This window comes from Corynebacterium sp. TUM25020 (genome assembly GCF_056388495.1).
Map to the genome: position 1 here is coordinate 115,344 of NZ_JBWJFG010000002.1, position 215,911 is coordinate 331,254.

191 protein-coding genes, 7 tRNA genes, 1 pseudogene and 1 riboswitch are annotated in these 215,911 nt (G+C 59.7%); of the genes and pseudogenes, 133 read left to right on the forward strand and 66 right to left on the reverse strand.

All coding sequences use genetic code 11. The features are described from left to right. The first annotated feature begins 352 nt into the window (after window positions 1-352). The 3 genes from AC05K6_RS03455 (at window position 353) to AC05K6_RS03465 (ending at window position 3,909) form a co-directional block, all read left to right on the forward strand. On the forward strand, window positions 353-1,303 hold the full coding sequence (locus AC05K6_RS03455; protein WP_293790681.1) for an ABC transporter permease: 951 nt from the start codon (window positions 353-355) through the stop codon (window positions 1,301-1,303). Between the two features lie 166 nt (window positions 1,304-1,469). Continuing rightward, complete coding sequence (locus AC05K6_RS03460) at window positions 1,470-3,269, forward strand: ATP-binding cassette domain-containing protein (RefSeq protein ID WP_476727887.1); 1,800 nt, start codon at window positions 1,470-1,472, stop codon at window positions 3,267-3,269. Continuing rightward, on the forward strand, window positions 3,262-3,909 hold the full coding sequence (locus tag AC05K6_RS03465; protein ID WP_293790618.1) for an ABC transporter ATP-binding protein: 648 nt from the start codon (window positions 3,262-3,264) through the stop codon (window positions 3,907-3,909). The genes AC05K6_RS03460 and AC05K6_RS03465 overlap by 8 nt, the downstream gene beginning before the upstream one ends. 39 nt (window positions 3,910-3,948) lie before the next feature. Here the strand turns inward: AC05K6_RS03465 and AC05K6_RS03470 are convergent, their stop codons facing one another. After that, window positions 3,949-5,364: an esterase-like activity of phytase family protein gene (locus tag AC05K6_RS03470; protein WP_293790620.1), complete on the reverse strand. Its 1,416-nt coding sequence runs from the start codon at window positions 5,362-5,364 to the stop codon at window positions 3,949-3,951. A 276-nt stretch (window positions 5,365-5,640) separates the two neighbouring features. Here AC05K6_RS03470 and dnaK point away from each other — a divergent pair, with 276 nt between their 5' ends. The 3 genes from dnaK to AC05K6_RS03485 all read left to right on the forward strand — a co-directional run bounded on the left by dnaK (window position 5,641) and on the right by AC05K6_RS03485 (window position 9,570). Next, window positions 5,641-7,482 carry a molecular chaperone DnaK gene (dnaK, locus tag AC05K6_RS03475; protein ID WP_476727778.1) on the forward strand — a complete coding sequence of 614 codons (1,842 nt, stop codon included), beginning with the start codon at window positions 5,641-5,643 and terminating at the stop codon, window positions 7,480-7,482. Beyond that, window positions 7,482-8,045, forward strand: coding sequence for a nucleotide exchange factor GrpE (grpE, locus tag AC05K6_RS03480; RefSeq protein WP_473963848.1), 564 nt, complete (start codon window positions 7,482-7,484; stop codon window positions 8,043-8,045). The genes dnaK and grpE overlap by 1 nt, the downstream gene beginning before the upstream one ends. A 223-nt stretch (window positions 8,046-8,268) precedes the next feature. Further along, entirely contained in the window at window positions 8,269-9,570 is a 1,302-nt protein-coding gene (locus AC05K6_RS03485; protein ID WP_476727779.1) for an HNH endonuclease signature motif containing protein, read from the forward strand. On the opposite strand, the gene AC05K6_RS03490 is transcribed toward AC05K6_RS03485, so the two are convergent. Next, window positions 9,567-10,757 carry a DUF3899 domain-containing protein gene (locus tag AC05K6_RS03490; protein WP_476727780.1) on the reverse strand — a complete coding sequence of 397 codons (1,191 nt, stop codon included), beginning with the start codon at window positions 10,755-10,757 and terminating at the stop codon, window positions 9,567-9,569. The genes AC05K6_RS03485 and AC05K6_RS03490 overlap by 4 nt on opposite strands. Window positions 10,758-10,937: 180 nt before the next feature. On the opposite strand from AC05K6_RS03490, the gene dnaJ reads away from it, so the two are divergent. Both dnaJ and AC05K6_RS03500 read left to right on the forward strand, forming a co-directional pair. After that, window positions 10,938-12,128, forward strand: coding sequence for a molecular chaperone DnaJ (gene dnaJ / locus AC05K6_RS03495; protein WP_476727781.1), 1,191 nt, complete (start codon window positions 10,938-10,940; stop codon window positions 12,126-12,128). Then, on the forward strand, window positions 12,128-12,544 hold the full coding sequence (locus tag AC05K6_RS03500; RefSeq protein ID WP_448306891.1) for a heat shock protein transcriptional repressor HspR: 417 nt from the start codon (window positions 12,128-12,130) through the stop codon (window positions 12,542-12,544). Before dnaJ ends, AC05K6_RS03500 begins: the two co-directional genes overlap by 1 nt. A 1-nt stretch (window position 12,545) precedes the next feature. On the opposite strand, the gene AC05K6_RS03505 is transcribed toward AC05K6_RS03500, so the two are convergent. Next, a complete protein-coding gene (locus tag AC05K6_RS03505) occupies window positions 12,546-14,009 on the reverse strand; it encodes a basic amino acid/polyamine antiporter (protein WP_476727888.1) in 1,464 nt (487 codons plus the stop codon). A 244-nt stretch (window positions 14,010-14,253) separates the two neighbouring features. On the opposite strand from AC05K6_RS03505, the gene AC05K6_RS03510 reads away from it, so the two are divergent. Continuing rightward, a complete protein-coding gene (locus AC05K6_RS03510; RefSeq protein ID WP_476727782.1) occupies window positions 14,254-14,748 on the forward strand; it encodes a methylated-DNA--[protein]-cysteine S-methyltransferase in 495 nt (164 codons plus the stop codon). Between the two features lie 9 nt (window positions 14,749-14,757). Here AC05K6_RS03510 and AC05K6_RS03515 read toward each other — a convergent pair whose 3' ends face one another. Together AC05K6_RS03515 and AC05K6_RS03520 are read right to left on the reverse strand one after the other, a co-directional pair. After that, window positions 14,758-16,077: an alpha/beta hydrolase gene (locus AC05K6_RS03515; protein ID WP_476727783.1), complete on the reverse strand. Its 1,320-nt coding sequence runs from the start codon at window positions 16,075-16,077 to the stop codon at window positions 14,758-14,760. Beyond that, the gene (locus AC05K6_RS03520; protein ID WP_476727784.1) at window positions 16,074-16,358 is read right to left on the reverse strand and encodes a hypothetical protein; all 285 of its coding nucleotides are present in this window, start codon (window positions 16,356-16,358) and stop codon (window positions 16,074-16,076) included. Before AC05K6_RS03520 ends, AC05K6_RS03515 begins: the two co-directional genes overlap by 4 nt. A 226-nt stretch (window positions 16,359-16,584) precedes the next feature. Between AC05K6_RS03520 and AC05K6_RS03525 the strand changes: the two genes are divergently transcribed. Further along, window positions 16,585-17,514, forward strand: coding sequence for a carbon-nitrogen hydrolase family protein (locus AC05K6_RS03525; RefSeq protein ID WP_293790642.1), 930 nt, complete (start codon window positions 16,585-16,587; stop codon window positions 17,512-17,514). Window positions 17,515-17,518: 4 nt separating this feature from the next. Here the strand turns inward: AC05K6_RS03525 and AC05K6_RS03530 are convergent, their stop codons facing one another. The 3 genes from AC05K6_RS03530 to AC05K6_RS03540 form a co-directional block, all read right to left on the reverse strand. Continuing rightward, entirely contained in the window at window positions 17,519-18,697 is a 1,179-nt protein-coding gene (locus AC05K6_RS03530; RefSeq protein WP_476727785.1) for an FAD-binding oxidoreductase, read from the reverse strand. Window positions 18,698-18,802: 105 nt separating this feature from the next. After that, window positions 18,803-19,906: a CaiB/BaiF CoA transferase family protein gene (locus tag AC05K6_RS03535; RefSeq protein ID WP_476727786.1), complete on the reverse strand. Its 1,104-nt coding sequence runs from the start codon at window positions 19,904-19,906 to the stop codon at window positions 18,803-18,805. A gap of 62 nt (window positions 19,907-19,968) precedes the next feature. Continuing rightward, the gene (locus AC05K6_RS03540) at window positions 19,969-21,135 is read right to left on the reverse strand and encodes an acyl-CoA dehydrogenase family protein (protein ID WP_476727787.1); all 1,167 of its coding nucleotides are present in this window, start codon (window positions 21,133-21,135) and stop codon (window positions 19,969-19,971) included. 153 nt (window positions 21,136-21,288) lie between these two features. Here AC05K6_RS03540 and AC05K6_RS03545 point away from each other — a divergent pair, with 153 nt between their 5' ends. Continuing rightward, the gene (locus tag AC05K6_RS03545) at window positions 21,289-22,062 is read left to right on the forward strand and encodes an IclR family transcriptional regulator (RefSeq protein WP_296212433.1); all 774 of its coding nucleotides are present in this window, start codon (window positions 21,289-21,291) and stop codon (window positions 22,060-22,062) included. On the opposite strand, the gene AC05K6_RS03550 is transcribed toward AC05K6_RS03545, so the two are convergent. The 3 genes from AC05K6_RS03550 to AC05K6_RS03560 are packed head-to-tail and all read right to left on the reverse strand — an operon-like array spanning window position 22,059 to window position 25,099. Then, window positions 22,059-23,345 (reverse strand): TRAP transporter large permease, encoded by a 1,287-nt coding sequence (locus tag AC05K6_RS03550; protein ID WP_476727788.1) that lies wholly within the window; start codon window positions 23,343-23,345, stop codon window positions 22,059-22,061. The genes AC05K6_RS03545 and AC05K6_RS03550 overlap by 4 nt on opposite strands. 3 nt (window positions 23,346-23,348) lie before the next feature. Continuing rightward, complete coding sequence (locus AC05K6_RS03555; RefSeq protein WP_476727789.1) at window positions 23,349-23,966, reverse strand: TRAP transporter small permease; 618 nt, start codon at window positions 23,964-23,966, stop codon at window positions 23,349-23,351. Continuing rightward, window positions 23,963-25,099 (reverse strand): TRAP transporter substrate-binding protein, encoded by a 1,137-nt coding sequence (locus tag AC05K6_RS03560; protein WP_476727790.1) that lies wholly within the window; start codon window positions 25,097-25,099, stop codon window positions 23,963-23,965. The genes AC05K6_RS03555 and AC05K6_RS03560 overlap by 4 nt, the downstream gene beginning before the upstream one ends. A 259-nt stretch (window positions 25,100-25,358) precedes the next feature. Here AC05K6_RS03560 and clpB point away from each other — a divergent pair, with 259 nt between their 5' ends. After that, the gene (clpB, locus tag AC05K6_RS03565) at window positions 25,359-27,947 is read left to right on the forward strand and encodes an ATP-dependent chaperone ClpB (RefSeq protein ID WP_476727889.1); all 2,589 of its coding nucleotides are present in this window, start codon (window positions 25,359-25,361) and stop codon (window positions 27,945-27,947) included. A gap of 168 nt (window positions 27,948-28,115) precedes the next feature. Further along, on the forward strand, window positions 28,116-29,636 hold the full coding sequence (exaC, locus tag AC05K6_RS03570) for an acetaldehyde dehydrogenase ExaC (protein ID WP_476727791.1): 1,521 nt from the start codon (window positions 28,116-28,118) through the stop codon (window positions 29,634-29,636). 15 nt (window positions 29,637-29,651) lie between these two features. Here exaC and AC05K6_RS03575 read toward each other — a convergent pair whose 3' ends face one another. After that, the gene (locus AC05K6_RS03575; protein WP_476727792.1) at window positions 29,652-30,014 is read right to left on the reverse strand and encodes a DUF4333 domain-containing protein; all 363 of its coding nucleotides are present in this window, start codon (window positions 30,012-30,014) and stop codon (window positions 29,652-29,654) included. A gap of 222 nt (window positions 30,015-30,236) precedes the next feature. On the opposite strand from AC05K6_RS03575, the pseudogene AC05K6_RS03580 reads away from it, so the two are divergent. The 4 genes and pseudogenes from AC05K6_RS03580 to AC05K6_RS03595 form a co-directional block, all read left to right on the forward strand. Further along, a pseudogene (locus AC05K6_RS03580) lies at window positions 30,237-31,409 on the forward strand (sodium/glutamate symporter); the annotation flags it as partial. 93 nt (window positions 31,410-31,502) lie between these two features. Next, window positions 31,503-32,390 carry a sulfurtransferase gene (locus AC05K6_RS03585; RefSeq protein ID WP_293790655.1) on the forward strand — a complete coding sequence of 296 codons (888 nt, stop codon included), beginning with the start codon at window positions 31,503-31,505 and terminating at the stop codon, window positions 32,388-32,390. An 11-nt stretch (window positions 32,391-32,401) separates the two neighbouring features. After that, entirely contained in the window at window positions 32,402-32,989 is a 588-nt protein-coding gene (locus AC05K6_RS03590; RefSeq protein ID WP_476727793.1) for a PTS sugar transporter subunit IIA, read from the forward strand. Window positions 32,990-33,004: 15 nt separating this feature from the next. Continuing rightward, the gene (locus tag AC05K6_RS03595) at window positions 33,005-33,463 is read left to right on the forward strand and encodes a hypothetical protein (protein WP_476727794.1); all 459 of its coding nucleotides are present in this window, start codon (window positions 33,005-33,007) and stop codon (window positions 33,461-33,463) included. 14 nt (window positions 33,464-33,477) lie between these two features. Here the strand turns inward: AC05K6_RS03595 and AC05K6_RS03600 are convergent, their stop codons facing one another. After that, window positions 33,478-34,362: an SDR family oxidoreductase gene (locus tag AC05K6_RS03600; RefSeq protein WP_476727795.1), complete on the reverse strand. Its 885-nt coding sequence runs from the start codon at window positions 34,360-34,362 to the stop codon at window positions 33,478-33,480. A 227-nt stretch (window positions 34,363-34,589) separates the two neighbouring features. Further along, window positions 34,590-34,699, forward strand: a riboswitch (glycine riboswitch). A gap of 50 nt (window positions 34,700-34,749) precedes the next feature. Here AC05K6_RS03600 and gcvP point away from each other — a divergent pair. The 12 genes from gcvP to AC05K6_RS03660 all read left to right on the forward strand — a co-directional run bounded on the left by gcvP (window position 34,750) and on the right by AC05K6_RS03660 (window position 50,801). Next, window positions 34,750-37,689, forward strand: a complete 2,940-nt coding sequence (gcvP, locus tag AC05K6_RS03605; protein ID WP_476727796.1) for an aminomethyl-transferring glycine dehydrogenase — start codon at window positions 34,750-34,752, stop codon at window positions 37,687-37,689. A gap of 53 nt (window positions 37,690-37,742) precedes the next feature. Continuing rightward, window positions 37,743-38,912: a glycine cleavage system aminomethyltransferase GcvT gene (gcvT, locus tag AC05K6_RS03610; RefSeq protein ID WP_476727797.1), complete on the forward strand. Its 1,170-nt coding sequence runs from the start codon at window positions 37,743-37,745 to the stop codon at window positions 38,910-38,912. Window positions 38,913-39,000: 88 nt separating this feature from the next. Next, entirely contained in the window at window positions 39,001-39,384 is a 384-nt protein-coding gene (gene gcvH / locus AC05K6_RS03615; RefSeq protein WP_293790661.1) for a glycine cleavage system protein GcvH, read from the forward strand. 52 nt (window positions 39,385-39,436) lie between these two features. Then, a complete protein-coding gene (locus AC05K6_RS03620; RefSeq protein WP_476727798.1) occupies window positions 39,437-41,140 on the forward strand; it encodes a hypothetical protein in 1,704 nt (567 codons plus the stop codon). 28 nt (window positions 41,141-41,168) lie between these two features. Continuing rightward, window positions 41,169-41,711: an orotate phosphoribosyltransferase gene (gene pyrE / locus AC05K6_RS03625; protein WP_476727799.1), complete on the forward strand. Its 543-nt coding sequence runs from the start codon at window positions 41,169-41,171 to the stop codon at window positions 41,709-41,711. Window positions 41,712-41,719: 8 nt separating this feature from the next. Beyond that, window positions 41,720-42,403: a TrmH family RNA methyltransferase gene (locus AC05K6_RS03630; protein WP_476727800.1), complete on the forward strand. Its 684-nt coding sequence runs from the start codon at window positions 41,720-41,722 to the stop codon at window positions 42,401-42,403. A 321-nt stretch (window positions 42,404-42,724) separates the two neighbouring features. After that, window positions 42,725-43,990 carry a glycoside hydrolase family 76 protein gene (locus AC05K6_RS03635; RefSeq protein WP_476727801.1) on the forward strand — a complete coding sequence of 422 codons (1,266 nt, stop codon included), beginning with the start codon at window positions 42,725-42,727 and terminating at the stop codon, window positions 43,988-43,990. 143 nt (window positions 43,991-44,133) lie between these two features. Beyond that, entirely contained in the window at window positions 44,134-45,168 is a 1,035-nt protein-coding gene (gene fbaA / locus AC05K6_RS03640; RefSeq protein ID WP_293790665.1) for a class II fructose-bisphosphate aldolase, read from the forward strand. Window positions 45,169-45,182: 14 nt separating this feature from the next. Next, window positions 45,183-45,656: a DUF3151 domain-containing protein gene (locus tag AC05K6_RS03645; protein WP_476727802.1), complete on the forward strand. Its 474-nt coding sequence runs from the start codon at window positions 45,183-45,185 to the stop codon at window positions 45,654-45,656. A gap of 20 nt (window positions 45,657-45,676) precedes the next feature. After that, window positions 45,677-46,621, forward strand: coding sequence for an endonuclease/exonuclease/phosphatase family protein (locus AC05K6_RS03650; RefSeq protein WP_476727803.1), 945 nt, complete (start codon window positions 45,677-45,679; stop codon window positions 46,619-46,621). A 10-nt stretch (window positions 46,622-46,631) separates the two neighbouring features. After that, a complete protein-coding gene (locus tag AC05K6_RS03655; protein ID WP_476727804.1) occupies window positions 46,632-47,870 on the forward strand; it encodes an FUSC family protein in 1,239 nt (412 codons plus the stop codon). A gap of 114 nt (window positions 47,871-47,984) precedes the next feature. Further along, complete coding sequence (locus AC05K6_RS03660) at window positions 47,985-50,801, forward strand: Rib/alpha-like domain-containing protein (RefSeq protein WP_448306930.1); 2,817 nt, start codon at window positions 47,985-47,987, stop codon at window positions 50,799-50,801. A gap of 12 nt (window positions 50,802-50,813) precedes the next feature. On the opposite strand, the gene AC05K6_RS03665 is transcribed toward AC05K6_RS03660, so the two are convergent. Continuing rightward, window positions 50,814-51,668: a hypothetical protein gene (locus tag AC05K6_RS03665; RefSeq protein WP_476727805.1), complete on the reverse strand. Its 855-nt coding sequence runs from the start codon at window positions 51,666-51,668 to the stop codon at window positions 50,814-50,816. A 141-nt stretch (window positions 51,669-51,809) separates the two neighbouring features. Here AC05K6_RS03665 and AC05K6_RS03670 point away from each other — a divergent pair, with 141 nt between their 5' ends. Continuing rightward, the gene (locus AC05K6_RS03670; protein WP_448306934.1) at window positions 51,810-53,099 is read left to right on the forward strand and encodes an adenylosuccinate synthase; all 1,290 of its coding nucleotides are present in this window, start codon (window positions 51,810-51,812) and stop codon (window positions 53,097-53,099) included. Window positions 53,100-53,150: 51 nt separating this feature from the next. On the opposite strand, the gene AC05K6_RS03675 is transcribed toward AC05K6_RS03670, so the two are convergent. Then, window positions 53,151-53,582 carry a pyridoxamine 5'-phosphate oxidase family protein gene (locus AC05K6_RS03675; protein WP_448306936.1) on the reverse strand — a complete coding sequence of 144 codons (432 nt, stop codon included), beginning with the start codon at window positions 53,580-53,582 and terminating at the stop codon, window positions 53,151-53,153. A gap of 176 nt (window positions 53,583-53,758) precedes the next feature. Here AC05K6_RS03675 and nrdI point away from each other — a divergent pair, with 176 nt between their 5' ends. Together nrdI and nrdF are read left to right on the forward strand one after the other, a co-directional pair. Beyond that, window positions 53,759-54,250 carry a class Ib ribonucleoside-diphosphate reductase assembly flavoprotein NrdI gene (nrdI, locus tag AC05K6_RS03680; RefSeq protein WP_448306938.1) on the forward strand — a complete coding sequence of 164 codons (492 nt, stop codon included), beginning with the start codon at window positions 53,759-53,761 and terminating at the stop codon, window positions 54,248-54,250. Beyond that, window positions 54,247-55,263, forward strand: coding sequence for a class 1b ribonucleoside-diphosphate reductase subunit beta (nrdF, locus tag AC05K6_RS03685; protein WP_293790674.1), 1,017 nt, complete (start codon window positions 54,247-54,249; stop codon window positions 55,261-55,263). The genes nrdI and nrdF overlap by 4 nt, the downstream gene beginning before the upstream one ends. 99 nt (window positions 55,264-55,362) lie before the next feature. On the opposite strand, the gene AC05K6_RS03690 is transcribed toward nrdF, so the two are convergent. Then, a complete protein-coding gene (locus AC05K6_RS03690; RefSeq protein WP_293790675.1) occupies window positions 55,363-56,037 on the reverse strand; it encodes a TetR/AcrR family transcriptional regulator in 675 nt (224 codons plus the stop codon). Between the two features lie 65 nt (window positions 56,038-56,102). Between AC05K6_RS03690 and AC05K6_RS03695 the strand changes: the two genes are divergently transcribed. Further along, window positions 56,103-57,227, forward strand: a complete 1,125-nt coding sequence (locus AC05K6_RS03695; protein ID WP_476727806.1) for a nucleoside hydrolase — start codon at window positions 56,103-56,105, stop codon at window positions 57,225-57,227. Window positions 57,228-57,417: 190 nt separating this feature from the next. Here the strand turns inward: AC05K6_RS03695 and metE are convergent, their stop codons facing one another. Next, window positions 57,418-59,736 carry a 5-methyltetrahydropteroyltriglutamate--homocysteine S-methyltransferase gene (gene metE / locus AC05K6_RS03700; protein WP_476727807.1) on the reverse strand — a complete coding sequence of 773 codons (2,319 nt, stop codon included), beginning with the start codon at window positions 59,734-59,736 and terminating at the stop codon, window positions 57,418-57,420. 410 nt (window positions 59,737-60,146) lie between these two features. Here metE and AC05K6_RS03705 point away from each other — a divergent pair, with 410 nt between their 5' ends. The 3 genes from AC05K6_RS03705 to AC05K6_RS03715 are packed head-to-tail and all read left to right on the forward strand — an operon-like array spanning window position 60,147 to window position 62,802. Further along, window positions 60,147-60,914: an ECF transporter S component gene (locus tag AC05K6_RS03705; RefSeq protein ID WP_448306944.1), complete on the forward strand. Its 768-nt coding sequence runs from the start codon at window positions 60,147-60,149 to the stop codon at window positions 60,912-60,914. Then, the gene (locus AC05K6_RS03710) at window positions 60,911-61,591 is read left to right on the forward strand and encodes an energy-coupling factor transporter transmembrane component T (RefSeq protein WP_476727808.1); all 681 of its coding nucleotides are present in this window, start codon (window positions 60,911-60,913) and stop codon (window positions 61,589-61,591) included. The genes AC05K6_RS03705 and AC05K6_RS03710 overlap by 4 nt, the downstream gene beginning before the upstream one ends. A 47-nt stretch (window positions 61,592-61,638) precedes the next feature. After that, window positions 61,639-62,802: an ATP-binding cassette domain-containing protein gene (locus AC05K6_RS03715; RefSeq protein WP_476727809.1), complete on the forward strand. Its 1,164-nt coding sequence runs from the start codon at window positions 61,639-61,641 to the stop codon at window positions 62,800-62,802. A 16-nt stretch (window positions 62,803-62,818) separates the two neighbouring features. Here AC05K6_RS03715 and AC05K6_RS03720 read toward each other — a convergent pair whose 3' ends face one another. Next, complete coding sequence (locus AC05K6_RS03720; RefSeq protein WP_448306948.1) at window positions 62,819-63,253, reverse strand: Rieske (2Fe-2S) protein; 435 nt, start codon at window positions 63,251-63,253, stop codon at window positions 62,819-62,821. Between the two features lie 119 nt (window positions 63,254-63,372). Between AC05K6_RS03720 and purT the strand changes: the two genes are divergently transcribed. Then, window positions 63,373-64,608 carry a formate-dependent phosphoribosylglycinamide formyltransferase gene (gene purT / locus AC05K6_RS03725; protein WP_293792230.1) on the forward strand — a complete coding sequence of 412 codons (1,236 nt, stop codon included), beginning with the start codon at window positions 63,373-63,375 and terminating at the stop codon, window positions 64,606-64,608. Between the two features lie 16 nt (window positions 64,609-64,624). After that, complete coding sequence (gene trhO / locus AC05K6_RS03730; RefSeq protein ID WP_476727810.1) at window positions 64,625-65,554, forward strand: oxygen-dependent tRNA uridine(34) hydroxylase TrhO; 930 nt, start codon at window positions 64,625-64,627, stop codon at window positions 65,552-65,554. Here trhO and AC05K6_RS03735 read toward each other — a convergent pair. Next, window positions 65,551-66,111 (reverse strand): GNAT family N-acetyltransferase, encoded by a 561-nt coding sequence (locus AC05K6_RS03735; protein ID WP_476727811.1) that lies wholly within the window; start codon window positions 66,109-66,111, stop codon window positions 65,551-65,553. The two genes, trhO and AC05K6_RS03735, sit on opposite strands and share 4 nt — an antisense overlap. Window positions 66,112-66,161: 50 nt before the next feature. Next, complete coding sequence (locus AC05K6_RS03740) at window positions 66,162-67,583, reverse strand: FAD-dependent oxidoreductase (RefSeq protein ID WP_448306956.1); 1,422 nt, start codon at window positions 67,581-67,583, stop codon at window positions 66,162-66,164. Window positions 67,584-67,912: 329 nt separating this feature from the next. Here AC05K6_RS03740 and AC05K6_RS03745 point away from each other — a divergent pair, with 329 nt between their 5' ends. The 9 genes from AC05K6_RS03745 (at window position 67,913) to AC05K6_RS03785 (ending at window position 77,656) form a co-directional block, all read left to right on the forward strand. Next, window positions 67,913-69,619: a nitrite/sulfite reductase gene (locus tag AC05K6_RS03745; protein ID WP_476727812.1), complete on the forward strand. Its 1,707-nt coding sequence runs from the start codon at window positions 67,913-67,915 to the stop codon at window positions 69,617-69,619. A 3-nt stretch (window positions 69,620-69,622) separates the two neighbouring features. Further along, window positions 69,623-69,832 (forward strand): hypothetical protein, encoded by a 210-nt coding sequence (locus AC05K6_RS03750; RefSeq protein WP_476727813.1) that lies wholly within the window; start codon window positions 69,623-69,625, stop codon window positions 69,830-69,832. A 233-nt stretch (window positions 69,833-70,065) separates the two neighbouring features. Continuing rightward, window positions 70,066-70,866: a phosphoadenylyl-sulfate reductase gene (locus tag AC05K6_RS03755; protein WP_476727814.1), complete on the forward strand. Its 801-nt coding sequence runs from the start codon at window positions 70,066-70,068 to the stop codon at window positions 70,864-70,866. After that, entirely contained in the window at window positions 70,863-71,777 is a 915-nt protein-coding gene (gene cysD / locus AC05K6_RS03760) for a sulfate adenylyltransferase subunit CysD (protein WP_293792245.1), read from the forward strand. Before AC05K6_RS03755 ends, cysD begins: the two co-directional genes overlap by 4 nt. Next, window positions 71,777-73,036 carry a sulfate adenylyltransferase subunit 1 gene (locus AC05K6_RS03765; RefSeq protein ID WP_293792247.1) on the forward strand — a complete coding sequence of 420 codons (1,260 nt, stop codon included), beginning with the start codon at window positions 71,777-71,779 and terminating at the stop codon, window positions 73,034-73,036. Before cysD ends, AC05K6_RS03765 begins: the two co-directional genes overlap by 1 nt. Window position 73,037: 1 nt before the next feature. Next, on the forward strand, window positions 73,038-73,796 hold the full coding sequence (locus tag AC05K6_RS03770; RefSeq protein ID WP_476727815.1) for a sirohydrochlorin chelatase: 759 nt from the start codon (window positions 73,038-73,040) through the stop codon (window positions 73,794-73,796). A 9-nt stretch (window positions 73,797-73,805) separates the two neighbouring features. Continuing rightward, window positions 73,806-74,828: a sulfite exporter TauE/SafE family protein gene (locus AC05K6_RS03775; protein ID WP_473963540.1), complete on the forward strand. Its 1,023-nt coding sequence runs from the start codon at window positions 73,806-73,808 to the stop codon at window positions 74,826-74,828. Window positions 74,829-74,924: 96 nt separating this feature from the next. After that, window positions 74,925-76,376 carry a phosphate acetyltransferase gene (gene pta / locus AC05K6_RS03780; RefSeq protein ID WP_476727816.1) on the forward strand — a complete coding sequence of 484 codons (1,452 nt, stop codon included), beginning with the start codon at window positions 74,925-74,927 and terminating at the stop codon, window positions 76,374-76,376. 68 nt (window positions 76,377-76,444) lie between these two features. Then, window positions 76,445-77,656 carry an acetate kinase gene (locus AC05K6_RS03785; RefSeq protein WP_293792252.1) on the forward strand — a complete coding sequence of 404 codons (1,212 nt, stop codon included), beginning with the start codon at window positions 76,445-76,447 and terminating at the stop codon, window positions 77,654-77,656. 4 nt (window positions 77,657-77,660) lie between these two features. Here AC05K6_RS03785 and AC05K6_RS03790 read toward each other — a convergent pair whose 3' ends face one another. The 3 genes from AC05K6_RS03790 to AC05K6_RS03800 are packed head-to-tail and all read right to left on the reverse strand — an operon-like array spanning window position 77,661 to window position 82,616. After that, window positions 77,661-80,135, reverse strand: coding sequence for a tetratricopeptide repeat protein (locus tag AC05K6_RS03790; protein WP_476727817.1), 2,475 nt, complete (start codon window positions 80,133-80,135; stop codon window positions 77,661-77,663). Then, window positions 80,116-81,216: a transporter substrate-binding domain-containing protein gene (locus AC05K6_RS03795; RefSeq protein ID WP_476727818.1), complete on the reverse strand. Its 1,101-nt coding sequence runs from the start codon at window positions 81,214-81,216 to the stop codon at window positions 80,116-80,118. The genes AC05K6_RS03790 and AC05K6_RS03795 overlap by 20 nt, the downstream gene beginning before the upstream one ends. Next, complete coding sequence (locus AC05K6_RS03800) at window positions 81,216-82,616, reverse strand: hypothetical protein (protein WP_476727819.1); 1,401 nt, start codon at window positions 82,614-82,616, stop codon at window positions 81,216-81,218. Before AC05K6_RS03800 ends, AC05K6_RS03795 begins: the two co-directional genes overlap by 1 nt. Before the next feature lie 76 nt (window positions 82,617-82,692). Between AC05K6_RS03800 and AC05K6_RS03805 the strand changes: the two genes are divergently transcribed. Continuing rightward, window positions 82,693-83,763 (forward strand): ABC transporter ATP-binding protein, encoded by a 1,071-nt coding sequence (locus AC05K6_RS03805; protein ID WP_476727820.1) that lies wholly within the window; start codon window positions 82,693-82,695, stop codon window positions 83,761-83,763. Further along, entirely contained in the window at window positions 83,760-84,572 is an 813-nt protein-coding gene (locus AC05K6_RS03810; RefSeq protein ID WP_293792258.1) for an ABC transporter permease, read from the forward strand. The genes AC05K6_RS03805 and AC05K6_RS03810 overlap by 4 nt, the downstream gene beginning before the upstream one ends. Here AC05K6_RS03810 and AC05K6_RS03815 read toward each other — a convergent pair. From AC05K6_RS03815 to AC05K6_RS03835, 5 genes are all read right to left on the reverse strand, one after another. Next, entirely contained in the window at window positions 84,569-85,111 is a 543-nt protein-coding gene (locus AC05K6_RS03815) for a MarR family winged helix-turn-helix transcriptional regulator (RefSeq protein ID WP_476727821.1), read from the reverse strand. The two genes, AC05K6_RS03810 and AC05K6_RS03815, sit on opposite strands and share 4 nt — an antisense overlap. Window positions 85,112-85,215: 104 nt before the next feature. Beyond that, window positions 85,216-86,727, reverse strand: a complete 1,512-nt coding sequence (gene cls / locus AC05K6_RS03820) for a cardiolipin synthase (RefSeq protein ID WP_476727822.1) — start codon at window positions 86,725-86,727, stop codon at window positions 85,216-85,218. A gap of 3 nt (window positions 86,728-86,730) precedes the next feature. Further along, window positions 86,731-87,531, reverse strand: a complete 801-nt coding sequence (locus tag AC05K6_RS03825; protein ID WP_476727823.1) for an exodeoxyribonuclease III — start codon at window positions 87,529-87,531, stop codon at window positions 86,731-86,733. Window positions 87,532-87,542: 11 nt separating this feature from the next. Beyond that, entirely contained in the window at window positions 87,543-88,577 is a 1,035-nt protein-coding gene (locus tag AC05K6_RS03830; protein ID WP_476727824.1) for an N-acetylglutamate synthase, CG3035 family, read from the reverse strand. Next, a complete protein-coding gene (locus AC05K6_RS03835; RefSeq protein ID WP_476727825.1) occupies window positions 88,570-89,151 on the reverse strand; it encodes a peptide deformylase in 582 nt (193 codons plus the stop codon). The genes AC05K6_RS03830 and AC05K6_RS03835 overlap by 8 nt, the downstream gene beginning before the upstream one ends. Window positions 89,152-89,176: 25 nt before the next feature. Between AC05K6_RS03835 and AC05K6_RS03840 the strand changes: the two genes are divergently transcribed. The 3 genes from AC05K6_RS03840 to AC05K6_RS03850 all read left to right on the forward strand — a co-directional run bounded on the left by AC05K6_RS03840 (window position 89,177) and on the right by AC05K6_RS03850 (window position 91,415). Continuing rightward, window positions 89,177-89,386 (forward strand): DUF3263 domain-containing protein, encoded by a 210-nt coding sequence (locus tag AC05K6_RS03840; RefSeq protein WP_448306987.1) that lies wholly within the window; start codon window positions 89,177-89,179, stop codon window positions 89,384-89,386. Between the two features lie 87 nt (window positions 89,387-89,473). After that, window positions 89,474-90,187: a LytR C-terminal domain-containing protein gene (locus AC05K6_RS03845; protein WP_476727826.1), complete on the forward strand. Its 714-nt coding sequence runs from the start codon at window positions 89,474-89,476 to the stop codon at window positions 90,185-90,187. Between the two features lie 49 nt (window positions 90,188-90,236). After that, window positions 90,237-91,415, forward strand: coding sequence for a glutamate--cysteine ligase (locus tag AC05K6_RS03850; RefSeq protein WP_476727827.1), 1,179 nt, complete (start codon window positions 90,237-90,239; stop codon window positions 91,413-91,415). A gap of 11 nt (window positions 91,416-91,426) precedes the next feature. Here the strand turns inward: AC05K6_RS03850 and AC05K6_RS03855 are convergent, their stop codons facing one another. After that, on the reverse strand, window positions 91,427-92,047 hold the full coding sequence (locus AC05K6_RS03855; RefSeq protein ID WP_476727828.1) for a hypothetical protein: 621 nt from the start codon (window positions 92,045-92,047) through the stop codon (window positions 91,427-91,429). A 130-nt stretch (window positions 92,048-92,177) separates the two neighbouring features. Next, a complete protein-coding gene (locus AC05K6_RS03860) occupies window positions 92,178-93,581 on the reverse strand; it encodes a dipeptidase (RefSeq protein WP_448306991.1) in 1,404 nt (467 codons plus the stop codon). A gap of 230 nt (window positions 93,582-93,811) precedes the next feature. On the opposite strand from AC05K6_RS03860, the gene groL reads away from it, so the two are divergent. From groL to ppk2, 3 genes are all read left to right on the forward strand, one after another. Further along, complete coding sequence (gene groL, locus AC05K6_RS03865) at window positions 93,812-95,455, forward strand: chaperonin GroEL (RefSeq protein WP_476727829.1); 1,644 nt, start codon at window positions 93,812-93,814, stop codon at window positions 95,453-95,455. A 297-nt stretch (window positions 95,456-95,752) separates the two neighbouring features. Beyond that, the gene (locus tag AC05K6_RS03870; protein ID WP_168163075.1) at window positions 95,753-95,878 is read left to right on the forward strand and encodes a PorACj family cell wall channel-forming small protein; all 126 of its coding nucleotides are present in this window, start codon (window positions 95,753-95,755) and stop codon (window positions 95,876-95,878) included. Window positions 95,879-96,050: 172 nt separating this feature from the next. Next, the gene (gene ppk2 / locus AC05K6_RS03875) at window positions 96,051-96,941 is read left to right on the forward strand and encodes a polyphosphate kinase 2 (protein ID WP_005296894.1); all 891 of its coding nucleotides are present in this window, start codon (window positions 96,051-96,053) and stop codon (window positions 96,939-96,941) included. Here the strand turns inward: ppk2 and AC05K6_RS03880 are convergent. From AC05K6_RS03880 to AC05K6_RS03890, 3 genes are read right to left on the reverse strand one after another with little or no spacing between them, the layout of a single operon-like run. Continuing rightward, a complete protein-coding gene (locus AC05K6_RS03880) occupies window positions 96,938-100,843 on the reverse strand; it encodes a Pls/PosA family non-ribosomal peptide synthetase (protein ID WP_476727830.1) in 3,906 nt (1,301 codons plus the stop codon). The genes ppk2 and AC05K6_RS03880 overlap by 4 nt on opposite strands. A 7-nt stretch (window positions 100,844-100,850) precedes the next feature. Continuing rightward, window positions 100,851-101,297, reverse strand: a complete 447-nt coding sequence (locus AC05K6_RS03885; protein ID WP_448306994.1) for a MarR family winged helix-turn-helix transcriptional regulator — start codon at window positions 101,295-101,297, stop codon at window positions 100,851-100,853. Window positions 101,298-101,329: 32 nt separating this feature from the next. Then, the gene (locus AC05K6_RS03890) at window positions 101,330-101,641 is read right to left on the reverse strand and encodes a rhodanese-like domain-containing protein (RefSeq protein WP_293791046.1); all 312 of its coding nucleotides are present in this window, start codon (window positions 101,639-101,641) and stop codon (window positions 101,330-101,332) included. 102 nt (window positions 101,642-101,743) lie between these two features. Between AC05K6_RS03890 and AC05K6_RS03895 the strand changes: the two genes are divergently transcribed. Further along, window positions 101,744-104,155 carry an HAD-IC family P-type ATPase gene (locus AC05K6_RS03895; RefSeq protein ID WP_476727831.1) on the forward strand — a complete coding sequence of 804 codons (2,412 nt, stop codon included), beginning with the start codon at window positions 101,744-101,746 and terminating at the stop codon, window positions 104,153-104,155. Between the two features lie 125 nt (window positions 104,156-104,280). Here AC05K6_RS03895 and AC05K6_RS03900 read toward each other — a convergent pair whose 3' ends face one another. Beyond that, entirely contained in the window at window positions 104,281-104,763 is a 483-nt protein-coding gene (locus tag AC05K6_RS03900; RefSeq protein ID WP_293791047.1) for an inorganic diphosphatase, read from the reverse strand. Window positions 104,764-104,809: 46 nt separating this feature from the next. On the opposite strand from AC05K6_RS03900, the gene dacB reads away from it, so the two are divergent. From dacB to panD, 18 genes are all read left to right on the forward strand, one after another. Continuing rightward, window positions 104,810-106,144 (forward strand): D-alanyl-D-alanine carboxypeptidase/D-alanyl-D-alanine endopeptidase, encoded by a 1,335-nt coding sequence (gene dacB, locus AC05K6_RS03905; RefSeq protein ID WP_448307000.1) that lies wholly within the window; start codon window positions 104,810-104,812, stop codon window positions 106,142-106,144. Window positions 106,145-106,153: 9 nt separating this feature from the next. Then, window positions 106,154-107,212 carry a tRNA lysidine(34) synthetase TilS gene (gene tilS / locus AC05K6_RS03910; RefSeq protein ID WP_476727832.1) on the forward strand — a complete coding sequence of 353 codons (1,059 nt, stop codon included), beginning with the start codon at window positions 106,154-106,156 and terminating at the stop codon, window positions 107,210-107,212. Window positions 107,213-107,336: 124 nt separating this feature from the next. Next, window positions 107,337-107,918, forward strand: a complete 582-nt coding sequence (gene hpt / locus AC05K6_RS03915) for a hypoxanthine phosphoribosyltransferase (RefSeq protein ID WP_293791050.1) — start codon at window positions 107,337-107,339, stop codon at window positions 107,916-107,918. Between the two features lie 45 nt (window positions 107,919-107,963). After that, a complete protein-coding gene (gene ftsH, locus AC05K6_RS03920; RefSeq protein ID WP_476727833.1) occupies window positions 107,964-110,396 on the forward strand; it encodes an ATP-dependent zinc metalloprotease FtsH in 2,433 nt (810 codons plus the stop codon). Continuing rightward, complete coding sequence (folE, locus tag AC05K6_RS03925; protein WP_293791052.1) at window positions 110,396-110,992, forward strand: GTP cyclohydrolase I FolE; 597 nt, start codon at window positions 110,396-110,398, stop codon at window positions 110,990-110,992. The genes ftsH and folE overlap by 1 nt, the downstream gene beginning before the upstream one ends. A gap of 38 nt (window positions 110,993-111,030) precedes the next feature. Continuing rightward, window positions 111,031-111,882 (forward strand): dihydropteroate synthase, encoded by an 852-nt coding sequence (gene folP / locus AC05K6_RS03930; protein WP_448307163.1) that lies wholly within the window; start codon window positions 111,031-111,033, stop codon window positions 111,880-111,882. Continuing rightward, window positions 111,875-112,255: a dihydroneopterin aldolase gene (gene folB / locus AC05K6_RS03935; protein ID WP_293791053.1), complete on the forward strand. Its 381-nt coding sequence runs from the start codon at window positions 111,875-111,877 to the stop codon at window positions 112,253-112,255. The genes folP and folB overlap by 8 nt, the downstream gene beginning before the upstream one ends. Further along, window positions 112,252-112,794: a 2-amino-4-hydroxy-6-hydroxymethyldihydropteridine diphosphokinase gene (folK, locus tag AC05K6_RS03940; protein ID WP_293791054.1), complete on the forward strand. Its 543-nt coding sequence runs from the start codon at window positions 112,252-112,254 to the stop codon at window positions 112,792-112,794. The genes folB and folK overlap by 4 nt, the downstream gene beginning before the upstream one ends. A gap of 79 nt (window positions 112,795-112,873) precedes the next feature. Beyond that, complete coding sequence (locus AC05K6_RS03945; RefSeq protein ID WP_293791055.1) at window positions 112,874-113,365, forward strand: DUF3180 domain-containing protein; 492 nt, start codon at window positions 112,874-112,876, stop codon at window positions 113,363-113,365. A gap of 10 nt (window positions 113,366-113,375) precedes the next feature. Further along, a complete protein-coding gene (locus AC05K6_RS03950; protein WP_476727834.1) occupies window positions 113,376-114,389 on the forward strand; it encodes a DUF6779 domain-containing protein in 1,014 nt (337 codons plus the stop codon). Continuing rightward, on the forward strand, window positions 114,390-115,268 hold the full coding sequence (locus tag AC05K6_RS03955; RefSeq protein ID WP_476727835.1) for a Rossmann-like and DUF2520 domain-containing protein: 879 nt from the start codon (window positions 114,390-114,392) through the stop codon (window positions 115,266-115,268). Window positions 115,269-115,273: 5 nt separating this feature from the next. Beyond that, a complete protein-coding gene (panC, locus tag AC05K6_RS03960) occupies window positions 115,274-116,179 on the forward strand; it encodes a pantoate--beta-alanine ligase (RefSeq protein ID WP_293791058.1) in 906 nt (301 codons plus the stop codon). Between the two features lie 4 nt (window positions 116,180-116,183). Further along, window positions 116,184-117,155 carry an aldose 1-epimerase family protein gene (locus tag AC05K6_RS03965; protein ID WP_476727836.1) on the forward strand — a complete coding sequence of 324 codons (972 nt, stop codon included), beginning with the start codon at window positions 116,184-116,186 and terminating at the stop codon, window positions 117,153-117,155. Between the two features lie 163 nt (window positions 117,156-117,318). After that, window positions 117,319-118,974, forward strand: coding sequence for a sodium:solute symporter family protein (locus tag AC05K6_RS03970; protein WP_293791060.1), 1,656 nt, complete (start codon window positions 117,319-117,321; stop codon window positions 118,972-118,974). A gap of 39 nt (window positions 118,975-119,013) precedes the next feature. Next, window positions 119,014-119,298 carry a hypothetical protein gene (locus AC05K6_RS03975; protein WP_293791061.1) on the forward strand — a complete coding sequence of 95 codons (285 nt, stop codon included), beginning with the start codon at window positions 119,014-119,016 and terminating at the stop codon, window positions 119,296-119,298. 69 nt (window positions 119,299-119,367) lie between these two features. Continuing rightward, window positions 119,368-120,519, forward strand: a complete 1,152-nt coding sequence (gene galT / locus AC05K6_RS03980) for a galactose-1-phosphate uridylyltransferase (protein WP_293791062.1) — start codon at window positions 119,368-119,370, stop codon at window positions 120,517-120,519. After that, window positions 120,509-121,744, forward strand: a complete 1,236-nt coding sequence (gene galK / locus AC05K6_RS03985) for a galactokinase (RefSeq protein ID WP_476727837.1) — start codon at window positions 120,509-120,511, stop codon at window positions 121,742-121,744. The genes galT and galK overlap by 11 nt, the downstream gene beginning before the upstream one ends. A 49-nt stretch (window positions 121,745-121,793) precedes the next feature. After that, window positions 121,794-122,210 (forward strand): aspartate 1-decarboxylase, encoded by a 417-nt coding sequence (gene panD / locus AC05K6_RS03990; RefSeq protein ID WP_293791064.1) that lies wholly within the window; start codon window positions 121,794-121,796, stop codon window positions 122,208-122,210. On the opposite strand, the gene AC05K6_RS03995 is transcribed toward panD, so the two are convergent. After that, the gene (locus AC05K6_RS03995) at window positions 122,207-123,430 is read right to left on the reverse strand and encodes a hypothetical protein (RefSeq protein ID WP_476727838.1); all 1,224 of its coding nucleotides are present in this window, start codon (window positions 123,428-123,430) and stop codon (window positions 122,207-122,209) included. The two genes, panD and AC05K6_RS03995, sit on opposite strands and share 4 nt — an antisense overlap. A 145-nt stretch (window positions 123,431-123,575) precedes the next feature. On the opposite strand from AC05K6_RS03995, the gene lysS reads away from it, so the two are divergent. The 3 genes from lysS (at window position 123,576) to AC05K6_RS04010 (ending at window position 128,131) form a co-directional block, all read left to right on the forward strand. Then, the gene (gene lysS, locus AC05K6_RS04000) at window positions 123,576-125,183 is read left to right on the forward strand and encodes a lysine--tRNA ligase (protein WP_476727839.1); all 1,608 of its coding nucleotides are present in this window, start codon (window positions 123,576-123,578) and stop codon (window positions 125,181-125,183) included. Window positions 125,184-125,443: 260 nt separating this feature from the next. Then, entirely contained in the window at window positions 125,444-126,862 is a 1,419-nt protein-coding gene (locus AC05K6_RS04005; protein WP_293791068.1) for an acyl-CoA dehydrogenase family protein, read from the forward strand. Between the two features lie 60 nt (window positions 126,863-126,922). Then, on the forward strand, window positions 126,923-128,131 hold the full coding sequence (locus AC05K6_RS04010) for an acyl-CoA dehydrogenase family protein (RefSeq protein WP_476727840.1): 1,209 nt from the start codon (window positions 126,923-126,925) through the stop codon (window positions 128,129-128,131). A 27-nt stretch (window positions 128,132-128,158) separates the two neighbouring features. On the opposite strand, the gene thiD is transcribed toward AC05K6_RS04010, so the two are convergent. Beyond that, entirely contained in the window at window positions 128,159-128,977 is an 819-nt protein-coding gene (gene thiD, locus AC05K6_RS04015) for a bifunctional hydroxymethylpyrimidine kinase/phosphomethylpyrimidine kinase (protein WP_476727841.1), read from the reverse strand. A gap of 90 nt (window positions 128,978-129,067) precedes the next feature. Next, the gene (locus tag AC05K6_RS04020; protein ID WP_293791071.1) at window positions 129,068-130,828 is read right to left on the reverse strand and encodes an AMP-binding protein; all 1,761 of its coding nucleotides are present in this window, start codon (window positions 130,826-130,828) and stop codon (window positions 129,068-129,070) included. A gap of 437 nt (window positions 130,829-131,265) precedes the next feature. On the opposite strand from AC05K6_RS04020, the gene AC05K6_RS04025 reads away from it, so the two are divergent. Next, complete coding sequence (locus AC05K6_RS04025; RefSeq protein WP_476727842.1) at window positions 131,266-133,920, forward strand: ATP-dependent Clp protease ATP-binding subunit; 2,655 nt, start codon at window positions 131,266-131,268, stop codon at window positions 133,918-133,920. Window positions 133,921-133,953: 33 nt separating this feature from the next. Here the strand turns inward: AC05K6_RS04025 and AC05K6_RS04030 are convergent, their stop codons facing one another. The 3 genes from AC05K6_RS04030 to AC05K6_RS04040 form a co-directional block, all read right to left on the reverse strand. Beyond that, on the reverse strand, window positions 133,954-135,330 hold the full coding sequence (locus AC05K6_RS04030) for a lipase family protein (RefSeq protein WP_476727843.1): 1,377 nt from the start codon (window positions 135,328-135,330) through the stop codon (window positions 133,954-133,956). A 67-nt stretch (window positions 135,331-135,397) separates the two neighbouring features. Next, window positions 135,398-136,849 (reverse strand): branched-chain amino acid transport system II carrier protein, encoded by a 1,452-nt coding sequence (gene brnQ / locus AC05K6_RS04035; protein ID WP_293791074.1) that lies wholly within the window; start codon window positions 136,847-136,849, stop codon window positions 135,398-135,400. 93 nt (window positions 136,850-136,942) lie between these two features. Then, a complete protein-coding gene (locus AC05K6_RS04040) occupies window positions 136,943-137,944 on the reverse strand; it encodes an HhH-GPD family protein (protein ID WP_476727844.1) in 1,002 nt (333 codons plus the stop codon). Between the two features lie 36 nt (window positions 137,945-137,980). Here AC05K6_RS04040 and AC05K6_RS04045 point away from each other — a divergent pair, with 36 nt between their 5' ends. Beyond that, window positions 137,981-138,625 carry a carbonic anhydrase gene (locus AC05K6_RS04045; RefSeq protein ID WP_476727845.1) on the forward strand — a complete coding sequence of 215 codons (645 nt, stop codon included), beginning with the start codon at window positions 137,981-137,983 and terminating at the stop codon, window positions 138,623-138,625. 76 nt (window positions 138,626-138,701) lie between these two features. Further along, a complete protein-coding gene (locus AC05K6_RS04050; protein WP_293791077.1) occupies window positions 138,702-139,406 on the forward strand; it encodes a hypothetical protein in 705 nt (234 codons plus the stop codon). A gap of 4 nt (window positions 139,407-139,410) precedes the next feature. Here the strand turns inward: AC05K6_RS04050 and radA are convergent, their stop codons facing one another. Continuing rightward, window positions 139,411-140,853 carry a DNA repair protein RadA gene (radA, locus tag AC05K6_RS04055; RefSeq protein ID WP_476727846.1) on the reverse strand — a complete coding sequence of 481 codons (1,443 nt, stop codon included), beginning with the start codon at window positions 140,851-140,853 and terminating at the stop codon, window positions 139,411-139,413. A 92-nt stretch (window positions 140,854-140,945) separates the two neighbouring features. After that, window positions 140,946-141,533, reverse strand: coding sequence for a hypothetical protein (locus AC05K6_RS04060; protein WP_476727847.1), 588 nt, complete (start codon window positions 141,531-141,533; stop codon window positions 140,946-140,948). A gap of 253 nt (window positions 141,534-141,786) precedes the next feature. Here AC05K6_RS04060 and AC05K6_RS04065 point away from each other — a divergent pair, with 253 nt between their 5' ends. From AC05K6_RS04065 to AC05K6_RS04090, 6 genes are all read left to right on the forward strand, one after another. Next, a complete protein-coding gene (locus AC05K6_RS04065) occupies window positions 141,787-142,377 on the forward strand; it encodes a CarD family transcriptional regulator (RefSeq protein ID WP_293791081.1) in 591 nt (196 codons plus the stop codon). A gap of 14 nt (window positions 142,378-142,391) precedes the next feature. After that, a complete protein-coding gene (locus AC05K6_RS04070) occupies window positions 142,392-143,219 on the forward strand; it encodes an IspD/TarI family cytidylyltransferase (RefSeq protein ID WP_476727848.1) in 828 nt (275 codons plus the stop codon). 53 nt (window positions 143,220-143,272) lie between these two features. Beyond that, a complete protein-coding gene (ispF, locus tag AC05K6_RS04075; RefSeq protein ID WP_034965389.1) occupies window positions 143,273-143,764 on the forward strand; it encodes a 2-C-methyl-D-erythritol 2,4-cyclodiphosphate synthase in 492 nt (163 codons plus the stop codon). Window positions 143,765-143,842: 78 nt separating this feature from the next. Further along, complete coding sequence (locus AC05K6_RS04080; RefSeq protein WP_476727849.1) at window positions 143,843-144,574, forward strand: ATP-binding cassette domain-containing protein; 732 nt, start codon at window positions 143,843-143,845, stop codon at window positions 144,572-144,574. Continuing rightward, window positions 144,561-145,748 carry an ABC transporter permease gene (locus tag AC05K6_RS04085; RefSeq protein WP_293791084.1) on the forward strand — a complete coding sequence of 396 codons (1,188 nt, stop codon included), beginning with the start codon at window positions 144,561-144,563 and terminating at the stop codon, window positions 145,746-145,748. The genes AC05K6_RS04080 and AC05K6_RS04085 overlap by 14 nt, the downstream gene beginning before the upstream one ends. Next, window positions 145,748-146,341, forward strand: coding sequence for a hypothetical protein (locus tag AC05K6_RS04090; RefSeq protein WP_293791085.1), 594 nt, complete (start codon window positions 145,748-145,750; stop codon window positions 146,339-146,341). Before AC05K6_RS04085 ends, AC05K6_RS04090 begins: the two co-directional genes overlap by 1 nt. Here AC05K6_RS04090 and AC05K6_RS04095 read toward each other — a convergent pair. Continuing rightward, window positions 146,331-147,149: a fumarylacetoacetate hydrolase family protein gene (locus tag AC05K6_RS04095; RefSeq protein WP_051873846.1), complete on the reverse strand. Its 819-nt coding sequence runs from the start codon at window positions 147,147-147,149 to the stop codon at window positions 146,331-146,333. The two genes, AC05K6_RS04090 and AC05K6_RS04095, sit on opposite strands and share 11 nt — an antisense overlap. Before the next feature lie 62 nt (window positions 147,150-147,211). Between AC05K6_RS04095 and cysS the strand changes: the two genes are divergently transcribed. Beyond that, on the forward strand, window positions 147,212-148,648 hold the full coding sequence (gene cysS, locus AC05K6_RS04100; protein ID WP_192816044.1) for a cysteine--tRNA ligase: 1,437 nt from the start codon (window positions 147,212-147,214) through the stop codon (window positions 148,646-148,648). Here the strand turns inward: cysS and AC05K6_RS04105 are convergent. Continuing rightward, window positions 148,605-149,192, reverse strand: a complete 588-nt coding sequence (locus tag AC05K6_RS04105; RefSeq protein WP_034969824.1) for a hypothetical protein — start codon at window positions 149,190-149,192, stop codon at window positions 148,605-148,607. The two genes, cysS and AC05K6_RS04105, sit on opposite strands and share 44 nt — an antisense overlap. A 210-nt stretch (window positions 149,193-149,402) precedes the next feature. Between AC05K6_RS04105 and AC05K6_RS04110 the strand changes: the two genes are divergently transcribed. From AC05K6_RS04110 to rlmB, 8 genes are all read left to right on the forward strand, one after another. Beyond that, window positions 149,403-151,337 (forward strand): HtaA domain-containing protein, encoded by a 1,935-nt coding sequence (locus AC05K6_RS04110; protein WP_080716680.1) that lies wholly within the window; start codon window positions 149,403-149,405, stop codon window positions 151,335-151,337. A gap of 48 nt (window positions 151,338-151,385) precedes the next feature. After that, the gene (locus tag AC05K6_RS04115; RefSeq protein WP_035007512.1) at window positions 151,386-152,477 is read left to right on the forward strand and encodes a heme/hemin ABC transporter substrate-binding protein; all 1,092 of its coding nucleotides are present in this window, start codon (window positions 151,386-151,388) and stop codon (window positions 152,475-152,477) included. After that, entirely contained in the window at window positions 152,461-153,510 is a 1,050-nt protein-coding gene (locus AC05K6_RS04120; protein WP_034974928.1) for a FecCD family ABC transporter permease, read from the forward strand. The genes AC05K6_RS04115 and AC05K6_RS04120 overlap by 17 nt, the downstream gene beginning before the upstream one ends. Beyond that, window positions 153,507-154,418, forward strand: coding sequence for a heme ABC transporter ATP-binding protein (locus AC05K6_RS04125; protein ID WP_434820791.1), 912 nt, complete (start codon window positions 153,507-153,509; stop codon window positions 154,416-154,418). Before AC05K6_RS04120 ends, AC05K6_RS04125 begins: the two co-directional genes overlap by 4 nt. 5 nt (window positions 154,419-154,423) lie before the next feature. After that, the gene (locus AC05K6_RS04130; RefSeq protein WP_476727850.1) at window positions 154,424-155,557 is read left to right on the forward strand and encodes an HtaA domain-containing protein; all 1,134 of its coding nucleotides are present in this window, start codon (window positions 154,424-154,426) and stop codon (window positions 155,555-155,557) included. Between the two features lie 80 nt (window positions 155,558-155,637). Then, window positions 155,638-156,312, forward strand: coding sequence for a biliverdin-producing heme oxygenase (locus tag AC05K6_RS04135; protein ID WP_476727851.1), 675 nt, complete (start codon window positions 155,638-155,640; stop codon window positions 156,310-156,312). Further along, window positions 156,309-157,181 carry an HtaA domain-containing protein gene (locus tag AC05K6_RS04140; RefSeq protein WP_049050120.1) on the forward strand — a complete coding sequence of 291 codons (873 nt, stop codon included), beginning with the start codon at window positions 156,309-156,311 and terminating at the stop codon, window positions 157,179-157,181. Before AC05K6_RS04135 ends, AC05K6_RS04140 begins: the two co-directional genes overlap by 4 nt. Window positions 157,182-157,384: 203 nt before the next feature. Continuing rightward, on the forward strand, window positions 157,385-158,341 hold the full coding sequence (gene rlmB / locus AC05K6_RS04145; RefSeq protein ID WP_035004662.1) for a 23S rRNA (guanosine(2251)-2'-O)-methyltransferase RlmB: 957 nt from the start codon (window positions 157,385-157,387) through the stop codon (window positions 158,339-158,341). A 45-nt stretch (window positions 158,342-158,386) separates the two neighbouring features. On the opposite strand, the gene AC05K6_RS04150 is transcribed toward rlmB, so the two are convergent. The 4 genes from AC05K6_RS04150 to AC05K6_RS04165 form a co-directional block, all read right to left on the reverse strand. Further along, window positions 158,387-160,042 carry a carboxylesterase/lipase family protein gene (locus tag AC05K6_RS04150; protein ID WP_476727852.1) on the reverse strand — a complete coding sequence of 552 codons (1,656 nt, stop codon included), beginning with the start codon at window positions 160,040-160,042 and terminating at the stop codon, window positions 158,387-158,389. 94 nt (window positions 160,043-160,136) lie between these two features. Continuing rightward, the gene (locus AC05K6_RS04155; protein ID WP_448307071.1) at window positions 160,137-161,075 is read right to left on the reverse strand and encodes a metal ABC transporter permease; all 939 of its coding nucleotides are present in this window, start codon (window positions 161,073-161,075) and stop codon (window positions 160,137-160,139) included. Further along, window positions 161,072-161,773, reverse strand: coding sequence for a metal ABC transporter ATP-binding protein (locus AC05K6_RS04160; RefSeq protein ID WP_476727853.1), 702 nt, complete (start codon window positions 161,771-161,773; stop codon window positions 161,072-161,074). Before AC05K6_RS04160 ends, AC05K6_RS04155 begins: the two co-directional genes overlap by 4 nt. Then, window positions 161,773-162,780 carry a metal ABC transporter solute-binding protein, Zn/Mn family gene (locus AC05K6_RS04165; protein WP_476727854.1) on the reverse strand — a complete coding sequence of 336 codons (1,008 nt, stop codon included), beginning with the start codon at window positions 162,778-162,780 and terminating at the stop codon, window positions 161,773-161,775. The genes AC05K6_RS04160 and AC05K6_RS04165 overlap by 1 nt, the downstream gene beginning before the upstream one ends. A gap of 139 nt (window positions 162,781-162,919) precedes the next feature. Here AC05K6_RS04165 and AC05K6_RS04170 point away from each other — a divergent pair, with 139 nt between their 5' ends. Next, complete coding sequence (locus AC05K6_RS04170) at window positions 162,920-164,029, forward strand: LacI family DNA-binding transcriptional regulator (protein ID WP_476727855.1); 1,110 nt, start codon at window positions 162,920-162,922, stop codon at window positions 164,027-164,029. On the opposite strand, the gene otsB is transcribed toward AC05K6_RS04170, so the two are convergent. The 5 genes from otsB to thrE form a co-directional block, all read right to left on the reverse strand. Further along, window positions 163,994-164,839: a trehalose-phosphatase gene (gene otsB / locus AC05K6_RS04175; RefSeq protein WP_476727856.1), complete on the reverse strand. Its 846-nt coding sequence runs from the start codon at window positions 164,837-164,839 to the stop codon at window positions 163,994-163,996. The two genes, AC05K6_RS04170 and otsB, sit on opposite strands and share 36 nt — an antisense overlap. A gap of 4 nt (window positions 164,840-164,843) precedes the next feature. After that, window positions 164,844-165,332 (reverse strand): META domain-containing protein, encoded by a 489-nt coding sequence (locus AC05K6_RS04180; protein WP_476727857.1) that lies wholly within the window; start codon window positions 165,330-165,332, stop codon window positions 164,844-164,846. Further along, on the reverse strand, window positions 165,332-166,798 hold the full coding sequence (locus AC05K6_RS04185) for an alpha,alpha-trehalose-phosphate synthase (UDP-forming) (RefSeq protein WP_476727858.1): 1,467 nt from the start codon (window positions 166,796-166,798) through the stop codon (window positions 165,332-165,334). Before AC05K6_RS04185 ends, AC05K6_RS04180 begins: the two co-directional genes overlap by 1 nt. 43 nt (window positions 166,799-166,841) lie before the next feature. Next, window positions 166,842-167,216, reverse strand: a complete 375-nt coding sequence (locus AC05K6_RS04190) for a hypothetical protein (protein WP_293791099.1) — start codon at window positions 167,214-167,216, stop codon at window positions 166,842-166,844. Window positions 167,217-167,285: 69 nt separating this feature from the next. Continuing rightward, window positions 167,286-168,881 (reverse strand): threonine/serine exporter ThrE, encoded by a 1,596-nt coding sequence (gene thrE / locus AC05K6_RS04195; protein WP_476727859.1) that lies wholly within the window; start codon window positions 168,879-168,881, stop codon window positions 167,286-167,288. 180 nt (window positions 168,882-169,061) lie between these two features. On the opposite strand from thrE, the gene AC05K6_RS04200 reads away from it, so the two are divergent. From AC05K6_RS04200 to AC05K6_RS04210, 3 genes are all read left to right on the forward strand, one after another. After that, window positions 169,062-169,134 (forward strand) — tRNA-Thr (locus tag AC05K6_RS04200). Between the two features lie 46 nt (window positions 169,135-169,180). Beyond that, a tRNA-Gly gene (locus tag AC05K6_RS04205) sits at window positions 169,181-169,254 on the forward strand. 22 nt (window positions 169,255-169,276) lie between these two features. Further along, window positions 169,277-170,005 (forward strand): hypothetical protein, encoded by a 729-nt coding sequence (locus tag AC05K6_RS04210; protein ID WP_476727860.1) that lies wholly within the window; start codon window positions 169,277-169,279, stop codon window positions 170,003-170,005. Between the two features lie 45 nt (window positions 170,006-170,050). On the opposite strand, the gene AC05K6_RS04215 is transcribed toward AC05K6_RS04210, so the two are convergent. Together AC05K6_RS04215 and AC05K6_RS04220 are read right to left on the reverse strand one after the other, a co-directional pair. Continuing rightward, window positions 170,051-170,560 carry a GNAT family N-acetyltransferase gene (locus AC05K6_RS04215; protein ID WP_293791102.1) on the reverse strand — a complete coding sequence of 170 codons (510 nt, stop codon included), beginning with the start codon at window positions 170,558-170,560 and terminating at the stop codon, window positions 170,051-170,053. A 99-nt stretch (window positions 170,561-170,659) separates the two neighbouring features. Further along, window positions 170,660-171,343, reverse strand: a complete 684-nt coding sequence (locus tag AC05K6_RS04220; RefSeq protein ID WP_293791103.1) for a L,D-transpeptidase — start codon at window positions 171,341-171,343, stop codon at window positions 170,660-170,662. Between the two features lie 159 nt (window positions 171,344-171,502). On the opposite strand from AC05K6_RS04220, the gene AC05K6_RS04225 reads away from it, so the two are divergent. Both AC05K6_RS04225 and AC05K6_RS04230 read left to right on the forward strand, forming a co-directional pair. Then, window positions 171,503-172,210: a response regulator transcription factor gene (locus tag AC05K6_RS04225; RefSeq protein ID WP_448307094.1), complete on the forward strand. Its 708-nt coding sequence runs from the start codon at window positions 171,503-171,505 to the stop codon at window positions 172,208-172,210. Window positions 172,211-172,232: 22 nt separating this feature from the next. Next, window positions 172,233-173,861, forward strand: a complete 1,629-nt coding sequence (locus AC05K6_RS04230) for a sensor histidine kinase (RefSeq protein ID WP_476727861.1) — start codon at window positions 172,233-172,235, stop codon at window positions 173,859-173,861. A gap of 21 nt (window positions 173,862-173,882) precedes the next feature. On the opposite strand, the gene AC05K6_RS04235 is transcribed toward AC05K6_RS04230, so the two are convergent. Together AC05K6_RS04235 and AC05K6_RS04240 are read right to left on the reverse strand one after the other, a co-directional pair. Further along, entirely contained in the window at window positions 173,883-175,130 is a 1,248-nt protein-coding gene (locus tag AC05K6_RS04235; RefSeq protein WP_476727862.1) for an esterase/lipase family protein, read from the reverse strand. A gap of 72 nt (window positions 175,131-175,202) precedes the next feature. Next, window positions 175,203-175,640 carry an HIT family protein gene (locus tag AC05K6_RS04240; protein ID WP_293791107.1) on the reverse strand — a complete coding sequence of 146 codons (438 nt, stop codon included), beginning with the start codon at window positions 175,638-175,640 and terminating at the stop codon, window positions 175,203-175,205. Window positions 175,641-175,705: 65 nt separating this feature from the next. Between AC05K6_RS04240 and purD the strand changes: the two genes are divergently transcribed. The 10 genes from purD (at window position 175,706) to purL (ending at window position 188,158) form a co-directional block, all read left to right on the forward strand. Beyond that, complete coding sequence (purD, locus tag AC05K6_RS04245; RefSeq protein WP_476727863.1) at window positions 175,706-176,962, forward strand: phosphoribosylamine--glycine ligase; 1,257 nt, start codon at window positions 175,706-175,708, stop codon at window positions 176,960-176,962. A gap of 112 nt (window positions 176,963-177,074) precedes the next feature. Then, complete coding sequence (locus AC05K6_RS04250) at window positions 177,075-178,430, forward strand: TrkH family potassium uptake protein (protein ID WP_476727864.1); 1,356 nt, start codon at window positions 177,075-177,077, stop codon at window positions 178,428-178,430. Beyond that, window positions 178,423-179,082 (forward strand): potassium channel family protein, encoded by a 660-nt coding sequence (locus AC05K6_RS04255; RefSeq protein WP_476727865.1) that lies wholly within the window; start codon window positions 178,423-178,425, stop codon window positions 179,080-179,082. Before AC05K6_RS04250 ends, AC05K6_RS04255 begins: the two co-directional genes overlap by 8 nt. Before the next feature lie 82 nt (window positions 179,083-179,164). After that, window positions 179,165-180,595 carry an adenylosuccinate lyase gene (gene purB, locus AC05K6_RS04260; RefSeq protein WP_476727866.1) on the forward strand — a complete coding sequence of 477 codons (1,431 nt, stop codon included), beginning with the start codon at window positions 179,165-179,167 and terminating at the stop codon, window positions 180,593-180,595. 98 nt (window positions 180,596-180,693) lie between these two features. Continuing rightward, complete coding sequence (locus AC05K6_RS04265) at window positions 180,694-181,587, forward strand: phosphoribosylaminoimidazolesuccinocarboxamide synthase (RefSeq protein ID WP_034973878.1); 894 nt, start codon at window positions 180,694-180,696, stop codon at window positions 181,585-181,587. A gap of 57 nt (window positions 181,588-181,644) precedes the next feature. Beyond that, complete coding sequence (locus tag AC05K6_RS04270) at window positions 181,645-183,885, forward strand: S9 family peptidase (protein WP_476727867.1); 2,241 nt, start codon at window positions 181,645-181,647, stop codon at window positions 183,883-183,885. Window positions 183,886-183,960: 75 nt separating this feature from the next. Next, the gene (locus tag AC05K6_RS04275; protein WP_476727868.1) at window positions 183,961-184,695 is read left to right on the forward strand and encodes a DUF2334 domain-containing protein; all 735 of its coding nucleotides are present in this window, start codon (window positions 183,961-183,963) and stop codon (window positions 184,693-184,695) included. A gap of 78 nt (window positions 184,696-184,773) precedes the next feature. Continuing rightward, window positions 184,774-185,028, forward strand: coding sequence for a phosphoribosylformylglycinamidine synthase subunit PurS (gene purS / locus AC05K6_RS04280; protein WP_476727869.1), 255 nt, complete (start codon window positions 184,774-184,776; stop codon window positions 185,026-185,028). A gap of 1 nt (window position 185,029) precedes the next feature. After that, window positions 185,030-185,701, forward strand: coding sequence for a phosphoribosylformylglycinamidine synthase subunit PurQ (purQ, locus tag AC05K6_RS04285; RefSeq protein WP_293791119.1), 672 nt, complete (start codon window positions 185,030-185,032; stop codon window positions 185,699-185,701). Between the two features lie 30 nt (window positions 185,702-185,731). Beyond that, window positions 185,732-188,158 carry a phosphoribosylformylglycinamidine synthase subunit PurL gene (gene purL, locus AC05K6_RS04290; protein WP_293791120.1) on the forward strand — a complete coding sequence of 809 codons (2,427 nt, stop codon included), beginning with the start codon at window positions 185,732-185,734 and terminating at the stop codon, window positions 188,156-188,158. A gap of 81 nt (window positions 188,159-188,239) precedes the next feature. Here purL and AC05K6_RS04295 read toward each other — a convergent pair whose 3' ends face one another. After that, window positions 188,240-189,340 (reverse strand): acyl-CoA thioesterase, encoded by a 1,101-nt coding sequence (locus tag AC05K6_RS04295; protein WP_476727870.1) that lies wholly within the window; start codon window positions 189,338-189,340, stop codon window positions 188,240-188,242. A 111-nt stretch (window positions 189,341-189,451) separates the two neighbouring features. On the opposite strand from AC05K6_RS04295, the gene AC05K6_RS04300 reads away from it, so the two are divergent. The 3 genes from AC05K6_RS04300 (at window position 189,452) to purM (ending at window position 192,559) form a co-directional block, all read left to right on the forward strand. Continuing rightward, window positions 189,452-189,832: a sterol carrier family protein gene (locus AC05K6_RS04300; protein WP_476727871.1), complete on the forward strand. Its 381-nt coding sequence runs from the start codon at window positions 189,452-189,454 to the stop codon at window positions 189,830-189,832. Between the two features lie 111 nt (window positions 189,833-189,943). Further along, window positions 189,944-191,428, forward strand: a complete 1,485-nt coding sequence (purF, locus tag AC05K6_RS04305) for an amidophosphoribosyltransferase (protein ID WP_448307165.1) — start codon at window positions 189,944-189,946, stop codon at window positions 191,426-191,428. 36 nt (window positions 191,429-191,464) lie between these two features. Continuing rightward, window positions 191,465-192,559, forward strand: a complete 1,095-nt coding sequence (gene purM / locus AC05K6_RS04310; RefSeq protein WP_476727872.1) for a phosphoribosylformylglycinamidine cyclo-ligase — start codon at window positions 191,465-191,467, stop codon at window positions 192,557-192,559. A 96-nt stretch (window positions 192,560-192,655) separates the two neighbouring features. Here purM and AC05K6_RS04315 read toward each other — a convergent pair whose 3' ends face one another. Together AC05K6_RS04315 and ygfZ are read right to left on the reverse strand one after the other, a co-directional pair. Beyond that, the gene (locus AC05K6_RS04315) at window positions 192,656-192,901 is read right to left on the reverse strand and encodes a DUF3073 domain-containing protein (protein WP_293791124.1); all 246 of its coding nucleotides are present in this window, start codon (window positions 192,899-192,901) and stop codon (window positions 192,656-192,658) included. A 223-nt stretch (window positions 192,902-193,124) separates the two neighbouring features. Further along, window positions 193,125-194,396 carry a CAF17-like 4Fe-4S cluster assembly/insertion protein YgfZ gene (ygfZ, locus tag AC05K6_RS04320; protein WP_448307166.1) on the reverse strand — a complete coding sequence of 424 codons (1,272 nt, stop codon included), beginning with the start codon at window positions 194,394-194,396 and terminating at the stop codon, window positions 193,125-193,127. Window positions 194,397-194,474: 78 nt separating this feature from the next. Here ygfZ and AC05K6_RS04325 point away from each other — a divergent pair, with 78 nt between their 5' ends. Beyond that, window positions 194,475-195,413, forward strand: a complete 939-nt coding sequence (locus AC05K6_RS04325; RefSeq protein ID WP_293791126.1) for an aminodeoxychorismate lyase — start codon at window positions 194,475-194,477, stop codon at window positions 195,411-195,413. A 34-nt stretch (window positions 195,414-195,447) separates the two neighbouring features. Here AC05K6_RS04325 and AC05K6_RS04330 read toward each other — a convergent pair whose 3' ends face one another. Next, window positions 195,448-196,089, reverse strand: a complete 642-nt coding sequence (locus AC05K6_RS04330) for a heme-binding beta-barrel domain-containing protein (RefSeq protein WP_293791127.1) — start codon at window positions 196,087-196,089, stop codon at window positions 195,448-195,450. Between the two features lie 10 nt (window positions 196,090-196,099). Next, window positions 196,100-196,918, reverse strand: coding sequence for an LmeA family phospholipid-binding protein (locus AC05K6_RS04335; RefSeq protein ID WP_476727873.1), 819 nt, complete (start codon window positions 196,916-196,918; stop codon window positions 196,100-196,102). Window positions 196,919-197,124: 206 nt separating this feature from the next. Between AC05K6_RS04335 and mshD the strand changes: the two genes are divergently transcribed. The 6 genes from mshD (at window position 197,125) to AC05K6_RS04365 (ending at window position 203,472) form a co-directional block, all read left to right on the forward strand. Continuing rightward, window positions 197,125-198,189, forward strand: a complete 1,065-nt coding sequence (gene mshD / locus AC05K6_RS04340; protein ID WP_473963478.1) for a mycothiol synthase — start codon at window positions 197,125-197,127, stop codon at window positions 198,187-198,189. Between the two features lie 319 nt (window positions 198,190-198,508). After that, complete coding sequence (gene pstS / locus AC05K6_RS04345; protein WP_476727874.1) at window positions 198,509-199,648, forward strand: phosphate ABC transporter substrate-binding protein PstS; 1,140 nt, start codon at window positions 198,509-198,511, stop codon at window positions 199,646-199,648. Between the two features lie 174 nt (window positions 199,649-199,822). Then, window positions 199,823-200,884 carry a phosphate ABC transporter permease subunit PstC gene (gene pstC / locus AC05K6_RS04350; protein ID WP_293791130.1) on the forward strand — a complete coding sequence of 354 codons (1,062 nt, stop codon included), beginning with the start codon at window positions 199,823-199,825 and terminating at the stop codon, window positions 200,882-200,884. 12 nt (window positions 200,885-200,896) lie between these two features. Beyond that, on the forward strand, window positions 200,897-201,817 hold the full coding sequence (pstA, locus tag AC05K6_RS04355) for a phosphate ABC transporter permease PstA (RefSeq protein WP_293791131.1): 921 nt from the start codon (window positions 200,897-200,899) through the stop codon (window positions 201,815-201,817). 119 nt (window positions 201,818-201,936) lie between these two features. Beyond that, window positions 201,937-202,713, forward strand: a complete 777-nt coding sequence (gene pstB / locus AC05K6_RS04360) for a phosphate ABC transporter ATP-binding protein PstB (RefSeq protein ID WP_293791132.1) — start codon at window positions 201,937-201,939, stop codon at window positions 202,711-202,713. 195 nt (window positions 202,714-202,908) lie between these two features. After that, the gene (locus tag AC05K6_RS04365; protein ID WP_293791133.1) at window positions 202,909-203,472 is read left to right on the forward strand and encodes a gluconokinase; all 564 of its coding nucleotides are present in this window, start codon (window positions 202,909-202,911) and stop codon (window positions 203,470-203,472) included. 9 nt (window positions 203,473-203,481) lie between these two features. Here AC05K6_RS04365 and phoU read toward each other — a convergent pair whose 3' ends face one another. Continuing rightward, window positions 203,482-204,222, reverse strand: a complete 741-nt coding sequence (gene phoU, locus AC05K6_RS04370; protein WP_476727875.1) for a phosphate signaling complex protein PhoU — start codon at window positions 204,220-204,222, stop codon at window positions 203,482-203,484. 80 nt (window positions 204,223-204,302) lie between these two features. Further along, the gene (gene dusB / locus AC05K6_RS04375; RefSeq protein WP_476727890.1) at window positions 204,303-205,427 is read right to left on the reverse strand and encodes a tRNA dihydrouridine synthase DusB; all 1,125 of its coding nucleotides are present in this window, start codon (window positions 205,425-205,427) and stop codon (window positions 204,303-204,305) included. A 342-nt stretch (window positions 205,428-205,769) separates the two neighbouring features. Between dusB and AC05K6_RS04380 the strand changes: the two genes are divergently transcribed. From AC05K6_RS04380 to AC05K6_RS04415, 8 genes are all read left to right on the forward strand, one after another. Then, a complete protein-coding gene (locus AC05K6_RS04380) occupies window positions 205,770-207,275 on the forward strand; it encodes an acetyl-CoA hydrolase/transferase family protein (protein ID WP_473963475.1) in 1,506 nt (501 codons plus the stop codon). Window positions 207,276-207,372: 97 nt separating this feature from the next. After that, a tRNA-Lys gene (locus AC05K6_RS04385) sits at window positions 207,373-207,445 on the forward strand. Between the two features lie 132 nt (window positions 207,446-207,577). Then, a complete protein-coding gene (locus tag AC05K6_RS04390; RefSeq protein WP_476727876.1) occupies window positions 207,578-208,666 on the forward strand; it encodes an alkene reductase in 1,089 nt (362 codons plus the stop codon). 132 nt (window positions 208,667-208,798) lie between these two features. Then, a tRNA-Glu gene (locus AC05K6_RS04395) sits at window positions 208,799-208,871 on the forward strand. Between the two features lies 1 nt (window position 208,872). After that, window positions 208,873-208,946: transfer RNA gene (locus AC05K6_RS04400), tRNA-Asp, on the forward strand. 252 nt (window positions 208,947-209,198) lie between these two features. Then, window positions 209,199-209,272, forward strand: a tRNA-Asp gene (locus AC05K6_RS04405). 35 nt (window positions 209,273-209,307) lie between these two features. Continuing rightward, window positions 209,308-209,380: transfer RNA gene (locus AC05K6_RS04410), tRNA-Phe, on the forward strand. A gap of 139 nt (window positions 209,381-209,519) precedes the next feature. Then, complete coding sequence (locus AC05K6_RS04415; protein WP_476727891.1) at window positions 209,520-209,864, forward strand: GNAT family N-acetyltransferase; 345 nt, start codon at window positions 209,520-209,522, stop codon at window positions 209,862-209,864. A gap of 57 nt (window positions 209,865-209,921) precedes the next feature. Here AC05K6_RS04415 and epsC read toward each other — a convergent pair whose 3' ends face one another. Together epsC and cysK are read right to left on the reverse strand one after the other, a co-directional pair. After that, window positions 209,922-210,506: a serine O-acetyltransferase EpsC gene (gene epsC / locus AC05K6_RS04420; RefSeq protein ID WP_476727877.1), complete on the reverse strand. Its 585-nt coding sequence runs from the start codon at window positions 210,504-210,506 to the stop codon at window positions 209,922-209,924. A 161-nt stretch (window positions 210,507-210,667) separates the two neighbouring features. Next, entirely contained in the window at window positions 210,668-211,603 is a 936-nt protein-coding gene (cysK, locus tag AC05K6_RS04425; protein ID WP_476727878.1) for a cysteine synthase A, read from the reverse strand. Window positions 211,604-211,763: 160 nt separating this feature from the next. Here cysK and AC05K6_RS04430 point away from each other — a divergent pair, with 160 nt between their 5' ends. From AC05K6_RS04430 to murA, 4 genes are all read left to right on the forward strand, one after another. Next, complete coding sequence (locus AC05K6_RS04430) at window positions 211,764-212,591, forward strand: enoyl-CoA hydratase-related protein (RefSeq protein WP_476727879.1); 828 nt, start codon at window positions 211,764-211,766, stop codon at window positions 212,589-212,591. A gap of 58 nt (window positions 212,592-212,649) precedes the next feature. Next, window positions 212,650-213,165, forward strand: a complete 516-nt coding sequence (locus AC05K6_RS04435) for a DUF2505 family protein (protein WP_476727880.1) — start codon at window positions 212,650-212,652, stop codon at window positions 213,163-213,165. Between the two features lie 158 nt (window positions 213,166-213,323). Continuing rightward, window positions 213,324-214,184, forward strand: coding sequence for an acetate metabolism transcriptional regulator RamA (ramA, locus tag AC05K6_RS04440; RefSeq protein ID WP_293791142.1), 861 nt, complete (start codon window positions 213,324-213,326; stop codon window positions 214,182-214,184). 57 nt (window positions 214,185-214,241) lie between these two features. Continuing rightward, window positions 214,242-215,498 (forward strand): UDP-N-acetylglucosamine 1-carboxyvinyltransferase, encoded by a 1,257-nt coding sequence (murA, locus tag AC05K6_RS04445; RefSeq protein WP_476727881.1) that lies wholly within the window; start codon window positions 214,242-214,244, stop codon window positions 215,496-215,498. Window positions 215,499-215,911: the final 413 nt, after the last annotated feature.

Here is a 215,911-nt window from a genome sequence, read left to right on the forward strand (position 1 = left end):
CGAACCCCATATTCACGGCGTGACGTGGGGGCCTTGGTGGCGCCTAGCCGCTTGAAAGAAATAACACATGAGAGCGGTTTCTACCACTTCTTCTGCTGCTAACTCCGCTCATGGCGGAGCCGCTGTGAATACTGCGGACGTTCACACCGCTGAAGGTCACTCTGGTGCTGGTCATCCTGCTCCTGGTCACGTTGGTGCTGTTCGGATTGCAGATAAGGCAAGCTCGGCTGGAGCCCCCCATTCAAACGGAGTTGACGGTTCAGACGGGGTTCTCACTTCAGCAAAAACTCGGCAGTCCTGGCGCAGGTTTGTATTGCCGGGGCGCCGGGATAACCTCGGCGGGATCGGCCGGATGGTTGGTACGCGCTTGTTGCTCATTGCCGTGACAACCGTGGTGGTCAGCTTCATTATGTTCGGCCTCGCTGCCTTGTCGCCGTTTGATCCCCTTGCGCACCACCTCGGCGCGAACTACGGCAACTACACTGCCGAAGAACGTGCGCGCATTGCCTCTTCCTTGGGCCTCGACGCCCCGTGGTACCAGCAATGGGTCTCCTGGTGGGGGCACGTTTTTACAGGTGATCTGGGGTGGTCCCGGGTGTACAGCAAACCGGTTGTTGAAGTTATTGGCGAGCGCCTGCCGTGGACGATGCTGCTATCCGGAGCGGGCCTGCTGCTGATGCTGGCGATTGCAGCGCTTCTCGGCTTGAGTGCTGCTCGCCGACCCGGCGGAGTGGTGGATCGGGCGATAACCGCGTTGGGTGTATTTGTGGCAGCCACTCCTTCCTATATTTATGCCCTAGGAAGCGTGCTGTTTTTTGGCGTGTTCTGGCACCTCATCCCCGTGGGAGGGGCCGCGCCCGTCGGTAAGTCCCCGTCACTGGGAACGGTGGGGCCATACCTCATCGCACCGGCAGTCGTTCTAGCGATCTCGCAGCTGTCGTGGCCTTTGTTGACGATGCAACGCGCTACTGCCGAAGCCGTTGAGTCGCCAGCGGTTGCCAACGTGCGCTTGCGTGGTCTCTCCGAACACACGATCCTCGTTCGGCATGTGCTGCCTATGTCGCTCATGCCGCTGATCACTTTGATCGGAGCGCGCCTCGGCGAGATGGTCGTCGGAGCAGTGATCGTGGAAACGGTTTTCTCCTGGCCGGGGTTGGCGCAAGCCACGGTGGAATCGGCTGTGGCCGTGGACTTTCACCTGCTGGCATTCACCACGGTCGCGACCACGGTAGTGGTGATGTTGGGATCCCTATTGAGCGATCTGTCCTACGTATTGATCGACCCGAGGGTAAGCGATGTCTAACAAGAATTCTCTTTCCTCCGATGAGCACAGCTCTAGTTCGATCGATGAGCACAGCCCTAGTTCAAATAACTCAGCCGTGAAAGCACATAGTGCTCATCTAGATATTGGCAGCGCCGAAGCACAGGGGTTTAGCGCGCACTCGCAGACACAGAGTGCCCGTAGGTGGATGCGTGGGCACCTCATTGGATTAAGCGTTTTTGCACTTCTGGTGCTGTATGCAGCTATAGTTCCCGCCGTCTTCGAGGCGGGAACTCCAAGTTTCGCCAATTCCCTGCGTTCACCGACTGCCGCGCATATTTTCGGTACTGATCACTTTGGGTTCGACCTATTCGTACGAACCGCGGAAAGTTTGCGGGTTTCCCTTTTCATCGGGCTTACGGCTGCGGTTGCCGCTACGGCATTGGGCGTGCTCGTCGGGTTATTGGCGGGGCTCGGTGGCGTGGTCGATCGCATTGTTATGCGCATCAACGATGCCGTGAGTGCCATTCCGCACCTCATTTTGACAGTGGTTATTGTCGCACTATTCCAGGGATCCGTTGCTGCCATCGTGGGGTCCATCGCTTTGACTCACTGGTCACCGGTTGCGCGTATCGTGCGATCTGCGGTGTTGACGGTCCGCGCGTCCGAAATGGTGCAGTGCTCGTACGGTGCAGGGGCTTCGTTTGGCTGGGTGCTGCGTAAGCATTTGGCACCAGCGGCTTCTGGTCAAGCACTGGTAGCGATGGCGATGCTCACTCCCCATGCTGTGTGGCACGAATCCACCGTGTCCTTCCTTGGCCTGGGCATCCAGGCTGACGAGCCATCACTGGGAACGCTCATGGATTTGGCGCGCGAAGACATCACCCGTGGGGCGTGGTGGGCTTTGGCTTTCCCAGCGATGATCTTGCTGCTCACCACGATGTCTGGGGTATCGCTGACCCGAGGAGCGACAGCGCGGGCAGAGCGTGGCGTCGGAAAGCAAAAGAAGAAGTCAGCACTGCAGAAAGAAGCCGGGGCAGGCCGCAGAGGGCGTAGGTCGGAGCCTGCGGAGCCAACTGAGGCGACGAGCGAGTTGGGGGAGCTACGTGCTCGCGGGCTTGGCGTAGAGGTGGGGGCAAAAAACATTGTGTGTGGGGTGAACCTGACCGTGCGCCGTGGGGAAGTGGCCGGACTGATCGGAACCTCCGGTTCTGGTAAATCGACCGTGGGGCGCGCGTTGATTGGGATGGTCCCAACAGGGGCTCGAGTAGAAGGGAAGGTCTCGCTTTATCCGGCTGGGGCGCCTGATGGGAATTGTGCAGCGCACGGGGCGACCAAAGGGCACCTTGAACCCAGCGGGGTCACCCAAGATACGGAAGCTGGTGGATCCGCTCACGTTGCGGAAGCCGATAAAACCACTGCTGATGAAGCAGACTGGAACAGTACTGATTTAGCTAGTGTGCGGGGCTCAATGGTGGGTTTTGTTCCCCAAGCCGCGGCGTTGTCCTTTACGCCCGTGAGGAGAATTGGAACCCAGCTCCAGGAGATTATCGATCGGCATGGCAGTGGCTTGGATGTGGAGGAGTTGTTAGAACGCGTTCACCTTGGCTCTGAGGTCAGCGAGTATTTCCCACACCAGCTATCGGGCGGCATGGCGCAGCGAGCGGCGCTGGCTGCGGCGTTGGCGGGAAATCCGCAATTCCTTATCGCAGACGAGCCCACCGCAGCATTGGACCCACAATTAACGAAGGAGACGCTGGAGCTACTGCGGTCCGCGGCCAAGGATTTGGGGCTCGGAGTATTGCTGATAAGTCACGATCTAGAGGACCTTCGAGAATGGGAAGTGTGCGACCACATTTTTGTGCTGCATGAGGGCGAAGTAGTGGAAAGTAGACAGGCCAGCGAGTTTTGGGATGCACCGCAAACCGACTTTAGTCACGCGTTGGTTGCGGCTTTGCCCAGCGGAGGCATTGAATACCAAACCGAGGTAGGGGAGAGAAATGCTTAAAGCTACCGAGGTGACCTATTCCTATGCAGGGAAACCCGTCTTGGAGAAAATTGAACTGATCATTGAACGCGGTGAGCTCGTGGGGCTGATCGGACCTTCAGGATCTGGCAAAACGACGTTGGCCAAGTTGCTTTCCGGGCGTTTCCTCCCAGATTCGGGAAAGGTCACGATTGACGGAGAACCTGTGGTGACGGGGCGAGATCGCCGGCGATCACGAATAGCGTTGGTGAGCCAATCCCCGCGGGATGCGTGCAATCCGCGGTGGACTCTCCGAGAGATCATCGCCGAACCCTTATTGATCGCCGGGGAGCACAATAGGGAAGTGATTCGCGAGTGCGTGGAGGATCATACGAAGCGAGCAATGCTGGATAGGGAATTGCTTGATCGTCGACCAGCACAGGTAAGCGATGGGCAACTGCAGCGAGCATGCTTGGCCCGCGCAACTGTGATGGATCCGGCCTTCCTCATCTGCGATGAACCGACTTCAATGTTCGACCCAATTGCGACGGCGAAAATTGTGGAGATGTTGCGCGAGACCGTGCGGGCGAACCGCGGAGTGCTATTGATTTCCCACGACCATCGGTTATTGACAGCGTGCGCTGACCGGACAGTGGCTATAGAAACCATCCCGCAGGCTTAGAACTCTGCGTTCCGCGCCTGTGCTGGTGAGGAGCGGTAATTAGCGCCGGGGGATGTCCAAAGAATGGAGCAACGTACGCTGCGAATCACTGAAGTTATTGTCCGAGATTAAGTACACGCGGTTTAACTCCGCCGGGGAAGTGGAGCTGCCGGCGTGGTTTCCGATGGCGGAGGAGCCCGCAGGAAGGGAGCCGGTGGTGACGGAACCGTGAGCCGGCACATCGGCAGAGTGGGCAGGCGGGGCCGCGAAGGTTAAGCCTTCAACATTTTCGGGGGATGCAGAGATGTTAGGGCTTGCCTCAGTGTTAGCCTTATCGCCACTCGAGCTTAGGTTGTCACCGAGCTTGTGAATGTCACTGGTTTTTTGCCCAGCGAAATCGAAGACCTTCTCGCGGTTAACGGGCACCTCGCTACCGTCCAAGCGCTCCCGGCCAAGCACATTGGTGGCCCCTTCCAGACTCAAACGGTAGATTTCGGCGCGGTTACCTTGTTTGGGGATGTAACCGCGCTGCAGCGCGTAGAGGCTGCCATCCGGGGAAGTAGCCAAGGAAGCGTACCCGCGATCGGCCTTGGGGGCGTACGTGGGGTCCACCTCGACCACATACTCAGCCTTGGGCTTGCCGGTTGTAGTGCTGTAAGCGGTCAACCGAGTTTTGGACCCCGCCTCGGGAGTATTGATTGGCCCATCCTGCACCAATGAGTTCTCGTTGAGAGTGTAAAAAGTTTCCTCATCAGGAGAAATTGTCATGCCCTCCGGGCCTTTGTTGGGGCTTATACCTTTAGTTTGTTCAACATCTTTTGCTGCATTGTGGTCGGGGACGTGATAGTGCGGGGGATGGATGCGCCGGATTTCCCGCCCGTTGCTATCGGATTCGATGACAAGGGGTGAGCGGTTCTTCGATCCCTTTGATTCGCCCTCGGTGGTCCATAGCAAATGGCCGTTAGGTAGCTGCTGGATCTCCTCCGCATCGTATTCCTTGGGGTTGTATGCACTGCCATCTGGCTTGGTGAAATTAACTTGTCCGGTGACCTTTGCCCGCCCGTTGCTGTCGATGTTCAAGCGGTAGGCGCGCGTGGGGCCATGATCGCCTTTGTCATCCGAGATGGCGAGGTAGGAGCCATCGGTGAGGGCAGTAAGCCCGGATAGCCCACCCACGTTGGGATCCTTGCTCGCTTGGCCGAGGTCGAATGCGCCGTTGTAGTGAGTTTGTTCCTGGCCACCAGTTTTCAGAGCGCCGGAAGGTGGGAAAGCCGATCCTGCGGGGAATTGCGGTGCGGAGAGTGAGGCGTCGGAACCAAAAGGGGTAGCGGAAGAAAAAGGGGCGGTGGCTGTGGTTGCGCCAAGGGCTGTGGGAGCGGCAATGACCGACCCAGCGAGAATCGAGGTAGCGACAAGTGGGGCGGCTGCCAGCGGGGTGGAAATGAGGGCGCGGTTTATGCGTATGCGGTTTTTCATACCCACTATCAAAACAGGTGGGGCGGGTTTGCGCATTTCAGGGGAGGTTCAGGGGTGAATCTAAAAGTATTTTTGAAAAAGTTGAGTCGATCGGGAACAAGTTTGAGGTGCGATGAGTTGAGTAGGGTGTGAGCAAGTTGAGTGGAGCAAACTCAAGTCGGCTTGACTAGACGCGAAAAACGCGGATACTAGTGTGCAGAGGCGGGCGAAGTTGAGTCCGCTCGACTAAGGCTCGATAGATTTTATTCGCCCCCAGAAGTAATAGGAGGAACTGATATGGGACGCGCAGTAGGAATTGACTTGGGCACCACCAACTCTGTGGTGTCTGTTCTGGAAGGCGGCGAGGCTAAGGTCATCGCCAACTCCGAGGGGTCCCGTACCACCCCGTCCATCGTGGCTTTTGCCAAGAACGGTGAGGTACTGGTTGGTCAGTCCGCTAAGAACCAGGCGGTTGCCAACGTGGATCGCACCATCCGCTCCGTTAAGCGCCACATGGGTACGGACTGGAAGATCTCCATCGACGACAAGGAGTACACCGCTCCGGAGATCTCCGCTCGTACCCTGCAGAAGCTGAAGCGCGACGCGGAAAGCTACCTGGGTGAGGACGTAACCGACGCGGTCATCACCGTCCCCGCTTACTTCAACGACGCGCAGCGTCAGGCAACCAAGGATGCGGGCCAGATTGCCGGCCTGAACGTCCTGCGTATCGTCAATGAGCCGACCGCAGCTGCTCTGGCCTACGGCCTGGAGAAGGGCGACAAGGAGCAGACCATCCTGGTCTTCGACCTCGGTGGCGGTACCTTCGACGTTTCCCTGCTGGAAATCGGCGACGGCGTGGTAGAGGTTCGTGCTACCGCTGGTGACAACGAGCTGGGTGGCGACGACTGGGATCAGCGCATTGTCGATTGGCTGGCCGAGAAGTTCAAGGCCTCCCACGGTGTGGATCTGACCAAGGACAAGATGGCTCTGCAGCGTCTGCGCGAGGCAGCGGAGAAGGCCAAGATTGAGCTGTCCAGCTCCCAGCAGGCTTCCATCAACCTGCCGTACATCACGGTGGACGAGGATCGGAACCCGCTGTTCCTGGACGAAACCCTGACCCGCACCGAGTTCCAGAAGATCACTCAGGATCTGCTGGATCGCACCAAGGCTCCGTTCCAGGCGGTTCTGAAGGATGCGGAGATTACCGTGGACGAGATCGACCACGTCGTGCTGGTCGGTGGCTCCACCCGCATGGTTGCAGTATCCGAGCTGGTCACCGAGCTGACCAATGGTAAGGAGCCTAACAAGGGTGTTAACCCGGACGAGGTTGTGGCCGTGGGCGCTGCCCTGCAGGCCGGCGTGCTGCGCGGCGAAGTGAAGGACGTGCTGCTGCTCGACGTCACCCCGCTTTCCCTGGGTATTGAGACCAAGGGTGGCGTGATGACCAAGCTGATCGAGCGCAACACCACCATCCCGACGAAGCGTTCCGAGACCTTCACTACTGCTGAGGATAGCCAGCCCAGCGTGCAGATCCAGGTCTTCCAGGGCGAGCGCGAGATGGCTGCGCACAACAAGCTGCTCGGCTCCTTCGAGTTGGCCGGCATCGCCCCTGCACCGCGCGGCGTTCCGCAGATCGAGGTCACCTTCGATATCGACGCCAACGGCATCGTCTCCGTGTCCGCAAAGGACAAGGCGACCGGCAAGGAAAACACGATCAAGATCCAGGAAGGCTCCGGCCTGTCCCAGGAGGAGATCGACCGTATGGTCAAGGATGCTGAGACTCACGCAGAGGAGGACAAGAAGCGCCGCGAGGAGCAGGAAGTCCGCAACTCTGCAGAGTCTATGGCTTACCAGACCCGTAAGTTCGTCGAGGAGAACAAGGACAAGGTCAGCGAAGACGCCCAGAACAAGGTCGAGGAAGCAGCCAAGGCTGTGGACGAGGCTCTGAAGGGTGATGACATCGAGGCCATCAAGGACGCTGTGGAGAAGCTGAACGCTGAGTCTCAGGAGATGGGCAAGGCTATCTACGAGGCAGAAGCAGCATCCGGTGCTGAAGGTGCCGCTGCAACCGATGACCCGAACGTTGTCGACGCCGAAGTTGTCGATGAGGACACTTCCGCAGAGGATGATAAGAAGTAATGTCTGAAGATCTGAATCAGAACCCGGACGCCCCGGAAAATACCGAACCAGAAGTAACCGAGGCACAAGGGGTCGACGAGGGTCTGGCAGAAGCTGATCTGGCTGAAGATGAGGGCGTCGACAACAACGCCGCAGACGAGGCCGAGAACAACATCGAGGCCGAGCTGGCCGAGCGCACCGAAGATCTGCAGCGCGTGACGGCGGAGTACACCAACTACCGCCGTCGCGTAGAGCGCGACCGCGTGAGCGTGATTACCGGCGCGAAGGCTGACGTAGCCTCCGAGCTGCTGCCGATCCTGGATGACCTGGAGATGGCAGAACAGCATGGCGATCTGACCGGTCCGCTGAAGTCCATGTCGGATAAGCTGCACTCCGTGATGGCCTCCATGAAGGTGGAGAAGTTCGGCGAGGAAGGCGACGAATTCGACCCTAACTGCCACGAGGCAGTGCAGGACACTAGTAGTGGTGACGAGAAGGTGCTGGCCACCGTTCTACGTCGTGGCTACCGTCTAGAAGATCGGGTGCTGCGCAATGCGATGGTTATTATCGGCGACCCGCAGTAGTCCTGTTGGCGGTCTACCGCTGAGTTAACCCCTTAAGAGGGCTCCATGGTTTTACCGTGGGGCCCTTTCTTATGGCTAGAACACACATGTTTAGAACGAGTGTTCGATTTTGTAGTGTTTTTTCGGAAGGAGTGTCGGGGGCGTTTTCTATGCTTATTGCGCACGGAAAACCACGGGACGAAAACCATGCAACACAGGGGACTTTGATCATCAAAGGGGAAAGATGTTCGACCAACCCACACCACCAGAAGAATCGCCACCAGACCAGCGTCCGCCCAACCAATCCGCCGATCAGGCGCAGAAGCCTTTTTGGAAGGTAACCGACCCTACCGACCCGATAAGCGCAGCAGTCTGCGACATCAATCGCAACAATGCGCGCCTTGCTGTGGCATGCACGCCTCGCGACCATGAATGCGTCGGCGATGTCACCACCCGCTTGTGTGTCCGCCTGGGGCTCCCGGAGTTTCGGGTCATCCAGCTTATTGACGTCGGCGCGACCTTCCGCCGCTTCCCATCGCTGTTGAAGCTCGCCGAAACGGGGGCTTACTCCATGGAAATCTGGCGGATTGTCGCGCAGAGCCTTGTCGCTATTAGTGACGCCCACGCCTCCGCCATAGAAGCCGATGTATACACTGCACTTTCACCTACTCGACCTAACCAGGCAATGCTTGGGCATGGCACGATCCGTCAGCGGCTGAAGAAGATCGTGATGCAGCGCGAGCCTTTGGCTTGTCCGATCGATCCTGCAGATCAGGCCATGCTCTCGGACGATGCGAATGAGGAGGGTGCCGAAGATGCGCTGGGAAGTGCAGCAAGGCTGAGCATTGATGACCGGCCAAACGACCATACCGAGTTTTATCTGACTCTCCCTAAGTTGGAGGCGCTAGAGCTGATTCAAGCGGTTGATGGCGTGCGGAAGAAAGAGAACTGCTCGCGGGCGCGGGCGCTGCTAAGCCTGGTGCGGGGGAGTGCTACTGCAGAAGTGAACCTCAACCTATATCGCCGGGTGGATATTCCGGATTCCCAGATCTGGGCCGCTGGCACCTGGCTTAGTCCGCTGGCTACGAAGGAATGGATGGCTCGCGTGACCCATCTGCAGGCTCCGGGGAAGGCCACCACGGCTGGTTATACTCCGACGCCGCTGATTCGCGCGAGCGTGGAAGGGCGGGACGGGACTTGCCGGTTCCCCGGTTGCGACGTGCCTGCCCACAAATGCCAGCTGGATCACGTCAAACGCTTCGTGCATAACAACCCGGAAGGCGGGCCGACTGATACGTCAAACCTCCACTGTCTCTGTGCAAAGCATCACAATGCGAAGACGACCGGAGCATGGGATGTGGAGATCTCCTCCGATGGAGTGGAAACCTGGAGCAGCCACGGCGACGGCCACACCGTGATCACCACTCCGAACGGCCCGCTGGGAAGATTCACATTCCGGCACCGAGCCATAAAGCGAACGCGGAGGGTGGTGGAGTTCAACCAGCGGAAACAACAGCGCAACCAAGAGGAAGAGCCACCGTTCTAGGCGAGGCCGCCTCCATCCCCTAGGTCACCGAGATGAAGCTTCTCGGTGAGGTATGCGGTCGGCTTGACCTCAAGCTCCGCAGTGTGGTCGCTATTCCACTTCACATTGGTGAACGTAGTCACCTCGCCCATGTGAGAGATCATCAGGCGTGGACTCAACGCGCCTGCCTGCTGGGAGAACTGGTTGGCGGCCAGGGTTGCCATCATCTTGATGGATCCCATGAGATCGCTGCCCTCATCCATCTCGCGGAGCAGCGTTACATGGCGATGCGGAGCTGCCAGCAACAACCCAGACTCGCGATCGATTTGGGGTAGGTAACGCTCGACGATGTCATCCAACAGAATCGGAATAGACCCCACGTAGTACGAGGATCCAACGAACAACCACACGCGTTCTCCGGGCTTGCTCTTGTCCGCCTGGATGGACTGCACCTCAAGATCGGAATCAATCAGATCCTGCCATAGGTTGCGGTAGCCGATCCGGAAGAGGTCCTCTACGGGCCCTCGATCCTCCAGCGAATCCGGGGTCAGGCCCAACACTGCGTTAGGTGAGTCTACGACTAGGTGGATACAAAGGGCGTCCGAAAAAGGACGAATGGGGGATTCTGGGTTGAACTCGAACGCATCCGCCTGCGCGCTCTCCGGCAGAAGTTCGATCGCCGTGAGGCGCACACGCAGGTAGGAGTAGAACTCCGCGTCGGGGATTGAGCCCATATCCGTCGTGATCTGGATAGACGAGACAAGCGTGGAAACGAAGTTATTGACCATCTCGGGCATGTCCCTGGCAAAGTCCTCGGCGCTCGCGACCTGCTTCGTGATGTTCTCAAGGCCCATTAGTGAACCCTCGCCATCGTCCGGTGCCGGAAGTCTGCCGCCATAGGGGCCAGGGGTGCGGCCGACATATTTCAGGGGCTTCTCAATGTCCTCAGGCTTGCTGAAATACACCACCTCAGGAGTGGGGTTCGCGCCATAGCCGAGATCGTTAAGCGCGCGCACGATGTGGCGAATCATCGCGGTGGACTGGTGCAAGTCCAGGCCGCTCAACGGCACTGGTGGATCCTCCGGGCCGGGAGCAGGTGTGCCGGGAGCAGAAAAGCTATCAACCGAGCTGCCAGAGCTGCCGAGATCGGATGGTGAATTGTGGGAGCCGAAAAGTCGGCTAAACCAACTGCGCTTTTTGGGTGCCATGGCCCCACCCTAGTCAGTTCTGCTCGAGTGGGCTTTCGTCTGGCCCCGAAGTGGCGCTGCAAGGGAATAAAAGCGTAGGGGCGTCGTTATAGAAGATTAGATATCAAAAGTTCAGCGCGGTAGACTCAAGGTTAATGAGTGATACCCCGCGTGAACAGCGCAAGAAGGAAGGAGCGACACATGGCGCACAGTGAATGGGCCGAGAAGGATTACTACCAAGACCTCGGCGTGTCCTCCACCGCATCGGCAGAGGAGATCAAGAAGGCATACCGCAAGATCGCTCGCGAAAACCACCCGGATGCCAACCCGGGCGATACGGTGGCGGAGGAGCGGTTCAAGAAGGCTTCCGAAGCCTACAGTGTGGTGGGCGATAAGGAAAAGCGCGCGGAGTATGACGAGCTGAAGCGCATGCTTGCTAGCGGTGCATATTCGACCGGCGCAGGATTCGGCGGCGCAGGATTCAGCGGTGCAGGCGGCTTTAACGTCTCTGATCTTTTTGGCAATGACGCCCACAGTGGTGGATTCGGCGACATCTTCGGCGGAATCTTCGGTGAGGATCCGACCGCCGGCGCCTCCCGCAGCCGCTTCGGAGGGCGGGGTAGCCGCCGTACCCAGCGCAGCCGCGGGGCAGATGTGGAGACGGAGCTGACGCTCGAGTTCCGCGAGGCTACAAGAGGCGTGACCGTTCCGATTCGCCTCACTAAACCCGAGCCCTGCGAAAACTGCCATGGCTCTGGTGCCAAGGCGGGCACCGCGCCGCGCACATGCGGTGCATGCGGCGGTGACGGCATGGTCAGTGAGAGCAAGGGTGCCTTCGGTTTTTCCCGCCCGTGCGCGGAGTGCTCGGGTACGGGGTCGGTAATTAAGGACAAATGCGCAGACTGTTCTGGTACGGGCCGCACTACTCAGGCGCGCACGATTACGGTGCGCGTGCCGGCGGGTGTGGTCGACGGGCAGAAGGTGCGTCTGGCTGGACAGGGGTCGGCAGGGCAGCGTGGCAAGCCGGCTGGCGATCTATTCGTGACTGTGCACGTAAAGCCGGACAAGGTGTTCAGCCGTGACGGCGATGACCTGAAGCTAACCGTGCCGGTGAGCTACCCCGAGCTGGTGCTCGGCGGGGCAGTGACGGTGCCTACCTTGGCTTCCAAGGTGCGGGTACGCATTCCTGCGGGCACGCAGGACGGCACCACGCTGCGTGTGCGCGGCCACGGCGTGAATAAGCGCAACGGTGCCAGCGGCGACTTGCTGGTGACCGTCAAGGTGGCGGTACCAAAGAACCTGGACGAGGGAGCGATGAGTGCGCTGCGAAAGTACTCGGAAGAGGAAAAGCGCTCTGGATTCGACCCCCGCGAAGGATGGGAGGGTAACTAATGAGTACTGGAAAGACCGGTGGCGAAAGGGAGGTCTTCGTGATCTCTGTCGCCGCGCGCATCACCGGAATGCATGCCCAAACGCTACGCACGTATGACCGGATGGGTTTAGTGACGCCCCAACGCACCAGCGGCGGTGGCCGTCGCTACTCGCGTGAGGATATTGAGCAGCTGCAGGAAATCCAGCGTCTTTCCCACGAGGAGGGCGTAAACCTGGCGGGCATTAAAACGATCATTGCCCAGCAGAACCGGCTGGATGAGCTGGAGAAGGAAAACGCTGCCCTGCGTCGCCGGTTGGCGGATATGCAGGCGCGCATGGAGCGTGGCGAAGGTGCGGGCGGGCGGCCACGTGGTGAGATCGTGCATGTCCCGCGTTCGACGTCGGTAGTTCTGTGGGACAGGCAGAAGCGACGCTAGTTTAGAGGCTGACCTGGCCGGTGAGGATCAGGTACAGTGCGCCGATCGACGAAATAACGACGATGGTGCTGATGATCCACTCGAAAGTATTGAAGATGCGCCCGCCGGCCTTGATGCGGGTGGATACGTAAACCACCAGCCCCGGCACAATGAGCAGCGTGCCAAGTAGGACGAACTGCAGCTCGGCGGCGTAGAGCAGCCACAAGGAGTAGCCGAAAGCCACCGCGCTGATGAGCAGGTGAATACGGTTGGTGCCCTTGCTTACCTCCGGTCCGGAAATATCGAACTTCGAGCCCGCGTCCGGGTGCTTGAAGCCGTGGCCGCGCGTGGCCAGGAACAGCAGGTACAGGCTGGAGAACACATAAGGCACTAGATAGAGCGACGTAGCCAGCTGCACCATTGTGGTGTACGTGGATTCATTGAGGTAGAACACGATAATGAACACCTGGATCACCACGGCGGACAGGAACTGTGAGACGTAGGGGGCGCCCATATCGTTGGTGCGTCCAACTGTCTTTGGTAGTAGTCCATCTTGCGCCATGAGCGTGATTGGCTCGGCACATAGCATCTGCCAGGAGACATAGGCACCCAGCACAGAGATGCACAGGCCGATGGAGATCAACCCAGCGCCCCACGGGCCAACGACGTGCTCCAGCACCGTTCCCATGGAGTTATCGCCCATAGCAGCCAGCTCCTCGCGGGAGACCACACCGAAGGAAAGGAAGCTCACGGCGTTGAGTAGGAAGAACACTGCGACGAATCCGAGGAAGGTCGCCAGCGACACGTCCTTGCGGTGACGTGCACGCTTTGAGTAAGTCGAGGCGCCCTCCACGCCGATGAAAGCCCAGACAGTGAACAGCATCATGCCCTTTACCTGGTCGCCCAGGGAGAAAGCCTGATCCTGATTCTCGCCGAAGGTTGCGGCACGGCCCCAGAAGTCTGAGGTGAAGACGTCCATGTTGAAGCCGGCGAAGGCAACCAGCACCAGGAAGGCCAGAATCGGCAGGATCTTCGCCACAGTGGTGATGACGTTCATGATCGCTGCCTGGCGCACGCCCCGGGAAAGGACGATAAAGATTCCCCAGGTTAGCGCCGAAACACAGATCGACTGCACCAGCGGATGGTCGCTGCTGAAGATGGGGAAGAAGAAGCTGAGCGAGCTAAAGAACAATGTGGCATAACCCACCTGGGCAATGATGGTGCCCAGCCAATATCCCCAGGCAGAGGCGAAGCCCACGAAGTCCCCCAACCCGGCGCGCACGTAGGAATACACGCCGGAATCCAGGTGCGGCTTGCGCAGAGCGAGAGCCTGGAAGACATAGGCGATGCACAGCATGCCCACGCCCGTAATGCCCCAGCCGATGAGAGCGGCACCGGGCGAGGCCACCGACGCGATATTTTGCGGCAGGGCGAATATGCCCGCGCCGACGGTGGAGCCAACGATAAGGCTGACCAGCGTGCCCATGCGAACGGTGCGCGGGTCGTCCTTAATCAGTACCTCCGCAGTAGAGGCCTGGGGGTGGTGCGCCCCGGTCGATTCACCGGCGGACGCGCCCAGGCGCTCTCCCTGCGATGCGTTCGAAGTAGATGGGGTATCCCCATTATTAGAGATATTCACGGTTAGTACCGTACAACGTAGATGGCGCTTTGACCCAACCGGCGCGTGGATACTCGCGTGAGGGGGCATAATGGTTGGGCATAATAACAGTATGGATTCACAAATCGGTCAGAATGTCGTTCGACTGGATGACGTCGCGCTCCGGGTGCTGGCCACCGACCGAGGCGTGTTGGCCGTTGAGTTCGAAGGTGTTCAGCAGGAAAGCGGCGCCGGCAACCCCGGTAATGCCGCCAGCTGTTACGCTGCAGAAGCTGCAGAACAATTGCGCGCATACTTCTCCGGCGAACTCTGCACATTCACCGTTCCTGTGGATCTCAGTCGTATTACCACCCCGTTCCAGCGCCGAGTGCTGCAAGCAATGGCGCGGATTCCCTACGGCCAGACTTGGAGTTATGCCAGGCTTGCAGCTGAGGCAGGCAGCCCGCGTGCCATCCGTGCCGCTGCCTCGGCGTGCGCAAACAATCCACTCCCGATCCTCTATCCCTGTCACCGCGTAGTGCGCAGCGATGGGCGCATCGGAGAGTATCTGGGCGGAGCTGAGCTGAAGCAGGCGCTAATCGATATGGAACGCCGGCACTGTGCATAGTGGTTTTCGCTAGTGTGCATTCACCTCCGGAGACCACATGTAGGAGCTATGCGCATCTGTCTCCCCGCGGCGTAGCAGGTAGAGATCCAAAATTCGCCCCCAACCGTAACCGGACCAATCACCTGCATCGGCCTCGTGCGGTGGGGCATGGAAATCGGGTGCGGCTGGATCCCGCCCATGCACCCCGAGCTCAGGAGTAGTCGTCAGCCGAATCATATCGCCGGGGACGTGCTCGTTGTACACCTCCGCGTGCCCATCTTTCGCATGCAGTTGCAAGTCCTCCGCCTGTTCGGAGTGGACGCCCGGGCTGCCCCATAGCCTGACTTCGTCCGCGGTGAGGCCTGCACCGCTGCGAGCTGCAGCTTCACCGACCACCACGGATCCGTAGCTATAGCCCACTACCTGCAATCTTGCATTCGGGTTCCTTTCGCGTAGCTGACGTTGATGCTCCTGCAGTGCCGTAGCGCCGGCCTTTGCTGGTTCCCGCGATACCGCACTTGTGAGATCTTCGGGCGCTGCATAACCATGCCAAGCCACCACCGCCACGTTCTTGCCCTGTGCTGCGGCGTCCGCCGCCGTTGCCCGCGCCCACGCCTCTGTGCGCTGGAGTGCCTCCGGATTATTGGAACCCACGCCACTGACCAGCGTAATTACCTCATCCGCATGCTTGGGATCACCCACCGTCACCACGGGGCCATGAGGAGAATCCACGCGCTCTACTGGCAGGTCTTTGGAAACTAGCGGTAGTGACGCCCCTTCGGTTTCGCCTTCTGCAAAATCACTTCGGGGTAGGGCAACGGAGTTACTGATCGAATGAATGATTCCGCCCGAGGCACGATCCAACAGACCCGCCAACTTCAGCGCCCCGCGCAGAACATTCGTTAGCGCTAGAGCCATGCTTTGTGCAGCCTCGCCGATTCCGGGAATCAATCCAAGGTGTTTGGCTGACACCTCACCATCCTGCTGGACGGACATGAGTGCCATCCGGGCAAGCCCTACCGTCGTCCTCACTGCCAACCTGGTGGGGGTAAGAATATCGGCGTGAATATTCGCCACTTTCCCAATTGTGCTGCTGCTAAAACCAGCGGTGTCCAGTTGGTTCGCCGCTGAATCAGTGGCGTGTTTAGCTGCATCGGCTGCTTGCCCCGACCAGTCGGCTTCCCATTGGGCTGTCTTTCGCGCTTCTCCTGCATGGCGAGAGGTCTTCTCGCCGCTGCTTTTAAACAGTCCGGCGGCGGTGCGCAGAGCCTCTACATTGGCATGTTCCACATCGTGGACCGTGACTGTTTTTCCGAAGCTGCTGGAACCGGAACCTCCATACTCGTTCATCGGTTCGCTCCTGAGAGTGCATCGGAACCATCATTGTCGGCGAAGTCCACGTCGTTGGTGAAGGCGCTAATGCTCTGGCTCATTGTGCTCAATTGCCGGCCGAAACCGGTGAAAGCTGCGTGGAGCTTATCCGCCGCCGTGGCAATTCCACTGGTTGTTGATTCGCCAGGCACTCCAGGAGCTTCTGCGTTCGCCACCGAATAGCCAGCCGAAGCGCACTGCACGCCGTTCTCAGTGATTTTCTCGCATCGTTTCTGTACCGCTGCCGAATCGATTTCCATTGTGTCCAGATAATTTAGAAACCCCATTGCCGAATATTGCATGCAAACCCCCTGTGCTCTACGCATCTTTAGAACGTGCTTTTGAAAAGGGAGTGTAGGGAGACCAAGGGGCGTCAATAAAGAGAAAACTTGGGAGCTTGTGGATAACTCAGTTTTATCCACAGGCCTTCGGTAAGCGGAAGGCAAAAGAGCGCACGATGTCGGCAGAATCGCTAGGGTGGTCTGTATGCGTATCGCTGTCATCCAGATGAAGGCCGAACCGGATGTGGAAGCTAACCTGGCTCGCGTCCTGAAGTACATTGCGTCCGGTGCGGCAAATGGTGCTGACCTGGTCGTTTTCCCGGAAGCGGCTATGTTCCCCTTCGATAGCGGACGGCTGGATACAGTCGCCCAACCGCTGGATGGGCCCTTCGCCCAGGCGGTGATCGATACGGCCAAGAAGCACGGGACGACCGCCGTTGTCGGCATGTTCACCCCGGCGGATACCGTTTATCGCACTCCGAGTGGGAAGCTGGTAACTGAGCAGCCCAGCGACTCCCCGGAGGCCAATCAGTTCCGCCGCGTGCACAATACCCTGCTGGTCGCGGGACCGGATTATGTGACGCACTATGACAAGATTCACACCTACGATGCCTTCGGCTACCGAGAGTCGGACACCGTCAAGCCCGGGGAGCGTCGCGTGGTTATTGACGTCGGCGGCGTGGGTGTGGGGCTGGCTACCTGCTATGACATCCGCTTCCCAGGGCACTTTGTGGCCATGGCAGCCGCGGGCGCCAAGGTGATGATTGTGCCCTCTAGCTGGGCGGACGGTCCTGGGAAGCTGGAGCAGTGGCGCGAGCTTACGGCAGCCCGTGCGCTGGATTCGACTAGCTACCTGATCGCCGCGGGAATGGCGCGTCCTGGTTCACCGGAGCGTTACGGCACTGCGGACGGTCCTACCGGCATCGGCCACTCTGTGGCCATCGGCCCGAACGGCGCCCGGCTAGCGGAGACTGGCTATGCCGCACAGGTGCTGACCATCGATATTGACCCGAATTACGTGGACAAGGTTCGCAAGTCTCTCCCGGTCCTCGATGGCCACCGCATCGATCGCGAACTCGGCGTAGGGGTCGATCTGATCGGTGAGGTTGAAGAGCAAAGAGAAATAGTGCAGTAATGCACTAGCTGTGCGGTACGTCGAAGCGCAGCTGCTCTCGGTTCGCGCCCGCACGCAGGAAAGCCTCCACAGTGTGCTGCTTCATGTCTGGGTTTCCCGTGATCAGCACTTCGGCATCTCGCCATGCGCCCTGTTCGGCAGCCACCTCGCCTACTAGGCCACGTGCAGTGAAAGCATCGAACTCTTCCGCCGCCGGCTCGTCGTTCTGCACCACCAGGTACACGTCTAGCCAGTCGAAAGCCTCCTCAATGGCCACCAGGCTCTTCCACTCATAGAGCTCGTCCGGGTTCTGTGCCCCGAAGAAGAGCTGCACCTTGGGAGGCCGCTCCTCGGATTGAACCAGATCCAATAGAATCGCCCGCACCGGAGCCAAACCCGTGGAGCCCGCCACCATCACCACCGGCTTTTCCCCCGAAATCTGCAGATCCCCATAAGGGTTAGCCAGCACCCACTGCTCGCCGACTTGGGTGCCCTCCACGATTGCACGGGAAAACGGTCCGACCGCGCGTACGTGAAACTCCACCAATCCGTCCTCATTAAAAGGGATAGCGGGGGACAGCGCACGCCACAGCTCGGGGGTGTGCGGAGTGCGCACCTCCACATGTTGACCCGACCAATACGGCAACGGCGGATCGACCTGTGTGCGGACCACCGCGACGGCGTCACAGGGATGAAGAACCTCGAGTACCTTCGCGGCAGAGGTGGCGGGCAGCTCGGCTTCCTCATCCTCGATTGCGCCATACGCAAGCAGGCTACACCCCAGGTTGATCGTGTCACTGAGCTTTTTGGTGACGCCGATATGCTCGCCGATGGCCTCCACTAACGCGGACTCTAGCGCGGCATAATGCTCCGACCCCATGCCGAACTTGCGGAAATCCTTGCCCATCGCCACCAGGAATTCCCCCTGGGCAGAGGCGAACTCGCCGCCATGGGTGATGCCGCGGAGAACGAAGCGGATGGTGCGATCCAGATATACCTCATCCAGATCCAAAGTCTGGGAGAAATCCGGGGAGGGATTGGTGTACTCAGTGCCAGCGACGTGCGGAAAGTGCACAGGTCGGGGTCTCAGATCCATGGAATTCAGCTTCGCACGGGTGAGCTGAGTCAGATCGTGGCGGTGTTCCTCAATGAGCGCGAGCAACTCAGCGAAGGTGTATTCGTCTTGTGAAGAGTGGCGTGCCACGGACTCGAAGTCTCCTTGCTCTCCAGGGGCGGGTTGAGGCAACCGGGTGAGGGGCCGGCTGGTTGCCCTCATTGTCTCACCTGAACCTGTGAATGGGAACTTCCCCTATTGGAACGCCTGATTGCCCAGCTGTTGAGGTGCTGTGTGGTACTCGACGGGGGTCTCTGAGAAGTTGATCGGGTTACGCACGCTACGCATGCCCTCGACCTCCACGATCGGGTCCAGCCCGAGGGATTCGGCGAACTCAAAGGCCTGTTTGATGTTATTTACCGGGCCTGCGGGGACTCCAGCGGCGCGCAGCTTCTCAAACCATTCCTGCGCACTGCCTTGAGCCAATGCCTGCTCGATGATTGCGGCCAATTCGGCGCGGTGAGCGACTCGGTCGCTGTTGGTGGCGAAGCGGGCGTCATCAATATATTCCTCAATCCCCAGCACCCGGCAGGTTCGGTGGTATAGCGAGTCATTGCCGGCGGCGATGGCGAGGTCGCCCTCCTGGGTCTTAAACACCTGGTAGGGGGCGATGGAGGGATGGGTATTGCCCATGGCCTTACCAATGACGCCCGCACCGACGAACGCGCTGGCCTGGTTGGCTAGGGAGGAAAGCAGAGTGTGCAGCAGGTTGATCTCGATGTGCTGGCCCTTGCCGGAGGAGGTGCGGGAATGTAGCGCCGCGAGGATGCCCATGCCCATGTGCAGTCCGGTAAGTACATCGACGAGTGCTACGCCGACCTTCACGGGGTGGTCCTTTTCGCCATTGATAGACATGAGGCCGCCGACGGCCTGCACCATCAGGTCGTAGCCGCCGATGTCTGCGCCCTTGCCGGAGCCGAAGCCGGAGAGGGAGGCGTAGATCAGGCCTTCGTTGTGCTGGCGGAGTGTTTCATAATCCAATCCCATGCGCTGCATCGTGCCGGGGCGGAAGTTCTCCACCAGAATGTCGGCTTCTTCGGCGATGCGGCGGGCCTGCTGGCGGCCCTCATCGGTGGAGAGATCGATCTCCACCGACTTCTTATTGCGATTCACACCCGCGAAATAGGTGGACATGCCCTGGGTGTTGACGGGTGGTGCCCACGAGCGAGTGTCGTCGCCGATGCCGGGGCGCTCGATCTTGATGACCTGTGCGCCCATGTCCGCCAGCATCATGGTTGCGTAGGGGCCGGCGAGGACGCGGGAGAAATCGGCCACGACGATACCTTCAAGGGGGCCCATTTGTGCCTTTCTGGTTGGGGAGGGGGATTGGGTGGATTGGGTAGGGAGTGGGCTGCGGGGGTTTAGCGGAATGCGCCCTTGCCGGTGAGAGCCTGGCCGATGATCAGCTGGTGCATCTCTGCGGTGCCCTCGTAGGTCAGCACGGATTCCAGGTTGTTGGCGTGGCGCAGCGGCGAATACTCCAGGGTGATGCCGGAAGCGCCCAGTAGGGTGCGGCACTCGCGGGCGATCTCCAAGGCCACGCGGGTGGAGTTCAGCTTGCCGACGGAAACCTGGTGCGGGGCGAGTTCGCCCTTATCCTTTAGTCGGCCGAGCTGCAGGGCTAACAGGACGGACTTGTTGAGTTCGACGGACATGTTGGCCAGCTTCGCCTGGGTGAGCTGGTAACTGGAGAGGGACTTGCCGAATACCTCGCGGGTCTCGGTGTACTCAATGGCAGTTTCCAGGCTGTCGCGGGCGGCACCCAGGGCGCCCCAAATGATGCCGTAGCGAGCCTCGTTGAGGCAGGTCAGCGGGCCGCGGAGAGTGTCGATCTTCGGTAGGCGCTGGGAATCCGGTACGCGGCAGTTGTCCAGCACGATCTCGCCGGTGATGGAGGCGCGCAGCGAGAGCTTCTTGTGGATTTCCGGGGCGGTGAAGCCCTCCATTCCCTTTTCCAGGATGAAACCTGCGAAGCCGTCCTCGGTGCGAGCCCACACAACGGCCACGTCGGCGACGGGGGAGTTGGTGATCCACATCTTGGTGCCGTTGAGGACCCACTCGTCGCCGTCGCGGGTTGCGCGCATCTTCATGGACGCCGGGTCGGATCCGGCGTCGGGCTCCGTCAAGCCGAAGCAGCCCAGGTACTCACCGGCGGCCATCTTCGGCAGGTACTTTTCCTTCTGTTCCTCGGAACCCCAGTGGTGGATGGCGAACATAGCCAGGGAGCCCTGGACGGAGACGAAGGAACGCAGGCCGGAATCGACAGCCTCGACTTCCATGCAGGCCAGGCCGTAGGCGACGGCGGAGGCGCCGGGGCACTCGTAGCCTTCCAGGTGCATGCCCAGCGCGCCGAGCTGTCCGAACTGCGGGCCGAGTTCCTTGGCGGGCAGGGTGCCGTTGTCGAACCACTCCTGCACGTTGGGCTTGAGAGATTTGTTGGCGAAGTCCGCCATGGCTTCTTGCAGCATGCGTTCTTCATCGGAGAGCAGGCTGTTGAAGGAGGTGAGGTCGAGCGGGGAGGAAGTCATGCCAGTCAGTTCCTTACGTATATAGGTAGTTATATACTGATTTGCGTACCAATGAGTGTAGGGGAAGTTGTTTCGTTCCGAAAGGCTTTTGTGAAAATTTCCTCTACTATCGTCCTGAGCAGCCCTGCCGCCCCAAGCCGAAAGGAACCCCCAATGCCCGACGCGCCCCACCCCGAGTCCGCGCCGCGGTTCCCCTTTCCCGTCGACCAGCAGCCCGGTAGATCCCATCACCGCACCGTCGACCGGATCGCGGACATCCTGGAGTTCGTGGCCCGCAACCCGCAGCCGCGCGGGCTCACGGACATTTCCAAGGCCATCGGCGCCCCGGTAAGTTCCACTCAATCCCTGGTGAATGGCCTGGTCGCGGCCGGATACCTAGAGGAACGGGATAAAGCCTTCCGCCTGGGGTTGGCTCCGTACCTGCTGAGCACCCTCGCCGGTAGCCGCCCCGTGGATCAGGTCACCCACGAGATGCTGGAAGACGTGGTGGAAGAGACGGGCTATATCGCCGTGTTGGCGTCATTGGTAGGCGACAATGTCTACTACCTCGACTACGCGCTGTCGGATCCTGAGTTTGAGTATCTGGCGCAGAATCGTTTGCAGCGCCCGCCGCTCGAGACATCGGCGGGGTGGGCGATCCTCTCCGGGCTGGGGCACGAGCAAGTGTGGGGGATTCTGGCTGCTTCCGAGAGTTCGCAGGAGACCATCAATAAGTTCCAGCGCTGGTACCCAGACATGCGCGCGACCGGCGAATGCGTGGCCCCCGGCGTGGCCTTGAACGGCGCGGATGGTGTGGCCGTGCGGGTCGAGAGTCAGGGAGTGGCGGTGGCCTCGGTGTCCGTCATTGCCTCGACCGAGCAGATCGCGCGCGATGCGGAGCGGATTATTGAGGTCTTAAGGCGCCACAGTGCCCGCTGGAACCGTTAAGCGGCTAACTCCGGCACCCACAGCACCAGCTGGGGCCACAGCAGGAAAGCCAGGGCGATAACCAGCATGATCACGACATAGGGGAATGCTCCCTTGAACACGATCATCGGGTTTATGCGCACGGCCTTCGAGACCACGAACACGTTCAGACCCATGGGCGGGGTGACCATGCCGGTCTCGGCCAGCAGCACGATGAAGATACCAAACCAGACTGGATCGTAGCCCAGTGATTCGACAATGGGCAGAGTAACCGGCACGGTTAGGGCGATGATGGCGATTTGATCCATGAAGAAGCCCAGGATCAGGTACACTGCGCCGATCAGAGCCATGATCACCAGCGGGTGCAGGGAGGACTCGCCGATGGCGCTGACCAGCTTCGGGGTGACGCGCGTTTCGGTGAGGAAGTGGCCCAGCACGTGCGCGGACATGATGATGGCAAAGATCATGCCGGTGGTCTTCACAGTTTCCAGCACAGTTTCGCCGAACTTCTTGGTATCCCAGCGGCCCTTCGCGATCACTAGGATCAGCGCGGCCAGCACGCCCAGGGCGGCGGCCTCTGTGGGCGTGGCGATGCCGGTGAAGATGGAGCCGACCACCGCCAGGAAGATCAGCAGCAGTGGGGAAGACTTCAGCAACTGCATGCCCTTTTCCTTGAAAGGAACCGGCTCGCCCTGCGGGGCACGGGAGCGGTCCTTCAGGAAGCCGATGTACATCACCAGTACCAGGTCCATGGCCACTACCAGGCCGGGGAAGAAGCCCGCGACCAGCACGTCGCCCACGGGAGCCTCCGCGGTGATTGCGTAGAAGACCAAAATGATCGAGGGTGGGATCATGGCTGCCAGCGTGCCGACCACTGCCACCAAGCCCGTACCTGTGCCCTTGTGGTAGCCCTCATCGATCATGCGGGTAGAGGACGTCTGCGCCAGCGTGGCGGCCGCGGCGGTGGAGGAGCCGGAGACGGCTGCGAATGCGGTGCCTGCGCCGACGGAGGCGATGGCGGTACCACCGGGGATACGGCCAACGAGCGCCTTGGCGGCGTCAAAAACAGAACTAAGGAGCCCAGACATCAACATCAACTGCGCCATCAGGATAAACAGTGGCACGGCGGATAGAGAGTTTGACCGCACGGCGGCGAACGGCGAGGTTTCCATCGTGGCGATGGCCAGTTCGATACCACCGAGAGCAATGAGGCCTACCGTGGCCGCACCGAAAATGGCGAAGCTAACGGGTACACGAAGAACAATCAGCGCGACCAACAGCACAATGATTGAGAGCGCAAGCATGGTCTATACCTCTTCCTCGCCGGGTTCGTAGTCGGTGTAGGGGCGATCCCATGGGGTGATGAGCTCCCGGAGAAAATCCAGCGCCGCCACAAAGGCGCACAGTGCGGCTGCAATTGGCACGATCACGCGGTAAGTCCAGTCGGGAGTGGCGAGATCGGCCATGCCTGGAAGGGTGGCGTGGTGCAGGGTAAACACCATGTAGGTCTGGTTCCACCCACCGATGAAGACGAACACCATGGAAATAACCACAGCCAGATGAATAAGCAGCAGGATGGTCTTTTGCACTCGGAGCGGGAGTTTGTTGAAGAGCGACTCTACGGCGATATGGGTGCCGGTTCGATAGGTGGTGACCAGCCCAAAGAAGGCAGTAATGGGGAGTAGATAGCGCTCCGTGACGGAGATATTCCAGCCGAGGGGAGAACTGAAGAACTCGCGCGCAATGACTTCAGCGAGGGTGACGAGCGCCAGCCCCAAAATCGCCGCGCCCGCGATCCAGGCACACACCGCGGAGATGGTGTTTTGTACCTTGTCGAAGCCCGGGTGATCCTGGGTTTGGTAGCCGTATTTGCTGCGTTCGGCGGTGCCGTGATGGCCGGGGTGGACCAAGTTGCTACTGGTCATGACTGCTCCTTCCCTTCATCTGTTGCCTCTTTCGTCTCTGCGCGATGTGCATGGCGCTTGAGGGCGGCTTTGAAGTCATCCACGACCCGTTGAGCTGGGTGACCCTTGGATTCGGCAACCTCGATCCACTTGTCCAAAACTGGTTGCGAAATGTTCTGCCATTCCTTGGCGTTTTGGCCTTCGGTGACGTCGTAGAACTGCACGCCGGCATCTTTCATCTTCTGCACCGACTTTTCACGGGCGGAATTGAGTTCCTTGCAGACAGACTGTTGTGATTTATCGGCCGCATCGGTCAGCACTTTCTTCTGCTGATCGTTCAGGCGGTTCCAGGTATCTAGGTTGATGCCATAGAAGAAGGTGAAGTTGCCCTGTTGGGCTCCGTACGTGCTGGCGTGTATGACGTCTTCCAACCCGTAGGGGGTAATCGAGATCGGGCTGGCGAGTGTGCCTTCTACTGTGCCGCGCGACATTGCTTCATACATGTCGCCAATGGGCATGCTTACACCTGCTGCGTCGATCTCATCAATCACGCGGTCTAGTGCGCCGCCCGTGGAGCGCAGTACCGCGCCGTGGAAGTTGGCGGGGTGAGATGGGTCTTTGCCGCCGGTCATCGCTTCGTAGCCGGGGATCGAACCTGTCCACAGCGGCATGAACTTCATGGGTTCGAGTTCTTCTTTATAAAGGACGCCCCCCGGCTTCACTAGATCGCGAAGTGCATAGGCGGTCACGCATGCATCGGAGCTAAAACCCGGAAGGTCGCCCACGCTGCTGAGAGGAAAGCTGGAGCTGACATAGGAAGGGGAGATGACTGCCAGGTCGACCACGCCACTGCGGAGCACGGAGGGGATGTCTGCTTGTTTGCCCATTTGCCCTGAGGAGAAGTACTCGATGTCTACTGACTGGTCTTTTTCGACCTGATCGAGAAAAGGTTGAGTGCCACCTTTGCCGACAGGGTGAGTGATTGAGTAGCTGTCCGCCATCTTCAACTTGGCGGTGCTGCCTGGACCATAAGGTTCAGCGGAGGAGTCCGAACAGGCGGTAAGCGCGCCGGGAAGCGCCAGTGCCAAAGCTGTAGCAGCTATGGCGGAGGCTACTTGGCGGGCGGGTGCTTTCTTCTTGTGGAGTCTGAGCATGATCCCTTCACCCCTTTTACGGATATATGTAGAGGTTTTCCGATTTGGATAACCTTCATCTAACCCAATGGAGCGCGAGGAAACGATAGCTTTCGTATAGAAAACTAGACCGGGGGTGAATTTGTGGGGTAAATCACACTCATATACGTAAATTGAGCGGAATAGACTCAAGCTTGTGGTGGTTGAGTGAGGTGTACTCAAGTAAAGTCGGGAGCGTGTAAGCGCGACCTGAATGAAGCCGCAGGAGGTAGATGTAGAAATGTCGAGCTTCAACCCCACCACCATGACCCAGTCTGCAATGCAGGCTGCACTTCAGGATGCCTCCGCCAAGGGCAACCCAGACATCCGACCAGCGCACCTGCTTGTTGCGCTGCTGGAGCAGGATAATTCCATTGCCCTGCCCGTATTGCAGGCTGCAGGTGTACAGCCGCAGACCATCGCAGCCAAGGCTAAGAACCTGGTAGCTGGATACCCGCAGGCATCCGGTAGCGAGATGGCAAACCCGCAGTTCAACCGTGATGCCCTGAACGCACTGACCGCCGCTCAGGAACTGGCGGAGCAGCTGGGAGACACCTATGTCTCCACCGAGGTGCTGCTGGCCGGTATCGCCAAGGGTGATTCCGACGCCGCAAAAGCGATGCACGAGGCGGGCGCGACCTTCGAGGCCATCCGTGGCGCCTTTGAATCTGTGCGCGGTAACCGAAAGGTCACCACTGAAGAGCCGGAGGGGCAGTTCCAAGCATTGGAAAAGTACTCCACCGACCTCACAGCACGCGCCCGCGAGGGCAAGATCGACCCGGTCATCGGACGTGACCAGGAGATCCGGCGAGTTGTCCAGGTACTTTCCCGTCGCACGAAAAATAACCCGGTGCTCATTGGTGAGCCCGGCGTCGGTAAGACCGCAATCGTAGAGGGGCTGGCCCGCCGCATCGTAGCTGGTGACGTCCCGGAGTCCCTGCGCGGCAAGAAGCTGATCAGTCTGGACCTGGGCTCTATGGTTGCCGGTGCAAAATACCGTGGCGAGTTTGAGGAGCGCCTGAAGGCTGTCCTGGATGAGATCAAGGAGGCCGAGGGTGAGGTCATCACGTTCATTGACGAGCTGCACACCATCGTCGGTGCTGGCGCCGGCGGTGATTCCGCCATGGACGCGGGCAATATGATCAAGCCCCTGTTGGCCCGAGGTGAGCTGCGACTCGTCGGCGCGACCACCCTGGACGAGTACCGCAAGTACATCGAAAAGGATGCCGCGCTGGAGCGTCGTTTCCAGCAGGTATACGTTGGTGAGCCGAGCGCGGAGGACACCATCGGTATCCTGCGTGGCCTGAAGGAGCGCTACGAGGTGCACCACGGCGTACGCATCCAGGACTCCGCGCTGGTGGCGGCGGCAACCCTGTCGGATCGCTACATCACCAGCCGCTTCCTTCCGGATAAGGCTATCGACCTGGTCGACGAAGCCGCATCCCGCCTGCGCATGGAAATCGACTCACGCCCAGAGGAGATCGACAACGTAGAGCGTGTGGTTCGCCGCCTGGAAATTGAAGAGATGGCACTAGCCAAGGAAACGGACGCTGCTTCCAAGGATCGCCTGGAGCGCCTGCGCAGCGAGCTGGCCGATGAAAAGGAAAAGCTCGCTGGGCTGACCGCCCGTTGGGAAAACGAAAAGGGCAGTATCGATAACCTCCGCGAGCTGAAGGAGGAGCTGGATAACCTGCGTCGCGAATCCGAGATCGCCGAGCGGGAAGGCGACTTCGCCAAGGTTGCTGAGCTGCGTTACGGACACATTCCGGACGTGGAGAAGAAGCTGGCCGAAGCGGAGAAGGTTGTGGCTGAGCAGCAGGAAGGCATGATGCTGACCGAGGAAGTCACCCCCGACACCATCGCCGATGTCGTCTCCGCTTGGACTGGCGTGCCCGCCGGCAAGATGCTGCAGGGTGAGACCGAGAAACTGCTGAACATGGAGCGTGTCCTGGGCAGCCGTGTGGTCGGCCAGAACAGCGCCGTCGATGCGGTCTCCGATGCAGTGCGCCGTGCACGCGCCGGGGTGGCTGACCCGAATCGTCCGACGGGCTCCTTCCTCTTCCTGGGGCCGACAGGCGTGGGTAAGACGGAGCTGGCGAAGGCTCTGGCTGACTTCCTCTTCGATGACGAGACCGCCATGGTGCGCATCGATATGTCGGAGTATGGCGAGAAGCACTCCGTCGCTCGCCTTGTCGGTGCTCCTCCGGGATACGTCGGCTACGACGCAGGTGGCCAGCTAACTGAAGCGGTGCGGCGTCGCCCGTACACGGTGGTGCTGTTCGATGAGGTAGAGAAGGCTCACCCGGATGTTTTCGATGTGCTGCTGCAGGTGCTGGACGAAGGTCGCCTGACCGACGGTCAGGGGCGGACTGTGGACTTCCGCAACACCATCCTGATCCTGACCTCTAACCTTGGTGCTGGCGGTACCGACGACGAGGTCATGGAGGCGGTGAAGCGCGCCTTCAAGCCGGAGTTCATCAACCGACTAGATGACGTGCTGATCTTCGAGCCACTGTCTTCCGAGCAGCTGAAGTCCATCGTGTCTATCCAGGTGCGCGCTCTGGCGGATCGCCTTGCGGCCCGTCGTTTGACCTTGGATGTTACTGATGACGCCCAGTCGTGGCTGGCCGAGCACGGCTACGATCCCGCCTATGGCGCACGGCCGCTACGCCGACTGATTCAAAAGTCGATCGGTGACCAGTTGGCTAAGAAGCTACTGGCTGGGGACGTGCGCGACGGCGATACGGTGCGCGTGGACGTTGATCGCGGTGGCGACGAGGCTGCAGGTCTGGTCATCACCTCCCTCGGAGCCGATGATGGTGAGGTCTAAAGGCTGGTGACGGTCGGGGGCCGTCGGCGACATACATATAAAAACAGCATGGTCGTGAAAAGTGGCGAGCGTCACTATATTGGCTGACAAAAGTTTCCCACTCCGAGTATTTGGGGTGGAGCTTTTGCAGTTTCAATATTCCATCTCGTTACCGCAAGGAGCACGCTCATGACCGTCTATACTGATCCCGGCACCGAAGGAAGCCTCGTCAAATTCAAAGAGCGCTACGACAACTTCATCGGTGGCCAGTGGGTACCACCCGTCGATGGCGAATACATGGACAACGTCACGCCCATCAACGGTGAGGTGTTCTGCCAGGTTCCACGCTCGAAAACGGCTGACATCGAGAAGGCCATCGACGCCGCAGAAAAAGCTCAGCCCAGTTGGGGCGCGACCTCTGTGCAGGATCGCGCCGCCGTGCTGCTGAAGATTGCTGATCGCCTTGAAGAGAACCTGGAGATGATGGCCGTCGCCGAGACCTGGGACAACGGTAAGGCGGTACGCGAAACTCTCGCAGCTGATCTTCCGTTGGCTGTCGACCACTTCCGCTACTACGCTGGTGCCCTCCGTGCCCAGGAAGATCGCACATCTCAGATCAGCGAAGACCTCATCGCCTACCACTTCAACGAGCCACTGGGTGTGGTGGGGCAGATCATCCCGTGGAACTTCCCACTGTTGATGGCGGCGTGGAAGCTCGCCCCAGCTCTGGCTGCCGGCAATGCCATCGTGCTGAAGCCCGCCGAGCAGACCCCCGCCAGCATCCTGCTGTTCGCGGAGCTTATCCAGGACATTATCCCGGAGGGTGTGCTGAACATCGTCAACGGGCTGGGTACTGAAGCAGGCGCCGCGCTGACCGCTTCCGACCGCATCGACAAGATCGCGTTCACCGGCTCCACGGAAGTCGGCAAAATCATCAACAAGGCCGTGGCGGAAAAGCTCATCCCGGTCACCCTGGAACTCGGCGGGAAGTCCCCGTCAGTGTTCTTTAGCGACATCATGGATCACGACGACAAGTTCCGCGCTAAGTGCGTGGAAGGCCTGGCCATGTTCGCACTCAACCAGGGCGAGATTTGCACCTGCCCGTCCCGCGCGCTGGTGCAGGAGGATATTGCCGAAGAGTTCCTGGAACTAGCCATTGAGCGAGTGAAGTCCATCAATGTCGGAAATCCCCTGGACACGGATGTGATGATGGGCGCGCAGGCTTCCCAGGAGCAAATGGATAAGATCACCGGATACCTGCAGGCCGGCCCCGAAGAAGGCGCGCAGGTGCTATGCGGTGGCGGCATTAATGAGATCTCGGGTCGCAGCGGTGGCTTTTATATCGAACCCACCATCTTCAAGGGCACTAATGACATGCGCCTTTTCCAAGAAGAGATCTTTGGACCCGTGCTGGCAGTCGCTACGTTCAAGGACTTTGACGAGGCTATGCATATCGCCAACGACACAGAATACGGTCTGGGCGCAGGTGTGTGGTCGCGTAATGGAACCACTGCTTACAAGGCTGGTCGCGCGATTCAATCGGGCCGAGTGTGGGTGAATAACTACCACAATTACCCAGCTCACGCGGCTTTCGGTGGCTATAAGAAGTCCGGCCTGGGGCGCGAGACTCACCTGATGATGCTCGCGCACTACCAGCAGACCAAGAACCTGCTGTGGTCTTACTCGGACGAGTCTTCTGGGCTGTTCTAGCGCTTCTGACTAGATTTAGTCCGGCTGATCGGCGACCTGAATGTCGTAATTGACCTTTTTGCCCTCGACGGAGGTAGCGGTGACGTCTACCGAGTAGGTGGCGCCGGAGTAAGTGAACTTGCATTCCAACTTGGCGCCTTCTTCGGCCTTAAGCCCATCGGGGCATTCGGTGCTCTCGGGGGCCTTTCCGGCTTTGTCCTTTACGAGCTTAGAGATCTCTTTCTCAACGTCCTCCTTGGCTACCTTGTCTTCCCCTCCAAAGCCGTAGTTGAAGGAGCAGGCGCTAAGGCCGGTGATAGCCAACGTGCCAGCAAGGAGAGCAGCGCTGATGCGTTTGGCCAAGTTGGTGAAGCGGGCGGGAGCGTGAGCGATGGTCATGGGGAGGGATCTCCTTCTCTTCTCGACAGTTAGTGGCTCGTGGTGTGAAATGCCATGCAACGGCGAATTGTTCCTCTGACCACAAAGAAATGCACAGCCTTAACTTACCGAACACTCAGCCTGTTCTCTGGCGTACGAGCGAGGTGGATGTGCGGGCGTCGATAAGAAGGTGCGATAGACTTCCAGCAACGTTGAAGAGAAGAGAAACAGTGAAGAGGAGCCCTCGGCGATTATTCCACACTATTAATTGCCGTGGTGTTCGCCTCGATGCCGTACAGTATGTCCTTCGCGTCGAACGATGCGTCGAAAGCGAAGAACATGTGGGGCTTTTCCACCTCTATGTTCCTCGGTCAGTGGGGCCTATTCATCCTGCTAGGCATCTTCATTTTCGGTCCGCTCTTCGACACCCCGGAGTGGTTCGGCATGATGCTGCCCGTCGGCTTCGTAGGTGGATTCGGAACTGCTGCGGCCGTCGGTGGCGCGTTTGGGGATCATGGTGCGGACGCCGCCATGTCCTTGGGCTTTACCTCCGCCACCATCGGCACACTGGCCGCCATCATTGGTGGAATCATCTTCGCGAACTGGGGCATCCGAACAGGTCGCACATCCACGTTGCCGGAGAAACTGCCATGGGAACTGCGTTCGGGTCACATTGAAGACGAGGAAAAACAGCCCTCGATCGGCCGAGCCACCACAAACCCATCCTCGATCGAGCCGCTCGCCCTGCATGCGGGCTTCATTGCAGTGACCGTCATGTTTGCCTACATCGGTCAGCAGATCATCGGGCACTTCTTCCCGGATGTTTCCGTACCGCTGTTTGCCCTGGCCTTCGTGGTCGGTATCGGAGGCAAGGTCTTCCTCCATGTGATTCGACGCCCGAAGTACCTGGACCAGCAAACCGTGAAGTCCATTTCCGGAGCGTCGACGGACTTTATGATCGCCTTCGGCATTGCCTCAATTAAGCCGGACGCGGTGGCTAACTACCTAGTGCCCCTGCTGATTCTGTTCGCGCTGGGCATTGCCTACTGCTGCCTGTTCTTCTTCGTTTTCGCTCCACTGTTCTTCGGCGATCAGTGGCTAGAACGCGGCATCTTTGGTTGGGGTTGGGCAACCGCGGCAGTGGCTACAGGTATTGCACTGCTAAAGATCGTGGATCCGGATCTGAAGTCCGGCACCATGAACGAATATGGCATTGCCTACGTGGGCTTCGCTCCCTTCGAAATCGGCATGAATATTGTGGCGCCCATAGCCGTGATAGCCGGACTCGCTTGGGGTATTGGGGGGATTGCGACGGTGGCAGCGATTGCGATCATCGGTTTTGCGGCGGTGCGAGGTTGGTTCCCGGAAAGAACAGGAAGGCGTCCCGGCAAAACTGCCGCGGTGGCACAAGAGTAAGGCGCATAAACAATAGGGCACCGGAGTAACGGAGCGCCACTGTAGCCACACGTATGCAGCATCGGCGTACGCGGGGTTCTAGACTTGGCAACTATGAGCAACCCTATTGCCCAACAGCTGCCCGCTAGCCCCTTCGTCACCGGCGAGGAAATGCTAGAAGCATTCAAACGGGGTGAGCGTATGACCGTGATCGACTCGCACTGGGCGCGCACCGAAAACAGCGCCTGGGAGGCCTATGTAGGCCAGCACATTCCCGGCGCCATGTTCTGTAACCCCCTGGTGCACCTGGCCTCCATCCCTGCCCGCCATGTCGGACGTAACCCTTTGCCCGCCCCCGAGGAGCTGCAGAAGAGCTTTAACGATTGGGGTATTACGGATGGTCGCCCTGTATACATTTATGACGCCGGCGCCAACCTCTATGCAGCTCGCGCCTGGTTCGTTTTCCGTTGGGCAGGTGTGCAGAACGTCCGCATCCTCGACGGCGGCACAGGCGCGTGGGAGGCGGCGGGCGGAGACGTCGCAGGCGGAATCGGTGCATTGCGCGGCCGCGGTACCACTGAGGTTCGTGCGGGTAGCATGCCCACCCTTGAACTCGACGAGGTGAATGAGTGGCGCGAGAATCACATCCTGGTGGATGCGCGCGAGAATTCTCGCTTCACTGGCAAGAAGGAACGCTTCGACCACCAGGCCGGTCGCATTCCGGGAGCCATCAACATTCCGGTTAAGGAACTATTCCAGAACCGTAGCGAGCGCGACAGCAGCGCCAGCGGCAAGGTGCGATCCCCGGAGGAGATCCGGCAGATCCTTGCCAACCATGGTGTGACCAGTGGTGAGGACGTGTGTGTTTACTCCGGATCCGGGCTGCACTCCTCGCTGTTTATTGCCGCAATGGAGTACGCGGGACTGCCAGGGGCCAAAAACTTCGTAGGAGGTTGGTCTCAATGGTCCGCTTCCTCCTCGCGACCCATCGCACGCGGTTAGACTCTGGAGGTATGGATCCCCGTTTCGCACAGGATCCCCGTAGGCCCGGCCTGCAACAGGAGCTGCTAGTTCAGTATCCCGTTGTGACCCCGCTGGCGGGGACCGCCGTTAGCCTCAATTCCGTTCCCGACCCCGTGCTGGCCACTGGCACCATCGGCGCAGGTATAGCCGTAATCCCCGACGCAGGCGTGGAGGTTGTACAAGCGCTCGCACCCATTGGCGGGATGATGAAGCGCGTGGCGCCGAACATGTATGTCATTCAAGCCCAGTCATTGCCAGCCACCCTCCGCCCGGATTCTGGTACCCATGCCGTAGACGGCCGCCATGCGGAAATGCTGGCCGACCAGCCATGCATCTTTATGCAGCTCGGCGTGGATACCGGTCGCCTTGGTGGGCAAGGCTTCGACGTACATGTCCAGGAAGGCGACATAGTACGACAGGGAACACCCCTATGCACTTACACTCCCCGGGAGCTGGGCCGGATGGGATTCGACCCGGTAGTGATGGTGTTGGGGCTGCAGATGGGGGCGTCGGAAATAAAGATAGACGTGATGTCGGGCGAGCCCGTGATGGGCGGCGACAACCTGTTTTGGGTGTAGGGGTGTCTGCGGGCGATGGTACGTAAATTTCTGAGCATGGTCGCGACGCTGGGGATGCTCCTGGCGCTGTCCGGTGCGGTGGATATCTTCACCCCGCAACAGGTTCAGAAGATCGCCGGTGTTTTCTTTGTCGTGCTGATTGGGGTGCAGGTATGGCCGCTTCTGGCCACCATGCGCAATAGCTACGGGCACCGACGGCACCCTGTGAATCGCTTATACGTTGTGCTGGCGACCGTCGGGCTGATCGGAACGTTGCTGCTGATGTTCGTCTTCTATCTCCACTCGACCATCTGGTTGATCACGTTGGCCGGGGCGCTGATGATCACGGGAATTGTGGGAGCGGGCATTTTGGCGTTGTTCGCCGCACCCTGGGATGACTGGTCTACTCGTCGCGGTCGCGATTTCGACGATGAGTTCTTTGGCTGGGAGGAGGAGCCGGTCGAGGACGTCTGGGACACCAGCTTTAGAACCTAGCACAGCTAAGAGTCTTAGAGTCCGTGCTTGCGATTGATGAGCCAATGCATAGCCGCTGTCGGCAGCACGCGGGAAAGGGGGAGCACCACCGGCGCCATCGACCCCGTCGCATACAGCGGCTGAGGGCGAGCCGTGGTGATGGGCTTGAGGATCTCCATGGCCACGCGCTCCGCCGAAATGCCATTGGCTTCGTTGTTATCCAGGTTCTTTAGCATGGTGGAGAACTCGGCGCCGTAGGGACCATTAAGATCCACGTACTTGGTGCGCCGCGTGGAAAGCCCCGTGTTGATCGACCCAGGCTCGACCACGGAAATGCCCACACCAAATGGCCTGACTTCGCGCCGGGCGGCGAAAGCAAAGCCTTTGATGGCGGCTTTCGACGCGACATAGCTGCTGCGGTAGGCCAATGGAAATGAGCCCAGCATCGAGCCGACCATCACGATGCGCCCTGCTCCGTTACGTCGCATTTCCGGCAGGATTTTCTGGGTGACGCCCACTTGTCCCAGCACGTTGATCTCAAATAAACGGTGCAGGGCATCATAGGGGAGCTCTTCCAAGGGGCCGGATTGGCTTTCGCCAGCGTTGTTGACGAGCACAGTGGGGGAGCCGTAGCTCAGGGCAGAAGAGGTGAACTCGTCGATGCTGGCAGGGTCAGCCAGGTCGAGGGGGAGGTAATCGACCCCATCGACAGGGTCAGTGATGGTGTCGGGGTTTCGACTGGTACCGATGATGTGGGTTGGGGCGTAAGTGGTCGTGGAGGTTGTAGCAGCTCTGGATTTAAGCTCTGCGAGGGCGGCGACGGTGGCGCGTCCAATGCCCGAGGAAGCGCCAGTGACGATTGCGACTCCGCCGTTAACGGCGGGAAGAGCGTGGGGGAGGAAGCTAGGAAGTTTTGCCATGCGTAACATTTTGGCGGTTCAAGCGGGGGCACGGAGCCAGAATGAGATTTTCCCCATTGCTGGGATTCTTTAGTGATCCGACCCACGCCCGCTATGATGTGGGGGAAAACTGCATATGTTTTTGCCGCTTTTAGCTGTGGTGGGAGAGGCTCGGCGCTTGAACCGCGTCGGCCGCCGACGGAGCAATTCCTCCCCGGGACACTCTCAGGCCCCAAGAACCGTCGCAGTGAGGCAACTCTGGAAAGACCTGCGCGCAGTCGTGTGCACGCGGGCGCCGAAGGAGAAAAGCCGGGTTGCCCGGGTGAAGCTCTCAGGTACAAGCGACAGAGTGGGGAGGGCTCCTTTTTACGACCGTGCACTTACGACCGGAAAGTCCCTGAAAAAGCAATGTCTACTGCTACTCGCCGTAACTCTGCCCCCTTCGTTCAGCGTCATATCGGCCCGAACCAGGCTGATACCAAGGAGATCCTGGACTACCTGGGCTATGAATCCACCGCCGCTCTGGCCGATGATGCCCTGCCGAAGTCCATCCGCCAGGCCGGCCCGATCGGTCTGCCGGAGCCCTTGGACGAGACTGATACCCTCGCCGCCCTGCGTGCATTCGCCGATAAGAACGTGCAGAAGCAGCAGCTGATCGGAAATGGCTACTACGACACAATCACCCCGGCCGTTATCCGCCGCAACGTGGTGGAGAACCCGGGCTGGTACACCGCCTACACCCCGTATCAGCCGGAGATTTCCCAGGGTCGCCTGGAAGCTCTGCTGAACTTCCAAACGATGGTGCAGGATCTGACCGGCCTGCCGGTCGCCGGTGCTTCCCTGCTAGATGAGGCCACCGCCGTGGCTGAGGCCGTGCAGTTGATGGCACGCGGCAACGCAAAGGCCTTTAAGAAGGGCGGCGTGGTGCTGCTGGATTCTGCCCTGCACCAGCAGTCCATCACCGTCACCCTGGCTCGTGCCGAGGCTGCGGGCATTCCGGTGGAGGTGGCAGATCTGGCTGATGATGTCGCTTTCGAGGACTACGAGAACCTGGTAGGCGTCGTACTTTCCAACCCCGGCTCCACGGGGAGCGTGCGCGACTTGTCCGGTGTGATTGGTGCAGCAAAGTCCGCCGGTGCCCTGGTAACGGTCGCCTGCGACCTACTGGCTCAGGTACTGCTTTCCTCTCCCGGCTCCCAGGGTGCAGATATCGCCGTCGGTTCGGCTCAGCGTTTCGGCGTGCCGCTGTTCTTCGGTGGCCCCCACGCAGGCTTCATCTCCTGCACCGAGAACCTGCAGCGCAAGCTGCCGGGCCGCATTGTGGGTGTATCCGTGGACGCTGAGGGCACCCCGGCTTATCGTCTAGCTCTGCAGACCCGCGAGCAGCACATTCGCCGTGATAAGGCCACCAGTAACATCTGTACCGCCCAGGCTCTGCTGGCTGTCGTCGCCGGTTTCTACGCGGTCTGGCACGGCCCGGCTGGCTTGCGCGCAATCGCGGAGGGCATCCACGCTCGTGCGACCGCCCTGGCACTTGGCCTGTCCGAGGCTGGCCTGACCTTGGCGCACGATACCTTCTTCGACACTGTCACCGTTGATGTGTCTGGTTCCTCTCTGGGTGACGCCCCCACGGCTCTGCGCGCCGCAGCAGAGGCAGGCTACAACCTGCGCCAGGTCAATGATTCCTTTGTCGGCATCTCGGTGGGCGAGTCCACCACGGATGAGGACATTGCCAAGCTGATCGAGGTGCTGGGTTCCCGCACCGGCGACGTCACCTCCGCGGGCTTCGACGTTACCGCCGGGCCACTGGGGCAGGCCGGCGTGCTGCGCGCGGCTGACGAGGAGATCCTGACCCACCCGATTTTCACCTCCATTGACTCCGAGACTCAGATGATGCGCTACATGCGCAAGCTCGCCGATCGCGACCTGGCGCTGGATCGCACCATGATCCCGCTGGGCTCTTGCACCATGAAGCTGAACGCAGCGGTCTCGATGGAGCCCATCACCTGGCCGGGCTTTGCGGGCATTCACCCGCAGGTTCCGACGGAGCAGGCACAGGGCTGGATTGAGCTGATCGAGGATCTGGAAGAGCGCTTGGCGAAGATCACTGGTTATGCCAAGGTTTCCGTTCAGCCAAACGCCGGCTCCCAGGGTGAGTTCGCAGGTCTGCTGGCTATCCACCGCTACCACCAGTCCCGTGGCGACGACCAGCGTGACATTGTGTTGATCCCGGCTTCCGCACACGGCACGAACGCCGCCTCCGCAGCCCTGGCGGGTCTGAAGGTGGTTGCTGTGAAGAACGCCGAGGACGGCTCTATCGACGTCCCGGATCTGGAGGCCAAGCTGGAGAAGTATGGCGAGCAGACCGCCGCCATCATGCTGACCTACCCCTCCACCCACGGTGTGTTCGAGGAGCAGGTGCGCGACGTGTGCCAGAAGGTCCACGAAGCTGGCGGCCAGGTGTACGTCGATGGTGCCAACTTGAACGCCCTAGTGGGTCTGGCCCAGCCGGGCGAGTTCGGCGGCGACGTATCCCACCTGAACCTGCACAAGACCTTCACCATCCCGCACGGCGGCGGTGGCCCGGGCGTTGGCCCGGTCTGTGTAGCGGAGCACCTGATTCCGTTCCTGCCCGCCGACCCGAACGCCGACGTCCTGGACGGGGATGCCGCCCTGCAAACTGGTCAGCCGGTTTCGGGTGCCCTGTACGGTTCCGCAGGCGTGCTGCCGATCACCTGGTCCTACATTGCTCTGATGGGTGACGAGGGACTGACCGAGGCTTCCCGCATGGCGCTGGTCAACGCTAACTACGTTTCCCGAAAGCTGGAGGAGTACTACCCGACGCTGTACAAGGGCGATACCGGCCTGGTCGCCCACGAATGCATCCTGGACTTGCGCGAGCTGACGAAGGCCTCCGGCATTACCGCGGAGGATGTCTCCAAGCGTCTGATGGACTTCGGATTCCACGCACCGACCTTGGCCTTCCCCGTGGCCGGCACCCTGATGGTGGAGCCCACCGAGTCGGAAGATAAGGAGGAGCTGGACCGCTTCATCGAGGCCATGGTCACCATTTACGACGAGATCCAGGAGATCATCGACGGAAAGGTGACCGCCGAGCAGTCCGTTCTGCGCCATGCGCCGTTTACCGCTTATTCTGTTGTGCGGGACGACTTCGAGGAAGCTGTATCCGGTGGACACTTCAGCCGCGCTAAGGCCGCATACCCAGTGGCCAGCCTGCGGCACACCAAGTACTTCACGCCCGTGCGTCGTATCGACAATGCTTATGGCGACCGCAATCTCGTGTGCACCTGCCCGCCCTTGGAAGACTTCGCAATCAACGAAGACTAAGGATCGTTGGGGCCTAGGGGCGTCATAAAAAACGAGAAGAAGGAGAATAAGATATGACCGAACTAAAGAAGACCGCGCTGTACCAAGTACACAAGAAGCTGGACGCTCGCTTCACCGTTTTCGGCGGCTGGGATATGCCGCTGAAGTACAGCAGCGAACTTGATGAGCACCACGCAGTGCGTAAGTCCGTGGGCGTATTCGATCTTTCCCACATGGGCGAGGTACGCGTGACTGGACCGCAGGCGGCGGAGTACCTGGATCACGCGCTAATCTCCAAGCTGTCCGCGGTGAAGATCGGCAAGGCGAAGTACTCGATGATCTGTACCGAATCCGGTGGCATTATCGACGATCTGATTAGCTACCGCCTGGGAGATAATGAGTTTCTGATCGTGCCGAATGCAGGCAATGTAGATAACGTAGTTTCCGCACTTCAGAGCCGTACCGAAGGTTTCAATGTAGAGGTTGAAAACGAGTCGGAGAAGACCTCCATGGTCGCCGTACAGGGGCCGAAGGCCGCGCAGGCGATGCTGGAAATCGTAGACAACGTGGTGGAAGCTCCTGAAGCATCCGGTGCGGGCGAGACCGTGGCAGAGGCCATCGAGGGGCTGGGCTACTACGCGGCATTCCAGGGGATTGCCGCAGGCCAGCCGGTACTGGTTGCGCGCACTGGTTACACCGGCGAGGACGGCTTTGAGCTGATCGTGGACAACGATGGCGCGGAGGCTGTGTGGACGAAGGCTATGGACGTGGCCGGGCAGCTGGGCGGCCTGCCATGCGGCCTGGCGTGCCGCGACACTCTGCGCTTGGAGGCGGGCATGCCTCTGTACGGCCACGAGCTGTCGCTGAAGCTGACGCCGGTTGATGCAGGGCTGGGTATTCTTGCTGCGACGAAGTCCAAGGATTCTTTCGTTGGTCGCGACGCCATCGTTTCCGCTAAGGACAAGGGCACCCAGCAGACCCTGATCGGTTTGGTGGGCGAAGGCCGCCGCGCTGCCCGCGAGGGATACGAGGTGTACGCAGCGGAAGGCGAGACCACGATTGGTTCCGTGACCTCCGGCGCGCTGTCGCCGACGCTGGGACACCCGGTGGCTATGGCGTATGTCTCGAAGGCTGCTGTGAATTCCGGTGCGGCTGCCGAGGGTGCAACTGTTGAGGTAGATATTCGTGGTAAGCGCTTCGAATACAAGGTTGTGGCGCTGCCGTTCTACTCCCGGGAAAAGTAACGAAAAAGGGTTGTCTGTCCGCTGGTGTATGGTTTGGGCAGATAACCACAAATAACCGCAAAAGTTTGAAAAAGAGAGGCTAAAAACAATGACTGCACTGCCAACTGATTTCCTGTACTCCGAGGAGCACGAGTGGGTTAACACCTCCGCCGTTGTGGAGGGCGAGACCGTGCGCGTGGGCATCACCCACATCGCCGCTGAGGCACTGGGCGACATCGTTTTCGTTGAACTGCCTGAAGTCGGTACTGAGGTTGAGGCTGGCGAGGCTTTCGGCGAGGTCGAGTCCACCAAGTCCGTATCTGATATTTACGCTCCCGTTTCCGGCGAGGTTGTAGCTATCAACGAGGAGCTGGAGGATAACGCTGGCCTGATCAACGAGGATCCCTACGGCGAGGGCTGGCTGTACGAGGTAAAGGTCACCGAGTCCGGTGATCTGATGGACGCTGAAGCTTACCAGGCGGCTAACGAGTAAGTCAGCTCTTAGTACTCAGTACTCCAACTCCTCAGCTTTCCTCACAGTCTCTATGGGCGGTTCCATCTTCGCGTTACTCCTCGGCTTGGCCTTGTTGGGCCTCGCCGTGTGGTTATTGCTGCGCGCAAAAAAGGCCGAGGGCGCAGGCTCTGGCGTAGAGCAGGCCGCAGAAGGCGCAGTACACACCGAAGACCCAGAGGGCTTGGAAAACGAGGAATACGAGGATTACGAGGACTACGAGGAGTACTCGGACTTTGAGGATTACGGGTACGACGGGGATTACCCGGAAGACGAGGACTGGGAGGACGACCCGGATTACGGGGACGCTGTAGACAGCACCGACAACCCAGACGGTGAAGAGTGGTCTGAGGCGTGGGATGGCCCCCAGTTTGACGACTGGTCTGGGGAAGAGGACACGCCTGAAAAGGAACCTGTTCTCGCGCGTTCGTCCGCGCCCGCGCCAGCGATGGCGGCTTTCGGTTTTCCCCGCAGGAGGCGTCGTCAATGGGCAGCCGACAACGGCTTCGAATACACAAAGGAAGACAGTGAGGTCGCGCGGGACTGGCCCGTCACCATCACCGGCGACCACCAGCGCGGGGTGCCAACCTTGCGAGAGGTTGTGAGCGGGTTCATCGACGGGCACCAGGTGCATATCGGTGACCTCGGTTCTTCCACGTTGATGGCTATGCGGCGAGTGGAAGAATCACCAGTTCAGGTGCTTTATTCAGCAGGGGGAGCGCAACCTGCGGGTATGCGGCGAACCGACTTGCTGGATCAGCCGCCATTCGCGGCTTATACCACCGACGTCCGCGCGCTCGACCGCATGCTGGATGCCCGCGTGGAGGATGCTCTGGCCGCACTTTCGCAGGTAGCGACGGATGTGGCATGGGGGCAGAATTGGACGGTAGTGCGGGTCTCCCGGAAACTCGATTTCCACGTGTGGCAGGCGATCTTCCCACAGCTGCGCTCGCTGGTGGATGCGGCGATGGTGCTACCTCCAGCGCATACCAGTGCCCCGTTGGAAATGTTCGTGGCCGATCAGCTGCGACCACTGCCCGGCGGGCCGCTGCAAGTGCACACCACCGATCCGGTGAACCAGGAAGCGATTGAGGAGCAGGCGGCAGAGACCTCCTCTCGTCGCGCGCACCTGCGGGCCGTTCCCGATGGCAATACAAGCAGCGGGGGCGAGAGCACTGCTGAAGGCGAGGAAGCCGACACGACCGCCGCCCACGTTACTGAAGAGCAGGCCGAAGAGGTTGCCGCGCACTCCGAGGTGCCGAACCCAGAACGCCCCGACATCACTCGCCCCGCTGAGCCGGTGGCCTTCCCCTCCCGAACGCACGCGCGCTGGGAAGGCGGGGATACAGAAAGTTTCGAAAGCTTCGCCGTAGGCGATTATGACGACGCAGATGCGGACGACGACCCACACGCAGGGCGTCGGCGCCGCCGCGATGGAGGCATCCCGCGACTGGGCGAAGATCCGGAGCACATGAGCTCCCACTTTTCTCAATACGCGCGGGTCATCCGCGATGATGCGGAAGAAGCCACAATTTTTGATGAGCTCGAGGACTTCGATGAGTTCGCGGAAGTCGAGGAGACTAAGTCCACTGCAGTGCGCCTGTCTCCTGTGACGCAACGGCGACGGAGCAGGGGGCGTCATCGGGCGCCAGAAGCACGTCACGCCCGCCCCGAACCTATCGAACCGATCGAGTACGAAACCGTCGACGGCGAGATCGTCGAAGACGACCAGCAGTGACCAGCAGTAACCAAAAGGAGAAACCGCAATGATTGATGAAGCTAAGAAGCAGCGCCTTGCTGAACTAGTTAGAGAGCTGGCGGTCGTGCATGGGCGCGTAACGCTGTCCTCCGGCAAGGAGGCCGACTACTACGTTGACCTGCGTCGCGCTACCTTGCACCACGAGGCGTCTCCGCTGATTGGAGAGCTGCTGCGTGAACTGACTGCAGACTGGGATTACGCGCACGTCGGCGGACTAACTCTTGGCGCGGACCCGGTGGCGACGGCGATCATGCACGCAGATGGGGAATCCATCGACGCTTTTGTCGTGCGCAAGGAGGCTAAGAAGCACGGCATGCAGCGCCGTATCGAAGGGCCGGACATTGAAGGCAAGCGAGTGCTCATCGTCGAGGACACGACGACTACCGGCAATTCGCCGCTGACAGCCGTTGCCGCAGCTCGCGAGGCTGGCGCGACTGTTGTTGGTGTGGCAACAGTTGTGGATCGTGCGACGGGCGCCAAAGATGTTATTGAGGCCGAGGGGGTTGAGTACCGCTCGCTGCTGGGCCTGTCTGACCTGGGGCTTGCTTAGTTTTTTCTATGACGCCCACTTCACCCGAAGCACACGATAAGCCCGGACCGACGGAATGGCTGGAACATCCCCGTGGCGTACGCCGCTGGGAAGATGAGTATCCCGACCAGCCCCGTCCGACGGATCCGCGCTTCGACCCCGAACTGCTGGATACCGGGGACACACGCAACGTGGTTGACGCATACCGCTATTGGCGGCAGTCCGCGATCATTGAGGACATTGATACGCGGCGGCACGCGCTGCATATCGCCATCGAGAACTTCGAAAACGACTCGAATATTGGCACGGTTGTGCGCACTGCCAATGCGTTTGCGGTGGATACCGTGCATATCGTCGGGCGGCGGCGCTGGAACAGGCGGGGAGCGATGGTCACTGACCGCTACCAGCACTTACAGCATCATGCGACGGTTGCGGATGTGTTGGAGTTCGCTGCCCGGGAGGGGCTAACTGTGGTGGCGGTGGATAACACCCCGGGGTGCGTTCCGCTGGAAACTGCGGAGCTGCCGGAGCGCTGCCTGCTGCTGTTTGGCCAGGAAGGGCCGGGCGTTTCCCAGGAGGCGCAGGACGCTGCCCGCATAACGGTGTCGATTGCACAGTTCGGCTCGACGCGGTCCATTAATGCCGGTGTGGCGGCGGGGATTGCGATGCATACATGGATCCGCCAGCATGCGGACCTGGATAAGGCCTGGTAGCTGGGGCCATTTGGCCGTCTTGGGGGGATGTCGTTGAATCGGGAATCTGCTAGCTGGGCAGGCTGGTTGGCGCAAAGCGTTAGCGCCGTGACCTGCATATTTGTGTAGTTGAAAGAGATTGTCTTTAACACATTCCCGTTCTAGCGACATTTTCCTCTGTGAAGAGGCTGTAATGAAGGCTGGGAAGCACGGATTGTGGACATGCAGCAGCGGACAGCAGCATGCAGCAGCGGAGAGCCTGTAGATAGACTGGTCTGCAGTGGAAGCCGGGGCACTACGGCGGAACAGCAGAAGTGCGACAACCTAGTGAGGTGTGCAGAAGTGTTCAAACTTCCAGACAAGCGAGAGAAAAGCGACGTCAAGGCTGCCGCTGGTGACAAGGAAACTGCAGCCGCAGCCGATCCCAAGCAGCAACTCTTGGAACTCTGGGATCACCGCGCAGACCTGGCCTACCAGGCGATTAACGAGCGCCACGCCAGCCGGCTCTGGGGTATCCCGCGGACCACGCTGGGCGTCATCGCCTGGCCACCGACCACCCGCGACCGCATGTTCGTCCGCTGGCACTACTGGTGGCAAGCCCATTACATCGACAACGTCATCGATGCTGCTCTCCGCCGCCCCACCAGCTCGCGGATCCGCGCCATCCAGCGCCACATCCGCGCCATGCGGCTCCGCAACATCAGCCGCCTGACCGCCAACCACTATTACGATGACAAGGCGTGGCTTGCGCTGGCCCTGCAGCGGGTGGCAGATACCCCCAAAATCCAGGAAAAACTCGGCATCCCGCGCGACCTAGAGCCCCTGATGGAGAACATCTTCGAGGGGGTGGACAGCCTCACCGGCGTGCTGCCGTGGCGCACAAATGAGACCTTCTACAACGTCCCCACCAACGGCCCCGCCGCCATTCTGGCCGCCCGCAATGGAGACATCGACACCGCGGAACGGCTCGTCGACTGGACCTTCGACAGCCTCATCAACGAAGACGGCCTGGTCATGGACGGTATCCACATGCGGATGGCCGGCCCAGAACCCGTCACAGCGGTGCACCCTTATTGTCAGGGTGTCACTCTGGGCGCGCTCGTGGAGCTCGCCCGTGCGCGCAGACGCGCCGCCGGGGTTGGAGATGAAGAAGTCTCAGAAGTGGGCGTCAAAGAAATCACCCGCATCCATGGCCTCCTCCGCGCAATCGAAACGCACCTAACCGACCGCGACGGTGCCATTAACGTGCGCACGGCGGGCGGGGACGGCGGCCTATTTAATGGCATTCTTGCGCGTTATCTTTCTCTTGTTGTTGAGTGCGTTCCGACGCCAGGTCGGCACGGCGCTGAATCTGTGGCCATAGCCCGGCGGATTGTGTTGGCCACAGCCGAAAAGGTGTGGCGTTACCGGCTAGAGGTCGATGGCCTGCCGGTGTTCTCCGCAGATTGGGGAACGGATGCGACCATGCCACAGTCCGGCGGCTTGGTCGGGGCGACAATTGCCGGGGCGGTATCGAGCTCTGACATTGCAGAAAGGGACCTCTCGGTGCAGCTTTCCGGCTGGATGCTCATGGAAGCGGTAGTACGCACGATCCAGGCGGGCCAGTAGGCAAGCCCGAAGGCTATCCAAGCGAATCTTCCGGGGGAGTAGGGGGAGTATTCACCGGAGGCGACTGCACGGTGTGGAATTTGTCGGCATAATTGTTGGCGGAGACCAACCTGCCTTAGTCAAGGATTTGAAGGAGCATCGAAATGCCTATTGCAACCCCCGACGTCTACCGCGACATGCTGGACAATGCGAAGGAAAATGGCTTCGCATACCCTGCTATCAACTGCACCTCTTCTGAGACCATCAACGCAGCTCTGAAGGGTTTTGCAGATGCTGAGTCCGACGGCATTATCCAGTTCTCCACCGGCGGTGCCCAGTTCGGTTCGGGCCTGGCCGTGAAGAACATGGTTGCTGGTGCGGAGGCTCTGGCGGCTTTCGCACACCAGGCTGCGAAGCACTACGGCGTGAACGTTGCTCTGCACACTGACCACTGCCAGAAGGAAGTTCTGGACGAGTACGTGCGCCCGCTGATGGAGATCTCCCGCAAGCGCGTGGAGGCAGGCGAGAACCCGCTGTTCCAGTCCCACATGTGGGACGGTTCCGCTATTCCGATCGACGAGAACCTGGAGATCGCCAAGGGGCTACTGGCGGATGCGCAGAAGGCTAAGATCATCCTCGAAGTTGAGATCGGCGTCGTGGGTGGCGAAGAGGACGGCGTGGAGGCCAAGGCTGGTGCCAACCTGTACACCACCGAAGAGGACTTCCTGAAGACTGTCGATGCTCTGGGTACCGGCGAGAACGGCCGTTACCTGCTGGCCGCTACCTTCGGCAACGTCCACGGCGTGTACAAGCCGGGCAATGTGAAGCTGCGCCCGGAGGTTCTGGACATGGGCCAGAAGGCTGCCGTGAAGAAGCTGGGTCTGTCCGAGGGCGACAAGCCGTTCGACTTCGTCTTCCACGGTGGCTCCGGCTCCGAGAAGGAGAAGATCGAAGAGGCGCTGCGCTACGGCGTTATCAAGATGAACGTTGATACGGACACCCAGTACGCGTTCACCAACCCGGTTGCACGCCACATGTACACCAACTTCGACGGTGTGCTGAAGATCGACGGCGAGGTCGGAAACAAGAAGGTGTACGATCCGCGCTCCTACCTGAAGAAGGCTGAGGAAGCGATGTCCGTCCGCGTTGTTGAGGCCTGCAACGACCTGCACTCCGCCGGCACCTCCGTCGCAAAGTAGGCGTCGCTGGAGCCATGGCAGAACAGATTCGTCACAGTCGAGATCTCTTCGGCGCAGAGCACCCGGAGGTGCGTCTGCCGGAGGAACTAGCCAGCGCGGTTGCGGGGGAATCATCCGCACAGTCCCGCGAGTCCTTGGAGGCGGCCGTCTCCGCCAACTTGAAGGATTCCGGTGCCTGGGCCGCCTTGGCCGAGGTTCTACTGGCCGAAGGACAGCCCGTGCAGGCCTACGCCTGTGCCCGCACCGGTTATCACCGCGGCCTCGATGCGCTGCGCGGTAACGGGTGGCGTGGCACCGGACCGGTGCCTTGGGATCACGTACCTAACCGGGGAGTGCTTCGCGCAATCGGCGCATTGGTGCAGACCGCCCGCGCCCTCGGTGAGGACGATGAGGTCGTGCGTTGCCTGAACTTGCTGCACGACTGTGATCCTGCCGTAGCACCAGCCCTGGGGCTGGATAGCTCCGCTGCCTCTTCTGCTGAGCGCTAGTGATCTCCCGTAATAGGAAATTGAACAAACGCCGTTCATTTTCCCAGCCGACGCCCCACCCGGTGGCGCACCGCAACCTGTGCATAGTCGCAGTCGTGGTGGCGATCGTCTGGATGTCTAGCATCCTATGGCCCGCGCAAACCACCGCATCGTGGCCCTTTGTCGCGGAAATCCAAGCCAGCGCTTGGGTCGCCGGGGTGCTGGCCGCCGCTGGCCTGGGCATTCTGAATTCAGCTCGCCGCGCGGCGCTGTGCGCGGTGCTCGCTGTGCTGGCGGTCTTGATCGTCCCTCGGGTACCTGCCCCCAATTTTTCGGACGCCCACAACTCCACCCGAGTATTTTCCCTCAACACATACTGGGGGAAAGCTGACGATAAGCGAATCGCCCGTGCGATTGAGGAACTCAAACCGGACGTCGTCTTCCTCTTGGAAACGAATGAAGAGGAAGTGGAAAGCGTAGCGGAGGAAACCGGCTATCTGCCTTTGACCAAGCCGCGGCCTGGCAACGATCGGGCGGATAATGTCGTGGGCTTGGTGTCGGCGTCATATAAAGAAAAAACAGGGGCGCACGGCAACATGGTGCGGGGGCTGACCCGCTTCCAAACTCCGCGTGTGAATGCGCCGCTGCACGGCAACAGCGAGTTCGTGGGCGTGCATGCGGTGGCGCCCGCGAAGGACGACCGCAAGGCGTGGGAGCAGGATCTGGCGAGCCTCAGCGATTGGGCGAATTCGCGGCGCCATCTGGTGCTAGCCGGTGACTTCAACGCTACGCGCAGCCATCCGCGCTACCGCGATTTTGAGCTCAGTGACTGTACTGGGCACCTGGCGCACACGCCGACGTGGCCGGCGGTATTCCCGGTGATTCGGCTGGACCACATCATGACTACCGGTGAGTGCTTGGGTGGCGGGACGAAGCGTATTCTCGGCACGGACCATCTGGCAGTGTGGGCGGATGTGACCACCTAGACTGGCGGGCATGGCAGAACCACAACGGCGGCCACGAACCGCAAAGGAAATGTGGGGCGAGCCGGCCAACCGCCTGCGCCCCGGCGTGCGTGCCGCTGCGCGGAACCTGCGTCGCATTGCTCCTGTGCAGGGCATGATCCGCGTGCGTGAGGGTCTGGTCTTTGCGATCCAGTGTGCAATCGGTGCTGGGCTGGCGCTGCTTATTGCGGTGCAGGTTTGTGGCCACCAACAGGCTTTCTTTGCACCGATCGCTGCGGTGTTGAGTTTGGGGGTTAGCGCAGGTAAGCGCTTGCGCCGTGGTTTTGAGCTGGTGCTGGGCGCCGCGGTGGGTGTGGGTATCGGTGATGTGCTGATTAGCAATATCGGCAGTGGCTACTGGCAGGTCTCAGTGGTGGTGCTGGTGGCAATTTTGGTGGCGACGTTCGTGGATAAGTCCGTCTCCGTGGCTTTTCAGGCTTCCAGTTCTGCGGTTTTGGTGGCGACGATTCTGCCTCCAGGCACCTCGGGGTCTTTCGACCGCATGGTGGATGCGCTGGTTGGTGGTGTGATCGGCATTTTGGTTCTGGCCTTGGTGCCGAATTCGCCGCTGCGCCCGGCCCGGCGGGAGGTCTCCACTCTGGTGTCTAAGGCCTCGCTGGTGTTGGATGATGTGGCTCAGGGGATGGAGGAACATAAGGCGGAGAAGATTACCAAGGCGCTGGAGGTTGCCCGCGGTACGCAGACCAACGTTAATGCACTGCTAACGAACGTGGGCGGGGGATCGGAAGTGGTGGCGGTATCACCGATCTATTGGACGGCCAGACGGCATGCGAAGACGATGAACCGCATCCTGGTGCCCGTGGATAATGTCATGCGCAACACGCGCGTGCTGGCGCGCCGGGCGGAGATCATGATGCTGGACGAGATCGAGCCACCGGAGGAGATGATTGAGCTGATGCGTAGCATTTCCAACGAATTGGGGCATTTGGGTGCGTTGTTCGCCGAGGGCGGCACCCGTGGTACGCGCGATGAGGCGGTGGAGATCCCGGAGATCGTGCGCGCCCTGCAAAAGCTTGGTGCGGAGGCGGATCTGCATATTGCGGAGGGGACTGGGTTGTCGGGCATGGTGGTGTTGGCGCAGTGCCGCTCGATTATTGTGGACGCCCTGCAGGTCTGTGGCTATTCACGTGAGTCGGCTATGGCGTTTCTGCGGCCGACGGTGGACAGGCCGTGGCAGCCGCCGGAGGTGTGGGACGAGTTGGGGGAGTAGGGCTGGGGCTACGGGTGGAACCTTAAGAGTGGCGATAGTAGATTCTTAGAGAAGTTGGGGAATTGTTACCCACCACGACTTAATGTCGTCTCGCTCTACTTTGAGGAATCTCTTATGATACACCTTCGCTCCCGCCGCGCAATGATCGCTGTCGCGGCATCGGCCAGCATGATCCTGACGGTCTCCGCCGTCCCAAACTCCCCGGTATCCCCGTCCGTGGCGCAGGCTGCGACGGCGAACAAGACGCAGGATACGAAGCTGCCAATTAAGTGCACTGTGTTCGCGGCAGGTGGACCTAAGCAGAAAATCCCGATTATCGGGAATGGATTCCAAGAAGATAGGGAATTTACGGGTCAATTTCATGTGACTATGCCCGAACGAGCTGCAGTCGATGAAGTTTTTGAAGCCGGTGTGAACATTGATCCACTGGCGGCATCGCACCCATTGTTGAAGAAGCTGGGAGGTTCCCCTTCCTTTGCTGAAGGAAATGCAAATAATAAGATTCGGTTCGCCGTGAAAGGCGATGTTGAGCTGGTTGACTCGAGCCTTCCGGCTACTCTAGACAAAGGCGTTCTTACCGTCGAAGAGATGATGCAGCCGAGCAGGTCTGGGGATACGGTAACAATTGCTTTCGCACCGCTGAAACTGAAGTTCAAAGCTAAATCGTCTGGGGCGGTTGAAGTTCAAACTCCTGAGGCCTACAGGACGCCGGATGGTTCTGGCCGTGTCCGTAGCAACAACATGTTTCATGGAGAGGGGATTGCAGGAACGGTCTTGTTTTCGACCCCTGGCTTGCGCATTACTTGTTTGACTGATCGATATACTCGGCTCGGTGTTACTGCCGTGAAACCTTTGGCTGACTTCAACGAACCCAAATACGCGGACATTGAGGTCAAGCAGCAGGATACGGCTACTGCGAAGAACACCGCGCAGGCTCCAGAGGGAACCACTTACAAGGCGGGTCAGGGGGCTCCGGAATGGGCGACTGTCGGCCAGGACGGCACCGTCACCGTTAAGCCTGGCCTGGATGTGGAACCCGGCGACTACGAGGTTCCGGTTGTTGTCACCTACCCGGACTCTTCCGCGGACAATACCGTAGTGAACGTGACAGTGAAGGTGAAGCCCCTGGCGGAACGGCACGATCCGCAGTACGCAGAAGTGACTGTTAAGCAGCTGGATACCGAGACTGTCGAGGCTCCAAAGGATGTCGCCGAGGGCGCAACGTTTGCAGCTGGAGAAAATGCACCGGAATGGGCCACCGTTGCTGAAGATGGCACCGTCACTGTAAAGCCCAGCCGGGAAGTGAAGCCGGGCGACTACACCGTTCCGGTCGTTGTCAGCTACCCGGACCAGTCCAAGGGTGATGTCGTGGTTAACGTCCACGTGAAGGTCACGCACACCAACGAGTTGCACGATCCGCAGTTCGGCGAGACCACTGTCGAGCAAGAAGGCACCGCCACCATCCCTGCCCCGGAGGGACTGCCGGAGGGTGCGAAGGTTACCCGTGGTGAGGGTGCGCCGGAGTGGGTCACCGTCAACGAGGATGGTTCTATCGAGGCAAAGCCCACCTTGGAGACCGAAGCCAAGGATTACACCGTTCCGGTTGTCGTCACTTACGACGACGGGTCCACCGACGAAGCAACGGCCAAGGTGACCGTCACCAAGAAGCCGGACAACCAGATTTACTCCCCGGAGTTTGGCAGCATCACCGTGCAGGCCAACCGTTCCGCAAAGACTCCTGCTATCGAGGGCTTGCCGGAGGGCACCAAGTTCGCCCTGGCTGAGGGTGCTCCGGAGTGGGCGTCCATCGACGACAAGGGCGCTGTCCAACTGAACCCGGGCGGCGAGGTTGATGCGAAGGACTACACGGTTCCGGTTACCGTCACCTACCCCGATGGCACTATCGACAATGCCGAGCTGAAGGTCACGGTCACGGAGCGCGCGATCAACGAGCTACATGATCCGACCTACAAGCCGATCGAGGTAAAGCAGGAAGAGACCGCCACTGTTGCTGCTCCTGAGGGCAGCACTGCGGACGCTGAGTATTCCCTGGGTGCAGGCGCACCGAACTGGGTCACTCTGAACAAAGATGGCAGCCTCGAGGCACGTCCGGGTCTTGAGGTTAAGCCGGGCGAGTACAAGATCCCGGTGACGGTCATCTACGGAGATGACTCTGCTGACCGCACTACTGCTGTGGTTACCGTGACCGTAAAGCCCGCTAACGAGATCCACGATCCGACCTACTCTGACGTGACGGTGAAGCAGGGCGACGAAGTGACCGCTCCGGCTCCGACTGATGTGGCTGAGGGCGCGACCTTCGAGGCTGGCGAGGGCGTACCGTCCTGGATCACCGTCAACCCGGACGGCACCGTAACCGCCAAGCCGGGCACGGATGTAGAGGCCAAGGAGTACACCGTTCCGGTGAAGGTCTCCAACAAGGATGGTTCCGGCGACGACACGACCGTGAACGTCACCGTCACCGTGAAGCCTGCCAACGAGATCCACGATCCTTCCTTCGAGGATGTCTCCGTGAAGCCGGGCGAGACCGTCACCTCCAAGGTTCCGGGTGATACCGGCGAAGGTGCTAAGTTCACCGCTGGTGAGCGTGCACCTGAGTGGGCCACCGTCAACGAGGACGGCACTGTCGCCCTGAAACCGGGCAAGGACGTCGAGCCGGGTGAATACAACATTCCGGTCGTAGTCACTTACCCGGACGGATCGACCTCCACCGTGGAGCTGAAGGTGAACGTAGAAAAGCAGGAGCATCCGGGCGGAAGCTCCGGATCCAGCAACGGTTCCAGCAGCTCCAGCGGAGTCACTGGCTCCAGCCCGCTGGGTAAGTTCTTCGCAGCCCTGTTCGGAACGATTGCCATCGGCGCTGGTCTGTTCGGCCTGTACAACTGGGCTCGCGCCCACGGCTACGTCCGCTAATTGCGGGCGAGCTTAGTTGCGCACGAACTGCCCATCCCGCAGGTGGCGGTAAAACGTCACCGACTTCAGCGGGCGGGGATGGCGCACCCCATCGCGGGTGACTACCAGATCCACCCCTCCGGCCTGTAAGGCCCGACCCCGCAGCACCGTCGGCGAGACGGTGCTGCGGGGTTTTTTCGTGCGCCCGAACCAGCCCTTCCGCGGCAACGGCGGACGCTGCACCGCAGCCAACCCTGGAGCATCCGGAGTGGGCACCATCCGCACACCGTTATTGAAGTCACTTGTTCCGGCCTTGTTCTGCTCAAACAAGACCGCGGAATCAACAATCACCTCGCCGATCATCTCCGCAGTCCCGGAATCACCTTCCGGGCCAGTCACCTCGGCCACTCCCAACGTCACCACGCCATGGTCGTCCCGGATCACCGGAGTCGGCACAGCCGGGGAAGCGAGCGCGAAGGTGAGATGTTGGGCAGGGGAGAAGGTGGGGTCCAACCCCCAAGAAAGAGCGACCGCAGAAGAACCGGTAGGGATAAACCCAACCTCGACCCACAGGGCATCGATCCGCATCAACTTAGAAACCACAGCGGCGATAGCGGCATCGCTGCCCTGCACGATCACCCGGACCCGCTCGCTGACCTGGTGCGGGTCAGGCTGCGGGGTGCCCAAATGGGGTGCGTCTGGGCGTTGCATCAGCTCATCCAGCGACGGGGTGGAGCCCACCACGAACCGCTCCAGATCATCCAGAAAGCGCAACTCCTTGCGCGTGGGAATAGCGGATACATTGAGGCATTCCACGACCTCGCCCGGCAGCACGGGATCGCGCAAGTGATCGCTGGCGGGAACATCGCAACGCAAGAAGAACAACATAGAAACCCACCATAGCGAGTGCCACAACCACCGGCGAAGTACTAGAATGGTGAAACGTCTAGGTGCCCCGTCCGACCGCCGGAGCGGGGCTACAACCGTGAGTACATCTGTACCAACCCAAGAGGACGTGTTTAAGTTTCCATGGCTGCGATCATTGTCGTAGGCGCCCAGTGGGGCGACGAAGGTAAGGGCAAAGCTACCGACATTCTGGGCGGGAAGGTCGATTACGTAGTCAAGCCCAACGGTGGCAACAACGCCGGCCACACCGTCGTCGTCGGCGGCGAAAAGTACGAACTCAAGCTGCTGCCCGCAGGTGTGCTTTCCGAAAACGCCACGCCCATCATCGGCAACGGCTGCGTGGTGAACCTGGAAGCATTGTTCGAGGAAATCGACGGCCTGGAGGCCCGCGGCGCGAACGCTTCCCGCCTGCGCGTGTCCGCCAATGCACAGCTGGTCGCGCCGTACCACATTGCCATCGACCGCGTGGCCGAGCGCTTCCTGGGCAAGCGCGCCATCGGCACCACCGGCCGCGGCATCGGCCCGACCTACGCCGACAAGGTCTCCCGCGTGGGTATCCGCGCCCAGGACCTGCTAGACGAATCCATCCTGCGCCAGAAGATCGAATCCGCGCTGGACCAGAAGAACCAGATCCTGGTGAAGATCTACAATCGCCGCGCCGTGGACGTGGACGAGGTTGTGGACTACTTCCTCTCCTACGCCGATCGCCTCAAGCCGATGCTGATCGATGCGACGACGGAGCTGAACAAGGCTCTTGACGCCGGTAAGTCCGTGCTGATGGAAGGCGGCCAGGCCACGATGCTAGACGTGGACCATGGCACGTATCCCTTTGTGACCTCCTCGAACCCCACGACCGGTGGCGCCTGCGTGGGCAGTGGCATTGGACCGACGCGCATCACGGCATCCCTGGGCATCATCAAGGCCTACACCACCCGCGTGGGCGCCGGACCGTTCCCGACCGAGCTTTTCGATAAGTGGGGTGAGTTCCTGCAGACCACTGGCGGTGAGGTGGGAGTGAACACCGGTCGTAAGCGCCGCTGTGGCTGGTACGACTCCGTGATCGCCCGCTACGCCTCCCGCGTCAATGGCTTTACCGACTACTTCCTGACGAAGCTGGACGTGTTGACCGGCATCGGCGAAATCCCGATCTGTGTGGCCTATGACGTGGACGGTGTTCGCCACGACGAGATGCCGATGACGCAGACCGAGTTCCACCATGCCACTCCGATCTACGAAACCATGCCTGCATGGGACGAGGACATTACGGAGTGCAAGACCTTCGAGGAACTACCGCAGAAGGCGCAGGATTACGTCAAGCGCCTGGAGGAGCTTTCCGGCTGCCGCATTTCCTACATCGGTGTGGGGCCGGGGCGCGACCAAACTATCGTCATCAACGACGTAGCGGAAGGCTAGGGCTGGCGCGATAACTACCGGCTAGCGGTAGTGGCGTAAAGGGCGCTGCGGTCAGTCTACGAATAGGGATTCATCGTCGCTAGCGAGCAACCGTCCGGCATTTTTGCCGAGCATGAGCGTGTAGATCTGCTCAATATGAATTAGCACCGCCATTTTCGGCGGATTGTGGCCCATTTCATCAGCGAACTTCACTGCTGCTTCCCATACGGGTCCCTCGTGGAATAGCTCTGCAGAGCCGACAAATCTAAACCCGTCTAGTTGGCCCCAATCTACTACCGCTACCGCGGCTTTCGACCCCGCACGAAGATTCTCGAGGTGCTGGCGCCCAGTGTTTTCGTTGTAGATCAGCGTCTCATCATCCCAGACGCGCAGGCTGCGCTTCGGGCCGATATTCGGCAAGAGCATTTCGCCGTCGGTCACCGTTGCCAGATACGGCAATTGCGCACTGAGCATGTCTTTCATCTCTTGGGTGAGCTTCGCCATGGAAGTTTTCCTTTCTTAGTAGTCGAGCGTTGTACGCTGCATACTCTACACAAGAGTTCAATCGAGTGTTACTCTAAAGTTCAATAGATTGAACTTTATGTCTGAACCTTATGTCTCGTCCTCAAGGTTGCGTTTTCCAAGAGCGGCAGATCAAACAACTAGAAAGGAAAACCGCTATGTCAACAACCGCGGCTACACAGCCGCGCATCGTCTACTTCTCCTCTGCCTCCGAAAACACTCGACGCTTCGTAGCCAAACTCGGTATCCCCGCCCAGCGCATTCCTTTGCGAAGAAAAGATCCCGAGCTGATCGTCAACGAACCGTATGTGTTAATCACCCCGACGTATGGCGGAGGTGATCAGCGGAAAGCCGTTCCCAAGCAAGTCATCAAATTCCTCAACAATCCGCACAATCGCGCGCTAATTCGGGGAGTAATTACCAGCGGAAATACGAACTTTGGCACTGCATACTGCTGTGCCGGATCAACGATTGCCGCCAAGTGCCACGTACCGGAGCTTTACCGTTTCGAGCTGCTTGGCACGGCTCGCGACGTTGCCCGGGTACAAATTGGGCTCCGCAATTTCTGGAACCACATGCGCGGGGAGAACGGGCGTCAAGAACAAGACCCAAGTGAAAACCGATACAAAAACGCAGGAAGTGAAAATTGAGTTACCGTAAACGCTCCCAGACCCCACCGCAATGGCTGCAGAACCCCAGCGTCCCTCTGCGGCCGGTGAATTGGAACCAGCTGGAAGATCCGAAGGACCTAGAGATCTGGCAGCGCCTGACCAGCAACTTCTGGTTGCCTGAAAAGGTGCCGCTATCCAATGACCTGTCCAAATGGAATGGCCTGACGGATGCCGAACGCGAGTTGACCACAAAGGTATTCACGGGACTGACGCTGCTAGATACAGTCCAAGCCACCGTCGGTGAGATCAGTCAGATCCCAGATTCCCGCACGGAGCACGAACAGGCCGTCTACGCGAACATTGCATTCATGCAAGCCGTGCACGCTCGCAGCTATAGCAGCGTTTTCAGCACTATGTGCAGCAGCGAGGAGATCGACCGTGCATACGCCTGGGCAGTGGACAATCCTGTACTCCAACGGCGGGCGACCGCAGTGATGCAGTACTACAACGGGCAGGATCCGCTAAAGCGCAAGGTCGCGGCCACGCTACTTTCTTCTCTATTGCTATACGCAGGGTTTTACCTGCCGTTGTGGTTTAGCTGTCGCGGCATTCTGATGAATACGGCGGATATGATCCGTCTGATCCTGCGCGACAAGGCGGTGCACGGCTACTACTCGGGTTATAAGTTTCAGCGCGGGTTGGAGGCTCACCCAGAACGCGCGCAGGAGCTCGAGGACTTCACGTTCTCCCTAGTGGAGGAGCTGCTTGCCTTAGAGAAAGAATACTCGGGGGATTTGTATGGCACAGCCTTGCCCAACCAAGCCTCGCTGATCGAAGGCGTGATGGCGTTCGTGCACTACAACGCAGACAAGGCACTGATGAACCTAGGCTACCCGCCACAGTATGAGGAAGAATCGGCAAAGACTGAGCCGGAGATTATCGCCGCGTTAGCGCCCGATTCTAACGAGACTCACGATTTCTTTAGCGGCTCGGGATCTTCCTACGTTATCGGTCGGGCGGAGTCCACAGTGGAAGACGACTGGGACTTCTAGAGGGCTATACGTTTGCAGGCGACCTATCTGGCTGCTTGAAGGTGCTCGATCGGGAGCCAACTGCTGTGCGCGGCATCTCGATCGATCAGGGCAGAGAGTTTAGCCCTCGGCGGAATTAGCCTGATTCAGACCGACCATGCGGAGAGTCATCAGATTGAGCGTTTTGGTGGTCCGCTCGATGATTTCCTCGCGGTTGTCATCCGTGACCTCGTAGAAGCCCTCCACGAAAGTGGCGTGGCAGAAGCGGGTGAACATGGCGGCAATGGCAGCAGCGGTGTACTCCACATCGTCCAGCGGCGGGATCATGTTCTTAGCGAGCAAGGCCTCCAAGAACCGGCGGTTACGGCCAACCATCTGCTTGGCAATCTGCATCTGTCGAACCGCGAGCTCTTTGCTGAACTGCGAAGACTGCGCCACCAGGTTCATGGCACCCGCGTTGTGTGCGTAAAAGCGCACGAACTCCTTGTTGGAGCCCTCGATCGTAGCGCGGGCGTCATCAGTGCTCAGCAAGCTATCGTCCAGGGTGGGAGTCATGTCCTTCTCGACGCTGGCCAGCACGTTCATCAGCAGATCTTGGCGATCTTCGAAGTAGGTATACAGGGTACCGACCGAACAGCCGGCCACCTCTGCGATCTTCGTGAGCTTAGTGTGGTGATATCCGTCGCTGGTGAACACCTTGCGGGCGGCGTCCAGGATAGCGGCGCGGCGAGCCGCGGCCTTCGGGGAGCGGGCATCATCAGAGTGAGTAGTTTCGGTTACATTGTCGTGCACCATGGCATTCATTATATAAGACTGAACACCTATCAACTAAACAAATAAACAGCTTTTGGGAAATAAAAATGATTAAAAAATCAATGGCGGCGGAGGTGGAGAAACCACGTGTTGTTGCCGATGTGGATACCGGGATTGACGACAGTCTTGCACTGATTTACCTGGCTTATCTTCACTCCGCTGATGAGATTGATTTAGTGGTGACGACCAGCGCAGGGAATACGACGGTCGGGCAGGCGGCGGTGAATTCTAAAGAGGTTTTACGTCTGGCGGGAGCGCCGGAAGTTTCTGTAGTGGCCGGTGCTGGGAAGCCTTTGGTATTGCCATTGACTACGACTCCGGAAACGCACGGAAAAAGAGGATTAGGTTATTATTCGCCCGAATTGGAGGCTGGGTGTGGGGATGCGCACGAGGATGTGAGAGGGGATGTGCGAGCGGCCGTGGACGGAGATGTGCGAGCGGCCGTGGAGTCGTGGCGCGGGGCGACCCACATTCTGGTAGCTGGTCCGGCGACAAACCTGGCTTGGGCTTTGGCACACGAGCCCGAGGTGGTGGGGCCGGCTCAAGTTACTCTGATGACGGGGGCATTTAACTACCCAGGCAACACCACCCCTACTGCCGAATGGAATGCGTGGGTTGATCCGCATGCTTTGAAGGCCGTATTCGGTGGGGAGGCATCCGGCGAGTCTGTTGCACAGAGTGCACAGAGTGTGCAGTGCCCGTTGCCGGTCATCTGCCCACTCAATGTCACGGAACAGGTTCTACTGTATCCTCCGCGTTTAAGCAGGTGGCAGGACGCCGTGCGCCCTTCACGCCCACAACTTGCCGCCCTGCTCGGCGACGCTCTCCGCTTCTATTTCGAATTTCACCAATCTGTCGGCGTGGGCTATTGCGCGCAGATCCATGACCTCGCCGCGGCGATGGTGATGTTGGGGCGTGTTCCTTGTTCTCTTTATGACGCCACCGTGGATGTTGAAGCGGATTCTCCCCTCATGCGTGGCACTACCGTGGCTGACCGAGTTGTTGACGGTGGTGGCGGATCTGTCGCAGCTGTCCGTGGAGATGTGGATCCCGCAGGAGCGTGTGGTGCTTATTGGAACCGCCCAGCTAATGCGCGGATTCTGGAAGCTTTGGATCCGGCGGACGTCTTTGCGGAATTTGAGCGGGTTGTGTGCGGGTTCGGCGCTGATTAGCGCCGCCCCAAAAGTGCAAAATGTCGCTAGATCGGGAATGTGTTGACGAGATTCTCAAAACCTTCAAAATCGAAAACCCCTGACCTGCGGTTTTAGATTGATTGAAATGCTTGTCAGTAACACATTCCCGATCTAGCGACATTGGAGGCTAAAAAGCCTCCGAGAAAGCCCCTAGTAAGCCCCCGAGTAACTAGACTCGCTCGCGGGCCTTCTTGGCGGCAGCCACCAGAACCTCCAGGGAGGCGGTGGTTTCTTCCCAACCGCGGGTCTTCAGGCCACAGTCCGGGTTAACCCACAGCAGGGCGGGATCCACGGAGCCCAGGGCAGCGATCAGCAGGTCATCAACCTCCTGCTGCTTCGGCACACGCGGGGAGTGGATATCCCACACGCCTGGGCCAACACCCAGCTCGTAGCCCTCATCCTTCAGAGCGGCCAGAACCTGCATGCCATTGCGTGCGGCCTCGATGGAGGTCACGTCGGCGTCCAGGTTAGAGACCGTGTCGATCAGCTCGTTGAACTCGGAGTAGCACATGTGCGTGTGGATCTGCACTTTGTTCTCCGCGCCAGAGGTAGCCAGGCGGAAGGAGCCCACAGCCCACTCCAGGTACTCCGGCTGCTGTTCCTTGCGCAATGGCAGCAGCTCGCGAATAGCGGGCTCGTCCACCTGCACCACGCGGGCGCCAGCGGCAATCAGGTCAGCAATCTCATCGCGCAGCGCCAGTGCAACCTGGTCGGCGGTCACGCCCAGCGGCTGGTCATCGCGTACGAAGGACCAGGCCAGCATGGTCACCGGACCGGTCAGCATGCCCTTGACTGGCTTGTCGGTCAGGTCAGCTGCCACCTTGTACCAGTCGACAGTCATGGCGTGCGGGCGGGAGACGTCGCCGAAGATGATCGGCGGTCGCACGCAACGGGAGCCGTAGGACTGAACCCATGCGTGCTCGGTGGACAGGTAACCCTCCAGCTGCTCGGAGAAGTACTGCACCATGTCATTGCGCTCTGGCTCGCCGTGCACTAGCACGTCCAAGCCCAGTTCCTCCTGGCGCTTGATTACGTCCGCGACCTCGTCCTTCATGGCCTGGGTGTAGGCCGCATCATCGATCTCGCCCTTGCGGTGCTTGGCGCGCGCCTGGCGAATCTCGGTGGTCTGCGGGAAGGAACCGATCGTGGTGGTCGGCAGCGGCGGCAGGTTCAGCTCAGCCTTCTGAGCCTCGCGACGAGCCTTAATGGAATCGCGGCGACGGTCGGCGTCGGTCACAGCATCCTGGCGCTCACGCACGGCGGCATTGTGCGTCAGGGTGGAGTTCTTGCGGTCTTCGATGGCTTCGCGGGTCTCGGCAAATAGCTGCTCGTCGGCCTCGGTCTGCTCGCCGCGCAGGGTGCGGGACAGGGCGGCGACCTCGCGGATCTTCTCGGATCCGAAGGCTAGCCACTTCTTCACCTCTGCATTCAGGTTCTCCTCGCGCTGCAGCGAGTACGGCACGTGCAGCAGGGAACAGCTCGTGGAGACAGCCACCGGGCCGCGCTCTTGCAGACCCTGCAGAGTCTTTAGCGCTGCGTCCAGGTCGGTGCGCCACACGTTGTGTCCATCCACCACGCCAGCGGCCAGCAGTTCCTTGCCGGTCCATGCAGGCAGCTCGGCAGCAGCAGCGCCACCTGTCACCAGGTCCACGCCGAAGGCTGCCACACCGGAGCCGCTCAGTAGCTCGATGGCTGCGTTGCCGTCACCGAAGTAGGTCTGGATAAGCAGGTTGACGCCCTCTTCTCCAGCCCCAGCCACCTCGGCTAGCTTCTCGTAGCCAGCGCGGGTGCGCTTCAGCAGGTCTTCGTTGGCAGCCGCATCCGCGTAGGCGAAGTCGGTAACCAGGATCGGCTCGTCGAACTGTACCCACTTCACGCCGCGGTCTGCGATGCGCTTGAGCAGGCGGGAGTAGGCGTCAAAAATTTCCTCGAGGTGAGCGAAGGCATCGGAACCGTCGATGGTGCGCGACAGAGCCAGGTACGTCAGCGGGCCCACCAGGACGGGGCGGACGGCCTCGCCGGCGCGGGTGACCTGGTCGCGGATGTCCTCTAGGAATGCGGAATCGTCCAGCTCCACGCGGGAATCCTTGGCCAGCTCCGGCACGATGTAGTGGTAGTTCGTGTCGAACCACTTCGTCATTGCGGAGGCCGGCAGGTCCTTGGTTCCGCGGGCGGCGGCGAAGTAGCGGTCGATGAAGCGCGGCAGGCCATCGTTATCGTGATCCGCGATGTCAGCGACGCGCTCGGGTAGCAGCCCCAGCAAAGCGGTGGTGTCGAGTACCGCGTCGTAGAAGGAGCGGCCAGAGAAGGCTGCGGAATCCAAGCCGGCGGCGAGCAGCTCGTCGGTGTAGTCGTTAACCAGGCGTGTTGCAGTGTTGGCCAGGTTGCGTCCGGTGGAGTTATCGCGCCAATAGCCCTCCAGAGCCTTCTTGAGCTCGCGGTCAGGTCCGATGCGCGGAACCCCGGCGACGGTTGCGTTGAAAGTCATGATTTTTTCCTGTCTTTCTTTGTTTAATTGATCTGCGTCAAGGCTCGTTTGGGAGCCTTTGCCGTTCTGCGGTTCCCGCGCGCTATGCCTTTCCCGGGGCTCCAGAAGGCACGCTTCGCGGCGGGGCGGAACTGCCTCCGCCATGCGCGGGTCGCTTGCTAAACCATTTAAGAATAGACAGCTTGGTCTGTCAACTAAGTCACTTAATTTGGCTGCTTGCGGCCCCGGTTTCACACCCGTTTTCCCTGCCCCTGATGCCGCCAAAATGGCTGCGATTTGTGCAATCCGCGCCGATTCTGTAAGCATTAAATAAACATTAAAACCACTGGCCACGCGGTCGAAACGTCGAGGTGACATAGACGTTGCGCTTAGTCGCGCGCTGGCCCCTGCGAAAAACGAGGACCCACCCCATGCGCCCCCTGTCACAAAAAGCCACCTATGGACTGCTCGGTCTATCCGCAATCATCATCGTCGCCACCTGGCTGACCCTCGTCATCTGGCAGCCCTCCGACTCGACATATGAGTCCCTTGCCGACTCCAAAAGTTCCACTATCGCCCTCGTCGGTTTCGTTGTCCCCGCCATCCTGGCGCTCATCGCCGTAATCCCGCGCCTGCCCGTGCGCACCCTTGCGCTCCTGCCGGTCGCATTGGCAATCAATGTCGTGCTCGGCCACATCATCGGCAACATGGGTCTGCCTTTGCCGCTGTACCTGGATTCCATCGGCACGGTGCTAGTCGGTGCCTTGGCTGGCCCTTGGGCGGGGTTGGTCACCGGCGTGCTCTCCGCACTGGTGTGGGGAACCTTCAACCCGACCGTCGTTGGCTTCGCAGCGGCCTACGCCTTCGTCGGCGTATGCGCGGGACTGCTCGGCAAGTGGTGGGTAGGTGCATATTGGAAGATCGCCCTATCCGCCTTGCTCATCGGTTTCCTAACAGCCCTGCTTTCCGCCCCGATCGCCTCCTTCATCTTCGGTGGCACCGCCGGTACGGGCACGGGTCTGCTTGTGACTGCCTACCGTTCCCTGGGCTTCGATCCGATGACCGCCGTATTCTTGCAGTCGTGGACTTCCGATCCAATCGATAAGTTCATTGTGTTTAGCGTGATCTACCTGGTCATTCGCGCATTGCCACAGCGCACGCGCCGAACCTTTGCACCGACGTCCGACAAGGCTGCATGAATCCACTGACATACCTCACCCTCGCTATAAGCGGGGTGATTTTCGTCCTCGTCGCCGATAGCCTCACCGTGTCCGCTATCGCGTGGGTCTTGTGCGCCGTTATGGCCCTTTTCTTCTCGACGCCCCGTCGTCCCTTTCTCGCAGCCAACCTCTTAGGCCTACCGGCTTTCCTGGGCTTCGGATTGATGTACGCACCCTTCGGACAGGAAACCGGATGGTGGATCCTCACCCGTGATGGTGTGCAGATCGCCCTGTCCCTGGGCAGTCGCTTTCTTGCCGCTACCACGATCGGCCTGACTATCGGAAGCTTCGTTAACCTAGACCGACTCATGCGCACTGTGCAGCCGCGCCTGCCTGCCAAATTGGTCTATGTCATCGGCGCCACAGCCCGACTACTGCCGCTGGTCAGAGCTCGCTGGCAGACCATCCAGCAGGTTCGCGCCTCCCGCGGAGTGGATGTGTCCACCCTGGGTGCGAAGTGCCGCATGATCCTCCCACTGATCGTCGGCATGGTCGACGATGCCGCCACCCGCGCCCGCCCGCTACAGCGCACCGGAATTGGTGAACCCGGGCCGCGTACCGTGCTTCGCCCCGTCGCAGATACGGCTTTGGATTGGACCGTCCGCCTGCTGGCCATCGCAGCCCTAGTGGTGGGATGCTGGTGGGTAGTGCACTAAAGAAGCACGAGCACTAGCAAACGACCAGAAAGACCTTTGCGCGAACCATGCCTTTGACTACGTACATCTGGGGGGATAGTGGCGTCGGACTATCCGAACATGCCTGGTCGTACGCAGAAAAGACGGGTGCGGCGTGGGTCGGCAACGAGGCCAGCGCGCACATTTCCCTGCTGCGCAATACGGTCGCTGAAGAGCTCGCTTTTCCCATGGAGCAGCGCGGTGTAGAGCAGGCGGAGATGCAAGCTCGGGTAGATGCAGCCCTGCGGCTGTGGGGCTTGGAAGCGCAGGCAGAGCAGAACCCCGCCACCCTGTCGACAGGTCAAACCCGGCGCGTGGCGATTGCCGCGGCACTGCTCGCACGCCCCGATGCGTTGGTGCTCGATTGTCCTTTGGATGGGCTGGATGCCTCCGCCGTCGAGACCCTACGTCGCACCCTTGTGGACTTCACAGGGCCCGTGACCGTTTATGATCGCGCAGGTTCACCCTTAAGCGATGACGCCCCTACGCACCAACGCCTGAACGCCGATGGCACCCTGACACGCGCCACCGCTCCGCAGCCTGCAGCCGGTGTGGTGGCTATGCAGACTGCTGCGCAGGAAGACACAGGGACGGCCTTGCTGGCGCGGGATGTGGTTTTCCGCCGAGGTGGCGTTGGCCCCATAAACCTGGATGTTCCCGCAGGACGTGTGGTGCACCTGGCTGGGCGGAACGGATGTGGAAAAACGACCCTGTTCCTCGGTGCCCTGGGACTATTGAAGTACCGCGGAACCCTACGTGCCGAGGGGCTTAAGGGCTGGGCGCCCACGCAGATGGATCAGGCCGTGACATGCCGCACCGTGGTTGACGAATTGGCCGTGGGTGCGGGGGAAGAGCTTGCTGCCGCAGTCATTGACTTCGCGGGGCTGGGGCCGTGGGCAGGCACGCACCCGCTCGATGTGCCGGCAGCGAAAAGGCGGATCGTGCTTGTCGCAGCGGCGATGGTGCGCGGAGCTGATCTGGTGATGCTGGACGAACCCACCGTGGGGCTGGACGCGCCGGGCTATCGCGAACTAGCGGAGCTGATGCACCGCTATACAGCGGGGGAATATGCGCAACTCATTGGGGTAGATACGCCGGTGGCACCGACGGTGCTGTGGACATGCCATGACGCACGCTTCGCAGAGCACGTCAGCGATGTGCGCATAGATATGCGCACAGATATGGTCGGCTAGTTAAAAACACGTCCAGCTAGTTGGTGATCTCGATGGAATCGCCGTTGCGCTCGACCTTCTTAGCCGGGCTCATCGGATCGCGCGAAGGACCCTCCACGACATCTCCGGTGGCGACATCGAACTTGGACATGTGCTTGGGGCACACTGCCACAGTGATGTCCCCGGACTTCTCAATGGAGTCGATGGTGCCGCCAGCATGCGGGCAGGTAGTGGAGAACGCCTTGTACTCGTTCTCGCCGGGGCGGGAGAGTACCCAACCATCCAGAATCGTGGAGCCTCCGACCTCCAGATCCGCGGCATCGGCCTTCGCTACGACCTCTTCACTGGCGCAAGCCGCCAGCAGTGCGCCGGAGGCTGTAGCGGCGGTGGCAACGGCCACGCCGCGCAGGAAAGAACGGCGGGAACAGGGCAGGGGGTTGTGAGCTTGAGAGTCACGCTGCGTTTCGCTCATAGCTTTGATCCTTCCATCAGGTTGAGCGTCCGACAAGCCTGCGCGACGAGGCGGGGTAGGGCAGGCCGGACGGGGCGGGTGGCAGCGTAAATATACGGGCATAAGTAAGGTGAGTGAATATGTACACACCCGAGGCAATTGGTACCCCACTGACTCCCTCCTCTCTGAAAGTCCTGCTGCTTGGCGCCAGCGAGCTGGGGAGGGAACTCGCCGTCGCCCTGCAGCGCTTGGGCGTAGAGGTACACGCTGCGGACCGATACGCCGGTGCTCCCGCGCACCACGTGGCCAACAAGGCACACGTTATGGACATCTACGACGGGGAATCGATCAGGCAGCTAGTACGCGAAGTTGCCCCGCAGTTCATCGTCCCGGACGTGGAGTTCATCCCCGCAGACGTACTGCAGGAAATCGAAGCCGAGGGTGTGGCCTCCGTCGTACCGACCGCCCTCGCCAACAGGCTGACCATGAACCGTGAGGGCATCCGCACCTTCGCCCACGACAAACTGGGTCTGCCGAATAGCGCCTTCCGTTTTGCCTCCACCGCCGATGAACTAGCTCGCGCCGCCGAGGAGATCGGCTACCCATGTGTGGTCAAGCCCGTCATGGGGCATTCCGGCGCAGGTCAGAGCTATGTTGGCGGAGTCGATGAGCTCGAAGCCGCCTGGAACGAGGCCATCAAAAATTCCCGCACAAACGTGCAGCGCGTCATGGTGGAGCAGTACATTCCTTTCGACTACGAGGTCACCATCCTCGCCGTGCGCTCCATCGATCCCGCCACAGGCCGGGAGGCCACCTGGTTCTGCGAACCCATCGGCCACCGCCAGGATCGCGGCGACTATGTGGAATCCTGGCAGCCCGCGTACATGTCCGAAGATGCCTTGGACACCGCACGCAGTATCGCCGCCCGTATCGCCACCGCCTTGGGCGGGCGTGGCGTGTTCGGCGTAGAGCTATTCGTCAAGGGCAATGACGTCTACTTCTCCGAAGTAAGCCCTCGCCCGCACGATACGGGCATGGTTACGCTTGGCACCCAGCGGTTCTCAGAGTTCGACCTGCACGCACGCGCCATACTTGGGCTGCCGATTGATACCACGCTGATTTCCCCGGGGGCTTCCGCGGTAATCCGCTGTGCCGAAAGGTACGACGGCGATATCGAATATGTGGGCGTCGAGAAGGCAATGGCAGTGGAGGAAACTAACGTTTACCTCTTCGGCAAACCCCGGGCGCTGACGCGGCGGCGAATGGGAGTGGCAGTGACCACTGCAGAAAGCATTGACGAGGCGCGCCAGCGGGCGGAGGAAGCCGCGGGGTACGTCACGGTGCGGCCGACGGTTTTCGCAGAACAGGGGCAGTAGTCCTAAACTTCGGGGTATGGGACATAGCGCAACCGACCTCAACGAAACCCGCATTCTGCTGTACTACTGCTTCACCCCGATCGACGACCCGACCGCGGTGATGCTGTGGCAACGTGCGCTGTGCGAGCAGTTGGAACTGAAGGGGCGCATCCTCATCAGCAAGCACGGCATCAATGGCACCGTCGGCGGATCGCTGGCTAGCTGCAAGCAGTATGTGCGGCGCACCCGCGAATTCCCGGGTTTCAAGAAGATGGAGTTCAAGTGGTCCGCTGGTTCAGCCGACGACTTCCCGCGCCTGTCCGTGAAGGTGCGCGATGAGATTGTGGCCTTCGGCGCCCCGGATGAGTTGAAGGTGGATGAAAACGGCGTGATCGGTGGTGGCGTGCACCTGAAGCCGGAGGAAGTCAACGACCTGGTGGAAAAGCGTGGCGACGAGGTGGTTTTCTTCGACGGGCGCAATGCCATGGAGGCGGAGATCGGCAAGTTTAAGAATGCGGTGGTGCCCGATGTACGTACTACCCACGACTTCATCGGCGAGATTGAATCTGGCAAATACGACCATCTGAAGGACAAGCCTGTCGTCACGTACTGCACCGGCGGCATCCGCTGCGAAATCCTCAGCTCGCTGATGAAGAACCGCGGGTTCGAGGAGGTTTATCAGATCGACGGTGGCATCGTCCGCTATGGGGAAAAGTACGGTGACCAGGGTCTATGGGAGGGTTCCCTGTATGTCTTCGACGGGCGTATGCACATGGAATTTAGTGATGACGCCGCTACGCTGGGCCGCTGCCGAGCGTGTGGTCACGCGACCAACGATTTCCATAACTGTGTGAATGAGCAGTGCCGCGAGCAGATTCTGCTGTGTGATAGCTGTGCTGCGGACCCGGAGAGTGCCACCTGCGGGCGTAAGGAATGTGCCGAGGTAGCGGCGGAGATGGCGGGCTAGAGCTCCAACTCCATCGTGACATGCGGGATGCCTTCCTCCTCAAAAGGCTCCCCAACAGGCTTGAAGCCGAATTTTGCGTAGAAGTCCTGCACCTGCTCCTGGGCGTTGAGGGAGACGCGGGCAGCCTGGGTAGTCGGGTCTAATGCGGCGGCACGGCCCTTGCAGACCTCCAGCGCCTGCTCCATGATTTGCGTAGCGATGCCGCGTCCGCGGACATCCTTGGCTACGCACATGCGACCAATGTGCTGGTCATCTGGCTTGCCATACACGCGGGCGGTGCCCACCAGGCGCAGGGGAGATCCTGGATCCGGCTGGCCGAAGGGGTACTCCGGGCCACTGCCGGGGTGGATATAGGCCAGCACATGGTGGGTATTCGGGTGCGGATCGATATCGTCGATCTCCGCGAAAGGTGTCTGCTGTTCATGGACGAACACGTCCACGCGCAACTTGTACAGCGGATGCAGCTGCTGGGCGGGCATTGCTAGTAGGGCGCGCCCGGTGAAATGAACATCCGGGAACTCGGCGGCGCCGGCAGTAGGGGAGGGAGTGTTAGCCACGGTGTTGCGTTTTCCTAGGTATTGCGTATTCCTACTTTCAGTATCCCTGCTTAGACGTTCTTGCCCTTGGCGTGGTGCAGCATCTCAGCCCACTCGCGCACCTTCTTGCGCTCGCGGCCTTCGGCCTCGCCGAGCTCGCGCTCGTGCTTATCCAGGCTGTACCAGCCATCCCAGGTGGTGTGGTCAATGCCCTTTTCTTCCAGGAAGGCCTCTACGGCCTCAAGTTCTGGCTTCTCGGGGTTAAAGCCGATGCCGTTGGCGGCATCCTCCAGCAGGTTGGCCACAGCCTCGTTCGCATCGCCCTTGGTGTTGCCGATCAGGCCAACCGGGCCGCGGCGGACCCAGCCGGTGGTGTAGACGCCGGGCAGGCGCTCGCGCTTTTCTGCCTCCGGGTCAGCGGAACCGGGCACGCCCGCGATGCCGTCGGCGGTCGGTCCTTCGGTCAGTACACGGCCACCGACGTTGGGCAGCACGTTCTGACGCTCATCCCAGGGCAGGCCAGGCTGCTCATCGGACTTGTAACCCACGGCGCGGTAGACCGCGCCCACCGGCCACTCGGTGAGCTTGCCGGTGCCAGAAACAGAGCCATCGCCATTGAGCTCGGTGCGCTCGGTGACAAAGGCAGTCACGCGGCCTTCGGCGTCGGACTTAACCTCGACAGGAGACTCGAAGAAGTGGATGAAGAGCTTGTGAGGAGCGCCCTTCGGATCGGCGATGGCGTATTGCTCCAGGCGGGTACAGACCATGTCCTGGATCTTGGATGCGCGGCGTGCCTCTTCGGAGCCCTCGTCGTACTGGATGTCCTCTGGATCAATAACGATCTCGATGGTGTCGGAATCGTTCAGTTCTTTCAGCTCCAGCGGGGTGAACTTCGCTTGTGCCGGACCGCGACGGCCAAAGACATGCACCTCCTTGGCCTGGTTGTCCTTTAGGGAGTCGTAGACGTTGTCCGGAATCTCGGTGACCTTTAGCTCGTCGCCGGTCTTAGCCAGCACGCGGGCGACGTCGAGGGCGACGTTACCGACGCCGACCACGGCGACAGAGTCAGCGGACAGATCCCACTTTTCCTCGAAGTACGGGTTAGCGTCGTAGAAACCGACGAATTCTCCCGCACCGATGGTGTGCTCGCCGCCGGGGATGTTTAGCGGGCGGTCATCGGTGGCGCCGGTGGCGTAGATGACGGCATCGTAGAACTGCTTTAGTTCGTCGATGGTGACGTCCTGGCCGACATTGATGTTGCCGAACAGGCGGATCTCGGGCTTATCCATCACCTTGTGCAGGGATTTGATGATGCCCTTGATGCGCGGGTGGTCGGGAGCAACTCCGTAGCGGATGAGGCCGAAGGGTGCCGGCATGCGCTCGTAAATGTCGACGCTAACGTCAGCCTCAGACTTCGTTAGTGCGTCGGAGGCGTAGATACCTGCCGGGCCGGAGCCGATGACTGCAATGCGAAGGGGGCGATTCTCGGGCATGTCTGGTGCAAATCCTTCTTATTCGGGTCGTACTTCGGTCGTGGGTAAACCGCGGTGCTGAACTCGCATATTGAGCTCGCGCGGAGCGATTGTTGTATCGCGCCGGGTGAACCGCATGAAGCGTTCGAACTGCTTATGAAATAACACAGTCCAATGTAGCGAAATTCCATACGGGGTCACTACATCGGGGTCACCGCGGGTAACTCCACGAACTATAGACAACTCTGTCTACAAAAATCAAGAAATCGCTTGAATTTGTGCGAGATGCCATCTAACCTGAACCGGACAATGTAGACAGACTGATCAGTCTAGACAGAGGTTGAGAGACGATGACGACCGAATCGACCACCGGAGCGGACGCCGCACAGAAGCCGGCACGTCCGCGCCGCAAGAAGCAGCGCAAGCCCCAAGGGCAGTGGGCTGTCGATGGCCGAGAGCCGCTCAATGACGACGAGCGAATCAAGCAGGAGGATCCTGGATTTAGCGTGATGCAGCGCATCCGTGACATCTATTCCAAGGAAGGGTTTGACTCCATCCCGGCGGAAGATCTCGCCCCACGCTTCAAGTGGGTTGGTATGTATACGCAGCGCAAGCAGGGGCTCGATGGTGAAAAGACCTCGACCCTCACCAATGCTGAGCTGCAGGATAACTACTTCATGATGCGTATCCGCCTCGATGGCGGTGTGGTGAGCTCGGCCGGCCTGCGCACCATCGGTGAGATTTCCGAAAAGTATGCGCGTAACACTGCCGACTTCACTGACCGGCAGAACGTGCAGCTGCACTGGATTCGTATCGAGGACGTTCCGACGATCTGGGATGAGTTGGCAAAGGTTGGCCTGGATTCCTTCTTCGGCTGCGGCGACGTGCCACGCGTCATCCTTGGCTCTCCAGTCGCCGGTATTGCCAAGGATGAGATCATCGATGGCCGTCCGGCCATCGAGAAGATCAAAAAGGAGCTACTGCCCGACCCTGAATTTGGCAACCTGCCCCGCAAGTTTAAATCCGCAATCTCCGGGCACTCCCGCCAGGACGTCACCCACGAAATCCAAGACCTGGCCTTTATTGGCTCCGAGCATCCGGAACATGGCCCCGGCTTTGATGTCTGGGTCGGCGGTGGCCTGTCCACTAACCCGATGCTCGCGCAGCGTCTAGGTGTGTGGGTGCCGCTCGACGAAGTGCCTGAGGTATGGGCTGGTGTGGTGCGAATCTTCCGCGACTATGGCTACCGCCGCATGCGTAACCGCGCCCGCCTGAAGTTCCTGGTCGCCGACTGGGGTGTGGAAAAGTTCCGTGAAGTGCTGGAAAACGAGTATCTCAAGCGCCCGCTGCTGGACGGCCCGGCGCCGGGGGAGTACCCCGGTTACCGCGATCATGTCGGCCGGTACGAGCAAAAGGACGGCAAGTTCTATCTGGGCGTAAAACCCACGGTTGGCCACACCGATGGTAAGCAACTGCAGCAGCTTGCCGACCTGGCGGAAAAGTACGGCACCACCAACATCCGCACCACTCCCGATAAGGAGCTATTGTTCCTGGATCTGGAGCGCGAAGCTGCCACGGCTTTGGCTGCAGACCTGGAAGAACTCGGCCTGTCTGCCAAGCCCTCGGCTTTCCGTCGCGACATCATCTCCTGTACTGGCCTGGAGTTCTGCAAGCTGGCTCACGTTGTCACCAAGCAGCGCGCCATCGCACTGGTTGATGAGTTGGAAGATCGCCTCGGCGACCTCGATGTGCCGCTGAAGATCAGCCTTAATGGCTGCCCGAACTCCTGCGCCCGTACCCAAGTGGCGGATATCGGCCTGTCTGGCAAGATCCTCACCACTGACGAAGGCGAGCGCGTGGAGGGCTTCCAGGTTCACCTCGGCGGCACTATCGGTATGGAGTCGCACTTCGGCAAGAAGGTTCGCGGCAACCAGGTCTACTCCAAGGATCTGGGCGACTATGTGGTGCGCGTCGTGGAGAACTTCAAGTCCCACCGCACTGACGGTGAGGAGTTCCGCGACTGGGTTATCCGCGCCGACGACGAGTTGTTGGTGTAGCCCATGAGTGTTCCTGATTTCGACTCCCTCCCGAGTGTGAATGAGCAGGTCGGCGGCCGTGCGGGCCACCCGAATGCCCGCCGCGCCACCGTGAACAACTGCCCCTACTGCATGTCCCAGAACCTGTTCCCCGACGCGGAAACCGACAACGCCTGGCAGTGCCGCGAGTGTATGCGCGTTTTCTCCGTCAAGTTCCACGGACAGCTGTTGTAACTGACTTTTTATTGACGCCCCTTGCCTCCACCCCTGAAAGGCCTTTCGTGCCCTTTGTGCAGGTCGCGGCGGTGGGGCGTCATAAAGAATCTTGAACTTGGTTGAGAAGATGGACAGATTGGTCTATTGTGGTGAAAGTTAAAACAGACTGATCGGTCTGTCTAGGGAAAAGCTTCCCCGAGTTCTTGCAAGACACACTTCACAAACCCAACAACCCCCGAGAAGAGGAGCTCATGAGCCTGGTAGATGCGACCGGCCTGCTCAGCGGGAATTCGGATGACTTCCGAGACCCCGCCGAGAGTCCGAAGGGCGCGCCGACCAAGACCACGCCACTGAGTGACAAGGAGCGAGCCGCCAACGAGCAGCTCGTCGCCGAATGGAACGACAAGCTAGAGGGCGCCAACGCCGAAGAAATCATGGACTGGGTGGCCGAACACGTGCCCGGGAAGATCGCCGTGACCATGTCCATGCAGGACACCGTCCTGGCTGAGCTGGCAGAAGGCCGCCTGGCGGAAGACCGCGCGGAACTGGTCTTCCTGGACACCGGCTACCACTTTGCCGAGACACTCGAAACCCGCGACAAGGTACAGCAGCGCTACAACCTGCCACTGGAAAACATCACCCCGGTACTCAGCCGCGAGGAGCAGGACAAGGTCTACGGTCCGCGCCTGTACTCCCGCGACAACACCGCTTGCTGCCGCATGCGCAAGGTCGAGCCCCTGGCGCGAATGCTCAACCCCTTCAACGCCTGGATCACCGGCGTGCGCCGCGTGGACAACGCCCTGCGCGCCAACACCCCGGTGCTGGACGTGGACCGCACCGGCCGACTGAAGATCAATCCCATCGTCGCCTGGAGTGACGAGGACGTGGAGGCCTATATCACCGACCACGATCTGATCATCAACCCTCTGACCAAGCAGGGTTACCCGTCGATCGGCTGCGAGACCTGCACCTTGCCGGTCGCCGAAGGACAGGACCCCCGATCCGGTCGCTGGGCCGGCACCAACAAGACAGAATGCGGACTTCACACATGAGCACTGATAACAACACCGCCCTTTCGCCCCACCTGGCGAGCTTGGAGGCGGAAGCAATCGAGATCCTGCGCGAGGTAGCAGGCCAGTTCGACCGTCCTGCGCTGCTGTTTTCCGGCGGCAAGGATTCCGTCGTGGTTTTGGAACTAGCCAAGCGCGCATTTCACCCCGCCCCCGTGCCCTTTGAACTGGTGCACGTGGATACCGGCCACAACTTCCCGGAGGTCATCGAGTTCCGCGACAAGATCGCTGCAGATCCAAAGGTGACACTGCACGTTGCCGCCGTACAGGACTGGATTGACAGCGGTGCGATCCAGGAGCGCCCCGATGGCACCCGCAACCCACTGCAGACCGTGCCACTGGTGGAGACGATCCAGAACCGTGGCTATGACGCTGTGCTGGGTGGTGCCCGCCGCGATGAAGAGAAAGCCCGCGCCAAGGAGCGTGTGTTCTCTGTGCGCGATAGCTTCGGCGGCTGGAACCCGCGCCGCCAGCGTCCGGAGCTGTGGGGCCTGTACAACGGCCGCCACCAAGTGGGCGAAAACATCCGCGTGTTCCCAATCTCCAACTGGACTGAAGCTGACGTGTGGGACTACATCCGCGATCGCAATGTTGAGGTTCCGGCCATCTACTACTCCCACCAGCGCGAAGTCTTCAACCGTAATGGCATGTGGCTGACCCCGGGCGAATGGGGCGGGCCGAAGGACGGCGAGGAGCTAGTGGAAAAGACCGTGCGCTACCGCACCGTCGGCGACATGAGCTGCACCGGCGCAGTTCTTTCCACCGCCACGACCATCGAGGACGTGATCGAAGAGATCCGCCAGTCCACCACCACCGAGCGCGGCGCCACCCGTGCCGACGACAAGCTCAGTGAGTCCTCCATGGAGGATCGCAAGAAGGAAGGTTACTTCTGATGTCCACCAACCTGCCGACCCTCCGCCTGTGCACCGCCGGCTCCGTCGACGACGGAAAATCGACCTTCGTGGGCCGCCTGCTGCACGATACGAAGTCCATCCTGGCCGACCAGTACGAGTCCGTCGAGCGCGTTTCCAACGCCAAGGGGCTGGAAAACCCCGACCTTTCGTTGCTGGTCGATGGCCTGCGTGCCGAACGCGAACAGGGCATCACCATCGATGTGGCCTACCGTTACTTCGCCACCGATAAGCGCAGCTTCATCCTGGCCGATACTCCCGGCCACGTGCAGTACACGCGCAACACCGTCACGGGCCTATCCACCTCGGAGCTGGTCATCGTTCTGGTTGACGCCCGCAATGGCGTGATCGAGCAGACCCGTCGCCACCTGACCGTGGCGGCGATGATGAAGATCTCCCACGTGATCGTCGCTGTGAACAAGATCGATGCGGTGGACTATGACGAGAATGTCTTCAACGAGGTCAAGTCCGATGTCGACGCTTTGGTCTCCGAGCTGGGCCTGGCACACGTCGATGTAATCCCGACATCCGCTCTGCTGGGCGACAACGTCGTCGAGCGCAGCCAGAACACCCCGTGGTACACCGGTCCATCGGTGCTAGAGATCCTGGAGACCACCGAGCCAGCGAAGAACACCGTGGACGTGGAGCGTGGCTTGCGATTCCCAATCCAGATCGTCATCCGCGATCACGCTACCGACTACCGCGGCTATGCGGGACGCGTCACCGCTGGCACGGTGTCCGTCGGCGATACGGTTCTGGCTGATGGTCGCGAGGCAGTCATCGAGGGAATCGACGGCCCCGCAGGGGAGCAGCAGTCCGCCACCCGTGGCGAATCCGTATCCCTCCGTCTGGACCGCGACATCGACCTGTCCCGTGGGGACATCATCGCGGCGCCGGATCTGCCGGAGCCGCAACAGTCCTTCACCGCCACGGTGTTCCACCTTGCCGAAACCCCGGTACGTCTGCGCAGCAACGTGCTGGTGCGCTACGGCACTGCACTGGTACGCGGACGAGTGGATGAGGTTATTCGCCGCGTGGACATCTCCGGCCGTAACCGCAGCGATGAGGAAATCGCCCACGGCAGTGCCGACGAGCTGGCGCTGAACGACATCGCGGAGGTGCGCGTGACGGTGGCCGAGCCGCTACCGGTCGAACCTTATCGTCGCGGTGGCCGAGTCGGTTCATTGCTGCTGGTGAACCCCGGCACCGGCGATACTCTCACCGCAGGTTTGGTGAACTAACATGACCGGCCCGGTACCCATCATTTGCTTAGCGCATGGATCCCGCCACCCACAGGCGGATCAGGCGGTATTCGACATCGCCGAGCGCATTTCCGCTAGCACTGGGGTGCCGGCCTTCGCCGCTTTCTTGGACTTCCACCCAGCCACCCTCGCTACCGTTGCCCATCGCATTGTGGCAGCGGGGTACACCGAGGCTGTGGTGGTTCCGCTGCTCTTCACTAGGGCTTTCCACGCTCGCCATGATGTCCCCGCTGCTATTGCCGAAGCTGCAGAATCTATCGACGCCACCTCTTCCACAGGGCTTACGCTCCACCTAGCCGATGGCTTGGGAACCGGTGCTGACATGGAAGCGCTGGTGGCTGACTTTACGGCTCAGTATCTTGCTGACACTGTCGGAGGCACTTCGAACATCGACAAACTCGCTCTGTACTCCGTGGGATCCAGCCAACCCGGCGCCAACGAGGGAATCGCCGAGTTTGCCAGCCGCGTCGGCTCCCGGCTGAAGATGCGTCACACCCGCGCTTTCGTCGCCACTGGAAACCACCCCGGTAGTGATACGGACGCTCTGTTGAACTTCGCAGACGATCACACCGTCACCGTCCCCTTGTTCGTTAGTCCCGGCCTGCTCTGGGATAGAGCCAAAAACCGAATGCCGCACGGCCGGAAGTGTACGCGCCATCTAGGTGACGCGATCGCCCCGGTCGTGGTTGACCGCGCCTTTAGCGCACTGCAAAGACATTCTTCCCCCACAACTTTCTAGGACTAACCCATGAAGATTTTGATTTTCGCTCTGGTCGGCGTGATAGCGCAATTAGTCGACGGTGCGCTGGGTATGGCATTCGGCGTCACGGCAACGACACTTCTGATTTTCTCCGGCCTGGGACCTGCCCACGCCTCCGCCGCCGTGCACCTGGCCGAGGTCGGCACCACGCTCTTCTCCGGCCTTTCCCACTGGAGGCTAAAGAACGTCCACTGGCCAACCGTGCTAGCTCTTGGGGTGCCTGGAGCCATCGGCGCCTTCATGGGTGCTTATGTGCTCAGTAACCTTTCCACTAAAGCCGCAGAACCCGTCGTCTCCACCCTATTGGTGCTGCTGGGTGCGTATGTTCTCGTGCGCAGTGTTGCCGTGCCGTGGAAGAAGGGGGAGGACACTCAACCGGTATCCACCACCCGCCGCTCCCGCTTTGGTTTAGCGGGGCTGGGCTTGGCCGGGGGGTTCCTCGACGCCTCCGGCGGTGGAGGCTGGGGACCCGTCACTACTTCTACCCTGATGAGCGTGGGCAAGGCAGAACCGCGACGCATCATCGGCACCGTCAATACCGCCGAATTCCTGGTCGCCCTCTCCGCCACTGCTGGATTCTTCGCGGGCATGGGGTCTGAATTGGCGGAAAACTGGCAGCCGGTCGTCGGCCTCCTCGTCGGCGGCGCCATTGCGGCTCCCATCGCCGCCTGGATCGTGACCATTATGAAGCCAGAAGTACTCGGTGGTGTCGTTGGCGCTCTGCTGATGCTGCTGAACTCCACGCGCCTGGTGAATTACTTCGGTTTCCTTGGGGTGGTTGGCGTGATCCTCATCGGCTTGGCCGTAATCATTGCCCTCGTTGTTGTGCGCAAGCGCTCCCTGCTGGAACGCTCGTTGACCGGGGACGACCCAGAACCGGATAACTCTCAGCAGCGCAACGCATATAGCGAAACTGACACCCCGGAGCGACAGACGAGTGGGCGTCGAGACACAGTAGAGCGAGACGAAGCTACACAGCGACAGCGCGAAAAGACGCGCGCCAGGGGGTAGGGAAGGGCAAACCTTCCACGCAAGTATCGCCAGTGTGGTGCTGTCCAAGGCACAATGGAAGTTAAATAGAACTCCATTAAGGAAGGTTTGTGAGCTGTGTCTAACGGAACTGCTGGCACCAATGCCGTCATCTCGCCGATAGCTAGCGCCGCTGCGCGACGCTCCGACATTGTGGACGCCCTGGGGGAGGCAGGCGCCATCGACATCTTCGACAACATTCGCCCCTCCGCCCCGGACTTCGCCGCCGCCCTCGACGCGGCCTATGGTGCGGACACTAGCGGTGCGGTGTTGTTGGGCACCGGCGAGATCAACTTCGATTCGCGGCTGGCTGCGGCTGCCGGCGCCTCCCACTACCTGCTAGCGGGAAGCACCGCGGATGCCACGGCCCTACAGCTTGCCTCGGGACAGCTTGTGCGCTCAGGTCGCACGCCTGCCGGTATTTCTTTTGTGGACGCCACCGCCGCAGCTGGGTCGGCAGGCTCCAATGCCGTTGAAGCCGAGGGCAAAGCGATTCGCCACGTTGCGCTGGAGGACATTGCCACCATCGAAGGGCAGAAGGAGCCGGTGATCGGCCCAGAGCTCTTCGAGCGGAACCTGCTGATCAAGGCTCGCGAGAAGAATGCACACATCGTGCTGCCAGAGGGCGAAGACGACCGCATCCTCACCGCAGCAGACCAGCTGCTGCGCGCCAAGGTGTGCAAGCTGACGATCCTCGGTAACCCGGATGATATCGCCAGCCGTGCGAAGGAGCTGGGGTTGGATCTGTCCGGTGCCACGCTGACCGACCCCACCGCTGGTGATCAGCTGGAGGAATTCGCCGCCGAATTCGCCGAGCTGCGCAAGCACAAGGGAGTGACGTTGGATCAGGCGCGCGAGACAATGCGCGACATTAGCTACTACGCAACGATGATGGTGCACAAGGGAATTGCCGATGGCATGGTCTCCGGTGCCGCACACACCACTGCACACACCATCAAGCCCTCCTTCCAGATCATCAAGACCGCGCCGGGTTCCTCGGTGGTTAGCTCCATCTTCCTTATGGTCATGGACGGCGTGCTGTGGGCTTTCGGCGACTGCGCCGTGAACCCGGACCCCACCCCCGACCAGTTGGCGGAGATCGCAGCAGTATCCGCGCAGACCGCCGCCCAGTTCGGCATCGAGCCGAAGGTGGCGATGCTGAGCTACTCCACAGGCACCTCCGGCGCAGGCGCGGATGTTGAAGCCGTCGCCGCTGCTGTAAAGAAGGCTCAGGAGAACAACCCGGAACTGCAATTGGATGGCCCGCTGCAGTTCGACGCTGCGGTAGTGGAATCCGTCGGCCAGAAAAAGCTACCCGGCTCCGCTGTCGCCGGCCAGGCTACCGTGTTTATCTTCCCGGATCTGAACTGCGGAAACATCACCTACAAGGCCGTACAGCGCACCGCCGACGCACTGGCCGTGGGGCCGATCCTGCAGGGCCTGAACAAGCCGGTGAACGACCTGTCGCGTGGCGCGACCGTGCCGGACATCGTAAACACCGTGGCCATTACCGCCATCCAGGCCAAATAGAGCGTCAGGCCACGCGAACGCGCCGCAGGCAGCGAACGCATCAGAAGAAGAGAGAAGATTAAGAACCAATGACCAAGTACGTACTCGTTCTCAACTCGGGATCTAGTTCCATCAAATTCCAAGTGCTCGACCCAGAAGCCGATGCGACGGCGGATCCTTTTGTCTCCGGCATCGTCGAGAAGATCGGAGAGAAGAAGGGACACATCCAGATTCAGACGGAGACGTCGAAGATGGAAGATAACCGTCCCATCCTGAGCCACTCTGTTGGCCTAGAACGCGCTTTCGGCATGATGACGCTTCTGGGCGTCGGTCCCCAAGACCTCGACCTGGTCGCAGCCGGACACCGTGTAGTTCACGGTGGGGCAACATTCACCGAGCCCGTGCTGATCGACGACGACGTGATCGAGCAACTGCGGGAACTGATCCCACTCGCGCCGCTACACAATCCGGCCAATATCGACGGCATCGAAAACGCCCGAGCGCTGCTGGAACACGTCCCACACGTTGCCGTGTTCGATACCGCGTTCTTCTCCACGCTGCCCGAACACGCTGCGAACTACGCGATCAAGAAGGACGTCGCCGAGGAATACGACATTCGCCGCTATGGCTTCCATGGCACAAGCCACGAGTACGTCTCCGCCAAGGTGCCGGCGCTGCTGGATAAGCCCGCCGAGGAAATCAAGCAGATTACTTTGCACTTGGGTAACGGTGCTTCCGCCGCCGCGATTCGTGGCGGTGAGGCTATCGATACGACGATGGGATTGACGCCCCTAGCCGGCGTGGTTATGGGCACCCGTTCCGGTGACATTGACCCCGGCATTATTTTCCACCTGGCGCGCTCCGGTGGGATGACGGTGGATCAGATCGATAAGCTGCTGAACCGCGAGTCCGGTCTGAAGGGCATGGCCGGGGTGAACGACTTCCGCGAGCTGAAGGATCTGATCGAGGACGGCGATGAGAATGCGCAGCTGGCCTACGACGTGTACATCCACGCGCTGCGCCGATTCATTGGTTCCTACATGTTGATCCTGGGCGGTGTGGATGCGATTGTGTTCACCGCTGGAGTGGGCGAAAACGCGACGCAGGTGCGCCGCGACGCTATGGCAGACCTGCAGAACTTCGGTATTGAGATTGACGAGGCCCGCAATGAAAACTCCGAGGGGATCGTGGGTGCCCGTGAGATCTCGACTGATGATTCTGCGGTGAAGGTTTTCGTAGTGCCGACGAACGAGGAACTGGCTATTGCCCGCCAGGCCACGGCACTGGCCGAGCAGCAGTAACTGTTTAGAGCCAGGTTCGTGGGCGGATCCGGTTGGCCATGTCCACCAGGTGATACCGGTGGCGGGGGAATGGAGCCTGGCGAGCTAGCAGGCGCAGGCTTGATTCCAAACCGGTGCGCAGGCCACGCTCGGTAAAGCGCACGTCAAACAGAGGCGCGGCTGCAGCATGCCTCTTTTCCTTAGTGCTGTGCGTCCCCGTGGGGTCGCTGCTGCCTTGCAACCATGTCAGCCCCGCGCTGAGCACCGCGATCCGAACCTGAGCCAGGCGCGGCTCGTTAGTCGGTAGCGTCTCCAAACGCCGTGCCGCACGGCGGATACGGGACTCGGTGAGACTATTGGCGTCAGAAATAAGCAGCAAAATAGACGTCAATCGCGCCAAACGATTGTGCCGCGAAGCCTGGGGCAGGCGGTCGAGCGCACCCACGGCTGAATCGACCATTCCCTCCGCATGTAGCTGCCGAGCCAGGCCAAACGCACTTGACACTGTGGAGGGGTTCGTTGCCCATACCAGGCCGTATAGACGCATTGCATGGAAGCGGAGCGAGACCGGATCGAGCGTGACATGTTCCCAACCGGGCACGCCTGTGTAGTCCTTTACTGGTAGCCGTTGGGCATAAGCCAGGGCAGAGGCTGCGCGCGCAACATGCTCGCTCAGCAGCTTCGTCGAGTTCACGCCCTGCTGCTGCAGCAGGAGTTCATCGGTGGCGGCCAGCGCCAGCTTCGGCGCAGGCTCACCAGGCAGGATGTACAGCACCCTGTTGAAGAACTTCTGTGCCGCGGCGAACTGTCCGGTCAAAAGAGCAGCGATTCCCGAGTGCCATTGGAAGCGCCAATCATTTTCCAACCGTGGTTTCAGTTCCGCCAGGAGGTCTTGAGCCTCGCGCGTCTTGCCGACGTCCAACTGCGCGCGCACCATGGCCAGGGGAATCTCCACGGAATGCTTCAGCTCTGGTTGGGTGTATGCAGCGTGAAGGGTATCCAAAAGGTCGCCGGCCTCGGTAAAGCTAGTGGCAGATAGGAGCCTATAACCGGGATCGCTGGAATCGGCCAGCGGGGTTGGTAGGGCGCTAATCACCTCCGGCACGGAGATTTCCGCAGACCGCACCACACCATCAACCAGCTGGTCGGTGCGGAACAGGATGTGCTTGGTGCCGAACGTGCTGCGCTGCGCGGTAAAGCGAGTATTGAGGTGTGGGTAGTGGCGCCCGTCGCGGATGGCCAGAATCTCGCGCAGCACGCCGATCAGCTGGTTCGCCATAGCCGTCGCGGAGCTAAAACGCACGTCCGGGTCTTCGTCCGTAGCCCGCAGTAGCAGGCGATATAGCGAAAGGTACTCGCGGAACAGTGGTTCCTCATCCGGGGTCGGCAGCTTCGGTGCGTACACTCCATCGACTACCGGCAGCTTTACAATCAGCGCGGCGAGAGTGCGACCAACCGAGTAAATATCGCTGGCGATGGTAGGGCCGGTCTTTGCAATCTCGGGAGCCTGAAAGCCCCTCGTTCCGAAAATATGGCCGAAAGCACCGATGCCTGTCACTGCTCCCAGATCAATGAGCTTCACCTGATCTTCGGTGATCAGAATGTTGTCCGGCTTCAGGTCGTTGTACACCACTCCGCGGGAGTGCAGATAGTCAAGCGCTGGCAGGATTTCCAGAATGTAGCCGATGGCCACGTCTAGATCCAGCACGCCTGCCGCCAACTTGCGCCGCTGCCCGCGCAGCGACGGCCCGCCGACGTACTCCATCACGATGAAACCGCCGGGGGAGCGTGGGTCGTCGATGAAGTTGAAAATCTTCACGATTCCGGGGTGTGTAATGTCCGCTAGGAATGCCCGTTCGGATTCGGCGACAGCCCGTTCCTGCTCGTTCTTTGTGGCCATCATGCCTTTGAGAACCACATAGCGGTCGGCGACGTTGTGGTCGATAGCGATGTACACCCACCCCAAGCCACCATGTGCGATGGGGCCTAGGATTTCGTACTGGCCAGCGATGATGTCACCCGGCTTCAGGGTAGGGGCCTCCACGCCCTTCTCGATCGCAGAACTGGGGTCGATGACTGCGTCTTCAGGGTCGGTAGGCAGGATGAACGGCAGCTGCACCATGCCGTCAGCCACCGACGCTCCGTGGCGGTACGTTCCGCGCCGTTTGCGGAACGTCGACAGCGCCTCGATACGGGAACGTTCACCCGAATCCATCGCACTGGCCGGCGTGCCGGCCGGTACCGTGTGCTGGATCGTTGCGTCCGTGTCTTCGTCATCGGCGAAAGGATCGAAGGCGACGGCTTCTGTGTGCTCTTCGCCGTCCTCCTCGTCATCAGCGAAGGGGTCAAAGATGACGGCTTCGGTGCGCTCCTCAGCGTCGGTAGCCTCGGTAACCTCAGTAGGCTCGCTATCCTCGTCATCAGCGAAGGGGTCATACAGCACCGCTTCGGTGCGGTCCTCAGGTTCGCTTGGATGCTCGTTATCCTGCTGCATCGCCATTCGCCTTTCGCCGGATCTTGTTAAGTTCCTTCGACTCTTCTTCGCTGCGGTATTTGATCGGTAGGGATGACGCCGGCCCTAAGTAGTCCGCCAGCCACTTGTCATAAAGGTTCCTCCACGTCCCATCCCGGCGGATTCTTTCCATGGTGGAGTTCACCTGCATCATCAGTCCCGTCGTATTCCTCGGGAAGCCCGGGGGCGAGACGGCTACCGCATAGTGGTTGGACACGGGGTTGTCAGCCACCAGAGTGGTGTAGGGATCCTGAGCCTGCAGGCCGGTGAGGATGGCGTCATCGGTGTAGATAGCGTCCGTTTGGAAGCGTTGCATGGCCATCAAACAATCAGTCCATGCGCGGGTGAGTAGGAGTCGGCCTACATCGTATTGCTTGATGCGCACCGCGGAGGTCGAATCGCGCGTGACACACACCGTCTTGTCATGCAGATCGGCAAAACTCTCGATCTTGGAATCGCTCAAGACCAAAAGGCGCGAATGAACCTGCAGGTAGGGGATAGAAAACTCGAGTTTCGACTGGCGTGAGCGGGTCGGCGACATCGTACGTACAACAATGTCCACGTCGCCGCTCTTTAGTGCCTCAGCGCGCTCGCGGCTTTCCACGTAGCGGAACTCGATTTTGTTGGGATCGCCGAAGATATCGCGGGCGATCTCCCGTGCCAAGTCGACCTCGAATCCAGCCACGTCCCCGGAAACGGGATCGCGGAAGCCCAGGCGGTTGAGCGATTGGGCCACGCCGACGATAAGGCGACCCCGGCGCATGATCTCCGGAATACGCTCCTTCGGCTCACGGTTATCCGGCTTGATCGAGCCAAACGGTTCCTCCGTGCCTGTGTTGTCGATGCTCGCATTCGCATCCGCTGCGGCGTCACCATCGCTCGGCACCTCGCTCGGCTTCGCATACGTTGCCCCGTAGGGAAGATCCTCGCTGGCGTCGTGCCGAACGGTAGGCCATTCAGGCAAACGCGGGCTCTCTTCTGTGCACGCGGAGGTGACGGCGAGTGCGGTGACGGCGAGCGCTGCAGCCACCGGCCGAAACGTTGTTTTTCGCGAGGTGTGCTGTCTCATTAGAGGAACTCCTGCAGTCGGGGCCTGGTTCCGCCGATGACGCACAGTGCGGACACGACCGTTAGAGCCAGCACCAGGTTGGTCACGTGACCAGCGGCAGTGCGACCTTCGACTAGCGTATCGCGCAGCTCCGTGCGGGTGCTGCTGATGAGCTCCTGCATTTCCTTGTCGACGATGGTGTAGTCAGAGGTGTCCTCGCCCGAGTTGTGAACTTTCTTTTCGCCGTCCGGCACATTCGTGTCCAGCGCTGCAGCAAGAGCCTCGGTGTACCGTCCATTTTGCAGTTCGGAGACCATCTTTGCGTGCGAGGCATCCCAGGAGCGAAGAGCTTCGCGGGCGGTATCGATGTGTTCGGGGTGGCTAACTTGGCTGCGGAGCGACTCCAATTTTCCGTCGATATCCGACATTGCTTCCGAGAACTCCTGTTGGGGATCCTCGCCGTAGTCGCGCTGAATCAATCCCAGCGCTTCCTGGGTACGCGACTGCTGCACGGAAATGCGCACAGCAGTGAGCTGCTCGAGTGGTCGCACGGTGCCCTCCACGTTTTGGTTACCGGTGTGCCACGTCAGGGCGGCGCTTATTGACGCCCATACGAGGGCGAACAGCATAAGCCCCGTAGCCGCAACGTATCCGATGTTGAGGCGCCTATTGGTCAATGCTGCGAGCCAGAACTGGGCAATCATCAGCATGACGAGTGCCGCCACGATGCCGGAGAGGGGGAACCAGAGGGGAGCGGAGAGCTTCCCCTGCTGGGTGGAGACTTCCTCGGAAGTGCGGGAATAAAGCTCCTGGGCGGCGGGCAGCATCGTTTCCTGCATCAGGGTGGAGGCCTGGGAGAGATACGAGGCGCCAACGGGGTTTCGCAGTCGATCGTGTGTCTGCGCATTGGACATCAGCCTGGTGTAGTCCGGCAGCGAGTTCTGGATCTGCAGCACCAATTCCATTTCCCGCGACTCAATATCGTCGATGCCACTGGTAGCGCGAATGATGGAGGACGAGGCGTTCGACATTGCGGAATCATAGGCCTGCGTAGCTGTGTCGCTAGTGGACTTTCGAAGGAAGCTGGTGGTGGCCACCGAATCGGCTACGGACAGCGAATTAAAGAGCTCCTGTGCTGCGTCCGACAATGGCTCGGTTCGGCTGACCAGAGTGTTTAGCTGCGATTGACGGCTTTGCGAGCTGTAGACCATGGCTCCGCCCGCCGCGAGAATAGCCATCACCAAAATGGTGGAGACGATAGTGAGGAGCCCGGGGGATGTGGAGGCGAATCTTAAGAACCGTCGCGGCGCTTCCAACGCCGGGTTCACGAACCCCTTAAACGACCTGCCACGACCGGTGGGGTGCTCATCGCTGTCCATCCACCGGTCTGCCTCGAACGCAGTCACTGGGGGCATAGCCATAAAGTATATACGGACTAAGTAATTCCGCGTCCATAAAGTCTGCTTAAAGGTGACTTAGTATGGCACACTAGAACCCATGATTACGGTCAGTTCTCTTACCAAAGCCTATAAGGGCACCACGGTAGTCGATGATTTGAACTTTGAGGTCTCTCCCGGAATCGTTACTGGTTTCTTGGGGCCTAATGGTGCTGGCAAGTCCACCACGATGCGCATGATCGTTGGCTTGGATAAGCCGACGAAGGGGACTGCCCGTATTGATGGCAAGGCGTACTCCGAGTTCGCCCGCCCTTTAGAGAAGGTAGGCACGCTGCTGGATGCCAAGTGGGTTCACCCCAACCGCAGCGCCGCTGCGCACCTGCAATGGGTCGCTGCAGCCAATGGCTTTTCCAAGAAGCGTGTGGATGAGGTGCTGGGCGTCGTGGGGCTCAGCGATGTGGCAGGGCGTAAGGCCGGCAAGTTCTCGCTGGGTATGGGCCAGCGCCTAGGTCTGGCCTGTGCGTTGCTGGGCGACCCGGAGGTTTTGATCCTGGACGAGCCCGTTAACGGCTTGGATCCGGAGGGTATCCGCTGGGTGCGTGACTTCGTCCGCGCGCTGGCACGTGAGGGTCGCACAGTCCTCATCAGTTCGCACTTGCTTAGTGAGATGGCACAGACTGCCGACCACCTCATCGTGATCGGCAAGGGACGTCTGGTTGCTAACCAACGCACTCACGAGTTTATTAAGTCCACCTCTGAGGTCTCCACTGTTGTGCGCACCGACCACGTCGAGGAGATGAAGGCAGCGCTGACGGAAGAGAACATGCGTTTCGAATTGGGCACGGATCTTGACGGCCGTCCGACCATCACCATCCCGCAGCAGGAGAGCGACTGGGTGGGTGCTTTGGCGTATAGCTATGGACTGCGTCTGCGGGAACTGTCCGAGAAGCGTCCGAGCCTGGAGGATGCATACTTGCGCATGACTCAGGAGCATGTGGAGTACCACGCAAATGTCGAGTCAGCGAAGGGCGGAGCCCCGAAGGCGCAAGACGGTGCCGACGGCAAAAAAGTCAAAGATGTCAGGGATGCCAAGAAATCTGAGCCGTCGGAAGGGCGTCAAAAAGAGACCGGTAACGCTGTACGCCTGAGGAAGGAAGGGGACAAGAAATGATGAGGGTCATTAATTCGGAGTGGATCAAGCTCCGCAGTACAAAGGCGCTGTGGTGGACCACCGGGCTGATCCTGTTCTTCTCCCTGGGCTTCGCGCTGCTCAACGGTATGATGACCGGATCGTTGTTGACCAGTGAAGATGCCAAGAAGGATCCGGAGCTGTACCTTAGCGTCGCTGGGTCGATTGATTCCAGCATGGGGCTGAGCGGCTTCCTCTCCTTCGGCATGATGATCGTCATGATCCAGGCGGTCATGCTGGTGACCACCGAATACGGTGCGAACACAAGCAAGACCACCCTGCTGGCTACGCCGACTCGTTGGCAGGTGCCGTTCGCGAAGTTTGTGGTCTATGGCGTGGTGGCATCCGTGGTGGCCTTCATCTCCAATGTCCTGGGTACTATCATCGCCCACTGGTCGCTGGGCTGGAAGCTCGAAGATCAGGAATTACTGAGCAAAGCCGGCCTAGGTGCAGACGGCCTGTGGGAGCGCGTCGGTCGTATTGAAATCTTCGTGCTGCTGACCATTGCAGCGGCCATCGGTGTGGGCTACCTTGTTCGCAATACCGCTGGTGGCATTGCCATTATGCTGCTGTGGAACCTGGTAATTGAGGGCACTCTGGTGCAGCTCGTACCCAAGGTGCGCGATTGGCTGCCGCCGTACATGCCCTTTACCAACGCCGATGCGTTTACCGGCATGCGTGATCTTGAAGATGCGCCTTGGGGGCAGACGGGTTCGATTCTGTACTTCGCTGCGTGGTGCGTGGTGCTGTTCTTGGTCGGGCTTGTAATGCTGAAGAAGCGCGACGCTTAGTCCGGTTTGCGCTGGAGGTCATCCACCAGCGACTCGGCTGCCAAAGAAAGGTTTCGTAGGGCGGGCACGCCACGGCGTAGCTTGGCGATATCGCGGGCATCCATCCGGTCGGTGGCCTTGGTGATAATAAGCGCCCACTCGTCAGTAATGGAGTTCATCATATCCACGCCATCGTCCGTGAGATAGAGATCCTGGGCGCGTTTGTCCTCTGGGTTAGCCTGCCGGCGGATAAGCCCCGCATTGATGAGGCGGCGCACCGTTGCCGAGACATTGGAAGCGCGGAGGAAACGCAGACGTGCCACGTCCGATACTCCGCATCCGGGGTGTTGAGAGATAAACTGCAGCACCTCGATCTCCGACTGGGAGATCTCCAGCGACTGGTTGGGACGCTCCATCAAACGTCGCGTAGCGGAAAGAAAGTCGTACACTGCGGTGGCGATCTCTGCGACGTCGATCTCCGGCAGAATTTCGGGTGCCTTACGTCCGCGTACCGGAGGGTGGGAAGGCGTCTGTGGCGGCTTCTGGGGTGACGGGGTCATCAGGCGATACTCTCTTTTAGCGTTCGGACGTTCTTAGTAGCTTGTGAATCACCCTATATGACGGCAAAAGTGCTATTGCGTTAATTGGCAATAATGAAAGTTACCTATTGCAAAGCACTGGTGAGACGGGCAACGTTATCCACGTACTGCTTGTGGAGCGGGCGCGTACTCCATTGCTCCTCGGTCAACAGCGCCGAGCGTTCTTTGTATTCGTTGGTGAGCTCTCGCAGTGCATTGAGTAACTCGCCCTTGCCGACCATCAAAGAGATCTCGTAGTTCAGGCCAAAGCTGCGCATGTCCATGTTGGAGCTGCCCATCACAGCCACCTCGCCATCGGCAATGGCGAACTTGGAGTGCAGCACTTTCGGGTAGGGGTATAGGTACATGTGCACACCGGCCTTTAAAAGCTCGGAGTAGTACGAAGCCTGGGCATGCCCCACCAGCGGTTGGTCCGACTTCTCGGAAACATATAGCTCCACCCGCACCCCGCGGTAGCAAGCCGTGGTCACGGCTTCCATGAGGGACTCATCAGGGATGAAATACGGGCTGATCAGCCGCAGCGTGTGCTTTGCATGATGGGCGATGGAGGTGAAAAGGCGCAGGTTTGGCTCTGTGGTAAAACCTGGACCGGAGGGCACGACCTGCATGATGTCAGCGCCGGTGTCCTCATTGTTCGTGTCCAATCGCTGTTTGGCATCCGTGGGGTTGATGAGGTTCAGTTCTTCATTGGTTTCGGTGTACCAGTCCACCGCGAACACAGAGTTGATGGTGCTGACGATCGGGCCGGTGAGCTCTGCCATGACGTCTACCCATTCACGGCCGATCTTGTGGTTCTTTGAGCTTTGATAGGGTGCCTCGATCATGTTCTGTGAACCCATGAATGCGACCCGGCCATCCACGACCACCAGCTTGCGGTGGTTGCGCAGATCGGGACGGCGGAAGCGCCACTTCAGTGGTTGCAGCGGCAGCATAACTTGCCAGTCCACACCCATAGCGCGCAGCTTCTTGCCCAGCTTCTTGTTGCCCTTGTACTTGTGGGCGCCGATGTGATCCCACAGCACGCGCACCGTCACCCCACGTTGCGCGGCTCGGCCCAGCGCCTCGAAGAAAGGTGCAGTCGTATTATCCCAGGCCATGATGTAAATTTCGACGTTGACGTAGTCTTTGGCCGAGTCGACAGCGCGGGTCATTGCAGCAATCGATTCCCGGTACTCCGAGTGCAGCGCAACCATCGTTCCGTCGACGGCAGGCAGAGCTGTCAACTCGCGATTGAGGCGCACCAGCGAGCGCAGTTCGTCACTGAGTTCGCTGTCCTCGGGTACGTCGGGTTCGTTGGAGCTCATCGTGCGGATCAGCTCGTTCGCCTGGTTCTGGATGCGGTGACGCCGTCGATTGATCGCTGGTGATCCCATCAGCAGGAATAGGAAAATGCCAAGGAAGGGGATCAGGAATATGGCGAGAAGCCAGGCCATGGCAGACGTTGGGCGTCGTTCTTTAGGAACCCAGCCGAGGGCAAAGACCTTGAGCGCGTAGTCCAGAACAACCAACGTGACCTGCCACCATTCCAAGTCGTCGGTGAACTGGCTAAACAGGCCGAGGAGATCAGGGATGGGCATAGTTTATTCCTCACCGTCTGAGTCGTAGTCCACGATCACGGGTGCGTGGTCGGAGGCACCTTTGCCCTTGCGCTCATCGCGATCGACCCGTGCGCCTGTAGGGGTGATACCGCGGGAGTACTGCAGGTCGATGCGCATCCCCTCGCCCTTTTGGAAACGCATGGCCTGGTAATCCCAGTACGTGTATTCGTCGGCTACGAGGTCCGTCGCAGCCTGCATTCCCGCATCCTCTAAAGCGCGCAGGCGGGCGCGCTCATTGGGGGTTACGTGCGTCCTTCCGTTGAAGTAGCTGCGATCCCATACGTCCTCGTCGCGCGGGGCGATGTTGTAGTCGCCGACCAGGCATAATTTGTGGCTGCTCTTTCTTTTTGACGCCCCCACGCCCGCGCCACTGGCGTATTTCGCGAGGGTATCGAGCCACCGCAACTTGTAGGAGTAGTGCGGATCCGCGATCTCTCGGCCATTCGGAACGTAAAGGCTCCAGATCTCCACGCCACCGCAGATAGCGCCAATGGCGCGCGCTTCCAGGGACTGTGTGGCGTCCAGATCCTTGTCGAAGCCGGGTTGGCCGAAGTCGGTCTGGACATCTTCCAGCCCCAACCGCGACAAGATGGCCACACCGTTGAAACTGTGGAGGCCGAAGTGAGCTTGCTTGTAGCCCGTGTCGGAAAAGTCCGGGAACTGTTTGTCGGTGCACTTGGTTTCCTGCAGACATAGCACGTCAACGTCGCTGCGCTGCAGAAATGCACGCACCCTTTCCTCGCGGGTGCGGACAGAATTGATGTTCCACGTGGCGATACGCATGGTTAAGCATTCTAGCGTGTACGCAAACTACGACTGCGGTGGTGTTCGCTGAATCCGAGCTTGTGGTACAGGGCCTTTCCGGCGGTATTGGAGTCTATGACATCCAAATAGGCACGGGTGGCACCGTTGGCGGCGCCCCAATCCAGAAGATGTTGGCACAGTAGGGTTCCCAGACCGCGACGGCGGTAGGTGGGTGCAACTGCGACGGCGGAATAGCCTAGCCACCCATTGGTGATGGTGGCGCGGGCGATGGCTGCGAGACTGCCGTCGACGGTGAGACGCGCGAAACCCAGCTGTCCGTCGATACGGTGGCTCAGCAGGTCCAGTGCTTTCCGCGGGAGGGGTTGCCCGCGGAACTTGTACATGGAGAACCACTCAGTATCGGGTTCTGCATCCACAGTCAGTTCCACGTGTGCGTCGGTTAGAGAGGGGATCTGGAGGTGGCCGTTTGGTTCTGAGGTGTGAGGTTGCCCCAGTTCTTTGCTCATAACGAGGATCTCTGGTCCCCGCTGACCTGGGAGATGCTCGGCGGCGCGTCCGATTCGATCGGGGATCATTAGTTGGCAGGGAAGTCCGTGGGAGCTATAGAACTCCTCCAGCTGGGTCAAAGGAACTTCTTGCAGGCCGGCATTGGGGCCGATCGGCACCGCAGAGTTGCTGCGTTCGGTGATGCCATCGCCTGCGCGCGCCAGCCACCCGCCAATCAGTTGGTTATCGATGCCGGGGAACGCAGCCGCTTTTGCTGTTTCCAGAGTGCGGATATCGCTGTTGCGCACAGGCTTGGCGCTGAGAGTCTTGAGCACCACTACGTCCTCATCGGCGATGATTAGATCGTCGACCTGCAAGGGGCTTACGCTGCGCAGCACACCGATCGCATCGGTAACGGTGTTGGTGTTCTGGCCGGTGTTGTGTACCAGGTGGCGCACCACTACGCGTGTGCCAGGCCGGATACTTACCGGGTCGGTGCGACGGGAGATCGGGAACTCGAAGCCCTCCACGCGCCGCGCGCCGGCGTGGGCGGCGGAGAAGGTCGTGTCTTTATTCATGCCCGAAAGGATCCTCGTCCACGCCGGGAGTCCAGGTGTTGCCCGCGTGATCCCAGCCCTCGGCCTTGATGGCCTTCTTCGACTTGCGCTTCCAACGGCCAATCAGAGTATCGGTGTATAGGAAACCGTCGAGGTGCCCGACTTCATGCTGAAGGCAGCGGGCGAAGAAACCGGTGCCTTCCACGATAACTTCTTCACCGTTTTCATCGAGGCCAGTTACTCGTGCCCAGTCGGCGCGCCCGGTGGGGAAGGAATAACCAGGGACGGACAGGCAGCCTTCCTCATCCTCCTCGTCGTCTGGCATGGTCTCTGGGATCTCGCTGGTTTCTAGCACTGGGTTGATTACGCAGCCGCGGCGCATTGTGCCCAGTTCTGTGTCGGGGCAGTCGTAGACAAAGAATCTTTTGTTGACGCCAACCTGGTTGGCAGCGAGCCCTACGCCATTGGCGGCGGAGAGGGTCTCGAACATATCTTCGATCAAGGTGGCGAGGTCGCCGATCTCGGCAGGATCTACCTCGGTGGTGGGGTTATGTAGGACGGGGTCGCCACAGATGACGATAGGCATGATGGTCATAACAGACAGTCTAGAATCTAGTTCCATGTTGTCAGACCGAGAGATCGCCATTTTGGAGTTTGAGCGCCGCTGGTGGCTGGATAACAGTGCGAAAAATGAGCATATCCGCGGTGAGTTCGGGGTGGATCCGGTGCGCTATTTCCAGCAGCTCAATCGCTTGATAGAGCGGCCGGAGGCATTGGATTTTGATCCGGTGTTAGTGCGGATGCTGTTGCGCCGCCGCGACGAAGGGTAGCGCGCTGGCTAGAGCGCTCGAGTGAAGCGCGGAGAAAATGCGCGTGTCAGGCTTGTTACTAATGTTACAGAAGTTAAAATCTGAGGCGTGACTGAATCGAATCGACCACGCCATGCACTCGACGACTCCGCGGATGATGAGAACCTCGGCCTGCCGCTGCGCGGCCTGGCCATGATCCTGCTCGCCGTAGCCGTTCTGCTGATCGGCTGGGGCGTATTCTCCATGACTAGCAAGGACTCCGAAGAATCCCCTCAAGCTAGCCAGAGTCAGCAGAGCCAGCCGAGCCAGCAGGGTCAGCCGGATCAGAAGGGGCAGCAGGGCCAGCAGGTTCCGGCAAAACAGGACGCTTCTGCGACATCGCCTTCGGAATCTGACAAGCCGAAGCCAGAAGACGAACAGGGAAGCCGCGAAAACGCTTCCGCTGCAGACCGAGGCGAAGGTGAAGCGGCAGGGGCGGAAGGTAGCGTCAATAAAGAAAACACCTACGTTGCCGTCCTTAATAACAGCCCCATCGCAGGGCTCGCCGGCGACGTAGCTAACAAGATGCGCGACCAGCAGTGGAACAAGACCGGCGTGGGTAACCTACCGGACGAGTCGGGTACGTTCCCGAAGTCTGTGGTGCTCTACCCGAAGGGCAATGACGCCGAACGTCAGCTGGCTGAACAGCTTGCTTCGGATCTTGGCATCGAGGCACGTGAGCGCGATGAGGCGACGGATCGCAGCCTTGAGGGGGTAAAGATGCTGGAGGGGGAGCGTCCCGCAGGTGTGGTTGTTGTGACAACAAATGACATGCCCCGCTAAAGTAAGTATATTCTTTTAACTTCTGCCTAGATCCGTTTAAGGGGCCAAGATGGACTTCCCGGGTTCCGCACCTACTGTCGGCATTGAGTGGGAAGTCGCCCTGGTCGACCCCGAAACTCGCGACCTGGTACCGCGTGCCGCAGAACTGCTGGAGCGGATGGATGAAATCCATCCAGGCCATAAGGTTATCCGGGAATTTCTGGCGAACACCGTAGAGATGGTGTCGAGCGTGCATTCCACGATTCCTGAGGCTGTTGAGGATCTGCACTGCCAGGTGAAACAGCTATTAGAGTGTGCGGATGACATAGGCGTAAACCTGTTCTCGGCAGGTACCCACCCATTTGCGCATTGGGGAGATCAAAAGCTCAGCGAAAAGGGGAGCTACCAGGAAATCATCGAGCGCACTCAGTACTGGGGTCGGCAAATGCTGATCTGGGGAGTCCACATACACGTAGGCGTGGGGTCCAAAGAAAAGGTCTGGCCTATCATCAACGCGCTGATGACGCACTATCCGCACATTTTGGCGATGTCGGCTAGTTCACCCGCGTGGGAAGGGCTGGATACTGGCTACTCCTCCAACCGCACACTGCTGTACCGGCAGCTACCGACTGCAGGGATGCCCTATCAATTCGAGTCGTGGGAGCAGTGGGAGGAATTTAACCGGGATCAAGACCGTTCCGGAGTGATTAATCACACCGGTTCGATGCATTTCGATGTGCGCCCCACCAAGTACGGCACGGTCGAGACGCGCTTTGCCGACGCGACGATGGAGCTGTGGGAGCTTGCTGCCATCGCGGCCTACACCCATTGCTTAGTGGTGTACTTCGAGCGCAGGCTGGATGAGGGTCATGAGCTGCCAAAGCTGCAGCCTTGGCACGTTGCGGAAAACAAGTGGCGGGCCGCGCGCTATGGTCTGGATGCGCTGATTATTACCGACCGAGATACCAATGAGGCACTGGTCACCGATGAGTTGGACGCATGGGTGGACAGACTCACGCCATTGTCCGAGGAGCTGGGCTGTGCGGCAGAGCTGCAGGGTGTACGTAGGCTTATCGCCCGCGGTGGCGACTATGCCCTGCAGCGGGCAGCAGCTCGCGCACACGGTGCAGCGCCCGAACCCGGCACCCGCACCCGTGGCGACGACGGGGTAGAAGGCGGCTTTACGCAGCCAGAGGCCTGGATCGCGGCAGTAGATCTGACGGTGGACTCGCTGCGTAAGTCTGTATAGCTCGTGAGCTATTAAAAGTGCAGGCGGGAAGCCGCGTTGCACAGAGCGTTCGCGATAGAAGTATCGCGATCCGCGCCGAAGCCGACGGCCCATACACGCTTGGACTTGTGCACCGCGTAGATGAAGGTCACCGTGGCCTCGAAGATGTCGTACTGGTGGAACTCGGCGATCTCTACCCGGAATCCGTGGTCGGCCAGAGTCTCGCTCATGGCAGAGGAAGCTCCCATGGCGGTGATCTGTACGCGAGTTGACTGACCATCAGCGCGCAGGCCGCTGACTTGCATGTCAAAGTCGTGCCGCCCCAGCGAGCGACGTGCGGACTTCAGGTAATCCACGCGGATCGTAGCGGGAGCGTAGGTGCGGATAAACTTCTTCCACTCCATGCCGCGTGCTTCCTGACGCATGCCTACCGGCAGACGCTGGCCGAAACGAGCGCGGAAAGGATCCTCCGCGAAAGTACGGGTGCGCTTGCGACGCTTTTCGATACGGGTGTGAACCGGCTCGCTGTACGTTTTCGCGGTGGAGCGACGGCCGCTGGGGAGCGGGGTGTATACAGGCGCATCTAGATCCAGGTCCTGGTCCGGGCTCGCAAAACGGATCAAGGTCGTGGTGTTCGTAGAGGAAACGTTCATGATGACTCGAATTTCTGGAACAAGATCTAGTGGCTTAAAAGGGGTGCCGTGGGGGCGCCTCTATAAAATATTGCTACTTAAATAATGTAATCCGTCTCACTATAAGAATCAAATTGTTGTTTAGTTCTCATTAGATGAGATTTTCGGCGGTGCGTAGCAGGAATAGCAGTTCTGCCGTCGCGATGGCTTCGATCTCCGCCGGATCCACCGATTCGTCCGCCGAGTGGATGCGGCACGTCGGTTCTTCGATGCCGAACAATGCAAGCTCTGCCTCTGGGTGGGCAGCCAGCAATTTATTTGTTAGCGGGATGGATCCGCCGGACGCGACCTCCATAGTCTTCTTGCTGTACACCTCGCTCAGTGCCTCCCCGAGCAGCTGCAGTGCCGGGCCGGAAGTATCCGCCTGGAAGGCTTCCGCCAAAGAGCCACGCTCGATCTCCATCTCCGCATTGACCTTCTGGCTTTCCAGGTGCTTGACCAGCAGATCCTGGCACTCCTGCGGGTTGCGTCCCGGGGGGACGCGCAGGCTAACTACAGCCGCAGCCGTTGCAGGAACGGAATTCACCGAGTTCGCCACGGATAGCGCATCCAAACCTGTGATCGTGATGGAGGGGTTCATTACCGTCAGATCGTTCGGCTGCCACTCGCCGGTGCCGTAGAGCTCCACGCCCTCGGTCACCGTGGCATTGTCGCGGAATGCCTGTTCGGTTGGTCCGACGCCACCCCAACGCTCCTTTGGTTCCAACCCCGGGACGGCCACCAGGCCGTCGCTGTCGTGCAGGGTGGATAGTAGTTGCACTAGCTCTACGAGGGCATCGGGAGCCGCGCCGCCGAATTGGCCGGAGTGCATGGGTTGCTCCAGGGTGCGGAGTCGCACTGTCACCGGTGCGGAACCGCGCAACGCGGTGCACAGGCTTGGCTCGCCCAAAACGTCATTGCCGGAATCGGCAATCAGGAAAGTGTCGGCAGCGAAAAGCTCCGGCTTCTCGGCTAAAAGGTCCTCCAAGCCATAGCCTCCGCGCTCTTCCGAGCCTTCGACAACGATCCGGATGCCGAGTTTCTTAGCGGCGGGGAAGTGGGCGTCCGAAAGAATGGAAAGGGCGCGCAGTACTGCAACGTGCATGGCAACGTGGCCTTTGCAGTCAGCGGTTCCGCGGCCATACCAGCGACCATCGCGCTCGGTAAGAGTCCACGGGTCATCGGTCCACTCGGTTACATCACCCGCAGGCTGAACGTCGAAGTGCGAATAGAGAAGGATGGTGGGGTAGCCCTCGGCAGGTTCACGCAAGCCAATGACGGAGGTGGAGCCATCGGTGGTGACATGGCCGCTGACGGGAATGCCTACGCTGGTGAAAGCATCAACGACCCACTGGGCGGCCGCGGCGTTATCTTCCTCCAGTCCTGGGGTGGAGTGGACAGACTTGAAAGATACGAGTTTGGTGAGGTCTTCCTTGAGCTGCGGCATCTGCTCCGCGATGGCGGTGCGTGCGAGGTCTAACTGAGAGGCATTGGAATCAATGTTGGTATCGCTCATAAATAACTACTGTAGCGACCGTCTCGGACAGCTGACTCTCCTGGACAGTATCTTGCAGACAGCAAGGGAGAGTGCTAAAAACGGGGTTAGCACTTGAACTAAGGGAGTGCCAGAAAATAACCGTCAGATGAAGTGAGGGTGGACGTCGCGACATTCGTCCCCCGTGCCGTCGCGGGCGCTTGATCTGAACCGTATGTGTCGCCAACTCTAACGGAGGATCGAAAAGCCTCATGGCTAAAATGATTGCATTCGACGAAGAAGCACGCCGCGGGCTGGAAAAGGGTCTGAACACCCTGGCAGACGCGGTTAAGGTAACCCTCGGCCCGAAGGGACGCAACGTCGTCCTGGAGCGCAAGTGGGGCGCCCCGACGATCACCAACGACGGTGTGACGATCGCTCGCGAAATCGAGCTGGAAGACCCCTACGAAAAGATCGGCGCAGAGCTGGTCAAGGAAGTTGCCAAGAAGACCGATGACGTCGCTGGCGACGGCACCACCACCGCTACCGTTCTGGCTCAGGCTCTGGTCCGTGAAGGACTGCGCAACGTGGCAGCCGGTTCCAACCCAATGGGTATTAAGCGCGGTATCCAGGCTGGCGTGGAGAAGGTAACGGCTGAGCTGCTGGGGCACGCCAAGGAGATCGAGACTCAGGAGCAGATCGCCGCTACCGCCGGCATCTCTGCTGCTGATGAGAAGATCGGCCAGCTGATCGCCGAGGCTATGTACAAGGTCGGCGATGGCCAGCTGAACAAGGACGGTGTGATCACCGTTGAGGAGTCCAACGCTTTCGGTGTGAACCTTGAGGTTACCGAGGGTATGCGCTTCGACAAGGGCTACATCTCCGGTTACTTCGCCACCGACGTAGAGCGTGGCGAGGCTGTTCTGGAGGATCCGTACATCCTGCTGGTTAGCTCCAAGATCTCCAACGTAAAGGATCTGCTGCCGCTGCTGGAGAAAGTTATGCAGTCCGGTAAGCCGCTGCTGATCGTTGCTGAGGATATCGAGGGTGAGGCTCTGTCCACCCTGGTTGTGAACAAGATTCGTGGCACCTTCAAGTCCGTCGCCGTGAAGGCACCGGGCTTCGGCGACCGCCGCAAGGCACAGCTGCAGGACATTGCGATCCTGACCGGTGGCCAGGTTATCGCGGAGGAGGTTGGCCTGTCCCTGGAGACCGCCGACCTGCCAATGCTGGGCGCCGCCCGCAAGGTTGTGGTGACCAAGGACGACACGACCATCGTCGATGGTGCAGGTTCCCCTGAACAGCTGGCTGGCCGTATCAAGCAGATCCGCCAGGAGATCGAGAACGCAGACTCCGACTACGACGCAGAGAAGCTGCAGGAGCGACTGGCTAAGCTGTCCGGCGGTGTTGCAGTGCTGCAGGTCGGCGCTGCTACCGAGGTGGAACTGAAGGAGCGTAAGCACCGTATCGAGGATGCCGTGCGTAACGCTAAGGCAGCCGCAGAGGAGGGCATTGTCGCCGGCGGCGGCGCAGCTCTGCTGCAGACCGCCAGCGTGCTGGACGACAACCTGGGTCTGGAAGGCGACGAGGCAACCGGTGTACAGATTGTGCGCGCCGCCCTGGCTTCCCCGCTGAAGCAGATCGCCCACAACGCTGGCCTGGAGCCCGGTGTGGTTGTCGATAAGGTTGCCAACCTGCCTGTCGGTCAGGGTCTGAACGCTGCCACCGGCGAGTATGTGGACCTCCTGGAGGCCGGCATTTCCGACCCGGTGAAGGTGACCCGTTCTGCGCTGCAGAACGCCGCTTCCATCGCCGCGCTGTTCCTGACGACTGAGGCTGTTGTCGCGGATAAGCCGGAGCCTGAAGCACCGGCTATGCCGGGTGCCGATGAGATGGGTGGCATGGGCGGCTTCTAAAGGCTTTAGCCCGAGTTTCTCGGGGCTTGGAAGAGTCCCGGAAAACTGTTAAAAATAGCTAGTTTCCCTAAAATTTACCTAGGTATACTAACCGTAAAATAACCCCTGAGCAGGGACTTTACCAAACTGTTACCCCCTGCTGGGGGAATGGTGTGGGGAAGAGTCCTCTCAGGGGTTGTGTTGTTTCGCAGATACGCTACTGTATTCCCCAGACGGCCTACAGGGGGCGTCACTACCACTAGAAAGTTCTGGGCACAGAAAAACTGGCGCCCCTCAATCTCTTAAGAGGAGAACATCATGATCGATCAGATTACCACCATCTTCGGCCAGCTGGGCGACTTCCTGGGCGGCTTCGGCAACATCTTCAAGGGCCTGAAGGACGTTATCAAGACCATCGTTGCTTGGACCGGTGCTTCCAAGTAAGTTCCGCTTCTAGCGATTGTTAAAACCCCGGCTTCGGCCGGGGTTTTTTCATGCCTAATTGAGCCGTGCTGTATCGCAACATTATTCAGCGCTGTATGGCAACACCGAACGCACTAGACTAGATAGTGTTAATTAGAGTCTAAAAGCTTCAGGCGAAGGAGAACCTAGGCACATGGCCGAAGAAGAATTCCATATGGTTGATCTGGCCGCTACCGAGGGCTACTTGGTGGACGATTCGGATGAAGACGATCCGGTACTGATCACCCCCGACGGCCACCGCGTCGATACTTGGCGCGACCAGTACCCCTACGACGAGCGTATGAGCCGTGAGGAGTACGAAACCACCAAGCGCGCCCTGCAGATCGAGCTGCTGAAGTTCCAGAACTGGACCAAGGATACGGGCCAAAAGCACATCATCATTTTCGAGGGACGCGACGCTGCCGGCAAGGGTGGCACCATCAAGCGCTTCAACGAGCACCTCAACCCCCGTGGTGCCCGCACTGTGGCTTTGGAGAAGCCTTCTGAGCGCGAGTCCACCTCCTGGTACTTCCAGCGCTACGTCCAGCACTTCCCGTGCGGCGGCGAGATCGTCTTCTTCGACCGCTCCTGGTACAACCGCTCTGGCGTGGAGCGCGTGATGGGCTTCTGCACCAACGATCAGCACGCAGAGTTCCTGCGCGAGGTTCCGATGCTGGAGAACATGATCATGGGCTCGGGCATCTCCCTGACGAAGCTGTGGTTCTCCGTCACCCAGAAGGAACAGCGCACCCGCTTCGCCATTCGCCAGGTGGATCCGGTTCGTCAGTGGAAGCTTTCCCCTATGGACCTGGCTTCCCTGGACAAGTGGGATGACTACACCCGTGCCAAGGAAGAGCAGTTCCGCTACACGGACACCAACGAGTCCCCGTGGATCACCATTAAGTCCAACGACAAGAAGCGCGCTCGCATCAACGCTATGCGCTACGTCCTGTCGAAGTTCGAATACGCCGACAAGGACCACGAGGTCGTCGGCGAACCGGATCCGAAGATCGTCAAGCGCGGCCGCGACCAGATCGGCGACTAGTCGACGATTTCGATCGGGTTGCCCTGCCACCTAGTGGCTGCAGGCACGTGGTCGCCGCGCATAACTAGTGACGCCGGGCCGACCGTCGCTGCCTGCTCGATCGCTGCGGCAGGCAGAGCCACGCTGTGTGGCCCCATCGTTGCACCGTCACCGAGCGTGACGGTATCCAAACTCATCACTCGGTCCTGGAAAAGGTGCGTCTGCACCACACAACCCGGGCCTACGCTGGCACTCCGGCCGATCTTCACCAGATCCGCCTCTGGCAGCCAATAGGTATCCAGCCAAGCACCCCGGCCGATCTTTGCGCCGAGGGCGCGTAGGAACATATTCAGGCTGCCGGTGCCCATTGTGTGGGCCAGGAACCATGGGCCGGCCACGGTCTCCACAAACTGATCCTGCAGCTCGTTGAGCCAGACGAAAGCCGACCAAAGTTGGTGGTCGCCAGCCTTGATGCGCTGCACACACAGCCACTTCATCAATACCGTCACCGCCGCGGCTACAAAGCCCGCGCCGACGAGAACTACGCCAGAGACAGCGAACGTCTGCCAGATGCCCTGGTGCACCAGCACCCACTGAAGTGCCAGCACCACACCCGCGGCAATCATGGCGGAGGTCATCGGCGCCAGCAGGCGCAGAGTCTCCACAATGCCACGAGCCACCTTCAGGCCGAAGCCCGGGTTATAGGTGCGGGACTCGCCGCCAGCTTCCACGGTCACGCGACGTAGACGCTCCGGTGGGGAACCCAGCCAGTTGCTGCCGGACTTCGTCTTCTCCGGGGTAGAGGAGAGCACAGCCACCAAAGAGTTCTTCTTCAGCGTACGTTCCGGGCCGGCAATACCGGAGTTGCCCAGGAAGGAGCGCTTACCGACCTTGGTGTTGCCGGTAAGCATCCAGCCACCACCGCCGAGCTCATAACCACCGACCATCGTGTCATCCGCCAGGAATGCGCCTTCACGCACCTCGGCGAAGCGCGGCACCATCACGGCGGTGGAGATCTCAGCGTCCTTGCCCACCTTGGCGCCCAGGCTGCGGAACCACAGCGGGGTCAGCTGGGCGGCGTACATCGGGAACAGCTGAGTACGGGCACTATCCATCAGACGCTCAATGGCCCATACCCGCCAGCCACTGAGGCTGCGGACGGCCACCACGCCCGGCTTAAGGCCTATAGATAGCACGCGAACGAATAGCCAAGTCAGTGCGGTGTAGGTGGCAAATGCCACCAGGCCACCGGCTGCTGCAAGGGGAAGTGCCAGCAAGGGGGCGTCGGAAGGAACAAGCCATAGTACGAACGCAGCGGCGGCGAAGAGTGCCACGAGAGGCAGTAAGGACATGACGATTGCGCTTAGCGCGTAGAGCCAGAACCACATGGTGCGGCGCGGGGCAGCCTGCTCTGGGAAGCGGTTGCGGGCCTTGCCGACTTTCACCGCGGGCGAACCAGCCCACTGCGACCCTGCCTTGACCTTCTTGGCTCCCGTCACAGCCGAGCCGGGCTCGATGTGAGCACGTGCGCCGATGCGCGCGCCCGGGAACAGGGTAGAGCGGGCGCCGATAGAGGCATCCTTGCCGATCTCAATCCTGCCGACGTGCAGTACGTCGCCCTCCAGCCAGTAGCCAGAAAGATCCACTTCCTGCTCGATAGAGCAGTGCTTACCCAGAGTGAGCAGGCCGGTGACTGGTGGAAGGGTGTGCATCTGCGCACCCTTGCCGACCTTTGCACCCAGCCAACGAGCGTACGTGGTAATCCAGGCCGCACCCGAGACATCGCGAGCGCCGGAGGAATCCGCCACGCGTTCGGCAGCCCAGATACGCAGGTGAACCGAGCCGCCACGTTTGTAATCGCCCTCGCTGATGCCGGCGGTTATCAGGCGAATGAGCAGCGCGGACAGCGGTAGGCGGCCCAATGGAGTAGCGAAGACGATAACTGCAGCAATGACCACGGCCAAGGGAACGTCGACGACCCACGGGAGGTCGCCCGCCCAGGAGGAGCCGTGGAAGAGGATTGCATTAAACACCAGGATCCAAGTGACCCATTGCGCGCCCGCTAGGGTTAGCGCCGGAATCTGGATTAGCGCCTGCGCCAGGCGGGTGCCGATGCCCACCGGTTTGGCGGGTTTCACGTCCTTGGCCTGTGCGCCGGAGCTGGTTCCCTTGGTACCGGCCTTCTCGCGCTTAGAGTCGATGTGCTCGGCCAGGGCGGCCAGACGAGAGTGATCATAAAGATCGCGCACGCTGACAGTCGGGACTTCCTTACGGACGCGACTAATCAACGTTGCGGCACCCAAGGAGGTGCCACCGAGATTAAAGAAATCCGCATCCGGGCTGTTCACTGCAGTGCCCAGGGCATCGGCGAACAGTTCGGCTAGCCATTGCTGGGTCGGGTTGTCGAACTCAGCGGTGCCAGTGGAGGGCAGTGGCCACGGCAGAGCCTTCTTGTCCACCTTGCCGGAGGTCGTTACCGGCAGCTCGTCCAGCGCGCAGAGGCGCGGAACCATGGCTGCGGGCAGTGCATCGCGCAGTTGCTGCAGAGCCTGTTGCTGGTCGAAACTCTCTACGCTTTCCTCTGTAGAGACGTATCCCACCAGTACCTTGTCTCCGCCACCGGTGGTCTGTACGACGACTGTGGAACTGCGCACGCCGGGCAGGGCGGATAGCGCCGCGTCTACCTCGCCGAGTTCGATTCGACGCCCACCGATCTTCACCTGGTCGTCGATGCGACCGACGAAGTACAGGCCATCTTCCTCGAGGCGTACGTGGTCACCGGAACGATAAGCACGCTCCCAGCCGAGCTCCGGCATGGGCGCGAACTTCTCTGCATCCTTTTCTGGATCCAAGTAACGAGCCAAGCCAACGCCACCAATGATGAGTTCGCCGGTTTCGCCCCAGCCGACCGGCTGGTTGTTGGCATCCACGACGGCTAGATCCCAGCCGCGGAGGGGAGTGCCGATTGATACCGGGCGCACCCCATCCATGGTGGTGCCGCAGGCAACGACGGTGGCCTCGGTCGGGCCATATGTGTTCCACAGTTCGCGGGAGTCGGTGGCCAGGCGGGCGGCCAGTTCTGGCGGGCAGGCTTCACCGCCGAAGATCAACAGGCGTACTGCGTCCAGAGCTTCGTCAGGCCAGAGTCCAGCCAGGGTAGGCACGGTGGACACAGCGGTCACGTTGCGGGAAACCAGCCAGGGCCCCAGGTCCACGCCGGAACGCACGAGGGCACGCGGGGCAGGCACTAGGCAGGCGCCGTGGCGCCAGGCCAGCCACATTTCCTCACACGAAGCGTCGAAGGCGACGGATAGGCCAGCCAGGACACGGTCGCCAGGAGCCAATGGCTCATCCTGTAGGAACATTTCGGCCTCAGCATCCACGAAAGCTGCGGCGTTGCGGTGCGTTACCGCGACACCCTTTGGCTTACCCGTGGAGCCGGAGGTGAAGATGATCCATGCATCGGTCTCTAGGTCAGGGCCGAAGGTCTTAGCGGAATTATCGGAACCGGTGCTCGAACCGGTGTGCAAGGTCTCGTCAACTACCCGCAGCCCGTCGGCGCCGTAGATTGCGGCCACATTGGCTTCGCCAAAGACAAGGGAGGCTCGTTCCTCGGGGTCGTCGGCGTCCACAGGTACATAAGCAGCACCGACTGCGAGGGTCGACAGAATAGCTATGTAGAGCGCGCGATCACCGCTGGGCATGCGAATACCGATGCGGTCGCCGCGACCAAGGCCGCGCTCGTGCAGCCATTTAGCGGTCGTTTCGATCTCGTCGAGGAGCTCGGAATAGGTAATGACCCCCTTGCCGTCGTCGATGGCGGGGGCTTCAGGGCATGCCGAAGCCGTCGCACGAACAATGTCGATGAGCGTGCGAGGCTCCGGTGCCTCGTTAGAACGGAGGTACCGGGAAGGGATGTGCACTGTGGGTCTAGGCCTCCTCGCTCGCGATGATGGCCTTGGCTAGCTTGCTCAAGTGCTTCAGCTGCTTGGAGGTCGAGTCATCAAGTGCCCTATCCTCTGCGGCGTGAACCAGTGGGGCCAGGCCACTGTAGGCCTTATTGCCCTTCTTGGTTACTGAGATGATCTGGCGGCGACGATCCTTCGGATCTTTGACCCTCTTCGCGAGGCTGCGCTTTTCCAGGGAATCGACGAGGCGAACCATATCGGAACGATCCACTCCAAGGATTTCACCCAGCGTTGCCTGGCTAGCTGCATCGCCATCGACGAGGCAGGCAAGAACCCAGAATTCACGCAGGTTGAAGCCCTCTGCAGCGAGCGCCGTCTCCACAAAATCGCGAGTGCGACGGCGGAGGCGCTCAAGCTGGAATGAGGGCGAAGACAACAAGTCAGCGGGTAGTGGCATAGATTCGGACATGCCACAAATATAACGCTGACAATGGGTGTTGTCTAATTGTGGGGTTGCCCCACGATGGGGAGGCCGGCGTCGCGCCAACCAGCCGTGCCATTGGCCACGTTGATAGCTTCGATGCCGTTTTGCTCAAGCCACTGGCAGGCACGGGCGGAACGGCCACCAGATAGGCAAATGAGGTAAATATCCTCGTTCAGATCCAGCTCGCCGTATCGGGCCTGCAGCTCGGAAAGAGGAAGGTTAATCGCGCCCTCTGCATGCCACTGGTTGTATTCATCCACCTCGCGGATGTCGACCAGCTGCGCGCCGGAGGGAACGTCGGTGGGCTGTACAGTCTCGAATTCACTCATGTCGCCCCATTGTAGGCAAGGGTTGGGTGGGGAGTTAAGTGGAGTTAAATGGAAGGAGCACTGAGAGCAGTTTTCTAGTGGCCATCAACGAAGGAGGTTGAAGTGGAGAGCACGAGCGGGCGGGTTTATACCGACCCCACGCGGGGGCTCACTACTGAAGAGATAGCAGCACGCACGCAGCGCGGCGAGATTAATGCGCCGGGCAGCGGAACCGGCAGGAGTGTGGCACAGATCCTGCGCGCCAATATCTTCACGCGCGTCAATGCCATCCTCGGTGTGCTGTGTGCAATCGTGCTGTCCACTGGCTCAGTGATCAATGCTGCCTTCGGCCTACTTATCATCGCCAACTCCGCGGTGGGCGTGATCCAGGAACTGCGGGCCAAGAAGACTCTCGACAAGCTGCGCATTGTCGGCGAATCAGAAGCAACTGTCATCCGCGATGGTGCAGAAAGGTCCATTCCACAGCACGAGGTGGTGTTGGGGGACATCATCAAACTTCGCCCCGGTGACGAGGTCGTCGTGGACGGTACCGTGGTTTCCGGTTCTATGCGCGTCGACGAATCCCAACTCACTGGGGAAGCCGATGCTGTGTCCAAGGCGGAAGGAGCGGAAATCCTTTCGGGCTCCATTGTCAATGAGGGCTCCGCATTGTTTCGCACCGACAAAGTCGGAGACGAGGCCTATGCCGCACGCTTGGCGTCGCAAGCAAGCGAGTTTTCGCTTACCGATTCCGTGCTTATGAACGGGATCAATAGCATCCTCAAGGTCATTACCTGGCTGTTGATCCCCACCGGCATTCTTACAATCTGGACACAGCTTGTGCGTTCTGGCACGAGCCTGCGCGAATCCATCCTCTCAATGGCTGCCGCGATCGTTCCGATGGTGCCGGAGGGACTGGTTCTCATGACTTCCATAGCTTTTGCCGCGGGCGTAATCCGCCTCGGCAAGTTCAAAGCCCTGGTCAACGAACTCGTAGCCATTGAGGGCCTCGCCCGCGTCAATACTGTATGCACGGATAAGACCGGAACGCTCACCACGAATCAGATGGAGCTGGACTCCATCGTCACCGCCGAAGGAAACGACGCGGACGAATCCTGGAGCCGCAACCTCGCCGCCATGCTGAGCGCCCAGGACGAGCTCAACGACACCGCCCGATCCATCGTGTCTGGGCTGCGCGAATGGGGCGTAGAATCCGAACAGTGGCAAGGCCAAGAGATTCCCTTTAACTCGCGGTACAAGTTCTCGGGGTTCGCTGTGTCTAATGCCACTGCGTGGATCATGGGCGCGCCCGATGTACTTCTGCACGAAGGAAGCCCCGCCGCCAAAACAGCCAAGAAACTAGGGGATCAGGGGCTTCGCCTTCTCGTTTTCGGCCAGGTCAAAGGCGGCGGTCACGATTGGATGAACACCGACAGCCTCACCATGGATGCTGCTCCGCAACTCGACGAACCTGTGCTGATTGTGCTGCGCCAACAACTGCGCTCCGATGCCCGCGAGACGCTTGAGTTCTTCGATAAACAAAACGTGGACATCAAAGTCATCTCCGGCGACAACCCGGACTCGGTGGCAGCCGTGGCACGCAAGGCTACGGACCGGGAGCTTGTGGCGGTCGACGCCCGTACTCTCAGCGACCTGGATGAGGCAGCCTTTGACGAAGAGATTGCCCGTGCAAACGTCTTCGGGCGTGTGAGCCCCGAGCAAAAACAGCAAATGGTGGAATCTCTGCACCGACAGAATCGCACGGTCGCGATGACCGGCGATGGAGTCAATGACGTGTTGGCGCTGAAGAAAGCCGATATTGGCGTAGCCATGGGGTCGGGTGCACCGGCGACACGCAGCGTGGCGCAGCTGGTGCTGCTGACGAATAAGTTTTCCGCGCTGCCGCGCGTGGTGGCCGAAGGGCGCCGGGTGATCGGAAATATCGAGCGCGTAGCCCACCTTTTCCTGACGAAAACTGTGTATTCGGTGGTGCTCGCACTAGTGGTAGCGGTGCTGGGTATCGCGTTCCCATTCCAGCCGATTCACGTGACGATCACTGGATGGTTCACTATCGGTATTCCAGCGTTTGTGCTGTCTCTGGCTCCCAACACGGAGCGCCCACGCGAAGGGTTCGTTCAACGCGTGCTGTCCTTGGCCATCCCCTCCGGAGTGCTTATCGGCAGCATCTGTGTGGCGATGTGGATCATCATCTACCCCGGCGCCGATGTGCCGGAGATCCAACGGCAGCAGGCCGGGACTGCCGTACTTCTGGCGCTGATCACTATGGGGCTTTGGGTGCTGGGCATCGTGGCAAGACCACTGGTCTGGTGGAAGGTACTCCTGCTGGTCTGCTGTGTGGGCGGATACCTGGTGATTTTCCTCGTTCCACCATTCCGCGAGCTATTGATGCTGCACCCGGAGAATCTGCAACTTATGAGTTTGGGTCTGGCCGTAGGGGCGGGCGGTGCTGTGCTTATTGAGATTGCCCACCAGGCAGCCACCCGCTGGCAAAAGAAAACGGAGGGGGATCGTTAATCCCCCTCCGAAGGCCTAGCTCGTCAGGCTGGCTAGGCTGATTCTCTCGCCCGGCCAGACTTAACGGCGTCGAAGGATAGACGCTATTAGGCAGCACAACTAGGCAGCGCATACATTCAGCGCGATTAATCCTGGTGGCGATCGATGGCTTCCTGCAGGATGCGCTCGGCCTCAGCCTTGTTGCCCCAACCGGAACCATTGACTTCCTTGCCCGGCTCCAGGTCCTTGTAGTGAACGAAGAAGTGCTCGATCTCGTTCTTGGTGAACTGATCGATGTCTTCGATGTCTTGGAACTGCTCGAAGCGGACGTCGTCCAGTACGCACAGCAGCTTGTCGTCACCGCCGGCCTCGTCGGTCATCTTGAATACGCCGACCGGGCGAGCCTTCACGATCACGCCAGGGAATACCGGCTCCGGCAGGATCACCAGTGCGTCCAGCGGATCGCCGTCCTCGCCCAGCGTGTGGTCAATGAACCCGTAGTCAGCCGGGTAGGCCATGGGGGTGAACAGGTAGCGATCCAGGTAGACCTTGCCGGACTCGTGGTCGACCTCGTACTTGTTGCGGGAACCCTTCGGGATTTCAATGGTTACTTCGATGTTTTTGCTCATGCGCACCATTCTAACCGAGCGGTGTTTTTCGGCTAGGGTGAAGCGAGTGAGTAAGCAGAAGTCCCTGAAAGTCTGGCTGTGGAGCATCGTCGCCTTCGTAGTCGTCGTCGCTCTAGTGGTGGGGGCTGCTGTGGTGTGGTCAATGAGCAACCGCTATGAGGTGCACGAGCCCCAGCAGATTGCCGAACCCACTGCAGTCATGAACACTCCCACCGGATCGGTGCCCGACGTGCAGACTGCCGTGCGGCGCGCTGCCGCGGATCCCGCCTTGGGCGTTCTTTCTGCCTCCGTCACGGATGTGGAGACTGGCGAGGTGCTGTGGGCCGAGGATGAAAACCAAAAGCTCACCCCGGCGTCGTCGACCAAGATTTTTACGGCCGCAGCTGCGCTGCTGGCGCTGGACCATGACAGTACGTGGCGCACTGAACTACTGCAGGATCCCCAGGATCCGAGCACACTCATTCTGCGCAGCGACGGAGACGTGACCTTGTCGCGCAATGGCGAGGGGTTCTTCACTGATGCGGCCTCTATTGCCGAGTTGGCCAAGGAAGCAAAGAAACAACTCGGTAGCCAATCTGTGACTTCCATCGTGGTCGATAACTCACCGCGTTCTGGCGACCTCTTCAATGAAACCTGGGATCACGACGACATCGATGGAGGCAATGTCGCCAACCTCGATGCCGTGATGCTTGATGCGGGCCGACTCGATCCCAATAAGTCCGATTCCGCTCGTTCCCACACCCCCGGCGAAGATGTGGGGCGCGCTGTAGCTGATGCGCTTGGCGTGGATGCGAAGGTTGCTGTCGAAGACGAAATGACGCCGAATTCCAGTGGCGCCAAATCCATTGCAACTGTCACCTCTGCACCGCTAAAGGTGCGCTTGCGCGACATGCTGGTACACAGCGATAACTTGCTGGCAGAGGCCATTGGCCGCGAGGTTGCCAAGGCAAAGGGGGCGCCAACGACCTTTGAGGGCGCTACCGGTGCGACGCTGGACGTGCTGCGTGAACACGGTATTGATACGGCCGATGCAGTGCTCTTTGATAATTCCGGAATGAGCGAAAAGAACCGCCTGACCGCCCATGAGTTAGACGGCGTGCTGGCCAACAAGGACGTGCGTCCGATTCTGGACCTGCTGCCGGTCTCCAGTGTGGAAGGCACCCTGGAGGCACGCTATGGCGAAGGCTCCGGAGCGGAGAATTCCGCCGGCTGGGTGCGAGCTAAGACCGGCACTCTTTCTGGAGTGAATGCTCTGGCAGGAACAGTGATGACGGCCTCTGGCAGGCCACTGACCTTTGCTTTCCTGTCGAATGAGTCGGATCCAAACACCGCTCGTCCGGCTCTGGATCGGTTGGCGAACGCGGTGCGTACAGCTCGGTAGTTTTCTCTCATGAGCGTTCAATCGGAGATCCGGGCCTGGCTGCAGGAGTTGGATCACCCAGGTGCACCCACGATCCGAGCGCAGCAGGTGCGCGCCGGGGTAGCCGTAGGGCTGTCGGGCGGAGCCGATTCCCTGGCACTCGTACACGGCTTACTGCGCTGTGACATCCCGGTGCATGCGGTGGTGGTGGATCATCAACTGCAGGAACGCTCCGCGGAGATTGCATGTAAGGCCACGGAGACCGCATGCACGCTGGGAGCTACCGCGGAGATCCGCACCGTTGATGTCGATGGAGCGGGGGAGGGGCCGGCGCGCGAAGCACGCTACCGTGCGTTAGGTGCCGCAGCGGCCGGGAGGCCACTACTGGTTGCTCACACTGCCGACGACGATGCCGAGGGAGTACTCATCGGGTTGGTTCGCGGATCCGGAGCAGAGGCCATTGCGGGGATGCGCGCCGTACACACTGACCATGCGGCAGTGGCTGCGGGCGCAGCATGGCTGGGCCGCCCCCTGCTGCGCTGTACACGGAAACAAACGGAGGCCGAATGCCGCAGCGCGGGCGTGCAGTGGTGGGAGGACCCACACAACTACAGCAATGCGTATCTACGCAGCCGTATTCGCACCCAGGTGCTGCCCTTTTTGCACGATGCTCTCGGGAAACACTTCGGAGCCAATGTGGCGCGAACCGCACGGATGCTGCGGGAAGACGTCGAATTGCTCAACGCTTTGGCGGAAAGGGAGTTAGCGGTCGCTGAAAAGGGGGCGTCATTAAACTGCGCCGAATTACAACGGCACCCAGCGGCGCTGCGGCGCAGGATCGTGAGGCGGTGGCTGACCGATAGAACGGGACCTCTGACAAGTAGCCATCTCAAGGCAATAGATGCGCTGGTTATGGCGTGGAAAGGGCAGGGAGGTACCGCGGTGCCATGGCCTGTGGAGGGGCCTTTGGAAGAAAGTCCAGGTGGGGTGCCGGGCTCACCTACAATGAATGAGAAACGGCGTACCCACCGACTGGTGGTACGGCGCTGCGAAGGGTATCTGCAGTTGGCGACTGTCCCCCGGTCGTAGCTGCGCGCTAGAATGCCAGGCAGGCATTAAAGGCGGAGAAGTCGACGACGGAATACCGCCGAGAAAACACCCCAGTAGCTACCCGAGAACTAACACAGCCAATCACGACGAGACGAGGTCTGCGATGCATAGCGAAAAGAACTTCAATGTCCCGGAAAATCCGTACGGCGACGACCTAGAAAGTGTCCTCATTGACGAGGAAACGCTGCAAGCTCGCGTTGCAGAACTGGCTAAGGCCACCGCTGATCGTTTCCGTGATGAAGAAGATGACCTCATCCTCATTTGTGTGCTGAAGGGCGCGGTGTTCTTTATTACCGACTTCGCACGGGCGCTGGATATCCCAACTCAGCTGGAGTTCATGGCAGTGAGCTCTTATGGCAATTCCACGAGCTCTTCAGGCGTGGTGCGTATCCTCAAGGATCTGGATCGTGACATCGAGGGTCGCAACGTGGTGATTGTCGAGGACATTATCGACTCCGGACTGACCCTGTCCTGGCTGATGAAAAACCTGCGTAACCGCCATCCGAAGTCGCTGTCCGTCGTTACTTTGCTGCGTAAGCCCGAGGCTCAGAAGGTACAGATTGAGCTGGCCGATGTTGGATTCGAGATTCCCAACGAGTTCGTCGTGGGCTATGGCCTGGACTTCGCCGAACGCTACCGCGATCTGCCCTACGTGGGTACTCTGCACCCTCGCGTTTACGAATAAAGCACTGTTCGCACGGCTTTTTAACTCAACAACTCACTAGGAAATATGGACAAGAAGAAGGTACTGAGGATCGCGGGAATCGTCGCCGTGGTTCTTATCGCGATCTATGCATTCGGTGTTCTAACTGATGACGCCCGTGGTTATGACGAGGTTGAAACCTCCGTAGCCATGAAGCAGCTGGACGAGAAGAACGTCAAGGAAGCTCAGATCAACGATCGTGAGCAGCAGGTACAGCTGAAGCTGAAGAAGTCGATCGAAGTCGACGGCAAGAAGGACATCGAGCAAATCATCGCGAAGTACCCCGGGCGCACGGCTCCGGAGATCTTCGATGCGGTGCAGAAGTCCGAGGCGGAGAAGTACAACACCAAGGTCACTGAAGATAGTTTCCTGGGCAGCCTTTTGGTGATGCTGCTGCCGATGCTGCTGATTTTCGGCCTGCTGATGTTCATGCTGTCGCGCATGCAGGGTGGCGGCGGCATGGGTGCTTTTGGCTTCGGTAAGTCCACCGCCAAGCAGCTCAACAAAGATAACCCGGATACAACCTTCGACGATGTTGCCGGTGCAGACGAAGCGGTTGAGGAGCTGGATGAGATCCGCGACTTCCTGACTGACCCGACCCGCTACGAGGCTTTGGGCGCCAAAATTCCGCGGGGTGTTCTGCTGTATGGCCCGCCCGGTACGGGTAAGACGCTCCTGGCTCGTGCCGTGGCCGGCGAAGCCGGTGTGCCATTCTTCACCATCTCCGGTTCCGACTTCGTGGAGATGTTCGTCGGCGTGGGTGCTTCTCGCGTTCGCGACCTGTTCAAGCAGGCAAAGGAAAACTCTCCATGCATCATCTTCGTCGATGAGATCGATGCGGTCGGTCGCCAGCGTGGTGCCGGCATGGGCGGCGGTCACGACGAACGTGAGCAGACTCTGAACCAGTTGCTGGTGGAAATGGACGGCTTCGGCGACCGCGATGGTGTGATCCTGATGGCTGCTACCAACCGTCCTGACATTCTGGATCCCGCTCTGCTGCGCCCAGGTCGCTTTGACCGCCAGATTCCGGTGACCAACCCCGACCTGGCTGGCCGTGAGCAGATTCTCAACGTACATGCGAAGGACAAGCCGCTAGCCAAGGACGTGGATCTGAAGTCTTTGGCGAAGCGTACTGCAGGCATGTCGGGTGCGGATCTGGAGAACGTGCTGAATGAGGCAGCCCTGCTGACCGCCCGCGTAGAAGGCAATGTGATTACCGCCGATGCGCTGGAGGAAGCCACTGACCGTGTGGTGGGTGGACCGCGTCGCAGCTCCAAGATCATTTCGGAGCATGAAAAGAAGGTCACTGCCTACCACGAGGGCGGCCATACGCTGGCGGCCTGGGCAATGAAGGACATTGACCGTGTGTACAAGGTGACGATCCTAGCTCGCGGCCGCACTGGCGGTCACGCCATGACGGCGCCGGAAGACGACAAAGGCATGTACAACCGTTCCGAGTTGTTTGCCCGTCTGGTCTTTGCCATGGGTGGCCGGGCTGCTGAGGAGCTGGTGTTCGGTAATCCGACGACGGGCGCCTCTGCAGATATCGAGATGGCTACGAACATTGCCCGTGCAATGGTTGTGGAATACGGCATGAGCCCTGTCGTAGGTGCCGTGAAGTATGGCCAGGACGAGGGGGACCCCTTCGTCGGCCGGGGTGGCCAGGGCGGTAACCAGCCTTCCCAGAACGTTGCGAACCAGATTGACGATCAGGTGCGCATGCTGATGAACAAGGCGCAGCAGATTGCCTACGAGGTATTGCGGGACAACCGCGATTATCTGGATACTTTGGCTTCCAAACTGCTGGAGAAGGAGACCCTGCGTCGCCCGGATCTGGAGGCCATCTTCGAGGGTATTGAGACCCGTGAAGTTTCTGACATCTTCCCGATGCAGGATCTGGACCGCCCGTGCGATCACCGGGAGCCGGTGAAGACCCCTGTGGAGCTTGCGCGCGAGCGTGGCGAGGAGCCACCGGAGCGGACGAACTTCTTCTCCGCGGCTCGCCGTGCACGCATGGAGAAGCGTAAGGCACAGAACGAGAAGCGACAGGCAGAGCGTCTGCAGCAGGGGCAGCAGCAGTTCCCACAGATCCAGCGGTCGCAGAACAGCCCGCAAGCTCAGCGGCCCCAGTACGGCCAGAATGGTCAATTCGTCCCTCCGGTACCGGAAGAACGTGGCTTCCAGCTGCCTGCCCATGAGCAGCCGGATCATCAACAGCAGAAGGCACACGAGGTACCGGAGCCACAGGTAGCAGAGGAGGCACAGGCACCTCAGCCGCAGCCGGAACCGCATGTACAGCCGGAACCGCAGGCACAGCCGGAACCGCATGTACAGCCGGAGCCGCAGGAGCCGCAGCCAGAGGCTGAGCCCCAGGGACAGCACCGTCGGCAGGAAATGCCGAAGCAAACGTTCCCATGGGAAAAGAACCGGAATGATGACCGGGAACAGGAAGACAACTAGTGAATAACCCTCAACAGCCACTCGCTCCCGGCACCTTCGACCAGGAGCGAGCAGAGGCTGCCATCCGTGAGTTGCTGCTCGCCATTGGCGAGGACCCCGACCGCGAAGGGCTCCAAGAGACCCCAGCCCGGGTAGCGCGCGCCTACCGCGAAACCTGCTCGGGGCTGTACGAGGACCCCACCGAGGTGCTCAACAAGACCTTCAGCGAAGACCACCGGGAGCTGGTGCTCGTCCGCGACATCACCTTCTACTCGATGTGTGAGCACCACCTGGTTCCCTTCTTCGGCAAGGCGCACATCGGATACATTCCCGGCGAATCCGGCAAGGTTACCGGCCTGTCCAAGCTGGCACGTCTCATTGATGGCCTGGCGAAGCGCCCGCAGGTGCAGGAGCGCCTGACCTCCCAGGTGGCTGATGCGCTGGTGGAGAAGCTGGATCCTTCCGCCGTAATCGTCGTCTTGGAAGCCGAGCATCTGTGCATGGCCATGCGTGGTATCCGCAAGCCCGGCGCTAATACGGTAACCTCCGCTGTTCGCGGTGGGTTCCAGAAGAACGCTGCCTCCCGCGCAGAGGCGATGGCGTTGATCCGACCGTGACGGATCCAACTCCTGCCAGCCCCCAGCGCACCCTCGTGATGGGCATTCTCAACGTCACTGAGGATTCCTTTTCCGATGGCGGAGCCTACCCCAACACCGAGGCCGCCTTGGCTCACGCGGAAGCCATGGTCGCCGATGGAGCGGACATCATCGACGTCGGCGGGGAATCCACCCGCCCAGGTGCAACTCGCGTCGACCCAGCCGTGGAGGCTGCCCGCGTCACCCCAGTCATCGAGGAGCTATCCCGTCGGGGAATCGCCACCAGCATCGACACGATGCGGGCTTCGACGGCGCGGGTCGCGTGGAAAGCGGGCGTCACCTATCTCAACGACGTCTCCGGCGGTCTGGCAGACCCCGACATGCTCCCGCTGGCTGCGGAATCCGGACTGCCGATCATCCTCATGCATTGGAACAAGGGAAAAGCCGCTGAGTTCGCCGGTGCCGAGGGCTACCACGATCACGGTGAGGATATCGTCGGCCACGTCATCCACTGGCTGGAAAAGCGAATTGAAGCTGCGGAGGCGGCGGGCGTCACAAAGGAACAGATTTACCTGGATCCCGGCATCGGCTTTGCGAAAACTCCACGGGAGAACTGGCAACTGCTCGGTGCGATGGACCGACTAGTGCAGTTGGGCTATCCGGTGCTGGTGGGAGCTTCGCGAAAGCGCTTTCTCACAGCATTGCGCCCGGCCAGCGATGGCAAACCTGGCACCCCGGAATCCGCGGACGATGCCACTGCGGCGACCTCTGCACTCGCGGCGGCAGTTGGCGTCTGGGCCGTCCGGGTGCATAAAGTAGCTCCGACACGGGCCGCCGTGGATGTTGCACACGCAATGGCCACCGGATGCGGTCCTGACATCGACGAGCAATGGAGGGCACGACGTGGCTGACCGCATCGAGCTCATGGGCGTGGAAGCATTCGGCCACCACGGAGTGTTTTCACACGAGAAGGACACCGGTCAAAAATTCATCGTTGACATGGTGGTGTGGACGGACTTCCGCGCCGCCGCGGACACGGACGCGCTGGAAAACACAATCGACTATGTGCAGCTGGCCGATATTGCGGTCAATGCGGTCGAAGGACGGGGCACGCCGCGTGGGCAGAGCCACGACCTGATCGAAACCCTGGCCTCGGAGATCGCCGATGAAATTGCCGAGCTCAGCGGGGTTTATGCCGTGGAGGTCACGGTGCACAAGCCCGAGGCTCCCATCGCCCATCCATTCGCTGACGTGCGTGTAGTCGCTCGGAGATCCAAGCGATGATCACTGTTTTCCTGGGAATCGGCTCCAACCTGCCGGGAGACGTCGGCAGTCCCACTGCGCAGATCGAACGCGCTTATGACCTACTGGAAATGCACCCGGCCATCGACATCGTGGAAAAGTCGCGAATCTTCGCCACTCCGCCGTGGGGCGGGGTAGAGCAGCAGGAATTCCGCAACTCCGTGGTGGCCGTCAGGACATCGCTGGATCCTTTGGCGCTGTTGCATCACTGCCAATTCGCGGAGGCCGTCGCGGGGCGGGAGCGCGAGGTTCGGTGGGGGCCGCGAACTGTCGATGTGGATATACTTTTTGGTTTTGACGCCCAGTTCCAACCCATCCAATCCCAGGGGAAGTGGGGGTTTGAACTTGTCATCCCACACCCCTATGCCCATGAGCGGGCATTCGTGTTGGTGCCCCTTAATGATCTGCAGCTGGCTCAGGAACCTTGGTGTAGCTTGGCCGGGCGAAGCATTCTGGAGTGGCTGGAAGAGGTCGATCCAGCGGAGCGGAAGGCCATTGTCCCGGCTGCGCCGCGGAGCTAACTGTAACCGCGGGCTCGCTTGGCTAGTCTGAAGAGTATCAGTCTGGAGAGAGTCAAAGAGGGATAAAGAGGCAGATACGATGAGCCCGCTAAAGCGCACGAAGATCTCTACGGTCGCCTTAGTGGCTATAGTCTGTGCTCTTATTGCTTGGGTCAGTACGTTGAGCTTCTATGGCAGTTTCCCGCCGATTAAGGCGACGAGCTCCGTACTGTTGTGGATTTTCGCAATCGTATGCGCGATAGGCGGGTGGGTGATCCGCAAGCGCATCGGCAACAGTGGTATCGGCATGGATCGTACTCAGATGCAGCCGACGACTGTGACTCAGTGGTTAGCGTTAGGGAAAGCAACGGCGTGGGCTGGTGCTGTGTTTTTGGGTCTGTTTGCGGGGGTGGGAATGTACGTTATTCCGCAAGCGGGACGTCTAATGGCCGCGGAGGCCGATCTGCCTGGGGTGATAGCTGGGGCGGTGGGGGCTTTGGCTGCTGTTGTGGCCGGTATGTGGCTGGAACGCAGCTGTGAAGCGCCACCGCCGGATGCGCCATTAACGCCCAACGGGCTCGACGTTGGGTAGTGTGTTGACCATGAGCTTCCCGCAGTCTCCTAAGCCACAGCAGTCTCACCAGCCGCAGCAGTCCTTTAACGGGCGCCAGTCCCTGGATGCTCCGGGGTACGAAGATGACTCCACTTATCGGGGAAACCAGCTCCAGGGGTCGCAGGTTGCGTCGAACGAACCTTCGAGCTTCTCTCGATTCCTTATGTTCGGCCTAGTGGTACTGGCTCTGCTGGCAAGCGTGCTGATGCTGTTCATGGATTCCGATGGCTGGCTGAAGGTAGCTCTGATCGCCGCTCTGTGGGCCGCGTTCTTTGGCGTGGTGCTTGTGCTGCGCTATGCGGGCGCCCTGAAGCTCGCTCGTGAGCAGGCGGAAAACCAAGAGAGCTACTACCAGTCACAGCTGCAGAGCGAACGCGCGCAGCTGAAGAAGCGCGAGGCGGAAACCCAAGCTAAGTATGCGGCGGAGGCCAAGAAGTCTCAGGATGAGCGCGATAAGCACCTGGAGGAGTTACGTGCGGAGCTGGCTCGTATGCGTCAGCAGCTTGCGGAGCTGACCGGTGAGGACTTCGGTGAAGGAGAACAGCGCGCCGTCCGCGCCAAGGCTGAGCGCGTACGCGAGCTGAGCCAGGGCAGCGGTAACAATGCGGGTCACGACGCAAAGCCCCAGCAAGCACAGCAGACAAGTCAACCGCATAAGGCACAGCACCGCAGCAAGCCGAAATTCAACACTGGCACTTTTGCTGCTGTGAACTGGACTGGCCAGGACTCCGAGGAGACCTCCCAGCTGCCGTTGGTTGTGGATACGACCGCCATGAACGAGCCGAAGCCTGCACAGAAGCGTCGCGCTCAGATGCCTAGTGCTGACGCTGTGCGTTCCGGTCGCGATCACACTGCAAACCCTAACCAGGCTAAGCAGCAGCCACAGGCAGCTGAAGAGTCCCGGCCGGATGAGCAGGCCGAAGGCGCTCACGGTCGTCGACGCGCCGACGAGGCCAAGAATGCTGTGACTGTCGCCGACTTGATGAAGCGTTTCAAGAACTAAGTGGCGGAAACAGATATTCAACAGCCGCGTCTGTCGGTCGGTATAATCTCAGCCGGCAAAGTCGGCGTGGCTCTAGCTGAAGCTTTTACACGCGCCGGCCATCATGTGCATGGTGTGTACGCGCATTCGGCACGCTCGGAAGAATTGGCGTCACAAAGAATCCCGAACATTCCCCGCATCAGCCTCGGCAGCACTGCACACGCCGCGCTCGTAGTTCTGGCGGTGCCGGATCCGAAGCTTCCCGAGGTGATTGAAGAGGTGGCGCAACACACGCGCGACGGGCAGATCGTCGCGCACGTATCCGGCGCCTTTGGCTGCGAGATTCTGCAACCGATTACCGATACCGGCGCACTGCCGCTAGCACTGCATCCGGCAATGACATTCACCGGAACCCCAGCTGATAGTGAGCGCTTGGACGGATGCGCATGGGGCGTAACCAGCGACTCCGAGGTGGGTGACGTGGTTGCCCAGACACTCGTAGCCAGCCTCGGCGGGGTGCCAGTCGCGATTCCCGAGAACCATCGCGCGGCTTATCACGCGGCAATGGCACATGCAGCCAACCACCTGGTGACACTGTTGACGGATGCGCAAGAAATCCTGGATCGGGCGGTCGACGCACCAGGCGAAAGCCCCGATAGTGCGCTGCTGCTGCGTCGCATTGCCCACGCGGCGGTGGACAATGCCCTGGAGAAGCGCATGGATGGGCTGACTGGGCCAGTTGCCCGCGACGATGCGGCTGCGGTGATGCGCCACTTGGCGGCGCTGCGGAGCCTGGAAACCCAGAACACTAGCGCCGAAAACGCATACACAACCATGGCCCGCCGCACCGCGCTAAAGGCGGGGGCTATTGAGGTCGAAAGACTGCTGGATCTAGAGTAAGAACCATGACGTTCACACCTGGCCAGGCAGAGGTTTTCACGGAGATTGAGGGAATCGGGCAGCTGACCCGTGCAATGCGCAAGGCAGGTCGCCCAGTCGTACTGGTACCCACTATGGGTGCGCTGCACGAGGGGCACCTTTCGCTGGTGCAGGCCGCACAGCAGATTCCCGGTGCGCTGGTCGTCGTCAGTATTTTCGTCAACCCATTGCAATTCGCCGAGGGGGAGGACCTGGATGCCTACCCGCGCACTTTGGATGCTGATGTGGAGAAGCTTAAGGCCGCGGGCGTGGATGCAGTCTTCGCCCCCAGCCCGCGTGAGATGTACCCCAATGGCCCGCGCACTACCATCCATCCAGGTGAGGCCGGTCGCATCCTGGAGGGTGCACACCGCCCAACCCACTTCGCGGGCGTGCTGACGGTAGTGAACAAGCTCTTTACAATCACCCATTGCGATCACGCATTCTTCGGGGAGAAGGATTATCAGCAGCTGCTGCTGATCCAGCAAATGGTCACGGACCTAAACATGGAGGTACAGGTTCATGGAGTGCCGATCGTTCGCGAGGCTGACGGACTGGCGAAGTCCTCCCGCAATGTCTACCTCTCCGCGGAAGAACGTGAGCTGGCACTGACTCTTTCAGCGGCTCTGACCGCCGGAGCTTTTGTGGCCGAGCAGGGCGCCGAGGCGGTTCTGCAGACTGCCGGCTCTATTTTGGACGCCACCCCAGACGTGGAGGTGGACTATCTTGAGCTGCGCGGTACGGACCTTTCCGACTGCCCGGCAGACGGCGAAGCTCGTCTGCTGGTAGCGGCGCGCGTCGGTACGACGCGCTTGATCGACAACGTCGGAGTTCCGCTGGGTACGGGTTTCAAGGGGCTTGACGAGGCTGGCACTGAGGGTGCAGCAGAGTAGAGCCATGGATCAGGATCAACGCCACTCGCACCCTTTCGTAGAGATTTCTGCAGGGGAGTACCGAGCCAGCATTTCCACGTTCAGCGGTGGCCTACGTAGTCTGGAATATGCGGGAAAGCCCTTGGTGGTTTCCTACCCCGAGGGGACTTATCCACCGCTTTCTTCAGGCATTGTGCTGGCGCCCTGGCCGAACCGCACCGCCGATGGTGTGTTCGCCCTCGACGGTGTGCTGCACCGGCTGGACATTACTGAGCCAGGACGAGCCACCGCCATCCATGGATTCGTGGGACAGATGGCCTGGCACATTGCCGACCAGGGTGAGGATTTTGTAACGCTGGAGCTTTCTACCGGCCTGCGGGCTGGCTGGCCGTGGCCCTTGCTTTTGCGGATGGCATGGGCCGTACGCGCTGCAGGTAGTGGAGAAGGCGAGGGGCTATTCGCCACCTTTGAGGTGCGCAATGAAGGCGACGCTTCCTGCCCCTTTGGTCTGGGGTGGCACCCCTACCTAAGCGCGCTAGGTACTCCGCTGGACGATTGCGTTGTGCACCTGCCGGTCGGTACGAACCTGCCACTGGATTCTGTGCGAAACCTGCCCGCCGGGCCGGAGATTCCTGCTCGCCGGGTGTTGCCGGACGTGGAAGCGGGCCAGCGTATGGCAGGGGTTTGGCTGGATCACTGTTTCGGTGATGTCGATAGGGCACAGGGGGTGACCGCCGAGGCACAGTTACTGAACCCCGAGGGCGAGGGTGTGCGTCTGTGGGTAGGAGAGGGCTTTAACTGGTTCCAGGTGTTTACCGCGGATCCGGCTCGTCGCGAAGGATACCCCGGTGTAGGACGGGCATTAGCTGTCGAACCGATGACGTGCCCACCGGACGCATTGCGTTCCGGTCGTGACCTTATTCGCCTGCAACCAGGCGAAAAGCGCAGCTTTGAATGTGGGATTTCCTGTGTTTCGCGTGGGGGCGTCGAGACCTAAAACAAAGGTACTTCCATAAATAGAAAAGAATTTCCTTTATAGCACTACGCGGCGTTAAGATTTCTATTGAATCAAACATCCAATAGTTCTCGTCGCTGGTAGTTGTGAACTAAAACGATTGGTGCCTGGGACGGGAACCCGACGTTCCTGGAGGTTCGCAGCTATGACAGCTGAAGGACTACGTTTGGACGCGAGCTGGGTAGACTACGCGCTGGTCGCGCTATACTTCGCTTTCGTCCTCGGCATCGGATGGGCAGCTAAGTCCAAGGTGTCCAGCTCAATCGACTTCTTCCTCTCCGGCCGATCCCTACCCGCCTGGGTGACGGGTCTGGCCTTTATCTCTGCCAACCTGGGCGCCGTTGAAATCGTGGGTCACTCGGCCAACGGCGTGCAGTACGGATTCGAGACCATGCACTATTTCTGGATCGGTGCGATCCCGGCCATGGTCTTCCTCGGCATCGTGATGATGCCCTTCTACTACGGCTCTAAGGTGCGCTCCGTTCCGGAGTTCATGCAGCGCCGTTTTGGCAACGGCGCGCACCTGGTCAACGGCATCTCCTTTGCCGTAGCTCAGCTGCTGATTGCCGGCGTGAACCTACTGCTGCTGGCCAAGGTGGTTAACTCACTGCTCGGCTGGCCACTGTGGGTCACCCTGGTTGTTGCCGCGGTCATCGTTTTGTCGTACATCACCCTGGGTGGTCTGTCCGCAGCGATCTACAACGAGGTGCTGCAGTTCTTCGTGATTATCGCCGCCCTGCTGCCGCTGACAATGATCGGCCTGCACCAGGTTGGTGGTTGGGATGGCCTGCAGGCCAAGGTTGCAGACTCCTCGCACTTCCACACCTGGCCGGGCACCGAAATCTCAGGCTTTGAGAACCCGGTCGTCTCCGCTATCGGTTTGGTCTTTGGCCTGGGCTTCGTGCTGTCCTTCGGTTACTGGACCACCAACTTCGTGGAGGTCCAGCGCTCCATGGCAGCCGATTCGCTGTCCTCTGCACGGAAGACCCCGATCATCGGTGCGTTCCCGAAGATGTTCATTCCGTTCCTGGTGGTTATCCCGGGCATGGTTGCAGGCGCTACTGTCACCCCGATTATGGATGGTTCCGCCGAACCGAACGATGCCATCCTGTACCTGATGCGCGACCTGCTGCCGAACGGCCTGCTGGGCGTGGCCATCGCAGGTCTGTTGGCCGCATTCATGGCTGGTATGGCGGCTAATATTTCCGCCTTCAACACCGTTTTTTCCTATGACATCTGGCAGTCCTACATCGTGAAGGACCGCGACGACGACTACTACCTGAAGGTCGGCCGTATGGCCACCGTCGGCGCTACCGTCATCGCCGTGTTCACCGCCCTGCTGGCATCCAACTTCGGCAACGTCATGGACTACCTGCAGACGCTGTTCGGCTTCTTCAACGCCCCGCTGTTCGCCACCTTCATCCTGGGTATGTTCTGGAAGCGCATGACGCCCACCGCAGGTTGGGTCGGCCTGGTTTCCGGTACGGGTATCGCGATTGTCTACTGGGCTATAGCCACCTTCGGCAGCACCGACGCTAGCTTCTTCAACCTCCCGGGACAGGGCACGGCCTTTGTCGCCGCATCCTTGGCATTCGTCACGGACATCATCGCTTCCATCCTGGTTTCCATGGTCACCAAGCCGAAGCCGGATGAGGAACTGGTGGGCTTCGTCAAGTCCGTCACCCCGAAGGAAAACCTCACGGATGCTGCCGAAGCCAGCCTGCCGTGGTACCGCCGCACCGTACCGCTGGGCATCCTATGCCTGGCCATGGTGCTCGTCCTCAACATCGTGTTCGCTTAACAAGGGCGCAAGTTTTTCAGAAAGGAGTGAATGGACACAATGGCTAAGAACACTGCTAAGAAGGGCTCCCACATGGCGGGTGCCTTCGATATCCGCAATGTCATCGGTTCCCTCATGGGCCTGTACGGACTTGTGCTCTTGCTGAGCTACTTCCTGCTTGACCCGGGTATGGATGTATCCACCGGCGAGCCGAAGAACGAAACATATAACCTGGTGTGCGGGTTGGCCATGATCGCCGTGGCAGCGATCTTCGTACTGTGGACCAAGTTGGATCCAATCAAGATTGATGAATCCGCCGAACCACAGGAACCGCAAACTAAATAACGCATTGCCCGCCCCACTGAAGAGGCGGGCTTTTTCTTCGTGCGCTTCTATGCGCATTAACTAAAGGGAGTGATCCATGCCGTGCAGCATGATTTCAAGGTAACTCGAACGACACTTGCGGATGGCCGCGAGCTGCTGTACTTCGACGATGAACCGGCATACGTGGCAGGGGAGAAACAACGGGAGCTGCACGATTCCCGTGATCTGCCACAGGCCACCACGGAATCCGAGATGCGGCAGGATCCTTTGACCGGCCAGTGGTATGTCTACGCCGCCCACCGTATGAACCGCACATTCATGCCCCCGGCGAACGAGAATCCGCTGGCCCCCACCAAACCTGGCGAACTGCCCACTGAGGTGCCCGCCGATGATTACGACGTCGTGGTTTTTGAAAATCGCTTCCCCTCCCTGTCCATGCACATGGAGGTGCCGGACGACTTCGCCACACAGGTCGACGGCCAGGAGCTTTTCCCCCGTAAGCCCGCCATTGGCCGCTGCGAGGTCGTCTGCTTTACCCCGGATGTGAACTCCTCGTTTAAGGACCTGTCCTACGAGCGTGCCCGTACCGTCGTCGAAGCCTGGGCCCACCGCACCGCTGAGCTCTCCGCTATCGAGGGCATCCGCTATGTGTTCCCCTTTGAAAACCGCGGCAAGGAAATCGGCGTGACGCTGCAACACCCGCACGGCCAGATCTACTCCTATCCCTTCGTTCCGCCGCGCGCCGCCGAGGTAGCCACGCGCGCTCGCGCTTTCCGGGAAGACACCGGCCAGGATCTTTTTGACGCCGTCTTGTCCGCTGAAAAGGAATCCGGCACCCGTGTACTTCTCGCTGGAGAGCACTTCACCGCTTATGTTCCGGCGGCAGCAAAGTGGCCGGTCGAGGTCATCCTCATGGCCAACCGGGCAGTCCCGGATTTCGCGGCACTCACAGACGAGGAAAAGGATGAACTCACCCGCTTCTACCTAGACCTGCTGGGCCGTATGGATCGCTTCTTCGAGGGCATTGAACGTACTCCCTATATCGCTGCCTGGAACCAGGCGCCGGTGGGGGAGGATCGCGAAAACGGTCGCCTGTACTTGCAGCTGTATTCGATGATGCGCTCTGCTGGGCGCATGAAGTTCCTGGCGGGAAGCGAGTCCGGCCAGGAAGCCTGGATTTCCGACACCACACCAGAAAGAATCGCCGAGCGCTTCCGGGAGGTAGCCGACAATGCCAACTAACGTAACCCCCCGCTGGCTGCAGACCCGCACCGAGGAGCAGGGCACCGCCGACGTACAATCCCTATTCCAACAGGTCTACGGCTATCAATCTGCGGGTGTGTGGTCCGCGCCGGGCCGCGTCAACCTGATCGGTGAGCACGTGGACTATGCCGACGGCATCAGCCTGCCCTTCGCGCTCTCGCAGCGCACCTACGTGGCCGCCGCCAAGAACAATGACGGTGTGTACCGCGTAGCTTCTCGCTACGGTGGCCCAACCGAAATCGTCCACGTCGAAATTCCTGTTTCCGAGGTTGGCCCCAACAATCCAGCCAACTGGGCCGGCTACGCAGTCGGAGCCATCTGGGCGGCCATCGAGGCCGGGCTGATGCCTGCTGGTGGATTGAACCTCGCCATTGAGTCCGATGTGCCAGTCGGCGCAGGACTTTCCAGCTCCGCAGCGTTGGAATGCTCGGCGGCTCTTGCGGCCTTCGACCTAAACGGCAGCGCACCCCTTGATGATGCGGTGCGCAGCGGACTCATGAGGGCGTCAATAAGAGCAGAAAATGAGGTAGTCGGCGCCTCCACGGGCGGCCTCGACCAGCGCATTTCCCTATTCGGGCAGGCTGGCCACGCGCTCGCCATCGACTTCGCCGAAGACAGCGCCACGTTAGTTCCTTTCGACATCGCGGCGCGCGGGCTTGCCATCCTCATCATGAATACGAATGCCCCGCACTGCCTGAACGATGGGCAATACGCCGCGCGCCGTGCCGTGATCGATGGGGTGACCGCCGACCTGGGCGTGAGCAGCCTACGCTATGCGAAGGACGCAGAGGCGGACTCCGCCCGGTGGGCACAAGCGAATGGCCAAGACCCACAGCAGGTGGCGGCACGCGTACGCCATGTGGTTAGCGAGATTGCCCGCACCGCGGAAGCGATCCAACAGATCAGTGGTGGAGACGTGGAGGCCTTCGGCCGATCGATGCAGGGCAGTCACGCCTCCCTGCGCGATGACTACGAGGTCACTGTGCCGGAGCTAGATACCGCGGTGGATATGGCAATGGAACAGGGAGCATTGGGCGCCCGCATGACCGGTGGTGGATTCGGCGGCTCCGCCATTGCACTGCTGCGCGAGGATCGGGTGGAAGCAACGGCGCAGGCTGTGGCGGAGGCATTCGCGAAAAAGGGCTTTAATGAACCTGAGTTCGTGGTGGCACTGCCGAGCGACGGCGCGCACCGGAACGCCTAAATCCCAGCTAAATAGATTAATTGCTGTGCCGCGAGTAAGGTGTTCACCCGTGTTGCGAACAATGCTGAAATCAAAGATCCACCGTGCGACAGTTACGCAGGCCGACTTGCACTACGTCGGCTCGTGCACCATCGACGCTGATCTGATGGAAGCTGCCGACATCCTTGAAGGCGAGCAGATCGACATCGTCGACATCGATAACGGCAACCGCCTGACGACCTACGCCATCACCGGCGACCGAGGCAGCGGAGTGATCGGTATCAACGGTGCCGCCGCGCGCCTAATCAGTCCCGGTGATCTCGTCATAATTATCGGGTACGCCCAGTACAGCGAGGAAGACCTGAAGGACTACGCCTCCCGCGTGGTTTTCGTGGACGAGAACAACAAGCAGGTGGAGCTCGGCGGAGACCCGGCCCACGTGCCGGACGGCTCGGGGCTCAAGAACCCGCGCCACCCGGAGGCTTAACTAACTTCGTACTTCCCGTCGTCGTTGTGCTTCACATGGACGCGCCACAGAGGCATTCCATCTTCCTCCAGGTCTTTTTGGGTAGTCGTGAGCGTGTCCGCTCCAATAATGATGAAGTCGGTGTCATCAAAAGGAACGCCAGCTTCCGAGCAGAAATGCTGACTGCCCTTGCCGTCGGACATAGGGGTTACGGTCTTGCCGGCAATCTTCATCACCCAGTACTCGCCATCCGGCGTCTGCATACCTATCTCGGATGGAGGGAACAACGGTGATTCGTCTTCGTATGCATACTCCACCTCGGCGCAGAATTTGCCATAGTCCCGAGGATTGTCAATTAAGACCTCGGGGTTTTTCAGTTTCATTTCCGTCCTGCCGAGGCCTACCTTCTCAGTGACTGCCTCATCCTTAGACTTGGCTTTTTCTCGATTCTCGAGAAAACCATCGTCAACGATGTTGAGTTCCACGCGGTCGCCAACTTCCTGAGGCCCTTCAGCGCCGCCAATGTTTGCTTCCTTGCCTTCAAGCTCCTGGTAGCGGTTGCCCAGATTCGTTAGTGAACGTAATAGAGGCTTGATGGTGTCGCACCCGTGTGTGGACATGATTTCCGCGTTCTCTAACGGAGTTCCCTCTGGACCAGAAAGGCTGCAAAGTTCATCCTTGGTCGCAACTTTCCAGCCTTTTATGCCATCGTCGGAGAGCTCAGAAAATTCGGCATCGTCGCCCATCAGATCCGCTAGGTCTGGGCGCTCTTTGGTGGCAGATAGTGCGGTATAGCTGGACGTATTCTTTACTTCCTCCGGGAGGTCAGCATTGTTCTTTGGCTTGGCAAAGCCTGCGCAGGTTTCGGAATTAACAAAAATATCCGCCGAGTCCAGGGGAAGAACCTTTGAACTATCGAGATAGGCCTGGTTGTAGAAATCCTGACCTAGATCGCAGTCACTGAAGTTGCCGTCTTTGAAGATTTCCCGCAATCGGTTGTCGTCGATCTCCTTGGAAACCTCCGAGTAGTTTCCGGCCGCGGGCTGACCCTTGTCATTGCCGGAGTCGCTGCCGTTGCCGGAGCCGTCCTTCTTGCCGCCGAAAGAAATTTCTTCGCTGGCTCCATCGGGACGTTGGAAGACAGAGCAACCGGCGGTGAAGGTTAGAACACCCGCGGCCAGGCAGGCTGCTGTAACGCGGGCGTACTTGCGGGTGGGGGAAGTCGGGTGTGAGGAAAACATGGGGCACGCTTCCTTTGAATCTTGTGCAACGTTACCTAGGAATAAAAGGGCAAACCTGCCTTATGTTCCTCCAAGCTAACACTCCCGAACCTCTCACATGCCTCAATCCGTAACCCCACCGCGCCATGCGCTAGGCTTTGTAAACGTGACTGACGCAGCAAAATCCCCCGCACAAGACCTGCCCGAACAGCTTCGCATCCGCCGCGAGAAGCGCCAACGGATCATCGAGTCCGGCAAGGATGCCTACCCGGTCGAGGTGCCACGTACCCACTCCCTAGCCGAGGTGCGTGCACAGTGGGCCGTGAAGAAGACTGATGGTGAAGCTGAAGAGCAGCCGGTTGAAGCAGAGGGCGTCACTTACCTCGCCGCTGGCGAAGAAACCCAGGACGTCGTGAGCGTCACTGGACGCCTAATCTTTATGCGCAACACCGGCAAGCTCTGCTTTGCCACGCTGCAGGATGGCGACGGAACCCAGCTGCAGGCCATGCTGTCTTTGGCAGAGGTGGGCGAGGATGCGCTGGCTGGGTGGAAGGCCGACGTGGACCTCGGTGACTTCATCGGCGTAACCGGTCGCGTGATCGCGTCTCGCCGCGGCGAGCTGTCCGTCATGGCTAGCGAGTGGGTTATGGCCGCGAAGTCCCTGCGTCCGCTGCCCGTTGCCTTCGCTGAAATGAACGAAGAGACGCGCGTGCGCCAGCGCTACAACGACCTGATCGTGCGCGAGGAAGCCCGCAAGAACGCGATGACCCGCGTGAAGGTCATCCGCGCCCTGCGTGACTACATGGAGGTCGAGGGCTTCGTAGAGATCGAGACCCCGATGCTGCAGACCCTGCACGGTGGCGCGGCGGCCCGTCCGTTCGTGACACACTCCAACGCGCTCGACATTGACCTTTACCTGCGTATCGCGCCGGAGCTCTTCCTTAAGCGCGCCGTGGTGGGTGGCATCGACCGGGTATTTGAGATCAACCGCAACTTCCGCAACGAGGGTGTGGATAAGTCGCACTCCCCGGAGTTTGCGATGCTGGAGACCTACGCCGCATGGGGTGACTATGACGATTGCGCCCGCACGACTCGTGAGTCCATTCAGTACATCGTGGACCAGCTGACCAAGGGCACCGACCTGGAGGGTACCGGCAAGGTGCGCCTGGCCGACGGCACCGAGTTCGACTTCGGCGGGGAGTGGAAGGAAATCGAGATGTACCCCTCGCTGAACGAGGCACTTGCGCGCAAGTACCCCGGCCAGCCGGAGGTGACGATCGACTCCACCGTTGAGGAACTGAAGGAGATCGCCAAGGTTATTGGCCTGGACGTTCCCGCCAAGGGTGGCTGGGGCCACGGCAAGCTGGTGGAGGAAATCTGGGAGGTCCTGTGCGAGGACCAGCTGGAAGGCCCCATCTTCGTGCGTAACTTCCCGGTCGAGACCTCCCCGCTGACCCGCCAGCACCGCAGCAAGCCAGGTGTGACGGAGAAGTGGGACCTGTACGTCCGCGGCTTCGAGCTGGCCACCGGCTACTCCGAGCTGGTGGATCCGGTTATTCAGCGCGAGCGTTTCGAGGATCAGGCACGCCTGGCCGCCAATGGTGACGACGAGGCAATGCGTCTGGACGAGGACTTCCTGGCAGCCATGGAGCAGGGCATGCCGCCGACAGCCGGCACTGGCATGGGTATCGACCGACTGCTGATGGCCTTGACCGGCCTGGGCATTCGCGAAACCGTACTCTTCCCGATCGTGAAGCCAGAGCGCGACAACTAGTCGAGCGGCATACCTAGTAACTAATACAGACGCTAGGGATCCCCTCGGGTGGTACCCGTGGCGACCACCCGACCAGCGTTGCCGTTCAGCGCAAAAGGTGCACAATCGTGCACCTTTTTTCGTATTCGGGTGTAATTCAGGACGCCAATTGCCCCAAAGTGTGACGCGCGCCATTAGAGTGGTTTACGCTACATACATAATTATCCGCACATGCAGATATTTGATTTGCGCTGACAACCAGTGAAAGGTGGCCGCACGAAATGAGCGACCGAAGCAAGCGTGCCGATTCAACTCCTGGCCTGAACAACATCAAGCGAGATGCAATCGGCACGGTTATGGGAGTCCTGACGAAGTTCACAGGCTCCGACCTGGCAGAGAAGTACGGCCTCGGCAAGAAGGTCGACCGCGTTGCCTATCAGTCCACTAAGACCGGTATGCGCACCCTCGGTGCCGTGAACCGCCAGTTCAAGAAGATCAAGGGCTCCGGCAAGCCGGTTCGTCTGGCAAACCAGACCACCGACGAGAACAACCAGCCAGTCCCGACTGAGGCGCCGGCACCGGGTAAGGCACTGTTTGACCTGACCCCCACCGAGGATCAGGAGATGATCGTCGCCGCAGTACGCGAGTTCGCAGAAGAGCGCCTGCGTCCGACCGGCCACGACCAGAATGAGGCATCCGAGCCGGCTGAGGGGCTGCTCGAAGCAGCCGCCGAGCTGGGCGTTGCCCTGATCAACCTGCCGGAGGAGTATGAAGGCATCGCCTCTGCTTCTGGCGCTACCACCAACGCCCTGATCGCCGAGGCTCTGGCATTCGGCGACATGGGCCAGGCTGTTGCCATCCTGGCGCCGGCTGGCGTGGCGAATGTCATCACCAACTACGGTGACGACTCCCAGCAGAAGACCTACCTGCCGGAGTTCGCTGGCGAATCCGTCCCGGCCTCCGCTGTGGTCGTCTCTGAGTCCCGCCCGCTGTTCGATCCTTTCACTCTCCAGACCACTGCTGTCCGCGAGGGCGATGACATCGTTATCAACGGCGTGAAGACCATGGTTCCGAACGCAGGCAAGGCTGAGCTGTTCATCATTGCCGTCAACCTGGACGGTGAAAACACTTTCGTCATCGTCGAGTCCGATACCGAGGGTCTCGTTGTCGAGGCTGACCCGTCCATGGGTCTGCGCGGCGCTGCCCTGGGGCGCGTTCTGCTGAAGGACGTCCGCGTTCCCGCCAGCCAGCTGCTGGGCGGCAAGGACCTGTCCGCTGAAGAGCGCAAGGAAAACTACGCGGAGATCATCCGTCGCTCCCGCCTGGGCTGGGCCGCACTGGCAGCCGGCACCGGCGAAGCCATCCTGGAGTACACCAAGAAGTACGTCAACGAGCGCGAAGCTTTCGGCGAGCCGATCTCGCACCGTCAGGCCGTAGCCTTCATGGTCGCCAACCTGCGCATCGAGCTCGACGGCCTGCGCCTGATCCTGCTGCGCGGTGTGTCCCGCCTGGACCAGGGCCTCTCCTTCAACCGTGAGGCCGGTCTGGCTCGCCGTTACGCCTCCGACAAGGGCATGGTCATGGGCCTCGACGGCGTGCAGCTGCTGGGTGGCCACGGCTTCACCAAGGAGCACCCGGTCGAGCGCTGGTACCGCGACATGCGCGCCATTGGCATCGCCGAAGGCGTAGTCGTCGTCTAACTCCCGCCACACATTCGAATCGATATCGAATAAGCACTAGGAACTTCAAGGAACCACATCATGATTAATCTGGAACTCCCCAAGCGTTTGAAGGCGGGCCAGAACCAAGCGCACCAGGCCGCCGCCGAAATCTTCCGTCCGATCTCCCGCAAGTACGACCTCGCGGAGCACGAGCGCCCCGTTGAGCTGGACACCATGGCCAGCCTGGTCGAGGGTATGGCAGATGCCGGCCAGGCAATGGCTGGTGCCTCCGGTGGCCGTGGCGATGCCAAGAAGCAAGATAAGGGCGTCAAGAATGGCGGCAACATGGCCTCCATCCTCAACGTCATCGAGACCTGCTGGGGCGACGTCGGACTGACCCTCTCCATCCCTTACCAGGGCCTGGGTAACGCAGCCGTCGCCGCAGTGGCCGACGATGAGCAGCTCGAGCGCTTCGGCAAGATCTGGGCCGCTATGGCCATCACGGAGCCGCAGTTCGGCTCCGACTCCGCAGCCGTCGCCGCCACCGCCAAGCTGGATGGCGATGAGTACGTCCTGAACGGTGAGAAGATCTTCGTCACCGCCGGTGAACGCTGCACCCACGTTGTCGTCTGGGCTTCCGTAGACAAGTCCGCAGGCCGCGCAGCTATTAAGTCCTTCGTCGTCCCGCGCGACACCCCGGGCTTCGAGCTGGTTCGCCTGGAGCACAAGCTGGGCATCCGCTCCTCCGACACCGCGCACTTCATCCTGGACAACGTCCGCATCCCGAAGGAGAACCTGCTCGGTTCCCCGGAGGTGGACACCAAGAAGGGCTTCGGTGGCGTGATGGCCACCTTCGACAACACCCGCCCCATGGTTGCCGCCATGGCCGTTGGTGTTGCTCGCGCCGCGCTGGAAAAGCTGCGCGAGATCCTCACCGATGCTGGTGTGGAGATCGACTACGACGCCCCGGCGTGGAACCAGCCTGCAGCTGCCAGCGAGTACATTCGCCTGGAGAGCGACTGGGAAGCCGCATACCTGATGACGCTGCGCGCCGGCTGGATGGCCGACAACAAGCAGCCGAACAGCAAGGAAGCCTCCGAGTGCAAGGCAAAGGCCGGTCGCATGGCTACCGACCTGACCCTGCGCGCGGTGGAGATGGCCGGAGCTTATGGCTACTCCGAGCGTGACCTGCTGGAGAAGTGGGCTCGCGACTCCAAGATCCTGGACATCTTCGAGGGCACCCAGCAGATTCAGCAGCTGGTTGTTGCACGACGCGAGCTGGGTCTTTCCTCCAAGGAGCTCAAGTAAGAGCCAGCGCTTAAGGCGCCCAGCCTGTTAAAACAGGCGCACCGAGTGATCAACGGGGCCATGGCCTTTACCGACTAGCAATTTGTCGGCATTGGCGATGGCCTCGTTGAGCCATTTAGTGGACCATTCCAGTGCTTGCTCTAAGGAATCGCCTGCCCCCAGCCGCGTGGCCAGGGCAGAGGACAATGAACACCCCGTGCCGTGGGTGTTTTTGGTTTCCACCCGTGGCGAACTGACTTTGTGGGTTGTCCCGGATGGGGCCACGGCAATATTTCCGGCCTCCGACCCGGCGAGGTGACCCAGTTTCACGATCACGGTGGTGTCGGTTTTTGCCGCCCACTGCGTCGCGATTTCCACTGCTTCCTGCTCGCTGCTGGCGAGGTCGGTGTTGGTAAGGAGTGCCAGCTCGGGGAGATTCGGCGTCACCACAGAAGAAGCAGCAGCAAAGTCCCGCAGTGCGTCCTCGGCATCGGCAGTGAGCAGCCGATCGCCGGAGGAGGCTACAGCCACGGGATCCAACACCGTAGTGACATGGTGTTTCTGCAGGTAATCGCGCACAGCCTGAATGGTTGCTGTATCGCCAAGCATTCCGATCTTTACGGCATCAACGGCGACGTCTTCAAAGACGCAATCGAGCTGCGCGCGCAGAAAATCCAGCGGGGGAGTGTGGATTTCGCGCACGCCCTGCGTGTTCTGTGCAACGAGTGCGGTGATGACGGACATGCCATAGCCGCCTGCCGCCATGATGGATTTGAGATCGGCCTGTGCGCCGGCTCCGCCCGTCGGGTCGGTACCGGCGATGGATAGAACGCGCGGGCGGAGGGTCTGAGATTGTTGCTGGTTCATGCCCCTCATTATTGCGCACCCGGACACGCACCTGTGTGGGGCGGTGTTTGGAGCCCAGCCCGATTGGTTTCCGCTTAGGTTGGTTTTCGTTTAGGGCTGCGGCAGTTCGCGCGGAACCACCTTGCCCACCGCATTGCGGGGGAGCTTGTCCAGGTAGATGAAGTAGCGCGGCACGCTGTGGCGAGCCAGATGCGCCTTGACCTCCGCCTTTGCTTGCTCCTCAAACTCCGCCTTTTCTGCATCAGTCAGTTCGGCGGCAGTCTTGCCATCCGGTACAACCCACGCGCACAGGGCCTGTCCGAATTCCGGATCCGCCACACCACGCACGGCCGACTCCGCGACGAAGTCCATGGAGTTGACCACATCTTCCGTCTCCTGGGGGAAGACATTCTCTCCGCCGGAAACGATCATGTCGTCACTGCGACCGGAAATAAACAGCAGTCCATCCTGGTAGTACCCGAGGTCACCAGTGGCGACCATGCCATCGATGATCTCCTTATCGGAGCCGGGGCGGGTATAGCCCTCGAACAGCATGTCGTTCTTGACGAAGATGCGACCGATCTCGCCTTCCGGCAGTTCAGTGCCGTTGTCGTCCAGGATCTTCAGAGTTGTAGCCATGGGCGGCTTGCCGGCGGTGTTGATGTGCTTGCGCAGATCCTCCGGTGTTGCAATAGAAGCCCAGCTGACCTCGGTGGAGCCGTATAGGTTGTACAGCACATCGCCGAACTTTTTTTGAGTCTCGCGCACAACATTCGGCGGCAGAGCCTCGCCCGAAGTGGCGATGATCTTCGTGCCCGGGTTAAATCCCTCCGGCACAACCTCCAACATACGGCGCAACATCGTCGGCACCATGGCAATCGTGTACGGCCGGTTCTTCTCAATCAGCTGGACGGCGCCTTCGGGGGAGAAGCGGCGCTGCATGATCATCGTGTTGCGCAGCGCCAGAGCCAGCTGGATCTGCGCGAAACCCCAGGTGTGGAACATGGGGGCAGAAAGGAACGACGGACGGTGGTGGCGCATCGGAATGCGGCTCATGATGGACGACGCTGGCATGTACGTCTTCGGCTCCGGTCGCCGCGCGCCCTTGGGGGTGCCGGTGGTGCCTGAGGTGAGGATGATGGTGCGGCCCTGGCGCGGACGATTGGGAATAGAGAGGTTCTCCGGCGTGGTGCGCAGAACCTCGTTGAGGGACGCCCAGTCTTCGCTACGGGTGGCGTAGTCTCCGCTTGCGATTGCGTCGCGAATATTGGAAGGCTTCTTCAACGCTTCCTCGGCCTCGCGGGAAAGCCCCAGCGTATCGCCGTTTTCCCAAGCGATGATCACCGGGCAAGCATCGAAATCCTTCGGCAGCAGCGGCAGGAATTCCTCGTCGATAAAGAGGATGTCGATCTTTTGCTCCTGGATCACGGCCTGGGTCTGTTTTGCCGACGCCCCCGTATTGAAGAGGACAATGTCCGTACCCAGCCGGCCATGCGCGCACAGAGTGAGAATGAACCCGCGGTGGTTGCGGCACAGAACGCCGATGCGATCACGTTCGCGGACGCCGGTGCGGAACAGGGCTTGCGCCAAGGCTGTAGATTGTTCGTGGAGTTCTTGGTACGTCATCGAGCCCGCGTCATCGATAATGGCTGTGTGGTAGGGGTCGCGAGCAGCACCGATGGCAAGTAGGCCGGCAGGAAGGAATGCCCATTGGAAGACTCCCTTGAGAGCCTTGGAAGCGGCGACGGGGCTCATGGAGCCCAGCACTCCGGATTTGAACAGGGGCAGGGTGCCTTTAAGGAGTGTGCCAGCAGTCCCGATGTGATCGGTGAGGGTGGGTTTCGGCAACTGAGCGGCGGCTGCTGCGTTCATTTTTGGGTGACTCTCCTTAGGGGTCTTCCTCAGGCTTGGTGAGCTAGGCTTGGCGAGCTTCAGTGGTCTACATCACTGTAATGTTCTAGATACGAAAATGTCTCACTTTGAAAAAATAACTATGAGAACAACATATGTGGGGGCGCGTGTAGAAAGCGGGTGTTGAAGCGGGGTGGTAGGTGCAAATTAGGCTGAGTTGCTGCCGCGCAAGCGCTTATCGAGACGTGCGTTCGCTGACGGCGTACAGCCTAAAATGTGTGGCTAGAATTGTCTGTTGACCTGCTGATACTTGGGTATCTGGGGTGGGGGTGGCGTCGGAATAAAGGAGGAACGGCGCAGAGTTGTACGGAAGGCGATATGAGTTGTCCGCACTCACGGCTAAGGTGGGCAACATTGGCGAATACGCAAGCTACATCTTTTGAAAAAGGGAGCACACCATGTTCGAGAGGTTCACGGATCGCGCGCGCCGCGTCGTTGTGTTGGCGCAGGAGGAAGCACGCGCGCTTAACCACAACTACATCGGCACTGAGCACATCCTGCTCGGCCTGATCCAGGAAGGCGAGGGTGTAGCGGCCAAGGCTTTGGAATCCATGGGGATCTCCCTGGATGCCGTGCGCACCGAAGTAAAGGACATCATCGGCACCGGTGGTCACCCGCCGAGCGGCTACATTCCTTTCACTCCGCGCGCCAAGAAGGTGCTGGAACTTGCACTGCGCGAAGCGCTGCAGCTGGGCCACAAGTACATCGGTACCGAGCACATTCTGCTCGGCCTAATCCGTGAGGGTGAGGGCGTGGCTGCCCAGGTGCTGGTGAAGCTCGGCGCTGATCTCTCCCGCGTGCGCCAGCAGGTCATCCAGCTGCTCAGCGGCTACGAGGGGAACGACGAGGACAACGGCGGTGGCGAGCCTGCCACCGCCGGAGTTGGCAGTAGCGCTGATGGCGCACCGAGCCGACCCGGACAGAAGTCCAACTCCCTCGTACTGGATCAGTTTGGCCGCAACCTCACCCAGGCAGCCAAGGATGGCAAGCTCGACCCGGTCGTTGGTCGTGAAAACGAGATCGAGCGCGTGATGCAGGTTCTGTCCCGCCGCACCAAGAACAACCCGGTGCTGATCGGTGAGCCCGGTGTGGGTAAGACCGCTGTGGTTGAAGGCTTGGCGCTGGACATCGTCAACGGCAAGGTGCCGGAGACGCTGAAGGATAAGCAGCTGTACTCCCTGGATCTGGGTTCCCTGGTGGCGGGTTCCCGCTACCGCGGTGACTTCGAGGAACGCCTGAAGAAGGTGCTCAAGGAGATCAACCAGCGCGGCGACATCATCCTGTTTATCGACGAGATCCACACCCTCGTCGGCGCGGGTGCTGCCGAGGGTGCGATCGACGCAGCCAGCATTCTGAAGCCGAAACTGGCCCGTGGCGAGCTGCAGACCATCGGCGCGACCACCCTGGATGAATACCGCAAGCACATCGAGAAGGACGCTGCCCTGGAGCGCCGCTTCCAGCCGGTACAGGTACCAGAGCCTTCCGTCGAGCTGACCGTAAAGATCCTGAAGGGCCTGCGCGACCGCTACGAGGCACACCACCGTGTATCGATCACCGATGGCGCACTGACCGCCGCGGCTCAGCTGGCAGATCGCTACATCAACGACCGGTTCCTGCCGGATAAGGCCGTGGACTTGATCGACGAGGCGGGTGCACGTATGCGCATCAAGCGCATGACTGCCCCGAAGTCGATCCAGGAGGTCGACGACAAGATTGCCGAGGTACGCCGTAAGAAGGAAGCGGCTATCGACGAGCAGGACTTCGAGAAGGCAGCAGCTTTGCGTGATGATGAGCGCAAGCTGGGCGAAGAGCGCGCCGAGAAGGAAAAGGCATGGCGTGCAGGCGAACTGGACGAGGTTGCCGAAGTCGGCGAAGAGCAAATCGCCGAGGTCATGGGCACCTGGACCGGTATCCCTGTCTTCAAGCTGACGGAGGAGGAATCCACCCGTCTGCTGCATATGGAAGACGAGCTGCACAAGCGCATCATCGGCCAGGACGATGCCGTCAAGGCTGTCTCTCGTGCGATCCGCCGTACCCGCGCCGGGCTAAAGGATCCGAAGCGTCCGTCTGGTTCGTTCATCTTCGCCGGCCCGTCCGGTGTGGGTAAGACCGAGTTGTCGAAGGCTCTGGCCGAGTTCCTATTCGGTGACGACGACGCACTGATCCAGATCGACATGGGCGAGTTCCATGACAAGTTCACGGCCTCCCGCCTGTTCGGTGCCCCTCCGGGATATGTCGGCTACGACGAGGGTGGCCAGCTGACCGAGAAGGTTCGCCGCAAGCCGTTCTCCGTGGTGCTCTTCGATGAGATTGAAAAGGCACACACCGAGATCTACAACACCCTGCTGCAGGTGCTGGAAGATGGTCGCCTGACAGATGGCCAGGGGCGCATGGTGGACTTCAAGAACACCGTTCTGATCTTCACCTCCAACCTGGGTACCAGGGACATCTCGAAAGCTGTGGGCATGGGCTTTAGCTCCTCCGGTGAAGCCGACGAGGACACTCAATACGAGCGGATGAAGCAGAAGGTCGACGACGAGCTGAAGAAGCACTTCCGCCCAGAGTTCCTGAACCGTATCGACGACATCGTGGTCTTCCACCAGCTGACCCGCGAGCAGATCGTGCAGATGGTCGACCTACTGCTGGGGCGCGTACGCACTGCGCTGCAGCAGAAGGATATGGATCTGGAGCTCACCGAGCAGGCGAAGTCCCTGCTGGCCAAGCGCGGCTTCGACCCGGTTCTGGGTGCCCGTCCACTGCGTCGCACCATTCAGCGCGAGATCGAAGATCAGCTGTCCGAGAAGATCCTGTTCGGCGAGATCGGAGCAGGCGAGATCGTCACCGTGGACGTCGAGAACTGGGACGGCGAATCCAAGGGCGACGATGCGAAGTTCGTGTTCGGCACCAAGCCCAAGCCTCTGCCAGAGGTTGGCGAGGATGAAGCTGCCGACGAGGCACAGGAAGCTGTGTCTGTCGCCGCTGAGGGCAGTGTGCCGGAGGATAAGGATTTTGACGCCGCCGAATCCGGCGACGATTGGGATCAGAAAGGCTAACGAAAAGCCAGCCTAGGCCTCATAAAAAGCGGCCTAGGCCTTGTTAAATGGAACTGGCCGACCGTGGATCACGTTATCCAACCAGTCCAGAGCCGGTACCAGGTTCGTTAGCATTGGCAGCATGTGATCGCCCAGCGGCACGGTGTGGGGGAGGGTGTGCTCCACGTAGTTCACCTTCGTGCCGCCCTTTGCCCACTGGCGTGCCATGCGTCGGCTCTGCTCTACCGGGATCGTGTCGTCGTTTGTGCCATGGCCGACGTACACAGGAACCTGAGGCGGGCGGTTACCGATGCGTTGGGCGTCAACAAGCTTCTTAAATGGCTGCTCCTGCAATAGCTCCGTCAGTGACTCGCCGGACTTCGTCAGGGTGCGGGTGTCCGTGTACGCGTGACGCAAAAGTGATTCGGGAAGGCATTCGCTCGCGGTCTGGCGCACAAACTCCTTGCCCTTATCATTCATATGCTCTTCGACGGTGCCGCGGATCTCTGGGTTGGAGATCAAAAATCCGTTGAGGGTGTATCCGAGTGCGGCGGCCAGCGGGCCATTATCGATGGCTACCGACGTGGTATGCAGATCCGCAGGCACACCGCCTGCATAGCCGGCCTTCAGGTTAATCTCCGGGGCATAGGTGGGAGCCAGCTCCAGTGCTGCAGCAGACGAGCCGCCACCCTGGGAATAGCCCCACAGGGCAACCGGTGCGGACTGTGGAACTCGCTGCAGGTTCTTCGCCGCGCGAGCCATATCTAGGGTGGCATTTCCCTGATCCACACGGTTCATATATGTGTGCTGGGCAGGTGTACCCAGGCCATTTAAGTCAGTGAGAGCCACAGCCCAACCGCGGGAGAGGGCTGCTGCAACGGGAGCGGCTTCGTATTCCAAACCCATCGACAGTAGCTTGCCTGGGGCACACGCATCACCGCTGCCCTGGGTGCCTGGCGCGACTACCAGTAACGGGCGCTCACCACCGCCGGTGTAGGGCGCGCGGGGGACCAAAACTGTGCCAGTCACAGGAACCGTCTCGCCCCGGGAGTTGGTGGAAACATAAGCCACGCGCTGGGCTTCGCTATTCGTCCAGTCGACAAAGGGGATGCCCAAGGCGAAATTGCTCGGGGCAGTTTTCAGGATTTCTCCCGGCTTGCCTTTTACCTGGAGCGGCAGGGAGGAGTAGAAGCTGTCTGGATCGTAGTTCGGCAGGGAACCGACGGCGGACTTGCCACTGCCTGTTGCCGCAGCTTTGGAGAGCGAGCCGTCGACAGAACCATAAAAGCCGCCCGGCGCAGGGGCGGCGACCGCTGGGGCTGCAGCAGCGGAAACTCCGGCGACAGGCAGGAGAGCTGCACAGGTTACGGAGAGAAAACGGGAACTTAGGGAGCTAAGAAAACGGTTGGAACCGGGGCGAGAAAACGTCATAGAAAAATCCTAAACGCTTCAACGGCCCTAAGTGTTAGGTTGCGCTAGTTAGATGTTCCAAACGGGGTTAAGTGGTGCTTTTAGTGGTTTCGGTAGCGTCGTCTACTTGCTCGTCATCCGCGTTATCCACATTGGCGGTGAAAGGATCCAGTGCCTCAAGGTCGACCTCTTGATCCTCGTCGTTGGGTACCTTGCGGCTCAAGTCGATAGCCAAGCCAATGGCAGTGAAGACGATGGTGGGTAGCAGCCAACCCATGCCAGCATCCATCAATGGAACCCAGCTCAGTGCATTTTGCAACGGCTCGACCGGCACGTTTAGCGCTGCCAGGAAATCGATGAAAGAGAACACGAAAGCCACGGCCACACCAATGCGGTAGGAGAACACCAGCTTGTGCTGACGGCATAGCAGGTGCACATAGGACAGGGTGATGAGCACGATCGCCGGCGGGTAGATTAGGCCGATCACAGGGCCGGAGACGCTCAGAATCTTTTCCAGACCAAGGTTTGCAATCGCCAGACCAACAAGTGTGAGGATCGTTGCCCACCAGCGGTAGCTGATCGCCGGAACCAGTTCGTGGAAGAATGTGGAAGTTGCCGCGGTCAGACCAACGACGGTGGTGATGCAGGCCAGCAGCACGATCAGGGAGAACACAATCTCGCCGGTTTCGCCCATAGTCAGGTGTGCAGCGGAGCTCAGGATAGCCGCGCCGTCGCTGTAGGTTTCTTTGTCGGGCATGCGGGCACCGACCAGTCCGAGACCTAGGTAGACCATCATCAGGAAGAATCCTGCGGTGAAAGCGGCAATACCGGAGAGCTTGACGATTCGCTTGTGATCGGTTTCGCCCTTTTGGCTAAAAGAGCTCACAACAATCAGCGCAAACGCAAGGGCACCGATGGAATCCATCGTGAAGTAGCCCTGAGAAATACCGTTGACTAGGGGATTAGAGGAATATGCCTCGGTCGCAGGAATGCTCGGGTCATGCAGCTTCTGTAGGCCAACTACAGCCAGCACTGCCAGCAGGATCAGCAGTACTGGAGTGAGGGCCTTGCCCAGGGTGTCCACAACCTTGCCAGGCCACAGCGTCAACAGGTAACAGACCAGGAAGAAAGCGAATGTGCCAGCCAAGCGCCACCAGCCACCCGTGAGGTCAAAGGTGGACTCGATGCCCAGCTCGTAGCCGATCGCCGCTGCACGCGGCACGGCGTAGAGCGCGCCGATGGACAGGTAAGCCACGATGGAGAAAATGAGGCCGAACACGGCGCCGGCGCGGGAGGCTAGGTCGCGGACACCGGTTCCGGAAATCGCGATGGCGATAACCGTCAGCACTGGCATCAAGACGCCGGTGAGGAGGAAGCCAATCATGGCGGGCGTGAAGTGCTCACCGGATTCCACGCCAAGCATCGGAGGGAAGATGAGGTTGCCGGCACCGAAGAACATGGAGAACAACATGAGGCCCACGGCCACGACGGTTCCCGTCGTTTTCGGACGCTTCGAAGTCGAGGTTGTTGAAGTCGACATAGAACATTCCTAAATGTGATTTGGGTAACGTATATCACTCTAATGCACATTCGTGTACAAAAGCTAAGTCGCACTAGCCCCGTCCGTCACCACCTAGTGAGGCAGGTGGTATTTGCCCTCGTTGTAATCCATGAGCCCGTCGACGAGTAGCGATTGCAAAGCTCGTTCTCGTTGTTCCTGCTCAGGCCATAGGAGGTCTATTTCTTGTTTAGTGACGCCCCCTTCTCCTGCTTCCCGCAGTAGCCCCATAATCTTTCCGCGCACTTGGCGATCCGTTCCCTCAAACTTCTGCACCCGTCGGGCAGCCGCTGTCGCTTCAGCCTCAGTGGGCTGGGGCTTGCCCGCAATCACCCACGCACAGTCATCGACGACAGGGCAGCGGTCGCACGCTGGGTTTTTCGCTGTGCAGACCAGGGCGCCTAGTTCCATGAGGGCAGCACACATCAGGTTTGCATCGTCGGTCACAGAATCTGTGGCGGAAGGCTGAGAGTGTGGCGAGTGGGGGAGTTGGCGTCCAACCAAACGAGGATCCGGATCCACATACGGCAGCAACGATGCCACATCCGCCAGATCCCGCGCCCTCGCGGGACCTTGCAAGAAACGTCCATCGACGAGGCGACGGTAGACGCGCCGAACATTCGTATCGACCACGGGCACAGCCTGGCCGAAAGCGAAAGCGGCGACAGCGCGTGCGGTGTAACTTCCGATGCCGGGCAGGGCCTCCAGCTCGGCGATGCGGCGGGGGACCTCTCCACCGTGGCGCTCCACACAGGCGATAGCGCACTCGCGTAGGCGCAAGGCGCGCCGGGGATATCCCAGGTTAGCCCACTTTTTCAGAACCTCTGCCTTCGGCGCCTCCGCTAGATCCGCCGGGGTGGGCCAGCGTTCCAACCAGGCTTGCCACAAAGGAATCACACGGGCGACAGGCGTTTGCTGACTCATCACTTCGCTGAGCAGGATCGCCCATGGGGTTGTGTCTGGGTGGCGCCACGGCAAGTCGCGGGCATGGCGGGCGTACCAGTTATTGAGTTTGCTGGGTAGCCCTTCTGAGTGCCGGAGGCAACGTTGAGACGAGTCGGTATGTGGGGAGTTCATTGCACGAATCACTGTAGCGCGATGCACAATGGAGGCATGACTTCGAGCCATCACAAGACCCCGCAGCAGGCTTGGGACAGTCTGCGGGAGGGCAACCAAAGATTTATGCGTGGCGAATCCGACCACCCACACCAGGATCTCAGCCGGCGTATTACGCTGCAGGCTGGACAGAAGCCGCAGGCTGTGGTGTTGGCGTGTTCCGATTCGCGAGCGCCGGTGGAGATCCTCTTTGACCAGGGTCTCGGTGACGTTTTCGTGATCCGTACTGCCGGGGAGATCACCGATCTGTCGGTGCTGGCTTCACTGGAATTCGCAGTGGATTCCCTGGAGGTTCCACTGGTCGTTGTGTTGGGTCACGAAAAATGCGGTGCGGTTGCCGCGGCCTCTCGGGCATTACATGGTGGCGATATGCCGGCAGGCTTCCAGCGCGTGCTGGTGGAAAAAGTGACCCCCTCGTTGCTGTCGGCGAAGAAGCGCGGCATGGAAAGCAGTGAGGATTTCGAGCGTAACCATGTGGCGGAGATTGCGGATCACATCGTGGACCGTTCGCCGGAAATTCAGGCACGCTTGGCTGATGGACGATGCGCGGTGGTGGGGTTGCGCTACCAGCTTTCGGATGGGCTGGCGGAGCCACTTGTCAGCTATGGGCTGGACATCGAAGGCGCGCAGCGAGTGCACTGATTTGCACGAGCACTGATTTGCGTGAGCACTGTGTCTATCCGCCTCCTTTTGGCAGCAAGCATTTAGCATTGATTTTGTGACTGATGCAGACAATAGGCGCCCATTGCCACGCGAAGTGTATATCCGCCGCCGTATTGCCGCGGTGGTAATTCTGGTCGTTGTGATCGGTGTGATCTGGGGTCTGATCAGCCTGTTCAGTGGGGGTGAGGAACCCGAAAATGCCGCTACAAGTGAGTCGGCTGCCACGACGTCCGAGCAGCAGGACATGACCAGCCCACCGGAACCGCCGAAGGGGGCGGATTCCAGTGAGTCCAAGGACGCGAAGGCGTCCGAAAGTAAGACCGAGGAGTCTACGACCGAAGAGAACAAGGACGAGAAGAAAAAGGATTCTTGCTCTTTGGCTGATTTGAAGGTCACCGCTCGTCCGGGCGCGCCGACGTTTAACGCGGATCAGCAGCCGAATTTCTTCGTCAAGATCGAGAACCCGACGAATGCGGATTGCGACATCAACTTTGATGATGCGCCGCTGAAGTTTGAGGTCTTCACCATGGGTAACTACCAGCGCGTGTGGGGCGATATCGATTGCAACGCACCGGAAGTTGTTGGTGAGACCAAGGTCAAGGCGGGCGAGTCTCTGAACTACGAGATGGCCGCATGGTCCCGCACTACGTCCGCGCCTAACAAGTGTGAGGATCGCCAGCCGGTAGGCCCAGGCAGCTATCTGCTGTATGCGCACGTTGGCAACAACACGTCCGAGCCAGCCTCGTTTAACTTGCAGTAGACCGTTAACCGCCGGGGGCAACGAGGCAGAAATTAACTGCCTCGCAGAGGGTAGAAACCTCCTTTACCTGCATCCCCTCCGGTGCCTCGAAGTGGCAGTTCTTCGGCACCAGGGCTGTGCTGAAACCAAGGCGATAGGCTTCGGCCAATCTTTGGGTGAGCTGCGGAATACGCCGTACCTCACCGCCCAAGCCAACTTCTCCTAGAGCCACCAGCCCCAACGGTAGTGGCGTGCGTTTTGCCGTGGAGGCCAATGCCAGCCCCGTAGCCAAATCCGCCGACGGCTCCAGAATCTTCATGCCACCAACCGTCGCGGCGTAGACCTCCTTATCCGCCAGAGCTAGTCCGCAGCGTTCGGAGAGCACTGCCAGCACCATCGACACTCGCGAGGCATCCATGCCTGTGACATAGCGCTTGGGATTCTTAAACTCGCTGTTGAGCGCCAAGGTTTGCAGCTCACCCACCATGGCTCTGCGGCCGTCCATAACCACTGTTACCGCAGTACCGGTCACGGACTCGGTGCGGTGATGGAGGAATAAACCGCTGGGGTCGGAGACCTCCTGGATGCCATGGGCAGTCTGTTCGAAACAACCGACCTCGTCCGTAGCTCCGAAGCGGTTCTTAATACCCCGCAGGAAACGCATGGAGGAGTGCTTGTCGCCCTCGAAATTCAACACGACGTCCACCAGATGCTCAATGGTGCGCGGACCTGCAACCGTGCCTTCCTTCGTTACATGGCCTACGGCAATCACAGGGGTACCGGCCATTTTCGCCAATGTGGTCAGGGTGCTCGTGACGGCACGGGTCTGCGCTACGCCGCCGGCGACGCCTTCTACGCCAGTGGCCTGCATTGTCTGCAAGGAGTCGACGATGATGAGCTCCGGGGCGAGTGCGTCTATCTGTGCAAGTCCGTTTTCCAGGTCATTTTCACTGGCAAGATAGAGATTGTCGTGTAAAGCCCCAGTGCGCTCTGCACGGTGACGCACTTGTCCGACGGATTCCTCCGCTGTGAGGATCAGTACCGTGTGCCCCTTCTTGGCCCAGGCAGCGGCAACCTCCAACAAAAGGGTGGATTTACCCACGCCGGGTTCACCTGCCAAGAGCACTGCACTGCCGGGAACAATGCCACCGCCCAGCACACGGTCAAGTTCCCCGATACCCGTTGGCCGGTGCTTGGCGATCGTCGGATCCACCTTGGTTACCGGCTGGGCACTTGCTCCTGGAACCAAACCCCCGACCCCGAGTCCGCCGCGGCGTCCAGCGCCACCCTTGCCACCAGACCCAGCTGCTATGCCGGCGAGCCCCATAGCCCCGAGGGCACGCGAATCTCGTTCCTCTAGCGAGCCCCACTCCCCGCACTGTGGGCAGCGTCCCATCCATTTTGAGAGCTGATGATCGCAGGATGTACATACGAAAACGCGGCTTGCTTTGCTCGACTTACTTGCCATGTTCACAACAATAAACGCCGCCCCGGACAACCAATGTCCAGTAGCGGCGTTTGTTCGATTATGCAGCGATCTATTTGATCGCTCTGCTCGTCCTACTTATCGGTCAGGCTGCCGTCCTCGTCGCGGTGCAGCTTGCCCGACTCAGGAACGTATCCGTTCACCGGAGCGTTCAGCTCTACCTCGCCAACATTCATCTTGAAAGTGACCTTCTTGTGTCCGCCGACGTAAACGTCCTGCAGACCCTTGATAGAGGTGGTGGCGTACTTCAGCTGAGCCTGCCCCTTGGTCTCCAGATCCTCCATAGCGAATTTGCCATCGCCAACCAGGGAGCCACCAGCCGGGATCTCCGCGTTGTTGATTCCGGAGACCTCCTTGCCGTCGACCTTCACGGACTCAATCTTGACGGCCTGACCCTTCTCATCCTCGTTGGTCACGGTGAACTTCAGCGCCAGGGTATTGTCCGGGCCAACCACCACGGAAACGTCCTGCACGTCAGCGTGGCCAGCGTTGCCGTGCGCACCGTTGACGGCGGCCACCTGGCTGGAAGTCTGGGTGATCTGACCTGCGCCGCACGCGGACAGTGCGAGTGCGGAACCTGCTGCGACCAGCGCCAGCGCACCACGGGCAAAGGTCGTCTTCAGGGGCTGGGCCTTGAGGGTCTTCACGATGCGTTCCTCCATCTGAGGCATGTCTTAAAGCAGTTGAATAAAAACGTCTACAACCAGCCTAGCCTGTAGCCCCCCGAGACACCTAGCCAAGGAGCCAATAATGGCTAATTAATGCCCCTTAATGCACAGTTGCTCGGATGAGTACGCCCCGAATGCGGGTAGTGGGGCTAATTGCGGTAGAATTTATCGGGTATTTGCGCACTTATTTCCCAGTGCCCGTCACACCCCCGCCATAGCCCTACGGAAGGACGTTAGAGGAATACTTATGGAGTTCGCAGTCGGAGATACGGTCGTTTACCCGCACCACGGCGCCGCCGTTATCGAGGGCATCGAGCAGCGGGAGTTCAAGGGGGAAACCGTCGACTACTTGGTGCTGCGTATTAACCAAGGCGACCTGTCCGTTCGCGTGCCGGCGGCAAACGCCGAAAAGGTTGGTGTGCGTGACGTGGTGGGCGAGGAAGGCCTGCGCAAGGTCTTCTCGGTACTGCGCGAGACCGATGTTGAAGAGGCTGGAAACTGGTCCCGCCGATACAAGGCCAACCAGGAGCGCCTGACCAGTGGCGATGTGAACAAGGTGGCCGAGGTTGTGCGCGACCTGTGGCGCCGCGATCAGGACCGCGGCCTGTCTGCAGGTGAGAAGCGCATGCTGGCCAAGGCCCGCCAGATCCTCGTAGGCGAGCTCGCTCTAGCCGAGGGGGTTGACGACAAGAAGACTGATGCGCTGCTGGCTGACATGCAGGCCGCTATTAAGCGCCACCGTGAGGCCGCCGCTGCTGCCCGTGCGGCAGGCGTGGACGAGGATCCCAAGTCCGGTGGCTCCATCGATCTGGACGACGAGCTGGACGGCGAAGACTAAGCCGAGCTAACGCCGTGACAGCGAACGTCTATGCACTCGTCGCCGCTGCCGGTAGCGGCACCCGCCTGGGGTTTGACACCCCGAAAGCTTTCGTAGAGCTCCACGGTCGGTCGTTGCTGGAACGATCGTTGGACGGCCTCGCGGCGTCCCAAAGCATCGACCATGCCATCGTGCTGGTTAGCGAGAACATGCGCGACCGCGCCGAGCGCATCGTCGTCGATCCCCTCAACGCCGCAGAATGGGCGCCCATGACCGTCAGCGTGGAGCTCGGGGGAGGGGAACGTTTCGATTCCGTGTACGCGGGTCTTGTGGCGATCCAACGGCGGCTCAACGCCGCGGGCGAGGCCACCACCGGGCGCTTCGTTGCCGTCCACGACGCCGCCCGCTGCCTTACCCCACCCGCCATGATCGCCGAGGTTGTCGACCGCGCGCGCCGTGGCGTCGCAGAAGGTTCCTGGTATGGGGCGATCCCGGTGTTGCCGGTGGTAGACACTATTAAGGTTATTGACGCCCCCACCTCCGGCCCGCGCGCAGGGCAGACGGTCGTGGAGCAAACCCCCGACCGTGCCAGCCTGCGGGCAGCTGCCACGCCGCAGGTATTTGACCTGGAGAAGCTGATCGAGGCCAACGAGCAGTACCTGCGCACCACGGAGATCAGTTCCGCGCACGCGGTGGATCGGGTGGGTGCTTCGCCGTTGCCGCTGGTGACGGACGATGCCTCGCTGATGGAGATGGCTGGCTTCCCTGTGGTGGCGGTGGATGCGGACCCGTTGGCTATGAAGATCACCACGCCCCAGGACTACCGCGTGGCGCAGATGATCCTGAACGGCAGCGAAAGTTAGAAAGCCCGCAGCAGACAAGTAGAACGTAACCAGAGGCGAGAGGCAGACCGCAATTGAACACCCCACACATCATTCCCCGCGTCGGTATTGCGACGGATGCTCACCAGGTGCAGCCAGGCAAGGACTGCTGGATGGCTTGCCTGCTGTGGGAGGGGCAGGACGGCTGCGAGGGGCACTCCGATGGCGACGTGGTGGCGCACGCGGTAGTGGATGCGCTGCTCTCCGCTGCAGGACTCGGCGACCTGGGTAGTTTCGTCGGGGTGGGGCGCAAAGAGTACGACAACGTCTCCGGCGAACGCCTACTGCGCGAGTGCCGCGAGCTGTTGGAATCCAAAGGCTTCGTGATCGGCAACGCGGCGGTGCAAATGGTGGGGAACCGCCCGAAAATGGGCACCCGGCGTGAGGAGGCCGAGAAGGTGATGGGGGAGCTCATCGGCGCCCCTGTCTCTGTCTCCGCCACCACGACCGACCACATGGGCTTCACCGGCCGCGGTGAGGGTGTGGCGGCTGTGGCGACGGCGGTTGTGTGGCAGGCGCAGAACTAGTTATTGACAATCCTTTCGCGCCCTCGTAGGTTTGTTCCATCAAACAGAACCCCTGCGCATTAAAGGTTTGGAACTTTCTTGTCGAATAGCTACTCGTTTTCTTTTAGCTACCCGCGCTCTGATGAAGGGGTCGAGGTCCACTCGCTTGAGGTTCCCACTAGCCCAACAGTCATACTGGGTGTCAACGGTGCAGGTAAGACCACGCTCATGAAGCTGCTTGCTGGTCAGCTAACACCGTCTAAAGGCGCTGTGCCGAAATTGGGTCGAGCTGTGTACGTCCCGCAGCATTTCGAAAACATCAATGGTGCGCGCGTTGTTGACTATGTTTCCTACGTTGCCTGGCTTAATGGTGCCGGTTGGGCGGAGAGCAAGAGGACCGCGGCCTATTGGATTGAATTCGTCGGTTTGAAGGAACACGCACATAAGCAATGCAGCAAGCTGTCCGGTGGGCAGCAAGCTCGCGTGCAAATAGCAACAGCCCTGAACTCTAACGCGGAGCACATACTGCTGGACGAACCCAGCGCCGCACTCGACCCACTGGCGAAGCGGGATTTGCAAGGACTCTATCGATCCATTGCGGAAGCGGGCGTTGGCCTTTGGGTTTCTAGTCATCAGCCCTTGGAAGTGGAGAAGCCGTTCGAGCATGTACTCGTGTTGCATGAAGGAAAGGTTGAGTTCCAGGGGCCAATGAGCGATTTTCTGCGAGTTGGGCGCGGTTCGCTAGAGCCGGGGGAGTCACATCGCTATTCCGACACTGTGAGAAACCTTGCGGAGGCATTTTCCAGGACCGGTGGCCATGTCGAGGATTAATGCGATCAACGTTGCTTTGGTGCTCGCAGCTGCAGCGCTTGGTTTGCTGAGCATTGCACTCAACGCCAACCCGGTGCCTACGCAGGACAACGCAGTCTCCAACAGCTTGGCCATCTACTATTCGCTGGGGCCAATCCTGGGCTTTATCGGTGCTAAAGAGATGGCACGCTTCCGTTCCTTTTTTAAGTCCCGCGGCTCTGTGCAGGATGTTTTTAAAGTCTGGCTCAGATCCTTGGCGCTTCCGCTATTGCTCGCGGTGGCAGTGGTGTTGGCGTACCTCGCAGTGCAGCTGGCGGATATCGGCTACGTAGAGTCCGCACAGTCCCTTGCAACGGGGTTGGTCTTTATTGTTCTTCACGGCGTGGCATGGCTGAGCTTGGGGGCAACTTTAGGGCTGTACCTACCAGCAATTGTGGCGATCGCTGTCGGCTTGCTTCTTCCTTATATCCTGGTCGCTTACCCAGTGTCGCTCTCAAACGTGGCGTGGCGACAAATGTTCGGGCAACCGTTCAGCTCTTGTTGCCAAGTATCACAGAGCGTGGACCCGATTCTGTGGAAGGCTTCGGCGCTGGTGCTGGGGGCTATATGCGTTTGCTCGTTGCTGTTGACCGCGGCTTTTCATGGAAATTGGCTTCCGGGGCTGTCCGCGTGGCCACTTCGCGTGGCCGCCATTGTTCTACTCGGCGTGAGCTGTGGATTAGGCTACGGAATCGCCCAAGACGGAAACTATGGTTCCGCGGTGCCCCGCCCCCAAGAGCATATGATCTGCGAGGGAGCGGTGTGTTACTGGCGCGAAACCCCACCTGAGCAGGTAGACGCAAACCGCAAGGTGTGGGAATCGTTGGGCGTCACTACCTACAGGCTGATCGACGCCGAACCGCAACGGGACGGCGACATCTGGCTCGCCCATTCGAATCAGCTACAGGAAGTAAAGCGCGCGCTCCTGGTCGAACTCCTCAGCAACGAACCTGCACTTAAGGGGGCACCGTCGTGTTGGGGAACTCCGCAGGAACCCGTATCCGTAGCGGAGTCTCTTCCCGATCTGACGGAAGAAGAACTGGAACGAGCGACCCTGACGCCTTCCGGACAATGGCGCGGGGTGCATGGCACGAATGAGGGAGTGGACGTGAAATTCATCCTGAATCGGGCGAACTCCGAGTGTAGGGAGGGATAGTGTCTGCCCAGCATCGAGCACAAATCTATTGGCGCGGTCATTCCGCGACCTACGCGGCGATACTTCAGGTGTTCGCCCTCGTGGGCGCCGTCCTGTTCGGCACGACCACGATTCCCATTCCCTGGGCTTCGTGGAGTTCGTCCGGAGTCGTTCCGTTTAACTTCGTGTTCTCCATCGCTATCGTTAGCTCTGCGGTGATGTTCTGGGATAACCGGCTTTCCCAGCTGGAAGAACTAATTGGCCGCACGTGGGCAGCCTGCGACTGGCTTTTCCTTGGGATCTGCTTGGGTGAATGCGGCGTTGTCGCGGTCCTGGGCAACCCAGGCATGTTGCAGTACACGCTTATTGCATTGTCGGTAATTTTCGGCGCATGCTTGGTGGCAGACCTGCGAAAGAGCTTCTATGGACTGCTTCTGCTAACCGCAGCCCAGTGCCTGCTCATATCGGTGTTGCCAAGCAAATACCTGCCATTGTTCTGGTCGCCCAGGATCGATGTGATTGTGATTGCGCTTCCCATCTGCCTGCTACTTTTCGCGGCAGTGCGGAGCGCTATCAAGAAGGCCGAGCCCCGGTTGGCTCAGCTCAGCAGTTAATGCGGTTGCAGATTTCCCCGATGCCGTCGATAGCGATGCGCACCTCGTCGCCATCGGCCAGGTACTGCGGTGGGGTCATGCCATGGCCGACGCCCTCTGGTGTGCCCGTCACGATGACGTCACCAGGTGCCAACGAGGCGAAATTGCTGATGTAATCCACCAGATCCTGTGGCTTAAACACCAGGTCGGCAACGCTGTGTTCCTGGCGGAGTTCGCCGTTGACCCAGGTGCGTAAGACAGCCCCTTCCGCAATCGGATCGAAGTGTTCGGCGGGAACCATCCATGGGCCGAATCCGCTGGAGCGGTCCAGGTTCTTGCCCTGCAGCCACTGCTGGGTGCGGTACTGCCAGTCGCGCTGAGAGAAATCATTCATCACGGCGTAGCCCGCGATCTGGCCGGCCTCGCCCATAATGACGGCGAGCTCGCCCTCGTAGTCTGCCTGCGCGGAGAGCTCCGGGGGAACCACTACCTCGTCGAACGGACCCGCCAGGGCGGAGGCGTACTTCACGAAGAGGGTGGGGTGGTCCGGGATCGGGTGTCCCATTTCTGCGATGTGTTCCCGATAGTTAAGGCCGACACAAAAAATCTTCCCCGGGTTCGGCACGACTGGCCCCAGCTGGTCGGCGGTGAAGGTAACGGTGGGGAGGGAATCCAGCTCCGTGTTGCTGACCTGCGCCTTGTAGGGGAATTCGGCTAGGAGCTTGCCCTCGCCACCTTCCTCGGAGAAAGAGGTGACTGCTACTGGGCGCCATGCACCCCGATCGTTGAGGCGGATGGTGGCGAATCTCGTGGTGCTTTGAGTGTGCATGCCTTCCACGATACTGACACGCAGGGGAAAGAGGCCGGATGCGCATGCCTATACTGTGTGGTGTGACTTTGCGAATTTACGACACTGCCGCCCGCCAGCTCCGCGACTTCGAGCCTATCCGTGAAGGCCATGCCTCGATCTATCTGTGCGGAGCGACCGTGCAGTCGATTCCGCACATCGGACATGTGCGTAGCGGAGTTGCTTTCGACATTCTGCGCAACTGGCTAGAGGCCAAGGGGTTGGACGTCGCTTTCGTAAGGAACGTCACCGACATTGACGACAAGATCCTGACCAAGGCCGCGGAGAACAACCGCCCGTGGTGGGAGTGGGCTGCCACGCACGAGCGCGCGTTTAACTGGGCTTATGACCAGTTGGGCGTCACCCCACCTTCCATCGAGCCCCGCGCCACAGGGCACGTGCCGCAGATGATCGAGTACATGCAGCGCATCATCGACAACGGCCACGGCTACGCCGCAGACGGCAACGTGTACGCGCAACCCGCGACGATCGATAACTACGGTTTCCTGTCCGGCCAGAAGCTGGATGAGATGGATCAGGGTGAATCCGCGGGTACCGGCAAGCGCGACCCGCGCGACTTCACCATGTGGAAGGCAGCCAAGCCGGGCGAGCCGGCCTGGGATACTCCGTGGGGCCGTGGCCGCCCGGGTTGGCACATCGAGTGCTCCGCGATGGCCACGACCTACCTGGGCAGTGAGTTCGACATTCACTGCGGTGGGTTGGACCTGCAGTTCCCGCACCACGAGAACGAGGCCGCGCAGGCGACGGCAGCGGGGGATGGGTTCGCGCGCTACTGGATGCACAACGGCTGGGTGACGATGTCCGGTGAGAAGATGTCGAAGTCCCTGGGCAACGTGCTTTCTATCCCGAATGTGCTGAAGCTGGTGCGTCCGGTTGAGCTGCGCTACTACCTGGGCAGCGCGCACTACCGTTCGATGCTGGAGTACTCCGAGGCTGCGCTGGGCGAGGCCGCTGCGGGCTACCGCCGCATCGAGAAGTTCCTGGTGCGCGCCATCGAGTTCGTCACCGGAGAGACCGCCGTGGACCCGCAGGCGCTGCCGGTCGGCGAAGTGCCGGCGCGGTTCGCGGAGAAGATGGATGACGACCTGGCCGTACCGCAGTCGTTGGCCGTGATCCACGATATTGTTCGCGAGGGCAACAAGCTACTGGAGGCTAAGCCCACGGACGAGGTAGAGCAGCAGGTCAAGCAGATCGCTGGACAGGTTCGTGCGATGGCTGCCGTGCTGGGTGTGGATCCGCTCAGCGAGACGTGGTTGGAATCCACCAAGGCCGCTGCGGGCGGATCCGACGTGGCGATGGGTGCCCTGGATGTGCTGGTCAAGGCTGAGCTGGAGCGCCGCGCCGAAGCCCGCGCGGCCAAGGACTGGGCCACCGCCGACGAGGTACGCGACCGCCTGGCCGAGGCCGGCATTGAGGTTACGGATACAGCCGATGGCGCGAAGTGGTCGCTGAAGGGGTAGTTCCATAGACGTACTCGTCGGGCTGTAACTCTGATCCTGGAAGCTCGACCTCGTCGTCATATATTTCTTCGGGTACGAAGTATTCTTCGTCTTTCGACCACATTGGGTTCAGGCCTGGCAAGAACCAAATGGTGGCGGCAGAAACGATGGCAATGATGATGCCGCCCAGTGTTGCGTGCTCCGGCGGGATGTACCAAAAACCGGCCACGATCAGGGCGCCGATGGAGCCGATACATAGGGGGAGGAAGAGGTTCAGATTCAACCTGTTTGCGGTTCTGTATTCGACCCAGTCCTCGCTGGGGAAGCGGCCGCGGGCTTGGGAGCGGATTCGGCGCTGCGTTTTCTGAGAACATACGACGCATGCGATGGCGACTAGTGCCAGCCCGACTCCGGCGATAATAAAGTCGCCGACTACTGCGCCGTATGCCATCACGCCGATCGATACGGTTAGGGCAAAGCGTTCGGTCGCGGAAAGCGGAATTGCCTGGTGGGGGTCTACTTCAGGGTAGAGGTTGGCCAGAGGGGCCGGGGTGTATGCGGTCATCCTTCGTGTCCTTTCTCGGGGGTGAGAGGTGGGGGTGGGAGACGAAGCTAAACACAAGATGCTTCTGTCTCTTAGGCTGACGTCATGATACTTTCAGTTAAGTTGAGCCTTACCTAATTAAGGTAACACTATCCTAAGTTAGTGGTAAATCCTGGGTAGAAGGTAAGGCTGCGTAAGTCTTTTGATGTTTCAGTTCTGAGTAGGATCAGCATGCACCTTTCACTGTTTGGATCACGTCGAGGCTCGGTGCGACGGTCGTTCGGTCGTACATCCACGGCCGTTGCCGCCACCTCCGTACTTGCCTTCGCTCCCGTAGCATTTACCACGGTCGCTACTCCCGTTGCCTCAGCGGCGGGAACCTGTGAATTTAATTGGGGTATCAAGCAGAGCTACCGTGCCTATATCCAAGGCCCTGTCGCTAAAGGCGGATGGGGTGGCGACGGTATCGGCTTTACCGGCGATAAGACCGGCCCGAATGGCACCTTCCAGTTCAGTCCCCAAAAGCCCCAGGTAAACGGCGATACGGTGACCGTTCCGCTAAACGGAGTTCTCCGTTTCAACGGTCACAACTATGGCGGCGATGACCTGCTAGATATGACGCTCTCCGATTGGAAGGTACGCGCAAAAGGAAAAACCGCCGAGATCCTGGTGGACTATGTCTCCTATGAGTCGGACATGGTCGATAAGAGCAAACGGGGAGCCAAAATCACTGGCGACGATGAAGTCATCGCCAAGGTGAACCTGTCTACCCCGGTGAACCCCGGCTCAGGGAGCGTAAACCTTTCTGGTTCTACGACGCTTACTCAAGGTGGCAGTCGGCTGTTTCTCGCTTACAAGGCGGGAACCTCGATGGATCCAACCAGTGGCTCAGTTGCTTTGGACGGCAGCTGTGGATCAGATTCGGGCAGTGGCTCGGGATCGGGCGAAAAGCGCACGCTGACCACGATCGATGGCAACTTCACCGGCTTTAACAAGGAAGCTATGGGAATTCTGTCTGAGACGAACGACACGATGAACGCCCTGACCACTTTCATGGGTAACTCCCAAGCCTTCTTGGACGAGTATGAATCTTTCGTCAATCGCGGGCGCGGTAAGAACGGATCTTCTAGCGGAAGCGACTCCGGAACTAGCTCCACCTCCGGAACGAGCTCCAACTCCAACTCCGGTTCTGGTGGCGGATCGGCCTCTGGTGGAGCATCGCTTGGATCCGGAAACAGTGGTGCGCGAAACGGCGGAACAGGCGGCGGGTCGGCCTCCAGCGGAGGCGGAACAACCCGTGGCGGTGTCGCTGCAGGCGGAGCAGCTGGTGGCGGTGGAGATCTGCACTGCGCGTCGGTCAAGGCAGTCGAAAGCGCCAAGGCATCGTGGGCTCTGAAAGAATCCTTCCAGTCGTACATCACCGGCTCTATCGCTAAGGGCAAGTGGGATTTGAGCGGGGTCGGATACAGCGGTGGCAAGTATCAGTTCACCGGCAACGGTGGCAACGTCGATACATCTTCGCAGCAGGGAACGATTTCCTATGGTGGCGCGATGCAATTCACCGGTCACAACGGAATTCTCGACCTGAACATTGCTAATCCGGAGATCCAGTTCAACGGTGGAACAGGAAGGCTTGTTGCCGATGTTCGTTCTTCAAACATGGAAGGCGAGAAACGAGACTTCGGGCGCACAGTGCTGGGAGACCTGAGCTTTAGTTCCCTTGATGTCTCGGAAAACTCAGTAAGCGGAGAGGCGAGTGTATCGCTGACCCAGGATGGTTCCGTAGCTTTCGCTGAATTCTACGATCCGGGAACCCAGCTAGCGCCGATATCTTTCAGCGCCCAGCTAGGTGGCCAGGGTGACTGCGACGCAGTGGGCGGTACTTCAGCATCTGGATCGAATGCGGGTGGATCGGGCGGTGGTTCTTCTGCCGCGCACAATGCTGCCGCCGCGAAGCTCGCCGGCAATAAGGACGGTTTCGGCAATGGCGTCGACGGCGATTCTTCATCGGCTGGGTACGAAAACGGATCGAGCAAATTCAAGGTTAAGCCTGTTGCGGCTGAGGGCCAGGATGAGAATCCGACTTCTTACCTTCTCGGATTGATCGTAGGAGTCATCGTCGCAGGTGGAAGCATCGGTCGACTGGTTGTAAGTAATCCGTCTTAATCCGCCTACTAGGTGGCAAAACACTGTTCAGTTAGAAAGCACGTTTTAATGTCCATTGTTCCTAATCGAACTGTGCGGTTAGCGTTCCGCACCTGTGTGTTGTTTATCTGCACGGCCAGCCTCGCTGCGTGTGGCGTTAAGGGCGCCTATGAATCCGAAGCTGATGCTGCTCTGCGAAACGACATCAAGAATGCCGCTGATCTGCAGGACCCCCGTAGCTTTGAGGGAGTTTCGGAGGTCAAGGACTTCACGGATGTGGAGCCTGTGACCAAGAATCCATCCCCGAAGCTGCCGGTGGAGCTGACCGACGCAGACGGCCACGATGTCAAAGTTAATAAGCTAGATCGGATTCTGGCTCTAGACCTGTATGGCACTTACACTAAAACCCTTACTGGCCTGGGGCTTGCCGACCGGATTGTAGGCCGCACGGTCTCTTCTACTGAAAACATCTTGGCCGACAGGCCAGTGGTCACTCAGGGTGGGCACAACATCAACGTGGAAGCCGTGTTGTCGTTGGAGCCGGATATCGTCATCGTGGACCACTCCATCGGTCCACGGGACGCTATCGATCAGATTCGTCAGGCGGGCGTGACCACCGTGGTCATGGAACCGACCCGCACGATCGATTCGGTGGCCGAGGACATCACCACGCTCGGTGCTGTCGTGGGGCTCCCGGAGGATGCGGAAAAGCTTGCAGATCGCACAGTCGAGGAAATAGATCTGGATAAAGAGACCATCAAGAAGATGGTGCCCTCTACACCGATGCGGGTGGCATTCCTTTATGCTCGTGGAAATGGTGGAGTGTTCTTTATTATGGGCGAAGGGACCGGAGCCAAAGACCTGATCGAGGGCGTTGGTGCGGTTGACGTGGGGACGGAGAACAACCTTTCCTACATCGAACCAGCCAATGCGGAGTCGCTAGCTAGGTTAAACCCAGATGCGTTCATCATGATGACCGGCGGGTTGGAATCCACCGGAGGGATCGAAGGTCTGCTCAAACGCCCCGGCATAGCCCAAACCACAGCAGGGCAGAAGCGGCGCGTAATCACGATTCCAGATGGTCAATCGCTGGCGTTCGGTCCTATGACTGGGCAAACACTTTTGCGGACAGCGAAGGCGTTATATGACCCACACGGTTAACACGAACGAGTTTCTCCGGGCGCGAACGCGCCGACGGGTAGGGATTTTCGGTGCACTTGTGGTGCTAATGCTTGTTGCTGCGGTGCTATCGATCGTGCTTGGACAGTACTACGTGCCACTGCAGGATTTAGGTTCAATCTTGCTGGGGAAAGACCATCATTCAGGTCTGGCCTCCAGCGTAGTGTGGGATATTCGCTTGCCGCGCATCCTGCTGGGGTTCCTAGTCGGTGCATGCTTGGGTGTGGCTGGAACATTGATGCAGGCGGTGTTTGCCAACCCACTGGCCGAGCCATCGATTATCGGCGTGACCTCGGGAGCCGGGGTTGGTGCGGCGTTGGCAATCGTCTTTAACCTTGCTTTCTTCGGCACGTTCACCGTTCCATTCTTCGCCTTTCTTTCCGCATTGGTTGCCGCTGGCCTGATTTACCAGCTAGCTCGAAGCCAAGGCCGAGTTGTGGTTATCAATCTGGTTCTCACAGGTATCGCGGTTAATGCCGTGTGTGGAGCAATTATCTCCTTCATGGTCTATTTGGCTCCGACCGCCAGTCGGGAAGAGATCATCTTTTGGCAGATGGGATCCCTAAATGGTGCCCAGTGGAAGCACGTTTGGGTGGTTTTGCCGATCACGATGGTTGGAATTGCCGTAGCCCTACGGATGGGTGGGGCACTAGACGTACTTGCTTTGGGTGAGAAAGCCGCTGGTCACACAGGGATCAATGTAAGTCAATTGCGAGTGATTGCGATCATCGCTGCGACCGTACTCACTGCAGGCGCAGTTGCCTTTGCCGGGCTCATCGGCTTCGTAGGGCTGATTATCCCGCACCTGTTGCGAACGGTCATGGGGCCGGAGAATTATCTACTCATCCCTGCTTCTGCGCTTGGCGGGGCGGTCTTGATTGGTCTGGCCGATGTGGCTGCCCGCACATTGATTGAATTCGCAGATTTGCCTATTGGCATCTTCACTGCCCTTGTCGGCGGCCCGACTTTCTTCGTTCTGCTGCGCCGAATGATGCGAAAGGGGATTCATGCATGAGTGCTCACTGTAGCGATGCGACTACAAACAGTATGGCTATCGGCGATAGGGCCATTGAGGTATCTGGCCTTACCGTCGACGTTGGCGCCAAGCGGTTGCTCAGTGACATTAGTTTTGTCGCTCGTGCCGGCGAGGTCACAGGGCTCATTGGGCCGAATGGTGCTGGTAAGTCGACGCTGCTTGCCGCGCTGTCTGGGGATATTAAACCTACTCAGGGTGTGGTTTCCGTCGCCGGATTAGACCCCTCTCGGGCTGATGCAAGGACGATGGCGCGGCGCCGTGCGGTGTTGCTTCAGGATGTCCAAGTCGCGTTTGAGTTTCTTGTTCGAGATGTTGTGGCGATGGGACGGCGACCGTGGCGAGGGACAGTCGATAGCAGTGTGGATGAGCTCATTGTTGACGCTGCTCTGGACGCCACCGGTTCCACTACGTTGGCAGTTCGTGACATCGTCACTCTTTCCGGTGGCGAACGTGCTCGGGTTGCATTGTCCCGGGTATTGGCCCAGCAAACACCGGTGGTGTTGTTAGACGAGCCGACCGCGGCGATGGATATCCGTCATCAGGAACAAGTCTTGAGCTTGATGCAGCAGATCGCTCACAGAGTTGGAACTGCGGTGGTGATTGTGTTGCATGACCTCGATGCAGCTGCGGCGTATTGCGATCACATCGTCTGTCTATCCAATGGGCGAATTGCCGCCGATGGATCGGTTGATTCGGTCTATACCGACGAGATCCTCTCCAGCGTTTATGACTGGCCCATCGAAGTTGTCCGCAGTGCGGATAATGACATCTCTGTCCGTCCGCGGCGAAGGGATCCGCCTGCTGCAGTAGCTCAACTGCTTTCCGCATATCAATCCACCCTCCCATTCACTAGGGCTAAGTCCCTAGGATCCATTCATCAGGAGTAATTCTCATGTCTATTAAGTCAACTCGAAATGCCATGCTCGGCACTGTGATGTCCTTCGCCCTGGGCACTGCTGCACTTTCCGTACCCGTTGCATCGGCACAGGAGGGCGCATCTCAGGCTAAACCTGAATGCAAAACTGTTATCACTGGCGGTACCTTCAACTGGGGATTGAAGGAGAGCTTCCGCAGCTACATCCTGGGGAGAATCGCTCAGGGAAGCTGGGAAACGAAGGGTGAGGTTAAGGAATCTGATCCTGCCAACAAGAAGTCCAAGGACTTCCAATTCCAATTCCAGGTAGACCCAAGTGTATCTAGCATTGAGGTCGATTCCGAGGGCAACGTAACCAAGGCAGAGATCGGCACCAAGCCGTCCGATGTCGTTTTTGAAGGCCATCATGGTGCTTTGTACTCGAACTTCAAGTCCCCTTACATCACGGCCGAGGGGGCTAGTATTCAGGGCGGCGCCAGCTACGAGGGATACTACGTGCCTGGCAAGCACATGACTGAGTACACGCCTGAGGACCGTATCGAAGAGAACAAGGTTTCCGGCAGGGACGTGTTCTCGAAGGGGCACGGAAACTGGAAGGTTGACGGGGACACTGTCACGCTTGATGCAAGCAGCATGACCTACGTTCCTAAGCCAGGAACGGATGGGGACAAGAACATTGTGGAGGGTGTAGACGTCCTATTCATGGGCATTTACTCGGCGGACTACAAGCCAGAGCTGGATGACATCAATGTTTCTCTGACCACCGAGAAGAAATGTGCAACGCCAGGGGAGCCGAATCCGGATGATGAAGGTGGTTCCGGCCCGGACAACCCGAGCAACCCAGACAACCCGAGCAACCCAGACAACCCGGACAACCCGAGCAACCCGAGCAACCCAGACAACCCGAGCAACCCAGACAACCCGGACAACCCCAGCAACCCGGACAACCCGGACAACCCAGACAACCCGGATGACCAGGGGCAAGGCCAAGGTTCGCTGGGCAAGTTCGGAAAGGTGTGGAACTACATTCTTGGCACGGTCGGAATCCTAGGCATGCTGGCGATCATTGGCCACGCGATCAACGTGTCTGGCGCTCTCGATGGCATTCACAAGAAGATTGATGAATTCCTACGCCACCACAACTTGCGCTAATAACGAGTTCCCTTTTCTCGTTCAGCGACAAATTCCAGATTCCACGCGGATCTTGAAACTCTTTCGAAAGGAATAACGTGATGGCTTCGACCTCCACACTTTCAAACACAAGCTTTAACACAGCCGAGCCGATCTCTCAGGCACTGCGCAATGCCACTGCGGAGGCGCACGGGCGCGCAGAAGGATCCGAGTTCATGAGCACCCTTTTCAAAGGCGAGCTTGACGCTCAAGCGGTGTATGCGCTTTCGGGACAACTCTGGTTTGTCTACAGCGCTCTAGAGAACGCTGTAGAAAGAGTCTCCGGCACTCCCATCGGGTCGGCTATTGCCGATCCGCGCCTACAACGTTGCGCTGCGTTGGAACACGATCTGACGTATTGCCTCGGCTCCGATTGGCGCGAACAACTTGAACTACTGCCCGCCACCCGGCGGTATGTAGATCGCCTCGACTCTTTCGGAGAACAAGACGTTGTACGAGTGATCGCTCATCACTATGTCCGCTACCTCGGGGATATTTCCGGCGGTCAGGTCATCGCTGTACGTGTAGCAGACCTCTACAATGTCGCTCCTGAGGCATTGAAGTTCTATGACTTCTCCGCTATTGGCAAGATCCCTCCGTACCGAACCAGCTACCGTCAGCGCCTCGATAGCCTGCCACTCACAGCACAGCAGCGTTCCGAATTGATTGAGGAAGCCATCGATGCTTTTGGTATGAATTTTTCCCTGTTCACAGATCTTTACGGAGTCTGCGCGTGAATACACCATTCTTGTCCAAGTCCAATTCCCGCCACTTCGTTGCCAGCGCCCTGGTCAGTTCCGTCGCGTTAAGCGGCATGGCGGTTCCTGTAGCACAGGCAGAGGAAGTGTCCGCCCCAGTGTTAGGAGCCGGTGCTTTTGCCTGGCCGATCAAAACCTCTTTCCTTAAGCATGTGCAGGGGCCGATCGCCAGGGGAACCGTCATCGGCGATGGAGGCGCGGAGTTTAAGGGAAACCAGTTTGTGTTCCCAGTAAATACCCAAGAAACAAAGCTGGACCCGCAGGGGAATGGCACGATTGCCCTGGACGGCAGCGCACATGTGACCGCATACAAAGGTCTTGGTAAGAACGGCGGGCCAGCTTTGGATGTCTCTTACTTCGACTTGAAGTTGAATGTCACAGGTCAGGCGGTATCGCTTATTGGGGACTACTCCCTTTCCGGTAACACGGCGAACGATCCTACACAGCTAGACAAGCGCGGCGACGATGAAGTAATCGTGACCTTCACCCTGGAAGCCCCGATTGATCCGGGTAAGGATCTCGTTGCCCAGAACCGTCCCACAACGGCCGGTATCGGATTGCAGAGATCTCTACTCCGCTACAACGAGGGCGAGCAGCTGGAGGGCGCGGACGTTGACCTGCTGCTGGACTATGACGATGGCAAGCAGATAGAAGATGTAACCCCGCAGGAACTGCAGGGAAGTGCAAGCGGATTCTCCGGTTCTTCTAGCGGCAGTTCCAAAAACTCGTCCCTTGGCATCGCGGCCGGTGTGATCGCCGCCATTGTGGCAGTGATTGGGGTAGGGGCACTGGCCTTCGGGCCCGTGGATTGGCGAGGAGTTTTGAAGAACTTCGGCATCACTGCCTAGAAGGAAAGCATCGTACCACCCCATCTGCGAAGAACTATTGCTCGTTTCAGCTGCTGCCGGCAAGATTGGTAATGGAAGCAACAAATTCACAGCAGGTGGGGTGCTTTGCTGTCCACGTTCTCGTGAGCCTGGTTCCAGTTTTGCGTGCCGGGAAGTAACATACACAAACGCACGTAGTCGACCAGGTAAGAGGGGCAATCACAGTGGCGGGCAACACCCAGCGCAGCGGAGGCGTGCGCAAGAAGAACAAGAAGGGCGCAACCAAGGGCTCCGGCGGCCAGGGGCGCCGCAGCCTGCGGGGCAAGGGGGCCACGCCGAAGGCGGAGGATCGCGTCTACCACGCCGCCTACAAGCGCAAGCAGGCCGCCAAGCGCCGGGCATCTGGTGCGCACGACCGCTTCGCAAAGGACGATAACCAGGTGGAGCTGGTCGTCGGCCGCAACCCGGTGATCGAATGCCTGCACGCCAAGGTTCCCGCCACCGCGCTGTACGTCGCGGAGGGCACCAAGAACGACGAGCGCCTGGCCGAGGCCGTCCACACCTGCGCCGACCGAGGCATTTCTGTGCTGGAGGTTTCCCGCGCCGAGCTGGATCGCATGACCGGCAACGGCATGCACCAGGGCATCGGTCTGCAGATCCCGCCCTACCAGTACACGCAGGTAGAGGACCTGATCGAGCGGGCCGCCTCCGCGCCTCAGCCCGGCTTGGTCGTCGCGCTGGATAACATCACCGATCCGCGTAACCTCGGCGCGGTCATCCGCTCTGTCGCTGCATTCGGCGGCCACGGCGTGATCATCCCGGAGCGTCGCAGCGCCTCAGTTACCGCTGTTGCTTGGCGTACCTCCGCGGGCACGGCCGCGCGCCTCCCGGTGGCGAAGGCCACCAACATGGTGCGTTCCTTGAAGCAGTTCCAGCAGGCCGGCTACCAGGTCGTGGGTTTGGACGCCGGTGGCGACCACACCCTCGACACTTACGACGGCACCACCCCGACCGTGATCGTCGTCGGCTCGGAGGGTAAGGGGCTGTCCCGCCTGGTTTCGGAAACGTGCGACACGATCATGTCGATCCCCATGGCCAAGTGGGTGGAATCCCTCAATGCGTCGGTCGCTGCGGGCGTGGTGCTCAGCGAGTTCGCCCGCCAGCGTCGCGCTGCTAAGTGACGCCCCTTCGTTCCAGCTGTAGCCGGTCCCAGCGCTAGCTGATCATTAGCGCTGGTCGAACATTTCCTCCTGCTTATCCCACTGAACCTGCGCCCAGGCTTCCCGCAGCTCGGGCTGTGGGTCGTAGATGGTTTCCTCGCCGGTGGGGAAATGGGCGTCAAAAACCTGCGTGGCGAAGCCCAGCGAATAGGGATCGAAACCTGGGTCGTGAGAGTGCACGAACTGCCTCCACCGCGACTGCATGGCGACGGTGGTGGCGCGCATCTCGTCGCGACCGCCGAGCAGCACGGCGATGCGCCCCTTGTCCTGGTCATAGCGCTGGAAGAGGATCGGTAGGTCCAGGGCGTGCATCGCGCCCATGCCGGAATAACGCAGGAACGGGGTGGTGGTGTCCAGCCGGTAGACCCACGCCCGGTCGCTCGGGTGATTCTGCGCCAAGTACCAGGAAGGGCCGGTGAACAGCGCGTCGCCGAAGAAACGCCCCTTCAGCTTGCGGGACTTCGGGCCACCATAGTGCTGCTCCAGGATGTTGGTGGCCTGAGCATCGGCGCCGGAAATCGCGTGGGCGAACGTGCGTGTGCGCGTGTACTGCATGGAGCTACGCTTCGGCTCCAGGTGCATCATGTCGTACTCGTTGCGGTTCGTGCCGATCAGCAGGGGAACGTCCATCATCGCGCCGGGGGATAGCGGGTGCTCCGGCAGCAAGTCCCCGTCGATCACCGGGGCGAACGGGCCGGCCTTGGAAATGGGATTGTCTGCGTGGAAGCGAACGATCTCATCCGAGAGGCGCCCCAAAATTGCGTGCTCGGCGGTTAGCAGATCTTCGGTGGCGGCCTGCAGTTCCTCATCGCTGAGCTCCGGCGGGCCCTGACGAACCGGGGTGCGCTGATCCAGTGGCATAGATTCCTCTGCCCGCATCCGGTGCAGCCAGCGGGCTGCGAAATCCGTCCAGTATTTCGCATTAGCGCGTGTGTGGACGATCATCGGGGCGGGGGATTGCGCGATAGCCGCGCTGAACAGGCCCTTGGCAGATGGGGTGGCTAATAGGGCAGTGACCATGGATCCACCACTGGATTCACCCATGATGGTCACACGGTCCGGATCACCACCGAAGGCGCGGGCATTGTCGTGGATCCAGCGCAGTGCTGTCAGCAGGTCGGAGTGGCCTGCGTTGCTATCCATGGTGTCCGGCGTGTGCGTGCCTTCGCCCAGCGCCAATTGGCCGAAGATGCCCACGCGGTAGTTCACGGCCACGTACACACAATCGATGGCCTGGGCAAAATACTCACCGGAAAGCAGAGGCTTGTTCGCCGAGCCGTGAATATTCGATCCGCCATGGAAGTAGACCACCACCGGGCGGTTGGCCTCCGGATCAATGGCAGGCGTGGGGGAGTTTGCGGGACGCGGAACCACCACATTGAGCCATAGGCAGTCCTCGGTGCCCTCCCAGTTACCTGCGGACTTGCGCGCCGGGCGGTATTGGGAGCAGGCGTCTCCGGAAGTTGCGGCGTTAAACACGCCCTCCCATGGGGTAATGGGCTCGGCGCGGCGGAAGCGGCGTTCGCCGATAGGCTTTTCGGCGTAAGGGATGCCACGGAAGGCGGTGACGCCGTTCTCCGCGTGGCCTTTGATTAGGCCGGTGGTTGTGCGGATGATCCAGGGGTTGGTGGGTTGTGAGTTAGATGCCGTCTCGTTAATCACAAGTGCTACTCTAACGAGCTACTCGAGCGGCGTCCCTCTTACGGGGGAGATGAATATATTTTTAGCGCTATTAGTGGGGTGAGGGGCGCGCGAGTTAGGTGTGGTGTATGTGGCCCGCGGTTTCGTTGCTGGTCTGTTTCGATACTGACTCGCCGGCAGTCGAATACTCCTGAGCTCGCACTGCATCCGCCTGTACGTGCCGGGAACGCATCCACGCAATAACACGGCATACTAGGTAAATCACAAAGCTCAAGGTGGTTACGAACACGGAAACCGGTAGCCCCGGCGCCAGCGATGCCACCAGCCCTCCGACCGCCGCGACAACGGAGAACGTACCCGACAGCACCACGGCCAGCACCGGATTGCTGGTCACCTTCACTGCCGCCGCACCCGGGGTAATCAGCAACGCAATCAGCAGAAGCGCGCCGACAATCTGCACTCCCTGGCTGGCCACCACGCCGATTAATGCGGCAAATACCAGCGCCAGCAGGCGCACCTTTACACCAGAGGCAGCGGCCAGCACCGGATCCACCGTGGCGAACAAAAGCGGCCGCCAGAGTAGCGCCATCGTCACTACCACTAGAACAGTCAGCACCGCCAGGATGTTTAGCGAAGCCGAGCTCACGCCCACGATCTGCCCTGTCAACAGGCTAAACGCCGAAGACGACCTACCGGGGTAAAGATAAATAAACAGCACGGAAAGACCCATGCCGAAGCTTAAGACCACCGCCACGATGGCGTCTTGTTCCTTTTGTCCCAGTGCCGTCAGCGCCACAGCGGCCAATACTGCGCCGATCAGTGCACCCCAGCTCACGCTGAAACCAAAAAGCAGCGCGGCTGCCGCACCCATCAGCGCCAGCTCACCGGTGGAGTGTGCGGCGAAGCTCATTTTCCGCATCACGATCAGCGGTGCAATCGCGCCAGAGACGATACCCAGAAGCAGCGCTGCCAATAGCGCATGTTGTACGAAGTCCACCGAGAGTAACGCGAGGGTGTCATCCCACCAGTCGCCGGTCTGGAATTGGTTACTCATACGACCACCAGCTTTCCGTCCACATTCAACACCTGCACATCGGTTCGGTACAGCCGGGAGAGCGTCTCGCTGTTCATTACTTCCTTTATCGTGCCGATGGTGTGCCCATGCGGGGCGAGGTAAAGCACGCGATCGGTCACATTCAGGATCGGGTTGATGCCGTGGGTTACGAAAACGATCGCAGTGTTGTGCTCGCGCCGCCTGCGGTCGAGCAGCTCCACGGTCTGTTTTTGCGCCCGCAGATCCAGCGAGAGCAGCGGTTCATCGCACAGTAATAGCTCCGGATCCTGAGCCATCGCCTGCGCCTGGCGAATCAGTTGTTGCTGGCCACCGGAAAGTTCACCTACGCGGCGCTTGGCCAGGCCAGTCGCGCCTACCTCTTCTAGCGCCGCGTCTATTTGGGCCTTCTTCGGGCGCCTATTTTTTATGACGCCCGCTGCAAGAGCCAACCCAACGAGATCCCGCGCGCGTAGCGGAATGGATGGGTCAAACATCCTTTGTTGGGGGATATAGCCCAGCTTGTCCGTTACTTTAAGACTGCCTCGACTGAGTTTGCGGGTGCCGAGGGCAGCGTTCAGGAGAGTGGATTTTCCCACCCCGTTCGGCCCCAAAATAGCCAAAAACTCCCCCGGCGCAACCTCGAGGTCGAGGTCATGCCAGAGGGGTTCAACTGCCGCGTTGCGGAGAGCAAGAACCATTACTTGGTTGCGTCCTCCAGCTGCTTGATGAGGGAGTCTGCGTACTCAAAGTAGTCCTGACCCTCATCGGGAGTTTCGTTGACATTTACGACCTTGATGCCTGCCTCCTTGGCGGCCTCGGTCAGTTGCGAGGCGGCCGAGGTCTCCGACTGCTCGTTAGTGATGAGGATGTCGGCCTTCTTGTCAGTGATGAGCTGGCGCGTAGCGGCCAGATCAGCTGCAGAAGGCTCGGACTCACTGTTCACGGCGTGGGTGAAACCTTCTGGGGTGACGTCCTTCAGATCGGAATCATCAATTAGCTCGGCAGCCACAGACTCGGTGAGGATCACGTTCTTTCCGCTGAGCTTCTCCACACGGGCCTTCAGCTCGTCGGTCTTCTTGGTGATGTCCTCGTCGGACTCCGGAATGTCGGAGTTCAACTTGTGCAGTTCGGTGGAGAGCTTCTTCTCGAACTCGGAGACCACATCCAGGTCGAACCAGACATGCGGGTTGGTCTCATCGTGGCTGTGCTCGTGGGCGTGCTCATCGCCGTGGTCATGCCCCTCGTGCTCGTCATGAGCGTCTTCGCCGTGCTCGTGGCCGTGCTCGTGACCCTCATGCTCGTGGGCGTGCTCATCTGCACCGTGGCCTTCACCGTGGTGGTGATGCGCTGCAGCCAGCGGCTGTGCAGTCACAAGGGGAGTGTCTTCCTCCACGTTGTCGGTTAGCCAGTTGTCGTAGCCTGCACCATTGGCAACAACGATGTCCGCGTCTTTCACCTTGGCGATGTCGCGGGCAGTCGCTTCGTACTCGTGTGGATCATCATCCTTGCTGCTGAGGATGGTGGTTACCTCAACGTCATCGCGCCCTTCGGTGATGTCCTCCGCGATGCTGCCCCAGATAGAGGTGGAGGCGACCAGCTTGATTTTGTCCCCATCAGCTGCGGAATCTTCAGACCCGCCGGCACAGGCAGTTACGCCCAAAGCCAACGTTGCGATACTTAACACTGCTCCGAAATTGGCAACCATTTTCTTCATTCTCCCGAGATTAATGGGGATGAAAACGCTCGTCAACATAAAGATGGGTTGCTTACAGGGCACCAAAGTAGGCACGGGGAAGTGGGCGTCAACCCCCGAACAAGAAGGCCCGGGGACTACCCTTAGAAGAATGAGCAGAGCAGTACGGCGCGGCACCCTGGCCTCCATCGCGGCAGAACTGGGCGTTTCGCGCACCACCGTCTCGAATGCCTACAACCGCCCGGATCAGCTCTCTCCCGAGCTCCGCGACAAGATTCTGCACGTAGCGGCGAAGGTTGGCTACCCGGGGCCAGACCCGATGGCGCGCTCGTTACGCACGCGACGCGCAGGCGCGATCGGAGTGCTGCTGACCGAGGAACTTCCCTATGCCTTCGAAGATCAGGCATCGCTAGAGTTCGTCTCCGGTGTATCGGTGAGCTGCGGAGCAATGGATGCCTCCATGCTATTGATCCCCGCGGGCGTGGACGATAACCCCAGCGCTGATCGGCCTGCGCAGCTGGTAAACCAGGCCAGCGTGGATGGCTTCATTGTCTACTCCGTGGCTGATGACGACCCTTATTTAGCCGCCGTACGCAACCGTGGACTACCGACCGTGGTGTGTGATCAGCCCGCCGGCGCGGGCGACCCCTTCGTGGGAATTGACGACCGCGAGGCCATCAAGCCCGCCATTCGCACTCTTGTGGAGGCCGGGCATACCCGCATCGGCGTGCTATGTATCCGTTTGGATCGCGTGCCAAACAACGGACCGGTCCCCACCGAACGCATTGAGGGGGCGCACATGCATGTGCAGCGCTCTCGCCTGCTTGGCATTCTGGACGTGCTCCGCGAGGCGGGGATCTCCGAGCCACCTATCGTCGAGCGGCATATCAACAACCCCCAGACTGCCTACGAAGCTGCCAAGGAGCTGCTCGCAGCCAACCCAGAGCTCACTGCGGTGGCGTGCACCACGGACTCACAAGCCCTCGGAGTGCTGCGCTACGCAGAAAAGCAGCGCATCGACGTACCCAGCCAGCTTTCCGTGACGGGGTTTGACGGTATTCCTGAAGCTATTGACGCCCACATCACCACCGTCCGCCAACCCAGTAAAGATAAGGGATTGGAGAGCGGAAATATGCTTGCCGGACTCATCGAAAAGAGGCTGAACAACACATCGGCCAAGGCCAGCCGCAGAGTGGAAACGCCGACCGTGCTGCTGGAAACGGAGCTAATCCTCGGAACGTCCGTGGCGCCGCCGCATTAGTTCCTCGAGGAAATCCCGGACGTCCTCCGGGGTGTCCAGGCGGTGAGTGGCGGAGGTTTCACCGCCGCCGACGCGAATGCCCACATCCGCAGGCGGGGTGGACTCTGCCGAGGACTGAGCGGTGGCGGAAGTGTAGCTCAGCGTGGAAAGCACAGTCTCATCCGTCGTGTCATCCCCGGCAAAAAGCACCCGCAGGTTGCGGCCATTTCGGGCCGTGTAGGCGCCGCGGAAGCCCTCGATATACGAGCCCTTGGTGGTCTTGTCTACCGCGACTTCCAGAATGTCTTTACCCCACGTCACCTGGGAAAGATCGCTGGTGGCCGCGAAGTCCGCCAGCCGTTGGTTGAGCCGCCCGGCCAGCTCTTTATCCGGCACCAGTCGGGTATGTAAGCCAACTGCCAGAGGCTTGACCTCCACCCAGGCTCCTTCATGCTCAGTGGCGATCACTTCTGCATGGTCACGCAGCTCTCCCAGCCAAGTCGTCTGCTCTTCACTCAAAGGCGTAGCCCCGCCGTCGGCAGGCTCCGCGCCATGGCTGCCCACAAGGTGTACCGGACCTTCCACTGGCAGCATCGTTGCGGCCGTCAGCAACTCCAGATTGCGCCCAGAAATCACCATTGCCTCGGTATGCGGAAGCTGCGCCAGCCCCACTAGTGCCTCCATCGCGCCGGGGACAGCGTGCACTCCCTCGGGCTCGTCCGAGAAGTGAGCCAGGGTGCCGTCGAAATCCATCGCTACCAGTAGGTCTGGGGTGGCGGCGAGCTCGGAGATGTCGGCGTCAGAAAGTAAAGGTAGAAACGATCCATCCATGGCACTAGCCGTCCTTCGGGCCGCTGAGGAACTCGACCGCAGGAATAGACTCCCAATCCTGCTTGTCCTCTGGGGCGGGCTGCTTGAGTTTGAGGGAGTTCTCGGAGGGGCGGGTGTAGGTGAGATCCTGGTCGTTGAGGACTGCCTTTAGGCGGTCGGCCGTATCCTCATCGCCGGGGAGACACTGGGCTCCGTCGATGGGGGAAGAGGAGAACTCGCTAATCCGCATGCCACCTTCCTTCCACTCCACGTGACCGGAAAGGTGCACGCAGCCGCTCGCACCGGTCAGCGAATCCTCACCGAAAACCAGGAAGCTGCGGCCTTGCTGGGCATCCGGCAGCAGGCCCCCACGCGCATCCGTATCGTAGATAGCCGAGACCTGCCATTGGGAGTTGCCCAGCGGTGCCTCCGAATCGGAGCAGGCGGCAAGGCCGGTCAGTCCGGTTGCGCTGAGCCCTAAAACCAAGAGGGCGGTGGTGCGACTCCTGCGCATCACTCCACCTCCCGCAGCTGCTGCAGGAATGCATCGGCCCAGCGGTTGACATCGTGCTCCTGTAGGTGAGACCACATTTCGCGCATCCGGCGGATTTTATCCTTCGGCTCATCCTCGATGGCCCGTTGTAGTGCGTCTGCGATGGACTCAATGTCATGCGGATTACACAGGTAGGCCTGCACCAACTGCGTGGCCGCGCCTGCGAACTCCGAGAGCACCAGCGCCCCCGAACCATCCGAGTGGCAGGCTACGTATTCCTTGGCCACCAGATTCATGCCATCCTTTAGCGGAGTAATGAGCATGACATCCGCGGCGGAGTACAGTGCGACGATCTGTTCGAAGGGCAAACCGGAGTGCATGTAGTGGATCAGGGAACGCCCCAGGCTGCCGTGGTTGCCATTGATGCGGGAGACAATGGCCTCGACCTGCTGGCGAGTGCGCTGATAATCGTCTAGTCGCTCGCGAGACGGGGTGGCGACCTGCACCATCGCTATATCCTCCGGCGCCAAACACCCAGAATCCAGTAGGAACTCTATGGCCTCCAGTCGGTGCTGGATGCCTTTGGTGTAGTCCAATCGATCCACGCCCGCGATCAGCACCTTCGGGTTACCCAGGCGGGCACGTAGATCACTGGCTTGTGCCAACACATCGGGCTGGTTGGCTTGGGCATTTACCTTGGCGGTGTCGATGGAGATCGGGAAAACTCCCACCTTCACCACACGCCCTGTGTCCAGAGTGACACTGCCCACCACCTGTGCCTCTTCGGGCAAGCGAGCCCCGCGCAGGAAATTAGCAGACTCAGAATCATCCACGATCTGCACCGAGTAATTCATCGCCCGCAGCGCCACCATAAAGTTCCGGGCGGAATCCTGCGTGTGGAACCCCACCACGTCCGCGCCCAGGGTGCCCTCTAGCACCTGGCGGCGCCATGGCAGCTGGCGGAACAACTCTGGGGCGGGGAAGGGGATATGCAGGAAAAAGCCGATGCAGACATCGTCGCGCATCTCGCGCAGCTGGCCGGGAACTAGGTGCAGTTGGTAGTCCTGCACCCACACCGTTGCATTCTTTGCGGCCTTATCCGCCGCAGCCTGGGCAAATCTTTGATTCACCTGCTGATAGCGCTCCCACCAGTCTTTATCGTAGGTGGGGTGCACGATCAGGTCGTGATATAGGGGCCACAGGGTGGCGTTGGAAAAGCCCTCGTAAAACTGGGAAAAATCATCCGCGTCGAGGTTCACGGGAATCATATGGATCCCAGCTTCCTCTGGCGACGGCATGTCCTCTAAGCGAACCTCATCGGTTGCTCCTGGCCAGCCGATCCACGCCCCACGGTTGGCTTCCAGAACCGGCTTGAGAGCGGTGACCAGCCCGCCCGGTGAGGGCACCCATGTGACCTCACCGGTGGAGTCGTTGACGTTGCGATCGACGGGAAGGCGATTAGCAACAACCAAAAAATCGGATTGCATGGCGGTCACTCCGTATCAGCAAGAGGCGTTAACAAACGGCGACCTACTCGCTGGCCTTGGTTGCCTTCTTCGCCGTTTTCTTGGTGGACTTCTTAGCCGCCTTCTTGGCGGTCTTCTTCGTTGACTTCTTTGCCGCGGCCTTTTTCGTCGACTTCTTCGCAGTCTTCTTCGCCGACTTCTTGGTGGTCTTGCGGGTGGACTTCTTGGCCTCCTGCTCCGCTTCTTCCAGTTCAGCGACCACGCGGCGGTGGATTAGCCCCTCCGGCTCCACGCCCAGCATGCACATCAAGGTCGCTGCATCGAGGAAGTCCTCGGAGTAGGTCGCAACGATGCGCTGCGCAGCCTGAGCCGTTTCTGCTTCCACCGCATGCAGGGATTCATTGTTAGCGGAACGGTTGTCGGTGACCTTCGGAGGCACGAGCCTGACCCCATTTCTACACAGTCGACGTACGGAACTTAAGTCTCAACTTTAAATATTTTACGCGATTTACTGATCGCTCGTTCCTGTCGGGTGGTCTTGTTGTTTCTCGAGTTCGCCTTCTGACGCCCGCATTTCACTATCCAACTGCCACATACTCTTTGACGTGCTCCTTCGGCGCCGGCGCCAGTGCAGCGGCTGGCGGACGCGTCCGTCTGTGCCCATCCGTGGCTTCTGCTGGGGTGCTCGGCGCGAACCCACGTTGGGGCGTCGGAACTGCTGGTAGCGATGTAGGATCCGTGGGCGGCGAATACGGCGGGCGATCCATTCGCCGAGCACCACGCCAGCAGCCAGTGCAGTGGCGGTAGTCAGCGCGAAACCGAGGTTAGACATACCGACTACGAATTGGTCGTTGAGCACCGAACTCATGCCACGGTACAAAGCCAAACCGGGTAGGAAAGGCGTGATGCCAGCGGCCGCGGTGATCTGCGGAGGAATCATATAGCGACGGGAGAGCAGACCACCGGCCAGGCCGACAACCAGCGCGGCCAGGGCAATGCCGAAGGTACCGGGCCAATCCAATAAAGTCGTCACGCTGAACAGGGCGAGTGAAGCGATCAACGCAGTCAGACTTGCGACTACCGTGGCGCGGCGCTCACAGAAGCACGCACTGCAGAAGAATCCCGTGGCGACAGCACCGGAGATGATCTGAATTGTCACAGACCCCAGCACGCCCGATGTATGCGTCGTGTCCAGCGGCGGCAGGGTAATGCCCATAATGGCCATCATCTGAATACCAGCTGCAATGCCAGTGATGATGCCGCCGGTTTGAAGCAACGTTTCGTAGAAGCGGGCGGCCGATGTGACCGGGGCACCAGTGATTCCGTCCTGTAGCGCCTGAACCAGCGTCAAACCTGCGAGTAGCGCAACGATCGAGGAACCGATGATCAATGAAGGTGGCAAGTAGAAATCGATTCGATCCGCAATCGAGTAGGTGACGGCTGCGGGAATTACGGCGGCGAAACCACCCAACACGTTTTGGAAGAACAACGGCAAGGACTTCGAAGCCAACCAGGCATTCGCAAACATCGTGAAGATCGTTGTGATACCTGCGACGATGGCCACGGCCCAACCACCGCCGAGCAGCAACGCGACGGCAGCCGCGAACCCGCCCCAGCTGGCCAGTGCATAACGGTTCCTATACGGCAGCAGGGAAGTCTCAATGTCGAAGAGAATCTTCTGTGCCATTTCCAACGGGGTGGCTCCCGCAACGATCGAGCGGATTAGGCGATCGACCTCTGTGATACGGGAGAAATCTGTAGACAGCTGCCGCACAACGCGAAACATGTTTGTCGGGGGAGTGTTCTCGTTGAAACGCGAGTAGATGTAGATCGTGTTCAACGTGATGTCGACGTGGGTGTTGTTCAGGCCGTAGGCGCTCATGATGCTTCGGATCTGCGCCTTCGCATCTGAGTTGCTGCTGCCTGCGGTGAGGAGTTGATCGCCGATTCGGGCGGCGAGATCCATTACCGCATGAGTCTTTACCGGGTCGGAAAGATCCACCGGCGCCAGTGGTGACGGTGGCGGAGCTAGGCGGATAGCATCGATGGTCGCTCTGTTGCCAGAAAAAAGCAGGTCAGAGCTCTTCTTTAACGCCCTCGACATGAAACTAGACACCCTCATACCGTACATGGGGGCGAAAGAGTTTTCACAGGCGCACATTTGCCCAGCTCAACGGTGAAATGCCGGGACCGTTTTAATGTTCTCGCGGATCGCTTGCTAGGCTGGGAAAGTCCATCATCTGCAAGGGGCGATGTTTCTTGCGGACTTCGAAGATGGATTGTTGCTGGAGTGGCGCAATCGGTAGCGCAACGGTCTTGTAAACCGTAGGTTGCGAGTTCAAGTCTCGTCTCCAGCTCATCTGGATCCGGTGTGGCCTGAAGCGCCACTCCGTTGCCAGAAACGCCGGCGTAGTTTAGTGGTAGAACATCAGCTTCCCAAGCTGAGAGTGCGAGTTCGATTCTCGTCGCCGGCTCCAAATTCAGGGGTAGTCTTTTGTCGTGACTAACGATCAGCGCTCACCCCAAAGAATCGCAGATTTACTGTCTGTAGAGGAAGCTCAAAAGCTAAACCTTTGGCTTCGCAATGAGCTGATATCTGGAGCATCAAGTCTCGCCCAGCTTGCAAACGATCTTGTTACTCCCCAAGTAGAACTGTACGTCCCTGACGATTGGGAGCAGCGATTAAAGCAACTGCCAGTCCGGGAAGAAGGCGTTCATGGGAAAGAAAAGACGACACTTTTTGACTTCGCCAATGACTACCTGGCTGATATAGCTCAGCAGTTGAATGCTGAAATGGAAGCGTGGGCTAGCGCGACTACCGATTTTGACCGACTGTACTGTTCCATCCTGGAAATGCGAGCCAAAGGGGTAGAAGTCTTGGTTTTCGATGACTGGGGATCGAGCGAAAGTGATGGCGATGAGTTCGGCGAAGCGCTGATCCCCTTCGAAATAGCAGACGGGATTGATTTTCAGGAAGTAAGCATCGATTTCTATGTCCGGTCGATGACGGAGCAGGTGACAGAGGCTGCGCAAGTCGTTATCGATTCGCTGAAGTGCAACGGTTTGCATCCCGTATGGGATAGCACTGTAAAGGGGCTCACTACGGGGCCTATTTCTGTTCGAATGGTCTGGCAGCCGCACAGCATCTTAGAGGAGGGGTGGGACGACCTCTTTGAAACCCCGGAGGAATACCTAGCCAGCCTTGCTGTGCCACCAAGTGAATACTAATAGCACCGTTGCAGCCCGGGCTTGGAGGCTAACCTGGCACCTTTTCTAGTCGAAGGTGTACAGCATGACATGCGCGTGCTCGGCCTCGTCCACGCCCTTGTCGACATAACCGATCTTCTCGTACACGTGCTTCGCCCGGTCGTTGCCAAACACCACGCAAAGGCTTACTCCCGGCTTGCCGTCTGCCTTTGCTTGGTCAAGTACAGCCTGCATTAGCTTTGTACCCAACCCCTTGCCTGTGTTGCCAGGCGCCATGGCGATTGCTACCTCTGGATATTCCTCGGAGACAAACCCGTAGCCATGATGCTCTTTTGAAGAGTCAAGTAACCATGCAGCGCCGATGGCCTCGCCGTTTTCTTCGACGATGACGCCACCTTGTCCCTCAGTCCAGCCATCCACATAAAAGACAGTGTCCTCGTCGAACGTCTCCGAAAATCCCCGCTCCGGGTCACCCCAGGTATCCGTTTCCTCGTTCATTTTGTGGATGAATGGACGGTCGGCTTCGACCGCTCGACGAAACGTGAACTCAATGGGGGAATCAGCGTGAGAAGTCATATCTCTCAGCGTAGCGAAACAAACCCCCAGGGCGAAGCGTGGTGCTCGCGCTGGGGGTGGGAGTATGCGCCGGCGACGGCCAGGAGCCGGCAGGGGATCTTAGTAAATGTAGATCCGGTCGCCGACGTTCAGAGCGTTGAAGAAGTTCTGAGCGTGAGGGGCGGCCAGGTGGATGCAGCCGTGAGACATCACGTTCGGGGAGCCCTGGTGGAAGGCGTGGCCGTTGTTAGTGAAGTACACGGAGTATGGCATCGGGGCGTTGCCGTAGGTGCGGGAAACCTCGTTCTTCACCTTGCGGGTGATAACGTGCCAGCCCTTCGGGGTCTCGTAGCCACGCTTGCCGGTGGAAACCTTCACCGGGCCGTAGCTGGTCTTGCCGCCACGCTGCAGCCATGCAGTTTGATCGCGCAGGCTTACGCAGCCACGGGCGTTAGCCGGGCACGGGCTCTTGCGCGGAGCCGGGGCGGGGCGGTGCTTCGGGGCAGGAGCCGGACGTGGCGCTGGCTTGTTGGCGCGCTCGCGAGCAGCCAGGGCGCCAGGGGCGAGGAAGTTTGCAGCGTCGTCAGCTGCGCGATTGATCTGGCCACGGACAGGTGCCGGCAGTCCACGGGTTCCGTTGTGGACGTTGTCGCGTGCACCTAGAACGATGTTGTTGATGTCTTGCTGGGAGGAACCGAGGGGAGCAGCGGACGCAGCGCCGGTGCCCAGGGTTGCTGCCATCATGGTTGCAGCACCGACAGCAGCGATGCGGCGGCGGAGAGAGTGAGAGGTAGATTTCGTCATAGGCACAGCTTAATGGGTCTAACTCTCAAAAGGCGTACTGAATGAGGATTTCTTTAGGAATTATGGACTGCAAGAGGTAGCTAAACCTCTACATTGTTCACAGCTGACATCCAGCTATCATGCAGACAGACGCTAATTCTCTGCAGCACAATGAGGTGCATGACCATGCCAAACAATCAGCCGGTGAAGGTACTCGTTGTCGATGACGAGGCCAATATTTCTGATCTCCTCAAAGTGAGCCTGAAGTTTCAAGGTTTCGACGTTGAAACGGCCGACAACGGCCAGGACGCACTGGCGCTGGCGAATACTTACAAGCCGGATGCATTCATTCTGGACGTGATGATGCCCAGCATGGATGGATTTACTCTGCTAAACAAGCTCCGCGAGGCCGGGCACGAAGCTCCGGTGCTTTTCCTTACAGCCAAGGATGGAGTGGAAGATCGTATCCACGGCCTCACAATCGGTGCAGATGATTATGTGACAAAGCCTTTTAGCCTCGAAGAAGTGATTACCCGGCTGCGGGTGATCCTGCGTCGAGTCTCTCCTGACGATGAGCAGGACTCTAGCCTCATTACCTACGAGGACATCACCCTTAATGACGACATGCATGAGGTCACTAAAGCTGGTGAGGTCGTTGATCTTTCCCCGACTGAATTCAAACTCTTGCGCTACCTGATGATCAACGCCGAGGTTGTGCTGAGCAAGTCCAAGATCCTGGATCACGTGTGGAATTACGACTTCGGCGGGGACGGCAATGTTGTCGAATCCTATGTCTCCTACCTGCGTCGCAAGATTGATAAGGAAGAGCCCCACCTGATCCAGACAGTGCGTGGCGTGGGGTATGTGCTTCGTAAGCCGCGGTCTTAGTTTTTAGATTCTGCGCATTTCTATGTCGTCACCTGCAAATTCCTCTGCAAGTTCTGCAGCCAACCCCGCTTCCTCCGCTGCAGCCGTCCCGGTGCGTTCGGGGCATCCGGGGCATTTCCTTTCCCATTACCCGCTACGAATCTCATTGGTCGTGGTCATCGCCGTTTTGGTTGCGATGGGCTTAACGGTTTCTGGCGTATCTGTGACTACCACCCTGCAGCGCTTCCTGATCCAAAGAGTTGACGAGCAGTTGGATCAGGCCACGAATGGTTGGGCTCACAGATCGGGCCTGGTCGACGGCAACAGCGGTACACAGAGCGAACAAAACAACAGCGATACTCAGAATGAACAAGAATCCGATGGGATCTCTGGTTCCTCAAGCGGACACTCCCTCGGCCTCGAAGGCTTCGGCGTGCTTAACCAGCAGCTTCCGAACCCCGTCACCGGAGTAACGCGTCCGCCGAGCGACTTTTATGTCTTGGTAGTTGACGAAAATATTTCCTACGAATACTTCAACTCTCCCGTGACATCTCGCCCCGAAATTCGCGGGCTGGGCAAACCGACCATGCCTGTCACCGTCGGTTCCCGCGAGGATTCCGGTTCTCGTATCAGTTGGCGGGCCACTAGCTTCCGAAACGATGATGGGACGATCACTATCGTTGCATTGCCGCTGGAGGAAGAAGAGCACATTATTTCCCGCCTCGTCCTACTTCAGGTGCTTATCGGCTTGACGGTGATTGCATTCGTCATTCTGGCGTCGATGTATCTGGTTCGTCGCGCGTTGCGCCCGCTGAACGAGGTGGAACTGACGGCGTCAAAAATTTCGAACGGCGACCTCGGGCAGCGCGTTCCGAATTGGCGACCTAACACGGAGGTCGGACGGCTTTCGCAGGCTCTCAATAAAATGCTCGCACAGATTCAAGCGGCATTCGTGGCCATCGGCGCTTCGGAGAAGCAGGCGCGCAAATCTGAGGCATCGATGCGTCGTTTCATCGGCGACGCCTCGCATGAACTGCGCACCCCGCTGACGTCGGTGCGAGGCTACGCGGAGCTGTACCAATCCGGTGCTACTGATGACGCCCACATGGTCATCGACCGTATTTCCGAAGAGGCTGGCCGCATGAGTCTACTGGTCGAGGATCTCCTGGCGCTGGTCCGCATGGACGAGGGACGCCCATTGGACAAAGCGCGGGTGGACATGCTGGAACTGGTACTGGAAACGGCAGAGTCAGCGCGTGCTGGTTTTTCGAACCGCACGGTACATGTGGTCAATGAAACGGGAGAGGTACCTCTGGTTATTGGTGACGTGAACCGGTTGCACCAGGTATTCGGCAATTTGGTTACCAATGCTCTGCGGCATGCCGGAGAGGATGCGGAAGTGACTCTGCGTCTGGATCAACGCGATGGCCGTGTGATCGTAGACGTGGAGGATAACGGGCAAGGCATCCCGGAGGAGGACCTGCCGCACCTATTTGAACGGTTCTACCGACCGGACGTGTCACGCTCCCGTGCTTCGGGTGGTTCGGGCCTGGGGCTGTCGATCGTTAAGGGGCTGGTGGCTGCACATGGTGGAACGGTCTCCGTGGATAGCACAGTAGGCGAGGGCACACGGTTCCGCATCGAACTGCCTGAGGCTCCCGAGGCGGAATAGCGTTCGGGGAGAGTACGGGGGCTAAGCCTCCGTATCGTGTTCTTCTAGGCCGTCGAGTAATGCCAGGTGGACGATGTCCTGCACATCCGGATTAGTTGGTAATTCCTCATGCTTACATTTGGATACGCCGAGATCCTGTAAGAAGTAATTCGTGATGATGGCCTCGCCTGTATCGTTCGAATGGCCGTCTTCGAGGTGAAAATCTTCATGGTCGCTGGGGACCGTGGGCTGGCGGTCACCCAGGAAAGCGTTTTCGTGGGGTACGACGGTCGCGTCGTTCCGCGTGGCGTAGCAGGTGTATCGAATGTAATTGCGGGTCTCAGGGGACGCGGCAAGCGTCTCCATCAATGGCGAACCAATGACCTGTTGCATACCCGCTGCGCCGAAGATCCGCCGAATAGTGGCGGCTGCCACGCGCTGGCTCATGTCGGTTGTGAACATATTGCCGAGCATGCCCATGAGTGTGGTGCCCTGGTGTGGGGCGCCGAGAGTGATGAGGTGGTGGACATAGTCCTCACCACCGAGCTCATTGATCCAATAGCGTGCCAGCAATCCGCCTTGGGAATGCCCCACAATGTCCACGGCCTCCGCCCCTGTGGCGGCCAAAACCTGTTCAATATAGGCGCCGATGTCCTGGGCGGAAGTGGGAATGTCCTGGGTGCCATGCACACCGTAGTCCGGACTGAACACCACGAAGTCGTCCTCGCGTAGGCGCAGAACCAGGTTCTGCCAGACATTCTTCGAACTGATGGTTCCGTGGATAAGGATCACTGGATAAGGGCGATCAATGGTGGGGCGTGCTTGCCAGAGGTCGTCGGCATAGCCGGGGGAGACCTGGCGGGCGCCAAGCGGCGGATCGGGGATGGCACCGCGTAGCTGCGGTAGTTGTGGGCGGCTCATCCGTCCGGGAATATCCCAGAGGAAGCGGCCGGTACTGGAGATACCGCTGGCCATCCCGCTACCGAGACGGCTCAACCAGCTGCGATTGTCCGGCCCCTCACCAATGACATCACCGGCGTTGACAGGATCGTAGTCGTCGTCACCGTCACCGTTGTTGTAACCGTCGTAACTGTCGAAACCGCCGGGGCTGGCGGCGGAACCACCATCCGCAGCTTCTTTCATTTCGGCTTCCACGGCTGCGCCCGCTGGGGGATCGACCTCGGTTAATTCCTCAAGGTCGAGTTCCGGGTCAACTTCCGAGCTAAATTCCGGGCCAACCTTCGGGGGTGCGATGTCGTGAGCGTCGTCGGCTTTGTTGTCGTTTTCCACTGGTTATCCACCGCGATAAATCGTCGAGGGTGCTGGACGTGTAGCTGATATATAGCTAGAGCTGGATTGGGTCTAAGCGGAAGGAACCTTCGCCTCGTCTACTCCCTGGGCAAGCAGCCCCTTGCGGATCTTGTCGGCGGACTCATCCATCTTTTCCGGATCAGTCTCATCCATCCGCATCACATTTTGCAGGCTATAGCCGGACATGTCAGAGGCCGGAAAAATGTGGATATGGGCATGTGGCACCTCGAAACCAGCAATGAGGTAGCCGGCCCGCGGGGCGTCAAAACCATCCACCACGGCCTTGCCCACCAGCTGGGCAACTTCGTTACAGTGCGCCCAGGTAGCCGCGTCCAAATCGGTCCATCGGTCGACCTCTTTAACCGGTACGACCAGCGTGTGGCCATAGGCCGCGGGCTCGATGGTCAAAAACGCTGCTGCTGTTTCGTCGCGGTAAACGATGCGACCGGGGATCTCACCGTTCAGGATTTTCGTGAATACCGTAGCCATGCTGCCGATGTTAGCGCGTTAAACCTTTCTGGTGGTGGGGGTCAGCTTCGCTAGACTGGGGAACCATGCGCATTCTTGTAATCGGCAGCGGTGCCCGCGAGCACGCGCTGGCTTATTCCCTGTCCCAGGATCCATCCGTCGAGCAGGTACACGTGAGCCCAGGTAACGCCGGCATGACAGCAGTAGCCACTGTGCATGCAGAGGGCGATCCGGTAGAGCTGGCTCGGGAGATCGAGGCAGACCTTGTGGTGATCGGCCCTGAGATTCCCCTAGTAGCCGGTGTAGCCGATGAGCTACGCGCCGCGGGATTCGCAGTGTTCGGCCCGTCGGCTGCGGCGGCAAAGATCGAGGGTTCAAAGGCCTTCGCGAAAGACATCATGGCCAAGGCGCAGGTCCGTACGGCTGAGGCCGTCGCTGTCCCCGTCGGGGCCAGCGATTCTTTTATTGACGCCACCCTCGACAAATTCGGCCCCACTTATGTCGTCAAGGACGATGGACTGGCTGGCGGTAAGGGCGTCGTAGTCACGGGCGACCGGGCGGAGGCCTTGGAACACATCCATGCCGTACATGCTGGTGGCAACCCCGTGCTGTTGGAAAGCTACTTGGATGGCCCCGAGGTTTCCTTGTTCTGCCTCGTCGATGGTGAGACAGTCGTTCCGTTGCTGCCAGCCCAGGACCACAAGCGCGTGGGAAATAACGACGAAGGGCCGAATACCGGCGGCATGGGCGCATACACCCCGCTGCCATGGCTGCCCGAAGACGGTGTGCAACGCATTGTGACAGAGGTAGTCGACCCCGTAGCTAAACAAATGGTTGCTGAGGGCGTGCCCTTCAACGGCCTGCTGTACGCAGGTCTGGCCTGGGGTAGTGAAGGACCCGCTGTGGTGGAATTCAACTGCCGCTTTGGCGATCCGGAGACCCAGGCGGTGCTGCGCCTGTTGAAGACCCCGCTGGGCGAGGTGCTGAACGCAGTGGCTACGGGCACCTTGGATCAACTGCCACCGTTGGAGTGGGAGGAAGGCTACGCCCTGACCGTGGTACTGGCCGCAGAGAACTATCCGGCCAGCCCCGTCACAGGCCAGCCGATCACTGGTGCAGAGCCAGGCAGCGAATCCCGCGGAGTATTGGCTGCAGGTGTAGCGGAAAAGGACGGTCAGTTGGTCAGTGCAGGCGGCCGCGTGCTGAACGTCATCGCCACCGGCGCCACGCTCGCAGAAGCGCGTGAGCACGCATATGACACGCTTAAGGGGATCCAATTGGAAGGCTCGCACTACCGCACGGATATCGCCCTTCCGGCAGTTGAGGGTCGCATTTCCGTTTAAGCACGAGTGATTCTCTTACGTTTTCACTGCGTCGGAAGTGTGAGAGAAAACTCTCGTGTAAAGATTCCGTTAGGGTTTCGCACTTAGCGCAATAGGTTTAAAGTAGCGACTTGTGATTACACACCCTGGCGATAATCGTCGGCGAGGTTTTAGCCCCGCACAGCTGGTCTCGGTCAGCTTCCTTCTATTGATCTTTGCCGGCACCCTGCTGCTTCTTCTGCCCATCGCACGTAGCGGACCGGAAAGCCCGGAGTTCACCACCGCTCTATTTACCGCAACCTCAGCCACGTGCCTTACGGGTCTCACGGTTGTGGATACCGCCACCTACTGGTCCCATTTCGGACAAGTGGTAATCATGTCGCTGATTCAGGTGGGTGGCCTCGGCATCATGACACTGGCCACAGTAGTGAGTTATGTGCTCGCTGGACGGATGGGCGTCAAAGGGCGGCTACGCGCTGCGGCGGAACAACGCGGAAGGGATCTTGGCGAAATTCGCACCGTCATCCTCGGCACCGTTGGCTTCTCCCTGGCAATTGAGCTGGTCATAGCAATCATCCTCACCTTTCGTTTCGCCACTCAGTACGGCTATGACTTTCTGCCTGCAGTGTGGGAGGGCGTTTTCCATGCGATCTCCGCGTTCAACAACGCTGGTTTCGGTCTGCGATCCAATAATCTCGTGCCCTATGTCAATGACGCGGGCATTATTCTGCCCATTGCTGCAGGCATTATCATCGGTGGCTTGGGCTTCCCGGTGCTCCTAGAAATCAGGGCACGTTGGCGCTCTAACGTGAAGCGCCCACGCTCTCTGACCTTGATCTTTACCCTGATTGGAACGGCTATCCTGCTGGTAATTGGAACAGTTGGATTTGCAGTGATGGAGTGGACGAATAGCCTCCGCGAGCTGTCGCCGTGGTCGGCTGTGCAGGCAGCGTTTTTCCACTCCGTGTCTTCCCGCACTGCCGGTTTCAACTCGGTGGATCTTTCGAGCTTGCGTCCTTCCTCGTTGATGCTGACCGATTTCCTCATGTTCATCGGCGGTGGTTCCGGCGGTACCGCAGGTGGCGTGAAGGTGACGACCGCCGCGGTGCTGGTTGCAGTGCTAATCGCGGAGGTGCGCGGCGACGAACAGTTGCTGGTAGCCGGCAGGCGTATTCCAGGACGCATTGTCCGCCAAGCTATGGCTGTGTTCATGATGGCCTTCCTGATCGTCGCGGGATCCATCATGGGGCTGCAATTGCTGCTGCCTCAGTATCACTCGCACCAAATCACCTTTGAAGTCATTTCGGCGTTCGCTACCGTGGGGCTGACTACTGGAATTACCCCCGACCTGCCCGATTTCGCCCGCATATGGCTCGTCGTTCTGATGTACGTTGGCCGTATCGGACCCATCACTGTGGTCGCGGCGCTGGCTGCTCGTACTAATCAACGCCTCTATTCCTTCCCAGTAGAAAGGCCGTTCATTGGCTAAGTTCCTTTCCCGCCCAAGTAATCCTCCAGTTATCATCATCGGCCTCGGTCGTTTTGGCATGGCTTTGGGGGAAGAGCTAGTCCAATCTGGTGTGGAAGTCCTGGGTATCGACGTTGACGAAGCGGTCGTGGCGAAAGCTGCTCCGCTGCTGACTCACGCTGTGATCGCAGAAACAACTGACCAGGATGCGCTGCGACAGCTCGGTGTGCAAGACGCAGAACGAGTTGTGATCGGTATCGGCTCGGAGATGGGGGCGTCACTACTTACAGCATCAGCCGTGATGGATCTGGGCGTACCGAACGTCTGGGCTAAGGCCGACAATCAGGCGCACGCAAAGATCCTGACACAGATCGGTGTGCACCACGTCGTGCGCCCGGAGCGGGACACCGGACGGCGCGTGGCTCACCTCATTGCAGGGCATATCCAGGAATACATTGAATTCGACAGTGACTTTGCCATGGCGAAGCTCGCGCCACCGTTGTGTATGCACGGGCGCAAGATCGAGGAAACCCCTGAGGGAATTGCGATCGTCGCAGTACGTTGCGCAGACGAAAACTTTTCCACCCCGCCGACAGGCTATGTGATCCGCTCTGGCGATATTTTGATCGCGGCGGGGCGGGTAAAGGATTTGGACAAGTTCGCGGATAGTTAGTCGGCGGAGCCGGGGCAGAGCCGGGCGGGGCCGGGGCGGGCGCGGATTCCGAAAATTATGCAGTGCGCATAAACTCGGGGGCGTGCCTGCTAAGAAAAAGATTTCCAACGTCCTTGCCAATCGCTACGCCTCTCCGGAGATGACCGCCATTTGGTCGCCGGAGGACAAGATCATCATGGAGCGTAAGCTCTGGATCTCAGTCATGAAGGCCCAAGCATCCCTCGGAGTGGATGTTCCAGCCGAAGCTATCGCGGCCTACGAAAAGGTGATCGACCAGGTCAACCTGGATTCCATCGCCGATCGTGAGAAGGTTACCCGCCACGATGTGAAGGCGCGTATTGAAGAGTTCAATGCGCTGGCCGGCCAGGAGCACATTCACAAGGGCATGACCTCCCGCGACCTGACGGAGAACGTGGAGCAGCTACAGATCTTTAGCTCCCTACAGCTCGCCCGCGACAAGGCCGTTGCCGTGCTGGCGCGCATTGGCCGCCGGGCAGCCGAGAACCAGTCTCTGGTGATGGCAGGCCGTTCTCACAACGTTGCCGCCCAGGCAACGACCCTGGGCAAGCGCTTTGCTTCCGCCGCGGATGAGCTACTGGTGGGGCTGGAGCGCATCGAGGATCTGCTGGACCGCTACCCGCTGCGTGGCATCAAGGGGCCGATGGGTACCAGCCAGGACATGCTGGATCTGGTCGGCGGGGACGAATCCAAGTTGGCGGCGCTGGAGAGCACCATCGCCGAAAACCTGGGTTTCTCTCGGGTCTTTGACTCCGTCGGACAGGTTTATCCACGCAGCCTGGATATGGACGCGCTAAGCGCTCTGGTGCAGGTTGGCGCCGCGCTGTCCTCCCTGTCAATGACGATCCGCCTTATGGCGGGGAACGAGACCGTCACGGAAGGCTTCAAGGAAGGCCAGGTTGGCTCTTCCGCGATGCCGCACAAGATGAACGCCCGCTCCTGCGAGCGCGTAGGCGGCATGCAGATTCTGCTACGCGGCTACCTGACCATGGCAGCGGATCTGGCTGGTGCACAGTGGAACGAAGGCGACGTGTTCTGCTCTGTGGTTCGCCGTGTTGCTCTTCCCGACGCCTTCTTCACCTTCGACGGCATGTGTGAGACCTTCCTGACCGTCCTGGACGAGTTCGGGGTTTTCCCGGCGATGATCGACCGCGAACTGGAGCGCTACTTGCCGTTCCTGGCTACTACACGCATCCTGATGGCCGCGGTGCGAGCCGGAGTTGGCCGCGAGACGGCCCACGAGCTAATCAAGGAGCACGCCGTGGCTGTAGCGCTGAATATGCGCGAAAATGGTGGCGATCAAGACCTGGTGCAACGGCTTGCCAGCGACGACCGCTTCCCCCTGGATGAGTCACAGCTTGAGGACGCGTTGGCTGACCGTCACGCCTTCATCGGCGCGGCAGAGTCGCAGGTTTCCCGAGTCTTGGCACGCATTGGGGATGTCACGGGGCGCCACCCGGAGGCCGCGGCATATAGGCCGGGGGAGATTCTCTAGCGAATCCTAAGCATTCACTAGCAGCGGAAACGCTGATCGCTCGCAAGGTTCCGGACATAAATAGTCAAAAGCCTAGTACAGGGCTACACTGTCTACTCATGCGTCCAGAACTGTGCGAGTACGAGCATCATTCCGCAGGTAAAGTGCGAGAGATCTACGAGGTCGATGAGGATAACCTGTTGATGGTTGTCAGCGACCGGATCAGTGCTTATGACTACGTCCTTGAAACGGAAATCCCCGACAAGGGACGAGTGCTTACTGCCGTGAGTGCCTTCTTCTTCGATGAGCTCGATTTCCCCAACCACCTGGCCGGTGCTTTGGATGACGAGCGGATCCCCGAGTACGTTCTTGGCCGAGCCATGCTGTGCAAGAAGCTGGATATGATCCCCTTCGAGTGCGTGGCGCGTGGCTACCTGACTGGTTCGGGCCTGAAGGAATACCAGGAAACCGGCAGTGTGTGTGGTGTGGAACTGCCCGAGGGGCTGGTTGAGGCATCGCGCCTGCCGGAGCCGATCTTTACCCCGGCGACGAAGGCAGAGCTGGGCGAGCATGACGAGAACGTGAGCTTCGACGTCGTTGTTGAGGAGTTGGGCGAGGAGCGCGCCAACGAACTGCGCGACGCCACCCTGGCCATCTACAAGAAGGCCGCAGCTATCGCCGAGGAGCACGGCCTGATCCTGGCGGACACAAAGTTCGAGTTCGGTCTGGATGCTGACGGCACCCTCGTGCTGGCCGACGAAGTTCTCACCCCGGATTCCTCCCGCTACTGGCCCGCCGAAGGCTACGAAGAGGGCAAGGTACAGCCCAGCTTCGACAAGCAGTACGTGCGCAATTGGCTGACCGGCCCGAAGTCCGGCTGGGATAGGTCGGAGGGCACACCCCCGCCGCCGCTGCCGGGTTCTGTTGTGGAGGCGACCCGTTCCCGCTACATCGAGGCCTACGAGAAGCTCTCGGGCAAGCGCTTCTCCGACTGGATCGGCCAGTGCGTCTAAAGGCCTTCTAGCGGGCTCAAAAGGGGCTTAAAGCCCTGACTACTTAGTCTGAGTAGCATGGCGCGTATGCCTATTAACGACGCGCCCCAAACAAACAGCAATCCAATTACCGCCCCGCCAACTGCGAAGAAGGTGCCACACAACCGCACCTTCCATGGCCGCGAGTTCGTGGATAACTACGAATGGCTGCGCGAGAAAGACAACCCCGAGGTGCGCCAGCACTTGGAGGCGGAAAACGCCTGGACCGTCCAACAGACAGCCCACCTCAAGCCCCTACAGGAGCGACTCTTCGATGAGGTTAAGGCCCGTGTGCAGGAGACGGACATGTCTTTGCCGGTCCGTTCCGAGGGCTGGTGGTACTTCTCCCGCACCGAAGAGGGCAAGAGCTATGGCACCATGTGCCGGGTTCCCATCGCGGACAAGGACGACTGGACCCCACCGACCATCGAACCCGGCACTCCCGCGCCGGGCGAGGAAACCTTCCTGGACTGCAATGCTCTAGCCGAGGGCAAGGAGTTCTTCAGCCTGGGCGCGGCTAGCGTCACCAAAGACGGCACGCGCCTGGCTTACTCGGTAGATGAAACGGGTTCCGAACGCTTTACCCTGCGCATCCGCGACCTCACGACGGGGGAGGACCTAGAAGACGAGATCGAGGACGTCTTCTACGGTGCCACCTGGGTCGGTAGGGATACCGTGTACTACCAGCGTGTCGATGAAGCGTGGCGACCACACGAGATCTGGCGCCATACAGTCGGTGAGGGCGTCGATAAAGACGAGCTGGTGTACCGCGAAGACGACGAACGATTTTGGACCGGCGTGGCAACCACTCGCTCTGAGCGTTACCTGCTGGTCCATACGGGGTCGAAGGTGACCAGTGACGTGTGGTACCTCGATCTGGAAGATCCGAATGCCGAGCTGACCTGCATTATCCCGCGCGAGTCTGATGTGGAGTATGCGGTGGACCATGCAGTCGTGGGTGGTCAGGATCTGTGGCTGGTGCTGCACAACAAGACAGGTGCGAACAGTGAACTCGGGTACCACCCAACTGGCCAGATCGCCTCTTGGGACGATGTGCAAGCACTTGTGCCGCACCGTGACGATGCGCGACTGGAGGGCGTAGATGTCTTTAGCGACCACATCGTCCTCGAAGCTCGGGAAAATGCGCTGGAGACCAGCTACATCATGAAGCTTGGTGACGCCGACACCTCGACCGGCGAGTCTTCCGCCCCGGCCTTCGGCGAGTTCGAACGGATCGAATTCCCCGGGGAACTCTGCGGGGTGGGCACTGTCGGCAACAGCGAATGGGACAGTCCGGTTTTGCGTGTCGCCTACACTGCCTTCACCACGCCACCCCGGGTCTACGACATTGACTTGGCAACCGGCGAGAGGATCCTGCGCAAGGAGCAGCAGGTGTTGGCTGACCCCGATGGCCGGGAGTTCGACCCCACGCAATACACCTCCCAGCGGCTGTGGGCGACCGCCGAGGACGGTGCGCGCATTCCGGTCTCCCTGATTCACCGCACGGATGTGGATGTGAACCAGCCGAACCCGGTGCTGCTGTACGGTTACGGCTCCTACGAAAACTGCATTGACCCTGGGTTCTCTCTGTTCCGTCTGTCGATGCTGGACCGTGGCGTGGTATACGCCATTGCGCACGTCCGTGGCGGCGGCGAAATGGGGCGTTTGTGGTACGACCACGGCAAGGGTCTGGAAAAGCGAAACACGTTTACGGACTTTGTGGCCGTCGCCGACCACTTGCTGCGCGAGGGTATGACCACCCGTGAGCAGATGGTGGCCGAGGGCGGCTCCGCCGGCGGCATGCTAATGGGTGCTGTGGCGAACATGGCGGGGGATCGCTTTGCGGGCATTGAGGCTGTTGTTCCCTTCGTGGATCCGTTGACGAGCATGCTCATGCCAGAACTGCCGCTGACCGTGACGGAATGGGATGAATGGGGAGACCCATTCCACGACCCGGAAGTCTATGACTACATGGCCGGCTACGCGCCCTACGAAAATGTTTCCGCCGATCTGACCTACCCACCGATTTTGGCTGTGACCAGCCTCAATGACACCCGTGTGTTGTACGTGGAGCCAGCGAAATGGGTCGCCAAGTTGCGTGAAGTGGGAGCCGACAAGTCGGGTGACGGTGACGATAATCCCCGGGATCGGGTGCTACTGCACATCGACATGGAAGCGGGCCATGGTGGCGTTTCCGGCCGCTATGCCAAGTGGCGCCAAGCGGCCTTCGAGACCGCCTGGGAGCTGGACAAAATGGGAGCCACCGAGCGGCTCGGCTAGCTTTCAACAACTCGACAACCAAATGTAGGGTTGGCGTTACCTGCCGTTCATTTGGGTGGGGAAATCTATGCAGCTATGAACCCCGTACAGTCCAACCTCAGCACCCAGCGCGCCCCTCGTGTGCTGCTGACGATCACGGGATTGCGCCGGGCCACTGTCACCGCGGCCGAGCGGATGCGAGATGCCGCCCGCGCTCTGGAAATCCATGCGGGACTTGTGCTTACGGTGCAGGGGCCGGATTGGAGGCTAAAGGACGACCGGGCGACGTTGGAATTGATTCACGATTCCGCTGCCCGTGGGCACGAATTGCTGCTCGGCGGTTTAGGGCCGCTCGGTGGGACAAGCGATAAGGGGGAGTTCCACCGGCTCGGTCAGCACGAGGCGACCCTGCGGCTCTCCGCAGCTACCCGCCAGCTGGACGCGCTCGGGCTAGCCCCGAAGGTGTTTGCGCCGACCCGTTGGCTGGCGTCGGAGGACGCACTGCAGGCCGCCGCTAAGGTCGGGTTCGACGTGGCGGCGGATGCGTACACCATCCGGGATCTTTCCCATGACGATCGTTACCCGGTGCGCGTACTCGCGTTTGGCGACGGGTTCGGATCGGTGAAGTGGTGGCGTCGAAACGTCCTTAACAGCGTGCGTCGCGGCGTGACACGAGGGCGGGATATCCGCCTTTCCATCAGCGCAGCGAAAGCCGACAAAGTCGACGTAGCGGGCGATATGCTGCGCATTCTCGAGCTGCTGCGGGAAAGCGGCTACCAGTCGGCGAACTACCGCGATTACGCAGATCGCCAGCAGGCATCTGTGGCTTAAAAGCTGTCGCGCGGCAGTGTTACGATGGGGCGGTAACCTACCGGGAAAATACCGCAAAGCTGGGAGAATGTAGAAGCCATGGCTCGTGTTGTCGTCAACGTTATGCCCAAGAAGGAAATCCTCGATCCGCAAGGGCAGGCCGTTGTCCGCGCCCTCGGACGTATCGGCATCAGCGGAGTAGCTGAGGTACGTCAGGGAAAGCGTTTTGAGCTGGAGGTCGACGAGGGAGTGTCCCGTGAAGATCTGGAAAAGATCGCCTCCGACCTGCTGGCAAACACCGTGATTGAGGACTACGACGTTGTCGTCGAAGGCGCAGATGCGGAGGCCAAGTAAATTGACCAGCCGCATTGGAGTAATCACCTTCCCCGGCACTCTCGACGATGTCGATGCCGTGCGCGCAGTGCGCCTGGCAGGAGCAGAACCGGTGGAGCTGTGGCACGCGGACGAGGATCTGAAGAATGTTGACGCTGTGGTTGTCCCCGGCGGATTCTCCTACGGTGACTACCTGCGCGCCGGTGCCATTGCCTCTATCGCCCCGGCAATGAAGTCCGTCGTGGCTGCCGCCGAACATGGCACCCCGGTTCTGGGGATCTGCAATGGCTTCCAGATCTTGCAGGAGGCCGGCTTACTGCCAGGTGCTTTGACCCGCAACGAAGGGCTGCACTTTGTGTGCCGCGATGTGTACCTAGACGTGGAAAACACTTCCACTGCCTGGACCAACCAGTTCGCCGAGGGAACCAAGATTCTGGTGCCTTCCAAGCACGGCGAGGGACGTTTCCAGGCCAGCGACGAGACGCTGGAGCGCCTGGAAGGCGAAGGCCGCGTGGTGTTCCGCTATGTCGAGAACCACAATGGATCCCGCAATTCGATCGCGGGTGTGTGCAGTGAAAATGGCCGTGTAGTTGGCCTGATGCCGCACCCGGAGCACGCCGTTGAAACGCTGACGGGTCCCTCCCTGGACGGCCTGGGGCTGTTCAAGTCGGTTCTGTCCACGCTCGTTTCCTAAATTTCTTGATACAAGGAGCACCCGATCCCCATGATTCACAACGACACGGTCGCCGACGCTAAGGCCAACCCGGACCTGGAGCAGCCGTATCACGAGCTGGGCCTGAAGGACGACGAGTACGCACGCATCAAGGAAATCCTGGGCCGCCGCCCGACCGATGCGGAGCTAGCCATGTACTCCGTAATGTGGTCCGAGCACTGCTCGTACAAGTCCTCCAAGACGCACCTGCGTTACTTCGGTGAGACTACGACAGACGAAATGAAGTCCAAGATGCTTGCCGGCATCGGTGAGAACGCCGGCGTGATCGACATCGGCGATGGCCATGCCGTCACCTTCAAGGTCGAGTCCCACAACCACCCCTCTTACGTGGAGCCCTACCAGGGTGCAGCCACGGGCGTAGGCGGTATTGTCCGCGACATCATGGCAATGGGCGCACGCCCAGTGGCCGTGATGGATCAGCTGCGCTTTGGCCCAGCCGACCTGCCAGATACCCAGCGCGTACTGCCTGGCGTAGTTGCGGGTGTGGGCGGTTATGGCAACTCTTTGGGGTTGCCGAACATTGGCGGTGAGACGGTTTTTGACGCCTCCTACGCGGGTAACCCCCTGGTCAATGCTTTGTGTGTGGGCACTTTGAAGACTGAGGATCTGAAGCTGGCCTTTGCCTCTGGCAAGGGTAACCGAGTGATCCTTTTCGGCTCTCGCACGGGCTTGGACGGAATCGGCGGCGTGTCCGTCCTGGCATCGGACACCTTTGAGGAAGGCGCAGAGCGCAAGCTGCCTGCCGTGCAGGTAGGCGACCCCTTCGCAGAGAAGGTACTGATCGAGTGCTGCCTGGATCTATACCGCGCCGGCGTGGTCGTCGGCATTCAAGACCTCGGTGGCGCTGGCCTTTCTTGTGCCACCTCTGAGCTCGCATCCGCAGGCGATGGCGGTATGCACATCAACCTGGACAACGTCCACCTGCGCGCCGAGGGAATGACGGCAGCGGAGATTCTGTCTTCCGAATCGCAGGAGCGCATGTGCGCCGTCGTGGCTCCGGAGCACGTCGACGCTTTCATGGAGATCTGCCGCAAGTGGGATGTCTTGGCATCCGATATCGGTTGCGTCACCGACGGCGAGAACCTTGTGATTGAGCACTGCGGCGAGATCGTGGTGGATGCCTCGGCACACACCATGGCCGAGGAAGGCCCGGTGTACGAGCGCCCCTACGAGCGCCCGGCTGAGCAGGATCAGCTGAACGAGGCCCGTGGCGTCGAACTGCCGGAGACCGCCCAGGAAGTCCGCGGCCAGATTCTCGACCTCGCGGCTTCCCCGGCGCTGTGCTCCCGCGAGTACATTACCGAGCAGTACGACCGCTACGTGCGAGGCAACACCGTTTCCGCCAAGGACGCCGACGCGGGCGTACTGCGTATCGACGAGGAGACCGGTCGTGGCATTGCGGTGTCTACTGACGCCTCTGGCCGTTACACCCGCCTGGATCCGCGAACTGGTGCCCAGTTGGCGCTGGCTGAGGCTTATCGCAATGTCTCGGTTACAGGTGCCACTCCGGTCGCTGTCTCCAACTGCCTGAACTTCGGCTCTCCGGAGGATCCTGCCGTCATGTGGCAGTTCCGCGAGGCCGTACATGGCCTGGCCGATGGTTGTAAGGAAATGAGCATTCCGGTTACCGGTGGCAACGTTTCCTTCTACAACCAAACCGGCGATACCGCCATCCTGCCGACCCCGGTCATCGCTGTGCTGGGCACCATTGATGACTGCGCCCGCCGTATTCCGCAGCAGCTGCCTAAGCAGTCCGCTGACGAGAAGCAAGAACAGTACCACCTGGTGCTGGTTGGCGCGGAGACCCGGGAGGAACTCGGAGGCTCTATCTGGCAGCAGGTCGTCCACGATGAGCTGGCAGGCCTGCCTCCACAGGTTGACCTGTCCGTGGAACAGCGCCTGGGTGCATTCATCACCGACCAACGCGACAGGATCGTCACTGCCCATGACCTCTCTGAAGGCGGCCTATCCCAGGCCGTAGTTGAACTGGCAATCCAGTCTGGTCGGGGAGTGGCCGTGAACCCGCTGCTGAGCCAGCATGAGTCCGCTACTGCAGAAGGCCGCACGCTGGCACAGCAGGCTGCGGTGGGGCTGTTCTCTGAGACGGCCTCCCGCGTTTTGCTGGCAGTCAGCAGCGAGGACTACGGCGACCTGATGCGCGACCTGGCCGAGACCGGACTGACCGGCGGCTGGATTGGCCTGACTGGCGTAAGTGACGCTGCGGACCAGCCGATCATCCGCTTCGGATCTGGTATTTACCCGGCACTGCCGTTCGGCGGGGAGGTCGAGCTCGACCCGGCCAAGCAGCATGATGATGACTTCGACGTTGTGATCTCTCTTGACGAGGCGACCACGGCATGGAAGTCCACCCTGCCTGCACTGTTTAGCCACGCCGCTGGCAATAACTCGGTGATCTAAAAGGGTTTCCGTAAACCTCAAAGGGCGCGCGACCAATTGGTCGCGCGCCCTTCAGCTCTGTTGGGCTCCTAGGGGATAGTGCTACTCCACGAAGCGGAAGTCGCGGTCGCTGGGGCTCACCAGCGGACGCGGCAGGAAATCCTTGCGCAGATTACGCAGCGTAGCGGCGTGCTCTTCCAGGCGCTTGTCTTCGTTGGTCACTGGCGTGTACTGGCGTGCCTGCAGGGGGTTACCGTCCAGATCCACGGCAATGTAGGTCATCGACGCGTGGATGGCCACTGGCAGGTTTCCCTTGCCTTCACGCGGATCGCCGGCGCGCAGGTGCACCATCACCGTCATCGAACGTTCGTCGGTACGCACAAGGCGTGCGTCGACCTCCACCAGGTCGCCGATGTGTACCGGGCGGTAAAAACGAATTCCGCCGGCGTACACCGCCGTGGTGCGCTCGCCGGTCCACTGCATCGTGCAGGCCGTGGCGGCTTCATCGATCCATTCCATGGCCGTGCCACCGTGCACATTGCCACCCCAGTTAACGTCCGTCGGCTTGGCGAGGAAGCGGTTCACCATCTCCGGTGCGGTCGACTTGTCGGTGTAGGTCTGTCGCAGCATCTCTTCTTCGATTGCCTTGCGCAACTGGATGCGCGACAGTGCCGCCTCTTCCACACGCTTTTCCTCGTCGGTCGTCGGAACGTACGAGGGGATCTGCTTGGACTTTCCGTTTTCGTCCAAAGCCACGAAGATCACGAGGCAGTCGCAGGCGCGGGTGAATACGCCTTCGCGTGGGTCAGCAGACAGCACTTCGTTGACGATATGCATGGAGCTGCGACCGGTATATGCGATGCGACTGCGAACCTCCACCATGTGACCCGAAGGGATCGGACGGGTGAAGTGAATGTGGCCAACGTATGCGGTCACGCAATAAGACTGTGCCCAGCCGACCGCACAGGCATAGGCAGCCTTATCAATCCACTCCAATACGCGGCCACCGTGCACGCCCATGGCGCCAGCCATCAGCACGTCTGTCGGGGCAGCTAGGAAGCGCAGCGTGACCTTCGGGCTGCGCTCATGTGCAGACTCTTGTTGAGCCTTAGACGCGTTGTCAGGTGCGTTCTGCTCGTTCTGAGTGGTGCTTTCGGTGGTTTCTGCCACGTGGCTGCCTTCCTCTTTTTGGGCTTGCTTCAATTCTGTTATTTTTGCAGCTATTTTGCGATTCTTCTGCGCTTTCGCGTTCAACTTCTCAATACTATCGTGACGCACAATTCGGTGTTCTACCGAGCACTACAATTTCTTTGTATGAGGCATTTACACGGTCCGGAATTGTCCGCTGAGGCTCGTCGTGCCGTCGAAAAAGTGGCGGTGTGGGTTCGACAGCCAGAGGGTCAGCCCCGTCCACCGCGTGCGGACGTTGCGGCGGCCGTTCGTCTCTCCCTGGCTGTACTCGAGGAGATCGCCCCCGGCCATTCCGTCGAAGTCCGGGTGCCGCCCTTCGCTGCCGTTCAATGCATCGCCGGGCTAGAGCATCGCCGCGGTACCCCGCCCAATGTTGTGCAGTGCTCGCCGTTAACGTGGTTGCGCCTGGTTGTGGGGCAGGAAGATCTTATTGGTTCTGACGCCGATACCTCCGGAACTCGCGCTTCCGCCATCGCGGAGCATCTTCCGCTGTTTCGATTTTGATGTGTGGCTGTGAGATCCTTCCCCATCCCTTTGGGTTAGTGCGAGTCGGCTAGTAAAGTCGGGATAGTGGCAAACATTGAAGGCCAAGTGAACCAAACAGAGGCAGAACAGTTGCTGAGCCCATTCGATGACCGAGGCGAAACCGAGCCCCGGGAAGAATGTGGCGTATTCGGTGTATGGGCGCCGGGGGAGGACGTCTCTAAGCTGACGTACTACGGCCTCTATGCGTTGCAGCACCGTGGTCAGGAAGCTGCCGGTATCGCCGTCGGCGATGGCGACCAAATTGTCGTATTTAAGGATCTGGGTCTGGTGAGCCAGGTCTTCGACGAGCAATCCCTGGAGGCCCTCAAGGGGCACATCGGTATGGGGCATAATCGCTATACCACCGCTGGTGGCAATAGCTGGGAGAATGCACAGCCGATGTTCCGCATGGCGCCTGACGGCACCGACGTGGCACTGGGACACAACGGCAACCTGGTGAATCACCGTGAGCTCACCCAGGAGGCAGCGCGCTTAGGGCTGGTGGATCCGAAGGAAAACCCTTCCGATTCCCTGGTGATGTGCGCGCTACTGGCCGCCGAGACGCGGGAGGGCCACGGTGTTGAAGAAGCTGCCATGGAGCTATTCCCCAGGGTCAAGGGGGCTTTCTGCGTGCTGTTCACCGACGGCGATGCACTATACGCAGTCCGCGATCCACAGGGTGTGCGTCCGCTTTCCCTCGGCCAGCTGGCGGGTGGCGGTTGGGTGGTCGCCTCCGAGACCGCAGCGTTGGACATTGTGGGCGCCCGCTTTATCCGCGATGTAGAGCCAGGGGAGCTGGTGATCATCGACGGTGATGGTGTGCGTTCCCGTCGCTTCGCGGAGACCCAGCACAAGGGATGCGTGTTTGAGTACGTCTACTTGGCTCGCCCCGACTCGGTCATCCGCGGCCGTTCCGTCAACGGCACGCGCCTGGAGATCGGCCGGAAGCTCGCTGAGGAGGCGCCAGCAGACGGCGATTTGGTGATCCCCGTTCCCGAATCAGGTACTCCAGCGGCGGTTGGTTACGCCCAGGGTTCGCACATTCCATTCGGCCAAGGGCTGATGAAGAATGCTTATGTGGGGCGCACCTTCATCCAACCCTCGCAGACAATTCGTCAGCTGGGCATTCGTCTTAAGCTCAATCCATTGCGCGAGGTTATTGAAGGCAAGCGCCTGGTAGTGGTAGATGACTCTATCGTTCGCGGCAACACTCAGCGCGCGCTGATCAAGATGTTGCGTGAAGCAGGAGCGAAGGAAGTTCACGTTCGCATTGCTTCGCCGCCGGTGAAGTGGCCGTGTTTCTATGGCATCGACTTTGCCTCGCCCACCGAGCTGATCGCGAATAACGTGAACCCCGAGGACCCAGTGGAAGGGATCCGTAAGGAAATCGATGCGGATTCCCTAGCATTCGTTTCGACCGAGGCGATGATCGAAGCGTCACGACAAAGTAGGGATGAGCTCTGCGCTGCGTGCTTTGACGGTGTGTTCCCGCTGGGAATGCCAAGTGATAACCCGAATACAGCACTGGTAGAGACAATGCAGAAGCAGCAAGCCCAGAAGCAGCAAGCCCAGTAGTAAAGAGCTAGAAAGCCAGAAAGCTAAGGACAAGCCATGAGTGAGCACCCTGAGAACACCCCGAAGCAGGCAGAGGGCGCATCGTACGCCGCTGCCGGTGTCGACATTGAAGCCGGCGATCGCGCGGTAGAGCTTTTCGCCCCGCTAGCTAAGAAGGCCACCCGTCCCGAGGTACGCGGTGGACTCGGCGGGTTCGCCGGTCTGTTTGCCTTGGGCAAGTACGAAAAGCCACTTCTAGCCGCCTCCTCTGATGGTGTGGGTACAAAGCTGGCAGTCGCGCAGGCGATGAACAAGCACGACACGATCGGTCGCGACCTGGTGGCAATGTGCGTGGATGACCTGGTTGTCTGTGGCGCCGAGCCGCTGTTCCTCCAGGATTACATCGCCATTGGCAAGGTAGTACCCGAGCACGTTGCCAGTATCGTAGCGGGCATTGCGGCAGGCTGTGAGGATGCAGGCTGTGCACTGTTGGGTGGCGAAACCGCTGAACATCCCGGCGTGATGGAGCCGGAGGAGTACGACGTTTCTGCCACTTCCGTCGGTGTGGTCGAAGAAGCGAATGTGCTGGGGCCGGATCGCGTGCGTCCGGGCGACGTGGTGATCGCCATGGCCTCCTCTGGACTGCACTCCAATGGCTACTCCCTGGCGCGCCACGTCCTGCTGGATACCAAGCGGCTGCCATTGGACGGACACATCGAATCCCTCGGTCGCACACTGGGAGAAGAACTGCTCGAGCCCACCCGCATCTACGCCCTCGACTGCCTGAAGCTGGCAAGCGAGTGCGATGTGCATACCTTCGCGCACATCACCGGTGGTGGTTTGGCAGCTAATCTAGCCCGCGTTATCCCGGATGGTTTGGTCGCCGCGCTGGAGCGCTCCTCTTGGACGCCTGGCCCAATCTTCCGTCTGATCCAGGAGGAAGGGCAGGTCTCCCAAGAAGAGATGGAGAAGACCTTCAACATGGGCGTGGGCATGGTTGCCGTCGTCGCCGAAGATGATGCCGAGCGTGCCATGGCTATGCTGACCGCCCGCCACATCGACGCCTGGCGCTTGGGCGAAGTACGCCCGGCACAGGATGGCCAATCCGGTGCGGTTCTGGATGGCGAGTACCGCAATCCGGTCAACGACTAAGACCGGCGGCTATCTAGTCGGGAATAGAAAACTCCCGCCCCTTGCGCTTTGAGGAGCGCTGTGGATAGGGGCGGGAGTTTTGCTGTGGAAGGTTAGCTATTTCCGGGAGTTGCCGGAGTAGTCGTCCTCATAATCGTCGCCGTAGTCGTCGTATTCCGCAGCGTACTCGCTGTAGTCATCTTCGTACTCGTCGTAGCTATCGTTGTGTCGGGAGCTGGAGCCCCGGTTTTGCGACTGCCCGGAGAGTTCCCTCTGCAGGCTCTCCAGATCCATTTCCGGAGCGTTGTACTTCAACTGACGAGCAACCTTGGCTTGCTTTGCCTTGGCACGGCCGCGACCCATGGCCTGACCCCCTTGCGGTGTCCTCGAGTGGCGCGGGAGTTCGGCCACCCTTTTCGTTTACATGTTAAGTTTCTTCCTGCCCTACACCATAGCGGTTAGCGATCATTTTTTCCCAAAAGCCCCTCCGCTTCGTTCGGTAAGCGCGGGGGATGCGCAACGAAATAAACCCCGCGACCTGCATGATCGTCGCGGAGTTAAGGGGGCAACGAAGTGTCAGGTTTTTCTAATTCTTCCCGCGCAGGCGGTTGATCGCCGCGCGCCCGGGTCGGATCGAGTTGTCGCCAGTTGCCTTCTCTAGGTCGGCTGAGTCGATCGCGGCATCGATCCCGTCCACCAGGATCGGTGGTACATCGCTGTTGTGTGACGCCACCTTCTCCACCACATTCCGCTTCATCAAAGCAAGGGCAACAGGTCCGTAATCACAGTCATGCACACTAGATCCCACTCGGCCGATCGCCCGTCCGCCAGCGGTGACATCGGCCCCCACTACCGGTAGTCGGTTGGCGGATCCGTCGAGCTGCAGCAGCACCAAGACTCGGGGTGATTTGCCCAGGTTATGAACGCGGGAAACTGTCTCCTGTCCCCGATAGCAGCCCTTGTTGAGGTGGACAGCGGATTCAGTGGGGCCGGCGGTTGCATTATCTAGTTGTGTTGCGCCGCTGATGCCTTTGCCGATGAAGGCGGGAATTTCATGGGGGATGGTGCGTTCGTCGGTATCTACGCCCAAGATCGGCAGGCGTGCCTGCATGCGGAACGCATCAAAAGCCATGCGTCCGGTGGGGTGGAATGCGCCAGCTGTGAGCTGATCCCATGTATCGACGAATTGCTCTCGGGAAACCCAGAGGTCCAAGGCCTGAATTTCACCGATAGTTTCGGTGCGCCACAGTTGTACCTTCATATCTTCTGGAATGTCGATGTTCAACTGAGTACGCAGGACAGCGGACGACGTGGCGTCGTGAGCAAAGAGCAAGGAATCAGCGGCTAGGTGCGTGCCAAGTACCGTGAGTCGTGCCCACGGAAGTCGCTCGACGGTGACCTGCGACCAAAAGACCATCTTGCGGAGGTAGTCCTCTAGGGCATCGGCGTGGGTGGCTGGGGTATCGAGGATCAGGGCATCGTCGGTGGCGAGGATGCCGAAAAAGTGCTCGACGTGTCCTTTGACATCGAGGATCAGGCCGAAGGTGGCTTGGCCTGGTTCGATGGCATTGACCTTCTGGGAGATTAGATTGTTCAGCCAATCGCGGCGCTCTGCTCCTGAGATGCGGATGGCCACTCGATCCCAGAAGTCCACGAGGCCAGGCTTTCCATTTCCGACCTGTGACTGCTCGGTCAGGGGATTGCCGTAGTGCCACGCAGTGGCGCCATCCGGGGCTGGAGCTTCGGCTCGAGCTTCCTGCGCCTCCGATCCGAGGGTGTCCTCCCTGCCTGATAATGCGCTGGCAGTGGGGACATGGTCGAGGATCGGGCTGTGAGTCAGATCAAACACGCCACCTATCGTAGGACGGGGTGGGGCGAGCTGGCCAGTAGCAGGTACTGCAAGGGCCGTTAAACAGCTGGGATTAGGATTAAAGACATGAGCAATCGGGAAGCAGAGTTCGTGGTCGTTGACGTTCTGGGAACCAATGGCGGCGTAGACACGGAGGCGGAAGCTGAAGCCGCAGATCCGCAGGTTCGGGACGTAACCGTGCCGATGATCTACGCCGACGATCTAGCAGCTGTGCGCGGAGACGGAGTGTTTGAGACCTTCATGCTTCGCGATAGCCACGTGCGCAACCGGGAGCGCCATGCTATTCGCTTCCAACACAGCGCAGCGATGCTCGATTTGCCCGAACCGGAACTCGATCGCTGGTTCCGCGCTACTGACTTAGCCGTGGCGAGCTTTGAAGAGAAAAACGGCCCCGGACAAGAGGCCGCGCTGCGCTGGGTTTATTCGCGGGGGCGGGAGTCCACGGGTCGACCGACCGGATGGGTAACCGTCGCGCCTGTCAGTGAACAGGTACTGCACGACCGGAAGCGTGGCGTGCGAGTAATGACCGCTGAGAGGGGCTTTAGAATCGATCTTTCCGAGCGTTCGCCGTGGGCGCTTATCGGCGCTAAGACGCTTTCCTATGCGGCGAACATGGCGGCATTGCGCAGTGCAAAGACCCGTGGAGTGGATGACGTAATTTTTCTCTCCGACGAAGGACTGGTGCAGGAGGGCCCAACGTCCACTGTCGTTGTCGCAGAAGTAGATTCGGCGACGGGGGAGAGGCGACTCGTCACTCCTCCGACCCATGTCGGAATTCTCAAAGGCACGTCGCAGGCCGCGCTGTTTAAGCTGGCCGAGCAGCGGGGATGGAAAACCGAGGAACGAGTCCTGCGGGTTGAGGATCTGCTGAATGCTATCGGAGTGTGGCTTGTCTCTTCCGTGCGTGTCCAGGCCCGAGTAATCCAATTGGATGGGGTAAGCCTGCCACGGCCGGAGGTTGCCGATGAAGTAGAGGCGATGGCCTGGGAGGCTGTAACTAGCTAAACTGGCTAAACCAGCTAAAACTAGCTAGTACCGGCTAGCCCACCACACGGGAAAGCTGAGCGGACTGCCAGGGAACCATCTCGCCGTCGATAAGGCGCTCGTCGACCCAGCCGAGATCGTTGTTCGGCATCAGACCATAAAGGCGCTTGCCGGGACCAAGATTGGTCGGGCCGGTCGCCGTCGCCATCGTCGACGCACTTTCCAGCTGCCAGGCGCGCTCATTCAGCGGACTGCCATAAAGGATCTCCACCATTCCGTCGGAGTGGGTGATGATCATCTCGATTTCATCATCATCGTTGATGCGCAGGAAGCCTGACTCGCGACGGCCCGGGGTCTCGGTCGGCTTTCCGTCGTCATCCATCCGCCAGGAACGGGAATCATAGCTGATGCGGTTTTCACCGTCGTGGGCGAAGACGACCTGCTGGCCGAAAGTGAATTCGTCCTCGCCGGGAGGCGCAGCCTGACCCTGACCACGCCACACACCGATAAGTGGCAGCAGTGCCAGTAGGCCGTCGTGTAGGTTTGGCCCCTTGCGCAGGTTGGCTGTGTCATCGGGGATGGGCAGATCGCCGAACTCCGGCAAGTTCTTGTCACTGGTGGACTTGGATTGTTCGGCGGCCAGGTTAACCGCGTCGTTCGCGTTGACCTTAAACTTCTTATTTTCTTCTTCAGCCATACCTGTAAGCCTATAGGCTGGGACGCTCCTCTTCACTGAGGGGTCGGGATCGCGGAGCCAGATCGGAGAGGCTGATTTTCGTGTAGACCTTTGAGGTCTCTACAAACAGGGATCCGCCGGAGACATAAATACGTTCAGGGTCGCCCCGCATAGGGAGGTTTTTGCCGGGGATGCTCAGGCTAAAAGCGTTGTTGATTCGATCCGCAATGCTGTCATCGAGTTTGTCTTCGTCGTTGACGTCTTTGGCTTTGATATCGAGCCCGTCGGGTGCAGAGAGAATCCTGATAGGCGTGATTTTCATGGTGCCTGCGACGATGCGCAGTTTCACTTCCACCTTGGCGGGCTTGGCAAACCCTTTGGGCTTGCCCTCGAAAATGGCCTCGGTCTCCCAACCGCCGCGCGGTGAAATATCGTCCAGGTTCTGGATCTGCAGGGCATCAATATCCATGCGATTGCCCAGTAATACGCCGTCGAGTTGTAGTCGGGTAAACACCTTGCGCGCTGGCGCGTTTTCAATTGTGCCGTTAAATACGTCTTCGGCGGAGACCGTGACGTATTGCGCCGAGGTATGCACGCTCATCAACCCGAACCCTGGCACGTCGACGTCATTGGCTGCCACCGTCACGGCTTGCAGTTCGTGGCTCAGTGCCGAGGCGGTATAGGGGAAGCCGGCTACCTGCACCTTTGGGGGATTTGCCAAATTGGAATCGGCGTAGAGCGCTTCGGAGATTTTGTGCTCCGCCCGGGCTGCGATCACGTTGTCTACGACTGCTGCCACTAAAAGCAGCACTACGAGGGCGACTGCACCGCGGAATGCGATCTTCTTCACCTTGCCGGTCACCCCCTTCTGGGCTCCATCCAAATACTTATCTAATAGCGCGGCGATCAATTGCGCTTTTTGGTTCTCTCCAAGGTTACAAGGTGCCCCAATGCCTTTTTATTGACGCCACGCTTCAGCCATCTCAATCTCAACCTAGGTGTAAGAATGCTGTCAATCAGCCCCATACATGCCGAATTTGGGGGACAATTGGCCACATGGCTATTACCTACAACACATTTGAAGACCTGTGGGAGCACTCCGAGGTGCTGGAGGGGGTCCACGAGGTGTTGCGTAAAGTCGCTGAGGCTGATGGCGTCGCCGCGATCAGCGAGGCTTTCGTCCGCGGTATGAACGAGGACTTTGGCCACAAGCACGTCATCGCCGTGAGCGATGAGTACGGCGCAGAAGACGCCGCTAAGGAGCGTGTGGTCGGCGTGCTGGCGATGGACCCGGATTTGGTGATTGAGCTGGCAGTCGCTCCAGAAGTGCGACATCGAGGGGTGGGTATCGCCTTGTTTGAAGCGCTGCGCGATCAGCTGGGAGTGAGCGGCGCGATCGATGTATGGGCGCATGGAGATTCCGCTGGTGCACAGCGTTTCGTTGAGTCGTTAAACGCCCGTCGTACTCGTGAACTACTGAAGATGTCTTTGGAATGCCTGCCGGCGACCAAGGCTGCCAAAACGCTTGAAGCTGAGAGCACGAAGGCAGAGGAACTCTGTGAGGAACACGGCATTGAAGTGTTGTCCTACAACGAATCGGTTGCTCGGTTTGACGCAGACGCAGTGGATGCTGAGTGGGTTCGGGTAAATAATGAGGCGTTTGCATGGCATCCAGAGCAGGGCGGATGGGACGTCGAACGCCTGCGGGCAGCCCGCGACACTAACTGGTTCGATCCGGATGGCGTGATTTTGCTTTGGGTTCGGGATCAGAAGTCGGCCGTCGAACGGGTGGGAATTCCCTGTCCCGCAGAAAGTGCAGTGGAGGACGCTAACGTCTACCGGCTGGTGGGTTTCCATTGGACGAAGATCCCGATGGAGGAAAAGGAAAAAGAGTCCGGTCAACGAGTAGGCGAGGTTTATGTTGTATGTCTCGCGGATGATGCACGGGGTAAGGGGCTGGGACAAGCCGTTACCCTATTGGGAATGAAGCTGCTCGTGGAAAACGGTTGTGGCCACATCGAGTTGTACGTGGAAGGAGACAATGCTCCTGCTGTTTCTACCTACAAATACCTCGGATTTGAGGTGGTACATACCGACGTGGTTTACCGCGGATGTTTGTAATAGCGACTAGATAATAGGTAAATAAAACCTTAACAAAACATATGGGTGGCGTAGTTTTGGCGTGGGCGGGGAGGCTTTCCTAGTTGTAAATTTGGTTAAATCTAAGTTAATTTGTGTCACTTTCTGCCACAAGGGGGTAGCTTTTAGGTGTGGTTTCCAAGAGGTGTTGGCACCAAAATGTCACCCAAAAATACACGCTATCCTGCGCCGATAGTAGAGTTCACTGTTTGTTAACCTACAGCACTCTTTAATTCAATAAGCGCCGATTAGATTTTCTGGTGACGCATGAACGGCCTCTGCATCTGCGGGCTGTTCTTGTATGACACTTTCTCTAGTTCTGACATTTTCGGAGGAAAACCTCGTGAAGTTCACCATGAAGCGCACCAGCGCTGCAGCTGCAACCATTATTGCTGGTTCCCTGATCCTGACCGGCTGCTCCAACGCTGACAACAACGAAAAGAGCAAAACCGAAAGCACCCGCGAGATGGAGGAGGCCTCCGGCGAACTGCGCGGTGAGGGCGCTTCTTCTCAGGACAACGCTGTCCAGAACATCTTCGGCCCGGCTTTCTCTGAGACCGGCGCTACCCTGGCTTACACCGCTTCCGGTTCCGGTGACGGTCAGAAGAAGTTCATCGCTGGCCAGGTCGACTTCGCTGGCTCCGACTCCGCTCTGAAGGACGACCAGATTGCAGACGCTAAGAAGCGCTGCAAGGGCAACGACGCTTGGCACCTGCCGATGGTTATCGGCCCGGTTGCCATCGCCTACCACCTGGAGGGTGTAGACACCCTGAACCTGTCCACCAAGACCATCGCCAAGATCTTCAAGGGCGAGATCAAGAAGTGGGACGACGAGGCCATCAAGGCTGAGAACGAGGGCGTTGAGCTGCCTTCCGATCCGATCCAGGTTGTTTACCGCTCCGACGAGTCCGGTACCTCTGACAACTTCCAGAAGTTCCTGTCCGCTTCCTCTGGCGAGTGGGATTCCGAGGGCAAGCAGTTCCCGACCAAGGTTGGTACCGGTGCTCCGAAGTCCAAGGGTGTCGCTGACCAGGTTGCTCAGACCAACGGTGCAATCACCTACGTGGAGGCTGGCTACGCTGAGGAGAACGACAAGATTGGCGTCGCCAACGTTGACTTCGGTGCTGGCCCGGTTGAGCTGAACAAGGAGAACGTCAACAAGGCGCTGTCCGAGGCTAAGTTCAAGGGCGAGGGCAACGACCTGGTTGTTGACTCCAAGGCTCTGTACTCCATGAAGAATGAGGGCGAGTACCCGCTGGTTCTGACCACCTACGAGATCGTCTGCTCCGCTGGCTACGACGACAACACCGCCAAGCTGGTCAAGAACTTCATGTACACCATCCTGGACAACCAGAATGATGATCTGGCTGACCAGGGTTACATCCCGCTGGACGGCGAGTTCAAGTCCAAGCTGGAAAAGGCTGTTGAGGCTCTGAAGTAGTCGCTTGTTCCTCAGCTAGCTTTTCTTTGAAGAGCTATCGCTGCAGGCCACGTTGCACTGTAACCCCCGCTCGTTTTGCGACCGGGGGTTACGGTCTGAATGCGGTGTCTGTAGTGACGAGAAACACTTCTTGCATTCATTCTTGTTTTAAATAACGACCTTTAAGGATCCCTCATGGCAAACGCCAATAAGGTTGAGGTCGCCAAGTCCACTGCGGCGAAGGGCGACACCGCTCAGCCGCAGAAAGACACCCAGCTGGTGGACAATAGTCAGCGCTCCGGCGGTGGCCACGTCAAGCGCCCTGGTGATGTCATCTTCGAAACTCTGGCAAAGACCTCTTCTATCCTGATCACCGTAATTATCGGACTGATCGGCCTGTTCCTGATCATGCAGGCAGTTCCCGCGTTGAACCGCTTGCGCGACGGTATTCTCAGCTTCTTTACCTACGGTGAACGTTGGAATACTGACTACGTCAACAACGACGGTGGCTGGATGCAGTTCGGTATTCCGAACCTGTTCTTCACCACGGTTCTAGTTTCCCTCGTTGCCCTGATCCTGGCTATGCCGGTTGCTCTGGGTATTGCTGTCTTCCTTTCCAACTACTGCCCGAAGAAGCTGGTCAAGCCCTTGGGCTTCATGATCGACCTGCTGGCCGCAGTGCCGTCCATCGTGTTCGGTATCTGGGGTGCCTACGTGCTCGGACCGGTGCTGGGCGACTTCTTCGAGTGGCTGTCCGGTTGGGCAGGCGGGTTCTTCCTCTTCAACTACCAGCAGGGAAGCTCCCCGCCATTCTCTACCTCCCGAAACATCTTCACTGGTGGCATCGTTCTGGCAATCATGATTCTGCCTGTGATCGCTGCTACTACCCGTGAGGTTTTCGTCCAGACCCCGAAGGGACAGATTGAGTCTGCCCTGGCTCTGGGTGCAACGCGGTGGGAAGTTGTTCGCATGACCGTGCTTCCCTTTGGTTTGTCCGGCTACATCTCCGGTGCAATGCTGGGCCTGGGTCGCGCGCTGGGTGAAACCATGGCGCTGTACATGGTTATCGCTAGTGCTCCGGACTTCCGCGGCTCGCTGATGGACGGTGGTACTACCTTTGCGACCGCCATCGCCGCTGCCGCACCGGAGTTCGACGATGAACTGAAGGCGGGCGCCTACATTTCTGCCGGCCTCGTGCTATTCCTGTTGACCTTCCTGGTTAACGCCGCCGCCCGCGCCGTTGTGGCGAAGAAGTAGGAGACGAGAACAATGACTGATGCAGTAGCTGTAGAAAAGAAGAAGTCCTCTTCGTCCTCCGACCTGTTCACTCAGATCTCTGGTAAGCGCAAGGCTGCCGACAAGGCCGCCACCATCATCATCTACTTTGCAATGACCCTGGCCCTGCTGCCTCTGGTGTGGGTGCTGTTCAAGGTTGTCAGCGAAGGCCTGCCGGCAATTTTGAATCCTGACTGGTGGATGTACGACATGGTCGGCCAACCCCGTAACAAGGCCGGCGGCGGCGCTATTCACGCAATCATCGGTACCCTGACCCAGGTTCTGGTTACTTCCGCATTGTCCATCCCGATCGGTGTGTTCACCGCCATCTACTTGGTGGAGTACTCCCGCGGTAATTTCCTCGGCAGGATCACAACCTTCATGGTCGACATCCTGACCGGTGTCCCGTCCATCGTTGCTGCCCTGTTCGTGTACGCAATGTGGATCACCATGTTTGGCTTCGAGCGCTCCGGTTTCGCCGTTTCCCTTGCTTTGGTGCTGTTGATGGTTCCGATCATCGTGCGCAACGCAGAAGAGATGCTGCGCGTTGTTCCAATGGACCTGCGTGAAGCCTCTTATGCACTGGGCGTGCCGAAGTGGAAGACCATCGTCAAAATCGTGCTCCCGACGGCTCTATCCGGCATTGTCACCGGCATCATGCTGGCTGTTGCCCGTGTGATGGGCGAGTCCGCACCGGTGCTGATCCTGGTTGGTTCCACCACCAAGATCAACTGGAACCCGTTCGAAGGTGGCCAGCAGTCCCTGCCGCTGTACATGGTTGACCTCTATGGCGCCGGAAGTAACGAGGTCGTGTTGGAGCGCCTGTGGGGCTGCGCACTGACCCTGGTGCTCCTGGTCGCCGTTCTGATGATTGGCGCCCGTCTGATTTCGAAGCGCTACTCGGTCAAGGTCTAAGGCGACCAAGAGCCTTAGCCCTGCCGGGACTAGAACAAAACAAAGCCTTTCCAATTGCACAAACCGACCACTCCATACATAGAGGGTGGCCAACCCTAGGACCCTAGGAGAACAACACAATGGCTAAGCGCCTAGACCTCAATGACGTCAACATTTACTACGGCGATTTCCACGCCGTTCAGAACGTCAACCTGCACATCCCGCCGAAGGCAGTTACCGCCTTCATCGGCCCGTCCGGCTGTGGCAAGTCCACAGTGCTGCGCACCCTGAACCGTATGCACGAGGTAATCCCCGGTGCTTATGTCAAGGGTGAGATCCTGCTCGACGGTGAGGACATCTACGGCTCCAAGATCGACCCAGTGGCCGTCCGCAACACCATCGGCATGGTTTTCCAGAAAGCTAACCCGTTCCCGACGATGTCCATCGAAGAGAATGTCGTTGCCGGCCTGAAGCTGTCGGGTGAGAAGAACAAGAAGAAGCTCCGCGAGGTTGCAGAGCGTGCACTGCGTGGCTCCAACCTGTGGGACGAGGTTAAGGATCGTCTGGACAAGCCGGGCGGCGGCCTCTCCGGTGGTCAGCAGCAGCGTCTGTGCATCGCCCGCGCTATCGCTGTCGAGCCGGAAGTTCTGCTGATGGACGAGCCTTGCTCCGCACTTGACCCGATCTCCACCCTGGCAGTCGAGGATCTGATCCACGAGCTGAAGGAAGACTTCACCATCGTTATCGTGACGCACAACATGCAGCAGGCAGCCCGTGTGTCCGACCAGACCGCTTTCTACTCCCTGGAAGCTACCGGCAAGCCCGGCAAGCTGGTCGAGGTGGGTCCGACCAAGCAGATCTTCGAGAACCCGCAGCAGAAGGAGACCGAGGACTACATCTCCGGTCGCTTCGGATAAAACTCAATCTTCGCCTGGCCTACAGGCAGGAGAGGAAATAGAGAATCCACAAAGTGTCATATTGGCCGGTTCATGCTGAGCCTGCCACCCACTAGCGGGGTTCCGGGTACACCGGAACCCCGCTTTTGGCGTCAATAGCAAAAAGAAACGGCATACTGGAGGCAGTGAAGGCCCCGCAACCAGAAAGGAAGCACCATGTCTGGCACAGAGCCTAGCCCGAAGGCACCGGCAACCCTCCACATCGTAGTGATGGGAGTAAGCGGCAGCGGCAAGACAACGTTGGCACGCGCCATCGCCGAGAAGACCGGCTGGCAGCTCCAAGAAGCAGATGACCTGCACCCGGAGGGCGCATTGGAGATCCTGCAAGACGGCCGACTACCCGCTGAGCACCATCGCAAGAAGTGGTTGGGCACCGTGCGGGACTGGATCGCGGGAGAGGCCGCTAAAGGGAACAACACGGTGACAGCCTGCACCGCACTGCGCATTGACCACCGGGAGATCTTAAGCGACATCGGGGAGGGTGCGACGGTGTTCTACGTGCACCTATACGGCACCGAAGATGTACTTGCAGAGCGGATGGAAAATCGGGTTGGCGATGTTGACATGCCACGCGAACTTTTGGTCGCGCAATTGGAGGATCTACAGCGCCTCACGCCGGGGGAGAAGGGCATACAGCTCGATGTACGCCGTACCCCGGAACAGTTGCTCGATGATTCCCTCAACGCTGCCATGTTTGCCCAAAAGGCCTACAGCAGCTAGCGGATTCTACTAGTAGTCGAAGTTCGTGTCGTAGCGATAGCGCAGTTCGTCGAACTTCTTACGGAAGCGCTCCTCGAGTTCATCGTCCTCTTGCTTTCGCTGGTACTCCTCCGGAGTGAGACCCGTGGCAATGAAGACGATGCGATTGCCGATTTCCACCGCATGGTCCGAGTAGCGCTCCAAGTAACGGGAAAGCAACGTGATGTCTACAGCCTCACGCACGGAATGGGGCCAGTCTCGCTGAGTAGTGAGCTGAAAGAGGTGGCGGTGGATGTCGTCGATCGCGTCGTCATCCTTGATGAAATCAAGCGCAGTCTGAACATTGTGATCGCGTAGCAGCTCTTGGATCTTCTCCGCGGATTGGTCGCACTGGCGCGCCATTTCTTCGATATAGGGGCGTAGGGGTGCCGGTACTGCATTTTCTGGATGACGCCGCCGCGCCACCTTCGCCACATGCACCGCAAGCGCGCCCATGCGGGTGAAATCCTCGACAATATGCTGGCCTGCGACGACGAAGCGCAAGTCGCGCGCAACAGGTGCCTCGAGAGCCAAAAGTTGGAAGGCCGCCGCAACCGAATTGACGCGAAGATCCTCCAGCGTATCTATGCTACTGAGAACCTTCTCCGCGAGCTCGAGATCAGTTTCCAGGAGAGAACGAGTGGCGGAATTGAGGGTAGTGCGAACGAAATCCGCCATGAGTGAAATGTTGTGGTTAAAGTCCCGGAGCTGGTTTCGGTACTCTTTGCGCATGCCCAGCACTATAGTCTGTGGTTTTTGATTGTGCTGGCGTTCAACCCCCGATGTTTAGCCCCTACAAATGACCTTAGGGTTTAGCCACCGCTATTTTCGATGTCGGCACCATCGGGCACCGTCTCATCCTCCGGGTCGTCCAGCCAACCATCGGGCAGCGCAACCTTAGCTGGGGAGCCTTGGCGACCGCGAGCACCATCGGCGTCCTCGGCCAAGGCGGGTGAGTCCCAAACCTCACTCAAAGCAGTCTTCAACTCATCCAGGCTGCTGACTCGCGACAGGCTGCGGCGCAGTTCGCCGCCAGCTGGGAAGCCGCGGAGGTACCAGGTCATGTGCTTGCGTAGATCCCGGCAGGCTTTCTGCTCACCGTCGTGGGCCGCCAGAAGCTCGGCGTGTCGAAGGATGATGCGAGCGACTTCTCCCAAGGTGGGTTGAGAGGGGATTGGCAGCCCGCGTAGCTCTGCCGACAGTTCTGCGAATAGCCACGGCCGCCCCAGGCACCCCCGGCCAACGACGACGCCATCACAGCCGGTCTGTTCCATCATTGCCCGGGCATCTGTCGCCTTGAAGATATCGCCATTTCCCAGAACGGGAATGCCAGTGTGAGCCAGGTGTTGCTTTAGGCGCGCGATCTCATTCCAATTCGCGTGGCCGGAGTATCGCTGCGCAGCCGTGCGACCGTGGAGCGCTACGGCAGCCGCGCCTTCTTCCACTGCGATGCGACCTGCATCCAGATGTGTGTGGTGTTCATCGTCGATGCCGACGCGCATCTTTACGGTGACCGGGATATCCGTACCTTCAGTCGCTTTGACCGCTGCAGCGACGATGTTGCCAAAGAGCTTGCGCTTATAGGGCAAGGCGGAACCGCCACCGCGACGGGTGACTTTCGGCACGGGACAGCCGAAGTTCATATCGATATGGTCGGCGAGGTTCTCGTCGACAATCATCTTTGCTGCCTTGTAGGTGTACTCCGGGTCAGTCGTGTACAGCTGCAGGCTTCGCGGACTCTCGTCCGGAGCAAAGGTTGTCATATGCAGAGTTTTCGGATTGCGCTCGACCAGCGCTCGCGCAGTTACCATCTCGCATACATAGAGGCCGGCGACAGAGCCCATGCGCTCGCGTTCTTGTTCGCGGCACAGGCTGCGAAAAGCGACGTTCGTCACGCCGGCCATGGGAGCCAGAACCACAGGGGAGTCGAGCTGCATCCTGCCGATCTGCAGCCCCCGGAAGCCGGTGGTGTTTTGCGGGCGATCGGAACTGTGTTGGCCTCGAACGGCAGTATTAGCAGGGGTGGCACTGCTGGTTGCGCGGTTCGCGGTGGTGGAGGTGGGGGTTGCGGTCGATGTAGTCACGGGCACCATTCTCACACTGGGGAGGGAAGAATACCAAAGGGCGTCAAGAGCTGCCGTAAAACATAGGCCGAAGTAGCAACATTGATTGTTCAACAATAGGCTGGACGGTGAAGGCGAGCTAAGTCACATTTATGTAGGCTGAGAAAACAAAGCGGAGAAACCGCTACTCGCTACACCGCAATCGAGGAGGAACCGATGTCTGAGCGCATTGCCAACGAGTTTTATAAGTCCAAGGTCGTTTCTGCGGAGGAGGCGGCGCAGTTCGTCAACCATGGAGACAAGGTTGGCATGTCTGGCTTCACCGGCGCGGGTTATCCCAAGGCTTTGCCTAGCGCCATCGCGAAGAAAGCTAAGGAGCTGCATGAGCGAGGCGAAGACTTCCAAATCGACGTGTTTACCGGAGCTTCCACCGCTCCCGATTGCGACGGTGTACTGGCGGAAGCGGATGCAGTGCGTTACCGCACCCCTTACGCCTCTGACCCGACGATGCGCAAGAAGATCAACGCGGGTGAGATCCTGTACCAGGACATCCACCTTTCCCACCTGGGTCAGCAGGTAGAGGAGGGCTTCTTCGGCAATCTCGACGTTGCCGTGGTGGAAGCTGTGCGTATTGACGAAGCTGGCAACATCATTCCTTCCTCGGCTGTGGGTAACAACGTGGAGTACCTAAACTCTGCGCGCAAGATCATTATCGAGGTGAATGAGTGGCAGTCTCTCGACCTGGAGGGCATGCACGACATTTACAAGATCCAGGATCTGCCTAACCGCACCCCAATTCCGATCAACCGCCCCGGCGACCGCATTGGCACCACCTTCATTCCAGTGGATCAAAACAAGGTCGTAGCTGTTGTAAAGACCAATGCGGAGGATCGCAATGCACCGTTCAAGCCGACCGACGAGATCTCCGAAAAGATCGCCGGCCACTTCCTAGATCTGCTGGAGGGAGAGGTTGAGGCAGGGCGCCTCACATACGACGGCTACATTATGCAGTCCGGCGTCGGAAACGTTCCGAACGCTGTGATGGCAGGCCTGCTGGACTCTAAGTTCGAAAACATTCAGGCCTACACCGAGGTGATCCAGGACGGCATGCTGGATCTTATCGACAATGGCAAGATGACCGTCGCCTCCGCTACTTCTTTCGCGCTATCTCCGGACTATGCAAAGAAGATGAATGAAGAGGCTAAGCGCTACCGCGAGCACATTGTCCTGCGTCCGCAGCAGATCTCTAACCACCCTGAGGTAATTCGCCGCACTGGTCTGATCGCGTCTAATGGCATGATCGGTTGCGACATTTACGGCAATGTGAACTCCACCAACGTGGCGGGCTCTCGCGTTATGAATGGTATCGGTGGCTCCGGTGACTTCACGCGTAACGCGTTCCTGTCCACCTTTATCTCGCCGTCCACAGCGAAGGATGGTGCGATCTCCGCGGTCGTTCCTTTCGCTTCCCACATTGACCACACGGAGCACGACACTATGGTCGTAATCACTGAGTATGGTTATGCCGATCTGCGTGGTCTCGCGCCGCGTCAGCGCGTCCCGAAGATCATCTCCATCGCTCACCCGGATTATCGTCCGCTGCTGGAGGAGTACTATGAGCGTGCGTGCTCTGAGGGGCACTATCTGCAGACTCCGCACGATCTGAAGACCGCTTTTGATTTCCACATCAACCTGGCGGAGAAGGGCTCTATGAAGGGCTAAAGCCGGGTTCATGGTTGGGCGCATGTCTGTTGCGCGTAGCTATGTGGTGGGGGTAATTTTCTGCTTCGCATAGGCGTTAGATAGAATGCTCCCCGTTGGGCCTTTAGCTCAGTTGGTAGAGCTACGGACTTTTAATCCGCAGGTCGTGGGTTCGAGCCCCACAGGGCCCACTTTCGCAATTACCCCGTCGCGGCGCTTCCATGGAGATCATGGGTGCGCTGTGGCGGGGTTTTGGTGTTGTCGGCTGGGAATTAGTGCGCGGAAGTTGGAACAATCTTGCGCGAAATTCCGTTGAGAGTGACATGTCAACATTGTTTTCTTCCTTGGATCTTGGCCGTTATAACTTGAGCAACCGTGTGACCATGGCAGCGCTGACACGTCAGCGTGCAGGCCACAGCGGCCTGCCGAGCGAACTGCATGCGAAGTACTATTCCCAGCGCGCCAGCGCCGGGCTGGTCGTTACCGAAGGCACCTTCCCCGCGTGGACGAATCGTGCGTTTCCGGGCCAGGCGGGCATTGCAAGCGATGAGCACGCGGCTGGATGGCGCGACGTGGCTAATGAGGTGCACAACGCCAACGGAGTTATTTTCATGCAGATCATGCACGGTGGACGCACCAGCCACCCGGATCTCATTGATGGAGCTCAAGCAGAAGCGCCCAGCGCGCTGAATTGGGATGGACAGGTTCGTGGATTCGCTGGAAAAATGTCGGCTCCAGTGCCGCGCGCTCTGGAAACAGAGGAAATTCCGCGAATCGTAGAGGAATTCCGCAGCGCTGCGCGGCGGGCTATCGACGCGGGAATTGACGGCGTGGAAATCCACAACGCAAACGGCTATTTGCTTCACGAGTTTTTGGCGCCTTCGTCCAATCAACGTGAGGATGAGTTCGGCGGCAGTTCGGAAAACCGTTGGCGTCTGTCGGAGATGGTAATCCGCGCGCTAGTAGAAGAAATCGGCGCCGACCGCGTAGGAGTGCGCTTCTCGCCAGGGCACAATGTGCAAGGGGTCATTGAGGAAGACGAGGCGGACATGGTGGCCACATATGGAGGTCTACTGGATGCCATCGCCCTGTTGAACCTTGCCTATGTGTCTTTCCTGCACGCGCACCCGGAAAGCGAGCTGATCTCGACTCTGGCAAATAAGGCTCGCGCCAACGGTGTGACAAAGGTACTCATGAACGACGGTTTCGGCACCGTGACTACTCAGGAGGATGCGCAGCGTGAGCTAGAGCTGGACTACGTGGATGCTGTCGTAGTCGGCCGTCAGTTGATTGCCAACCCGGACTTGGTGCGCCGCTGGCGCGAGGATTTGCCCCTCAATGAGCCAGATCAGTCCACGTTCTACGTGGGTGGTGAGCGTGGCTACACGGATTACCCGTCTGTCTCTGACTAGTGCGTAGTCGTAGCGGGGTAGGGGGGCTGCTTTGCCCACCTCAACGGGCGATTTGTTCTGTCGCTGGCCCCTGGTTTAAACTGATCAAGCTGCTAAGCAAGCCTGCGGTGATTCGTTGGCTTACTTTGTAGAGCTCCCATCGTCTAGAGGCCTAGGACCCCGCCCTTTCACGGCGGTAACACGGGTTCGAATCCCGTTGGGAGTACGGCCCTGTGGCGCAGTTGGTTAGCGCGCCGCCCTGTCACGGCGGAGGTCGCGGGTTCAAGTCCCGTCAGGGTCGCAAGTTAAGAGCTTTTTGGAGTCTTTCCGGTGTTTGTGCGCCGGGAGGGCTCTTTTCTTTTTGCTTTCTTTTTGACGCCCACATTCTCCAAGCGATTCATACTTCGACAGTGAAGCGAAGTTATTCCAGAAACTGTCGTTGAACAGCTGATTTGCCTTAGAAGTTTGTCACTGTGTAGAGTCTATTCTCGTGCAACAGACGGCTTAGACAAGTTGTTGTCTGGTCGTTTTATTTAGTTGTGCAGGCAATGTTGGCCCTGTGGCGCAGTTGGTTAGCGCGCCGCCCTGTCACGGCGGAGGTCGCGGGTTCAAGTCCCGTCAGGGTCGCTTCGATGTTCGAATCGGAAGCGGTCGAGCACGAAGGCCAGATAGCTCAGTTGGTAGAGCGTTCGCCTGAAAAGTGAAAGGTCGCCGGTTCGATCCCGGCTCTGGCCACATTCCAACCCCGGTAGCAATGACGCTACCGGGGTTTTGCCGTGTTTCTGCCTCTGTGCGTCAACGTACACTGGCGGTGTACGACATGGACGCTATAAACGTTGTTTCGGTACTGAGTAGTCGAGTGCCGAGTAGTCGAATGCAGCGTAGTCGAGTACAGAGCAAACGGCAGAGAAGCGAAAGGAAAGACACCGCAATGTCAGTCACGAAGAGCATTGTTCACGATGAAGACCAGGGTCGTTTTGTCATCTACGTCGATGACCAGGAGGCTGGCTTTGCAGAGTACTCCCAGGCTGATGGGGTACGAGACTTCAACCACACTGTGGTGGATCCGAAGTACCGCGGTCAGGGCTTGTCTAAGCCTCTTATTAGTGAGGCTCTGCTGGGTACAAAGGAGGCGAACCTAAAGATTAAGGCCAGCTGCTCGGCTGTCGCGGCGTTCGTGGAGAAGAATCCGGAATTCAGAGAGCTGCTGGCCTCGTAGCGTTACTAAAGACGGGGGCTTGAAGGGAAGGCCCCGCAGGGGCGCTGTGGTGAACGCTTAGATGTTGTTCTGCATGTCGTCGACCCACTTCACGGCGTCCACCAGCGGAGTGTTCTGCTCCGGCTTGCGGGGACGAATCTTTGCCGGAATGCCGGTGAGGATTGAGTGTGGGGGAGCATCCTTGGTAACCACGGCGTTGGCGCCAATCGCGGAGCCCTCGCCGATGGTGATGGGCCCCAGAACCTTTGCACCAGCACCGATCATCACCCCATCGCCGATGGTGGGGTGGCGCTTGCATTGAACAAGCTCGGACCCTCCGAGGGTTACCCCGTGATACAGCATCACGTCATCGCCGATTTCCGCTGTTTCACCGATGACCACTCCCATGCCGTGGTCGATAAAGAACCTCCGGCCGATGGTGGCGCCCGGGTGGATCTCAATGCCGGTTAGAGCGCGAGTGGCCTGGCTAATGATGCGGGCGATGCTGCGGTGGCCGCGCGTCCACAGTGCGTGGGAGACACGGTGCGCCCAGATGGCGTGAAGGCCGGAGTACACGATGGCGTTTTCCACGTCGCCACGGGCCGCTGGGTCGTGCTCGCGGGCATTGTTAAGATCCTCGCGGATGCGTCCAAGAATGCTCAAGGGTGTGGTCTTTCGGTCGGAGGTTATAGAGGGGCGGGAGATAGGTGCCCTAAAGAACTTTCGCAGCCACTATAACGAGAAGGCGCTGCCTCCTATTTCACCGCAAGGCGGAAAAAGGGGGGGTAGCGCCTACTTCTGTGGCTGGGATGCTGGGCGGAGAACTAGTCGCGCAGGTCGTCGAATAGCAGGGTGGAGACGTAGCGCTCGCCGAAGTCCGGAACGATAACGACGATGGTCTTGCCCTCGTTCTCGTCCTTCTTGGCCTCTTCTAGTGCTGCCCAGACGGCGGCACCGGAGGAGATGCCGGAGAGAATGCCCTCGGCCTTGGCTAGCTCGCGTGCGGTCGTGGTGGCGTTCTCCAGCGGAACATCGATGACGCGATCCAGGATGTCCTTGTTGAGGTTCTCCGGGAAGAAGTTGGTGCCCAGGCCTTGGATCTTGTGCGGTCCGAAGCGGCCTTCGGTCAGCAACGGGGAGTCTGCTGGCTCTACGCCAACGATCTCGATCTTTTCGTTCTTTTCCTTCAGGTACTTCGCTGCGCCGGAGATGGTACCGCCGGTGCCCACACCTGCAACGAAAATGTCTACCTCGCCGTCGGTGTCTTCCCAGATCTCTGGACCAGTGGTGTTGTAGTGGATCTCTGGGTTGGCCGGGTTAGCGAACTGGCGTGCCAGGATGGCGTTATCGGTGCTCTCAACGATCTCGTTGGCCTTATCTACCGCGCCCTGCATGCCGCCGGGGCCGGGGGTGAGTACGAGCTCTGCGCCCAGGGCACGCAGCATAATACGACGCTCGTTCGACATGGTCTCCGGCATGGTTAGGACAACCTTGTAGCCCTTCGCGGCGCCAACCATTGCTAGTGCGATACCGGTATTGCCGGAGGTTGCCTCGACAATGGTGCCGCCCGGCTTCAACGTGCCGTCCTTCTCAGCTGCCTCGATGATGGCCTTACCGATGCGATCCTTCACGGAGTTGGCCGGATTAAAAGCTTCTAGCTTCAACAGCACATTAGCCTTCAGGCCTTCGCCGAAGGCGCCCAGCTTAACTAGGGGAGTGCCGCCGATGAGCTCGGTGATGTTGTTGTAAATCTTCGCCATGGGGGCGATCCTTTCATTCTAGACTGATCGGTCTATATTGGGTAGTCTACACCTCTTTGTCGGCCTACACCACTGTTGAGTTTGGCCGCTCTCTCGTGACGCCCTTTCGCACCCAAAGCTTTGCCAGAATCTCAGACGCAGATTCAGGGGATTTGGTTCAATGGCAACCATGACTTCCGAAAACCAGACTTCAGTAAATCCCGTGAACCCCGACCAGCCTTATGAAACCATTCAGGTAGCCGTCAATGGTGCCGTCGCAACGATCACCCTGGATCGACCAAAGGCACTTAACGCGCTGAACAGTGCTGTGCTTTCCGAAATCGTTCCGGCTGCTCAGGCGTTGGATGCCGACCCGGCGATTGGCGCAATCGTCATCACCGGCAGCGAAAAGAGTTTTGCTGCCGGTGCCGATATCAAGGAAATGAAGGACGAGGTCTACCCAGAGGTAGCCGAAAAGCGCCTCTTTGGAGATTGGGAAAAGTTGGCCCAGCTGAAGACCCCGCTGATCACCGCGGTCTCCGGATTTGCTCTCGGCGGCGGCTGCGAACTAGCTATGCTGGGCGATATTCTGCTGGCTAGCGAGTCCGCCAAGTTCGGACAGCCGGAGATCACATTGGGCATTATTCCGGGTATGGGTGGCACCCAGCGACTAACTCGTGCCGTGGGGAAGTACAAGGCCATGGATCTGATCCTTACTGGGCGCATGATGGATGCCGAGGAGGCTGAACGCTGTGGCTTGGTTTCCCGGATTCTGCCGGCAGAGGGCTTCGCCGACGAGGTTCAAAAGGTAGCGGCGAAGGTTGCAAGCATGTCCCACGTTGCACTGGCCGCCGCCACTGAGATGGTGGACGAGGCATACCGCTCCACTCTGGATGAGGGCGTGGAGGCTGAGCGCCAGCAGTTCTGGCGCCTGTTCGACACTGCGGATCAGAAGGAAGGCATGGCCGCCTTCGTGGAGAAGCGTAAGCCGGAGTGGAAGCACTGCTAGGCGCTAGCCCCCAAACATTGCCAACCCCTCCTTGGTTAAACCTGGCACAATTGCGGCTATGGCACATTCCAAGCAAGTCAACCGCACCATTGAACTGTCCATTCACGAGGTCTACGAGGTTGTCTCGGGCGAACGGTTCCTTCTGACCGATGAGGGAATGGTTGAGAAGTCGGACTCTCAAATTGTTGAGGCGGAGCGGAAAGAGCTCCCCGATGGTCGAGTGTGGGCGCGGGTTGGCGTGAGGGCGTCCCAAAAAGAGCTAGAAGAGCTTTCCGAGGACAAGAACAAGCCCCTAGCTTTCCAAGAAACCTATGTGTCGCAACTAGACGAAGAAGGTGCGTTCGAGGCGACGTCGACGATGGAGCTGCCGATGGGGATGGGGACAATGGAAACCCGTTTTATCTATGTGGCGGCGGATTCAGACCTGACAACGGTCGAGGCGATCCTCACGGCAAAAGCATCAATCCCATTGATCTCAGGCAAGCTGGAAAAGCACCTGCTCAAAACTTCGGACAAGGTTGTCGACGATAGCCTGGCGCGCATTCGGAATCTAAGTGTCACGGAGGCTCAATAAGACCCCAAAAAGGTTAGGAGTGGATGTGCACCTTTTTGCTGATGAAAGCATGGGGGCAGTTTTGGGGGTAGCTAGGGGGTGAACTATACTCCCTACTCACACGGCGTCTATGCCCGCGAAAGGCTAGGCGCCACAGGTCAAGTTTGAGGAGTGAACAGGTGGACCAGCAGCGGCAACGCGATGACGAAGATGTCATCATTTCTGCGCTGAATTCTCTAAAAAACGCGACTGGCATCCCGGTGACGATGTACGCGGCGAGCTCCGCCGAAGGAAAGCTGCGGATCTCCAAGTGGGTAGGGCTGCGCACGCCGGCGCTGCACAACCTTGAGATTGCACCAGGCGCAGGCGTCGGTGGCCGCGTCGTAACCACCCGCCGTCCCGTAGGAGTCTCCGACTACACCCGGGCTAAGTCCATTAGCCACGACTTTGACCGTCACATTCGAGATGAAGGACTGCACTCCGTAGTTGCCGTGCCCGTGATCGTGAAGCGCGAGGTGCGGGGCGTGCTGTATGCGGGCGTGCACTCTCGTGCTCGCATGGGAGACAAGGTGCTCGAAGAGGTCACCATGACCGCGCGTTGCCTGGAGCAGGACATTGCAGTCAATGAGGCGCTGCGTACGAATGAGGCCGGTCGTGGTGCAAACGCGGCGGCGTCCTCCACAAATAAGCAGGTGCGATCGATGTCCGGCGCCGAATGGGAACAGGTGCGCGCCACTCACAGCAAGCTTCGCATGCTCGCAAACCGTGTGGGTGACGATGAACTGCGGCGAGATCTTGAAGTCCTATGCGACCAAATGGTCTCCCCAGTGCGCGTGAAGCAGACCACCAAGCTTTCTGCGCGTGAGCTGGATGTTTTGGCCTGCGTGGCTCTCGGTCACACCAATGTGGAAGCCGCAGCCGAGATGGGGATTGGTGCAGAGACGGTGAAGAGCTACCTACGCTCTGTCATGCGCAAGCTCGGAGCGCACACTCGCTACGAGGCTGTTAACGCAGCACGGCGTATCGGCGCACTGCCCTGATCTAGCCCTGTTTCTCGCCCCGCCATGAGTGGGGCGATTTTTTGTAGGCTAGGGGGCGTGAAAGACAGCTTCGTAGTAACCGGTGGAACCAGGCTGCAGGGCGCCATCAAGGTGTCCGGCGCAAAGAACAGCGTGCTTAAGCTCATGTCAGCTGCACTTTTGGCGCCTGGAACCACCACGTTGACTAACTGCCCAGAAATTGCCGATGTGCCCTACATGGCCGAGGTTCTGCGTGGCCTGGGCTGCGAGGTGGAGCTCGACGGTTCTGTCGTTCGCATCACCACTCCTGAGGAAATCGAGTACAACGCGGACTTCGAGGCCGTACGTCAGTTCCGTGCATCCGTCGCGGTCTTGGGGCCGCTAACTTCTCGTCGCCATAGGGCGCGGGTCGCCCTTCCCGGTGGTGACGCCATCGGTTCCCGTCCTCTTGATATGCACCAATCTGGACTGGAATTACTTGGAGCAACCACCAAGATTGAGCATGGTTGCCTGGTCGCCGAAGCCGAAGAGCTCCATGGCGCTCAGATCAAATTGGACTTCCCCTCGGTGGGGGCAACGGAGAATATTCTGACTGCCGCCGTTTTGGCAGAGGGAACCACCACCTTGGATAACGCGGCACGGGAGCCAGAGATCGTGGATCTGTGCAACATGCTTGTGGAAATGGGAGCCAAGATCAGTGGAGCCGGATCTAACACGATCACCGTGGAGGGAGTGGAGCGACTAAACCCGGTGAAGCACGAGGTCGTGGGTGATCGTATCGTCGCCGGCACCTGGGCTTATGCAGCGGCGATGACACAGGGCGACATCACGGTCGGTGGTATTGATCCGCAGCATCTGCATTTGGTGTTGGAGAAGCTAAAACTGGCGGGCGCCCAGGTGGAGACGTATCCGACTGGGTTCCGAGTGGTGCAGGTAGAGCGTCCGAAGGCGGTGGATTATCAGACGTTGCCGTTCCCAGGGTTCCCGACAGACCTGCAGCCGATGGCTATTGCGCTGTGCACCGTGAGTGAGGGGATGAGCGTGATTACGGAGAACATCTTCGAGTCTCGCTTCCGCTTTGTCGATGAGATGATGCGCCTGGGGGCGGACGCAAGTATTGATGGCCACCACGTAGTGATCCGCGGAAGGGAGCGGCTCTCTTCGGCTCCGGTATGGAGTTCTGACATTCGAGCCGGTGCCGGTTTGGTGCTGGCTGGCTTGGTTGCAGACGGGCAGACCGAAGTGCACGACGTGTACCACATCGACCGTGGCTACCCGGAGTTCCCGGAGCAGTTGCGCTCCTTGGGGGCAGAGATCGAGCGAGTCCAGCGTTAGAAGCGTTTGATGATGCTTAGGAACCGGTGTTGACCTGGTTGTTTGTGTTTGTGTTTGGGTGTGTGTACATTTATTCGAGTCAGCGCGACACGGCGCTGTGAGTGAGTAGCTTGCAGCAAGCCTTTGATGAGCGTGTCTGGCTAATCATTTGAAAGCTGTAAAAACAGTCTTTGTTGTGTGCGAGTGCAACGGGTTGTTTACCGGGAATTTGCTTTTGATTCACGGTTGCTTTACACTCGTAATCCGTCGCAACGTGGCTGCCACTGTTGATGTGGTGTTGTTTGTTGTGTGCGTAGGTTGTTTGAGAACTCAATAGCGTGATGAACCAAGTTTAGATACTTTGTTGACCAACCTTTGTGTTGATTCTGATGCATTGTATGTCTTTTGCTTTGTGACTTGTTTCAGCTTCTCGT

Bases quoted from the DNA above. Each gene is read 5' to 3' on its own strand.
- AC05K6_RS03455 (WP_293790681.1), top strand. From the start codon at position 353: ATGGTTGGTACGCGCTTGTTGCTCATTGCCGTGACAACCGTGGTGGTC.
- AC05K6_RS03460 (WP_476727887.1), top strand. From the start codon at position 1,470: ATGCGTGGGCACCTCATTGGATTAAGCGTTTTTGCACTTCTGGTGCTG.
- AC05K6_RS03465 (WP_293790618.1), top strand. From the start codon at position 3,262: ATGCTTAAAGCTACCGAGGTGACCTATTCCTATGCAGGGAAACCCGTC.
- AC05K6_RS03470 (WP_293790620.1), bottom strand. From the start codon at position 5,364: ATGAAAAACCGCATACGCATAAACCGCGCCCTCATTTCCACCCCGCTG.
- dnaK (WP_476727778.1), top strand. From the start codon at position 5,641: ATGGGACGCGCAGTAGGAATTGACTTGGGCACCACCAACTCTGTGGTG.
- grpE (WP_473963848.1), top strand. From the start codon at position 7,482: ATGTCTGAAGATCTGAATCAGAACCCGGACGCCCCGGAAAATACCGAA.
- AC05K6_RS03485 (WP_476727779.1), top strand. From the start codon at position 8,269: ATGTTCGACCAACCCACACCACCAGAAGAATCGCCACCAGACCAGCGT.
- AC05K6_RS03490 (WP_476727780.1), bottom strand. From the start codon at position 10,757: ATGGCACCCAAAAAGCGCAGTTGGTTTAGCCGACTTTTCGGCTCCCAC.
- dnaJ (WP_476727781.1), top strand. From the start codon at position 10,938: ATGGCGCACAGTGAATGGGCCGAGAAGGATTACTACCAAGACCTCGGC.
- AC05K6_RS03500 (WP_448306891.1), top strand. From the start codon at position 12,128: ATGAGTACTGGAAAGACCGGTGGCGAAAGGGAGGTCTTCGTGATCTCT.
- AC05K6_RS03505 (WP_476727888.1), bottom strand. From the start codon at position 14,009: ATGGGCACGCTGGTCAGCCTTATCGTTGGCTCCACCGTCGGCGCGGGC.
- AC05K6_RS03510 (WP_476727782.1), top strand. From the start codon at position 14,254: ATGGATTCACAAATCGGTCAGAATGTCGTTCGACTGGATGACGTCGCG.
- AC05K6_RS03515 (WP_476727783.1), bottom strand. From the start codon at position 16,077: ATGAACGAGTATGGAGGTTCCGGTTCCAGCAGCTTCGGAAAAACAGTC.
- AC05K6_RS03520 (WP_476727784.1), bottom strand. From the start codon at position 16,358: ATGGAAATCGATTCGGCAGCGGTACAGAAACGATGCGAGAAAATCACT.
- AC05K6_RS03525 (WP_293790642.1), top strand. From the start codon at position 16,585: ATGCGTATCGCTGTCATCCAGATGAAGGCCGAACCGGATGTGGAAGCT.
- AC05K6_RS03535 (WP_476727786.1), bottom strand. From the start codon at position 19,906: ATGGGCCCCCTTGAAGGTATCGTCGTGGCCGATTTCTCCCGCGTCCTC.
- AC05K6_RS03540 (WP_476727787.1), bottom strand. From the start codon at position 21,135: ATGACTTCCTCCCCGCTCGACCTCACCTCCTTCAACAGCCTGCTCTCC.
- AC05K6_RS03545 (WP_296212433.1), top strand. From the start codon at position 21,289: ATGCCCGACGCGCCCCACCCCGAGTCCGCGCCGCGGTTCCCCTTTCCC.
- AC05K6_RS03550 (WP_476727788.1), bottom strand. From the start codon at position 23,345: ATGCTTGCGCTCTCAATCATTGTGCTGTTGGTCGCGCTGATTGTTCTT.
- AC05K6_RS03555 (WP_476727789.1), bottom strand. From the start codon at position 23,966: ATGACCAGTAGCAACTTGGTCCACCCCGGCCATCACGGCACCGCCGAA.
- AC05K6_RS03560 (WP_476727790.1), bottom strand. From the start codon at position 25,099: ATGCTCAGACTCCACAAGAAGAAAGCACCCGCCCGCCAAGTAGCCTCC.
- clpB (WP_476727889.1), top strand. From the start codon at position 25,359: ATGTCGAGCTTCAACCCCACCACCATGACCCAGTCTGCAATGCAGGCT.
- exaC (WP_476727791.1), top strand. From the start codon at position 28,116: ATGACCGTCTATACTGATCCCGGCACCGAAGGAAGCCTCGTCAAATTC.
- AC05K6_RS03575 (WP_476727792.1), bottom strand. From the start codon at position 30,014: ATGACCATCGCTCACGCTCCCGCCCGCTTCACCAACTTGGCCAAACGC.
- AC05K6_RS03585 (WP_293790655.1), top strand. From the start codon at position 31,503: ATGAGCAACCCTATTGCCCAACAGCTGCCCGCTAGCCCCTTCGTCACC.
- AC05K6_RS03590 (WP_476727793.1), top strand. From the start codon at position 32,402: ATGGATCCCCGTTTCGCACAGGATCCCCGTAGGCCCGGCCTGCAACAG.
- AC05K6_RS03595 (WP_476727794.1), top strand. From the start codon at position 33,005: ATGGTACGTAAATTTCTGAGCATGGTCGCGACGCTGGGGATGCTCCTG.
- AC05K6_RS03600 (WP_476727795.1), bottom strand. From the start codon at position 34,362: ATGGCAAAACTTCCTAGCTTCCTCCCCCACGCTCTTCCCGCCGTTAAC.
- gcvP (WP_476727796.1), top strand. From the start codon at position 34,750: ATGTCTACTGCTACTCGCCGTAACTCTGCCCCCTTCGTTCAGCGTCAT.
- gcvT (WP_476727797.1), top strand. From the start codon at position 37,743: ATGACCGAACTAAAGAAGACCGCGCTGTACCAAGTACACAAGAAGCTG.
- gcvH (WP_293790661.1), top strand. From the start codon at position 39,001: ATGACTGCACTGCCAACTGATTTCCTGTACTCCGAGGAGCACGAGTGG.
- AC05K6_RS03620 (WP_476727798.1), top strand. From the start codon at position 39,437: ATGGGCGGTTCCATCTTCGCGTTACTCCTCGGCTTGGCCTTGTTGGGC.
- pyrE (WP_476727799.1), top strand. From the start codon at position 41,169: ATGATTGATGAAGCTAAGAAGCAGCGCCTTGCTGAACTAGTTAGAGAG.
- AC05K6_RS03630 (WP_476727800.1), top strand. From the start codon at position 41,720: ATGACGCCCACTTCACCCGAAGCACACGATAAGCCCGGACCGACGGAA.
- fbaA (WP_293790665.1), top strand. From the start codon at position 44,134: ATGCCTATTGCAACCCCCGACGTCTACCGCGACATGCTGGACAATGCG.
- AC05K6_RS03645 (WP_476727802.1), top strand. From the start codon at position 45,183: ATGGCAGAACAGATTCGTCACAGTCGAGATCTCTTCGGCGCAGAGCAC.
- AC05K6_RS03655 (WP_476727804.1), top strand. From the start codon at position 46,632: ATGGCAGAACCACAACGGCGGCCACGAACCGCAAAGGAAATGTGGGGC.
- AC05K6_RS03660 (WP_448306930.1), top strand. From the start codon at position 47,985: ATGATACACCTTCGCTCCCGCCGCGCAATGATCGCTGTCGCGGCATCG.
- AC05K6_RS03665 (WP_476727805.1), bottom strand. From the start codon at position 51,668: ATGTTGTTCTTCTTGCGTTGCGATGTTCCCGCCAGCGATCACTTGCGC.
- AC05K6_RS03670 (WP_448306934.1), top strand. From the start codon at position 51,810: ATGGCTGCGATCATTGTCGTAGGCGCCCAGTGGGGCGACGAAGGTAAG.
- AC05K6_RS03675 (WP_448306936.1), bottom strand. From the start codon at position 53,582: ATGGCGAAGCTCACCCAAGAGATGAAAGACATGCTCAGTGCGCAATTG.
- nrdI (WP_448306938.1), top strand. From the start codon at position 53,759: ATGTCAACAACCGCGGCTACACAGCCGCGCATCGTCTACTTCTCCTCT.
- AC05K6_RS03690 (WP_293790675.1), bottom strand. From the start codon at position 56,037: ATGGTGCACGACAATGTAACCGAAACTACTCACTCTGATGATGCCCGC.
- AC05K6_RS03695 (WP_476727806.1), top strand. From the start codon at position 56,103: ATGATTAAAAAATCAATGGCGGCGGAGGTGGAGAAACCACGTGTTGTT.
- metE (WP_476727807.1), bottom strand. From the start codon at position 59,736: ATGACTTTCAACGCAACCGTCGCCGGGGTTCCGCGCATCGGACCTGAC.
- AC05K6_RS03705 (WP_448306944.1), top strand. From the start codon at position 60,147: ATGCGCCCCCTGTCACAAAAAGCCACCTATGGACTGCTCGGTCTATCC.
- AC05K6_RS03710 (WP_476727808.1), top strand. From the start codon at position 60,911: ATGAATCCACTGACATACCTCACCCTCGCTATAAGCGGGGTGATTTTC.
- AC05K6_RS03715 (WP_476727809.1), top strand. From the start codon at position 61,639: ATGCCTTTGACTACGTACATCTGGGGGGATAGTGGCGTCGGACTATCC.
- AC05K6_RS03720 (WP_448306948.1), bottom strand. From the start codon at position 63,253: ATGAGCGAAACGCAGCGTGACTCTCAAGCTCACAACCCCCTGCCCTGT.
- purT (WP_293792230.1), top strand. From the start codon at position 63,373: ATGTACACACCCGAGGCAATTGGTACCCCACTGACTCCCTCCTCTCTG.
- trhO (WP_476727810.1), top strand. From the start codon at position 64,625: ATGGGACATAGCGCAACCGACCTCAACGAAACCCGCATTCTGCTGTAC.
- AC05K6_RS03740 (WP_448306956.1), bottom strand. From the start codon at position 67,583: ATGCCCGAGAATCGCCCCCTTCGCATTGCAGTCATCGGCTCCGGCCCG.
- AC05K6_RS03745 (WP_476727812.1), top strand. From the start codon at position 67,913: ATGACGACCGAATCGACCACCGGAGCGGACGCCGCACAGAAGCCGGCA.
- AC05K6_RS03750 (WP_476727813.1), top strand. From the start codon at position 69,623: ATGAGTGTTCCTGATTTCGACTCCCTCCCGAGTGTGAATGAGCAGGTC.
- AC05K6_RS03755 (WP_476727814.1), top strand. From the start codon at position 70,066: ATGAGCCTGGTAGATGCGACCGGCCTGCTCAGCGGGAATTCGGATGAC.
- cysD (WP_293792245.1), top strand. From the start codon at position 70,863: ATGAGCACTGATAACAACACCGCCCTTTCGCCCCACCTGGCGAGCTTG.
- AC05K6_RS03765 (WP_293792247.1), top strand. From the start codon at position 71,777: ATGTCCACCAACCTGCCGACCCTCCGCCTGTGCACCGCCGGCTCCGTC.
- AC05K6_RS03770 (WP_476727815.1), top strand. From the start codon at position 73,038: ATGACCGGCCCGGTACCCATCATTTGCTTAGCGCATGGATCCCGCCAC.
- AC05K6_RS03775 (WP_473963540.1), top strand. From the start codon at position 73,806: ATGAAGATTTTGATTTTCGCTCTGGTCGGCGTGATAGCGCAATTAGTC.
- AC05K6_RS03785 (WP_293792252.1), top strand. From the start codon at position 76,445: ATGACCAAGTACGTACTCGTTCTCAACTCGGGATCTAGTTCCATCAAA.
- AC05K6_RS03790 (WP_476727817.1), bottom strand. From the start codon at position 80,135: ATGGCGATGCAGCAGGATAACGAGCATCCAAGCGAACCTGAGGACCGC.
- AC05K6_RS03795 (WP_476727818.1), bottom strand. From the start codon at position 81,216: ATGAGACAGCACACCTCGCGAAAAACAACGTTTCGGCCGGTGGCTGCA.
- AC05K6_RS03800 (WP_476727819.1), bottom strand. From the start codon at position 82,616: ATGGCTATGCCCCCAGTGACTGCGTTCGAGGCAGACCGGTGGATGGAC.
- AC05K6_RS03805 (WP_476727820.1), top strand. From the start codon at position 82,693: ATGATTACGGTCAGTTCTCTTACCAAAGCCTATAAGGGCACCACGGTA.
- AC05K6_RS03810 (WP_293792258.1), top strand. From the start codon at position 83,760: ATGATGAGGGTCATTAATTCGGAGTGGATCAAGCTCCGCAGTACAAAG.
- AC05K6_RS03815 (WP_476727821.1), bottom strand. From the start codon at position 85,111: ATGACCCCGTCACCCCAGAAGCCGCCACAGACGCCTTCCCACCCTCCG.
- cls (WP_476727822.1), bottom strand. From the start codon at position 86,727: ATGCCCATCCCTGATCTCCTCGGCCTGTTTAGCCAGTTCACCGACGAC.
- AC05K6_RS03825 (WP_476727823.1), bottom strand. From the start codon at position 87,531: ATGCGTATCGCCACGTGGAACATCAATTCTGTCCGCACCCGCGAGGAA.
- AC05K6_RS03830 (WP_476727824.1), bottom strand. From the start codon at position 88,577: ATGAATAAAGACACGACCTTCTCCGCCGCCCACGCCGGCGCGCGGCGC.
- AC05K6_RS03835 (WP_476727825.1), bottom strand. From the start codon at position 89,151: ATGACCATCATGCCTATCGTCATCTGTGGCGACCCCGTCCTACATAAC.
- AC05K6_RS03840 (WP_448306987.1), top strand. From the start codon at position 89,177: ATGTTGTCAGACCGAGAGATCGCCATTTTGGAGTTTGAGCGCCGCTGG.
- AC05K6_RS03850 (WP_476727827.1), top strand. From the start codon at position 90,237: ATGGACTTCCCGGGTTCCGCACCTACTGTCGGCATTGAGTGGGAAGTC.
- AC05K6_RS03855 (WP_476727828.1), bottom strand. From the start codon at position 92,047: ATGAACGTTTCCTCTACGAACACCACGACCTTGATCCGTTTTGCGAGC.
- AC05K6_RS03860 (WP_448306991.1), bottom strand. From the start codon at position 93,581: ATGAGCGATACCAACATTGATTCCAATGCCTCTCAGTTAGACCTCGCA.
- groL (WP_476727829.1), top strand. From the start codon at position 93,812: ATGGCTAAAATGATTGCATTCGACGAAGAAGCACGCCGCGGGCTGGAA.
- AC05K6_RS03870 (WP_168163075.1), top strand. From the start codon at position 95,753: ATGATCGATCAGATTACCACCATCTTCGGCCAGCTGGGCGACTTCCTG.
- ppk2 (WP_005296894.1), top strand. From the start codon at position 96,051: ATGGCCGAAGAAGAATTCCATATGGTTGATCTGGCCGCTACCGAGGGC.
- AC05K6_RS03885 (WP_448306994.1), bottom strand. From the start codon at position 101,297: ATGTCCGAATCTATGCCACTACCCGCTGACTTGTTGTCTTCGCCCTCA.
- AC05K6_RS03890 (WP_293791046.1), bottom strand. From the start codon at position 101,641: ATGAGTGAATTCGAGACTGTACAGCCCACCGACGTTCCCTCCGGCGCG.
- AC05K6_RS03900 (WP_293791047.1), bottom strand. From the start codon at position 104,763: ATGAGCAAAAACATCGAAGTAACCATTGAAATCCCGAAGGGTTCCCGC.
- tilS (WP_476727832.1), top strand. From the start codon at position 106,154: ATGAGCGTTCAATCGGAGATCCGGGCCTGGCTGCAGGAGTTGGATCAC.
- hpt (WP_293791050.1), top strand. From the start codon at position 107,337: ATGCATAGCGAAAAGAACTTCAATGTCCCGGAAAATCCGTACGGCGAC.
- ftsH (WP_476727833.1), top strand. From the start codon at position 107,964: ATGGACAAGAAGAAGGTACTGAGGATCGCGGGAATCGTCGCCGTGGTT.
- folP (WP_448307163.1), top strand. From the start codon at position 111,031: ATGGGCATTCTCAACGTCACTGAGGATTCCTTTTCCGATGGCGGAGCC.
- folK (WP_293791054.1), top strand. From the start codon at position 112,252: ATGATCACTGTTTTCCTGGGAATCGGCTCCAACCTGCCGGGAGACGTC.
- AC05K6_RS03945 (WP_293791055.1), top strand. From the start codon at position 112,874: ATGAGCCCGCTAAAGCGCACGAAGATCTCTACGGTCGCCTTAGTGGCT.
- AC05K6_RS03950 (WP_476727834.1), top strand. From the start codon at position 113,376: ATGAGCTTCCCGCAGTCTCCTAAGCCACAGCAGTCTCACCAGCCGCAG.
- panC (WP_293791058.1), top strand. From the start codon at position 115,274: ATGACGTTCACACCTGGCCAGGCAGAGGTTTTCACGGAGATTGAGGGA.
- AC05K6_RS03965 (WP_476727836.1), top strand. From the start codon at position 116,184: ATGGATCAGGATCAACGCCACTCGCACCCTTTCGTAGAGATTTCTGCA.
- AC05K6_RS03970 (WP_293791060.1), top strand. From the start codon at position 117,319: ATGACAGCTGAAGGACTACGTTTGGACGCGAGCTGGGTAGACTACGCG.
- AC05K6_RS03975 (WP_293791061.1), top strand. From the start codon at position 119,014: ATGGCTAAGAACACTGCTAAGAAGGGCTCCCACATGGCGGGTGCCTTC.
- galK (WP_476727837.1), top strand. From the start codon at position 120,509: ATGCCAACTAACGTAACCCCCCGCTGGCTGCAGACCCGCACCGAGGAG.
- AC05K6_RS03995 (WP_476727838.1), bottom strand. From the start codon at position 123,430: ATGTTTTCCTCACACCCGACTTCCCCCACCCGCAAGTACGCCCGCGTT.
- AC05K6_RS04005 (WP_293791068.1), top strand. From the start codon at position 125,444: ATGAGCGACCGAAGCAAGCGTGCCGATTCAACTCCTGGCCTGAACAAC.
- AC05K6_RS04010 (WP_476727840.1), top strand. From the start codon at position 126,923: ATGATTAATCTGGAACTCCCCAAGCGTTTGAAGGCGGGCCAGAACCAA.
- thiD (WP_476727841.1), bottom strand. From the start codon at position 128,977: ATGAACCAGCAACAATCTCAGACCCTCCGCCCGCGCGTTCTATCCATC.
- AC05K6_RS04020 (WP_293791071.1), bottom strand. From the start codon at position 130,828: ATGAACGCAGCAGCCGCCGCTCAGTTGCCGAAACCCACCCTCACCGAT.
- AC05K6_RS04025 (WP_476727842.1), top strand. From the start codon at position 131,266: ATGTTCGAGAGGTTCACGGATCGCGCGCGCCGCGTCGTTGTGTTGGCG.
- AC05K6_RS04030 (WP_476727843.1), bottom strand. From the start codon at position 135,330: ATGACGTTTTCTCGCCCCGGTTCCAACCGTTTTCTTAGCTCCCTAAGT.
- brnQ (WP_293791074.1), bottom strand. From the start codon at position 136,849: ATGTCGACTTCAACAACCTCGACTTCGAAGCGTCCGAAAACGACGGGA.
- AC05K6_RS04040 (WP_476727844.1), bottom strand. From the start codon at position 137,944: ATGAACTCCCCACATACCGACTCGTCTCAACGTTGCCTCCGGCACTCA.
- AC05K6_RS04045 (WP_476727845.1), top strand. From the start codon at position 137,981: ATGACTTCGAGCCATCACAAGACCCCGCAGCAGGCTTGGGACAGTCTG.
- radA (WP_476727846.1), bottom strand. From the start codon at position 140,853: ATGGCAAGTAAGTCGAGCAAAGCAAGCCGCGTTTTCGTATGTACATCC.
- AC05K6_RS04060 (WP_476727847.1), bottom strand. From the start codon at position 141,533: ATGGAGGAACGCATCGTGAAGACCCTCAAGGCCCAGCCCCTGAAGACG.
- AC05K6_RS04065 (WP_293791081.1), top strand. From the start codon at position 141,787: ATGGAGTTCGCAGTCGGAGATACGGTCGTTTACCCGCACCACGGCGCC.
- AC05K6_RS04085 (WP_293791084.1), top strand. From the start codon at position 144,561: ATGTCGAGGATTAATGCGATCAACGTTGCTTTGGTGCTCGCAGCTGCA.
- AC05K6_RS04095 (WP_051873846.1), bottom strand. From the start codon at position 147,149: ATGCACACTCAAAGCACCACGAGATTCGCCACCATCCGCCTCAACGAT.
- AC05K6_RS04105 (WP_034969824.1), bottom strand. From the start codon at position 149,192: ATGACCGCATACACCCCGGCCCCTCTGGCCAACCTCTACCCTGAAGTA.
- AC05K6_RS04110 (WP_080716680.1), top strand. From the start codon at position 149,403: ATGCACCTTTCACTGTTTGGATCACGTCGAGGCTCGGTGCGACGGTCG.
- AC05K6_RS04115 (WP_035007512.1), top strand. From the start codon at position 151,386: ATGTCCATTGTTCCTAATCGAACTGTGCGGTTAGCGTTCCGCACCTGT.
- AC05K6_RS04120 (WP_034974928.1), top strand. From the start codon at position 152,461: ATGACCCACACGGTTAACACGAACGAGTTTCTCCGGGCGCGAACGCGC.
- AC05K6_RS04125 (WP_434820791.1), top strand. From the start codon at position 153,507: ATGAGTGCTCACTGTAGCGATGCGACTACAAACAGTATGGCTATCGGC.
- AC05K6_RS04130 (WP_476727850.1), top strand. From the start codon at position 154,424: ATGTCTATTAAGTCAACTCGAAATGCCATGCTCGGCACTGTGATGTCC.
- AC05K6_RS04135 (WP_476727851.1), top strand. From the start codon at position 155,638: ATGGCTTCGACCTCCACACTTTCAAACACAAGCTTTAACACAGCCGAG.
- AC05K6_RS04155 (WP_448307071.1), bottom strand. From the start codon at position 161,075: ATGAGTAACCAATTCCAGACCGGCGACTGGTGGGATGACACCCTCGCG.
- AC05K6_RS04160 (WP_476727853.1), bottom strand. From the start codon at position 161,773: ATGGTTCTTGCTCTCCGCAACGCGGCAGTTGAACCCCTCTGGCATGAC.
- AC05K6_RS04165 (WP_476727854.1), bottom strand. From the start codon at position 162,780: ATGGTTGCCAATTTCGGAGCAGTGTTAAGTATCGCAACGTTGGCTTTG.
- AC05K6_RS04170 (WP_476727855.1), top strand. From the start codon at position 162,920: ATGAGCAGAGCAGTACGGCGCGGCACCCTGGCCTCCATCGCGGCAGAA.
- otsB (WP_476727856.1), bottom strand. From the start codon at position 164,839: ATGGATGGATCGTTTCTACCTTTACTTTCTGACGCCGACATCTCCGAG.
- AC05K6_RS04180 (WP_476727857.1), bottom strand. From the start codon at position 165,332: ATGCGCAGGAGTCGCACCACCGCCCTCTTGGTTTTAGGGCTCAGCGCA.
- AC05K6_RS04185 (WP_476727858.1), bottom strand. From the start codon at position 166,798: ATGCAATCCGATTTTTTGGTTGTTGCTAATCGCCTTCCCGTCGATCGC.
- thrE (WP_476727859.1), bottom strand. From the start codon at position 168,881: ATGTCGAGGGCGTTAAAGAAGAGCTCTGACCTGCTTTTTTCTGGCAAC.
- AC05K6_RS04215 (WP_293791102.1), bottom strand. From the start codon at position 170,560: ATGACTTCTCACGCTGATTCCCCCATTGAGTTCACGTTTCGTCGAGCG.
- AC05K6_RS04220 (WP_293791103.1), bottom strand. From the start codon at position 171,343: ATGACGAAATCTACCTCTCACTCTCTCCGCCGCCGCATCGCTGCTGTC.
- AC05K6_RS04225 (WP_448307094.1), top strand. From the start codon at position 171,503: ATGACCATGCCAAACAATCAGCCGGTGAAGGTACTCGTTGTCGATGAC.
- AC05K6_RS04230 (WP_476727861.1), top strand. From the start codon at position 172,233: ATGTCGTCACCTGCAAATTCCTCTGCAAGTTCTGCAGCCAACCCCGCT.
- AC05K6_RS04240 (WP_293791107.1), bottom strand. From the start codon at position 175,640: ATGGCTACGGTATTCACGAAAATCCTGAACGGTGAGATCCCCGGTCGC.
- purD (WP_476727863.1), top strand. From the start codon at position 175,706: ATGCGCATTCTTGTAATCGGCAGCGGTGCCCGCGAGCACGCGCTGGCT.
- AC05K6_RS04265 (WP_034973878.1), top strand. From the start codon at position 180,694: ATGCGTCCAGAACTGTGCGAGTACGAGCATCATTCCGCAGGTAAAGTG.
- AC05K6_RS04270 (WP_476727867.1), top strand. From the start codon at position 181,645: ATGGCGCGTATGCCTATTAACGACGCGCCCCAAACAAACAGCAATCCA.
- AC05K6_RS04275 (WP_476727868.1), top strand. From the start codon at position 183,961: ATGAACCCCGTACAGTCCAACCTCAGCACCCAGCGCGCCCCTCGTGTG.
- purS (WP_476727869.1), top strand. From the start codon at position 184,774: ATGGCTCGTGTTGTCGTCAACGTTATGCCCAAGAAGGAAATCCTCGAT.
- purL (WP_293791120.1), top strand. From the start codon at position 185,732: ATGATTCACAACGACACGGTCGCCGACGCTAAGGCCAACCCGGACCTG.
- AC05K6_RS04300 (WP_476727871.1), top strand. From the start codon at position 189,452: ATGAGGCATTTACACGGTCCGGAATTGTCCGCTGAGGCTCGTCGTGCC.
- purM (WP_476727872.1), top strand. From the start codon at position 191,465: ATGAGTGAGCACCCTGAGAACACCCCGAAGCAGGCAGAGGGCGCATCG.
- AC05K6_RS04315 (WP_293791124.1), bottom strand. From the start codon at position 192,901: ATGGGTCGCGGCCGTGCCAAGGCAAAGCAAGCCAAGGTTGCTCGTCAG.
- AC05K6_RS04325 (WP_293791126.1), top strand. From the start codon at position 194,475: ATGAGCAATCGGGAAGCAGAGTTCGTGGTCGTTGACGTTCTGGGAACC.
- AC05K6_RS04330 (WP_293791127.1), bottom strand. From the start codon at position 196,089: ATGGCTGAAGAAGAAAATAAGAAGTTTAAGGTCAACGCGAACGACGCG.
- mshD (WP_473963478.1), top strand. From the start codon at position 197,125: ATGGCTATTACCTACAACACATTTGAAGACCTGTGGGAGCACTCCGAG.
- pstS (WP_476727874.1), top strand. From the start codon at position 198,509: ATGACACTTTCTCTAGTTCTGACATTTTCGGAGGAAAACCTCGTGAAG.
- pstC (WP_293791130.1), top strand. From the start codon at position 199,823: ATGGCAAACGCCAATAAGGTTGAGGTCGCCAAGTCCACTGCGGCGAAG.
- pstA (WP_293791131.1), top strand. From the start codon at position 200,897: ATGACTGATGCAGTAGCTGTAGAAAAGAAGAAGTCCTCTTCGTCCTCC.
- pstB (WP_293791132.1), top strand. From the start codon at position 201,937: ATGGCTAAGCGCCTAGACCTCAATGACGTCAACATTTACTACGGCGAT.
- AC05K6_RS04365 (WP_293791133.1), top strand. From the start codon at position 202,909: ATGTCTGGCACAGAGCCTAGCCCGAAGGCACCGGCAACCCTCCACATC.
- phoU (WP_476727875.1), bottom strand. From the start codon at position 204,222: ATGCGCAAAGAGTACCGAAACCAGCTCCGGGACTTTAACCACAACATT.
- dusB (WP_476727890.1), bottom strand. From the start codon at position 205,427: ATGCAGCTCGACTCCCCTGTGGTTCTGGCTCCCATGGCCGGCGTGACG.
- AC05K6_RS04380 (WP_473963475.1), top strand. From the start codon at position 205,770: ATGTCTGAGCGCATTGCCAACGAGTTTTATAAGTCCAAGGTCGTTTCT.
- AC05K6_RS04390 (WP_476727876.1), top strand. From the start codon at position 207,578: ATGTCAACATTGTTTTCTTCCTTGGATCTTGGCCGTTATAACTTGAGC.
- AC05K6_RS04415 (WP_476727891.1), top strand. From the start codon at position 209,520: ATGCAGCGTAGTCGAGTACAGAGCAAACGGCAGAGAAGCGAAAGGAAA.
- cysK (WP_476727878.1), bottom strand. From the start codon at position 211,603: ATGGCGAAGATTTACAACAACATCACCGAGCTCATCGGCGGCACTCCC.
- AC05K6_RS04430 (WP_476727879.1), top strand. From the start codon at position 211,764: ATGGCAACCATGACTTCCGAAAACCAGACTTCAGTAAATCCCGTGAAC.
- AC05K6_RS04435 (WP_476727880.1), top strand. From the start codon at position 212,650: ATGGCACATTCCAAGCAAGTCAACCGCACCATTGAACTGTCCATTCAC.